This window comes from Luteolibacter ambystomatis, assembly GCF_018137965.1.
GTDB lineage: Bacteria > Verrucomicrobiota > Verrucomicrobiia > Verrucomicrobiales > Akkermansiaceae > Luteolibacter > Luteolibacter ambystomatis.
On record NZ_CP073100.1, the window covers coordinates 228,573 to 459,258 of the forward strand.

Annotated in this window: 178 protein-coding genes, 3 tRNA genes and 3 rRNA genes (1 of these 184 running past the window's edge); 88 read left to right on the forward strand and 96 right to left on the reverse strand. The window is 62.0% G+C overall.

Annotated features, from left to right (window positions below):
* Positions 1 to 48: 48 nt before the first annotated feature.
* The 6 genes from KBB96_RS00895 to KBB96_RS00920 all read left to right on the forward strand — a co-directional run bounded on the left by KBB96_RS00895 (position 49) and on the right by KBB96_RS00920 (position 4,649).
* A complete protein-coding gene (locus tag KBB96_RS00895) occupies positions 49 to 495 on the forward strand; it encodes a GAF domain-containing protein (RefSeq protein WP_226373610.1) in 447 nt (148 codons plus the stop codon).
* Positions 496 to 550: 55 nt separating this feature from the next.
* On the forward strand, positions 551 to 1,021 hold the full coding sequence (locus KBB96_RS00900; protein ID WP_211631610.1) for a Jag family protein: 471 nt from the start codon (positions 551 to 553) through the stop codon (positions 1,019 to 1,021).
* A complete protein-coding gene (locus KBB96_RS00905) occupies positions 1,018 to 1,488 on the forward strand; it encodes a DoxX family protein (protein WP_211631611.1) in 471 nt (156 codons plus the stop codon). Before KBB96_RS00900 ends, KBB96_RS00905 begins: the two co-directional genes overlap by 4 nt.
* 10 nt (positions 1,489 to 1,498) lie before the next feature.
* The gene (locus KBB96_RS00910) at positions 1,499 to 1,864 is read left to right on the forward strand and encodes an acyl-CoA thioesterase (RefSeq protein ID WP_211631612.1); all 366 of its coding nucleotides are present in this window, start codon (positions 1,499 to 1,501) and stop codon (positions 1,862 to 1,864) included.
* A 481-nt stretch (positions 1,865 to 2,345) separates the two neighbouring features.
* Positions 2,346 to 3,203 carry a PA14 domain-containing protein gene (locus tag KBB96_RS00915; RefSeq protein WP_211631613.1) on the forward strand — a complete coding sequence of 286 codons (858 nt, stop codon included), beginning with the start codon at positions 2,346 to 2,348 and terminating at the stop codon, positions 3,201 to 3,203.
* Between the two features lie 102 nt (positions 3,204 to 3,305).
* Complete coding sequence (locus KBB96_RS00920) at positions 3,306 to 4,649, forward strand: hypothetical protein (protein ID WP_211631614.1); 1,344 nt, start codon at positions 3,306 to 3,308, stop codon at positions 4,647 to 4,649.
* A 114-nt stretch (positions 4,650 to 4,763) separates the two neighbouring features.
* Here KBB96_RS00920 and KBB96_RS00925 read toward each other — a convergent pair whose 3' ends face one another.
* The 6 genes from KBB96_RS00925 to KBB96_RS00950 form a co-directional block, all read right to left on the reverse strand.
* Positions 4,764 to 5,996, reverse strand: a complete 1,233-nt coding sequence (locus KBB96_RS00925) for an SHD1 domain-containing protein (protein ID WP_211631615.1) — start codon at positions 5,994 to 5,996, stop codon at positions 4,764 to 4,766.
* Between the two features lie 127 nt (positions 5,997 to 6,123).
* The gene (locus KBB96_RS00930; protein ID WP_226373611.1) at positions 6,124 to 7,662 is read right to left on the reverse strand and encodes a flotillin family protein; all 1,539 of its coding nucleotides are present in this window, start codon (positions 7,660 to 7,662) and stop codon (positions 6,124 to 6,126) included.
* Between the two features lie 41 nt (positions 7,663 to 7,703).
* Positions 7,704 to 8,273, reverse strand: coding sequence for a hypothetical protein (locus tag KBB96_RS00935; protein WP_211631616.1), 570 nt, complete (start codon positions 8,271 to 8,273; stop codon positions 7,704 to 7,706).
* A 131-nt stretch (positions 8,274 to 8,404) separates the two neighbouring features.
* Positions 8,405 to 8,860 (reverse strand): SRPBCC family protein, encoded by a 456-nt coding sequence (locus tag KBB96_RS00940; RefSeq protein ID WP_211631617.1) that lies wholly within the window; start codon positions 8,858 to 8,860, stop codon positions 8,405 to 8,407.
* 12 nt (positions 8,861 to 8,872) lie between these two features.
* Complete coding sequence (locus KBB96_RS00945; RefSeq protein WP_211631618.1) at positions 8,873 to 9,190, reverse strand: ArsR/SmtB family transcription factor; 318 nt, start codon at positions 9,188 to 9,190, stop codon at positions 8,873 to 8,875.
* A gap of 167 nt (positions 9,191 to 9,357) precedes the next feature.
* Complete coding sequence (locus KBB96_RS00950; RefSeq protein ID WP_226373612.1) at positions 9,358 to 10,929, reverse strand: NAD(P)/FAD-dependent oxidoreductase; 1,572 nt, start codon at positions 10,927 to 10,929, stop codon at positions 9,358 to 9,360.
* A 156-nt stretch (positions 10,930 to 11,085) separates the two neighbouring features.
* On the opposite strand from KBB96_RS00950, the gene KBB96_RS00955 reads away from it, so the two are divergent.
* Positions 11,086 to 12,159, forward strand: coding sequence for a class I SAM-dependent methyltransferase (locus tag KBB96_RS00955; RefSeq protein ID WP_211631620.1), 1,074 nt, complete (start codon positions 11,086 to 11,088; stop codon positions 12,157 to 12,159).
* A 70-nt stretch (positions 12,160 to 12,229) separates the two neighbouring features.
* Here the strand turns inward: KBB96_RS00955 and KBB96_RS00960 are convergent, their stop codons facing one another.
* Positions 12,230 to 17,665: a beta strand repeat-containing protein gene (locus tag KBB96_RS00960; protein ID WP_211631621.1), complete on the reverse strand. Its 5,436-nt coding sequence runs from the start codon at positions 17,663 to 17,665 to the stop codon at positions 12,230 to 12,232.
* Between the two features lie 227 nt (positions 17,666 to 17,892).
* On the opposite strand from KBB96_RS00960, the gene murG reads away from it, so the two are divergent.
* From murG to purH, 11 genes are all read left to right on the forward strand, one after another.
* A complete protein-coding gene (gene murG / locus KBB96_RS00965; protein WP_211631622.1) occupies positions 17,893 to 18,984 on the forward strand; it encodes an undecaprenyldiphospho-muramoylpentapeptide beta-N-acetylglucosaminyltransferase in 1,092 nt (363 codons plus the stop codon).
* A 2-nt stretch (positions 18,985 to 18,986) separates the two neighbouring features.
* Positions 18,987 to 21,284, forward strand: coding sequence for a UDP-N-acetylmuramate--L-alanine ligase (gene murC / locus KBB96_RS00970; protein WP_211631623.1), 2,298 nt, complete (start codon positions 18,987 to 18,989; stop codon positions 21,282 to 21,284).
* A gap of 2 nt (positions 21,285 to 21,286) precedes the next feature.
* Positions 21,287 to 22,207: a D-alanine--D-alanine ligase gene (locus KBB96_RS00975; protein WP_211631624.1), complete on the forward strand. Its 921-nt coding sequence runs from the start codon at positions 21,287 to 21,289 to the stop codon at positions 22,205 to 22,207.
* Between the two features lie 86 nt (positions 22,208 to 22,293).
* Positions 22,294 to 22,611, forward strand: a complete 318-nt coding sequence (locus KBB96_RS00980; RefSeq protein WP_211631625.1) for a hypothetical protein — start codon at positions 22,294 to 22,296, stop codon at positions 22,609 to 22,611.
* Between the two features lie 95 nt (positions 22,612 to 22,706).
* On the forward strand, positions 22,707 to 23,687 hold the full coding sequence (locus KBB96_RS00985; protein ID WP_211631626.1) for a cell division protein FtsQ/DivIB: 981 nt from the start codon (positions 22,707 to 22,709) through the stop codon (positions 23,685 to 23,687).
* Positions 23,688 to 23,717: 30 nt separating this feature from the next.
* Entirely contained in the window at positions 23,718 to 24,929 is a 1,212-nt protein-coding gene (gene ftsA, locus KBB96_RS00990) for a cell division protein FtsA (protein ID WP_211631627.1), read from the forward strand.
* A 178-nt stretch (positions 24,930 to 25,107) separates the two neighbouring features.
* Positions 25,108 to 26,946, forward strand: a complete 1,839-nt coding sequence (locus KBB96_RS00995; protein ID WP_211631628.1) for a cell division protein FtsZ — start codon at positions 25,108 to 25,110, stop codon at positions 26,944 to 26,946.
* A gap of 113 nt (positions 26,947 to 27,059) precedes the next feature.
* A complete protein-coding gene (locus KBB96_RS01000; RefSeq protein WP_211631629.1) occupies positions 27,060 to 27,605 on the forward strand; it encodes a hypothetical protein in 546 nt (181 codons plus the stop codon).
* 70 nt (positions 27,606 to 27,675) lie between these two features.
* Entirely contained in the window at positions 27,676 to 28,137 is a 462-nt protein-coding gene (locus tag KBB96_RS01005) for a DUF3592 domain-containing protein (protein ID WP_425602803.1), read from the forward strand.
* Between the two features lie 45 nt (positions 28,138 to 28,182).
* Complete coding sequence (locus KBB96_RS01010) at positions 28,183 to 29,037, forward strand: fumarylacetoacetate hydrolase family protein (RefSeq protein ID WP_211631631.1); 855 nt, start codon at positions 28,183 to 28,185, stop codon at positions 29,035 to 29,037.
* 195 nt (positions 29,038 to 29,232) lie between these two features.
* Positions 29,233 to 30,774 (forward strand): bifunctional phosphoribosylaminoimidazolecarboxamide formyltransferase/IMP cyclohydrolase, encoded by a 1,542-nt coding sequence (gene purH / locus KBB96_RS01015; RefSeq protein WP_211631632.1) that lies wholly within the window; start codon positions 29,233 to 29,235, stop codon positions 30,772 to 30,774.
* A 48-nt stretch (positions 30,775 to 30,822) separates the two neighbouring features.
* Here the strand turns inward: purH and KBB96_RS01020 are convergent, their stop codons facing one another.
* Positions 30,823 to 32,058: an SHD1 domain-containing protein gene (locus tag KBB96_RS01020; protein ID WP_211631633.1), complete on the reverse strand. Its 1,236-nt coding sequence runs from the start codon at positions 32,056 to 32,058 to the stop codon at positions 30,823 to 30,825.
* Positions 32,059 to 32,158: 100 nt separating this feature from the next.
* On the opposite strand from KBB96_RS01020, the gene KBB96_RS01025 reads away from it, so the two are divergent.
* Both KBB96_RS01025 and KBB96_RS01030 read left to right on the forward strand, forming a co-directional pair.
* Positions 32,159 to 33,235 (forward strand): M42 family metallopeptidase, encoded by a 1,077-nt coding sequence (locus KBB96_RS01025; protein ID WP_211631634.1) that lies wholly within the window; start codon positions 32,159 to 32,161, stop codon positions 33,233 to 33,235.
* A 112-nt stretch (positions 33,236 to 33,347) separates the two neighbouring features.
* On the forward strand, positions 33,348 to 34,307 hold the full coding sequence (locus KBB96_RS01030) for a sterol desaturase family protein (RefSeq protein ID WP_211631635.1): 960 nt from the start codon (positions 33,348 to 33,350) through the stop codon (positions 34,305 to 34,307).
* Between the two features lie 113 nt (positions 34,308 to 34,420).
* Here the strand turns inward: KBB96_RS01030 and KBB96_RS01035 are convergent, their stop codons facing one another.
* On the reverse strand, positions 34,421 to 35,164 hold the full coding sequence (locus tag KBB96_RS01035) for a magnesium transporter CorA family protein (protein ID WP_211631636.1): 744 nt from the start codon (positions 35,162 to 35,164) through the stop codon (positions 34,421 to 34,423).
* A 114-nt stretch (positions 35,165 to 35,278) separates the two neighbouring features.
* On the opposite strand from KBB96_RS01035, the gene KBB96_RS01040 reads away from it, so the two are divergent.
* The 14 genes from KBB96_RS01040 (at position 35,279) to rrf (ending at position 50,847) form a co-directional block, all read left to right on the forward strand.
* Entirely contained in the window at positions 35,279 to 35,995 is a 717-nt protein-coding gene (locus KBB96_RS01040; RefSeq protein WP_211631637.1) for an alpha/beta fold hydrolase, read from the forward strand.
* A gap of 146 nt (positions 35,996 to 36,141) precedes the next feature.
* Positions 36,142 to 36,957, forward strand: coding sequence for a 1,4-dihydroxy-2-naphthoyl-CoA synthase (gene menB, locus KBB96_RS01045; protein ID WP_211631638.1), 816 nt, complete (start codon positions 36,142 to 36,144; stop codon positions 36,955 to 36,957).
* A 129-nt stretch (positions 36,958 to 37,086) separates the two neighbouring features.
* A complete protein-coding gene (locus KBB96_RS01050; RefSeq protein ID WP_211631639.1) occupies positions 37,087 to 38,472 on the forward strand; it encodes a Gfo/Idh/MocA family protein in 1,386 nt (461 codons plus the stop codon).
* Between the two features lie 78 nt (positions 38,473 to 38,550).
* A complete protein-coding gene (gene menA / locus KBB96_RS01055; RefSeq protein ID WP_211631640.1) occupies positions 38,551 to 39,465 on the forward strand; it encodes a 1,4-dihydroxy-2-naphthoate octaprenyltransferase in 915 nt (304 codons plus the stop codon).
* Positions 39,466 to 39,573: 108 nt separating this feature from the next.
* Positions 39,574 to 40,545: an enolase C-terminal domain-like protein gene (locus tag KBB96_RS01060; RefSeq protein ID WP_211631641.1), complete on the forward strand. Its 972-nt coding sequence runs from the start codon at positions 39,574 to 39,576 to the stop codon at positions 40,543 to 40,545.
* Entirely contained in the window at positions 40,527 to 41,648 is a 1,122-nt protein-coding gene (locus KBB96_RS01065; protein ID WP_211631642.1) for an AMP-binding protein, read from the forward strand. The genes KBB96_RS01060 and KBB96_RS01065 overlap by 19 nt, the downstream gene beginning before the upstream one ends.
* 318 nt (positions 41,649 to 41,966) lie before the next feature.
* Positions 41,967 to 43,496 carry a PhoH family protein gene (locus tag KBB96_RS01070; protein ID WP_211631643.1) on the forward strand — a complete coding sequence of 510 codons (1,530 nt, stop codon included), beginning with the start codon at positions 41,967 to 41,969 and terminating at the stop codon, positions 43,494 to 43,496.
* 48 nt (positions 43,497 to 43,544) lie between these two features.
* Positions 43,545 to 44,129 carry an RbsD/FucU domain-containing protein gene (locus KBB96_RS01075; RefSeq protein ID WP_211631644.1) on the forward strand — a complete coding sequence of 195 codons (585 nt, stop codon included), beginning with the start codon at positions 43,545 to 43,547 and terminating at the stop codon, positions 44,127 to 44,129.
* 19 nt (positions 44,130 to 44,148) lie between these two features.
* Entirely contained in the window at positions 44,149 to 44,439 is a 291-nt protein-coding gene (locus KBB96_RS01080; protein WP_211631645.1) for a hypothetical protein, read from the forward strand.
* 1,049 nt (positions 44,440 to 45,488) lie between these two features.
* Positions 45,489 to 47,026: ribosomal RNA gene (locus KBB96_RS01085) — 16S ribosomal RNA — on the forward strand.
* 187 nt (positions 47,027 to 47,213) lie between these two features.
* Positions 47,214 to 47,289, forward strand: a tRNA-Ala gene (locus KBB96_RS01090).
* 82 nt (positions 47,290 to 47,371) lie between these two features.
* Positions 47,372 to 47,448: transfer RNA gene (locus KBB96_RS01095), tRNA-Ile, on the forward strand.
* Positions 47,449 to 47,663: 215 nt separating this feature from the next.
* Positions 47,664 to 50,489, forward strand: a 23S ribosomal RNA gene (locus tag KBB96_RS01100).
* A gap of 242 nt (positions 50,490 to 50,731) precedes the next feature.
* Positions 50,732 to 50,847 (forward strand): 5S ribosomal RNA (rrf, locus tag KBB96_RS01105).
* Together the 16S, 23S and 5S rRNA genes with 2 tRNA genes alongside form the textbook arrangement of a ribosomal RNA operon.
* A 219-nt stretch (positions 50,848 to 51,066) precedes the next feature.
* On the opposite strand, the gene KBB96_RS01110 is transcribed toward rrf, so the two are convergent.
* Positions 51,067 to 51,483, reverse strand: a complete 417-nt coding sequence (locus KBB96_RS01110; protein ID WP_211631646.1) for a hypothetical protein — start codon at positions 51,481 to 51,483, stop codon at positions 51,067 to 51,069.
* A 90-nt stretch (positions 51,484 to 51,573) separates the two neighbouring features.
* On the opposite strand from KBB96_RS01110, the gene KBB96_RS01115 reads away from it, so the two are divergent.
* Complete coding sequence (locus KBB96_RS01115; protein ID WP_211631647.1) at positions 51,574 to 51,975, forward strand: hypothetical protein; 402 nt, start codon at positions 51,574 to 51,576, stop codon at positions 51,973 to 51,975.
* A 170-nt stretch (positions 51,976 to 52,145) separates the two neighbouring features.
* On the opposite strand, the gene KBB96_RS01120 is transcribed toward KBB96_RS01115, so the two are convergent.
* The gene (locus tag KBB96_RS01120; protein WP_211631648.1) at positions 52,146 to 52,946 is read right to left on the reverse strand and encodes a TatD family hydrolase; all 801 of its coding nucleotides are present in this window, start codon (positions 52,944 to 52,946) and stop codon (positions 52,146 to 52,148) included.
* Between the two features lie 57 nt (positions 52,947 to 53,003).
* Positions 53,004 to 53,282 carry a hypothetical protein gene (locus KBB96_RS01125; protein ID WP_211631649.1) on the reverse strand — a complete coding sequence of 93 codons (279 nt, stop codon included), beginning with the start codon at positions 53,280 to 53,282 and terminating at the stop codon, positions 53,004 to 53,006.
* A gap of 50 nt (positions 53,283 to 53,332) precedes the next feature.
* Between KBB96_RS01125 and lgt the strand changes: the two genes are divergently transcribed.
* Positions 53,333 to 54,403: a prolipoprotein diacylglyceryl transferase gene (gene lgt, locus KBB96_RS01130; RefSeq protein ID WP_211631650.1), complete on the forward strand. Its 1,071-nt coding sequence runs from the start codon at positions 53,333 to 53,335 to the stop codon at positions 54,401 to 54,403.
* A gap of 126 nt (positions 54,404 to 54,529) precedes the next feature.
* Here the strand turns inward: lgt and KBB96_RS01135 are convergent, their stop codons facing one another.
* A complete protein-coding gene (locus KBB96_RS01135; RefSeq protein ID WP_211631651.1) occupies positions 54,530 to 55,261 on the reverse strand; it encodes a LysM peptidoglycan-binding domain-containing protein in 732 nt (243 codons plus the stop codon).
* Between the two features lie 135 nt (positions 55,262 to 55,396).
* On the opposite strand from KBB96_RS01135, the gene KBB96_RS01140 reads away from it, so the two are divergent.
* Positions 55,397 to 55,472 (forward strand) — tRNA-Ala (locus tag KBB96_RS01140).
* A 124-nt stretch (positions 55,473 to 55,596) separates the two neighbouring features.
* Here KBB96_RS01140 and KBB96_RS01145 read toward each other — a convergent pair.
* Positions 55,597 to 57,042: a FecR family protein gene (locus KBB96_RS01145; protein WP_211631652.1), complete on the reverse strand. Its 1,446-nt coding sequence runs from the start codon at positions 57,040 to 57,042 to the stop codon at positions 55,597 to 55,599.
* Between the two features lie 23 nt (positions 57,043 to 57,065).
* Positions 57,066 to 57,617 carry a sigma-70 family RNA polymerase sigma factor gene (locus tag KBB96_RS01150; protein ID WP_211631653.1) on the reverse strand — a complete coding sequence of 184 codons (552 nt, stop codon included), beginning with the start codon at positions 57,615 to 57,617 and terminating at the stop codon, positions 57,066 to 57,068.
* Between the two features lie 257 nt (positions 57,618 to 57,874).
* On the opposite strand from KBB96_RS01150, the gene KBB96_RS01155 reads away from it, so the two are divergent.
* The gene (locus tag KBB96_RS01155; protein ID WP_211631654.1) at positions 57,875 to 58,681 is read left to right on the forward strand and encodes a PEP-CTERM sorting domain-containing protein; all 807 of its coding nucleotides are present in this window, start codon (positions 57,875 to 57,877) and stop codon (positions 58,679 to 58,681) included.
* A gap of 21 nt (positions 58,682 to 58,702) precedes the next feature.
* A complete protein-coding gene (locus tag KBB96_RS01160; protein WP_211631655.1) occupies positions 58,703 to 61,801 on the forward strand; it encodes a GDSL-type esterase/lipase family protein in 3,099 nt (1,032 codons plus the stop codon).
* Between the two features lie 93 nt (positions 61,802 to 61,894).
* Here the strand turns inward: KBB96_RS01160 and KBB96_RS01165 are convergent, their stop codons facing one another.
* Positions 61,895 to 62,398, reverse strand: a complete 504-nt coding sequence (locus KBB96_RS01165; RefSeq protein ID WP_211631656.1) for a hypothetical protein — start codon at positions 62,396 to 62,398, stop codon at positions 61,895 to 61,897.
* Between the two features lie 334 nt (positions 62,399 to 62,732).
* On the opposite strand from KBB96_RS01165, the gene KBB96_RS01170 reads away from it, so the two are divergent.
* Positions 62,733 to 63,926, forward strand: coding sequence for an FAD-dependent oxidoreductase (locus tag KBB96_RS01170; protein ID WP_211631657.1), 1,194 nt, complete (start codon positions 62,733 to 62,735; stop codon positions 63,924 to 63,926).
* A gap of 139 nt (positions 63,927 to 64,065) precedes the next feature.
* Here the strand turns inward: KBB96_RS01170 and acnA are convergent, their stop codons facing one another.
* Positions 64,066 to 66,924: an aconitate hydratase gene (gene acnA / locus KBB96_RS01175; protein WP_211631658.1), complete on the reverse strand. Its 2,859-nt coding sequence runs from the start codon at positions 66,922 to 66,924 to the stop codon at positions 64,066 to 64,068.
* Between the two features lie 202 nt (positions 66,925 to 67,126).
* Here acnA and KBB96_RS01180 point away from each other — a divergent pair, with 202 nt between their 5' ends.
* On the forward strand, positions 67,127 to 67,750 hold the full coding sequence (locus KBB96_RS01180) for a LysE family translocator (protein ID WP_211631659.1): 624 nt from the start codon (positions 67,127 to 67,129) through the stop codon (positions 67,748 to 67,750).
* 12 nt (positions 67,751 to 67,762) lie between these two features.
* On the opposite strand, the gene KBB96_RS01185 is transcribed toward KBB96_RS01180, so the two are convergent.
* The 6 genes from KBB96_RS01185 to KBB96_RS01210 form a co-directional block, all read right to left on the reverse strand.
* Positions 67,763 to 68,098: a hypothetical protein gene (locus KBB96_RS01185; protein ID WP_211631660.1), complete on the reverse strand. Its 336-nt coding sequence runs from the start codon at positions 68,096 to 68,098 to the stop codon at positions 67,763 to 67,765.
* Between the two features lie 86 nt (positions 68,099 to 68,184).
* On the reverse strand, positions 68,185 to 70,416 hold the full coding sequence (locus KBB96_RS01190; RefSeq protein ID WP_211631661.1) for a hypothetical protein: 2,232 nt from the start codon (positions 70,414 to 70,416) through the stop codon (positions 68,185 to 68,187).
* Between the two features lie 12 nt (positions 70,417 to 70,428).
* Positions 70,429 to 71,130, reverse strand: coding sequence for a hypothetical protein (locus tag KBB96_RS01195; protein WP_211631662.1), 702 nt, complete (start codon positions 71,128 to 71,130; stop codon positions 70,429 to 70,431).
* Positions 71,131 to 71,138: 8 nt separating this feature from the next.
* Entirely contained in the window at positions 71,139 to 73,127 is a 1,989-nt protein-coding gene (locus KBB96_RS01200) for a vWA domain-containing protein (protein WP_211631663.1), read from the reverse strand.
* A gap of 54 nt (positions 73,128 to 73,181) precedes the next feature.
* Positions 73,182 to 74,072 carry a DUF58 domain-containing protein gene (locus KBB96_RS01205; protein WP_226373614.1) on the reverse strand — a complete coding sequence of 297 codons (891 nt, stop codon included), beginning with the start codon at positions 74,070 to 74,072 and terminating at the stop codon, positions 73,182 to 73,184.
* Positions 74,069 to 75,094, reverse strand: coding sequence for an AAA family ATPase (locus KBB96_RS01210; RefSeq protein WP_211631664.1), 1,026 nt, complete (start codon positions 75,092 to 75,094; stop codon positions 74,069 to 74,071). Before KBB96_RS01210 ends, KBB96_RS01205 begins: the two co-directional genes overlap by 4 nt.
* 283 nt (positions 75,095 to 75,377) lie before the next feature.
* Here KBB96_RS01210 and rpsM point away from each other — a divergent pair, with 283 nt between their 5' ends.
* The 4 genes from rpsM to KBB96_RS01230 all read left to right on the forward strand — a co-directional run bounded on the left by rpsM (position 75,378) and on the right by KBB96_RS01230 (position 77,521).
* Positions 75,378 to 75,746, forward strand: a complete 369-nt coding sequence (gene rpsM, locus KBB96_RS01215; protein ID WP_211631665.1) for a 30S ribosomal protein S13 — start codon at positions 75,378 to 75,380, stop codon at positions 75,744 to 75,746.
* 18 nt (positions 75,747 to 75,764) lie between these two features.
* The gene (gene rpsK / locus KBB96_RS01220) at positions 75,765 to 76,304 is read left to right on the forward strand and encodes a 30S ribosomal protein S11 (protein ID WP_211631666.1); all 540 of its coding nucleotides are present in this window, start codon (positions 75,765 to 75,767) and stop codon (positions 76,302 to 76,304) included.
* Positions 76,305 to 76,325: 21 nt separating this feature from the next.
* Entirely contained in the window at positions 76,326 to 76,937 is a 612-nt protein-coding gene (rpsD, locus tag KBB96_RS01225) for a 30S ribosomal protein S4 (protein WP_211631667.1), read from the forward strand.
* Positions 76,938 to 77,074: 137 nt separating this feature from the next.
* A complete protein-coding gene (locus KBB96_RS01230) occupies positions 77,075 to 77,521 on the forward strand; it encodes a DUF488 domain-containing protein (RefSeq protein WP_211631668.1) in 447 nt (148 codons plus the stop codon).
* Positions 77,522 to 77,642: 121 nt separating this feature from the next.
* On the opposite strand, the gene KBB96_RS01235 is transcribed toward KBB96_RS01230, so the two are convergent.
* The 6 genes from KBB96_RS01235 to KBB96_RS01260 all read right to left on the reverse strand — a co-directional run bounded on the left by KBB96_RS01235 (position 77,643) and on the right by KBB96_RS01260 (position 85,384).
* The gene (locus KBB96_RS01235; RefSeq protein ID WP_211631669.1) at positions 77,643 to 78,425 is read right to left on the reverse strand and encodes a DUF5077 domain-containing protein; all 783 of its coding nucleotides are present in this window, start codon (positions 78,423 to 78,425) and stop codon (positions 77,643 to 77,645) included.
* Between the two features lie 236 nt (positions 78,426 to 78,661).
* Positions 78,662 to 79,585 (reverse strand): NAD-dependent epimerase/dehydratase family protein, encoded by a 924-nt coding sequence (locus tag KBB96_RS01240; protein ID WP_211631670.1) that lies wholly within the window; start codon positions 79,583 to 79,585, stop codon positions 78,662 to 78,664.
* 100 nt (positions 79,586 to 79,685) lie between these two features.
* Positions 79,686 to 80,804, reverse strand: coding sequence for a phosphotransferase enzyme family protein (locus tag KBB96_RS01245; RefSeq protein ID WP_211631671.1), 1,119 nt, complete (start codon positions 80,802 to 80,804; stop codon positions 79,686 to 79,688).
* Positions 80,805 to 80,847: 43 nt separating this feature from the next.
* Entirely contained in the window at positions 80,848 to 81,762 is a 915-nt protein-coding gene (locus tag KBB96_RS01250) for a nucleotidyltransferase family protein (RefSeq protein ID WP_211631672.1), read from the reverse strand.
* 233 nt (positions 81,763 to 81,995) lie between these two features.
* The gene (locus KBB96_RS01255; protein WP_211631673.1) at positions 81,996 to 82,793 is read right to left on the reverse strand and encodes an alpha/beta hydrolase family protein; all 798 of its coding nucleotides are present in this window, start codon (positions 82,791 to 82,793) and stop codon (positions 81,996 to 81,998) included.
* A 35-nt stretch (positions 82,794 to 82,828) separates the two neighbouring features.
* Positions 82,829 to 85,384, reverse strand: coding sequence for a phosphatidylglycerol lysyltransferase domain-containing protein (locus tag KBB96_RS01260; protein WP_211631674.1), 2,556 nt, complete (start codon positions 85,382 to 85,384; stop codon positions 82,829 to 82,831).
* A gap of 122 nt (positions 85,385 to 85,506) precedes the next feature.
* Between KBB96_RS01260 and KBB96_RS01265 the strand changes: the two genes are divergently transcribed.
* Positions 85,507 to 86,289 carry a CorA family divalent cation transporter gene (locus KBB96_RS01265; RefSeq protein ID WP_211631675.1) on the forward strand — a complete coding sequence of 261 codons (783 nt, stop codon included), beginning with the start codon at positions 85,507 to 85,509 and terminating at the stop codon, positions 86,287 to 86,289.
* Positions 86,290 to 86,816: 527 nt separating this feature from the next.
* Here KBB96_RS01265 and KBB96_RS01270 read toward each other — a convergent pair.
* The 3 genes from KBB96_RS01270 to KBB96_RS01280 all read right to left on the reverse strand — a co-directional run bounded on the left by KBB96_RS01270 (position 86,817) and on the right by KBB96_RS01280 (position 89,874).
* A complete protein-coding gene (locus KBB96_RS01270) occupies positions 86,817 to 87,128 on the reverse strand; it encodes a hypothetical protein (RefSeq protein ID WP_211631676.1) in 312 nt (103 codons plus the stop codon).
* Between the two features lie 79 nt (positions 87,129 to 87,207).
* Positions 87,208 to 89,097 carry a transcription termination factor Rho gene (gene rho, locus KBB96_RS01275; RefSeq protein ID WP_211631677.1) on the reverse strand — a complete coding sequence of 630 codons (1,890 nt, stop codon included), beginning with the start codon at positions 89,095 to 89,097 and terminating at the stop codon, positions 87,208 to 87,210.
* A gap of 24 nt (positions 89,098 to 89,121) precedes the next feature.
* Positions 89,122 to 89,874 (reverse strand): YebC/PmpR family DNA-binding transcriptional regulator, encoded by a 753-nt coding sequence (locus KBB96_RS01280; RefSeq protein WP_211631678.1) that lies wholly within the window; start codon positions 89,872 to 89,874, stop codon positions 89,122 to 89,124.
* Between the two features lie 444 nt (positions 89,875 to 90,318).
* Between KBB96_RS01280 and KBB96_RS01285 the strand changes: the two genes are divergently transcribed.
* A complete protein-coding gene (locus tag KBB96_RS01285) occupies positions 90,319 to 91,308 on the forward strand; it encodes a malate dehydrogenase (protein WP_211631679.1) in 990 nt (329 codons plus the stop codon).
* A 232-nt stretch (positions 91,309 to 91,540) separates the two neighbouring features.
* Here KBB96_RS01285 and KBB96_RS01290 read toward each other — a convergent pair whose 3' ends face one another.
* Together KBB96_RS01290 and KBB96_RS01295 are read right to left on the reverse strand one after the other, a co-directional pair.
* Entirely contained in the window at positions 91,541 to 91,834 is a 294-nt protein-coding gene (locus tag KBB96_RS01290) for a cysteine-rich CWC family protein (protein WP_211631680.1), read from the reverse strand.
* Positions 91,835 to 91,921: 87 nt separating this feature from the next.
* Entirely contained in the window at positions 91,922 to 93,208 is a 1,287-nt protein-coding gene (locus tag KBB96_RS01295; protein WP_211631681.1) for a Gfo/Idh/MocA family oxidoreductase, read from the reverse strand.
* A gap of 164 nt (positions 93,209 to 93,372) precedes the next feature.
* On the opposite strand from KBB96_RS01295, the gene KBB96_RS01300 reads away from it, so the two are divergent.
* Positions 93,373 to 94,152, forward strand: coding sequence for a thiazole synthase (locus KBB96_RS01300; protein WP_211631682.1), 780 nt, complete (start codon positions 93,373 to 93,375; stop codon positions 94,150 to 94,152).
* Here the strand turns inward: KBB96_RS01300 and KBB96_RS01305 are convergent.
* From KBB96_RS01305 to KBB96_RS01355, 11 genes are all read right to left on the reverse strand, one after another.
* On the reverse strand, positions 94,133 to 94,690 hold the full coding sequence (locus KBB96_RS01305; protein ID WP_211631683.1) for a hypothetical protein: 558 nt from the start codon (positions 94,688 to 94,690) through the stop codon (positions 94,133 to 94,135). The genes KBB96_RS01300 and KBB96_RS01305 overlap by 20 nt on opposite strands.
* Entirely contained in the window at positions 94,687 to 94,971 is a 285-nt protein-coding gene (locus tag KBB96_RS01310) for a YcxB family protein (protein WP_211631684.1), read from the reverse strand. Before KBB96_RS01310 ends, KBB96_RS01305 begins: the two co-directional genes overlap by 4 nt.
* Positions 94,972 to 95,373: 402 nt before the next feature.
* Positions 95,374 to 96,312 (reverse strand): hypothetical protein, encoded by a 939-nt coding sequence (locus KBB96_RS01315; RefSeq protein ID WP_211631685.1) that lies wholly within the window; start codon positions 96,310 to 96,312, stop codon positions 95,374 to 95,376.
* 340 nt (positions 96,313 to 96,652) lie between these two features.
* Positions 96,653 to 98,248 carry a methionine--tRNA ligase gene (gene metG / locus KBB96_RS01320; protein ID WP_211631686.1) on the reverse strand — a complete coding sequence of 532 codons (1,596 nt, stop codon included), beginning with the start codon at positions 98,246 to 98,248 and terminating at the stop codon, positions 96,653 to 96,655.
* A 70-nt stretch (positions 98,249 to 98,318) separates the two neighbouring features.
* A complete protein-coding gene (locus KBB96_RS01325) occupies positions 98,319 to 98,654 on the reverse strand; it encodes a tetratricopeptide repeat protein (RefSeq protein WP_211631687.1) in 336 nt (111 codons plus the stop codon).
* A 7-nt stretch (positions 98,655 to 98,661) separates the two neighbouring features.
* The gene (locus KBB96_RS01330; RefSeq protein WP_211631688.1) at positions 98,662 to 100,302 is read right to left on the reverse strand and encodes a peptidylprolyl isomerase; all 1,641 of its coding nucleotides are present in this window, start codon (positions 100,300 to 100,302) and stop codon (positions 98,662 to 98,664) included.
* Positions 100,303 to 100,638: 336 nt separating this feature from the next.
* Positions 100,639 to 101,583 carry a quinolinate synthase NadA gene (nadA, locus tag KBB96_RS01335; RefSeq protein ID WP_211634598.1) on the reverse strand — a complete coding sequence of 315 codons (945 nt, stop codon included), beginning with the start codon at positions 101,581 to 101,583 and terminating at the stop codon, positions 100,639 to 100,641.
* Between the two features lie 109 nt (positions 101,584 to 101,692).
* Positions 101,693 to 103,060, reverse strand: coding sequence for a DNRLRE domain-containing protein (locus tag KBB96_RS21225; protein ID WP_211631689.1), 1,368 nt, complete (start codon positions 103,058 to 103,060; stop codon positions 101,693 to 101,695).
* Positions 103,061 to 103,230: 170 nt separating this feature from the next.
* Positions 103,231 to 104,097 carry a polymer-forming cytoskeletal protein gene (locus KBB96_RS01345; protein ID WP_211631690.1) on the reverse strand — a complete coding sequence of 289 codons (867 nt, stop codon included), beginning with the start codon at positions 104,095 to 104,097 and terminating at the stop codon, positions 103,231 to 103,233.
* A gap of 42 nt (positions 104,098 to 104,139) precedes the next feature.
* A complete protein-coding gene (locus tag KBB96_RS01350) occupies positions 104,140 to 104,703 on the reverse strand; it encodes a bactofilin family protein (RefSeq protein WP_226373616.1) in 564 nt (187 codons plus the stop codon).
* Positions 104,704 to 104,759: 56 nt separating this feature from the next.
* A complete protein-coding gene (locus tag KBB96_RS01355; RefSeq protein ID WP_211631691.1) occupies positions 104,760 to 105,626 on the reverse strand; it encodes a tetratricopeptide repeat protein in 867 nt (288 codons plus the stop codon).
* A gap of 131 nt (positions 105,627 to 105,757) precedes the next feature.
* Here KBB96_RS01355 and lpxB point away from each other — a divergent pair, with 131 nt between their 5' ends.
* Positions 105,758 to 106,891 (forward strand): lipid-A-disaccharide synthase, encoded by a 1,134-nt coding sequence (gene lpxB / locus KBB96_RS01360; RefSeq protein ID WP_211631692.1) that lies wholly within the window; start codon positions 105,758 to 105,760, stop codon positions 106,889 to 106,891.
* 40 nt (positions 106,892 to 106,931) lie between these two features.
* Here lpxB and KBB96_RS01365 read toward each other — a convergent pair whose 3' ends face one another.
* Both KBB96_RS01365 and KBB96_RS01370 read right to left on the reverse strand, forming a co-directional pair.
* On the reverse strand, positions 106,932 to 107,153 hold the full coding sequence (locus KBB96_RS01365) for a hypothetical protein (RefSeq protein WP_211631693.1): 222 nt from the start codon (positions 107,151 to 107,153) through the stop codon (positions 106,932 to 106,934).
* A gap of 15 nt (positions 107,154 to 107,168) precedes the next feature.
* Positions 107,169 to 107,792 (reverse strand): RibD family protein, encoded by a 624-nt coding sequence (locus tag KBB96_RS01370; protein ID WP_211631694.1) that lies wholly within the window; start codon positions 107,790 to 107,792, stop codon positions 107,169 to 107,171.
* A gap of 99 nt (positions 107,793 to 107,891) precedes the next feature.
* On the opposite strand from KBB96_RS01370, the gene KBB96_RS01375 reads away from it, so the two are divergent.
* Positions 107,892 to 108,263 carry a glutaredoxin family protein gene (locus KBB96_RS01375; RefSeq protein ID WP_211631695.1) on the forward strand — a complete coding sequence of 124 codons (372 nt, stop codon included), beginning with the start codon at positions 107,892 to 107,894 and terminating at the stop codon, positions 108,261 to 108,263.
* Positions 108,264 to 108,438: 175 nt separating this feature from the next.
* On the opposite strand, the gene KBB96_RS01380 is transcribed toward KBB96_RS01375, so the two are convergent.
* The 5 genes from KBB96_RS01380 to KBB96_RS01400 all read right to left on the reverse strand — a co-directional run bounded on the left by KBB96_RS01380 (position 108,439) and on the right by KBB96_RS01400 (position 112,856).
* Positions 108,439 to 108,912 (reverse strand): hypothetical protein, encoded by a 474-nt coding sequence (locus KBB96_RS01380; protein ID WP_211631696.1) that lies wholly within the window; start codon positions 108,910 to 108,912, stop codon positions 108,439 to 108,441.
* A gap of 92 nt (positions 108,913 to 109,004) precedes the next feature.
* Entirely contained in the window at positions 109,005 to 110,069 is a 1,065-nt protein-coding gene (locus KBB96_RS01385) for a 3-deoxy-7-phosphoheptulonate synthase (protein ID WP_211631697.1), read from the reverse strand.
* A gap of 268 nt (positions 110,070 to 110,337) precedes the next feature.
* Positions 110,338 to 111,171, reverse strand: a complete 834-nt coding sequence (locus KBB96_RS01390) for an amidohydrolase family protein (protein ID WP_211631698.1) — start codon at positions 111,169 to 111,171, stop codon at positions 110,338 to 110,340.
* A 78-nt stretch (positions 111,172 to 111,249) separates the two neighbouring features.
* Positions 111,250 to 111,783, reverse strand: coding sequence for a GNAT family N-acetyltransferase (locus KBB96_RS01395; RefSeq protein ID WP_211631699.1), 534 nt, complete (start codon positions 111,781 to 111,783; stop codon positions 111,250 to 111,252).
* A complete protein-coding gene (locus KBB96_RS01400) occupies positions 111,780 to 112,856 on the reverse strand; it encodes a 3-deoxy-7-phosphoheptulonate synthase (protein ID WP_226373617.1) in 1,077 nt (358 codons plus the stop codon). The genes KBB96_RS01395 and KBB96_RS01400 overlap by 4 nt, the downstream gene beginning before the upstream one ends.
* 132 nt (positions 112,857 to 112,988) lie before the next feature.
* Between KBB96_RS01400 and KBB96_RS01405 the strand changes: the two genes are divergently transcribed.
* The 15 genes from KBB96_RS01405 to KBB96_RS01475 all read left to right on the forward strand — a co-directional run bounded on the left by KBB96_RS01405 (position 112,989) and on the right by KBB96_RS01475 (position 141,369).
* A complete protein-coding gene (locus tag KBB96_RS01405) occupies positions 112,989 to 113,720 on the forward strand; it encodes a TlyA family RNA methyltransferase (protein WP_211631701.1) in 732 nt (243 codons plus the stop codon).
* 40 nt (positions 113,721 to 113,760) lie between these two features.
* Positions 113,761 to 115,431 (forward strand): apolipoprotein N-acyltransferase, encoded by a 1,671-nt coding sequence (gene lnt, locus KBB96_RS01410; protein ID WP_211631702.1) that lies wholly within the window; start codon positions 113,761 to 113,763, stop codon positions 115,429 to 115,431.
* A gap of 42 nt (positions 115,432 to 115,473) precedes the next feature.
* Entirely contained in the window at positions 115,474 to 116,556 is a 1,083-nt protein-coding gene (locus KBB96_RS01415) for a GNAT family N-acetyltransferase (protein WP_211631703.1), read from the forward strand.
* 394 nt (positions 116,557 to 116,950) lie between these two features.
* Positions 116,951 to 118,435: a ShlB/FhaC/HecB family hemolysin secretion/activation protein gene (locus KBB96_RS01420; protein WP_211631704.1), complete on the forward strand. Its 1,485-nt coding sequence runs from the start codon at positions 116,951 to 116,953 to the stop codon at positions 118,433 to 118,435.
* A 76-nt stretch (positions 118,436 to 118,511) separates the two neighbouring features.
* Complete coding sequence (locus KBB96_RS01425; protein ID WP_211631705.1) at positions 118,512 to 120,386, forward strand: DUF2341 domain-containing protein; 1,875 nt, start codon at positions 118,512 to 118,514, stop codon at positions 120,384 to 120,386.
* Positions 120,387 to 120,416: 30 nt separating this feature from the next.
* The gene (locus KBB96_RS01430) at positions 120,417 to 120,815 is read left to right on the forward strand and encodes an ExbD/TolR family protein (RefSeq protein WP_211631706.1); all 399 of its coding nucleotides are present in this window, start codon (positions 120,417 to 120,419) and stop codon (positions 120,813 to 120,815) included.
* 150 nt (positions 120,816 to 120,965) lie between these two features.
* Complete coding sequence (locus tag KBB96_RS01435) at positions 120,966 to 121,652, forward strand: hypothetical protein (protein ID WP_211631707.1); 687 nt, start codon at positions 120,966 to 120,968, stop codon at positions 121,650 to 121,652.
* A 37-nt stretch (positions 121,653 to 121,689) separates the two neighbouring features.
* Complete coding sequence (locus KBB96_RS01440; protein WP_211631708.1) at positions 121,690 to 123,525, forward strand: putative porin; 1,836 nt, start codon at positions 121,690 to 121,692, stop codon at positions 123,523 to 123,525.
* 75 nt (positions 123,526 to 123,600) lie between these two features.
* Entirely contained in the window at positions 123,601 to 124,299 is a 699-nt protein-coding gene (locus tag KBB96_RS01445) for a hypothetical protein (RefSeq protein ID WP_211631709.1), read from the forward strand.
* Between the two features lie 3 nt (positions 124,300 to 124,302).
* The gene (locus tag KBB96_RS01450; RefSeq protein WP_211631710.1) at positions 124,303 to 125,235 is read left to right on the forward strand and encodes a peptidylprolyl isomerase; all 933 of its coding nucleotides are present in this window, start codon (positions 124,303 to 124,305) and stop codon (positions 125,233 to 125,235) included.
* Between the two features lie 51 nt (positions 125,236 to 125,286).
* A complete protein-coding gene (locus KBB96_RS01455; protein WP_211631711.1) occupies positions 125,287 to 137,139 on the forward strand; it encodes a filamentous haemagglutinin family protein in 11,853 nt (3,950 codons plus the stop codon).
* Positions 137,140 to 137,407: 268 nt separating this feature from the next.
* Positions 137,408 to 138,475 (forward strand): hypothetical protein, encoded by a 1,068-nt coding sequence (locus KBB96_RS01460; protein WP_211631712.1) that lies wholly within the window; start codon positions 137,408 to 137,410, stop codon positions 138,473 to 138,475.
* A 99-nt stretch (positions 138,476 to 138,574) separates the two neighbouring features.
* On the forward strand, positions 138,575 to 139,375 hold the full coding sequence (locus KBB96_RS01465; protein WP_211631713.1) for a PEP-CTERM sorting domain-containing protein: 801 nt from the start codon (positions 138,575 to 138,577) through the stop codon (positions 139,373 to 139,375).
* A gap of 37 nt (positions 139,376 to 139,412) precedes the next feature.
* Positions 139,413 to 140,585 carry a hypothetical protein gene (locus tag KBB96_RS01470; RefSeq protein WP_211631714.1) on the forward strand — a complete coding sequence of 391 codons (1,173 nt, stop codon included), beginning with the start codon at positions 139,413 to 139,415 and terminating at the stop codon, positions 140,583 to 140,585.
* Complete coding sequence (locus KBB96_RS01475) at positions 140,548 to 141,369, forward strand: hypothetical protein (protein WP_211631715.1); 822 nt, start codon at positions 140,548 to 140,550, stop codon at positions 141,367 to 141,369. The genes KBB96_RS01470 and KBB96_RS01475 overlap by 38 nt, the downstream gene beginning before the upstream one ends.
* Positions 141,370 to 141,372: 3 nt before the next feature.
* On the opposite strand, the gene KBB96_RS01480 is transcribed toward KBB96_RS01475, so the two are convergent.
* The 4 genes from KBB96_RS01480 to KBB96_RS01495 are packed head-to-tail and all read right to left on the reverse strand — an operon-like array spanning position 141,373 to position 145,799.
* Entirely contained in the window at positions 141,373 to 142,527 is a 1,155-nt protein-coding gene (locus KBB96_RS01480) for an AGE family epimerase/isomerase (RefSeq protein ID WP_211631716.1), read from the reverse strand.
* A gap of 10 nt (positions 142,528 to 142,537) precedes the next feature.
* Positions 142,538 to 143,467 carry a dihydrodipicolinate synthase family protein gene (locus KBB96_RS01485; protein WP_211631717.1) on the reverse strand — a complete coding sequence of 310 codons (930 nt, stop codon included), beginning with the start codon at positions 143,465 to 143,467 and terminating at the stop codon, positions 142,538 to 142,540.
* A gap of 27 nt (positions 143,468 to 143,494) precedes the next feature.
* Complete coding sequence (locus KBB96_RS01490; protein ID WP_211631718.1) at positions 143,495 to 144,739, reverse strand: MFS transporter; 1,245 nt, start codon at positions 144,737 to 144,739, stop codon at positions 143,495 to 143,497.
* A 4-nt stretch (positions 144,740 to 144,743) separates the two neighbouring features.
* On the reverse strand, positions 144,744 to 145,799 hold the full coding sequence (locus KBB96_RS01495) for a galactose oxidase (RefSeq protein WP_211631719.1): 1,056 nt from the start codon (positions 145,797 to 145,799) through the stop codon (positions 144,744 to 144,746).
* 235 nt (positions 145,800 to 146,034) lie between these two features.
* Here KBB96_RS01495 and KBB96_RS01500 point away from each other — a divergent pair, with 235 nt between their 5' ends.
* Positions 146,035 to 147,069: a substrate-binding domain-containing protein gene (locus KBB96_RS01500; RefSeq protein WP_211631720.1), complete on the forward strand. Its 1,035-nt coding sequence runs from the start codon at positions 146,035 to 146,037 to the stop codon at positions 147,067 to 147,069.
* A 2-nt stretch (positions 147,070 to 147,071) separates the two neighbouring features.
* Here the strand turns inward: KBB96_RS01500 and KBB96_RS01505 are convergent, their stop codons facing one another.
* The 6 genes from KBB96_RS01505 to KBB96_RS01530 all read right to left on the reverse strand — a co-directional run bounded on the left by KBB96_RS01505 (position 147,072) and on the right by KBB96_RS01530 (position 159,034).
* Positions 147,072 to 150,548: an exo-alpha-sialidase gene (locus tag KBB96_RS01505; RefSeq protein ID WP_211631721.1), complete on the reverse strand. Its 3,477-nt coding sequence runs from the start codon at positions 150,546 to 150,548 to the stop codon at positions 147,072 to 147,074.
* A 143-nt stretch (positions 150,549 to 150,691) separates the two neighbouring features.
* A complete protein-coding gene (locus KBB96_RS01510) occupies positions 150,692 to 154,333 on the reverse strand; it encodes a beta strand repeat-containing protein (protein WP_211631722.1) in 3,642 nt (1,213 codons plus the stop codon).
* 94 nt (positions 154,334 to 154,427) lie between these two features.
* Positions 154,428 to 157,067, reverse strand: a complete 2,640-nt coding sequence (locus KBB96_RS01515; protein WP_211631723.1) for a sialate O-acetylesterase — start codon at positions 157,065 to 157,067, stop codon at positions 154,428 to 154,430.
* 94 nt (positions 157,068 to 157,161) lie between these two features.
* Positions 157,162 to 157,815, reverse strand: coding sequence for a YdcF family protein (locus KBB96_RS01520; RefSeq protein ID WP_211631724.1), 654 nt, complete (start codon positions 157,813 to 157,815; stop codon positions 157,162 to 157,164).
* 69 nt (positions 157,816 to 157,884) lie between these two features.
* Positions 157,885 to 158,559, reverse strand: coding sequence for a PEP-CTERM sorting domain-containing protein (locus KBB96_RS01525; protein WP_211631725.1), 675 nt, complete (start codon positions 158,557 to 158,559; stop codon positions 157,885 to 157,887).
* Between the two features lie 124 nt (positions 158,560 to 158,683).
* A complete protein-coding gene (locus KBB96_RS01530; protein WP_211631726.1) occupies positions 158,684 to 159,034 on the reverse strand; it encodes a hypothetical protein in 351 nt (116 codons plus the stop codon).
* A gap of 172 nt (positions 159,035 to 159,206) precedes the next feature.
* Here KBB96_RS01530 and KBB96_RS01535 point away from each other — a divergent pair, with 172 nt between their 5' ends.
* Positions 159,207 to 159,890, forward strand: coding sequence for a sialate O-acetylesterase (locus tag KBB96_RS01535; protein WP_211631727.1), 684 nt, complete (start codon positions 159,207 to 159,209; stop codon positions 159,888 to 159,890).
* Positions 159,891 to 159,964: 74 nt separating this feature from the next.
* On the forward strand, positions 159,965 to 161,476 hold the full coding sequence (locus KBB96_RS01540) for a sialidase family protein (RefSeq protein WP_211631728.1): 1,512 nt from the start codon (positions 159,965 to 159,967) through the stop codon (positions 161,474 to 161,476).
* A gap of 130 nt (positions 161,477 to 161,606) precedes the next feature.
* Here the strand turns inward: KBB96_RS01540 and KBB96_RS01545 are convergent, their stop codons facing one another.
* From KBB96_RS01545 to KBB96_RS01560, 4 genes are read right to left on the reverse strand one after another with little or no spacing between them, the layout of a single operon-like run.
* Positions 161,607 to 162,038: a molybdenum cofactor biosynthesis protein MoaE gene (locus tag KBB96_RS01545; protein WP_211631729.1), complete on the reverse strand. Its 432-nt coding sequence runs from the start codon at positions 162,036 to 162,038 to the stop codon at positions 161,607 to 161,609.
* Positions 162,039 to 162,048: 10 nt separating this feature from the next.
* Positions 162,049 to 162,855, reverse strand: coding sequence for an NTP transferase domain-containing protein (locus KBB96_RS01550; protein ID WP_211631730.1), 807 nt, complete (start codon positions 162,853 to 162,855; stop codon positions 162,049 to 162,051).
* The gene (gene moaC / locus KBB96_RS01555; RefSeq protein WP_211631731.1) at positions 162,852 to 163,328 is read right to left on the reverse strand and encodes a cyclic pyranopterin monophosphate synthase MoaC; all 477 of its coding nucleotides are present in this window, start codon (positions 163,326 to 163,328) and stop codon (positions 162,852 to 162,854) included. Before moaC ends, KBB96_RS01550 begins: the two co-directional genes overlap by 4 nt.
* 7 nt (positions 163,329 to 163,335) lie before the next feature.
* Positions 163,336 to 164,502, reverse strand: a complete 1,167-nt coding sequence (locus KBB96_RS01560) for a molybdopterin molybdotransferase MoeA (RefSeq protein WP_211631732.1) — start codon at positions 164,500 to 164,502, stop codon at positions 163,336 to 163,338.
* Between the two features lie 158 nt (positions 164,503 to 164,660).
* On the opposite strand from KBB96_RS01560, the gene moaA reads away from it, so the two are divergent.
* Positions 164,661 to 165,662 (forward strand): GTP 3',8-cyclase MoaA, encoded by a 1,002-nt coding sequence (gene moaA / locus KBB96_RS01565; protein ID WP_211631733.1) that lies wholly within the window; start codon positions 164,661 to 164,663, stop codon positions 165,660 to 165,662.
* 6 nt (positions 165,663 to 165,668) lie between these two features.
* Here moaA and KBB96_RS01570 read toward each other — a convergent pair whose 3' ends face one another.
* The 13 genes from KBB96_RS01570 to KBB96_RS01630 form a co-directional block, all read right to left on the reverse strand.
* Positions 165,669 to 166,175: an MOSC domain-containing protein gene (locus KBB96_RS01570; protein ID WP_211631734.1), complete on the reverse strand. Its 507-nt coding sequence runs from the start codon at positions 166,173 to 166,175 to the stop codon at positions 165,669 to 165,671.
* A gap of 1 nt (position 166,176) precedes the next feature.
* A complete protein-coding gene (locus KBB96_RS01575) occupies positions 166,177 to 168,369 on the reverse strand; it encodes a molybdopterin oxidoreductase family protein (RefSeq protein ID WP_211631735.1) in 2,193 nt (730 codons plus the stop codon).
* A 190-nt stretch (positions 168,370 to 168,559) separates the two neighbouring features.
* The gene (locus tag KBB96_RS01580) at positions 168,560 to 170,152 is read right to left on the reverse strand and encodes a DmsC/YnfH family molybdoenzyme membrane anchor subunit (protein ID WP_211631736.1); all 1,593 of its coding nucleotides are present in this window, start codon (positions 170,150 to 170,152) and stop codon (positions 168,560 to 168,562) included.
* Entirely contained in the window at positions 170,149 to 170,736 is a 588-nt protein-coding gene (locus tag KBB96_RS01585) for a flavodoxin domain-containing protein (protein ID WP_211631737.1), read from the reverse strand. The genes KBB96_RS01580 and KBB96_RS01585 overlap by 4 nt, the downstream gene beginning before the upstream one ends.
* 20 nt (positions 170,737 to 170,756) lie before the next feature.
* Positions 170,757 to 172,529, reverse strand: a complete 1,773-nt coding sequence (locus tag KBB96_RS01590) for a NirA family protein (RefSeq protein WP_211631738.1) — start codon at positions 172,527 to 172,529, stop codon at positions 170,757 to 170,759.
* A gap of 168 nt (positions 172,530 to 172,697) precedes the next feature.
* Positions 172,698 to 173,585 carry an ABC transporter ATP-binding protein gene (locus tag KBB96_RS01595; RefSeq protein ID WP_211631739.1) on the reverse strand — a complete coding sequence of 296 codons (888 nt, stop codon included), beginning with the start codon at positions 173,583 to 173,585 and terminating at the stop codon, positions 172,698 to 172,700.
* Positions 173,582 to 174,496: an ABC transporter ATP-binding protein gene (locus KBB96_RS01600; protein WP_226373618.1), complete on the reverse strand. Its 915-nt coding sequence runs from the start codon at positions 174,494 to 174,496 to the stop codon at positions 173,582 to 173,584. Before KBB96_RS01600 ends, KBB96_RS01595 begins: the two co-directional genes overlap by 4 nt.
* Before the next feature lie 4 nt (positions 174,497 to 174,500).
* Complete coding sequence (locus KBB96_RS01605) at positions 174,501 to 175,385, reverse strand: ABC transporter permease (protein ID WP_211631740.1); 885 nt, start codon at positions 175,383 to 175,385, stop codon at positions 174,501 to 174,503.
* A 63-nt stretch (positions 175,386 to 175,448) separates the two neighbouring features.
* Positions 175,449 to 176,735, reverse strand: a complete 1,287-nt coding sequence (locus tag KBB96_RS01610; RefSeq protein ID WP_211631741.1) for a CmpA/NrtA family ABC transporter substrate-binding protein — start codon at positions 176,733 to 176,735, stop codon at positions 175,449 to 175,451.
* A 374-nt stretch (positions 176,736 to 177,109) separates the two neighbouring features.
* A complete protein-coding gene (locus tag KBB96_RS01615; protein ID WP_211631742.1) occupies positions 177,110 to 178,876 on the reverse strand; it encodes a hypothetical protein in 1,767 nt (588 codons plus the stop codon).
* 198 nt (positions 178,877 to 179,074) lie between these two features.
* Positions 179,075 to 180,706 (reverse strand): bifunctional protein-serine/threonine kinase/phosphatase, encoded by a 1,632-nt coding sequence (locus tag KBB96_RS01620; protein ID WP_211631743.1) that lies wholly within the window; start codon positions 180,704 to 180,706, stop codon positions 179,075 to 179,077.
* Between the two features lie 24 nt (positions 180,707 to 180,730).
* The gene (locus tag KBB96_RS01625; RefSeq protein WP_211631744.1) at positions 180,731 to 181,936 is read right to left on the reverse strand and encodes an MFS transporter; all 1,206 of its coding nucleotides are present in this window, start codon (positions 181,934 to 181,936) and stop codon (positions 180,731 to 180,733) included.
* Between the two features lie 134 nt (positions 181,937 to 182,070).
* On the reverse strand, positions 182,071 to 183,111 hold the full coding sequence (locus tag KBB96_RS01630) for a CmpA/NrtA family ABC transporter substrate-binding protein (protein WP_211631745.1): 1,041 nt from the start codon (positions 183,109 to 183,111) through the stop codon (positions 182,071 to 182,073).
* An 88-nt stretch (positions 183,112 to 183,199) separates the two neighbouring features.
* On the opposite strand from KBB96_RS01630, the gene KBB96_RS01635 reads away from it, so the two are divergent.
* The gene (locus tag KBB96_RS01635) at positions 183,200 to 184,120 is read left to right on the forward strand and encodes a LysR family transcriptional regulator (protein WP_211631746.1); all 921 of its coding nucleotides are present in this window, start codon (positions 183,200 to 183,202) and stop codon (positions 184,118 to 184,120) included.
* Positions 184,121 to 184,180: 60 nt separating this feature from the next.
* On the opposite strand, the gene ychF is transcribed toward KBB96_RS01635, so the two are convergent.
* Positions 184,181 to 185,302 carry a redox-regulated ATPase YchF gene (gene ychF / locus KBB96_RS01640; RefSeq protein WP_211631747.1) on the reverse strand — a complete coding sequence of 374 codons (1,122 nt, stop codon included), beginning with the start codon at positions 185,300 to 185,302 and terminating at the stop codon, positions 184,181 to 184,183.
* 207 nt (positions 185,303 to 185,509) lie between these two features.
* Between ychF and KBB96_RS01645 the strand changes: the two genes are divergently transcribed.
* Complete coding sequence (locus KBB96_RS01645) at positions 185,510 to 189,583, forward strand: beta strand repeat-containing protein (protein WP_211631748.1); 4,074 nt, start codon at positions 185,510 to 185,512, stop codon at positions 189,581 to 189,583.
* 64 nt (positions 189,584 to 189,647) lie between these two features.
* Here KBB96_RS01645 and KBB96_RS01650 read toward each other — a convergent pair whose 3' ends face one another.
* From KBB96_RS01650 to KBB96_RS01665, 4 genes are all read right to left on the reverse strand, one after another.
* Entirely contained in the window at positions 189,648 to 190,001 is a 354-nt protein-coding gene (locus KBB96_RS01650; protein WP_211631749.1) for a hypothetical protein, read from the reverse strand.
* Positions 190,002 to 190,102: 101 nt separating this feature from the next.
* On the reverse strand, positions 190,103 to 190,843 hold the full coding sequence (locus KBB96_RS01655) for a hypothetical protein (protein WP_211631750.1): 741 nt from the start codon (positions 190,841 to 190,843) through the stop codon (positions 190,103 to 190,105).
* Positions 190,840 to 191,724 (reverse strand): phosphodiester glycosidase family protein, encoded by an 885-nt coding sequence (locus tag KBB96_RS01660; RefSeq protein WP_211631751.1) that lies wholly within the window; start codon positions 191,722 to 191,724, stop codon positions 190,840 to 190,842. Before KBB96_RS01660 ends, KBB96_RS01655 begins: the two co-directional genes overlap by 4 nt.
* Before the next feature lie 43 nt (positions 191,725 to 191,767).
* Complete coding sequence (locus KBB96_RS01665) at positions 191,768 to 192,685, reverse strand: ArsR/SmtB family transcription factor (protein WP_211631752.1); 918 nt, start codon at positions 192,683 to 192,685, stop codon at positions 191,768 to 191,770.
* Positions 192,686 to 192,742: 57 nt separating this feature from the next.
* Between KBB96_RS01665 and metK the strand changes: the two genes are divergently transcribed.
* The 7 genes from metK (at position 192,743) to KBB96_RS01700 (ending at position 198,373) form a co-directional block, all read left to right on the forward strand.
* Positions 192,743 to 193,909, forward strand: coding sequence for a methionine adenosyltransferase (gene metK / locus KBB96_RS01670; protein WP_211631753.1), 1,167 nt, complete (start codon positions 192,743 to 192,745; stop codon positions 193,907 to 193,909).
* Positions 193,910 to 194,004: 95 nt separating this feature from the next.
* Positions 194,005 to 195,450 (forward strand): adenosylhomocysteinase, encoded by a 1,446-nt coding sequence (gene ahcY / locus KBB96_RS01675; protein ID WP_211631754.1) that lies wholly within the window; start codon positions 194,005 to 194,007, stop codon positions 195,448 to 195,450.
* Positions 195,451 to 195,573: 123 nt separating this feature from the next.
* Positions 195,574 to 196,110 carry a hypothetical protein gene (locus KBB96_RS01680; RefSeq protein ID WP_211631755.1) on the forward strand — a complete coding sequence of 179 codons (537 nt, stop codon included), beginning with the start codon at positions 195,574 to 195,576 and terminating at the stop codon, positions 196,108 to 196,110.
* 57 nt (positions 196,111 to 196,167) lie between these two features.
* Positions 196,168 to 196,482 carry a hypothetical protein gene (locus KBB96_RS01685; protein WP_211631756.1) on the forward strand — a complete coding sequence of 105 codons (315 nt, stop codon included), beginning with the start codon at positions 196,168 to 196,170 and terminating at the stop codon, positions 196,480 to 196,482.
* Positions 196,483 to 196,704: 222 nt separating this feature from the next.
* Positions 196,705 to 197,100: a hypothetical protein gene (locus tag KBB96_RS01690; RefSeq protein ID WP_211631757.1), complete on the forward strand. Its 396-nt coding sequence runs from the start codon at positions 196,705 to 196,707 to the stop codon at positions 197,098 to 197,100.
* Between the two features lie 80 nt (positions 197,101 to 197,180).
* On the forward strand, positions 197,181 to 197,792 hold the full coding sequence (locus tag KBB96_RS01695) for a hypothetical protein (protein ID WP_211631758.1): 612 nt from the start codon (positions 197,181 to 197,183) through the stop codon (positions 197,790 to 197,792).
* A 20-nt stretch (positions 197,793 to 197,812) separates the two neighbouring features.
* Entirely contained in the window at positions 197,813 to 198,373 is a 561-nt protein-coding gene (locus KBB96_RS01700) for a hypothetical protein (RefSeq protein WP_211631759.1), read from the forward strand.
* A gap of 7 nt (positions 198,374 to 198,380) precedes the next feature.
* Here the strand turns inward: KBB96_RS01700 and nuoF are convergent, their stop codons facing one another.
* The 8 genes from nuoF to KBB96_RS01740 form a co-directional block, all read right to left on the reverse strand.
* A complete protein-coding gene (gene nuoF, locus KBB96_RS01705) occupies positions 198,381 to 199,820 on the reverse strand; it encodes an NADH-quinone oxidoreductase subunit NuoF (protein WP_226373620.1) in 1,440 nt (479 codons plus the stop codon).
* 23 nt (positions 199,821 to 199,843) lie between these two features.
* A complete protein-coding gene (locus KBB96_RS01710; protein ID WP_211631760.1) occupies positions 199,844 to 200,431 on the reverse strand; it encodes an NADH-quinone oxidoreductase subunit NuoE family protein in 588 nt (195 codons plus the stop codon).
* A gap of 48 nt (positions 200,432 to 200,479) precedes the next feature.
* Positions 200,480 to 200,896, reverse strand: coding sequence for a GxxExxY protein (locus KBB96_RS01715; RefSeq protein WP_211631761.1), 417 nt, complete (start codon positions 200,894 to 200,896; stop codon positions 200,480 to 200,482).
* Between the two features lie 26 nt (positions 200,897 to 200,922).
* Positions 200,923 to 202,185 (reverse strand): NADH dehydrogenase (quinone) subunit D, encoded by a 1,263-nt coding sequence (gene nuoD / locus KBB96_RS01720; RefSeq protein WP_211631762.1) that lies wholly within the window; start codon positions 202,183 to 202,185, stop codon positions 200,923 to 200,925.
* 114 nt (positions 202,186 to 202,299) lie between these two features.
* The gene (locus KBB96_RS01725) at positions 202,300 to 202,770 is read right to left on the reverse strand and encodes a hypothetical protein (RefSeq protein ID WP_211631763.1); all 471 of its coding nucleotides are present in this window, start codon (positions 202,768 to 202,770) and stop codon (positions 202,300 to 202,302) included.
* A gap of 190 nt (positions 202,771 to 202,960) precedes the next feature.
* The gene (locus KBB96_RS01730) at positions 202,961 to 204,421 is read right to left on the reverse strand and encodes a DUF1501 domain-containing protein (RefSeq protein WP_211631764.1); all 1,461 of its coding nucleotides are present in this window, start codon (positions 204,419 to 204,421) and stop codon (positions 202,961 to 202,963) included.
* 19 nt (positions 204,422 to 204,440) lie between these two features.
* Positions 204,441 to 209,411, reverse strand: a complete 4,971-nt coding sequence (locus tag KBB96_RS01735; protein ID WP_211631765.1) for a DUF1800 domain-containing protein — start codon at positions 209,409 to 209,411, stop codon at positions 204,441 to 204,443.
* A 110-nt stretch (positions 209,412 to 209,521) separates the two neighbouring features.
* Positions 209,522 to 210,970: a sulfatase gene (locus KBB96_RS01740; RefSeq protein ID WP_211631766.1), complete on the reverse strand. Its 1,449-nt coding sequence runs from the start codon at positions 210,968 to 210,970 to the stop codon at positions 209,522 to 209,524.
* Between the two features lie 151 nt (positions 210,971 to 211,121).
* On the opposite strand from KBB96_RS01740, the gene KBB96_RS01745 reads away from it, so the two are divergent.
* The 7 genes from KBB96_RS01745 to KBB96_RS01775 all read left to right on the forward strand — a co-directional run bounded on the left by KBB96_RS01745 (position 211,122) and on the right by KBB96_RS01775 (position 218,650).
* Entirely contained in the window at positions 211,122 to 211,997 is an 876-nt protein-coding gene (locus tag KBB96_RS01745) for an NAD(+)/NADH kinase (protein ID WP_211631767.1), read from the forward strand.
* Positions 211,998 to 212,076: 79 nt separating this feature from the next.
* The gene (locus tag KBB96_RS01750) at positions 212,077 to 212,829 is read left to right on the forward strand and encodes an RDD family protein (RefSeq protein WP_211631768.1); all 753 of its coding nucleotides are present in this window, start codon (positions 212,077 to 212,079) and stop codon (positions 212,827 to 212,829) included.
* Positions 212,826 to 213,794, forward strand: coding sequence for a stage II sporulation protein M (locus KBB96_RS01755; RefSeq protein WP_211631769.1), 969 nt, complete (start codon positions 212,826 to 212,828; stop codon positions 213,792 to 213,794). The genes KBB96_RS01750 and KBB96_RS01755 overlap by 4 nt, the downstream gene beginning before the upstream one ends.
* A gap of 4 nt (positions 213,795 to 213,798) precedes the next feature.
* Complete coding sequence (locus tag KBB96_RS01760; RefSeq protein ID WP_211631770.1) at positions 213,799 to 215,247, forward strand: hypothetical protein; 1,449 nt, start codon at positions 213,799 to 213,801, stop codon at positions 215,245 to 215,247.
* Complete coding sequence (locus KBB96_RS01765; RefSeq protein WP_211631771.1) at positions 215,244 to 216,341, forward strand: DUF4350 domain-containing protein; 1,098 nt, start codon at positions 215,244 to 215,246, stop codon at positions 216,339 to 216,341. The genes KBB96_RS01760 and KBB96_RS01765 overlap by 4 nt, the downstream gene beginning before the upstream one ends.
* Positions 216,342 to 216,368: 27 nt before the next feature.
* Complete coding sequence (locus tag KBB96_RS01770) at positions 216,369 to 217,346, forward strand: AAA family ATPase (RefSeq protein ID WP_211631772.1); 978 nt, start codon at positions 216,369 to 216,371, stop codon at positions 217,344 to 217,346.
* On the forward strand, positions 217,346 to 218,650 hold the full coding sequence (locus KBB96_RS01775; protein ID WP_211631773.1) for a DUF58 domain-containing protein: 1,305 nt from the start codon (positions 217,346 to 217,348) through the stop codon (positions 218,648 to 218,650). The genes KBB96_RS01770 and KBB96_RS01775 overlap by 1 nt, the downstream gene beginning before the upstream one ends.
* Before the next feature lie 500 nt (positions 218,651 to 219,150).
* Here the strand turns inward: KBB96_RS01775 and KBB96_RS01780 are convergent, their stop codons facing one another.
* The 3 genes from KBB96_RS01780 to KBB96_RS01790 all read right to left on the reverse strand — a co-directional run bounded on the left by KBB96_RS01780 (position 219,151) and on the right by KBB96_RS01790 (position 225,600).
* On the reverse strand, positions 219,151 to 219,807 hold the full coding sequence (locus KBB96_RS01780; protein ID WP_211631774.1) for a response regulator transcription factor: 657 nt from the start codon (positions 219,805 to 219,807) through the stop codon (positions 219,151 to 219,153).
* Entirely contained in the window at positions 219,804 to 221,828 is a 2,025-nt protein-coding gene (locus tag KBB96_RS01785) for a histidine kinase (protein WP_211631775.1), read from the reverse strand. The genes KBB96_RS01780 and KBB96_RS01785 overlap by 4 nt, the downstream gene beginning before the upstream one ends.
* Positions 221,829 to 222,126: 298 nt before the next feature.
* Positions 222,127 to 225,600, reverse strand: a complete 3,474-nt coding sequence (locus tag KBB96_RS01790) for a pyruvate carboxylase (protein WP_211631776.1) — start codon at positions 225,598 to 225,600, stop codon at positions 222,127 to 222,129.
* A 138-nt stretch (positions 225,601 to 225,738) separates the two neighbouring features.
* On the opposite strand from KBB96_RS01790, the gene KBB96_RS01795 reads away from it, so the two are divergent.
* Together KBB96_RS01795 and KBB96_RS01800 are read left to right on the forward strand one after the other, a co-directional pair.
* Entirely contained in the window at positions 225,739 to 226,110 is a 372-nt protein-coding gene (locus KBB96_RS01795) for a hypothetical protein (RefSeq protein ID WP_211631777.1), read from the forward strand.
* Between the two features lie 258 nt (positions 226,111 to 226,368).
* Positions 226,369 to 229,161, forward strand: a complete 2,793-nt coding sequence (locus KBB96_RS01800; protein WP_211631778.1) for a LamG-like jellyroll fold domain-containing protein — start codon at positions 226,369 to 226,371, stop codon at positions 229,159 to 229,161.
* Between the two features lie 58 nt (positions 229,162 to 229,219).
* Here the strand turns inward: KBB96_RS01800 and KBB96_RS01805 are convergent, their stop codons facing one another.
* Positions 229,220 to 229,663 (reverse strand): YiiD C-terminal domain-containing protein, encoded by a 444-nt coding sequence (locus tag KBB96_RS01805; protein WP_211631779.1) that lies wholly within the window; start codon positions 229,661 to 229,663, stop codon positions 229,220 to 229,222.
* A gap of 91 nt (positions 229,664 to 229,754) precedes the next feature.
* Here KBB96_RS01805 and KBB96_RS01810 point away from each other — a divergent pair, with 91 nt between their 5' ends.
* A protein-coding gene (locus KBB96_RS01810) for an MBL fold metallo-hydrolase (protein ID WP_211631780.1) crosses the window boundary here: on the forward strand, positions 229,755 to 230,686 show its 5' portion. Its footprint extends 10 nt past the window's final position; 932 of the gene's 942 nt are visible here — the first part of the coding sequence; its start codon is at positions 229,755 to 229,757; its stop codon lies off the right edge, out of view.

Here is a 230,686-nt window from a genome sequence, read left to right on the forward strand (position 1 = left end):
CTACTCGGTTGCGTCAACTTTCACGCACGCTAGGATGTTCCCATGCGCATGGAATATCTGGACCCGCGGGCGTGGATGAATGGCATCCTGGCTGATTTCAACTGCCAGACCGGCACGCTGCACCGTGCGGATGAGGCGGGCCAGATGCTCTCGCTGGTGGCCCAGGTGGGCGTGCCCGCGTTTCTGGTCGAGAGGATTTCAAAAATCCCCTTTGGCAAGGGCATCGCCGGAGTCGCCGCCGCCACCCGGGAGCCGGTGGAACTCTGCAATCTCCAGCAGGATCTGGGTGGGATCGCGAAGCCGGATGCCCAGAAGACGCAGGTATCCGGCTCACTGGCGGTGCCGGTGTTCTCGAAGGAATCCGGCAAGGTGATCGGCACGCTCGGCGTGGGAATGGTGGAGCCGCACGAGTTTTCCGAGGCGGAAAAGGAACGTCTGAAGGCCGTGGCGGAGTCGATCGCGCCGTGGCTGGAAAGCCAGCAGCCCGCGAAATGATGCGACGGTTCCAAAAAGTCTATGCCGGACGGCGGCATCTCGTTAGATTGGGCTCATGACTCCGGTGGACGCGTCCAAAAAGATTCTCGATTCGATGCTGGGCCATCTTGGGTTCAGCGCGTCCATCGAGATCCAACAGACCGATGACGGGCCGTGCCTGCAGGTTGACACCAGTGAAAAGGCCCTCTTGATCGGCGATGAAGGCGAGAGGCTGGACGATCTCCAATACCTGGTGAACCGCATCCTCCGCCGCCATTTCCCGAAGGCGGAGCGTGTGAAGGTGGACTGCGGCCATTTCCGCGCCATGCAGGAGGACAAGCTCGTCACCGAGGTCCGCGGCATCGCGGAGCGCGTGAAGGCCAGCGGCAGGACCTTCAAGATGCGTCCGCTCAATGCCTATTACCGCCGCCTCGTCCACAACGCATTGATCGGCAATGAGGACGTGATTTCCCATTCTCCCGACGGTGAAGACCGTCTCAAGCGCGTTATCATCGAGCCCAAGAAGCCGGCCGAACCCCAGGCATGAAAAAATTCCTCTTCGACTGCGGCACCCGCGATGGGACCGCCTCCCTCGGCCTTTTTGTCCTGCGCGTCGGCACCGGCCTGATGATGATGCTCGGCCACGGGCTGCCGAAACTGCATGCCTATGGGAAATTGAAGGACGGCTGGCCAACGGCCAACATCTGGCCGCTGAGCCACCTGTCCAGCCAGATCAGCCTGATCTGCACGCTGGCGGCGGAGATCGGTGCGGCGGCGCTGCTGGTGCTGGGGCTGATGACGCGGCCCGCGGCGTTTCTATTCGGCTTTGCCATGGTCGTGGCCGCCTTCCAGATCGGTGCGAACGCTCCGTGGTTCATAGGACCGGGCGTGAGTGAAGCGAAGGAGCCTGCCCTTCTCTATCTGCTTCCCGCAGTAGTGCTGATTCTCAGCGGTGCCGGCGGGTGGTCGTTCGATGCCGCGCTCTACCGCGAGGGCAAGCGCAAGCGCTGGTAAACCCACCGCCATGGAAACCCACCGGCTGATCCTACCGGAAGACCTGAACCAATACGGGTTCCTGTTTGGCGGCCGGTTGCTGGCGTGGGTGGATGAGGCTTCATGGATCGCCGCCTCATTGGATTTCCCGGCGGCGAAGTTTGTCACCGTCGGCATGGACAAGGTGGAGTTCCACCATTCCGTGAAGGAGGGCACGATTCTCGCCATCCATTGCGAGAAAGCCCGGGTGGGCACCACCAGCGTGACCTATGCCGTGACGGTCCGTGACGGCAAAGGGGAGGATGCTCCGATTTTCTCGACCCGTGTCACCTTCGTTAGCGTGGATGAGGCGGGGCGGAAGCTCCGGCTGGAGCCGGACGGCGACGGAGGAAAATAATTTTTCTAAGGATCGGCCGGGCCGGGTGTCTTCCCCTTTGAAACCCGGCCCCATGCAAACTTCAGACGATCCTTCCTCTCCCCACCGCCCCTCCTTCTGGGGAAAACTCGGTGGCGGTTCGCTTTCGATCTCACTGGTGGTTCACGCCATTCTGCTGGCGGCGGGCGTGGCGTGGATTTTTCAGGTCGTGCCGCAGAAAGAGCCTGAGTTCCTCCCAAAAGGAGGAGGGAGTCCACCGGGATCACGGGGAGTCCAAGGGCAGATGCAGCAGCGGAAGACTGCCCAATCCGCCCCGAAGTCCATATCTCTTCCGAGAGTTGTGGTGAATGGTCTATCCGCGATCTCTCTTCCCGCTTCGAATGCCTCGTTCCAAAGGGTGGGGGATGTCGGGGGTGATTCGTTGAGGAGTAACTTGGGTGATGGAGGGACCGGCGGTTCGGGATGGGGGCCGGAAGGTTCCGTCGGATCCAAGAATGGCTCCTTGGATCCGGGACAACTGGTTTTCGGAATTCCCGATCCCGATGCCAATTCCCTCGTAGGCACCTTTTACGACACCAAGTTGGATACCAAGGGCAGGGACACTGGCATGACTCCGGAGAAACTCCGCGAAGTCATCAAGGACTTCACGACCCACGGTTGGAACGAGCGTTCCCTGGAGTCGAAGTACTACAAGGCTCCGAAGGCCCTGTATCAGACCCGGCTCTACATCCCGGTCATGGCGGCGGATGCCGCGCCGACGGCGTTCGGTTGTGGTCCGGAAGTCCAGCCGAGCCGCTGGATCGTCCTCTACCGTGGCACCGTCGTCGCACCGGAATCGGGAAAATTCCGCTTCGTCGGTGCAGGCGATGACGTGCTGGTGGTGCGCTTCAACGGCCAGAATGTCTTCGACCACGGCTTCACCCAAGGCACGACCGCGCTCTATGTGCCGGGGAAGACGGACTTTCTCGCCGGTCGGAAGGAAGACCGGGACCTTGCCAAAATGGTCCGTGGCGGCGCGATGAAGATGCCGATCACCTTTTACCAATACGACACCACCCGGAACTGGAACCAGTCCATCGGCGGGCTGGCGGTGGGGGCGGAATTCGAGGTCATGGCAGGCCGTTCCTATCCTCTGGAAATCCTCATCAGCGAGGTGCCCGGAGGACTTTTCGGAGCCGCCCTGCTGATCGAGAAGTCCGGTGCCAGCTACTCCAAGGCCTCCACCGGATCTCCGGTCCTCCCGCTCTTCCGGCTCGATGGCACGCTTCCTCCCGCAACCAAGGCGGACAATGCTCCTCCCTATGATCCAAATGGTTCCGTCTGGAAGCGGGTGGATGGCAAAATCCGACCCGGCATCTGAAGCCTCCCACGGAGTCCCGCGAAAAAATCGTTTCCTCCGCATCGCTTTTTCTAGTGAATTCAAGCCCGCATCGCGTTACCGATCTCTAAAACCCAACCCGTCATGGACCAATTCCAGGAAGAACATCAGCATTACGACCCGAACCTCCCGGCGAGTCATCCGACCGAGGAAAACAGACCGTCCGTGTGGAAGAAGCTCGGCGGTGGATCGCTTTCCATTTCCATCATCGTTCATGCCATCCTGCTTTCGGTCGGCTTGGTGTGGATTTTCCAAGTGATCCCGGACAAGCAGCCGGATCCTGATTTCATGCCGAAGGGCGGCGGTGGCGGCTCTCCGGGCGTGAAGGAAATCAGCAACAAGAAGCAGCGTGCCACCATGTCGAATCCGAACACACCGCGCATGGCGGCGAAAGGGGCGACTAGCAGCTTCACGCTTCCGGAGCCGGATGCGGCCTCGGCGATGTCCTCGGTGGGCTCGTTGAGCAGCGGCGGTCTTTCCGGCGGTCTGGGTGGCAGCGGTTCCGGTGGCGGCCGTGGCGATGGCCAGGGCAAAGGCTTCGGCAGCGGCATGGGTCCGGGCCTCGGCGGTGGCAACAGCAGCGGCATGAGCCCGTTCGGCATGATCGACCCGAACGCCAATGCGATGGTCGGCGTGTTCTACGACACCAAGCAGGATCCGAAGCGGAAGGAAACCGGCATGAGCCCGGAGAAGCTGCGCGAGGTCATCAAGGATTTCACCAGCCAGGGTTGGAACGAGCGTTCCCTTGAGACCAAGTATTTCCAAGCCCCGCAAAAACTGTATCAGACCCGCGTGTACATCCCGGTGATGTCCGCGGATGGCGCTCCGGCCGCCTTCAAGTGCGAAAAGGAAGTGCAGCCCAGTCGCTGGCTGGTCATCTACCGCGGCAATGTGGTCGCTCCGAAGTCCGGCAAGTTCCGCTTCGTCGGTGCCGGTGACGATGTGCTGGTGGTCCGCTTCAACAAGAAGAATGTCTTCGACCACGGCTATACGCAGGGCACCACGGCGCTCTACGTGCCGGGCAAGGTGGATGTCCTCCAGGGCAAGAAGGACGACCGCGAGGTCGAGCGCATCGTCCGCAGTGGTGCGATGCGGATTCCGGTCACGATGTATGAGTATGACACCACACAGAACTGGAACAAGAATCTTGGCGGCATTGCGGTAGGCCCGGAGATCGAAGTGACTGCGGGTGCCGTTTATCCGATCGAAATCCTGATCAGCGAAGTTCCTGGTGGCCTTTTCGGCGCCACTCTTCAGATTCAGGAAGAAGGCGCGACCTATCAGAAAGCCTCCACTGGTGCTCCGATCCTGCCGCTTTTCCGCACCGATGGCGGCCTGCCGGATGGCAAGGGCAAGGACAATGCGCCTCCCTTCGACCCGCAGGGTGCGATCTGGAAGATTTCGAACTCGGCCCGTCGAGACATCTGACAACGCCTTCGCGGTGATTTCCAAAAAGCCGGGGTCCGTGAGGACTCCGGCTTTTTTGTATCGCGATTTCCAATCGTTCCCCCCTGATCGCCGATCAACAAGTGGAGTTGGCCGCTACTGGAAGCTGATCTTGATGCCCTTCTTTTTGAAGGCTGTGGCCACGTCTTTTTCGAGAGCCTCGTAGCTGCGGTCTCCCAGCAACACCTGCAGGGCCTCCGACTCCGATTTGCCCTCCTGGCAGGCTTGGATACAGTCCTTGAAGCGCGCGCCGGTGCCGTCTCCATCCAGCAGGACGAAGTAGTACACCAGCAGCATGCCGAGGCCGTAGTTCTTGTTGCCATTGGCGTAGAACTGCGGCTGCGACCACGTCATGATCTCCTTGAGATGCGGCATGGTGAACTCCTTGCCGAGATCGCGGCCGCCACTGTCCTTCTTGCCGAAGCCGGTGGCGTATTCCAACGCGTAGGAAGGCTGCTTGATGAAGGAGAATTTGCCGTTGCTGTAGGGAGCGCTGGCCATGAACTCGGCGAAGCCTTCGATCATCCAGATCCCGGCATAGTCGCCGAGGTCCGCCCAAAGCTGGTGGGTCACCTCATGATAGACGGTGTGGAAGTTCCCGTTGTAGTCGAACATGTAGCCGGAACCGACCTTCTTCACGCCGAGCCCTTCCAGCGGTACCAGGAACTTGTCTCCCTGGCTCATGTAAACGCCGGAGCTTCCCGACGGACCTCCCGCGGTATGATATTCCTCCATGGTTTCGAAGAGGAAGGCATTCAGCTTCGGAGCCTTCGGCGAGCGGGTGCGGCGGTTGTTCAGCGGAATGTCATGGTGCATCTGGAAGCAGGCCTCGAACATCATCGCGACTTTCGCCAGCAGGCTCGGGCGCAGCACCACATTACTTTGGAAACGGAAATGCGGGCTTTCGTAGATGAACCGTTTTTCGCCGGCGTTTTCCTCGATGGTGGTGATCTCCGGTTCCTTGTCCACTCCGCCATCCTTCGGCCAAGGTGCTTTGAAATTGGGTGCGGAGCCATCGTAGCCCTCCAGCATGTGGGCGCGGTAGTCGCGCGGATCGAACTTCGGAGTGGTGGTGGCTGCCGGTGCAGGGGCGGGGGATGCTTTTGCAGCGGTGGCTATGTAATCCTGATCCTCCTTGGAGAGACGCGCGCGTTCGACTTCGAACACTTTCCCATCCGTACGCTTGATCGTCACCTTGGCATCGGTGGCGGATACATAGGAACCCTCGAAACTGCGACCGCCGGCATCCGTCCATTTGCGAGCGGGTTCATCGGCATGGCAAAGGACCGGGAAGAGGCACAGGAGAGGAAGGCGGCGGAGCAAACGCATGGCGGAAGGATACTGTCTTTCAGCGCCGGAGAAGGGACATTTTTTCTCCTGAATTCAGGGATGCCGTAGGTCACGAAAAAGGCCCGCTCCGGCGAAGCGGAGCGGGCCTTCGGGGGAGAAAGCGGAATCAGAGCGCCTGGTTGACGTCTCCCGGAGGCGTCACTGGCGTTTCAGGTGATTTCGTGGCGCGTGTGACGGGTGTTTCCGCGGGTTTGCCGAGGTAGGCGGGAAGCTGGACGCCGGCGTTTTTCGCGAGGTCGTGCAGCGGCGGGATCGATCCGGCGAGGCCGGACAGGAAGCCCGCCGTGCTGGTTTTGCCATCGGCACCATTCGCGCCGCTGTCCCAGACCGTGACCTTGTCGATCTTGAGGTTGGACACGGCCTTGACCTGTTCCTCGACCAGCTTCGGAAGCTGCTCGGTCACCATGAGCTGGGCAGCCTGCTCGGCTCCGCCGGAGGCCATCACGATCGCCCGGAAACCATCGGCCTTCGCCTGGAGCTGGGCCAGCGTGCCCTGCGCCTGAGCTTCCATGACGGCGCGCAAACCATCGGCCTCACCCTGCTGGGTCAGGCGCTGGCGTTCGCCTTCCGCAGCGGCGACGAGTTCAATGCGGCGCTTCTCAGCTTCGGCCTGGAGTTCGATCTTCAAGCGGTCCGCTTCCGCGGCGAGGCGCACGCGGTTTTTCTCAGCTTCGGCAAGCACCTCGATCTTCTTCTTCTCGATCTCGGCCTGCACGATGATGGTCGCCATTTGCGTGGCTTCGTCACGCTTCGCACGTTGGCGCTCGGCGGATTCTTCGGAGGCGTAGGCTTCTTCGAGCGCCTTCGCGGAGGCTACTTTTTCGGCGGCGATGGCAAGGCGGGTGGCTTCGGCTTCCCGCTCGCGGCGGGCGGCATTCGAGTTCGCGATCTGGACGGCGGCCTCGTTCTCACCCTTCACGGCCAGCGCTTGGGCGGCGGCCACGGAAATACGCTTCTCACGCTCGGCCTCGGCCGAACCAATGTCACCATCACGTTCCTGTTGGGACACCTTCACTTTCGCTTCGTTGATGGCGCGGGCGGCGGCTTCGCGGCCGAGAGCGTCGATGTAGCCGGACTCGTCCGTGATGTCCTGGACGTTCACGTTGATCAAACGCAGGCCGACCTTGCGGAGCTCGACCTCCACACCGTTGGCGATGTTCGCGATCAGCTTGTCGCGGTCCGCGTTGATCTCCTCGATCGGCATGGTGGCGATCACCACACGCATCTGGCCGAAGATGATGTCTTTCGCGAGTTCCTGGATCTGGCCCATGTTCTGGCCCAGCAAGCGCTCGGCGGCATTTTCCATCACGCCGGGCTCGGTGCTGATGCCGACGGTGAAGGTGGAAGGCGTGTTGACGCGGATGTTCTGCTGGGACAGCGCGCCGCGGAGCTGGATGTCGATCGGGATCGGCGTGAGGCTCAGGTAGGCGTAGTCCTGGATCACCGGCCACACGAAGGAGGCACCGCCGTGGTAGCAGCGCGCGGATTTCTGGCCACCCACTTTACCGTAAACGACCAGCACGCGGTCGGAAGGGCAGCGGCGGTAGCGGCTGGCGATGAACATCAGCGTGCCGAAGCCGATGATGACGAGGATGAAGATGAGGATCAGGGCGGTGGGAACCTCCGCAAGGATGGGGATGGGCATGGCGGGTATGGGTATGTTTTCTATGGGGTCTTGGGAAAAATCTAACGGGCGGGAGAAACGACGAGCGTGGTCTGGCCCTCCACCGAGTGGATCAGCACCGGCGTGCGTGGTGCGAGCGGTTCATCCGCATCCGTGATGGCGCTCGCGGTCACGAGGCGGCCTTGGAAAAGCACCTCTACCTGGCCTTCACCCGAGCGATGGGCGGGGATGGTCACATACACGTGACCGGACTGGCCCACGGCATTCCAGTAGTCGAGTGTGCCATCCGCCTTCAGCGAAACGAGCAGGCGCATGATGAAGAAGATCATCGCCATGAAGATCGCACCCACGATGATCGCTAGAACCATGGTCAGTAGGATCGACCAGCCGCTGCCAGTCAGGAGAGCGCCGCACCAGCCGAAGCCGACCAGGAACGCGGTGATCGCACGGACGGACAATATCTTCACCCCCTCCGCGGCGCTGCCTCCGTGCGCGTCCGCGCCGCCATGATCGAACTCATGGCCCATGAACAGAGAGCCCGCGAACAACAGGAGTTGGAACAAGCTCGCCCCGATGGCCACGATCCAGAAGAACCGAGCCATTCCATCGAGTGCCTGCCACCAATGATCCATACGGTGCTGTTCTAGCCGGTGTGGGCCACACCGTGCCACTCCAATTTCCGCCGGGAATTCCAAGAGGCAAATCCGATGCAAAAAGGCCGCGTCCGGTTTCCCGGAACGCGGCCTTGTGGAATGACGGCGGTTCAGGCTTCCACGCACGCCTGCTTGCAGCCGATCTTGAGCGCCGCGCCGGTTTCCAGCCACGATTTCAGGCTGGAGAGCACCTTCGGCCAGCCGCCGGAGATGTCGCTGAGCATGCTGGTTTCGGCCTCAAAGTCGCCGTGGATCACGGTGAGGCGCACCATGTCCTCCACGGTTTCGAGTTCCAGTGTGACCTTGGAACGGTCCGCGGTGTCGTCCGGATCGATCCAACTCAGTGCGAGGCGCTTCGGCGGATCGCTTTCGAGCACTTCACCGATGATGTGGGCAGTGCCCTTGGTTTCGGAGACGTGCTCCCATTTCGAGCCGCGTTGCCAATCGGAGTGATTGCCGTTGCCGCCCCAATACTGGCGGGCGAATTCCGGCTTGGTGATCGCCTCCCAGACTTTCTCCGGGGTGCTGCGGATGTAGGTGGTGTAAACGAACTGTGGCTTTTCCATGGTGGTGTGAGGTTATGGTTTGTCGTCGTTTTCGAGATCGCGTTTCAGATCGCCGAGCGCCTTCAGGCGCGGGCGTTCGTATTTTTCGATCCAGCGCGCATGGATCTCCTGCAGCGGCACCGGATTGAGATAGTGCAGCTTCTCGCGTCCGTGCCGGACGGTCGTGACGAGATTGGCTGCTTCAAGGATGGCGAGGTGCTTGGTCACCGCCTGCCGCGTCATGTCGAGGTGCTGGCACAGGCGGCCGAGTGACAGGCCGTTGTCCCGATACAGCACATCGAGCAGGGTGCGGCGGCTTTCATCGGCCAAGGCTTTGAATACCGCGTCCATCTGCCCGGAAAATAGGCAACCATTTGGTTGCATGTCAAATGGAAAGAAGTCGGATGAAACGGAGAGGATTGGTTTTCAGCCGCAAAGAGGCGCAGCAAGCGCAAAAGGAAGAGATCCGCGGACGGAGTTTTTGCGTCCTTTTTGAGCCTTTTTGCGGCTAAGGATCTTCAGCTTGCAACCGCTTCGGCGCAGCGCATGCCGTCCATGGCGGCGCTGACGATGCCACCGGCGTAGCCCGCGCCTTCGCCGCAGGGGAAGAGGCCTGCGATCTCCGGATGCTCCAAGGTATCGTCGCGTCGCGGGATGCGGACGGGCGAACTGGTGCGAGTCTCGAAGCCTAACAGAAGCCCCTGGCTGCTGGCGTAGCCGTGCATCTGGCTGCCGAAGAGTCGCAAACCTTCGCGCATGCGGCTGGTGATGCCCTGCGGCAACAGTTCATGCAGTGGCGCGGACTTCGCGCCGGGGAAATAACTCATCTCCGGAAGGTCCGCGGAAATCTTGCCCGCGAGGAAATCGGGCACACGCTGGCCGGGGGCGACCTGTCCACCACCGCCTGCGATCTTCGCGGTGCGCTCGAGTTCCTTCTGATAGGCGATGCCCGCGAGCACGCCATGCTCCTTCTCGAAACGCTTCACGTCCTCCGGCTCCACGGTCACGACCATGCCGGAGTTCGCGAAAGGGGAGTCTCGCCGCGCGAGACTCATGCCATTCACCACCACCTCGTCATTCTCGGTGGCGGCAGGCACGATCCATCCGCCGGGGCACATGCAGAAGGAATGTACGCCACGACCGCGGATCTTCGTCGCGAGACGATAGCGCGCGGCGGGGAGAAGATCGGGTCGCGGCTCATCCTGATGAAGATGATACTGGATGCGATCGACGAACGGCTGCGGATGTTCGATCCGGAAACCGACCGCGAAGGGCTTCGCCTCCATCAACACCTGCTTCGCCGCGAGCAGCTTGTAAATGTCCCGCGCCGAGTGGCCGGTGGCGAGGATCACCGCCTCCGCGGCGATCTCCTGCCCGTCCTGCGTGACCACGGCCTTCATGCGGCCTTCCGCGATGATGAAATCGGTGACCCGTGTGAGGAACCTTACCTCGCCTCCGGCGGCGATCACGGAGTTGCGGATGGCTTTCACCACGTTCGGCAGCAGGTTCGAGCCGATGTGCGGATGCGCATCCGTGAGAATCTTTGTTGGCGCGCCGTGGGCGACGAGGATCTCATACACCTTCGCCACCGGACCGCGCTTGGTCGCACGCGTGTAAAGTTTGCCGTCCGAGAACGTGCCCGCTCCGCCTTCGCCGAAGCAGTAGTTCGAATCTTCGACCACCCGCCCTTCGCGGAGAATCGGCGCGAGGTCGAAGCGTCGCGCGCTGGCGTCCTTGCCGCGCTCCAGCACGATCGGTTTCATGCCCAGCTCCAGGCAACGCAGCGCCGCGAACAATCCGGCTGGACCGGCGCCGACGATGACCACCGTCTTTGCCGTGGAGGGTAATGCAGGCGAATGCCACTCCGGGGTGGCTTCCTCGGGCAACGGCCCATCGATGGCAACATCAATGCGGAGTTGCACTTTCACCCTGCGGTGGCGGGCATCGATGGAATGCTTCCGCAGGCGTACGCCGCAGATGCGCTCCACTGCCACCCCGAGCTTTTCCGCAGCGGCGGATTTCCACACGGCCTCGTCCTCGGAGGAATCGAGAGGCAGGACGATGTCAACGGTTTCGAGGCGGGGTGTCACGGGCGGACCCGTGTTTTCCATGAGCGGAGGCCGGGGATCAATCCCCTTTGCGACGGAACCTTCACTGCCGCGCGAAACTCGCTCCTTTGATTCTGCTGCCGCCGGTCGTATGCTGGCTTTCCGGCCCGTGGTCCGGAAACCCCAACTTCTTTCGTCATGAATGCGATGAATCTCAACGTGGATGAGGCCAAGCTCAATGCCTTCATGGGCAAGGCGCTGGCAGACATGGGCGGAGCCATCAATACCAGCCTGATCCTGATCGGCGACCGGCTGGGACTGTACAAGGCCATGGCCGGAGCCGGCCCGATGACCTCCCGCGAACTCGCGGAGAAAACCGGCACCACCGAGCGTTACGTCCGTGAATGGCTGTCCGCCCAGGCGGCCGGCGGCTATCTCGAATACGATGCGGGCGGTGGCAAATTCACACTGCCCGATGAACAAGCACTGGCGCTCGCCGTGGAAAACAGCCCGGCGTTCATTCCCGGAGCCTACCAGGTGGTGACCGCCACCATTCTTGACGAGCCGAAGATCCGCGCTGCGTTCCAGAGCGGCGAGGGCGTCGGCTGGCACGAGCACAACTGCAACCTTTTCGAAGGCACGGAGCGCTTTTTCCGCCCCAGCTACTCCGCGCATCTGGTGGACGAGTGGATTCCCTCGCTTGATGGTGTGAAGGACAAGCTCCTCGCCGGAGCCATGGTCGCGGATGTCGGCTGCGGTTATGGCGTGTCGACCATACTCATGGCCCAGGCGTTCCCGAAGTCCCGCCTCATCGGATTCGACTACCACGCTCCCTCCATCGAGTGGGCGCGCGGGTCCGCGGCGAAGGCGGGTGTTGAAGACCGGGTCCGCTTCGAGGTTGCAGCCTCGAAGGATTACCCGGGCCGCGACTACGATCTGGTCACCTTCTTCGACTGCCTCCATGACATGGGCGATCCGGTCGGGGCTTCCGCCCATGTATTGCAATCGCTGAAGCCGGACGGCACCTGGATGATCGTGGAGCCCTTCGCCAACGACAAGCTGGAGGACAATCTCAATCCCGTTGGCCGGATCTACTATTCCGCCTCCACGTTGATCTGCACGCCCGCGTCCTTGTCCCAGGAAGTGGGGCTCGGCCTTGGGGCACAGGCGGGAGAGGCGAGGCTGCGTGGTGTGGTGACGGAAGGTGGCTTCACCCGTTTCCGTCGTGCCACGGAGACTCCTTTCAATCTCGTGCTGGAGGCCAGACCGTAGCGATGGTGCGAGACATCGGGAAACCGGGGCGTTCACAGTGACGCCCGGTTTCCGGAGAATCCCGTTGGATTTATGGCGCCTCCTGGACCTTGGCGCGGAGGAATCCGGTCGTGCCAGTCCCGGAGAGGTAGAACGAGCGGTTGGTCCAGCCGGATCCCGGTGTTGCGATGCCGGCCTGCACAGCCGCGCGATCCGCGGGAGGAACTTCCGCCACCACGCCTGTCCACGCACTGAGGTCGGAGCCGCCCTGGATGCGGTAGAGGATTCCATCCACGGTTCCGGAAACCTGCTCGGTGGTGCCGGAGAAGACCGCGCCATTGCGGACCGGCAGGGTGATCGTGAGAGCGGAAACGCCATTCACGGTAGCGACCCTGGTCACGATCCGCCCATCGGAGGTGGCGTTGGTCGGCGTGCCATCGAAGGCGAACTCGCCGACATTGTTCAGCGCGTCATTGTCCGGGTTGGAGGAGGTGGTCAGGCTCGTGGTGGTCAGGTTCTTGGCAAAGGCCCAGGCGGTATAGTTGGCGTTGCTGCTAAGGACGGTGAGTTTTCCCATGCCGGAGAAATGGGTGTTGTCGATGGTTGTCGCTCCGGAGCCGGTCGCACCGTAGGTGCCTGCCGCAACCTGCACGCCATCGAGGAACAACTGGGTCACCGTGTCCGAGGCGGTGGTGATGGTGAGCTTCGCGCCGCTGGCGATCCTCACCGTGGAGCTGTCAGCCAAGGTGGAAGCGCCGAGAATCAGAGTGCCCGCGCTGACGGTGGTGTCACCGGTGTAGGTATTCGTGCCGCCCAGGGTGAGATCACCCGCGCCGTTCTTCACCAGCGAAACACCACCGGTGCCATTTGCGATGACGCCCGCGTAGGTGCTGGCGCTGGCATTGTTGATGGTCAGCACCGCAGGTGTTGCGGCGGTGTTGGTGATGGTGGCGGCGTTCGTACTCTTCACCACCGTGTTCACCGTCTGGTTGAAGCCCGCCAAATCCAGCGTGGTGGCGGCGGAGTTGCCCAGCGTGACATCCGCGGTGGTCACGAGCGAATCATTGCTGCCGATCTTCAGCGCCCCGGAGATGAAGATGGAGGTGTAGCTGCTGGTGGAGGCGGAGGGGATGATGAAGTTGCCCGCGCGGAAGCTGACCGGCACGGTGCTGGTGATCGGACCGGACACGGTGAGTGTGGAGGTGGCGTCGGTGTAGAAGTGGCCGCCATTCGTCGGATTCGCGGTGATGTTGATCGGGCCGGACCAAGTGGCGGTGGAGTTGGTGTTGTTGATCTCCAGATCACCGCGGCCGGTGATGCCGGTGTTCGCTCCGAGATTGAGCGTATTGCTGATGCTGATGCCGTTGACGAGCTGGATGCGGGCCACGTTCGAGCCCGTGGTGGCGAGCGTCACCGCGCCAGTGCCGAGGGCGGCATTGTTCGAAAGGATCAGCAGGCCCAGTGAGAGCGTCGTGCCGCCGGTGTAGCTGTTCGCGCTGTCGAGTGTCAGTGTGTTGGAGTTCGACTTGGTGAGCGTGCCGCTGCCGGTGAAGTTGAGGTTCGTGAAAGTGCCGCCGGCACCGAAGGTCACCTTGCTGAGGTCGATCACCGAGCCGCCGCCATTGAAGGTGCCGGTGTTCGTCGTGAAGGTGGTGGTGCCGGTGTAGGTCTGCGGTTGGGTGAAAGTCACGCTGCCGTTGATCGAAAGGTTGTTCGATCCGGTGACGACGTTGGCACCGGTGAGCGTGAGCGTGCCGCCGCCCTGGTTGCCGAGCCGCACGTTGCCACCGTTGGGAGTGAGCGTGCCGGTGTAGGTGACGTTGTCCTTCGCGCCGAGATAGCCGGTATAACCGGCGGCATTGAAGTCGAGGTTTTCCGACAGGTTGTTGTTCGCGGTCAGGGCCAGGCCACCGGTGGAGCCGGAGGTGATGCGGGTGGTGAGAAGGGTCTGGAGCGAGGTGTTGTAGTCGAAGGCGAGCGCACCGTTGGTGGAGCTGTTGAGGTTCCGGCTCGATCCGGGAATGGCTCCGGCGTTCGCAAACACCAGAAAGCCTCCGTTCGAGTTCGTGGAACCGCTGTAGCTGTTCGCCCCGGAGAGCGTCCAGATACCGTTGCCGGTTTTGGTGAGCGCGATGGTGCCGCTGCCATTTCCGATGGCTCCTGCGAATTCAGCGGTGCCGGCACCTTGGAGTGTGAGGGTTTTCGAGCCGACTCCGGTTGCCGTGAGGGCACTGGTGAATTTCAACAGACCGGTACCACCTTGATCCAGCGTGCCACCGCCGGTGGTGCCTGCGAGATTGATCACGCGGTCGGTGGTTTCGCCGGTGCCGCCGTAGCTCAACTGGCCGGTGGTGGTGGTGTCTCCCAGCGAAATCGTGCCGTTCGCCACCGTGGTGGGAGCGCCGAGGCTGCTGGTGGCGGTGCCGCCGACCACGCTGTTGAACGAATTCGCCTTCAGGTTGCCCGCTGCCACGGTGGTGGGGCCGCTGTAGGTGCTCGCCCCGGTGAGGGTAAGTTGCTGGACGCCTTGCTTGGTGATGCCGAAGCCATTGCCTTCATCTCCGATTGCGCCGCTGATCGTGCCGGCGTTGTTGTTGGAACCGAGGGTGGAGTTGGCCTTCAGGGTGACCGCGCCGGCTTGGAATCCGTTTTCCACCCGGAGCTGTCCGAAGGCTTCGCCGGTGTTGCCCCCATACAGGGACACCGCTGCGTTGTTGATGAGCCCCGTGCTCAGATAAAGCGTGCCACCTGCGAGCACCTTGATGGTGGCGGAGGATGCAGGCATCGCGCTCTGGGCTCCGGGGGCGATCTGCAACTTCCCGCCGGTAGTGGCTGGGGAGACCTCGATGGTGCCGGTGAAACTGCCAAGCGAACCCGTGAGCACGGTGCTGTTGCCGCCGGTGGAGGTGGCCACGGTGATCTTGCCGCTGCCGGAGATGGTCTGGGTATACGTGTAGGTATCCGCGAGTGCCAGGGTGCCCGCGCTGTTCACCGTGACGGTTCCCGTGGTGGGTAGCGAGGAGAGGGCGGGGATGGACAAGATGCCACCATCGATGCGGGTCCCGCCGGTGTAGGTGTTCGTGCCGGTGAGCAGCAGCGTGCCGGTGCCGAGCTTTGCGAGACCGGTGGCGGTGGAGACTCCGGCATTGATAAGGTTTCCGGAATAGGTGAACGAGCCGCCGGCGTTGGTGGTGTCCAGGCCGAGATAGGCTCCGGTTTTCAAGCCGCCCGTGGAGGTGCCGAGGGCATCGAAGAGGGCGATGTCAGAGGCGGTGAATTCTCCGCTGCCGCCGACATTGAGGCCCAAAGTACATCCGGAGTTCACCCCGATGTTGGTGGCGGTCCAGGCGGCGGAGTTGCCTTGATAGAGCGAGGCCTGTTTCGCGAAGACCAGCATGCCGCCGATGATGGAGGTGGTGCCGGTGTAAGTGTTCGCACCGGAGAGGGTCCAGGTGCCGCTGTTGGTTTTCGAGATCCCGGTGAGGTTTACCACGCCGGACACCGTCACGACCTGGCCGTTGTTGCCGGTGCCGGATGCAGCCGGGCTGAAGGTCACCACGCGGGTGCTGGTATTGATCGCGGTGACCAGGGTGCCCGAGGAGAAGCCGGTACCGGAGATCGTGCTGCCCACCGTCACGCCATCCACGGAGGCCAGGGTGACGGTCGTGCTGCCGCTGGAGATCCCGCTGTTCATCTGGGTGGTGCCGGAGAGGCCGGTCGGGATGACGCCGCTGAGCTCGCCGGTGCCGGTGGTGGAGCCTGCCAGTGTTAGGGTCTTGCTCCCCAATCCGCTGTTGGTGATGTCGGAGGTGAATTTCAACAGCCCGGTGCCGGACTGGGTCACGCCAGGAGCGCCGGAGGTGGAGGCCATATCCAGCACACGGTCGGTGGTTTCTCCGGTGCCGGTGTAGTTGAGCGTGCCACCGTTGGTGGTGATCCCCAGGGCGATGGTGCCGTTTGCCACGGAGGTGGGGGCGCCCAGCGCGCTGGTGGCGAGCAGGGGAATGCCTCCGTTCACACTGTTCAAGGAGGTGGCGGAGAGAGTGCCGCCGTTGATCTTCGTCGGGCCGGTGTAGGTGTTCGGGCCGGAGAGGATCCATGTGGCGTTGCTGCCGGTGCCGCTCTTGGTGATCGAGGTGAGATTCACCACCCCGCCCACCGTCATCGTCTGCCCGCTGGTCCCCGCACCGGAGGCCGCCGGGCTGATCGTCACCACGCGGGTGCTGGTGTTGATCGCCGTGATCGTGGTGCCTGCGGTGATGCCCGTGCCGGAAATCGAACTGCCCACGGTCACGCCATCGACGGATGCCAGCGTCACGGTGGTCGCGCCGCTGGAGAATGCGGCGGTGGTGATGGTGCTGCCCGCCGTGCCGCTGTCACTGATCACCCCGGCCAATTCGCCGACACTGGATCCCTGCAGGGTGAGGGTCTTGCTGCCGATGCCGGATGAGGTTACGGCTCCGGTGATTTTCAGTGGCGCGGTGCCGCTCGTATTGAGGGTCGCTCCGGTCGTGGTGGTTGCGACCTCGATGATGCGGTCGGTGGTTTCCCCGCTGCCGGTGTATAGCAGCGTGGCGGCGCTGGTGCCGCTGCCCAGGACGATCGTTCCGTTCGCGATGGTCGTCGGCGCGCCGAGGGCGCTGGTCGCCAGCAGGGGTGATCCGCCATTCACGCTGTTGAAAGAGGAGACGCTGAGCGTTCCAGCGCCGACCTTGGCCTGGCCGGTGTAGGTGTTTGCACCGCTGAGGGTGAGGGTGCCCGAGTCCGTCTTGAACAAAGTGCCGCTGCCGCTGACCACGCCGCTGATCGCAAGGGTGGCGCCATTGTAGACCCGCACGACGCTGGTGCCGTTCAAGGAGACCGCGTTGGCGAGGGTCTGGCTGCCGGTTGAGGCGGCGAAGACGATGCCACCGCCATTCAGCGTGATCGGGCCGCTGCCCGCTGCCGCTGCGGTGCTGAAGGAGACGAGACCGGAGGTGATGGTCATGCCACCGGTCAGGCCGGTGTTGGTGCCGGCGAGCACGAGCTTGCCGGGCGAACTGCTCCCCGTTGCGGTCATGTCCCCGTTCGCGGCGATGGTCACGCTTGGAGAGCCGGAGCCTGAAAGGTTGCTGTTGATCGTGCTGATGGTGGACGCGGATTGGGACGAGCTGTTGATCGAGCCCGTTGTTCCACCGAAATCGAGCGTGCCGTTGCCCGCGACATTGCCGATCACGTAGTTGCCGCTGTTGAAGATCAGGCTGCCGAGGGTGACGGTGGCACCCGGCGATCCGGCTGTGCCCAAAGTGACCGTCCCGGAAACCGCGCCAAAGATGGCGGAGTCCGCCGTGGTATTGCCCCAGGTGACGCTTGTGCCGCTGTTGAGGGCATTGTCCCAGGTCAGGGCGGAGGTGTCCCAGGTGCCGGAGCCACCGTTGGAGTTCGCACTGGTGTCGGTGCCGTCCCAGTAGAACGACGCTGCGGAGGAGGAGGGGGTCAGCGCGCTCAGGGTCAGCGCGATGAAGGCGGGGAACGCAAGGGTAGTCATGGTCCCTAACAATAAAGGGACCTTCATTAAGCCATCATGAATGACCCTCTGTGGGAGGTGAGGACTCCGTCACAATCGGATATTCCGGAGGAACCCGAATCCGAAAATTCGTTTTCCCCATTGCCTGATAGTCAAGAAATGTTACAAAATTTGCCAAGGCGCGGCGGGGGTTCCACGTGGGGGCGATCCGGACCGTGCCGTGGTCGTTTTCCCCTGAAGCAAGCGCTGTGTCCAAGTCCCTCAAGGTCGTGATCGCATGTGGTGGCACGGGTGGCCATTTGTTCCCCGGCATCGCGGTGGCGGAGACTCTGAAGGCCCGTGGTCACGATGTGATGTTGTTGATTTCCAAGAAGTCTGTGGACCGCGAGGCTTCCGCGAAATACGGCGACCTGCGCTTCGAGACGGTCGAGGCGGTGGCGAAGCCCAAGACGCTGTCGCCAAGGATGATCCCGTTCCTGTGGCGGCTGTGGAAAACCGCCGGGACCTGCAAGCGGCTGCTCAAACAGTACCAGGCGGATGTGGTGCTCGGCATGGGTGGCTTCACCTCGCTGCCGCCGGTCTATGCCGGGCATCGTTTGGGCCTGAAGACCTTCGTCCACGACTCGAACGCCCGCCCGGGCCGCGCGAACATCCTCACCAGCCGCTTCTGCACCCGGGTCTTCCTCGGCGTGAAGGAGGGGAAACCGTTTTTCACCAACCGCGATACCGTCGTCACCGGCACGCCGGTCCGGGCGGAAATGGTCAATCTTCCCAGCCGTGCCGAGGGCGCGGCGGCCTTCGGGCTCGATCCATCCCGCCCGGTTCTGCTGGTGATGGGCGGCAGCCAGGGGGCCAAGCGCCTCAATGATCTGGCGGCGGAGAGTTCCTCGAAACTGCCCGCCGGCATCCAGGTGCTGCACATCGCGGGGACTCTCGATTTCGACCGCGTGAAGGCCACCGTGGCCGGTCGCGAGGGCTATGTGGTGGTCGGTTTCTGCGACAAGATGGCCCTCGCCTACGCCGCGTCCGACCTGATCCTCGCTCGCTCCGGGGCCTCCAGCCTCACCGAGGTCGCCCATGCCGGGCTGCCTTCGATCCTGGTACCGTTCCCGTATTCCGCGGACGATCACCAGATCCGCAACGCCGAGGTGTTTTCCAATGCGGGGGCCGCCGAACTGGTCCACGAGCGCGATCTGGACGCCGGGAAATTGGCAAACCTCGCCTCCGGCATCCTCAACGACTTGCAAACCCGTGAGCGCATGGCACAAGCCGCTCGCGCGCTCGACACTCCGGACGCATCCGCCCGGATCTGCGACGCGATCGAAGCGACTCTCCACTGACCATGAACGACCTCCGCCAGCGCCTGACCGACCGCTCCCGCCCGCTGAACATCCATCTCATCGGCGTGGCGGGCTCCGGCATGAGCGGATTGGCGCTGTTGTTGCTGGGTATGGGCCACAAGGTCAGCGGCTCCGACCGGGTGACCTCGGATGAAACCGAGCGCATGCAGAAGCTCGGCCTGCAATTTTCCTGCCCGCATACCGCGGAGTCCGTCCACGGTGCGGAAATCGTGGTCTATTCCTCCGCGATCCGTCCGGAGAACCCGGCCCGCGCCGCCGCCCATGCCGCGGGCATCCCGCTGCTGCGCCGCGCCGAGTGCCTGGCCGCGATCCTCCACACCAAGAAGGGCATCGTCATTTCCGGCACCCACGGCAAGACGACCACCTCCGCGATGACCGCGCACATCCTGCGCGAAGCCCGGCTCGATCCCTGCCACTACGTCGGCGCGGAAATCCCGATCCTCGGCGCGAACGCCCGCTGGTCCGAGGAGGGCGAGCACATGGTGGCGGAAGGGGATGAGAGCGACGGCACGCTGGCGCTCTATCACCCGGAGCACTGCGTGGTGCTCAACATCGAGGCCGAGCATCTCGATTTCTACCGCGATCTGGATCACATCCGCGAGGTCTTCGCCACGATGATGTCCCAGACCAAGGGCCGCGTGGTGTATTGCAAGGAAGACCCGGTCGCCGCCGAACACTGCGGCGCGCATCCGAACGGCGTGTCCTATGGTTGGGACGATGCCGACTACACTGCCGTCGATGTCCGCGAGCTGCGCGGTGCTACGGCATTCACCGTCATTCGTCGTGGCGAGGTTCTCGGCGGCGTGGAGCTCGGCATTCCCGGTCGCCACAACGTGCTCAATGCGCTGGCAGCGATCGCGCTGGCGGATGGCTGCGGCGCGGATTTTACGCTGGTCGCCCGCGCGCTCGCCACCTTCGCCGGAGCCAAGCGTCGGTTCGAAACCAAGTATCTTTCGAAGCACTACCGGATCGTGGACGACTACGGCCACCATCCGTCCGAGCTGGCGGCGACGCTGCAAACCGCGCGTTCGCTCAATCCGGGTCGGATCGTGGTGTTGTTCCAGCCGCACCGCTACACCCGCACCCAGGCGCTGGCCGATGACTTCGGCAAGGCGCTCCAGGCTGCGGATCGCGTGTTTATTTCCGATGTCTATCCGGCCAGCGAGCTTCCCATCCCCGGCATTTCCGGCGAGACGCTGGTGGAGGCGATGAAGCGTCATGGCGATGTGAAAGTGACTTCCACGCCGAACCTTGCCACCGCTCATCACGCGGTGGGCAATGCGCTGGAGGACGGCGATCTTCTCATCACGCTTGGTGCGGGCAACGTCCACGAGGCGGGCACCCACATCGCCAAGGATCTCAAGACGCTGGAGGAAATGCTGGCGCTCGCTCCAAAGGGCGACATGGACGGCAGCCTCTACGAACCGATGAAACGCCACACCACGATGCTCGTCGGTGGCCCGGCGCAGTTCTGGCTGGAGCCTCATACCTTCGAAGCCTTCGCGGCACTCGTGAACTACTGCCGGGATCGTAATATCGCGGTGCGAGTGGTCGGCCGCGGCTCCAATCTTCTCGTCCGCGATGGCGGCATCCGCGGCGCGGTGATTCATCCGGAAGGCGGACTCTTCTCCGCGGTGAGCGTGAAGGACGGTCTGATCACCGCCGGTGCGGGCGTGCGCCTGAAGAAGCTCGCGAGCTTCGCGGGCGATGCCGGCATCGGTGGCTTCGAGTGGATGGAAGGCATCCCCGGCAATGTCGGCGGCGCGCTGCGCATGAACGCCGGTGCGATGGGCACCGAGACCTTCGACCAGGTGGTGAGCGTGACCTTCCTCGATGAGGACGGCGTGATCCGCACCCGCAGCCGCGCCGAGATCGTCGCCCAGTATCGCAACGTGCCGGAACTGCGACGCAACTTCGCGCTGCAAGCGACCTTCAAGGGTGAGCCGGATCAGGCGGAGCGCATCAAGGAACGCTGGGATGCCTCGCGCGCCAAACGCCGCGTTTCCCAACCGGTCGCCGCCAGCGCGGGCTGCATCTTCAAGAATCCCGAAACCACCCCGGCGGGCAAGCTGGTGGATGAACTCGGCTTCAAGGGTTCCACCAACGGCAAGGCGGAGGTCTCCGAGGTCCACGGCAACTTCATCGTCAACCGCGGTGGTGCCGCCGCCGGTGACGTGCTCGGCCTGATCGAAACCATCCGTGCCGAAGCCCGCGCCGCCCGTGGCGTGGAGCTCGAACCCGAAGTCAAAATCCTCGGCGAGGACGAATTCACTTTCTGACCATGATCGATCCCAATCTTCTCATCGCCGTCCTGATGGGCGGCCCCGGTTCCGAGCGCGACGTTTCGCTGGCGTCCGGCAAGGCCGTGCTCAAGGCGCTCCAAGGCCGCGGCTTCAATGTCGTGGGCGTGGACGTGACCGGCTACGACATGGATCTGCCGGAAGGCACCGGTCTGGCGTTCAATGTCATCCACGGCACCTTCGGTGAAGACGGCCAGCTCCAGGACATTCTGGAAGCGAAGGGCGTGCCCTACACCGGTGCGGGTTCGCAGAGCAGCCGCCTCGCCTTCGATAAGAACAAGGCCAAGGCCCTGTTCCTCTCCCACAATGTGCCGACCCCGCTTTCCGAGATCGTGGATGTGTCGGGCGGTTCGAAGCTGCCGCAGATGACCGCCCCGTTCGTGGTGAAGCCGCCACGCGAGGGATCGAGCGTGGGTGTTCACATCGTCCGTGAGCAGGCCGATGCCGAGGCCGCGATGGAAGACGCCGCCAAGTATGGCAATGACATCCTCGTGGAGCAGTTCATCGAGGGCAAGGAGCTCACCGTCGGTGTTTTCGATGACGCCGCGCTGCCGATCGTCCACATCGCGCCGCGTTCCGGCTTCTACGACATGGCGAACAAGTATCCTTGGCTCAGCGGTGGCGCGGGCAGCGATTACTACTGCCCCGCCGATCTCGACGAAGCCACGACCAAAGCCGTGCAGGACGCCGCCCTCGCCGCACACCGCGCTCTGGGGATCGAGGTGTATTCCCGCGTGGACGTGTTGCTCGATGCTCAGAACCGTCCCTTCGTGCTGGAGTCGAACACCATCCCCGGCATGACCGAAACCAGCCTCATGCCGAAATCCGCCGCCGCGGCCGGTATCCCTTTCGATGAACTCTGCATCCGTATCGCGGAGATTTCGTTGAAGCTGAGGGCCTGAATCTGCGTCTCTTCCACTGGGACCGCGGATTCTAGTCCGCGGTCCAATTTTGGCCTGGTGGAGGATTCCTCTCCTCATTCCATCCCATGCCTCTAATCCATTCCTACACACTCGTCTGGCCGGACGGATTCGATGAAGATGGATGCCTCATCGAGTCGAAAGGCTGGTTTAATGGCTTGGAGATTCACATCGGCGACAACAGATTCCGCCCGGTCTTTTATGACCCGGTTAGACTTTCGCAGGAAATTTCGGATGAGCTGCTGCGTGATGGTATTTTCTCCGAACCGGGCCTCATCGTGATTGCGAGTGTCACGCGGATGAATATCGAAGCTGCCATCGCACGTATGGCGGAGTCCGGAGAGCTTTCCCGTCTATTCTTCAATCCAGATCGACCGCCTGAATAGGCGATCGCTCGCCGCACTTCGAAATTTCCCCTCAGCCCACCCGAGCCTCGACTTTTTTGTAAACGATTATTAATTTTCAACTGTTTCCGACGATCATGAAGCGCCGCACCACCAATTCCCGCCAGAATTCCCGCATGAAGCGGCTGGAGGTTCGTGTGATGTCGCCGCGCATCGCGTGGTTCGGATTCCTGCGGGCCTGCGGCAAGAGCGCCAAGCTGCTGGCGGCTTTGGCTCTGTTGGGCGGGCTGGCCTACGGCGGCTGGTATGGGGTGCAGCGCGCGTTCCTTCGCAATCCGGAGTTCCAGCTCCGCCAGTTGTCCCTGAATTCCAACAAGGCTCTGGACGAAGCGGGCCTCGTGACCGCGGCGGATCTCGATCTGCACGCGAATCTTTTCAAATTGGATGTCGAGCAGATCCGTACCCGCCTCGCCGTCCGGCCGGAGATCGCCTCCGTAACGGTGGAACGCCATCTGCCATCTACTCTCGCGGTCAACATCACCGCCCGCACGCCGAAGGCTTGGCTGGCGGTCAGCGGCTCCGATCCCGCAGCCATCCGCAGGGAAGGGGGGCTGCTGGTGGATGCCGATGGCGTGACCTACGCCTGCCCGGGACTCCAGTGGGAGGATGCTCGTGATCTGCCGGTGGTACTGGTGCCCAAAAAGGACGAGGCTCTTCTGGTCGCAGGCCAGACACTCAAGCATCCGGAGATCGAACGTTGCTTCCGCCTGCTCGCCTCCGCCGTGGCTGCCGATCCGCAGGCCGTCCGTTGGATCGATCGGCTGGAGCAGGCGAATCCCTGGTCCATCCAGATGACCACCCGCAATGGCACGGTTGCGACCTTCGGCTTCGACAATCAGACCCGCCAGATCACGGACTTTGTCACCGCGCTTGATCACGCGTCACGGGAGGGTTACGGGATCGCCACGATCAGCCTGATCCCGCAGCGGAACATTCCGATCACCCTCCGCGAGGAACCCGTGCCGCCACGCGCGACTCCGGTTCCGGAGCCGACCAAGGAGGAGATTCGGAGCGACCGCCGCTCGAAAGATCTGAAATCCCTCCTCAACCGGAACTGACCGCCCCTAGCTTTTCTTTTCCCCTGCCCCATGCCTCGCACGAAAATCCACGTCGGACTCGAAATCGGAACCAGCAAGACCTGCATGGTCGTCGGCGAGGTGAAGTCCGACGGCGCGGTGAAAATCCTCGGTGTGGGCATGACCAAGTCCGCGGGAGTGCGGAAGGGTGAGATCTACGATTTTCCCCAAGCCCGAGCCTGCGTGAAGGACGCGCTGGTGAAGGCGGAGGACGCCAGCGATGTCGAGATTGGCAGCGTGTTCCTGTCTGTCACCGGTTCCCACATCGTGGGCGAAAACAATCTTGGCACCTTCCGCCTGCCGGAGGGTGAGCAGCAGGTCGCGCCGGAACACGTTGAGGAGGCGAAGGACATCGCCCGTGAGGTCCACATCCCGTCCGATCACGTCTATCTCCACAGCATTGTCCGCCAGTTCCGCCTCGATGGGCTGGAGCAGGCGACCAGTCCGGTGGGCCTTTTCGGCCGCACCGTGGAAGCGGATTTCCATGTCATCCACGGCATCGGCACCCGCATCCAAAACAGCATCAAGTGTGTGCGAGAGATGCCGCTGGATGTCGATGACGTCGTCTTCGCCCCGATTGCGGTGGCCCAGGTGGCTCTTTCCCGCGAGGACCGCGAGCGTGGCGCGCTGGTGATCGACATCGGCGGCGGCACGACCGACTACGCTCTCTATCTCGGCGGCTCGATCGCTGCATCCGGCTCCATTCCGGTGGGCGGCGACCATATCACCAATGACATCCACCTCGTGACCGGCCTGCCGTTCACCAAGGCGGAGAGTCTCAAGATCAAGGAAGGCGATGCCTCCGCCGATCCGGCCCGCTCGGTGGGTTCGGTGAAAGTGACGGACGACAAGGGCTTCGCCGAAGCCGAGGTCCGCCGCCAGGTGCTCAATGAGGTGATCCGCCAGCGTCTGGAGGAAACCCTGCGGCTGGTGAAGCGTCGTTTGCCCGAGGGCTCCGTCGAGCGCATCGGCACCGGTATTTTCCTCTCCGGCGGCACCAGCCTGATGCGTGGATTCGGCGAGCTGGCCTTCGATGTGTTCGGTCGCGATATCTACCGCCCGGAGCCCCCGGAAGTCAGTGGCATCCAGTCCAGCTTCAAGGACCCGCAGTATACGACCGCCCTCGGCCTCATTCGTTATGCCCAGGTGCTGGACGCGGAGCGGGTGGCCGCCCCCGGCTTCCTCGGCCGCATCGGCCGCGCTCTCTGGCCCTTTGGTCGCTGATGCCCATCACTCCTTTTTGACACGCCCTCCGGATTGTCCCAGAATTGGGTAACCCGGAATATTGGAATTCAACCAATCGTGACATTCCGACGACCTTTTCTGTGATTTCCCGAAAATCCTGCTAAGCCTCTCCCAGATCGCCCACCCGCGGAACCCTGCTCCCCATCCCTTACTTCTCATGATCTCCTATTCCCGCGAACCCCAGACCACCATCCCGACTTCGTCCGTGAAGATCGTCGGCCTCGGTGGTGCCGGCGCGAACATGCTCGAGCGCGTGGCCCTCGATGGCCTCGAAGGAGCCGAGTTGCTGGCCCTCAATACCGACATCCGCACCCTCTCGGCCTGTGTGGCGGGGGAGAAGATCCAGCTCGGCCGCAATCTCACCAAGGGCCTCGGCTCCGGCGGTGATCCGGACCTCGGCCATCAGGCGATCCTGGAAGCGGAGGACGAAATCCGCGCCTCGCTGAAGGGCCGCCGTATTGTTTTCCTCTGCACCGGCCTTGGTGGTGGCACCGGTTCCGGCGCTGCTCCGATCCTGACCCGCATCGCCCGTGAGGAAGGGGCCTTCGTGGTGGTGTTTGCCACCATGCCCTTCGCTTTCGAAGGCCGCCGCCGCCGTGAGCAGGCTGAGACCGCGCTCAACGAACTGGCCGTGCTCTCGAACGCGCTGGTCACCTTCGACAACAACCGCATGGGCGAACTGGTGCTCGCGAAGCAGGGCATCCACGAGGCCTTCTCCGCTGCGGACCGCATGATTTCCGAGTCGATCAAGGCGGTGATCCGCCTCGTCGTCCGCCCGGGCCTGATCAACGTCGGCTTGGATGACCTGATGAGCGCGCTGCGGACCACCCGCTCCCGCTGCCTCTTTGGCTCCGGCATCGCCCAAGGCAAGGACCGTGCCAGCCGCGCGCTGCGCAACGTGCTCGCCAGCCCGCTGCTCGACCAAGGCTCGCTGCTCAAGGAAGCGCGCACTGTGCTCATCCACCTTTGCGGTGGTGAGGACCTGACCCTTTATGAAATCGAGCTGCTGATGCAGCGCCTGCAGAAGTTCGTGCCGGAGCGCGCCCACGTGCTCTTCGGCGCGGCGGTCGATCCCACCATGGGCGACAGCTTGAGCATCACGCTCATCAGCGCCCTGCCGGAGGATTCCCTGGTCGCCGGTCCGCGCGATTCGCTGACCCGTGCGTCCGAAGAGCCGGTGCTTGAGCCGTCCGACAGCTATGTCGCACCCACGCCGCAGAAAAAGATCACGCCGGTGCTCGCTGAGCCTGTCGTCGTCGCTGTCCAACCGCCGGTGCGTGAGGTGGTAAAGGAGCCCGTCAGCGAACCTGAGTTCCGCGAGGAGCCCGCGCTCAAGCCCGTCGAGCGGCCGGTTGAGAAGCCGGTGGAAAAACCTCGTCAGGCTGCGCCTGTTTCCAAGCCTGTCGCTCCGGCATCCTTGTTTGACGATCGTCCGTTCGCGGAGTCGATCCCGGTCGTGCAGCGCAAGGCGGAGGTGGTGGAGACGGTGAAACCGAAGCCCGCGCCCGAACCCGAGCCGGTGGCCGTGGAACCGGTCCGTCCGGAACCCGTGCTGGCTGAACCCGAAGTCGAGGAGGAAGGACCCGCACCCACGCCTGTGGCGGAAGAGCCGGCATTGGTGCCGCCGCCGCTTCCGGCAAAGCGGGTTCCAGACGATTTCGAGGATGACGAACACGACAATCCGTTCACGTTCGCTCATCATCATGAGCCTTTGGATTTGGAGGAAGTGGAACCGGATTGGCTGGATGATGAAGCCACCTTTCCCGAGCCCGCCGCGGCCAAGGTCGACGAATCCGAGCTTGAGTCCGAGTTCGAGGAAGAGGAATTCCCGAAGCTGACTCCGCCGGAACCGCTCAAGCTGCGCGCGAAGGCCCCGGCCGGCCAAGGCGAGCTTTCCTTCGAAGGTGGTCCGCGCGGACGTTTCGAAGGGGAATCTCCGAACGTCTTTGATGGCGAGGATTTGGATATCCCGCCGTTCCTCCGGAAGAAACGTTGAAATGGCCCGCCTGCAGGCATCCATCCATCCGGGCCGGTTGACCGGATGGGAAACAGGTGATGACCGCTGGTTTGGACGTGCTTGGATGCGATTGTGTGGTATATCGGGCCATCATGCGTACGATTCTATTGTGTCTGATCGCGGGATTTTCCCTCGCTTCTCTCCACGCCGATCAGACGGGCGCGGAAGCCACCAAGAAACCCGTCTCCGCCGCGATTGTGGACGTGCGGAAACTGCCGGATTGGAGTGGAGATCCCATTGGCAATGTAGAGGTCACCTATGAGGACAAGAGCAAGGACCACTGGACGAAGCTGGCCACGGCGATGATGCCGAAGGTTGCCGCCGATGGTGTGGTGGGGTGGGGTGACTGCGGGAAGAAGGGCACCAACGAACTCCTCACCAATGATCGCGGTACGCCGGTTGGCTCGCGTCTGGTTCTCTGCGATCATGGCAAGGTGACGGTGCGCATCTCATCGGCCATGGCGTTCATTGAAGAATGGGCATTCGAGGCGGATGGAAAGCATGTGGTGGTCAAGTCACGGGCCGCACATGGTCCCGCGACAGTGCAACGCTTTCTCCGTGCCGATGGCTCGGCGGTCGGGGAAGTAAAGGCCTTCGAGGAAAAGATGCCGGAGTGGGCGAAGCCGTACAAGGAGTAAGATGGGCCGGGAGTCGGGGATTTTGCTATTTTTTGGATTGGTCAGTACATCGGTTGGCCTGTGGTTGCTCGTGACCGGATTGAAAAGCGTGTGGACGCTCCGGCGCGCCCGGTTCTGGCCGAAGGCGGCGGGCCGGATCGTCCGGGCCCGGCTCTCGAAGTATGAAGACGCGGATGGAGACATCTATGGTTATACCCTTGAGTACGTATATCAGGTTGACGGACATGGTTACACGGGCACGGAGATCTTCCCGGGTAGTTCCCGCACGCGTCATTCGCGGATGAACGAGTATGCGGGGCGGTTTCCGGAAGACGCCGGGGTGACGGTTCATTACGATCCCGCGAACCCGGCCTTTTGCCTGCTGGAAACTCACCCGTGGATCCTTTCCAACGTATGCTTGGTGATTGCGGGAGGCTTCTGCTCGTTTCTTGGCATCGCCATGTTGGTGGCGGTGCCGTTGTGGAATTCTGTTTCGCCGTGTGGTTGTGATTCCTCGGGTGACCGGGTGGCTCGGGCGTGCTGGAGAATCTGACATTTTTCACGTGAGAGGACAGCGGACTTGGCGTAGAGATCGGGAATGCGTCTGATACGTTTCGGTGAGCCGGGCCGCGAGGAGCCGGGGGTTTTGTTGCCGGATGGGCGGCGGGTTGATGCCAGCGGCGAGTTCAATGACTACGACGAAGGTTTCTTTGCGTTGGGCGGCCTCGAATCCCTTGCCGAATGGGTGAAGGACGGCTGTCCCGGTGGCGTGGAAGTTCCTCCCGAGGTTCGCCTCGGTCCTCCCATCAACCGCCCCTCGAAGATCGTCTGCGTCGGCAAGAACTATCTCGATCACGCCAAGGAGTTCGGCGAAGGTATTCCCACCGAGCCGATCCTGTTCATGAAGGCCACCACCTGCTGGGCCGGTCCGAATGACGATGTCGTGCGGCCCCACGGTTCCGAGAAGCTCGACTACGAGGTGGAGCTCGCCGTCGTCATCGGAAATACGGCGTCCTACGTGGATGAAATCGCGGCTCTCGATTGCATCGCGGGCTACTCGGTGTTCTGCGACTATTCCGAGCGTGCGTTCCAAAAGGAAATGGGTGGCCAGTGGATGAAGGGCAAGAGCGCCGATACCTTCGGCCCGATGGGTCCCTGTCTGGTGACGCCGGATGAAGTGGCCGATCCTCACGGCTTGCGCCTGTGGTGCAAGGTGAACACGGAAATCCGCCAGAACGGCTGGACCGGAGACATGATGTTCCGCGTGCCGTTTCTCATCAGTTACATCAGCCGCTTCATGACCCTGTTGCCGGGGGATGTGATCGCCACCGGCACACCCAGCGGGGTGGCGATGGGGATGGAGATTCCGCGCTATCTGGTGCCCGGGGATGCGGTGGAGTGTGGCATCGAGGGCCTTGGCGAATTGAAGCAGCGCGTGGTCGCCTTGGCCTGACAGTTGCATTTCCGGACGGATGGAGGCGGGCCGTTGGGAAATCCCCAACGGCCGTTAGAGTTCTTTCAGTGTGTTTCACGGCAGTAAACCCTTTCATTTGAAATGGGTTGTCGTGACCGCCCCGATTCCGGGCTTGCCCCGGTCCGGGCGGTCCATTACCCGGGTGGTCCGCGTCGCCAAACACGCCTCACCGCCATGCCGATCACCCGCGCCCTCCTTTCCGTCTCAGACAAGACGGGTCTCGCCGAATTCGCCAAAGAGCTGGACGCCATGGGCGTGCAACTGCTTTCGACCGGCGGCACCGCCAAAGCCCTGCGTGACGCCGGCCTGCCGGTGATCGACGTCTCTGAATACACCGGTGCTCCGGAACTTTTCGACGGCCGCGTCAAGACCCTCCACCCGAAGGTCCACGGCGGCCTCCTGCACCGCCGTGACGACAAGGAGCACGTCTCCCAGGCGAAGCAGCACGACATCCCGCCGATCGACCTCGTCGTGGTGAACCTCTACCCCTTCGAGGAAACCATTGCGAAGCCGGACGTGACTCTCGAGGACGCGATCGAGAACATTGACATCGGCGGTCCTTCGATGCTCCGCAGTGCGGCCAAGAACTACGCCAGCGTCACCGTCGTCACTGATCCTTCCGACTATACGCGCGTGATCGAAGAGATGAAGGAGAACAAGGGCGACACCACCCGCGGCCTGCGCCAGGAGCTGGCGGTGAAGGTTTTCCTCCGCACCTCGTCCTACGATGCCGCGATCACCAATTTCCTCGGCCAGTCCAATGAGATGTCCCGCACCACCTTCACGGTGAGCCTGCCACTGGAACAGGAGCTGCGCTACGGTGACAACCCGCACCAGAAGTGCTCGCTCTACGGTGACTTCCGTAGTTGCTTCAGCCAGATCCAGGGCAAGGAGCTGAGCTACACCAACATCCTCGACATCGAGGCCGCGGCCGACCTGATCCTCGACTTCGTCCGCCCGACCGTGGCGATCCTCAAGCACACCAACCCTTGCGGTGTCGGCCAGGATGACGAAGATCTGCGCGTGGCATGGCAGAAGGCTTTCGAAACCGATCGCCAGGCTCCGTTCGGTGGCGTGATCGTCTGCAACCGCCCGCTCACCGAAGGCCTTGCCCGCGTGATCTCGGAAATCTTCACCGACGTCATCATCGCTCCGGAGTTCGAGGCGGAAGCCCGCGCGATCCTCCAGAAGAAGAAGAACCTGCGCCTGATGAAGATCAACGACGCTTACTTCACCGCGAAGAAGGCTCCCGTGATCCGTTCCTGCCCGGGAGGTCTCATGGTGATGGACCGCGACCACACCGCGCTCGGCCTGGACAATCTCGAAAGCAAGGTCGTGACCAAGCGTCCGCCAACGGAAGAGGAGATGCGCGCGATGCGCTTCGGCTGGCGCGTGGTGAAGCATGTGAAATCGAACGCCATCGTTTACGCGAACTCCGATCGCACGCTCGGCATTGGTGCCGGTCAGATGAGCCGCGTGGATTCCTCCCGCATCGCCGTGTGGAAAGCCCAGGAAGCCGGCCTCAGTCTGAAAGGTTCGATCGTCGCCTCCGATGCGATGTTCCCCTTCGCCGATGGTCTCAAGGCCGCGATCGAATCCGGCGCGACCGCCTGCATCCAGCCCGGCGGCTCGATCCGCGACGAGGAAGTCATCGCTGCCGCCGATGAAGCGGGCATGGCCATGATCTTCACCGGCCATCGCCACTTCCGCCACTAAGACGGGATTTTCTCTCCGAAAGGCACCGGGAAACCGGTGCCTTTTTGTTTATTGGAACGTCACCGTCACGCCCTTGTTCCGGAGCGCGTTCACAAAGTCCTTCTCAAGCTGCACGTAATCCCGGCCGCCTGACAGCGCGCTGAGCGCTTCTTCCCGCCCCTCGTCCTGGCAGGCTTTGATGGCCGCCTTGAAGCGCCCGCCGGAGCCATCTCCATCCAGCACGAGGAAGTAATAAACCAACAGCAGTCCCAGCCCGTAGTTCTTGTTCGGGTCCTCGTAGAACTCCGGCTGTGACTGGCTCATGAATTCGCGCAGGCGGGGCATCACGATCTCCTTTCCGAGAGATCGGCTGGCCAACTTCTTGTTTCCGCCGATGGCGAACTCGAGCGCGGCATCCGGCAGCCGGACGAAGTTGAAGCGCAGATTGTCATAGGGTGCGCAGGCCATGTATTCGGCGAACCCTTCGCTCATCCAGATGCCCGCCATGTTGCCGATGTCCGCCCACAGCAGATGGCAGAGTTCATGACGGACGTTGTGAAAACCCGCGCTGAAATCGAACTCGTATCCGGAGCCTGCTTTCTTCACGCCCAGCCCTTCCAGCGGGATCAGCAGCCGGTCCTCCCGCGCCAGATACGAGCCCACGGTTCCGGGTAGTCCTCCATCGGCGCGGAAATCCTCGATGGTGCGGTAGAGGGACACGCGTAGCTTCGGAGCACCGGGAGAGCGCGTGCGGCGGTTGTTCAGCGGCAGGTCGTGGTGGGCTTGGAAACCGGCCTCCAGGATCGAGGCGATCTTCACCGGCAGATCGTCCAACAGCGCCACATCACTTTGGATGCGGAAGTGTGGCGACTCGTAGATGAAGCGGTGCTCCGCGGCATTCTGTTCGCCCACGGTGACGGCGGGCGGCTTCGCGATGCCCGCGCTCTTCGGCCATGGCGCTCCGAAGTTCGCCTGCGAGGCTTCGTAGCCAGTGAGCATTGTTCCCACACGACCCCGGAGGCGGAAATCCGGAGGGCCATCCGGGCGGTCACCCCATTCGCCTCCTGGCGGCACGCTCCTTCTGGTGATGGCGGCGAGATAGTCGAGATCGCCCTGGGAAAGCTTGTCCCGCTCCACTTCGAACACCTTGCCGTCCGTGGCCCGGCGGATGATGACCTTTTCCGTGGTGGCGGAGACATAGCTTCCTTCGAAGCTGCGGCCGCCGCTGTCCGTCCATGTGCGCGAGGATTCTTCCGCATGACAGCAGGCGGCGAGCAGAAGCAGCGGAAGGAACGGGGGACGCACGGCGTGATGGCAGTTTCCCTCCGATGTCCTGCCGCGACAAAGGGTTTTTCCTCCTTCCTTTCCTCTGGCGTCGGCAGGCGGCGTGGCTAACGTCGGTCCCGTGCGTGACCATGCCTTGTCCCTGCTGAAGGAATTGACCGAAGCCCACTCCGTCCCGGGCCATGAGGACGAGGTGCGGGCGATTTTCGTGGATGAACTCGAAGACAGCGGGGATCTCTCCACCGACCGCAATGGCTCGGTGTTCTGCGAGACCGGCAGCGGCCCGCGCGTGATGATCGCCGGGCACATGGACGAGATCGGCTTCCTGGTGCAAAACATCACTCCGGACGGCTTCATCCAGTTCGTCACGGTCGGCGGCTGGTGGGAGCACAGCCTGCTCTCGCAGCGGGTTGAGATCCGCACCCGCTCGGGAGAGAAGATCACCGGTGTCGTGTGTTCGAAACCGCCGCATTTTCTGCCGGAGGCCCAGCGCCGCCAGGTCATGACCATCGACCAGCTTTTCATCGACGTGGGGGCGACTTCGCGGAAGGAAGCGGAGGACGAGTTCGGCATCTCGCTTGGCGATCCGATCGCACCGGTTTCCCTCTTCACCCCGATGACGAAGGAGGATTGGTTCATGGCCAAGGCCTTCGACAACCGCGTCGGCATGGCCGGAACGATCCAAGCCGGGCGTATCCTCAGCCAGTCCAGCCACCCGAACCGCCTGATCCTCACCGGCACCGTGCAGGAGGAAGTCGGCCTGCGTGGCGCAAAAACGGCCGCATTCCATGCCAAGCCGGATGTCGCCATCGTGCTGGAAGGCCCGCCTGCGGACGACACGCCGGGATTCGCCCGTTCCGAGTCCCAGGGCCGTCTCGGCGGTGGCGTGCAGATCCGCATGTTCGACCCCAGCGCGATCATGAACCCGCGCCTGGCGCATCTCGCGATCCAGACGGCGAAGGAAGAGGGGATTCCCCATCAGGTCACGGTCCGTCGCAGCGGCGGCACGGACGCGGGCTCCTTCCATCTCGCGAACAGCGGTGTGCCCTGTGTGGTGCTTGGTGTGCCAGCCCGCTACATCCACTCCCACAACAGCATCATCGACTTGAACGACTATCTGCACCTCGTCGCCCTCACCGTGGCACTGGCCCGCAGGCTGGATACGGCGACGGTCGAGGGGCTGACGCGTTATTTGTGATGCCTTGCGAGGGAGGAAGTCGGATCGGTAACCCGCTGGCCTACGTAACCCCCGCACTTGCCGGACGGGGCCGGTTGGCATACGCCTCGCTTCATTCCTTCCCCGAATCCGGATGAAGACGCTCGATACGCTGCTCGATTACTCACTCTGGCCGCTGCTGTTCGGCGGAGCGGTGGCCGGGATGGCCTATGGCATGGCCCATGGGCACGGTCCGCTCGCTTTCAACATCACCTATCTGATCCTGGCCGCCGTCCTGTTCACGTTGGAGAAGGTGAGACCGCACGAGGAAGATTGGCATGAATCCGACGGTCAGGAGATTCCGGATTTCGCCCACACCCTGCTGACGAAGCTCTCGGTGCAGGTGTTGGTCGTGTCCGCCACCGTGCTGGGCATCCAGACCCAGATGGGGGACAAGCCGGGAGGCGGTTTCTGGCCTTCCCAATGGCCGATGTTCTTCCAGGTCGCACTTGGTCTGGTGGTGGCGGAGTTCGGCCTCTATTGGGCGCACCGCGTGGCGCATGAATGGATGCCGCTGTGGCGCTTCCACGCCGTGCATCATAGCTCGAAGAAACTGTGGTTCTTCAACACCGGCCGGTTCCATTTCATCGATACCTTCAAAAGCATGCTCTTCACCGTTCCGTGCGTGGCCATTTCCGGCGCGCCGGGGCCGGTGACCGTGTGGGTCGGTGGCATCACCGCCTTCATCGGCATCCTCACGCACTGCAACATCCGGATGAAATTCGGATGGCTCAACTACATCTTCAACACGCCCGGCCTGCACCGCTGGCATCACTCGATGGATCTCCGGGAGGGCAACAAGAACTACGGCGAGAATCTGGTGCTGTGGGATTTGATCTTCCGCACCTACTACGATGACTCTCGTAGGCGTCCGCCGAAGCGGATCGGTATCCACGAAGCCATGCCGAAGACCTTCTTCGGCCAGCTCGCCGTGCCGTTCTACTGGAAGCGCTACCAAGCCGAGCAAAAGCGCCTGAAGTTGGAAGCGAAGGCTGCGAAAGCGGCCGCCAAGAAGGAAAAACGCGCAAAGGAGACCGAGCCAGCCGGCGTGTGATCAGGGAGCAAGGACATTCCTGTCCTTGTTAGAACAGACTCTCGTTTTCAGATCGCACTCCACGAAGCAACTCTTCACCACAAGGACAGGAATGTCCCTGCTCCCTGATCGGGTCACTTCGCCTTCATCCGCAGCGAGAGCACGAACAGCACGAGGAACCCGGCCATCACTCCTACGGCCAGCACGATCCAGAAGCTCGGCATATGGAGAATGTCCTCCGGCTTGTTGATGCCGAAGACCGCCACCAGCGTCGCGATCGGAAAAAAGAACGCTACCAGCCGGTTCAGCCGCCGCGCTTCGATGCCCGCCTCATAGGAGAACTGCGCCTGCTGTTCCGCATTCTCCGCCATGGTGAAATCCATGCCGGACTTCGCATCCGCGGCCACCAGTTCGATCGCCCGGTCGATGGCCACCGCCTGGTCCCGCATCACGATCAGGAAACGCGAATCCGGTCGGGCGGAGCGGGCCTCCTCCAGCACGTTGAGCTGGTTGCGGGCGGCGCGGAGCAGGGGATTGGTTTGCTTCATCACCTCGAAGAAATCGCGCGGCGTCTTCGCCGCCTCCACTTGGTCGTCCAGGCGATGGGCGAGATCCGCGTAACGCTGGAGATGATTCCGCAGCGCCTCGCGTCCACCTTCCTCCGGATGGCTTTCCCATTCGTCCTCATGGTCCTGCCAGAACAGGATCGCGCGACGGAGTTCGTCATCATCCGGAGTGGGAGGGGCGTGGAGGATGAGGAGCAGATGGTTGTCCTCGTCCATCACCCGCTGGCGACCGGGCTCGACCCCGAGCCGGTTCCGGATCGCATCCGGCAGTTGCCAGTGTTCGGGAATCGGGCTCGGACACGGATTGCTCATGGCATTGGATTATCAGGGGGCTGGAGACCGGGAAAGCGGGATCTCCGCCCGGATAAGCGCTGCCGGATTCCGTTCTTGTCAGTGGCATTTGGAACCCGAACCTAGGTCCGGCGGATGAAAGGAACAGTCTGGTGCCTGCACGGAGCCGTCGGCCAAGCGGCCGATTGGTCGGGCTTCACCGTACCTGGATTCTCTATCCGGCGGGTGGATCTGTGGCGCTTCCTCGATTGCTGCCCGATGTCGATGCCGGACTTCGGGCGCGCCTTGAATGAGGAAGCCCGCCGGGTTTCCGGTCCCAACATCCTGCTGGGCTACTCCATGGGTGGTCGTCTCGCCCTCCACTCCCTGTTGGCGGACGATTCTCCATGGGATGCCGCCATCATCGTGTCCGCCCATCCCGGCCTCGAAAGCGAGGCCGAACGCTCCGCCCGCCGCGAGTCCGATGCCGTCTGGGCTGCCAAGGCCCTGAGAGGCGAGTGGCCCGATTTTCTTGCCGAATGGAACGCCCAGCCGGTGCTCGGTGGAGCGAATCCCGGCATGGCGGACCGCCGCCTGCTTGCCCAGCGCCGCCGCGAGGTCGGCCGCAGCTTTGTCGATTGGTCCCTCGGCGCCCAACAATCCCTGTGGGATCGCCTCCCGGAGATCCGACGCCCTGTCCTCTGGATCTGCGGCGAATGCGACGCCAAATTCCGAGCCCTCGCCGAACGCGCCGTGCCTTTGCTCTTCCAGGGAACTTTGGAAATCATCCCGGACGCCGGCCACCGCGTCCCATGGGAAAACCCCGGCATCTTCGGCATGGCGGTGGAGCAGTGGCTTCAGTCCATTGACTAACCACGCAGATCACGAAAGTTCACGAAACCAGAAGGAACTTCCGGACTCCCTCACTTTCGTGTCATTTCGTGCCGTTCGTGGTTCCTCTTTCTGGAGCGCTTTAAAATCCCTTGAGCCACAGCCCCGGAGGGAGACAATCCCGCGCCATGTGGACTCCAGTGCGCGAATTCGAAGACATCCGTTACGAAACGACGGATGAAGGCCAGATTGCCAAGATCACCATCAACCGCCCGGAGGTCCGCAATGCCTTCCGCCCTCAGACGGTGAAGGAAATGCTCATTGCCCTGGAGATGGCCCATGAGGATCCCACCGTTGGCGTGATCATTCTCACCGGTGAAGGTCCGGATGCTTTCTGCTCCGGTGGTGACCAGAAGGTCCGCGGCCACGCCGGCTACATCGGCAGCGATGGCGTCCCGCGCCTCAACATTCTCGACGTACAAAAAAAGATCCGCGGCCTGCCCAAGCCGATCGTGGCCATGGTCGCCGGTTATGCCATTGGTGGCGGCCACGTCCTGCACGTCGTCTGCGATCTCACCATCGCAGCGGACAACGCCAAATTCGGCCAGACCGGTCCGAAGGTCGGCAGCTTCGATGGCGGCCTCGGCTCCAGCTACCTCGCCCGCATCGTCGGCCAGAAGAAAGCCCGTGAAATCTGGTATCTCTGCCGCCAGTACGACGCCCGACAGGCGCTCGACATGGGCCTCGTCAATACCGTCGTCCCGCTCGCCGATCTCGAAAAGGAGACGCTTCAGTGGTGCCGCGAGATGCTCGCCCACTCGCCGCTCGCCCTGCGCTGTCTCAAAGCCGCCCTCAACGCCGACTGCGACGGCCAGATGGGCCTGCTCGATCTCGCGGGCAATGCGACCCTGCTCTACTACATGAGCGAGGAAGCCAAGGAAGGGAAACAGGCCTTCGTCGAGAAACGGAAGCCGGATTTCAAGAAGTTCCCGCGCGTGCCTTGAGTCCCTCTCTCGGGCGGATTGGGTGAAAATATCCGTCAGGTTGGGTCGTTTGGGGAGATGTAACCTTAGCGCCCGTCAGCACCCTGCCACGTCGGCAGGGTGCGGGCCTCTCCTGATTCGTTAGTTCCCATGACCACCCGACGTGACTTCTTCCGCAAGGCCGCTCTGCCGACCTTGGGTTTCAGCCTTCTTGGCGCCAATGCCGCTCCCGCCGCACCCGGAGCCGCTCCGCTTCCGGCCCGCATGGCCGGTGCGAAGCCGGTGCATGATCTCAAGACCAAGCGCCTTGAGAAAGTCCGCGTGGCCGTGATCGGCCTGAGCCGCGGCATGGCCTTGCTCGATGGCGCGCAGCGTTCCGATTTCTCCGAGGTCACCGTCGTCTGCGATTTGCGCAAGGACCGCTGCGCGAATGCCGTCAATGCGGTGAAGAAGAAGCGCGGCGTGGAGCCCGCCGTGATCTGCGGCGGGCAGGATGCCTGGCAGGACATCGCGAAGCGTGATGACGTCGATGTCGTGGTCATCGCCACCCCTTGGGAGCTGCATGTGCCGATGGCCGTCGCGATGATGAAGGCCGGGAAGCACGCCTTCGTTGAAGTCTCCGCCGCCGTGACGCTGAAGGAATGTTGGGAACTCGTGGATACTTCCGAGCGCACCCAGCGCCACTGTGTGATGATGGAAAACTGCTGCTACGGCGAGAGCGAGCTGCTGGTGCTCAACATGGTCCGTGAGGGCGTCTTCGGCGAGATCACCCACGGTGAAGCCGCTTACATCCACGACCTGCGGGGCATGCTCTTCGCGCTCGGTACCGAGGGCGATTGGCGCCGTGAGTATCACAAGAAATACGATGGCAATCTCTATCCCACCCACGGCCTCGGCCCTGTCGCCCAATACATGGGCATCAACCGCGGCGACCGCTTCAAGTTCATCGTCTCGGTTTCCTCTCCGGAGATCGGCCTGACCAAGTGGCGCGACGACAAGAAGCCGAACGGCGGCAAGCACGCGACGGAGAAATACGTGACCGGGGACATGAACACCTCGATCATCAAGACCGAGATGGGCCGCACCATCATGGTTCAGCACGACATCATCTCGCCGCGTCCCTACAGCCGCATCAACATGCTCTCCGGCACCGGTGGCACCTTCGTTGGCTACCCCGACCGCATGGCACTGGACGACCCCGGCAAATACGGCCTCAAGACCGGCAGCCACGAATGGCTCCCGGCCGGTGAACTCGCCACCCTCCGGGAAAAGTTCAAGCACCCGCTGCTCAAGCGTCTCGAAAGCTCCGCGAAAGGCGGCGGCCACGGCGGCATGGATGTGGTCATGATGATCCGGCACCTCGAGTGCATCCGGAATGGTGAGCCCCCGGACAGCACCGTCTACGATGCGGCTGCCTGGTCCTCCATTCTCCAGCTTTCCACGCAATCCGTGGCCGCAGGCAGCCAGCCGATGGAGATCCCGGATTTCACCCGCGGCGTCTGGAAGGGTCTCAAGCCACTCCCGATCGTCTCCTGAGCGGGTTTTCCGCAGTCCCGGCGGCGACGTGTGGACGCAAGGCTTCCCATCGGAAAGCCCCTGCCGTAAACAGCCGCCGTGACCGGGACTGGGATCAAATCATGGGTATTGGCCGCGCGGCCGAAGACGCTGCCCGCGGCCATCGTGCCGGTATGGGCGGGATGCGTGCTGGCGTGGAAGCTCACCGGCCGCTTCGATGGGTGGCTCGCGTTCTACACTCTCGCGGGCGCCATCTGCATCCAGATCGCCACGAATTTCTTCAATGACGCCATTGATGCCGCCAAGGGCGCGGACACGGAAAAGCGCCTCGGCCCCGTGCGGGTGACCTCCAGCGGCCTTATGTCGCGGAAGGCGGTCATGGGCTGGGCCGGGCTCTTCATCCTGCTGGCTGCCGCTTGCGGTGTGGGCCTCATCCTCGCCCGCGGGTGGATCATGCTGGCCATCGGCCTGCCCTCGCTGTTCTTCGCCTACGGTTACACCGGTGGGCCGTGGCCGTTGGCCTATCGCGGGATGGGGGAGCTGTTTGTCATCCTGTTCTTCGGTCTCGTGGCGGTGACCGGCACTGTCTTCGTGCAAACCGGCACATGGCCGCGCGAAGCCCTGCTGCTGGGTACCCAGATCGGGTTGCTCTCGGCCGTCCTCATTTCCATCAATAATCTCCGCGACCGCGAGGAAGACTCCACCACTGGCAAGCGCACGCTCGCCGTCCGCTTCGGCCCGAAGGTGGCGCTTGGAGTCCTGTGGGTGGAGGTCAATGGCGCGGCGCTCCTCGGCATTGTGTGGGCCTTGTTCCACCAGGTGCAGTGGATGATCGCCAGCGCCCCCGTATTCCTGTTGGGCATGCGCATTCTCTTCGGACTCTTCACTACGCCCCCGGGCAAGGCCTTCAACCGCTATCTCGCCATGGCCGGCGTGCAGCTCATCCTTTTCGCCGCCGCCTTCCACGTCGCCGCCGTGTTCCAGCCCGTCGCCCCGCCCTCGGCCATGCCCTGACTGGGAGTAGAATGGGGGCGAAGCGGACATGGCCAGCTACTGGAATTGGCTATCCGCTGGCAAACATTCCTGTCCCTATTTCTTCCCTCTTCCTCGCTCCCTGCGTTTATGATCCTCAACGACCGTCCGCCCGTCTGGATTTCCCGCTACCGCCTGAAGAGCAAAGCGCGGCTCAATGCCGTGTCCACCCGCCGGGAATTCGACGGCGTGCTGATCCGCATCGGCGCGGGTTACGGCTGTCTACACCCATGGCCAGAGCTCGGTGATCCACCGCTCCATAAATGCCTGGAGGATCTTGCCGGTGCCCGCCGCTGGCCGATCGTCCGCCGTGCCGTCCGCTGTGCGGAAATGGACGGCATCTCCCGCTCCAATGGCGAGTGGCTCTTCGAGGACATGGAAATTCCTGCCAGCCACGCCACGCTTGCGCTGTCGGACTCTGCGAACGTGGCCTCTGCCGTCGAGGCTGGCTTCGAGATCATCAAGCTGAAAGTCGGACGTGATTTCGAGCGCGAGGCCGCCTTCCTCACCGCGATGGCACAAGAGTTTCCCAAGCTCTCGTGGCGGCTCGACTACAACGAGACCGCCACTGCGGAACAAGCGGGCGCTTTCCTCAATGGCCTCGACCGGGACATCCGTCGGAAGATCGATTTCGTAGAGGACCCGTGCCCTTATTCCGATTCCACCTGGACCACGCTCAAGCAAACCACCGGCGTGCGCTTGGCCGTGGACCGTGAGGCCGCGCCGAATTGCGATGCCGCCCAGGTTTTCGTGCTGAAGCCCGCGCTCGATGAACCTTGGCTGATTGGTGAGGCAGCCGCCAAGCGGGGCTGCAAGGTCGTCGTTACCAGCTACATGGATCACCCCTTCGGCCAGACCTTCGCCGCATGGGAGGCCGCCCGCCTCGCGCTCACCTTCCGGGGGCTGGTCGGCGTATGCGGCCTGCAGACCCACCACCTGTTCGAATCCAATCCGTTTTCCGAATACCTCGGCGATTGGAAACCGGCCTTCCAACCTCCCGGTGGCACCGGACTCGGTTTCGACGATCTTCTCGGCGAACTCGTATGGACGCGACTCGACTGATCGACCCGGCCTTCTGGTCCGACCCACGTCCGCTCGCCATGGGCGATGCGGAGGTCACCGCGTGGTGCCGGAGCGTGCCCGACCTCGAAGGCCATGTCCTGTTCCAAACCTCCGGCTCATCCGGCACGCCGAAGTGGATCGCCCTTTCGAAACAAGCGCTGCTGCTTTCCGCCGCCGTCGTGAACCGTCATCTCGGCGTCACGGAGGATTCCTGCTGGGGGCTTTCGCTGCCGCTGCATCATGTCGGCGGCTTCGGCGTCGTCGCCCGCACCTACGAGTCAGCTGGTAGATACGCGGAGCTGCATGGGAAATGGAATCCCGCTGGATTCCCGGAATGGATCGCCTGCCATGGCGTCACCCACGTTTCTTTGGTTCCCACGCAGGTGCATGATCTCGTCACCGGTGGACACCGCTGTCCGGAGTGCCTCCGCTCCATCGTGGTCGGCGGGGGAAGAATGGAGGATGCGCTGGGCCAGGCTGCACGGGATCTAGGCTGGCCGGTGCTCGCCAGCTACGGCATGACCGAGACCGGCTCGCAGATCGCCACCCAGTCTCCGGAAATACTAGATCAATCGTACCAACACGCCCCGCTGCCGCTGCTGGATGCTTGGAACGCGCGCACCGATGAAGACGGCCGCCTCCATGTCAGCGGAGCGGTGCTTTTCACCGGTTCCATCGTGATGGGGTCAGGCCTACGTCGCTGGGTGCCGAGGGTAGGGGAGTGGCACGCCACCGGCGACCGCGCCTCTGTCGAAGGCCGCTGGCTGACCCCTCTTGGGCGCCTCGATTCGGTCGTGAAGATTCTCGGAGAACTGGTTGATCCGGAGTCGGTTGAGCGGGACATTCTGGCTCTTTCCCAAGGTTCCCTCTCCTATGGAATGCTTGCGATCTCCGCTGTCCCGGATCTGCGCGCCGGGCACCGCCTCGTGCCTGCTGTGGTGGGTTCCATCTCCGAAGGACGACTTTTGGACATCCTAAGCGCCTATAACGCAATGGCTCCCGGATTCCGCCGCGTAGCTGCCCCGGTGTTCTTGAACGCCATGCCCTTGAGCGAGCTCGGTAAAATCCGTCGCGGAGAGGTCCTGAAGCACCTCATGGAGTGAATTTTTGTTTTTTGGAAAAACGGGGGGCGGCTTTCATAAAACTAAAAACAATCTCTTTTCGATCGGCGTGGGGATTGAAAATGAATGTGCTTGGTCCAGCGGATTTCTAAGAAAAGCACCTTCTCGGAGAATCATCGTACTTCGCCTCTTCCGGACCTCCCGAATGATGTTGTCATCCACCTTTTGCGGAGGATACTGGCGCTATCTTGAGTAAAAGGTTGCTCAGACTGCCGTTGTTACACGGCTTGGAGATGACCGGCGGCGGGCCGGGGCATCGCCTCCTGTTACCCGCCACGTGAAACCCTCACCTCCGCTCCCATGATCCAGCGTGTCGACGAATCCACCCAGGTCCCCATGTTCGACGAATACAGCCAACCCGACGGCAACAACCGCAAGCGATCATCCCAGAACGGAACAAGGCCCGTGGATTTCGGCCTGAAGGCCCCATCCCAGGTGGTGAAGAACTTCGTGCTCGATACGAACGTCCTTCTCCATGACCCCGCCTGCCTCGATCGCTTCAAGGACAACCACCTCTGCGTGCTCGTGGACGTCCTCTCGGAGCTCGACAAGTTCAAGTCCGAGCAGACCGAGCGCGGTGCCAATGCCCGCCGCGTCCATCGCCGCCTCACGGAGATGTTCTCCTGCGCCAAGAAGGTGACCCAGGGCGTGAGCAATGCCGGTGGCGGTACCGTCCGCCTCGTCATCTATGACCCCTCCAGTTGCCCGAAGAACAGTGAGGAGCTGAACCGCTTCTATCGCATCTTCCCGGACCGCGAGCGTGTCGATCACCGTATCCTCGCCGCCTGCTTGCTGCTGAAGGAGCACAACAGCTCTCCGGTCGTTCTCGTCACGAAGGACATCAACATGCAGCTCAAGGCCCGCGCCGTGGGCATCGAGTGCCAGGACTACCTCAATGACAAGGTCGACGTCCGCGAGGTCTCGAACTACGAGACCCGCCGTATCGAAGTGGATGCCACCGAGCTCCAGCGCTTCGCCAGCGGCGGCGAGATCCAGCTGGATGAACAACGCTGGCTCGGCGTCGCGGTCAACGAATACGTCCTCCTCGGTTGCGGCGAGAAGCAGACCATTCCCGCCCGTCTTGGTGTTGGCGGTCATTTCCTCCGCCTCCAGCTTCCGGAGGCTCTCAAGATCCCGGACGGCCAATCGCTCAAGCCGATGAACCTCGGCCAGCGCTGCCTCATCGATGCACTGCTCAATCCGGACATCTCCCTTGTCACCTGCTACGGCCACGCCGGCACCGGCAAGACCCTCGTCGCCGTGGCTGCCGGCTTGCACGAGATGTTCAACCGCAAGTACAACGGCCTCACCGTCAGCCGCCCGGTCGTCGCCATGGGGGACCAGCTCGGTTATCTCCCCGGCTCGCTCGATGAAAAGATGCGCCCCTGGCTCCAGCCGATCCACGATGCCCTCGATCTCCTGATGCGTCCCGCCGTTCCACTCGGACCGCGCCGCAAGCAGCAGAAAAAAGACGCGCCGGATTCCGGAGCGAAGAAGCCCTACGAAGTCCTCATGGATCAGGGCATCCTCGAAATCGAGGCCCTCTGCTACATCCGCGGCCGCTCGATCCCGAACCGCTTCTTCATCCTCGATGAAGCCCAGCAGCTCACCCCGCAGGAGGCGAAGACCATCGTCACCCGCATGTCCCGCGGCTCGAAGCTCGTCCTCGTCGGCGACCCCGCCCAGATCGACAATCCCTACGTGGACAGCCGCAGCAACGGCCTCGTCTATACCCGCAATCGCTTGAAGGGCCAACCCTTCGCCGCCCATGTCGCTCTCAGTCGTGGCGAGCGTTCGGAACTTGCCGAGGCCGGCGCGCAACTGATGTAACCGCCTGCCCGTTGACAGCTGTCGGTCAGCGGGCTTAATTCCCACCCAATGAGCTTCACCCGAACGATCCTGGCAGCCTGCACGGCGGTGGTTGTCAGCGGGTGTGCCTTGGAACCTCAAGCCGGGAACGATTGGAAATCCGCGGTTGGCACCCAGGTTGCCCAACTCGGATATCGGAACTGGATCGTCGTCAGCGAAGCCTCGTTTCCGGCGCACAGCCGGACTGGCGTCCGGCAGGTCAGCGCCCCGGTCGAAATCCCGGAAGCTCTTGACTACGTTCTTCGCTCCATCGAGCAGACCGAACATGTGAAACCGCGTGTTTACGTGCCGCGGGAACTCCGTTCGGTGGAAAACGACTACGCTCCCGGTATCGACGACCTCCGGAAAAAAATCGCGACCTCCCTGCATTCCCGGGAAACCACGGAACTCGATCACGAGGCCCTGCTGACTCTTTTGGAGGACGCCAACCGCTCCTTCAACGTCCTCGTCGTCCGCACTACCACCGCTCTGCCCTACTCCAGCGTCTTCCTCGAACTTCAGCCCGGCTACTGGGACGGAGACTCCGAGGCGCACCTTCGGGAGAAGATCCAGCGTGAGCGGGATCGTGCGAACAGGCTGGCGCGTCCTCTCTGAGGCGTGCATCTTCGCGCCCGTGAGCCGCAAAGACGAAGAAATCCGGTTGGAGCGCGAGAGCGCGTGGGTGGGGGACGCCGTTCTGGCCCTGTTTGCCCGCGAGTTTGTACTGAAAGAGCGCCAAACCATGGACGGAGTCTGGTTCACCCGCCTCACCTCGAATGATTTCCTCAGCGCCTTCGGAAATCCCACCCGGGTGGAAGCCTCCATCGGCAAACTCTATCGCGAACAAGGTCTCGCCGCCGCCTTCGCTTGGATCGAAAGCGAAATGCTCCCGCTTTTCCGCAAGCAGATCGCCAACAAGCCCTGATTTCCCAGAGATCGGAAGAGGGCATCCCATTCCAGTTCTGTCTTCTCCAGCCCGTCGCGTTAGCGACGGGCTTTTCTATTTCTTCGTAGCCGGAGTCGTAAGACTTCGGGCTGGGTGGATCCACCCTCACCCCGGCGCTTTCGAAATTCACCCGCGAGGTAGCGCGAGGCTCCTGCCTTGCGTGTTGGGCGGAGCCGGATTTGGCGGGTGGCGTCCGATTTTCCAAACGGGTCTGCCTGCGGAACCCCGGTCCGCCGCGAAAATCCCTCCACTTCACGGCTGTTTCCTCTCTTTTTCCTCCTCTAAAAACCCGCTCTCCTCGAGGCCCTCCATGGATCTGTTAGAGAGTTGGATTGGAGCGTGTTGCGGGGTGGAAACCCCGCTCCATTCCGCTCATTTCCGGGGTTCGTGTGTGGCGTCTCCCGCCTCCTTCTCCGCCCCTTTCTTCACCCTCTCCAACGCCTCGCAATCCATTCTCCATCAATCCTCCGTGAATCTACTATTACTGTAGTAATAACACTCTTCTCCGCCCTCGTGCTCTCCTACCTCCCCCTCATGAACCCGATTTCGTCCCCCTTCGTCGCCGGAACCCGCATTTGCCCCCCTGTTGGAGGGTGGAATGAGGGAGTTTGGGTGACGTTGTCGTCAGATTTTTGGCGGATTCTTTTTATTGATTTTGAGCGGATTGCGACGAGAATAGATGCCCTTTTGGAAAAAAGATCACGAAAGGCATTGACCCGCGGGGTCCGTTCAGGGTAGCTTGCGCCCGTCGCCGCTACGAAGCGCGACACGAGAGACCGACAGCCGGTCGCGGTGGAAACACCCGATCGGCTTCTTAGTCCCCTCGAAACGGATCTTTGACAATGCGGCTCAGCACGAACGGTGCCAACACTCTGGAAAGAGTCTCTGGCATGGCGGTTTGGAAGCTGAGCGGAAAAGAAAAAGGCTAAATTGTGTGCTGCGCGCCTTGAGAGGTGCGCAGGCTGAACCAGGGAAACCTGGTCAGTAGGTCCAATTTAAGCAGGCTCTTTAAGAGTCTAGCACTATATTTTACGGAGAGTTTGATTCTGGCTCAGAACGAACGCTGGCGGCGTGTTTAAGACATGCAAGTCGAACGGATTGAAGTTGTAGCAATACCGCTTCAGTCAGTGGCGCACGGGTGAGTAACACGTGAGTAACATGCCCTTCAGTGGGGAATAGCCCAGGGAAACTTGGATTAATACCCCATGGTCTCGCAAGAGTAAAGGCGGCCGCAAGGCTGTCGCTGGAGGATTGGCTCGCGCCCTATCAGCTTGTTGGTGAGGTAACGGCTCACCAAGGCAACGACGGGTACCTGGTCTGAGAGGACGATCAGGCACACTGGAACTGAGACACGGTCCAGACACCTACGGGTGGCAGCAGTCGAGAATAATTCACAATGGGGGCAACCCTGATGGTGCAACGCCGCGTGGAGGATGACGGTCTTCGGATTGTAAACTCCTGTCATCCGGGAGTAAGACCTGGCTGTGAATAGCAGACAGGGTTGATAGTACCGGAAGAGGAAGGGACGGCTAACTTCGTGCCAGCAGCCGCGGTAATACGAAGGTCCCAAGCGTTGTTCGGAATCACTGGGCGTAAAGGGTGCGTAGGCGGTTAGGTAAGTCAGATGTGAAATCCCGGGGCTCAACCCCGGAACTGCATCCGATACTGCTTGACTTGAGGACTGGAGAGGTGACTGGAATTCTCGGTGTAGCAGTGAAATGCGTGGAGATCGAGAGGAACACTCGTGGCGTAAGCGAGTCACTGGACAGTATCTGACGCTGAGGCACGAAGGCCAGGGTAGCGAAAGGGATTAGATACCCCTGTAGTCCTGGCAGTAAACGGTGTGCGCTTGGTGTGAGGGGATTCGACCCCCCTTGTGCCGGAGCTAACGCGTTAAGCGCACCGCCTGGGAAGTACGGCCGCAAGGCTAAAACTCAAAGAAATTGACGGGGACCCGCACAAGCGGTGGAGTATGTGGCTTAATTCGATGCAACGCGAAGAACCTTACCTAGGCTTGACATGCATCTCTAAACACGTGAAAGCGTGTGACCCTTCGGGGAATTTGCACAGGTGCTGCATGGCCGTCGTCAGCTCGTGTCGTGAGATGTTGGGTTAAGTCCCGCAACGAGCGCAACCCTTGTGACTAGTTGCCAGCGGGTAATGCCGGGAACTCTAGTCAGACTGCCCAGATCAACTGGGAGGAAGGTGGGGACGACGTCAGGTCAGTATGGCCCTTACGCCTAGGGCTGCACACGTACTACAATGCCCAGTACAATGAGAACCGAGACCGCGAGGTGGAGGAAATCTATAAAACTGGGCCCAGTTCGGATTGGAGGCTGCAACTCGCCTCCATGAAGCCGGAATCGCTAGTAATGGCACATCAGCTACGGTGCCGTGAATACGTTCCCGGGTCTTGTACACACCGCCCGTCACATCATGGAAGCCGGTCGCACCCGAAGTGTTCGCGCCAACCGCAAGGAGGCAGAGCCCTAAGGTGTAGCTGGTAACTGGGATGAAGTCGTAACAAGGTAGCCGTAGGGGAACCTGCGGCTGGATCACCTCCTTTCTACGGAGAATGCCAAACAGCTGGTCTGTCACTGGCAAGGTCGACTCCCTCCATCATGCAAATGATGGTTTGGGAGCGAGAAGCGAGCAATCGCCCTCACAACATTCAAATCCTTTGACTTGCGTAAACCAGCATGGTTCGCAGCGCACGATTTAGTCTTTATCTTTTCATTCGCACCTCCAGAGAGGGGGGTATAGCTCAGTTGGTAGAGCGCCAGCTTTGCAAGCTGGATGTCCAGGGTTCGAGTCCCTGTGCCTCCACCAGCTGAGAAGTTGAGAGAAGTTAGTTGAGAGATGAGAGTAATCTGACTCTCAGCCATCGACTCTCGACACTCAACCAACTAAAGGGCCTGTAGCTCAGTTGGTTAGAGCACGCGCTTGATAAGCGCGGGGTCACTGGTTCGAGTCCAGTCAGGCCCACCATCTCTCAAGAGTGAAGCGAATCTGCATTGTAGGAAGAGAGTCCGCTCTTTGACATCCGCATGGAGAAATAAGTTTTTCCTGACTGCATATTGATTGCTCATATGAGCGCTCTTTACGTGGTCTTGGAATACTCTAAATTCCCAATTAATGTTTATGGCAATTTTGTTGAACACTCAGCAATGAGTGAAGACTCAACGATGGCTGATTTCGAAAGGAATCAAGCTACGAAGGGCACACAGTGGATGCCTTGGTGCTAACAGGCGATGAAGGACGTGATAAGCTGCGATAAGCTTCGGGGAGCGGCAAATACGCTTTGATCCGGAGATTTCCGAATGGGGTAACCTGGTGGTGTTAATACGCCATCGTTTCTTTCTGAATCAAATAGGGAAGAAGACGCGATACCCGGTGAAGTGAAACATCTCAGTAACCGGAGGAAAAGAAAGAGAATCGATTCCGTCAGTAGTGGCGAGCGAAAGCGGAAGAGCCCAAACCGGAGACTTGTCTCCGGGGTTGTAGGACCCCGACGTGGGAGTTGTGACGATAGGAGAAGCGCATGGAAAGGCGCGACACAGAGGGTGACATCCCCGTATCCGAAATTCGATCGACCCCTAGGGTGTTCCTGAGTAACACAGCACACGTGGAACGTTGTGTGAATCTGCGCAGACCACTGCGTAAGGCTAAATACTAGTTAGCGACCGATAGTGAACCAGTACCGTGAGGGAAAGGTGAAAAGAACCGCTGTGAGCGGAGTGAAATAGAACCTGAAACCGTGTGCCTACAAGGTGTCAGAGCCCTTCGGGGTGATGGCGTGCCTTTTGCTTAATGAGTCTGCGAGTTAGTATCTGTGGCGAGCTTAAGTTCTTCTGGAACGGAGGCGAAGCGAAAGCGAGTCCCAATAGGGCGACATAGTTGCAGGTGCTGGACCCGAAGCGGAGGTGATCTACCCTTGGCCAGGTTGAAGCGTAGGTGATACTACGTGAAGGACCGAACCGGTGAATGTTGAAAAATTCTCGGATGAGCTGAGGGTAGGAGTGAAAGGCTAATCAAACCCCGTGATAGCTGGTTCTCCTCGAAATGCATTGAGGTGCAGCGTTATGTGCTGATGAGTGGGGGTAGAGCACTGAAAGGGCTAGGGGGCATACCCGTCTACCAAACCCTATCAAACTCCGAATACCACTCAATGGAGCATAGCAGTGAGACGGTGGGGGATAAGCTTCATCGTCAAAAGGGAAACAACCCTGATCAGCAGCTAAGGTGCCTAAATTACGCTAAGTGGAAAGGATGTGGAATTTCACAGACAGTGAGGATGTTGGCTTAGAAGCAGCCACCATTTAAAAAGTGCGTAATAGCTTACTCATCGAGAGATTCTGCGCCGAAAATGATCGGCGATAAGCGTAATACCGAAGCTCTGGGTGTCACATTTATGTGGCGCGGTAGAGGAGCATTCTCAGTGCCTTGAAGCGGGAGGGCGACCGACCGTGGAGTGCTGAGAAGAGAGGATGCAGACATAAGTAACGATAAGACCGGTGAAATCCCGGTCCGCCGTAAACCCAAGGTTTCCAGGGCTACGTTTTTCGTCCCTGGGTTAGTCGGGACCTAAGGTGAGGCCGATGGGCGTAACCGATGGACAGCAGGTTAATATTCCTGCACTTGCGAACCTTAAACTAGGATGACGCATGGATGGAGGTAACTAAGTAATTGAATTCCGAGGTGAGGCTACGGCCGATCCGCATTACCGAAGTCCGTGCCTAGAAAAGCCCTAGCGCATGCTAAGCAACCCGTACCGCAAACCGACACAGGTGGGTGGGTAGAGTATACCAAGGCGTAAGAGTGAACCCTGGTTAAGGAACTCGGCAAATTGGCCCCGTAACTTCGGGATAAGGGGTGCCTGATTTCCAGGCCGCAGTGAAATGGCCCAACCGACTGTTTAGCAAAAACACAGCATTGTGCCAAGACGTAAGTCTACGTATACGATGTGACACGTGACCAATGCGGAAAGATTAAGGTAAGAGGTTAGCCGCAAGGCGAAGCTTTGAGCCCAAGTCCCCGTGAATGTCGGCCGTAACTATAACGGTCCTAAGGTAGCGAAATTCCTTGTCGGGTAAGTTCCGACCTGCACGAATCGTGTAACGAGTTGGGCGCTGTCTCAACCAGGTGCTCAGTGAAATTGTAATGGCGGTGAAGATGCCGCCTACCCGCAGAAGGACGGAAAGACCCTATAGACCTTAACTGTAAGCTGTCATTGGTTTTTCGATTTTCATGCTCAGCATAAGTGGGAGGCGTTGATGTGGCCCTTTAGGGGGTCGCGGAGCCAACAGTGAGATACCACCCTTGGGTGTTGGAAGATCTAACCTCGACCCGTGAATCCGGGCGGGGAACAGTGTCAGCCGGTCAGTTTTACTGGGGCGGTATCCTCCTAAAGAGTAACGGAGGAGCGCGAAGGTGGGTTCAGCACGGTCGGTAACCGTGTGTCGAGTGCATAGGCATAAACCCGCCTAACTGTGAGGCCAACAAGCCGAGCAGATACGAAAGTAGGCCTAAGTGATCCGGCGGTAGAATGTGGAATTGCCGTCGCTCAACGGATAAAAGGTACCTTAGGGATAACAGGCTGATTTCGCCCAAGAGTTCATATCGACGGCGAAGTTTGGCACCTCGATGTCGGCTCGTCGCATCCTGGGGCTGGAGAAGGTCCCAAGGGTCCGGCTGTTCGCCGGTTAAAGCGGCACGCGAGCTGGGTTCAGAACGTCGCGAGACAGTTCGGTCCTCTATCCTCTGTGGGCGCAGGAAAATTGAGGGGTTCAATTCCTAGTACGAGAGGACCGGAATTGACGCACCTCTGGTGCACCAGTTGTTCTGTCAAGAGCATGGCTGGGTAGCTAAGTGCGGAAGAGATAAGCGCTGAAAGCATCTAAGCGCCAAGCTCCTCCCAAGATGAATTTTCCCTGAAGGATCGTGGAAGACTACCACGTTGATAGGCTGGAAGTGCAAGTGTGGTAACATATTCAGCTTACCAGTACTAATCATCCGTTCGGCTTGATTCCATCGGAATCGTTGCCGTTGTTGAAAGGGATTTGGATCCCGAGACCGTGTGAGAGGCTCGAGTGGATCGGTTAAGTTAGGAAAATGAAGTTCTCCGTGTGGATGTCAGGGAGCGGACCGCGATAGGAATCGAAGGTCCGCTGCTCTAATCCTTTAACTTGAAATGACGAAGCTGAAGCTGTTCGTCCTCAGAGTCCCAGTTTTGACGGTTGCCCATACAACAGGCCACTGACCAAGATTGCCCTCTGGTGACCACAGCGCGGTGGAACCACCCGGTCCCATTCCGAACCCGGAAGTGAAACGCTGCAGCGCCGATGGTAGTTGGACGATAGGTCCTGTGAGAGTAGGTCGTCGCCAGGTATTTGCCCGTCCTTGTCGAAAGATGAGGACGGGCTCTTTTTTTGTATGAGATCGTGCGGGTGGACGCTGCCTGCCTGCCTGTCGCGCGTGTCTGCCTCAGAAGGACGGCACCCGTGCTTGATGGTGCTCACCCGATCCGGGACAGACCGGCGCGCAGGACGCGGAGCAGAGGATGAATGATCCGATAGGAGCCGACTGAAAGGGCGGCTGTCGAGTCTTTCACTTCAAGCTGGAGAAACTCTTGCCTCTAGCGCCCAGGCCAAAGGTTCCATCCGGACTTTTCTCCAGATAAGCAGGATACTCTTTGCCCTTCTCAAGCTGAGGAGCGGGAGATGGACCGGCCCAGCCTCCTTTGGGTATTAGGCGTTCGTAGCGGATCGAGATGCGATCACCCTTCTTCACACCGCTTTTGCTGCGGGTCACCTTGAGCACGGTGGCTTGGACGGATTCGATCCGTTTGGACCAATCGAACAGGCCGATGGGCTTCGAAGACACCTGCTCGACACGGATTTGGAGCACTTCCGGTGCTTCCGCTTGGTAGTGGGCATAGACATCGGGCGGCAGCTCGGCCTTGGCCGGAGCGACCCAGGCAAACAAGGCTGCGACTACCACGGATAATACGGGAAAGGAATTCATCGTGCGCACCATCCGGGAGATTCGCGAAAAAGAAAGGGAAAGGTGAGCTGGTTCCTTTTCCGTTTGGAGCATCCATGCCAACGTCGGCGCATGGGCAGCCCCTTGGAATTGAATGACACTCTTTTGCTTGGAGAAGCGCAGGGGTTTCCTACGGATGTATTCGATCTGGAGCGCCACCGTATCTCGCCCGTCACTCTGGAGGAACTGGAAGGCCGATTGTTTTCCTTCAGTGGTAAGGACGGGGCTCGGATCTATCACCTCGATCCGGTAAGGGTGTTTCTTGTCCAGAACTTCGGAGGCAAATGGCTGTTCTGGGGCAAGGCGCTCATCCAATCCCAGACGATGGAGAAGAAGCTGAATGCGGATGGAAGTTGGACTCCGGGCGAGTGGACGATGTCCGGCACCTACCGGATCAGCGAGGTCTATGAGCCTGCCTACCAGGAACTCTTCACCCGCAGGGAATCGGCTCCCGGAAAGAGCTGGTTCGATTGATCCGAGGGGAACGATGGGCGTGTTGAAAACCGGAGGATGGTCGTAGCGATCCTGCGCACATGGATTCCTCCAGACTTCCCATATGCGATCGGGGCGGACCACGGTTTGGAAGACCATCAGACCATATGCTTGCGGCCACGGGTGGAATCCAAGCGCGCGGGATTTCCCGATCAGATCACAAACCGCGGAGACTGGCTGAGGAACTTCTTCGGATTGTCATAGAGCACGCGCTCGATGGCCTCCGCGGAGTATTTACGCTTCTTCATCTCCAGCCCGCACTTCACTACGGCGAGGGGATCGGAGACGCCCCAATCGCAGGCGCTGTTCAGCCACAGTCGTTCCATGTGATACATCTCCAGCATGTCGATCGCGCGGTTTGGGGAGCACTTGCTTTCCGGATACAAGGTCATGCCCGCCCAGTAGCCGCCATCGAGCACCATGCCGACGGTGTGTTCCTCGACGTGGTCGATGATCACGCTGTCTCGATTGAGCTTTGAGAAGGAGGCGAGTGAATCCAGAATCAAGCGGGTGCCTTTGCGCTTGTCCTCAAGATGAGGCGTGTGGATGAGAATGGGCAGGTCGCGATCAAGCGCGAGCTGCACGTGCTCTTCAAAGATGGCGAGTTCGCTGCGGCTGTTCTTATTCAGACCAATCTCACCGATGCCCAGCACCGTTGGCTTGTCGAGGAACTCGGGGATGATGGCCATCACCTCGCGCGCGAAGCCCGCGTCTTCCGCTTCCTTTGGATTGATACACAGCCAGCAGAAATGAGGGATGCCGTACTTGGCGGCACGCTTCGGCTCATAGTCGGTCAGCTGGCGGTAGTAGTCATAGAAGCCGGCTGGAGAAGAACGGTCGAAACCCGCCCAGAACGCGGGTTCGCAGATGGCCTCGCAGCCTGCAAGGGCGAGCTTCTCATAGTCGTCCGTCGTGCGGCTGACCATGTGACCGTGTGGCTCAATGTATTTCATGGAAGATTGATCGGAGAGGGAAGAAGAGGATTTGAAATTTGAAATATGAGATCGGATTCAGAGCGGTACGCCGGCAGGACGGGGAGCTCCGGAAGCTCCCTGGGTGGTGGCTTTTTCGATCGGTTCGATGGACGGATCGGAAAGCGCATCGAGCACCGCCTTGGCGCGTCCCTGCTGCTCGGAAAGCAGCAGGGGTAGGGCGGCCTTCAGCGCGTCGAACCGGAAATCCCCCTCGCCGGAGTGGCGGTCCACGCGGTCCAGGAAGGCCGCGAGATCGATGAGCTTGTAGCGGGCGTCCATGAAATGGAGGTCGAGGATTTCCTGCTTCGTCGGCATGGGGACAAGCTAGTGCGGGTGGGGCGGATTCCCAATGGGAAAAGCGTGGAATGGAAACGGGTTCGCCGCTTGCGGGCCGGGCGGGGATCGTGTGTGCTGCGGGCGTGTTCGCCACCTACGTCCACCATTTCGACCCTGTTGCACTTCAGATCGGCAGCTTCGCGCTGCGCTGGTATGGCCTTGCCTACCTCGGAGGTTTCGCAGCCGGGTTCCTGCTGCTCAAGCATCTCGCGAAAAGAGGTTTGTGGGTGCTCAAGCCGGAAGAAGCGGGGGATTTCATCGCGGCGGCGGCGCTGCTCGGAGTCTTCATCGGTGGTCGCCTGGGTTATGTGCTGTTTTATCAGATCCTGGAGTCCTCAGAGAGGCGTGCGGAGGTCTTCCATGATCCTCTGAGTATCCTGCGGGTATGGGAGGGGGGTATGGCCAGCCATGGCGGGATCATTGGATTGATCATTTTCACCTGGTTCTACGCGAAGAAAAAGAAGGTGGCGTGGACGGCGTTGGGAGACGGGCTGTGCGTGGTGGCGCCGGTGGGTTTGTTTTTCGGCCGGTTGGCGAACTTCGTGAATGGCGAGCTATACGGGCGGCACGTGGCCGAGGGGGCTGTCCCGTGGGCCATGAAGTTCCCGCTGGCGCTGAATGACAGGCATGCGCCCGAATACACTGTTTTCGATGGGGCGTTCGAGGCGGTGGCGGCCAAGGTTCCGGCGGTGGCTCAGGCCGGAATGGAAGGAACGCGTGAATCGGTATTCCAAGCCATCCTGGAGGCGAACCGCCAGTTGCCGGAAGTGCGGACGATCCTGGAGCCATTCTTGCAGCCGCGGCATCCATCCCAGTTGTATGAAGCCGGGTTGGAAGGCGTGGCCCTGTTCTCGATCCTGTGGTTCGTGCGGGTGAAGTTCCCGAAGGCTCCGAACGGCCTGCTCACCGGATTGTTTTTCGCGTTCTACGCGTTGTTCCGGATTATAGGGGAAAATTTCCGGGAGCCGGATGCGGCGATGTTCGGCCCGATCACCAAGGGGCAATTCCTCTCGCTCTTCATGTTCGCTTTTGCCGCAGCTTTCTTCGTGCATGCCTGGCGGCAATGGCGGAAGACGAAGCTGGCGGTGGAAACCGCCTGAAAGGCTGTGGGAATGCCGAAGCCTGCCCAGCGGGCAGTTGCGCTTTGGTCCCGTGAGTGACAGCAGGCCGTAGCCGGTTTGGTGCTCTCCGTACTTGTCTTGGAGCAAATGGGAGCCTGCCCGAGCTTACTTCGGAATGGTCAGGGTCTTGCCGGGCTGGATGGTCGTGCCCTTGATGCCGTTGGCTTTCTGAAGCGCGGAGACGGAGGTCTTGTTCCGGGAGGCGATGGATGAAAGCGAATCGCCCTTCTTCACCGTGTAGCGGCTGGAGGCGGCCTTCGGCTTCGTGGAACTGGTCGAGCTTTTGGATTTCGACGTGGAGGCGGTTTCCTTGCCCTTGGTCGTCTTGGAAGACGAGGCCGTGGTCTTGCTCTTGGTCTTCGAGCTGGAGGCGGTGGATTTCTCCGGCGTCTTCGATTTGCTCTTGGTGGTCGAGGCGGTGGTCCGGCTGCCGGAGGACGAGTTCTTCGACTTCGACTTGGCCGCGAGGGCTTCGCGCTCGCGGGCCTTCGCGCGGCTGGATACCTCGACTTCGTTGCGGCTCGGTCTTGAGGACGGCTTGTTGTAGCTGCCCGCCGATGCGGAGCTGCCCGCCACGAGCGGTACGGCGCTGTCCGGCGGTTGCTCGTTGGCGGCGATGGTCGGTGTGTCGGCGTCGGAAACCGCCGGCGAAGAAGGCTTCGAGCGCCCCCACATCGAGGGCTTGTCCGCCCATTCCTCGCGGTAGTTGCCGCGGCTGTCAAAGGGACCGGTGGGGCTTCCCGGGTGGGAAGCGGTGTCGCCACGGTTGCCGCAGCTTGGAAGAAGGAAGGGAAGAACCAGCAGGGCAAAAAGGGAAAACTGACGCGGGAAACGCATGCGCGATTTACGGGCAAGGTCCTCGTTTTTGCAAAGCCAGATTGGGCTCCGGGACGGAAATCCCTAGGAAATGTGATGGAAATTCGTCTTGCCTTGCGGCCCCCGGGATGGCACCCACTGGCGCGTCACCGCAAGGGGGCATTAGCTCAGTTGGTAGAGCGCTTCGTTCGCAATGAAGAGGTCAGGAGTTCGAATCTCCTATGCTCCACCATCCTCCACGTAGGAGGATGAAGGACCCTCCTGATTTTTTCAATAGGCCATCGAATCCCGGCAGTGGGGGAGCGTTTCTTCACCGGCCGGATGGATCGGTGACATCTGAAGCAGGTCCCCGGCCGTCAATTGTTCCGATGGAGGATGCGTGTGACCTTGAGGTCGTCGAAGTCCAGATAGTGAAGTTGACCGGCCGTAACGTGATCCGGCGCAATTTCGAGCTCGAGTGGTTGGCCCTGGTGGACGCCCGGCGGGAGCTTGGCAGAGTTCCAGGAAAAACCCACTGGTATTAACGAATTGAGCGGTCCTGGAGAGGTGGCGCTCTTGATTTCAGCGAGAACGGAGTTCCCGGAAATCAGGCGGATGGTGTAGCCGCTGAAAATTTCCACCGGCTGATTCGCCCGGGCCCGGGTTCCAGTCCGGGTCCCGATCACCAAGCTCACCGCGTAAGTGCTGTCGGGTGCGATCGCTCCCAGAGAGTGGCGAATCCGTGGGCCGGGACTGCCGGTGTAGAGGAAACCGAGTGATGGTCCCCGCATGCCGGCAGCGATGCCACCGGTGGGTCCGGAATCGTCCATGTTCGGATTGGAATACCAATCTCCGTCGCCCTTGGGATTGTAAGTTCCCGAGCGGGCTTCAGGCCTCCAGCCCGAGATACCGCCTGATTGCAGGCTCCCATCGGCCACACCCCGTTCGAAATCCTCGGCGAAAATCGTGTCCACCTGCACCGGCAATTCACGGAGAAACGAATCAGGATCGCTCGTGAGCGTGCGGATCATCCTGGTGCCGTCGAGCAACACGGCCCCGAGGCCTCGTCGCTTACCCGAATTTCCGTCCTTGGCCGGATCCTGGACTGCCACCTCGCCTTGGAAGACGTGCAATTCGACTTCGGGGTGATCCGGACGAAGCACGACTCCGAACTCCGTGCCAAGATCGACGATTTGCTGGTAGGGAGTCGTCACCTTGAAACCGTGTCCTTTCGGTCCGACATGGAACCAAGCGCGTCCATGCTCGAGCGACACGGTATGGCGATCAATGACCCGCAGGCGAGCGGGTGCCTCCACGATAGCCTTCACATCATCGGGCAGCAACAGTTCTCCGGCCCCTTCCTTCAGCTCGAAAGGTTGGCCGAACGGCAGAATGTCCGACGCCGGATGAGGCACGCCGCCAATGGACCATATGGAACCAGAGCAGACGGCGAGGCGAACGTTGCTGGAACCAACGGTTGGGAAAAGCATCAAAACCACGGCTGCGGCGACTGCGATGCCCAGCGACCACAATACCGGCCGACGCAGTGACCGGGACTGTCGTCGCTTGGGTGGGATTTGTCGTCGCAAGGGCGGGGATGGTCGTCGGGCCAGTGGTCGGGCCAGTGGTCGGGCCAAGGGTGCCGCGTGGGCGGAGTCCAGTGCCGTTTCCAGCCATGCATGCCGGAGATAGAGATCTCTGGCCTGCGGATCTTCGCGCAAGCGGCGCTCCAGCCACGCGATCTCCTCGGCGCTCACCTCGTTGTCAAACATCCTGGCGATAAGATCGCCAAGGTCCGGATCGTCTTGGGAAGGAGGGTCCATGTCGTGGGTTCAGCCGCCCTGGGTCATGCCGGATGATCGTGGGGTGGGAGTTTGTCCTGCACGCACCGTAGCAGGATCTCGCGGAGGCGGCGCAAGGTAGCGCGCACCGTGCCCGCGTTCCGTTGGTGCTGGCGTGCGTAGTTCTCAATCGAACCCCTGCGGCTGTAGCGAATGCTGAGCAGTTCGCGGTCTTTTGGACGAAGCTGGCCGAGACAGTCTTGCAGCGTTGTCAATTTTTGATCGAGCGACTCGTCGACATGGTTTGCGGCTTCCGCCAGCCATTCGGTGAATTCTTCGGAAAACATCCGGCGCTTGTTGTCGACTGCCAGTTTCCGGCGGACGTGCATCACGTGAAAGCGGGCGACTTGAAATGCCCACGCCTTGAAATGAGTGCCATCGCGGAAGTTGCCGCGCTTTTGCCATAGAGTGATGTTCACTTCCTGGAGAATATCCATGTAGTCAGGATACCCTGGCAGCAAAGCCCGCACGTAAGCGGCGATCGCTGGCTGCGCCATTGTGATCTCGCGGATGAACTCGCTCGGGGGATCGAACTCGTCTGACTTTCGGAATCTCATGTAGATCGTTCGCTTGCTCGCTGGTGTTATCTACCGATGCCAGCAAGTGGGAAAACGTGTACATCACACACGCCGCGATGTGAGGGATTTGGAGGCAATGGCCCGGGCGTTTGTCCATGGGACGCAGGAATAAAGGGAAATTTTGATTCTGGTGTACACGAATCACCCACCCGGGGCATTTGGAATTGATCGACGGCCCGGCCTCTATCGAGGAGTCGGGCTGCTGTTGATGTGAACGTTGCTCCTATCTTAAATTGATGCTCCCTTCCAATAGTCGTCTGCCATGCCTCGTCGGCTTGGCCCTTCTTCTGACCCTTTCAGCCCGCGGGGCGCTCGTGATCACCGGCAGTGTGAGTAATGGTGCCGACACGGCCACCGTCGCTGCGGGGGTGCCCGTGGCCGGGACCTACTCGGGCCAGGTGGTCAACAATGACCTCGTCAACGCCGGTCAGCCGACGTTGTCGAGTTCGGGCTGGCTCGCCCCCAAGGCGCCATTTTTCCAGAGCAACACCGTCAATGACGGACTCGGCCACCCGACTTCGGGCAGTTCGGGCAGCGGCACCTACCTGCCTGCCACCTTTGGCAATGCCAACCAAGACATGCCGCAGACCTGGACGGCGACCCTCAACCTCGCAACCAATACCTTCGGCTACGACCTTCGGACCGTCCGGGTATTTGCCGGCTGGGTTGAGAACGGCGCGAGCCTGGCCAATCTGCGCTTCGAGGTGCTGATCAGTCTCGTCGGAAGCGCCAGCTTCAGTTCGCTCGGGACCTTCCAGTACACGCCTTTTGACAATACCACCGCATTCGAGTCGGGGGCCTCCATGGTCACCCTGCAAAACGACTCCGGTTCCGGCTCCACTCCCTTTGCCACGGGCGTTGATGAGATCCGCTTTGTGTTTCTAGACCATGGATTCAATCCGGTGGCTGAGAACGGCACGGATACTGTCGACGGCACCGTGCTTCATGAGATCGATGTCATCGGCGTGGCGAGCGTTCCCGAACCGACGACCACGCTATTGGGCGGGTTCGGTCTGCTCTTGCTGCTGGGACGCCGCCGCTGAACTTTTTCACCACCAAAACCCGTGATCAAAACCCTGTTTTTCTTTGCGGCCGGGTTGCTCCCGCTCGGGCTGTCCGCTGCCATCGCTCCTGGATCCAACAACCTCGGTGCGGTTTGGTTCGTCGGCGACTCCATCACCCAAAGCAATGCTGACGGTGATGCCAACGGCTCCCCCCGCAAGTCGTTGTATGACCTGCTGGTCGCTCACTCCTACACCTTTACGTTCACCGGCCACTACGCGGCGAACACCGATGGCCTGCCGGCGTCCGGAGGGACCCCCGAGACAAATCTCTATCAATACCATTCCGGGATCTCCGGCTCGGTTATTGGCAATGACACTTCCGGTCGTGTAGGCATGACCCAAAACCTGCCGGCTCACTGGACCAGCGGCCGCTTGGCGATGGTGAAGCCCAACGTGGTGCTGATCATGCTTGGCACCAATGACATCAACTCGGACATCGATCGTCCCAATGCACCAGCACGGTTGACGGCCTACTTGAATGCTGTTTACAGCCAACCGGGGATCGGAAATCCGACCGTGCTGGTCGCCAGCATTCCGCCGAACCGGACGAATGCCTCCAAGCCTGCTTGGGTTTCCACATTCAATGCCGAGGTGCCGGGAGTGGTCGGAGCCCAGCGTGCGCTCGGCCGCGACGTCCACTTCGTCGACCAGTTCACACCGATCGAGACGAACTACGCGACCTTGATGCAGGCGGACAACCTCCACCCCAATGCTGCCGGCAATGCCAGTCTGGCCCAGCAGTGGTTCAACAAAATCGAGGAAATCGTCAACGGCGCGGCGGCTACCGGGACCGGCATCCTGGCCGCTGTCGGCGACAAGGCTTCCGCGGAAACCGACAATACACCTGCCGCAGGTATGACCACCGCCGCGACTTTCGCCGCAGGCATCAGCTCGACCGATCTTGCCAATGCTGGTCGGCCGACCCTGTCCGGGGTGGCCATCGATCAAACACCGCCTGGCGACATCTCACCGGGCAGCGCGGCGCTCAACGATGGACTTGGCCATCCGTCCAGCGGCACCGGTACCGGGGTTCTGCTGCCCGCCACCTCCGGCAGCAATGGCCACCTGCCGTTCATTTACACCGTCACGCTCGATACGACTACGAGTACCGCAGGCTACGACATCAATGCCATCCGCAGTTTCACGGGCTGGAACCAGAACGGCTCCTCGCTTGCCAATCAGAAGTACGAACTCCTTGTCAGCGTGGTTGGCAATTCCGGCTTCACTTCGCTCGGCACCTACACCTACACGCCATTCGGCAATGCGGACACCGCCGAGGCGGCAGCCACCCGCCTTGTCCTGACGAAGCCGGGTGGTTTCGTGGCCAGTGGTGTCGACCAGGTACGCTTCGTGTTTCTAGACCACGGTTTCGACAACCACGCTGGCGCGCCGGATGGCACGGTCTATCAGGAAGTGGAGGTGATCGGCGTTGCCACCCCGATTCCGGTAAACCATGGGATCACGGCCAGCGGCGTTTCTGTCGCTGCGGAGACCAACAACAGCGGGGCCAGCGGCTACGCGACCGCCGCGACCTATGCGGCCGACATTTCCGTGACCGACCTGATCAACGCCGGCCAGCCGACCTTGGCGTCCGCAGCATGGGACAAGACTCCGGTCTTTGAGAGCAACACGGTGAACAACGGCACCGGCCACCCCGTTGGCAGCGGTGCGGGCACCTTCCTTCCCGCGACTTTCGGCACCGGCAACAAAATGCCTTTCACTTACACCGCCAATCTGAATACCACCACTAACACGCTGGGCTACACGATAACAGAAATCCGCTCCTTCGCCGGCTGGAACATGAACGGCGCGGCGCTCGCCAACCAGAAGTATGAATTGTGGATCAGGAAGGTAGGTAGTGCGGCCTTCGAGTCGCTGGGCACTTATGAATACAGCCCTTTCAGCAACGCCTCCACCCAGGAAGCCGCCGCGTCGAAGATGACGCTCACTCCAGATGACGGGGTGATCGCCACCGGTGTGGATGCCGTGCGCTTCGTGGTCATGGACCACGGTTCCAACTCAGCCGATGTGGGCGGCTCGACGGTCGATGGCACGGTCTTCCACGAATTTGACGTGCTCGGTACCCCGGTCACGCCACCCTCGGTGGGTGTTATTTCGCTGCAAGGCTCACAAGTCGCCGCGGAGACCGATAATTCGTCGGTCCAGGGATTCGCCGCGGCCTCGAGCTACTCGGCCGACATCGTCGCCGATGACCTCATCAATGCTGGTCGTCCCAGCCTGCTTTCCACCGTTTGGGACAAGACGCCGTTTTTTGAGAGCAATACGGTGAACAATGGCACCGGTCACCCCGCTGGCAGCGGGGCGGGTACTTATCTTCCCGGCACCTTCGGCACCGGCACCAAGATGCCTTTCACCTACACCGCCACCCTCAATCTCACCAATGCCCCGAACGGTTACCGTATCACCGGTATCAGGTCCTTCGCCGGCTGGAACATGAACGGTGCGGCGCTCGCCAATCAGAAATACGAGCTGCTGGTCAGCCCGGTCGGCAACGAGGGATTCTATTCGCTCGGTACCTTCGAATACAGCCCGTTCAACAACGCCTCGACGCAGGAGGCGGGTGCAACCAGGGTGGTGCTCAGTGCCGACGATGGCGTCTTGGCCACCGGCGTGGATGCCGTGCGCTTCCGTTTGCTCGACCATGGTTTCAATAACGGTGGCGCGCCCGACGGAACGGTCTATCAGGAGTTTGATGTCCTCGGCGCTGCGGTCGTACCCGGCTTCGAAGCTTGGGCGGGCGGGTTCGGCATTCCTCCGAATGAGAATCACGATGGCAACGATCATGATGGCATCCCCGCGCTGATCGAATATGCATTGGGGTTTTCTCCTCTCATGCCGGAAACGCTGCCCGCGCTCGATTCAACCCAGAATCCCGCCCGGATCACCTGGCCGAAGGGCGGAACCGCCGCAGCGGATCCCACCCTTCACTACTTGCCCGAGGTTTCGACCGATCTTGATGATTGGGACGTGCCGACACCGGGCGAGATCGTCGAGACTGCCAATGAAATCCGGCTTCATCTTAGTCCTGGGGATCCCCGTCGTTTCGGCCGCTTGAAGGTGACCCGCGAGGCCCCGTGAGGAATGACTCCCCGGACTGTCGTGGTCCGGGGCTCATTGTCGAGAAAGTCTGCCAGTGGATGGAGGCGCTGGCGCGGATTTCCCCGGCTGCCGCTATTTCACCGCGAGTGTCTCACGGGACTCGATCCGGAGATTCCACGCCGCATCGCGCTTGAGCGTGATCGTTTCCCGATGGATGGCCTTTGGGTATTTCACGCCGTATTCCACCTCCACATGGATGGTGCTGCCATCCGTGGTCATCTTGAGGATCCGGAACACCGGTTCCCGCTTGCTGCGGAAAAAGCAATGCAACGGCACGTCCGGGTGGGAGGCGTTCCACAGGTAGATGCAGGGCGGAAAATCGGTGTCGCGGCCGAGGGAGGAGAGGACGTCGCGGATCAGCTTCTGGCCGTGACGGCGGGAGAACTTGATGGCCATGCGCAGGTTCCGCAGGTGTTCCATGAAGGCGGCGGCCGGGTTGAGATGGTCCTCCTCCATTTCCCGGATCAACATCCGGGCCTGAAGCGCCATCAGGGTCTGGAGCGTCTCGCGGTCGATCGCACCGCTCTCGAAAAGCTCGAAAAGACGGTCCGGCGGCAGTGAGGCGAGGTTTTCCATGCGGGTTTTGTCCCGCCAGCATCCACCACCCGGCGCGGATTTCCAGAGAGAAGCTGGGGAAACGGGGGCCGGACCGGATCCCGGAAAAGAATAAGGCCGCCGGGGTCCCTGTCCCGGCGGCCTTGTAAGATCAGCCTTCCCACACCCGTGGAATGCGGCTGACTTGTGCTGTTCACCCTTACTTGAGGCCTGTGCGGGAACACAGGCTTCATGGATTAAGACCATCGTCCTCCATGGATGTTCAAAGTTTCTGGAATTTTTATTCTCCCCGGTTTTCCAGCCCGGAAAAGCACATTGGCATCGGGAATCGAAGCCTCCAGCATGGGACTGCAGAATGGCCCGGCGGAAACTCAGGATCGCGGTGGTGGGATGTGGCTCGGCGGGGCCAGCGGCGGCGACATTGCTGGAGCGGGCGGGGCACGAGGTGGTCGTTTTCGAACGGGCTCCGGAATGCCGGGCCGTGGGGGCGGGATTCCTGCTCCAGCCGTCCGGGATGGCCGTGCTGGACGAACTGGGCATCCGTGGAGCCGTGCTGGAGCGGGCCGGAAAGGTCGAGCGTTTGCATGTTGTGGACCGGCGGGAAAAGACCGTGCTGGATCTGCGCTATGCGGAACTGGGTGAGGGGATGTTCGGAGCCGGATTGCACCGGCCGGTGCTGCTGCACTTTTTGCTGCAAGCCCTGCAGGTGGCGGGCGTGGAAGTTCGATGGGGGGCGGAAGTGGCTGACGTCGTACGATGCGATGACAAGTGGACGCTCACGATGGCGGATGGCGGTCGGGAAGCCGGTTTCGATCTGCTGATCGTAGCCGATGGCGCGCGCTCGGCATTGCGCGGCAAGCTTGGCCTGCAAGGCTCCGACCGTGGCTACGCGTGGGGCGCTCATTGGTTCATCGGGGAAAACCGTGGCAGCTTTCCGGAGCATGATCTGCATCAGATCGTCCAAGGAACGCGGAAGCTTGCGGGCTTTCTCGCCACCGGCCGGGAGGTCGGCGGCATGGAGCCGCTGGTCAGCTTGTTCTGGAGCGTGAAGCTGGCCGACGACGCGGCATGGCGGGCGAAGCCGTTGGAGGAGTGGAAGGAAAACGTGCTCGCACTTTGTCCGCGCTCGGAGGCTTTGCTCTCACAGATCACGGACTGGAGCCAGATTCTCACGGCACGCTATGGCGATGTGCGGATGTCGCGTTGGCATGGTGATGGCGTGATCGTGCTCGGCGATGCCGGGCATGCGATGAGTCCGCAGCTCGGACAGGGGGTGAACCTTGCGCTCGCGGATGCATCGTGCCTTGCACGGTGCCTTGAGCAACTGCCGTTGAACGATGCACTCGCCCGCTACACCCAAGAGCGGCGTTTGACACTGGCCTACTATCGCTTCGCGACCCGCGCGCTGACACCGTGGTTCCAATCCGACTACGAATGGCTCACGCCGATCCGCCACGTTTACTTCCGGACGATGCAACACATCCCGCCGGCGCGCAGGTTCATGACGAAGACGATGGCGGGGTTGGTGGGATGGCAAGAAGGTGGATAACTGGATCGCGGAATTCATTCCGCTTCCCGAAGAGAATGAAGAAGAGAGCGGAATGAATTCCGCGGTCCAGTTGTTGCCGGAAAAAAAGCCGCTTCCCGGGAAGGAAGCGGCTTTTTCGAAAACAAACAGGAGCCGGGAATCAGGCTTCCAGGATCTGGTCGAGCACGTAGGGCAGGATGCCGCCGGCGAGGTAGTAGTCGACCTCGGCCGGGGTATCGATGCGGACCTTGAGCGGGATCTCGAAGGAGGCACCGCCAGCCGGGCGCACGACGAGGGTGGCGGTCTGCATCGGCTTCAGCTCGCCGGACAGGCCGGTGATGTCGAAGGTGACGTCCTGCAGGTCCTTCACGCGGTCGTAGTCGGCTTTGTCGACGAAGTTCAGTGGCAGTACGCCCATGCCGATCAGGTTGGAACGGTGGATGCGCTCGAAGGACTTGGTGATCACCGCCTTCACGCCGAGCAGGCGGGAGCCCTTGGCGGCCCAGTCGCGGCTACTACCCATGCCGTAGTCCTCGCCGCCGATGACGATGAGGTTGGTGCCGTCTTCCTGATAGGCCATGGAGGCATCGTAGATGAAGGTCGGCTTGCCTGCGGGCAGGGAGATGCTGGTGTCCGGCTCGGAAACCGGGCGGCTGCCGAAGTAGAGGGTGTAGCCACCTTCCACGCCGGGGATCATCTGGTTCTTGATGCGGACGTTGGCGAAGGTGCCGCGGGTCATCACGCGGTCATTGCCACGGCGCGCGCCGTAGGAGTTGAACTCGGCCTTCGGCACTCCGTTCTCAAGCAGGAACTTGCCGGCCGGTGAGGTCGGCTTGATCGAGCCCGCGGGCGAGATGTGGTCGGTGGTGACGGAATCGCCGAAGATGCCCAGCGGACGGGCGGCGAGGATATCGCCGGTCTTGGTCGCGCCTCCGTCGAAGAACGGCGGGGACTGGATGTAGGTGGAGGCCTGGTCCCAGGTGTAGGTCGCGCCGGTGGTGCCGGAGATTTCCGCCCACTTCGGGTTGGCGGAGTCGAGGTCGCCGTAGAGGTTCTGATAGACGGCGGGCTTGAGGGCGGCGGCGAGCTGTTCCTTTACCTCGGCGTGGGTCGGCCACAGATCCTTGAGGAAGACCGGATTGCCGGACTTGTCATTGCCAAGAGGCTCGGTGGTGAGATCGAGGTCGACACGGCCGGCAAGGGCGTAGGCGACGACGAGCGGCGGGCTCATCAGGAAGTTCGCCTTGATGGATCCATGGACGCGCGCTTCGAAGTTGCGGTTGCCGGAGAGCACGGAGGCGCAGACGAGATCGCCTTCCTTGATCGCGCCCTCGATGGCCGGGTGCAGCGGGCCGGAGTTGCCGATGCAGGTGGTGCAGCCGTAGCCGACGGTCTGGAAGCCGAGCTGGTCGAGTTCCTTCTGCAGGCCGGTGGCTTCGAAGTATTCGGTCACCACGCGCGAGCCCGGGGCCAGCGAGGTCTTCACGAAGGGGGCGACGGTCAGGCCGAGCGCGTTCGCTTTCTTCGCCACCAGACCTGCGGCGATCATCACGCTCGGGTTGCTGGTGTTGGTGCAGGAGGTGATGGCGGCGATGAGGATCGAGCCGTGGGCAAGTTCCAGATTGCGCGGGCCACCGGCGAAGACGTCCTCGTCTACGACGTCCGGAGTCGGACGGTTGGCGACCATCTCCACTTCATTGCGGGCACCGCCTTCGAACTTCTCGTGGTTGCTATCGGTGGAAAGCAGCGAGTCCACGGACACGCCGGCCTTTTCACGCATGGAGAGCTTCACACGGCGGTCGCGCTGCTCGGCGGTGAGGCCGAAGCCGCCTTCGCCCGAAGTCTTGGTGAAGAGGGTGTTGAACTTGTCGCGCAGCGCCGGAACATCGATGCGGTCCTGCGGGCGCTTCGGACCGGCCACAGCCGGGACGATGGAGGCGAGATCGAGCTCAAGGAGGTCGGTGTAATCGCACTCGCCCTTCTGCGGGATGCCGAACAGGCCCTGCGCCTTGTAGTAGGCCTCCACGGTCTGGCAGAGTTCCTCGCTGCGGCCGGTGCCGCGGAGGTAGCTGATGGTTTCGCCATCGACGGGGAAGAAGCCCATGGTCGCGCCGTACTCCGGGGCCATGTTGGCGATGGTGCCGCGGTCCGGCAGGGAGAGGGCCTCGGCACCCGGGCCGAAGAACTCGACGAACTTGCCGACCACGCCGTGCTTGCGGAGCATTTCCGTGATGCGGAGCGTGAGGTCGGTGGCGGTCACGCCTTCCTTTAGTTCACCTGTGAGGTAAACGCCGACGACTTCCGGAACCAGGAAGGTCACCGGCTGGCCGAGCATGCCGGCTTCCGCCTCGATGCCGCCCACGCCCCAACCGACGACGCCGAGGCCGTTGATCATGGTGGTGTGGGAGTCGGTGCCGACGAGGGTGTCCGGATACCAGACGCCGTTTTTCTCAAGCACGCCCTTGGCGAGGAACTCGAGGTTCACCTGGTGCACGATGCCGATACCCGGAGGCACCACGGAGAAGGTTTCGAAAGCCTGTTGGCCCCACTTCAGGAACTCGTAGCGCTCGCGGTTGCGGATGAACTCGATCGCCATGTTGCGGTCGAGCGAGGCCTGGGAACCGGCGAAGTCCACCTGCACGGAGTGGTCGACGACGAGGTCGACGGGCACCAGCGGCTCGATCTTCTCCGGAGCGGCGCCACGGGCCACGGCGGCGTCACGCATGGCGGCCACGTCCACGAGGAGCGGCACACCAGTGAAGTCCTGGAGCACGATGCGGGCGACGGTGAAGGGGATTTCGTATTCGCCGGGGGCCTTCGCGTTGTAGTTGGCGAGGTTCTGGACGTCCTCGACGCTCACCTTGCGGCCATCCACGCAGCGGAGGACGGACTCGAGCACGATCCGGATCGAAACGGGGAGGCGGGAAAGCTTCGGGAAGCCCTGTTCGGCGAGTGCGGGCAGGGAGTAGAACTTGCCTTCGGCTCCGGAGCCGGTCGTGAAGGTGCGGAGAGTGTCCATGGTTGGGAATTTCTAAAACAGGGAAAGGTGTCCCGGAAAAAAGGTTAGGCGCGCGGGAGGCTAGCGGCCCGCGTGCCAGATTCAAGAGTCCAGATGACGGAATCCGGCCACGAAAGCTGCTGTAAATGAGAACCAGTCGCAAGAAGGGGCAGCCCTTCGCGCTTGATTCGGCGGGCCCATCCCGGATGTTGGCGGCCCGCCCATGGATGCCGCCATTCCCGAATTGCTCGCCTTCGCCGGGATCATGGCGCTCGGCCAGTTCAGCCCCGGGCCGGACATGCTGTTGCTGACCCGGACGGCCCTCGCGGAGGGCGGCCGGGCTGGTGTGGCGACGGCCTTGGGAATCGCGACCGGGCTTTCCGTTTACGGGGGGCTCTCGGTGGGAGGGATGGCCGTGGTTCTGGACAAGGCTCCGGCGCTCCGGCAGGCGATGATGTGGGTGGCCGCGGCGTATTTGCTGTGGCTGGGCTACAAGCTGCTGCGGGAATGCTTCATCGTTTTCTATTCCGGGGCCAAAGCGGGCGAAGCGCTTGCGCTCAAGGGCAGTCCTTACGTCAGGGGGCTGTTATGCAATTTGCTGAATCCAAAGGTGATGGTGTTTCTCGCGGCGGTGGTCGCGCCGTTCCTGCGGGGTGAGCACCCGGAGTGGTGGCCCAAGGCACTATGGGGAGTCATCGCCATCCAAGGCGGGACGCTGTGGGCGCTATGGGCGCTGCTGCTCCAGTGGCGGCCATTGCGGGAAGGATATAAAAAGGCCCAGCCGGTGATCGATGGGTTGTTTGGCTTGGGTTTGGTTGCGCTGGCGGTGAAGCTGGTGTGGCCATAACCCGATTGGAAGTCACGCCAGTGCGATCGCCCATGTCACGAAACCGCAGATTCCGACCATCCCGATCATGGCGACGATGAAGATGATGTCCGCGCAGCGTTCGACGCGGTACATGCGCTTGGTGCTGCGGGTTCGCAGCGCCCAATAGGATAGCAGGCAGGAGACGAGGAAGAGCACGGAGTCCGCGGCGAGGAAATCATCCGCCATCGTGTCCTGCTTGTGGATGGAAATGACCACGCGCAGCAGCCCGATCACCGTCAGGCACACGCCCACCATCGCCGCGGAGACGGTGAAGATGTGGATACAGATGTCGTGCTCCAGCTTGGGCGATGGATCTTCCTCGGGCATGGGGAAGGGACTTCTTGGAAAGCGTTTGAGCGAGGATGTTTCGTTTCGAAATTGGGAGACTCTCAAGGAATGTCCCTACTCCTTGGTTAAAAGGCCCCGCTGAACTTCCGACCGGTCCAGAAGATGGCGAGCAGCAGGATCAGCAGGGTGAGCACGGCCCAGTGCGATCCGAGTGGCACGCGGTTTTCCAAGGGACGGGGCTCGGGCAGCGCGCGGACTTCCTTGATGAGATCATTGATCTGGTCGGGCTGGATCATGCGGCCGCGTGCGACCTTCGCCATTTCCTCGAAGACTTCCGGGCGCGCGGGTTGGCCGGTTTTTTCCAACTGCACGCCTTGGGCGAGGATGGAGGTTTCCACCGGCTTGTCTTCCGCGCCCACTGCCGCACCGCGCAACTTCCATGCACCGGGCGTTTCGATCTTGAAGCGTCCGCTGAAGGCTCCCCAGGCGTTGTTGTCCGGCTGGAGTTCGAGGCGCTGGGCTTTGCCATCGGGAGCGGTGACATCCACGGTGACATTGCCGTTCTGAAGCGGTGCGCCGTTCGCGTCGAAGGCGTTCGCATGCAGCGTCACGGTATCGCCGGGGGCGGGGCGCTCCGGGGTGAAGAACAAGCGCACGCGCTGGCCTGCGGCCATGTTGCGCTGGTAGGACATCCAGCGTGCGACCTGACCCCAGAAGCGGTAGTGGTAGAGGTCCTCCACACCGCGCCGCCATCGCCAGGCGGAGTCGATGCCCATGAAGAGCACCTTGCCATTGCCCGCGGTCTTGGTAACCAGCAGAGGGATCGGACCGAATTTGCCGCGGCGGTTTCCGTGAACCGCGAGCACTTCGGTGCCGCCTTTCGCCTTGATCACGGGTGCATGCCAATAGAAGCCCGGCAGTCGTCGCCAGATCACCGGGTTCTCTTCCTCGGTGTCTCCCAGCATCGTGAGCAGCGAACCGCGGCCTTCCGAGGTCAGGTTGAGGGGGGATGGAATGGTATCGGTGAACCCGGTCTTCTTGGTGTCATCCAGCGTGACTGGCATCAGGTCGCCGAGAGCGGTGTCGAGCAGTGTGAACTGGTTGCCCTGCGCACCGGGAAGGAAGACCACACCGGATGCCTGGTTCTCCACCAGTCCACGGATCAACTCGCATTGCTCCTTGGTGAGCTGGCCGGATTGCACGCCGACGTCGCCGAGGAAGATGACATCATACTTGGCGAGGTCCTGGAGCTTGCTGGGGAACTCCTTCACATAGTCGTGGCCTTCACCCATCCCCAATGCGGAATCCGGATGAAACAGCAGGCAGGAGAGCTCCACGCCGGGATCGCGGGACAGCGCGTTGCGCAGATAGCGGTATTCCCAGCGCGGCAGGCTTTCCACCACCAACACGCGGATTTTTTCCGGGCGACCGGCGATGGTGAACTTGCGCGAGTTGTTCGCCTCGATCCGTTCGCCTTCCGCGACCGGCAAGGAGAGCTCCAAGGTGGAGGTGCCTTCCTTCTCCAGCTTCCATAGAATGGAATCGTAAGTCTCCGTATTCGGTGCGAGCGTGATGTTCTTCGTGCGCTCGTGACCCGTTTCATCGCGCAGGCGCACCACCGTGCGGATCTCGCGGTCGAGGGAGGAACGGATGGTGAAAGGGATCTGCACGTTCTCGCCGACGATGCCGTAGGTCGGCGCGGTGACTGCCAACAGATCGAGATCGGGCAGGCGGGTGCGGCTGCCCACCGGCAGGGTGAACAGTGGAATGCCGCGCAGGCGCAGCTTCTGGGCGGCGGCAACGGGTGGCTGGCCGAGGTTATAGTCGCCGTCCCCGAGCATCACCACGGCGCGCAGGTTGTTTTCCTGCTCCAGCAAGTTCTCAAGCGGCGTGGTCATGTCCGTGCCCGCGAGTCCGGCCGGATCATCCGCGGGCGGGGTGGCGAAGGGCTGGCGCAGCACTTCGTTCGCACCGTGGTCTTCAAGGGATTTCCAGACGCTGCTGTCCAAGGCGCGCTTCACCCACTCAGCCCGGCTGACGATCTCCGCCTTGTCGGAAAGCGAGGGCGGCAGCGTCGCGTCGAGCGTGGTCATCGACTTCGAATCGTCCCACAGGATCGCGATCCGCGGCTTGGTCGTGGGATGGGTGATCGTGAGCCATTCCGGTTTCCACAGCAAAAGTACGACGATCAACGTAGCAAGCACGCGCAGTCCTTCCAGGAAGGCGGTGCGGCGCGGATGCGGGCTGCGGTTCCACGACATCACCGCCAGCACGATCACGGCCAGCAATGCCGCCACTCCGACCACAAGCGTGACCGGAGTGGGGGAGAAATGAAGGTTGGAGAGGGTGAAGGGCAAAGGAGGCGGAGATCAGAAGGGATTCAGATAGACGGACACGGTGGAATAGACCTGCTTGGTTTCGATACAGTGGGAGGGAATGACCGGTCGACGACGCGCCGCCGATGAGATCGCGATTCCCCAACGCTCGGAGATCGGGCCACCCCACTCGAACAGCAGGGTCGAGTCTTTCACCAACACATATGGAGCGGATCGGGCGAAATCCAAGTGTGCCAAGGCTGGATCCTTGCGAAGGATCTGGAAGACGGCCTCCGTTTCCTCAAGGGATGGGTTGAGAAGGTCGTCCGTCCATTTCGGCTTGTTGACACAGACCCGCTTCGACAATGCCACCAGTTCGGATTCCACCGTCCTTTCCTGGAGCGTATGCGCGACTCCGTCAGCAAATGTGGGGAGCTTGATCCGTGACAAAGCGAATTTCAGCACGAAGGGAGCCGCCAGAATCAACAGATAACCCGGACCCACCCGTCTGCGGATGATTCCATAGAGTCCGAACAGCAGGAGAATCGCGCAGGCGAACAATCCAAGGAAGATTAGCGGAAGTATGATCAGACTTGCGAGGTCGAGGTGGGAGCCCCGTAGTATTTGCCCTTCGTGAAAACGCATGGCCCGTTGGGCAAACAACACCGAGACCACGCCGCAGCCGATTGCTGCATACAGAACGTGCAGCCAGACATAACGGCGGGACGTTCGTTGAGGTGTGGCGGCGATGGACATGGCGAAGGTCAGGCGTTGGTGGTGGCGCGACCGGAGGCGGTTGGCTGCCGAGAACTCTTCTTCGGTAGACTCAGCACCGCCTCGGAAAGCAGGAAGAACAACACCGCGCAGAGGAAGGCCTTCCACATGCCGCGGGAGGCGGAGGTGTCCGCGGCTTTGCCCGCCTGCTCGAAAAGCGTGTAGCCGGTGCCATCCAATGAAGCGGCGATGCCTTCATGGCTGACGATTTCCGGGGCGTCTTCCGCGGTGGGCCGGTTCAATGCGATGAGACGGTCGCCCAGCTTGTAGATGCCCGCGTCCCAGGAGGCATTGGCGGGATCGGGCGTGCCGTAGTCGTCAAGCCGGGTGCGGGTTTCGCCGGGCTGCAATTTCGAAGCCTCGCTGCCGACATGGGAGAGATAGGAGGCATCGAAGCGCTCGCCACCGGCCATCACCGTGCGCTGGACCAAGGGCAGGAGCACATCGGCATCGCCGAGGTTCGACCACGTGTAATCGGGCTGTGAGGCTACGAACCATGCCGTGCCGCGGTCCACGATCTTCCGCACCAGAAAGGCTTCGCCGTCATCCCATTTCGCCAGAGAGGCGGCATCACCGGTGGGGATTTGGCGGCGGATGGCCTTCAAGCGCTCCGCCGGGATGGTGGTGCCATCTGCCCCATCGCGCAACGGACCGTCATCGTGGTTCCAATCCTTCAGGATGAAAAATTTCCCCGTCGCGGCCTCCTGCGGCGGGCTCCATTTGAGTTCGAGGAACTGTAATTCCGATGCTTGGGCGGGTGGAAAGAAAACCACCTGGCCACCTTCGGAAAGGTAGCGTTGCAGCATGTCCGCTGTGGGACCGGTGGGTAGCGGCGCACTCCAAAGAATGCAGGCTGCGTCTCCGGGCATCAGCGAGGCGATCTTCGCGGGGTCGACGCGTGTCACCGATTGATTGGCGAAACCCGGAGGTGCGGCGGAGAGCTGGAGATAGTTTGCCGTTTCAGTGGTGCCTGCCACCACGATGCTTTTCGCCGGCCGGTCCGGGCCGTAGGCAAAGAACGCGGCATTGTCACGGGGGTTACCATCCGCCGGGATCGACAGCCAGCCGTGGCCGGTGGTGCTGCCGGAGGGCAGGGTAATGCGTTTTTGGAACTTCAGCGCCTGACCGGTGAGGGTGAGCGTTTCGGTGGTGCGGGCACCATTGAGATTCACCGTCAGAGGGAGATTCACCGAACCGCGGGCATCTTCCGCGCGGGTGACTTCCAGATCGAGCACCAGTTGATCGGCGATGCGGCGGGCGGATGCGAGCCGCAGGGAGGTATTCGCGGCCGTGGGGCCGGTGAGGCCGAGCACGCGGATCGAGGGTTTCGATGGCAGGGAGGACAGCGAGGCGCGAACCGCGGCCCAGCGTTCGTCGGCAGCCTTCCAGTTGGACGCCTGGAGGTCGGTGGCGATCCATACCTCGGAGCGGCCTTGGATCTCCGTCAGAAACTCCGCGGCACGGGTGGCCAGGGCGGGGAGATCGGCAGCCGTATCACTGGGGCCTGCCGCAGTGAGATCCGGCAGCACGTCCGGAGAGGGGACTTCCTGGGGCTGGCCGCTGGCGCTGTCGATCAACACCAGCCGCGCGCCGCCGAGATCCTTGAAGGTGTTCCGCACTTTCTCCAACACCTGTGCCCGGCGTGAATCGAAACCGTCGCCGGGGCGGAGCTCCATGCTCGCGGAACGGTCGAGAATCAGAATGACATTGTCCACCCGACCGGCATTCCAACCCAGCAGGCCGGACATCACCGGTCGTGCCGCGGCAATCGCGAGCATGGCGAGCCCGAGAGCCCGGCAGGTGAGAATCAGGATGTGCCGCAGCTTCTTTTTTCCGCGCGATTCCTTGGTCGCCTTCAGCAGGAATTGCATCGCGGCCCACCGGATCGTCTTGTGGCGACGCTTGTTCAGCAGGTGGATGATCACCGGGATCGCCGCGGCGAGCGTGAACCAGAGCAGGGACTGTTGGAGGAAAGACAAAGGGCGGAAATGACTATTGGCTGAATTCTAATGACGGATGGAAGTGGATGGAGGTCATTTCCTCTTCCTCAAGCGACCCATCAGGAAGTCCCTCAACAGCCCCTCCAGCTCCATGTCCGTCATCACGAACCGGTACCCGGCGTTCGCGTCGTGGCAGGTTTCGCGGACGTTCTTGAGGAACTCATGCAGGGCGGAACGGTATTCTTCCGCAATCAGGGTAGGCTCGGCGACGAGGGCGGTGCCGTCCTCCATATCGACGAAGCGATGCGGACGGTCGAAGTCGAAGCCGATTTCCAGCGGGTCCATCAGATGGAAGACGCTGACATCGTGCTTCCGGTAGCGGAGGTGTTGGAGGGCCTCGGCCAGCTGCGTCGTATCGGTGAAGAGATCCGAGAGAATGACGATGAGCGCGCGCTGCCCGATTTTCTCGGCAATGGTGTGGAGAGCGGGGACCAGCCCGGTCTCGCCGGAGGGCTCCAAAGCCCCGAGCGTGGTGAACAACCGGTCGAGGTGGGCGGGGCGGCGGCTCGGCGGCACTTCCAGATGAAGTTTGTCCGTGCAGACCGAGAGACCCGCGGCATCGCCTTGGTTCACCAGCAGGTAGGAGAGCGAGGCGGCGATCCGGCGTGCGAACTGGACCTTTGGCTCCGCCTTGCCTGAGAACGCCATCGAGCCCGAGCAATCGACCACGAAGTAGGCCCGCAGGTTCGTGTCCGCCTCGAATTCTTTAATATAGTAGCGATCCGAGCGGGCGTACGCCTTCCAATCCAACCGGCGGGTATCGTCCCCGGCGACGTATTTCCGGTATTCGGCGAACTCCACGGACGATCCCCGGTGTGGCGAACGGTGCTTGCCCGCCACGTTGCCAAGCATCGGCATCCGGGTTTCCACCGGAAGCGAGCCCAGCCGCGCGAGCATCGCGCTGTCTAGAAAGTCGTATTTCACTCGTTCCGCATGTCTTTAAGAAGCCGCTCCACGATCTTCTTCGAGGTCATGCCTTGGGATTCGGCTGCGAAGTTGGTGATCACGCGGTGGGTGAGCACCGGGGAGGCGACGGCTTCCAGATCTTCCAAGGACGCCATGTAGGCACCGCGGAGGGCCGCACGGGATTTCGCTCCCAGAATAAGATACTGCACCGCACGGGGGCCGGCGCCCCAGCCGACACATTCCTTGATCCAGTTTGGGGCTTCCGGCTGGTCGGGGCGGGTCTTGCGGACGAGGCGGACCGCGTAGTCATAGAGATGCTCCGGCACCGGGACCCGGCGCACCAGCTGCTGGAAGGCGATCACCTTCTCTCCATCGAGCAGCCGGTTCAGGTCCGCCTGCTGGGTGCCCGTCGTCTCGCGGGCGATGCGGCGCTCTTCATCGGCGGTCGGGTAGCCGACCTCAATCAGGAACATGAAGCGGTCGAGCTGGGCTTCCGGCAGCGGGTAGGTGCCTTCCTGCTCGATCGGGTTCTGGGTGGCCAGGACGAAGAAGGGCGGCTGGAGGGTGTAGGTCTGGCCCAGGACGGTCACCTTGTTTTCCTGCATGGCCTCCAGCATTGCGGACTGGGTCTTGGCCGGAGCGCGGTTGATTTCATCCGCCAGCACGATGTTGGCGAAGACAGGACCCTTCACGAACTCGAACTCGCGGCGGCCGCCGACTCCGGATTCCTGGATGATGTCCGTGCCGGTGATGTCGGCGGGCATCAGGTCCGGAGTGAACTGGATGCGGTTGAAGGACAAGTGGAAGGTGCGGGCGACGGAGGAAATGAGCAGCGTCTTGGCCAGGCCCGGCACCCCCATCAGCAGGGCGTGGCCGCGGGCGAAGAGGGAAATGGCGAGCTGCTCGATAACCTGTTCCTGGCCGATGATGATCTTGCCCAGCTCCTCGCGGAACGCCTGGTAGGTTTTGCCAAGCTCATCAATGGCGGCGACGTCGTCGGGTGGAAGCTGGGTGGAGGGATCGAAAACGGTGGATTCCATGTGGCGGGCAGGGTGCGAAATCTTCGCCAAAGCTAGGCGGCGGCTGGGTTTTGTCGAGAACGGGGCTGGATTTTGGAGCCGGGGGAGGGAAGAAAACTTCCGTCCGGTCTTGGTTTCGACCGGTTCGGGTCGGGAGCCCCCTTTATGGGAATCGCCACCCCGCAATCTGGATTTTTTGCGATTTCCCGCTTGCCAGAGGGGTGGGGTCTGCTAAATCACCCGCCCCCGCGCTGCGTCCGGTTGATTCCGGGCTTGGTTTGGGCCACGCGAATCCCCGCAAAACATGGCACGCATCCTAGGTATTGAAATTCCCAACGAGAAGCGCATCGAAGCGTCGCTTCCGTATTTGTTCGGCATCGGCCGTCCGACCGCGGCGAAGATCCTCGATCACGCCGGCATTGATCCGAACATTCGCACCGGTCAACTGACCGAGGAGCAACTCGTCAAGATCGCCCAGGTGATCCAGGCCGAGGGGATTGTCATCGAGGGTGACCTCCGCCGTGAAAAGCAGACGCAGCTCAAGCGCCTCACTTCCATCAACTGCTACCGTGGCATCCGCCACAAGCGCGGTTTGCCGGTTCGTGGCCAGCGCACCCGCACCAATGCCCGCACCCGCAAGGGCAAGAAGAAGACCGTGGGCGTCAAGAAGTAATCCGTAGCACCTTTTATCATGGCTGACGAAGAAATCACGCAGGACGCCGCTCCTGCCCCCGAGGCTGCCGCCACTCCCGTGGCCGCTCCCGCTCCCGCCGCCGCGGAAGTTCCTGCCGAAGCTCCCAAGAAGGAGCAGAAGCGCGACATCTTCGCCGAGATCGGCGGAGGTGAGGAGGAAATCAAGATCCACAAGGCGAAGGGCTCCAAGAACGTCACCCGTGGCATCGTCCACGTGACCGCCACCTTCAACAACACCCTCGTCAGCGTGACCGACGCGAACGGCAACTCGATCGGTTGGTCGAGCGCCGGCAAGATGGGCTTCAAGGGTTCCCGCAAGAGCACCGCTTACGCCGCCCAGGTCGTCTCCCAGGACGCCTGCCGCCAGGCGATGGGCCACGGCCTGAAGGAAGTCGAGGTCCGCGTGAAGGGCCCGGGTTCCGGCCGTGAGTCCGCCGTCCGTGCCGTCCAGGGCCTCGGCCTTGAAATCACCGCGATCAAGGACGTCACCCCGATCCCGCACAACGGCTGCCGTCCGAAGAAGGCCCGCCGCGTGTAATCCTACTACCTTTCCAAGATCATGGCACGTTACACCGGTCCCCGCACCAAGATCAGCCGCCGTTTCGGCGTTGCTCTCTTTGGTCCTTCCAAATCTCTCGAGCGCCGCAATTTCCCGCCGGGCCAGCACGGCATCCGCGCCGGCCGCAAGAAGAAGAGCGAATACGCTGTCGCCCTCGGCGAGAAGCAGAAGCTCCGCTTCCAATACGGCGTCCTCGAAGGCCAGTTCCGCAAGTACTATGAAGAAGCCGCCCGCCGTCGTGGTGTGACCGGCACCATTCTTCTCCAGCTTCTGGAACTCCGTCTCGACAACGTCATCTACCGCCTTGGTTTCGGCAACACCCGCCAGGCCGCCCGCCAGCTCGTCAACCACGGCCACATCCTTGTGAACGGCCGCACCGTTGACATCGCGTCCTACCAGACGAAGCCGGGTGACGTGGTGAAGGTCGGTCCGCGTCCGTCCTCGCAGCAGGCCGCCCTGCGTGCGATCGACCTCACGCAGTCCGTCCCGCTCGTCGACTGGATCACCGTCGATCGCGAGAAGCTGGAAGGTGTCGTCGCCCGTGTGCCCGAGCGTTCCGACATCGACCCGCAGGTCAACGAGCAGCTCATCGTCGAGCTTTACTCGCGCTGATCGAACGGTTTGCCACTGTTTTGCGAAAACGCCTTGGGGTCCGCCCCAAGGCGTTTTTTCATGTCTGGATCGCCGGTATAAACCGGAGGAAAGTCCGTCCTCCTGTTCTTCCGGATCCGCGCCTATCATCCGCGGATATGGCGCATACCATTTCCACCTATCGTTATGGCGAGGCGATTGGATTGCCCGGCATTTCGCTCGGAGTGACCCGTCAGCCTCCGCGGGGGATTCGCCGCGAGGATTACTGGAAGAAGGGGTATTGCGATGTCTGGTTGCCGGTGCTCGCTCCGAGCAAGGAGCTGGTGAAGGCCTATCTCGGGGGCGGGATGACGTTCGCGACATTCAGCCGCCGTTACCGGGCGGAGATGAAGAAAGGGGATGCCCGTCACGTGATCGATTTGGTGGTGGCGATGGCGGGAAAAGGCCCGGTGCATCTCGGGTGTTTCTGTGAAGACGAGAGCCGTTGTCATCGCGCGGTGCTCCAGAAACTGGTGATGGATGCGATGAGGGATCTTCCCAAGAAGTCGTCCGTTTTCAAAGGCTATGCGAGCCCGCCATGCTCCATGCCGGAGATCGCTGACTGAAAGCACATCTTGAGGGCTGTTGGCCCTCAAGATTCTCAGGCGGCCGCCCGAGCCAACTGGAACTTCTTGGCTGGATAGGAGAGAGAACGGATGGCGTCTGCAAGGAGCGAAAGGCTCCTGCTTACTCTTTGGTCACCGGCACCAAAATAATCTGCCGGAGATCCATTACCGCGGCGGCGGCTTTGCTTTTCGCCCGGACCTCCAGGGTCCGAGGGCCAGGTTCCTTGTAGGTGACCTTGCCCACGACCCGTTCCTTGAAGTTCTGGAAATGCCCGGTGTCTTCCACGGTGAAGGTTGAGGTTTGTCCCTCGCTAGTGATGCTGACTTCACTGCCGCCCTGACCCTTGCCGCAGCCCTGCCAGACATGGATTTCGAAGGTGCCGGGACGATCCACCTGGAAACTCCAGGATGCCCAATCCGCGGGGTTGGTCCAAAAGCCCAGCGTGTTCTTCTTCTCGATCTCCTCGTAGTGGAGTTTCTCTCCAGTGGTCTTGGCGGTGCTGGAATGCAGCATGATCCGGCCTCCGGTGAGCTGGGTGGGGATGATGTATTTTTTCGAGACGTGGTCGCCTTTCTGGATGTCTTCGTGGCAGGAAGCGCACGCGGGGAGCTTGCCTCGCGATTCGATTTTGGAGGCATCCGCGTTGACGGTGAAAAACTCCCAATCTCCCGCTTCCGGAAAATAACCGGACTCGCGTTTCCACATGCCGGTAAACAATTCGGTGCGTTCCGTCTGCTTGTTGAACTTCTCCTTCAGCAGCAGGCTTCCTTCCGGAAACGCCCCCCATGGGTCGAACAGGGGCTGGACGGCGGGAGAATTGGCGAAGACATGGAAAGTGGCTTTGTCATGAGGTGACGTTGTGGTGGCCGCCGGGCGGCAGAGCTCGGACACGGCGGGTGCCATATCCACAGGCTTCGGCGTTGCCCGTTCCAACGCGGAACGTTCTTTGACCTGTTTCAGCAGTTCGGCGTCCGTGGGTTCCTTTGCAAGGGAAACGGCACTACCTAGAACGGAAAGGAGAATGGTCGGGAGCAAACGCACGTCCGGCATGATGGCGGTTCTTCCGGCGGCGTCCAGCCGGTTCCATGTACACCAGAACGCCGCACCGGAGTCCGGTGCGGCGTTGAAGTGGAAAAGGATCAGGAGAGCTTGTTGCGGAAGAACTCGAGCGTCACGCCAAGACCTTCCTCCAGCGTGTGCTTGGGGGCCCAACCTGCGGCGCGGAGTTTGTCGGCGCTGGCGCGGGAGTGCTTCACGTCACCGGGGCGTTCTTCGCGGTGAAGGATCTTCGAGGAGGAGTCTTGGGCGGCGATGAGGTTGTTCGCGAGATCGTTGATGGTGATCTGGCCACCGTAGCCGGCATTGAACACGCCGACGACTCCGGGCGTTTCCACCGCGAAGGTGAGTGCGCCGACGATGTCCTTCACGTAGATGAAATCGCGGGTTTGGTTGCCATCGCCGAAGACGGTGATGTCCTCGTTCTTCACCGCCTTCTCGATGAAGATTGGCACGGCGGCGGCGTAGGCACCCTTCGGATCCTGGCGCGGACCGAAGACATTGAAGAAGCGCACGGCGGCGGTTTCGAGGCGGCCTTCCTTCTGGAACATGCCGAGGTAGTATTCGCCATCGAGCTTGGTGATCGCATACGGGCTCTTCGGCTCCGGGAACATGGTTTCGAGCTTCGGCACCGTCGGGTTGTCCCCGTAGATGGCGGCGGAGGAGGCGAAGACGAGTTTCTTCACTCCGGCAGCGGCGGCTTCCTCCAGCACGTTGAGCAGGCCGTAGACGTTGATGTCCACGCATTCGCCCGGCTTGGCCATGGATTCGGGCACGCTGACCAGCGCGGCCATGTGGAAGATGTAGTCGACGCCTTCCACGGCCTTCTTCACCAGCTCACGGTCGGTGATGGAGCCTTCGATGAAGGTGTGCTTGAGGCCGTCGAGATTATGGCGGTAGCCGGTGCGGAGATTGTCGAGCACGCGGATTTCCTCCGCCTTGTCCTGGTAATGCTCGACGATGTGCGAGCCAATGAAGCCGGAGCCCCCGGTAACGAGAATTTTCATAAGCGGATCAAAATAAAAGGAACGGCGCGTGGATAAGAAAAGACCGGGAGGCAATCAAGTGCATCCCGGTCCTCCCATCAGATCGTGTTTGTAGCAGGGTTCAGCCCGCGTAGGACTTCACGATGGCTTCCATTTCCGGAAGCTTTTTCTCGATCGCGGCCACGAACGCGAACTGGTTGCGGCAGCGGTCGATGTTGTGGCCCGGGCGCTTGATCTTGAAGTAGACGTCACCCTGCAGATAGTCGGTCAGGAAGCGGATGCCGCACTCGAGGGTGAGCAGCTTTCCGGCGAAGGCGAGGTGCGCGGTCTCGGCGGGGTTCAGGAACGAGCGGGCCGTGCTGAGGTAGCCCTTCACCAGCGCTTCGAAGCGGTCGAGGCGGATGTCGAGCTTGTCCAGGTCGGTGTCGTCCTCGCGGGTGGTCGGGGTGGCGGTGCGGACCATGTCACCGAAGTCATACAGGGCGGAGCCAGGCATGGTGGTGTCGAGGTCGATCACGCAGACGCCTTCCGCGGTCACATCGTCGAGGAGGACGTTGTTGAGCTTGGTGTCGTTGTGGGTCACGCGCTCCGGGATTTCTCCAGCGGCGATCAGGTCGGTGATCTTCGCGCAATCGGCGGCGCGGGCGAGGGCGAAGTTGATCTCCGCTTGCACTTCAGCGGCGCGGCCGGCGGTATCGGCTTCGATCGCCGCCTTCAACGCTTCGAGGCGCTTCGGAGTGTTGTGGAAGTTCGGGATCGTCTCATGGAGACGGTCGCCACCGAGGTCGGCGGTGAGCTTCTGGAATTCACCGAAGGAACGCGCAGCCTGGTAGGCCTGCTCGTTGGTTTCCAGTTCATCATAGCCGCGGGCGCGCTCGATGAAGGGATAAACACGCCAGACATTGCCCTGGAGATCCTTCGCATACGACTTCCCGCCGTGGGACGGGACGCAGGTCAGCGTGCGGCGGCGCGCTTCCGGATTGCCTTCATCAAGGAGGCGGTCCAGGGCGTGCTTGGTCACACGATCCACGTTCTCCATGAGCAGCTCGGGCTGCTTGAAGACATTGTGGTTGATGCGCTGCACGATGTAACGGATGCGCTGGCCGGCTTGGTCGAACCAGGCACAATAGGTATCATTGATGTGTCCCGAGCCGTAAGGATAGGCGTGCACGAAGTCGGCACGCATGTCGAACAGCGCGGTGACGGCACGGAGGTCGTGGGCGGCGGATGGAGCGGACATGTCTGGCGGATTTTGAATGAGGTTTACCGGATGGTGGCGGGTCTCAGGACAGCTTCTGCGGGTAGTCACCCGCGGTGATCAGCTTGGCGATGGACTCGACGACGAAGGGCTTGTCATCCGGATAGGTGACGCCGAACCACGGGCTGGTGGTCTTGAGCACCTTGCAGCTCGCGTAGCCGGCGTGGATCAGGTGATCGACCACGGTCGGGATGTAGCACTCGGACTTCTGCTGGGTGCCGGCTTCAAGCAGGAAACGGTGGAAAGCTTCCTCCAGCTGGCCGAAGAACGCCGGCCCGAAGGCCCAGAAGTTCATCGAGACCGGGGTGCCATCGGTGATCGGACGGCGGGAGCCATCGAGCGCATCACCGCGGACGATGCCATCGGCTTCACGCTCGATGTTGAGGTATTCCTCGACGTTGGAAAGGTTGCCGGACTCGTCGGTCTTGCAGATGCCCCGGTTCACGTGGCCGTGATCGGACAGCGTGTTTTCCAGCGGATAGCCGACCATCGCCATGGAGCCCTGGTCGCCATCCGGCAGACCGGCGAAGAACCCGGCGGCGCGGACATAGGCATCGTGGCCGTAGAAGTCATCGGCATTGATGACGGCGAAGGAGCCCTTCACGGCATCACGGGCGGCGCGCACGGCGTGGGCGGTGCCCCAGGGCTTCACGCGGCCCTCCGGCACGGAGAAACCTTCCGGGAGGTCTTCGAGCTTCTGGAAGACGTAGTCGACCTCGATCTTGTCGGCGAAGCGTGCGCCGACGGTTTCCTTGAAGGCCTCCGCGAAATCCTCGCGGATGATGAAGACCACGCGGCCGAATCCGGCACGGATGGCATCGAAAACGGAGTAGTCGAGGACGGTTTCGCCGCTGGGACCCATCGGGTCCATCTGTTTGAGGCCGCCGTAGCGGCTGCCCATGCCTGCGGCAAGGACCAGGAGAGTCGGTTTCGTGGACATAAGACTAAAGACTAGACTGCAAACGTAAGGTACGGGCGGGGTTATGGGGTAAGGCCCGGGGTTGGGCAATGGCAATTTCCGGAAGCCCCTGAAGCGGAATATCCCGGAAGGAGCGGCAGAAGATTTCCGCAATCCCGGGCCGGACGCAAGATCGGTGGAATCACGGGTTTGGAACGGAAAAAGCCCGCTTCCACGGCGGGAAACGGGCTTTGGGAAGGGGCTGAAACAACGGGTTACTTCAACACCGCGTTTTGGACGAGAAAATCGACGATGGGGGCGGGGTCTTTCAGGGAATGCGGATGGTGGTCCACGCCGGGCTTTAAAATCACTTTGATGATGCCGCCAGCAGCCTTGTACTTTTCCTCGAAGAGCTTCGTGTTCTCCTCGTAGGGGACGACCTTGTCCGCATCCCCGCAGACGGCGATCACGGGGATCTTCGCCTTGGCGAGCTTTTCCGCCTGATCGAGCGGGTTGCCGCTGAAGGTCTTCGCGGTCTCCTCGGTGAGCTGATAGATGGCCAGCGCCTGTGACCAGCATTGCGCATTACCGGGGCCCTTGCCCTTGCCGCCGGGCCAGGAGCGGATGTCCATCACCGGTGCGTCCAGATAGAGTCCTGCGGTATTTTCCGGATGAGCGGCGGCGTAGTTTACTGCGTAGAGGCCTCCACGGCTGAAGCCTTCCAGGACGACGCGGTTGTTGAGGTGATGGGTCTTCACCACCTCATCGTGGAATTTGTCCATCAGCTTCACTGCCGGAGGCGCGCCGTACATGTCGCTGATCTGGAGATAGGCCACATGCCAGCCTTTCGCCAGCAGGGCGATGTCGCCCTGCGGTTCGTGGCCGAAGAACTCGGTGCGGTAGATCCACGGGTTTCCCGGCGCGGGGGTCTTGGGTTTCACCAGAATCGCGTTCTTGCCCTCCACCTGGAAATTCACCTGCTCGTAGCCGTTCCATTGGGCGGCGGGTGAAGAGACGGCAGAGAGGGTGAAGGCCGAGGCCAGACAGCAGATGGAGCGGACAAAAGACGACATGACGGCTTCCATACGAAGGGTCGCCGCGGATTTGGTCAACTCTTCAGCAGCGCGCGGAAGCCGCCGGGCAGGTGGACTCCGGCAATGGCGAGTCCCAGCATCGGCAGCGGCGTGCCCGGCGGATAGGCGAGATAGCGGCCCTGCCAGTCCGGGTGATACTTGCGTTTGAAGCTGAAGAGCGACTTGTAGCCATAGTACTTGTCGAAGTTCTCGAACAGGAAGCGGGTGGCTTTTTCCTGGCGGTTCGGTTCGCCGTCTTCCTCGGTGCGCACATCCGCGAGCGGGGCATTGCCGAGGCTGATCTCGGTAACACCCTCGCTGCGGAAATGGTTGATGCTTTCGAGAATGAGGAAGTCCATCAGGCCGCCGTTGCGCGCCTCGACGGTGCCGCGCATCAGGTCGAGCGTGCGGCCGGTCCCCTGCTTGTAGGGCAGCCAGGTGGCGAAGGCTTCCACGCGGCCCTCGGCATTCCGGACGACACCGGCACCGCGGCCGCGGATCGATTCCACATCGAAGGCTCCGAGATCGAAGGTCATCTCGCCGCCGTGTTTCGCGTCCAGCCAGTTGTCGGAGACCAGCTTCATCTGGGCCTCGATGCCATGGTCCGGCGAGGGCTTGGCATCGTACCAGGTGAAGGTCATGTTTTCCTTCCGCGCGCGGTTGCCGGCGGTGCGGAGGTTCTGGAACTTGCCTCCCTGAAGGTTGAACTCATCCGGCTTGAGGCGCGCGTCCTCGCCGACCTTGAAGGTGACGAAGCCTTCCTCCTCATAGATCGCACGGTTCGCGGTGTGGGCGCAGTAGAAGATCGGCACCCAGTCCTGGCGGCGGGCGAAGCGGTTGAAGGCGTGGATGATTTCCTGGCGCTTCTCCGGCGCGCAGATCGGATCGGCCAGAGCCACCGCGAAATTACGCCACAAGGCGTAGGCCACCACGCCATCCTCATCCTTGGTGAAGAAATAGCGTTTGTCCGCCAGCAATGCGAAGGTGTCCATCGGATCGCCGCCGTGGCGTTTGATGAGTTCATCCACCTTGTTCCGTTCCTCATCGGTGCCAGTCGGGAAGCGGCGTTGTAGCACCGGGCGCAGCATCAGTCCGAGCACGAGGAAGCAACTCAGCAAACTGCCACCCCGCAAGGTGCGGAGGAAGGCCCGCACCGCACGGCTGCCGTCCTGGTCGTACTCCGTATGGCGCAGCAACAGGGCCTGCACGGAACCTTTCGCGCAATCGGCCCAGGAAACCTCTTCGCCGAATTCGCGGCGGTCGCTGAACTGCTTCAGACCCAAGGCACCGTAGATGAACAATCCGAGCGCGAGGATCGCGGCAAGGCCCAGCGCCATGCGCAGCGAGGAAGCATCCGAGCGAGCGATGAATTCCTTCCGCCAGCGGATCAGCGGTACCAGCAGCACCACCGCTGCCAACGCGTGGTGCCAGTCGAAGGCGCGCGAAAGGTGCAGCACCGCGGACACTGCGAGCATGGCTAGTCCCAACCACCACGCGATGCGTTTGCGGCGGCCCAGACCCCGCGCCAGCACCAGCAGCGTGATGCCGGAGATGAGCAGCAGCAGACGGCTCTTTTCCGTGACACCCAGCGGCACCCATTGCTGCATCCAGGCCATCACCAGCGGCGGCTTGGTGAAGAGGGATTCGGAAAGGTCCGCCAATCCCATCACCGCCATCGCCACGACCAGAATGCGGATTGAGTGCTTCTTGGAGAAGATGAAGAAGAGTGCCAGCGCGATCGCCAGTGCGGCCGCCGGCCACATCGGGGAGAGGCCGAAGGGCAGTTCCATGTGCGGAGGCGGCACGGCCTTGCTGTCATCGCCGAGCACCCATTCCACCCCGTTGTTGATCCAGTCTTGGAAGGAATCGTCGGGGCCATCGAAGCCGTGGTTTGCGCCCGGCACGGTGTAGAGCGTGTTGGGGGAGTGGAGCGTGAGTATCCACGCCGTTGAGGCCATGAAGTCCGAGCCGCCGTGGAACTGGGCCACGCGGAGGTTCTTCACGTCATTGGTGAAATCGGAGAGGCCGAAGGTGCCGGGGCCTTCCGGACTTTTGAGGCCGAGTTCATCGCTCTCCCGCAGGCCATAGCGACCGCGGCTGTCCGCACTGAGCATCATCACGCCCGCCAGGCGGGGCGGATGATACTTGGATGCGGCGGCGGCCACGGCCTGCACCGCGCCCATGCTCCATCCGCCGTAGATGATCGGGACATCCTCGCCATTGCATCGGCCCGCGGCATCGGCCGCCAGCTTCGCCATGTCCTTGCCCAGCGTGTCCTGATCGTAGTCGGTGGCGGCATAGTCGCGGCAATCGAAGCCTACCACATATACGCCGGAATCCTTGATCCATTGGGCGATGGTGTCTTCCCAAGGCGACCAACCGCCATCCCCGGAGCCGAAGATGAAGATCGCACGCGGAGGGGTTTCGTCCGGCTCGTAGAGGCGCACCACCGCCTTGCCATGGTTGAGTTCCACGGTGGCTTTTGGCACGGGCGAATCCTCTTCCTCGTCATCCGCCAGCACCCGCATCGGCAGGGTGAGGAGGATCAGGCACCAGAGCAGGGTCAGGAACGCGGAGAATCGCTGCGGCATGTGCGGGGTGGATCTAACTTCAACAGGGTGGGATCGTAAATCGGAATTGGCGGGCGGGAACGTGACCTACGCGCCGCCGCCTTCAACGTTTACAGGACATCGCGCCCTTGCATGATGCCGCCATGTCCGTCCTTCCGGAAGCCACCTTTCTGCCCACCCAGTTCGATTGTGAACCGATCCTCATGGATCAGATCAGCAACCGGCCCGGCCACCAGCGCTGCATGGTGGGGGATGGCGAGCTGCTGCTGGTCGCCCATGAGGTGCCGGTGGTCGGCCGGTCGGATCGCGAGGCGCTGTTTTTCTGGAAGCGGCGGGACGGCAAGTGGATCGGACCGGATGGCAAACCCGGCCTGTTGGCGCTCGAGCAGCTTCTCGATCGGTATTCGGACGCCATCGATGCCCATGCCGCCGTGGTCGATGAGGCGGACACCGCCAGCGAGATCTTCGGCATCCTGCGTCACGCCGGGCCGCTGGCACGGGCCTCGCGGAATCTGGTCCAATCCCTCAACCAGGTGCTGGACGTCGATCAGGATGATCGGGTGATCCGCGCCTTGCGGGACCGGGCGGTGGACATCGAGCGCGCCGCCGAGCTGCTGCATGCCGATACCCGGCTGACGCTGGAATTCTGGCAGGCCGAACGCTCCGAGCAGCAATCGCTGGCCGCGGACAAGCTCAACCGCATTGTTTTCCGCTTGAACCTCCTTGCCGGATTTTTCCTGCCGCTGGTGGCGCTCGGTGGGTTGTTCGGGATGAACGTCGATCTCCCGGCCTTTGTGAAACCCTTGTTCTGGTGGATCGTCCTCACCGGCTTCCTGACCGGTGGAGCCATTTTGTATTATGCCAAACGGAAGGCGGAGAGAGAAGCCGCCCGCCAGTTGGAGCAGAACCGGGAAGACGGCCTGTGAGAGGGGGTACCGAAACCCCGGTTGAAGCCCCTTCGTCCCGTTGGGATGAAGAAGGCTTCGGTACACGCTCTGAGGCATCGGGATTTCGGTGGAGGCGGAATTACCCATCTCGCCGGTCGCTGTGAATAACTCGGGAACATCTCCACAACTCCCTTGAAATTGCCGGTGCCGGCCTAACGGTGCAAAAACGCAAATTGCGCGATTTCAGAACTCTAACAAAACCCGTTCAGCTATTTCCAACAGTTGTTCACCAGTTGCGGGCGGTGGATGAGTCGGGATTGGATTGCAAGTGTCTGATATTGAATTGAATGGGTGTTCTTTTGTGGATTTCCCGCGCTTCCTCACAAGTTGTTCACAGCTATGGCGATTCACGAATAGCGGCGGACGGAAAAATGCGAAATGCCTCTACCATGGGAGTTCCACGGCGATGGTGGCAAATTAGTTCGGATTTCCGTTGTGAATAACTTGTCGGGAAATCCGCGATGAAGCGATTTCATCGGTGCAAGCTCTGCGCAATCGTTCGCATGTCAGCGGCGCAGCCGGGTGTCCGTAACGGGACCTGCGAACAGCCGCAGCACCGAACCGACCAGCCCGCCGACGATCTTCACGACCAGCAGAAGCACGCCGACCACCACGCCGACGGTGAGCAGCAGGCCGAGCGCGATCACTCCGAGGACCACCCACAGTGGCCACCAGCGCATGTCGAGCTGCTTCACACGACCCTGCCAGCCTTGTTGCCAGGAATGAGTCTGCTGCGGCTCTGGAGCAGCTTCGTCCACGTGCGGCCGTGGGGCCATGCCGTCGACTTCCAGCACCTCCACCTCGATGGGATCGTTCACGGCGGCCAGCATGGACCCGGGAGGCCGCCTTCGCAATGCGAAGACGGCGGGGATTTTGGAAGCGGGTATCGCGGCAGGATCAACCCTTGATCTCCAGCAGCATCTGCGGGTTGTTCGGGAACTTCTTCAGGAAGAACAGCAGGCGCTCCATGGCCTCGACCGGACGGTGGCCGGAGAGGCCGCGGCGGATGAGGTGGATCTTGTGGAGCATGTGTTCCGCCAGCAGCAACTCCTCGCGGCGGGTGCCGGACTTGAAGATGTCCACGGCGGGGTAGATGTAATTCTCGGCGATCTTGCGATCGAGCACGAGTTCCATGTTCCCGGTGCCCTTGAACTCCTGGAAGATGGCTTCGTCCGCCTTCGAGTTGGTTTGGATCAACGCGGTGGCGAGGATGGTGAGAGAACCACCGCCGCGGGTATTGCGGGCGGCGGCGAAAAGGCGGCGGGGAACTTCCAGCGCGCCGACGGTGATGCCGCCGCTACCGGTGCCGCGGCCATGCTGGCGCATGCCGTGGTTGTAGGCGCGGGCAAGGCGGGTGATGGAGTCCATCAGCAGAAAGACATCCTTGCCAGCTTCCACCAGACGCTTCGCACGCTCGATGGCGAGCTCGGCGATACGGCAGTGGTTGCGGGCGCCATCGTCGTTCGAGCTGGCGTAGATTTCCACGTCCGGCAGGGCGCGGCGGAATTCGGTGACTTCCTCCGGACGCTCGTCCACCAGCACGATCATGAGGTGGAGGGTTTCGTCGTATTTCTCACGCACCGCCTCCGCCATGTGCAGCAGCAGGGTGGTCTTGCCGGAACGGGGAGGGGAAACGATGAGGCCGCGCTGGCCGCGGCCGACCGGAGCCATGATGTCCACCACGCGGGTGGTGAAGCGGTCCGGCGTGGTCTCGAAGCTGATGCGCTTGTTCGGATTGATCGCCTTCAGCTCCTCGAACATCGGCAGCTTCCGGGATTCTTCCGGGGGCAGGCCGTTGATGGTGGTGATCTCCACCAGCTGGGGACCGCGCGGTCCTTCCTGGGCGTAGCCGTGGATCCAGTGGCCGACACGCAGGCCGTGGCGGCGCACTGCTTCCGGCGGGACAAAGACATCGTCGCGAGCCTGGTCGAAGCGTTTTTCCGGGACGCGCAGGAAGCCGAAACCCTTTGGCGCGAGCTCCAGCATGCCGTTCACCTCGACCTTCGGGCCGGAGAACTGCGGCTGCTGCGGGCGGCGTTCGCCCTGATCCTGACGCTCATGATTTTCATGGCGCTGGCCTTGACCCTGCCGGGTATCCTGGACTTCTCCGCGTGGATCGTTCTGGCGCTCACGGTCGCGTTCACGACGGCGCTTGCGCTTGTCCCGGCGGCGTTTGCTGCGGCTGTCGCGCTGGCCGTCCTGCGGGCCACCACCGCCACCTTCGCGGTTTTGTGGATGATCCCCGTGTTGCTCACGCGGTTCGCGCGGTTCACGGAACTCCCGCTGTTCGCGGGGCTCGCGCGGTTCCCTTTGTTGGTTCACCGGGCCACCACCGGGGACGCGGCCATACTTGCGGGGCTGCTCTTCGCCACTGGAGGCGGGAGCGGGCTGGGAGGATATTTCGCGGACCGGTTCCGGTGTGGGAGCGGACTCCCGTTGCTCCAGCCCGGAGATGGACTCGCGGGCGTGAGCTTCATCAGATGCAGCGGCCCTGGCGGCTTTCTTCGCGGCCTTTTTCGCCACCTTCTTTTTCACCGGAGCCGTTTCGGAAGATTCGGAAATGGCCGCAGGAACCGGTGCGGGTGGTTCAGGCGCCGGAGCGATCACAGCCTCGTCCTTGATGGCGGCAGCCTTTTTCGCGGTTTTCTTCGCGGCGGTTTTTTTCACAGCCGTTTTCTTGGCGGCGGTTTTTTTCGCGGCGCGTTTGCGGGCCGGGGCGGGGCTTTCTCCCGTCGTCTCGATGGAATCGAACGGCAGCAGGGTTTCCTCGTTGAAATCGTGGATCATCCGGAAGCGGGTGGAATGGAAAAATCAGTCGCCGAGTTGTTCGAGGACGTCATCCGCGACCTCGAAGTTGGTGAAGACGTTCACGGTATCGGCGTAGTCGTCGAGAATGTCGTAGAGGCGCAGGATCTGCTTGGCGGTTTCCAGATCGGAAACCACGGCGGGGTTCTGGGCGATGGAGACGAGCTTTTCGGAAACCGGCGGAAGGCCGGCGATGCGCAGCGCATTGGCCACGGTGCCCAGCTCGTTCGGGGCGGTGTAGAGAATGTGCTCGGACTCGTCGCTCTGGACATCGTCCGCACCGACCTCGATGGCCACATCCATGATGCGGTCCGCGGCCACGGCATCGGCGGCCAGGCGGATCTCGCCCTTGCGGTTGAACTGATAGGAAACGCTGCCGGGAGTGGCCACGCTGCCGTTGTTCTTGGTGAAAATCGTCCGCATGTCTTGGGCCGTGCGGTTGATGTTGTCCGTCGCCATCTCGATGATGAAGGCGGTACCGGACGGGCCGTACGCTTCGTAGGTGACTTCCTGGATGGCGGTGCCGCCGAGTTCGCCCGTGCCCTTTTTGATCGCGCGTTCGATGTTTTCCTTCGGCGTCGAGACGGCCTTGGCGTTGTCGATGGCGGTACGCAGGCGCGCGTTGGTGGACGGATCGCCGCCACCGGCACGTGCGGCGAGTGCGATCTCATGGGCGCACTTGCTGAACACCCGGCCGCGGATGACATCCACGCGCGCCTTGATGTGTTTGACCTTGGACCACTTGTTGTGACCGGCCATGAATAATTCGGGTCGGGTTGGGAAAATGAGGATGGGAGGATGTCCCGGTGCATGAGGGCACCTTCGGGGGACGATATGACAGGCCGGGGAATCAGAAACCTGCCGTCCAGCCACAATGCGAGACACAGGAGGCGGAAACCCCTCGGGCGGTTCGCAAACGAAACACGCCGCCCTGTCGATCCAACGGGGACAAGATGCGGCTGGTGCGGATGCTTGGCAACTCCAAATTTTCCGGGGGTTTCCGAGCCAGCCGGACGTTCTTCCCTTTTTCCGTGGAGGTTTGCCGGCGATTTCAGAGGCCACCAAAATCAGCACCGCGTATCCGCGAGTCCTGGGATCATTCGTGAAAATCCGGGAACATTCGTGGTTCGGACCAACGGGAGGTTGACCCGTGATGGGACGGAGTCTAGATGCTAGGGACATCTCCGGCTAACAACCTTTACCATGAAAGATCCCATTACCGTCTCCATCACCGGCGCCGCAGGGCAGATCGGCTACGCGCTCCTTTTCCGCATCGCTTCCGGTGCGGTCTTTGGCCCGGATCAGCCGGTGAACCTGCGCCTGATCGAGATCGAGCCCGCGCTGCCCGCCCTCAATGGCGTGGTGATGGAGCTGGATGATTGCGCGTTCCCACTGTTGCGCGAGGTGGTGCCGACCGCCGATCTCAACGAAGGTTTCCGCGGCACCAACTGGGCGCTGCTCGTCGGCTCCGTGCCGCGCAAGGCCGGGATGGAACGCGGCGACCTGCTCGGTATCAACGGCAAGATTTTCACCGGCCAAGGCAAGGCCATCGCCCGCAATGCGGCGAAGGATGTGCGTGTGCTCGTCGTGGGCAACCCGTGCAACACCAACGCGCTGATCGCGATGAACAATGCGGACGGCGTGCCGAAGGAACGCTTCTTCGCGATGACCCGTCTCGATGAGAACCGCGCGAAGAGCCAGCTCGCGAAGAAGGCCAGCGTGCATCACTCGAAGGTCACGAACCTGTGCATCTGGGGCAACCACTCCGCCACGCAGTACCCGGACTTCACCAACGCGAAGATCAACGGCCGCCCCGTGGCCGATGTGATTTCCCACGTGGAGTGGCTGAAGAACGATTTCATCAAGACCGTGCAACAGCGCGGCGCGGCCATCATCGCCGCCCGTGGTGCATCTTCCGCGGCATCCGCCGCGAATGCCGCCATTGATACGGTGAAGAGCCTCATCACCCCGACTCCGGCCGGGGACTGGCATTCCGTGGCTGTTTGTTCGGATGGTTCCTACGGCATCGAAAAGGGTCTCATCGCCTCCATGCCGATCCGCACCATCGAGGATGGCAAGTGGGAGGTGGTCCAGGGAGTGCCGGTGGATGCCTTCAGCCGCGAGAAGATCGATGCCTCCATCAAGGAGCTCCAGGAAGAGCGTGATGCGGTGAAGGACCTGCTGCCGAAATAATTACGGCATTCATCGTATTTCAGCGAATCAGCCGCAGGAGATCCTGCGGCTGTTTTGTTTGCAGGGAACGATTGCTGAAGCCGCGTTGCCTGGCCTTCTTCGTCCTGAAGGGATGGATCATAAAAGCCTGGGGTGAAACCCCAGGCAACCATATCGCGAGAATCGCGTCCTGAAAGGATGCTTCATGTAGGGAAGACACCGAAGTTTGATGCCGTTCGGATTGATTCGCCCTTTACTCCACATGATCCGTCCCTTCAGGATGAGGAGGTGGGGATGAGGGCCAGTTCTCCACGCATCCCTCGCAGATACAGGCGCGCCGCTTGTCTTCCTCCGCCACCAGATCGATCAGCGCGGGCGGGATGGTGACATCCATGCACCAGCAACGCACGCCGAGGAGGGCGCCACAGTGGTTGTCCGATCGGCAGAGGGGACAGAAATTGGGGGTGGAGAACAGGTCCATGTGATCGGGCTGGCCTCCCGGCAATATACCCGCCGGACGACCGTTGCCAATCGGGAGGATTTCCACTTGAGGCGGACGGCATGCTGTTCTCCAGCGCAAAAAAACGCGCGGGACGGATCCGCGCGTTTTTTGAAGTAACGGACTTGGAAGCGATCAGACGTATTTGCCCTTGCCGGGAACCGGCGCGGGATAGAGGCCATCGGGGCCGGCCTTCGGTCCCGGATCGGCATCCCACGCGAGGACTTTGGGCATGGTATCGAGCTGGGAATTGAGAGCTTTTTCCCAGGTGATTTCCTCACCGGAGTAGGCGGCCATCCGGCCCATGATGGCAGTCAGGGTGCTTTCGGCGGTGTAGAACGCGTTGTTCAGCGGCTTGTCGTTGCGGATGTGGTCGTAGAGCGCGTCGTGCTCGTTTTGATACGGATTCTTCTCCGTCTCACGGAAGCGCCAGACAATCTTTCCGCTGTGGTCCTTGATCATGCCGGGAAGTGCGGTGCCCTTGGTGCCGGAGATTTCCTCGGTGACCTTCGTCCAGCCACCCCAGTGGCGGCACTGGGAGTTCATGATGGTGCCGTCCGGATAGGTGTATTCGACGTAGAAGTGGTCGAAGATTTCGCCGTAGTCCTTGCCGATGCGCTGGGAGCGGCCGCCCATGCCGACGCACTTGGCGGGATGGGCGCCCTTGAACCAGTTGCCCACGTCCAGGTTGTGGACGTGCTGCTCGGCGATGTGATCTCCACAGAGCCAGTTGAAATAGTACCAGTTCCGCATCTGGTATTGCATCTCGGTGGAGCCGGGCTGGCGGCTGTTCACCCAGACACCGCCTCCGGTCCAATAGACCTGGGAGGATATGAAGTCACCGATGGCTCCTTCCTGCACTTTCTTGAAGGTTTCCAGATAGCTGGTCTGGTAGCGGCGCTGGAGACCGCAGACGACCTTGAGCTTTTTCTCATCGGCCTTCTTTGCGGCCTCAAGCATCTTGCGGATGCCGGTGCCATCGACAGCGACGGGCTTTTCCATGAAGACGTGCTTGCCCTTTTCGATGGCGTATTCGAAGTGGCTCGGGCGGAAGCCGGGAGGCGTGCAAAGCAGGACGACATCCGCGGAGTCGATGGCCTGCTTGAAGGCTTCGAAGCCGGTGAACTGGCGCTCTTTTGGCACATCGGCGCGCTCGCCGAACTGCTTCTTGAGCTCTCCCAGAGAACCTTCGAGTCGATCAGGGAAGGCATCGGCCATGGCCACCAGGCGCGTGCCCGGCACGGTCAGGGTCTGGGCGGCGGCTCCGGTGCCGCGGCCACCACAGCCGATGAGGGCGACCTTGATTTCATCGCTCCCGCCGACTTGGGCGAAGAGGGAGGATGGAAGCGTGCTGGCGGCGGCGGCCAAGGCTCCGGTTTGAAGGAAAGTCCGGCGGTTTGGAAGGATGAGAGGTTGGGTCATGGCAGTGAAGCGTTTTGGAATATCCCGGGATTCACCCGGATTCGGGAGCCTACGATGACCACCGGAATGGCCTTTCAAGGTGCGGACTTGAGGAAACTCCCGCGGTTCTTCGCCGAGGCTCCGCTTGCATGCCGGGCGGGCATTTCCCAAAGTCCCTGCCTCAGATGTCCCAGCCACTCGTCATCGCCGGTCGTGAAATTCGCTCCCGTTTGTTCGTTGGAACCGGAAAGTTCTCCTCGAACGAATCGATGCGTGACGCCCTCGTGGCCAGTGGTGCGGAGATCGTGACCGTGGCGCTGCGCCGTGCCGATCTCAGCGGCCAGAGCGATCCGTATGCGAACATCCTCGATTTCATCGACCCGGAGAAATACCTGCTGCTGCCGAACACCAGCGGCGCGATGAATGCCGAGGAAGCCGTCCGTCTCGCCCGCCTCGCGGCCGCCGCCGGCCTGCCGAAGTGGGTGAAGCTGGAGATCCATCCCGATCCCACCTATTTGCTGCCGGACCCGATCGAGACTCTCAAGGCGGCTGAGATCCTGGTGAAGGAAGGCTTCACCGTTCTGCCCTACATTAATGCCGATCCGGTGCTGGCGAAGCGTCTGCAGGAAGCGGGCACCGCCACCGTGATGCCGCTCGGCTCGCCGATTGGCAGCAATCGCGGCCTCGCGACGCGCGATCAGATCCGCATCATCATCGAGCAGGCCATCGTGCCGGTGGTGGTGGATGCCGGTATCGGTGCTCCCAGCCACGCGGCGGAGGCTTTGGAACTCGGAGCCGATGCCGTGCTGGTGAATACCGCCATCGCGATCGCCAATGATCCGGTGAAGATGGCCATGGCTTTCAAGAAGGCCGTCGAGGCCGGTCGCGAGGCTTTTGAAATCGGTCTGCCCGAAGCGGAGGACCGTGCCATCGCCACCAGTCCGCTTACGGCGTTCCTTTCCTGACGTCCAATCTGGGAACACCTGCCGCCGCCGCCCAGCGGACAACGGTTTCCATTTCGTCCTTGTTGGCGAAGAGGCGTAGAGGAACGCAATAGCAGGCGTGGGTCGTGGGGAGCAGCACCAGCATGTCATCCGCCACAATGATGGAATCCAGATAGCGCCACTCGAAGGTGGAATGATTCGGCCCGGCTTGCTTTCGTACGCGGGCGAGACTGAAGATCCATAAGTCCTCCCCTTCGATCCGTTCGCGTTTCTCCAACGATTCCCGCGTCACCATGTGTGAATAGATCCGCCATCCCAGCAGGAACGAACCGTAGAGGACGGCGAAGAGGTAGCAGACGAATCTGATATCATTCAGCCAACAGAAGATCAGACCCGCTCCGACCACACAGTACACGTAGAGCAGCGCCAGTTTCCGCCGCAAGGTGTTCATCCCGCTGCGATACAGCCGGAGCGCGTGTTTCCAATCGTCCGCAGTGGGCAAGCCACTCACCCGGATCACCGGTTGGTCATCGGGGAAGGGAGCGGGTTCCGGACTCATGGTGCGGCGGATCGAGGTTTCCGGTAGTCGAGCACGGGCAGGCCCGCGTCACGTGCGAATTCCAGCAAGCGGGCCACATCTTCCGTGCCTTTGAAAAAGCGGGTTGGGATGCATTCCAAGGCGTAGCGATTGGAGATCATCACCACCAGATCGTCATCCGACACCACCCTGTCGAGCGTGCTCCATTCGTAGAAGAATTCATTGGGACCACTCAGGAGCTGGACTCCCTGCGGATCGAAGCACCAGTGCGGGCACCCGCCACTGCGCGCGGCTTTCAACATGATCCGATCCAAGGCCATATCTCTGAACTTTCGTCGCCGCAGCCACATGGCCGTGAGAATGACCGCGACCAAAAATGCGGCTTCCGGGCTTTCCAACCCGAGGTGGAAGATCAAAGCGAAGCCCGCGATTGCCGGCAGCCAAGTGAGAAGCCTGACCGACAGGGGCCGGGAGCGCATCTTGAGCCGGAAACCCTGAGCCCAATCGGATCGATCCGGAGTGCCCCACAGGCGTACTTCCCCTTCGGCGGAAGTCGGGATTGTGGTGGCGGGTTCCATGCGGGAGTTCGCGACAATCTGAAGCCACGTCCATCGGATAGGAACCACGAACTTGCCGGTGCCCGGGCCTTTCCAACAAAAATCCCGACCAGCGGACCGGTCGGGATTTTCGGGAAAATGTCAGCGTCAGCTATTGTTGAAGTGACGGAACTCGGTGTTCGTCGAGGGCGGGGGAGGCGGCGGAATGGGCGGGATCGGCGGCGGCGGCGGCGGCAGATCCAGCGGGTTCGGCGGAGTGATCGCCGGGGCCACTTCTTCCTTCGCGTCTTTCGCGTCCTTGGAATCCTTCGAGTCCTTGGAGCTGCGATGTTTGTCGCCGGTGGCCGGGTCGAGCTTGGCGAGCACGGCCTGCACATCGGCGAGAGATTCGGGGACGGCGGCTACGGCACACTGGGCAGCGAGGCGCATCGCATCCGGCTTGGTGGTGGCAGCGGTCTCGACGATGTTCGCGATCGATTCCTTGTCGTTTTCGGTCGCCTTGATGGCGGCCTTCACGATTTCGCACACACGGTCCGGATTCGCGGTCACTTCGGCGGCCACGATTTCGAGCAGCTTCGAAGGATCCTCATGGATGCGATGGCGGATATTCAGCGCGTATTCGACATCGCTGAGGGACTCGCCCTTCGCCGGAGTGGCGTCGCTGCGATACATCGCCGCGAGGAGGGAGAGCGCGAAGTTCAGTTCCTTGGCCGGCGCGCGATTGGCAGCCATGGCGAGCATGCCTTGGGAGCGGCTGGCTTCCACGGACTTCAGAAATGGGGCCGCGTTCTTGCGGAGTTGGGATTCCAAGCTCCACGGACGGGTCACGACCGGAACTTCAGAGAATCCAAGAGAAATGGGGTCCTGAACCAGATACCACGGCTGGTCCTTGGAAAAGGATTCCGGGGACACTCCCACCAGCGGCTGGATCGGGGAGCCGGAGGAAAAACCCTTGGCTGCGATGGGATCGGTGGGTGCCGAGCCGCTTTCGAACTGACGGCTTGCTCCCGACAGATCCTGGGCCAGCAGGGGGCTGGTGCAGGCGAAGGTCAGGGCAACCGCGCCGGAGAGCACTGGTCGTTTCATGGTTTTGTGTAGGGGGAGGGTGAACCGGGCCGATCTTCTCACATTTATGTCAACCGCCAAGCACGTGATCGCGTGGTCATCCGACCAAGCGAATATTGGTGGTTCAATTCACTGGTTTTCAATGAATTGGTGTATTGTCGAAAATGGGAGTGATAAGCATTTAAGCAAACCTAACCTTCATCCAACATTAAGCTGGATGTTAGAGAGTATGCTTGAAGCTCCGCAAACCCAGACCTTCAGCGAAGCCGGACCCATCCGTACATGACGATTTCAAATGCGGACGCAAGAGGGGCGACCGCTTTTTGGACAAGTAGTCCGGCTTGGGTGTCTGCTCCGGGAATCAACCTTCCGCCGCTTCCTCCTCGATCACGATCTTCGGAAACACCGGCTTGGGCTTTCCGATGGTGTGACCGTCCGCCAGCAGACCCCATTTGAGGTCATCGAGTTTCAGGGTGAGGAGATCCTCGCGGGCGAGCTGGGAGGCGATCTTGGCGGCCGCCTGGGGAACCACGGGTGAAAGCAGCACGGCGCAGTGGGCGACGTTCTCGGCGAAGTGGTAGAGGATGGTTTGCACGCGGGCGGCCTGCTCCGGGTCCTTCTTCAGTTCCCAAGGCTTCATGCGGTCCGCGTACTGGTTGCACAGCACCACATGGCGGGTGAGGGCCTCCAGGGCCTTCGCCACTTCATACTCGTCCATCGCCTCGCGATAGGCGGCGGTGGTTTCGGTGAGGGACTTCTGCAGCGCGAGGTCGTCTTCCGTCGCCGGGCCGCCGGGACTGAGGATGCCATCGGTGAAACGCTGGCTCATGTTGAGCGCACGGTTGCAGAGATTGCCCAGCTTGTCGGCGAGCTCGTCATTGAAGAGCATGACGAGGCGCTCCAGATCGAAATCCGAATCGCGACCGGTGATGATGTCGCGGACGAGGTAGTAGCGCAGGGCGTCCACTCCGAACTTGTCAGCGAGTTCGTCCGGATCGACGACATTGCCGAGCGATTTCGACATCTTCTCGCTCTGGCCGGACTTGCTCTTGCGGTTCCACCAGCCGTGGACCAGCAGTTGTGGCATCTGGTCGTCACGGAAGCCCATCGCATGCAGCATGCAGGGCCAGTAGATGCCGTGGGCGGGAATGAGGATGTCCTTGCCGATGATGTGGGTGGCGGGCGGATTGCCGCTCCAGATCCTGGCGAAGTCGGGAAGCCCGGCGTCCGGCGCGGCCTCGTAGCCGACGAAGGAGACGTAGTTGATAAGCGCGTCGAACCAGACGTAGGTCACGTAGCCGAGATCGAAGGGGAACTCGATGCCCCAGCGCAAACGTTCCTTCGGACGCGAGATGCAGAGATCGGTTTCACCGGAGCGCTCGAGCGCGTTGAGCAGCTCGGCCTTGCGGAAGGCGGGCAGCACGAAGTTGTCCGTCTTTTCGAGATACTCCTTCAGCCAGCCGATGTGGTCGCTGAGTTTGAAGTACCAGTTCTCCTCCTCGATCTCGGTGACCTCGCCCCATTCCGGGCCGAACTCGCCCTGCTCGTTGCGATCGCGGTCGGTGAGGTACTGCTCCTGTCGTACCGAGTAGAAGCCCTTGTGGGTCTTCTGATAGAGTTGTCCCTGTTCCTTGAGGGTGGAGAGGATCTTGCGGACACAGGCCTTGTGCCGCTCGTCCACGGTTTCCGCCCAGCCATCATAGCGCACGTCCAGCTTGTCCCACAGGTTGAGGAACTTCTTGGTCGTGCGCTTGACGTAGGTGGCGGGATGCACGCCTTCCTTCTCCGCGGTCTGCTGGACCTTCTGGCCGTGCTGGTCCACGCCGGTGAGGAAGAACACCTCGTCCCCGCGCAGGCGGCGGTAGCGGGCGATCACGTCGGCAAGCACCTTCTCATAGGCGTGGCCGATGTGGGGCGAACCGTTGGTGTAGTCGATGGCGGTGGTGAGGAAGAACATGGGAAAAAGTTTGCTGGTGTTCAGTGTTCAGTTATCAGGGAAGACCCTGTGAACCACACGGAGGAAGGCATCAGGCATCCCGGACGACCTTGCCGCCCAGGGAAAGAATGCGGGCATTGCCCTTGGCTGCTTCCGCTTCGGGGATGTTGCCGTCGCGGACGTACATCTGGGAAAGTCCGGTCCAGGCGAGCAGATCGTTCGGACGGAGCGTGACGGCCTGCAATCCGCAGCCGATGGCTTCCTTCACCCCGCCGGTCTTGAGAAGCGCCATGCCGAGCGCGTGCCAGCCATCGAAAAACTCCGGATCAAGGGCGACACACCGGCGGTAGAGCGCGATGGCCTCGTCCATCTCGCCAACGGCGAGATGGCCGTTGGCGTCATCGAAGAGGGAATCGCGCTCGGACATCCGGGGATCAACTGTTCTTCTTGTAGAGGCGCTCGACCTTGGCGGCTTCGTTGCGATCGGACATCCAGGACATGAAGGCACGCATGCGGTTCTGGCTGGCGGCGCTGGTCACTTCGGAATCGAGGCGGGAGTTGGCGTCCGGGCTCTTCTCGACCTCGCGCTTCTCGACGAAGACGATGAAGGCCTGGGTCGGCTCGGCGATCACATCGGCGACGGTGCCGGGATCGACCAGGTTGGTCTCACGGAAGAGCGAGGCGGGAGCATCGTCACCGGTAGGGCGGAAGGAGGCGGTGATCGGGCCGAGCGGCTTGCTTTCCAAGCCGGCGTCCTTGGCGGCATCGGCGAAGGACTTGCCGCCCTTGATGGCTTCGCGGATGGCGGCGAGCTTTTCGTCGGCACTCTTCTTCATCGCTTCACGCGCCTTTTCCTCGATGTACTGGGCCTTGGCCTGCTCCTTGGCTTCCTCGAAGGTCTTGGTGCGGGAGACTTCCTCGCCATCCAAGCGGGCGATCAGCCACTGGTTCTGACCGACGGCGAAGGGCTCGGAAATCTTCGAGAGCGGATCGGAGGTTTCCTTCATGTTGAAGAGCGAGTCCACGGCACGGTTGCCGCCGCCGCTGGAGCGCAGGGTCATGGCCAGATCGGCCGGGGACTGGCTGGCTGGGAAGAGTTCGGTGGTCTTGACCTCGAAACCCTGCTCCTTGGCGAGGTCTTCGAAACCGGAGCCCTTCTTGTTCTGGAGATCGGTGAAGAAGTCATCCATCCGCTGGTTGAGTTCCTTCTCCTTGTTGCGGCGCTCTTCGATGATCTTCGGATCTTCCTTGGTCGGATCCGGCTTCTCAGGCTTGGAGGCATCCTCCGGCTTTTTCTCCGCATCGGGCTTGGCGTCCTCCGGCTTCACTTCCGGCAGCTTCGGCGCGGCGAGCACGTAGGTGAACTTGCGCTTCGCCTCGGTCTTGAAGGAGTCCTGGATGGTGTCCCAATAGGCCTTCACTTCCTCATCGGTCGGCTTGATCGCTTCCTTGAACGGCGCGAGGGCGATCTTGGAAAGCTGGACGGAGACGAGCTGGCGGTTGAGGGCCGAGGAGTCCGCCACGATCTGGCGGTTCACGGCGAGGCCGGAGCCGAGGATATCGCCCAGCTTGCGGGCGATCACGGCGTCCTTGGCGAGGTCGAGCACATCCTGCTCGGTCATGCCCAGGCGGCCGATGCTTTTTTCGATGATGTTCTTGTAGGTGAAGGCGTCATACTTGCCGTCCTTGCCGGCGAAGGCGGACATTTCCTTCACGTAGTCGAAGATCTCATCCTTCGAGGGATGGATGCCGTATTCCTCGCCAGCCTGGCGGATCAGGATGCGATTGGCGAAAAAGGTCTCGGAAACTTCGCCCTCGTCACCACCACGACCGCCGAAACCATTCAGACCGGCGACGAATTCATACATCTGCAGGCCCATGGCCAGATTGCGGGCCTCCACGCCCTGCTTCTGGTAGGTGAGGCCATCATAGGTGGTTCCATCAATCCGGAGATAGGCCTGGCCACCGCCACCCGATGCCTTCGAGCCGCTGAAACCGGTGAACAGGAAACTGAGGAAGAGGGCCACCAGGACCACCATCATCAGGCCGTAATAATTGCGGATGTTTTCAATCATGCGGAAAGCCGCCCGCCGTTGCCGCGGGCCCGCGTAGTAAAGGAGGCTGCCCGCCGGGCATCAATCTCAATTCCAACAAGAAACGCCCGGAAAAAATGAAGCCGCCGGGAGCACCCACTCCCGGCGGCCAAGCTGATCAACCTCAACACGCCTGTTGGCGGAGGGGGCTGACAACTGCTGTTCACCCTTACATGAAAACTGCGACTTGCGTGCGGTTTTCAGGGGTTTTGACCCCGGGGCGACAACAGCCGTTCAAAAGATTCACCCGATTCCGTGTAAAGTTCCGCCAGTCAAGCAGCGGCGGGAATTGCAGGGAATTGTAAAGCCGGGCCGGGGTTATTTCGACTGCTCCAGCATCCGCAGCAGGGGGGCTTCGGCGCGGATGCGGACGGATTCCTCCATTTCCACGCGTGGCTCCAGATTCGCGAGGCAGTCGCGGAGTTTCTGGAGGGTGTTCATTTTCATGTAGCGGCAGTCGGCGCAGGCGCAGCGGTCGGTGGGACCGGGGATGAGGTTCTTGTCCGGGCATTCCTTGCGCAGGCGGTGCAGCATGCCGCTCTCGGTGACGACGATGATGTCCTTCACCGGGGCGTTCTTGCAGAAGGTGATCATCTTCTCCGTGGAGCAGACTTCGTCCGCCAGCAGGCGCACCGCCTGGGTGCATTCCGGATGGGCGACGACGAGCGCGTCCGGGTACTCGGCCTTGATCCGGTTGATCGAGTCCCGGGTGAACTCGACATGGACGTAGCAGGAGCCCTGCCACAGGTCCATTTTCCGACCGGTCTGCTCCATCACCCAGGCACCGAGGTTGGCATCCGGCACGAAGAGGATCGGGCGATCTGCAGGGGCTTTGTTGACGATCTTCACCGCGTTTCCGGAGGTGCAGATCACGTCGCACAGCGCCTTCACCCCGGCGGAGCAGTTGATGTAGGCGATGACGTAGTAGTTCTTGTCCGCGTGTTCCTTCAGGTAGGCCTCCAATTGCGGAGCGGGGCAGGATTGCTCCAGCGAGCAACCCGCATCGGCATCCGGCAGGACCACGATCTTGGAAGGGTTCACGATTTTCGCCGTTTCCGCCATGAAATGCACGCCGCAGAAGGCGATCACGTCCGCATCGGTCGATTTCGCGTGATAGGCGAGGCCAAGGGAATCGCCGACGTAGTCACCGAGGTCCTGGATGTCACCGGACTGGTAATTGTGGACCAGAATGACGGCATTGCGGGCCTTTTTCAGGGCGAGAATCTCTTCCTTGAGATCGAGCGCGGTGGCGGCGGCGGGCATGCGCGGAATGTGGAGCGGGATTTCCGGCACGTAAACGCCCGAGTATGAAAAAGGCCGACTCCTCCGAAGAGGGGCCGGCCTTGGAATTCCAGCAGTCCGGAGGCGGGAATCAGGGCTCCAGGCGGAGTTTCGCGCCGGAGACGTTGAGGATCCGGAAGGTGACTTCATGCACCATGATCGGAGCCGGGCTGGAGAACGAGACGTTGTCGAAAACGCTCACTCCCGGCTGGGAACCCGGATTGAAGAACCCGGGGGTGGCACCGGAGTTGACAGTGCCAAGGTGGAGCTTGTCAGTCGTATCGACGGTGGCGGTAATGGAATTGGCCGTGGCCAGGAACTGCAGGACGCCCTGCTCGGTGGCGATCTGCGAGCCGCCATCGGTGGCCCGGTTGGTGTAAAAAATCCGGCCACCGGCGGTCTCGGTACCCGTGAGCTTGATGGAAACCAACGAGGTGAAACCGGGTGCGTTGAGAATCATCTGCTTGCGGATGCTCTTGAGCTGGGAAAGGCTGACGCCCGTCCACGAAGCCGGGCTGCTTTCCGGAGTATTGCCCGTATTGCCGTCCGCGAGTGAATAGAAGTAGGTATCCGCCGTGGAAGAGGTCACCAGGTCGTTCTTCGCATAGGTCGTGGCGGCGTTGAATGCTCCGAGGAAATAAACCAGCTCGGGAGCATCCGTGACTCCCGCCGGGCCTTGCGGGCCTACGGGACCCTGGGGGCCGGTCGGGCCTTGTGGGCCTACGGCACCCTGTGGACCTGCGGGGCCGACAGGGCCGGTGGCTCCTTGGGGTCCGGTGGAGCCCGCGGGCCCCTGCGGACCTGTAGCTCCCGCTGCCCCCTGGGGGCCTTGCAAGCCTTGAGGACCGGTGGCACCTTGAGGCCCTTGCGGGCCGGGAGCTCCCTGCGGGCCCGCACTGGTGATCGTGATGTCCAGCGAGGCGGCTTTGCCGGTGAGGGCGTTTTCCTTGCTGTCGATCAACGTGCGGAGCGTGGCGTCCGCAGTCTTGAGGGTAATGCCGTTGTTATTGGCGGGATTGGTCACCCAGTCCTTCACAAGATTGGTGACGTCCACGACCACCGCGGTGTAGTCGCGGATGTCGGTGGCATCGATGGTGGAGAGCGTCGCACCGATGCCGGGGGCGTTTTTACCGGTCAGCGTATCTTCATTCCATGCGGCGGTGGCCGGAGCCACGGTGATGGCACCGGTGCCGGTGGTGGTGCGGAAAAAGAGCCGGAGGTTGGCCTGCTGGATATTATCAGCGGTGATGCTGGCGGGCAGGGACGAGAGATCAAAATCGAGGAAACCGGTTTCCTTTTTGGAAACCGCGATGTTGCCGACCTTGCCGGAATTGGCGGCAGTGCCGGTAGTGGTGTAGGTGTCCTGCGTGACGTCAATCAGAGTCGCGTGGGCGACGGTGGTGCCGAGGCAGCCGATGGCGAGACCGCGGAACCATGTGGATTTCAATGTAGGGGTCATGGCACCCCATATAAATACCCGGCATCGGATACAAACATTTCTTGTTAGATTGTCTTCCAGGCGGATTTGATGATTGGTTCAAATCGCTGATTGCCAATCTTGAATGATGTCCGACCCCATTCAGGTGAATAATCCGACACAGTCACAGTTGTGTTGTTTGCGGGCTGTATCTACTCGCTGCCGTGCTCGGACGGCGAGTCTTCCTCCGTCTTCGGCTGGATGATCTCGATCACGCCGCTGTGCTTCGCACCCTGCTTCACCTGGAGGCGGGCGGCGCGGACGAGACCGCGGAGTTCGGCGCGCTTTTCAAGGACGACCGCACCGCTGCAATGGACCTGGCCGGTGAGCTGGCCATCCACGAAAACTTCGGCTGCCTGGACGGCGTGCAGAAATTCGACACGCGCCCCACGCTCCACCCGCAGCGTGTGGCAGCGGACTTTACCTGGGATCTTGCCATGGCTGAGGATGACCAGATCTCCGGAGCACTCGACCGCGGCGGCCAGTTCACCCAGCACGGTGAGATTGTGGCAGGTGATCGGGACGCCGGATACGGAGCCGCCTTTTTCAATCGTCACATCGCCGCGGGTCTGGATGCGCCGGTTCCAGCGCTCATTGATCGTGTAATCGCGGAGGCTGATATAGAACCCGCAATACGGACATTGGCTCGACTGGGCATTCGGCACGGCGATGTGCTCGCGCCCACAGTCAAAGCACACGACGTGGCGTGGTTTTGGGGTGCGCCCGAACAACCGCTGGATGAGGCCGACCGGGGCGGGAACCGGAGGCTCGGGCCGTTTGAAGGGAGACTGCGGCTTGGCAGGCTCGGGTTCCGGCTCGTCCTCTTCGGACGGGCGGACCTTGTGGGCGACGAAGCGGGTGGATGGCTTCTGGCGGGTGACCGCCTTGCCGTCCTTGACTTGAAAGTTCGCGCCACAGGCCCGGCAGGTGGTGGAAACCACCAGCGCGGGCTCGGACTGGACATGACCGCACTCGGGGCAGGTCAGCTCGATGCGATGGCGCGCGGGCTCTGCGGCCATGGCGGGATCAGGCTGGGGCTGTTCCGGCGGGTTGCGGGAAGGTTACTGGACGACGCCGGCGAGGGTGTCCTGTTTCGGGACGTCCTGCTGCTTGCTGTCGCCACCCTTGGCAGGTGCCGCGGCGGGCGTGCCACCGGCCGGGGTGCCGACGGTAGACTTGCCGACGAAGATCGCGCCCGCCTCGATGGCGAGGGTCTTGGCCTTGATGTCACCGACGACTTCGGCGCTGGCCTTCAGCTCGACACGGTCGGCGACGGTGATGTTGCCGTGGATCTTGCCGTAAACGACCAGCGTGCCGGTCTTCACCTCGGCCTTGATGCGGGCGTTTTCGCCCACGGTCAGATTGCCATCGGAAGCAATTTCGCCCTCGATCTTGCCGTCCACCACGAGATCGTTGGTGAACTTGACGGAGCCTTTGATTTCAACGTCCGAGGAGAGAACGTTGCGGGTCGCGGAAGCGCCGGGGCGTGAAACCGGGGCGGAAGTCGCGGGAGTGGGGGAAAACGATGGAGCCGGGGCCGGGGGCTCGGTGCGGAACGAATCCTGCGGCGGGGTCACCGGACGGGCAGGTTCCGTCGTATCTTGGCCGATCACTTTTTTGAACACGCAGGAATTGAGAACTGGCGGTTATAAAAGTCAAATTGATTCCCCCTCGCAGACCCTCATTTGGCGGGGTTTGCGGGCGCTGGCTCGGCGGGAGCCGGGGCCGGCGCGGGCTCTCCCGCGGGGACCGGATCGACCAGTCCACCGAAGGGGGCTCCACCGGAGGTTCCGGGCTGGAAGAGATTGCCGGGAGCGACCTCATCGGCACCACCGGCCGGAGGAAGTCCGGGGATGTTCGGCGCGCCCGGAGTCGGCTGCGGGGTGACCTGGCGGGCCTCGATTTCCGTCGGCGCCTTCGCCTTGAGAATCATGAGGTGCTGGCTGGCCAGGCCGGAAAAGTTGTTGTCGCCGTAGTCATTCTTGGCCTTGTCGTAATAGCCCTTGGCCTTTTCCAGATCGCCGCCGAGCTTGGCGAGGTCGCCGAGCTGGGTGAGGGCGTAGGGGGCGAGGTAGCGACCGGCCGGATTGGCGATCACCGCCTGGAAGGCGGCTTCCGCGTCGGCGTTCTTGCCTTGGACCATCAGTTTCGCACCGAGCGAGGCTTGGGCGCTGGCCTTGGCCGGATGATCCGGGTTGTTCTGGATGAAGGACTTGAGGGTTTCGATCGCGGCATCTTGCTGGCCATCGCTCCACTGCTTGTCCGCGGAGAGGACGGTGGCGCTGCCAGCGGCTGGAGTTCCCGGGAACTTCTGTGAAACCGCCTGGAGATCGGTCAGGCTTTCAGCCTTGATAAGGGCTGCACCGGCTTGATGCTCGGCACCGGTTTTCGCGCTCCGGTAGATCACCCAGCCACAGCCGCCGAGGGCGGCGAGGATGGCGACCACGATGAGGCCCTTTTGGTTGCGCTCCAGAAACTGTTCGAACGCGCTGGGAGCTTGCGAGATCTCGCCGAGAAGCTGCGGGGTGTCTTGAATGTCTTTGGGCATCGGAATCGTCTGGGCCTGAGCGGCGGGAGGATTAAGGACGGCGGCGCGATGAAATCAATGAGGAATTGGAACGGGGCGGACACGGAATTTTCGTGGCCAGCCGTATCCGGCGTCCATTAGGGTGCCCGCGCATGGCAGGGCGCGTTTATGTGGTGGCGGGGGAATTGAGCGGGGACGCGCATGGCGCGGGCCTGCTGCGGGCGCTCCATCACCTGCATCCGGCGGTCGAAGTCTCCGGAGCCGGAGGCCCGGAAATGGCCGCCGTGGGAGGAGAAAAAGTCCGCGACTGGGTGGAGGATGCGGCGGTGGTGGGCGTCTGGGAGGTGCTGAAACACTACAGTTGGTTCAAGGCGCGCTTTGATGAAATGCTGGCCGAGGCCCGCGAATTCCGCCCGGACGTGCTGCTGCTCATCGACTATCCTGGCTTCAACCTGCGCTTCGCCGAGGCGGTGAAGAAGGAGCTGCCGGAGACACGGATCGTTTACTACATCAGCCCGCAGGTGTGGGCATGGAACAAGGGCCGCATCCCCAAGATGGTGCGCCTGATCGATGAAATGCTGTGCCTGTTTCCCTTCGAGCAGCCGTTATTCGAGAACGCGGGACTCAAAACGACTTTCGTGGGCCACCCGCTGGTGGATGAGCTGGAGGAACGCCGGATTCCGGGTGTGACGCCGGATGAATCGCTGGTCGGGCTTTTCCCGGGCAGCCGGAATCGCGAAGTCTCGCGCCTGTTCCCGATGATGCTGGAAACGGCGCGCTCGATGCATGCGCGGCGGCCGGGTCTTCGCTTCGAGGCTCCCGCGGCCTCGCCGAAGCTGGCGGCCTCCATGCGTGCCTTGGTGGAGTCCACCGGGACCGGCGGCTATGTGACCGTGACCGATGGCGGCAGCAACGAGCTGATGCAGCGTGCGGTCTGCGGCGTGATCGCCAGCGGTACCGCGACGCTGGAAGCCGCCTATTTCGGCCTGCCTTACTGCCTCGTGTACAAGGTGGCGTGGCCGACCTACATCCTTGGCAGCCTGTTGGTGAAACTGGAGTTCATCGGCCTCGTCAATATCCTCGCGGGTGAGGAGGTGGTGGAGGAACTGATCCAGGCCGATGCCGAACCAGCGGCCGTGGAGCGTTCGTTGGGCCGCTTTCTCGATGACCCGGTTTTCCGCAAGCATGTCCAAAGCGGCCTCGCCGCCACTGCCGCCAAGCTGGGCGGTCCCGGTGCCCATGAGCGTGCGGCGGAAGCGGTTGATCGCTGGCTGAGACATGCGTAGGCGGCGCATTTGAACTTGGCACGCCGCCACAGGCCGCTATTCAGGGCGCGCGATGAAAGTTTTCCCGATGCTTCTTGTTCTTGCGACCGTGGCCTTCGTTTCCTGCGAGCGCCACGATTGGGAGGAAACCAAGAAACTCCATGAACCCCACGGTGCCCATGGCGCCGGTCACGGTGGTGAGCACGGCGGCCACGAAGGTGGAGCCGCCGCGGGCCATGACGAGAAGCACGCCGAAGGCGGCGAGCACAAGGAAGACGGGCACGGCCACTGATTTCATTCACGCGCGCTTGCGGCGGTAGCTGAGGAAGCACTCGCCCGCCGCTGGCTCGAATCCCGTCAGTTCGAAGGCGAGCGAAGCGGGGAGGAAAGCGCCCGGAATCCCGGTGGGAGTGGGCGCGGATTTGCCGCCGAACAGGCTGTGTCCGGCCCAGGTGAGGTGGAATTCGTCGATGGCGTCGAGTTCTGCCAGAGCTCGGATCAAACTGCCGCCGCCCTCGCAATGGAGGCGCTGCACGCCGTGGTCGCGGGCGAGAGTTTCAAGGAAGGAAGCGACCGAGCCGTGATGGAGGTGTGCTCCGCTTGGAATGGCGGCATCCACGTTTCCGGTGACCAGCAGATGGATTTTTCCCCCCGGTGTAGCGAACATCGGATGGCTGGGATCGAAATTGCCTCCGTGGGACACCACGCAGCGCAGTGGCTGGCGGTCCTGATCGCGCACGGTCATGGTCATTCGGTCGGCCTCCCACGTGCCGCGCCCCACCAGCAGCGCATCCGCACCACGGCGGAAAGCTTGGAGACGTTCATGATCGGCCGATGAAGTCCAGCCGGACGGGTGGCGGTCCACGGTGGAGATCTTTCCATCCGCGGAGATCGCGAGGTTCGTGCTGACGAAGGGCCGCATGGCATGAGGATGAATGGGAACACCGGCGAGGTAAACCGCTGAAGCGCGTGGGGGAGACTTGGGCTTGTCGCGCGGCCGATTGGGCGTATGGTCCCGCCCATGAGCAACGCGCAACCGAAGATCACCGCCTATCTCAAGACCTTCTGCGGCTGGAGCGAGGGCGTCCGCGCCATCTTCCGCAAGTACGGCCTCGAGTGGGAGGAAAAGGACATCATCAAGAACCCGGCCTTCCGCTGGGAGATGGAACAGCGCAGCGGTCAGCCGCTCTCCCCATGCGTGGAGATCGATGGCAAGATGCTCGCCGATATCAGCGGTGACGAGGTCGAGGCCTGGATGATCGAAAACGGCTATCTCGCCAAGAGCGATGCCGCCGCCGATGCACCGACCAATTCCTCCTGCACCGACGAACAGCACGCCGCGATGGCAGCCGGCAAGCTGCCTGCGATCGGCAAGATCAAGTTCCTCGATTGATCCGAGCGGATTGCGATTTGATTTTTCAAAAGGCGCTTCCGGAAACGGGAGCGCCTTTTTCATGGAGGAGTTGCGGCTTCAGCCGAGGAGGGGCTTCCCGGGGGCGGAGTTTGTGGTGCGTTTAACCAGAAAGTAATCGGAGGCAAGCGACGGGAAGGGAATGGCTTGGCGGTGTTTACGGTCTTTGTCGTAGATCACCTTTTTTGCCCGCAGTATCGATCCCTTTCCGGTTTGTTCGAGAGATCCAGAACCAACTCCAAAGCCCCCATGTTATCGGAGGGATCCAAAGAGGAATGAAAATGTGGATGGTGGTGTTGTTCGGGTATTTCAGGGCGCGCCATTCCGGGAGTAATCGTAAGGAATGAAAATCGAATGGGTTTGGAGTGATTTCCCAGTATTCGCTGACAAGATATCCAATGGGAGGAGCATCGGTGCTGGCAAACCATTCAACGTCCAATCCACCGGACTGGTTGAAAAAACTGAAATCGTGCAGAGGGATAGATCCGCCAGACAGCCGAATACGACGGTGATACTGGACTCCATTCAATGGGAAGAAAGAGCTGGCATATAGCCCGATCAGACAAATCAGGATTCCCACTGCGGTTCGCCGCTGCTTGAGCTGATGCCGCTGGAGGTGGGCTTGGGACATGCTGACAGGGAAGGCTTTTTGAGTTCGGCAATCATGGAGTAGGCGCAAGTCGGACAACTCCGTCTCCCGGAAGACCCTCCTCGGCTAAAGCGTCAACTCCCCTGCGTCCGTCGCGTCCGCACCGCTTCCGCGAACGCATCCAGCACGCTGACGGTGTCATCCCAACCGATGCACGCATCGGTGACCGACTTCCCGCGCACAAGAGTGGAGAGATCCTTGCCGAGCTTCTGATTTCCTTCGACGAGATTGGATTCGACCATCACGGAAGTCACCGCCTTTGAGCCGTCCGCGATCTGCTTGCACAGGGCGGCGGCGACAAGCGGTTGGTTGCGGAAGTCCTTCATCGAATTGCCATGCGAGCAATCGACCATGACGTGTGGCGGCAGCTTCTGTTCGTTGAGCATGGTCACCACTTCGGAGACGGCTTCCGCGCTGTAGTTCGGACCGGTTGAGCCGCCCCGCAGGATGATGTGGCAATCCTGGTTGCCGGTGGTGGCGACGATGGCGGAAACGCCCTGCTTGGTGACGCCGAGAAAATGATGCGGGCAGGTGGCGGACTGGATGGCATCCAGCGCGATCTGGATCGCGCCGCCGGTTCCGTTCTTGAAGCCCACCGGCATCGAAAGACCGGAGGCGAGTTCACGATGAATTTGCGATTCGGTGGTACGAGCGCCGATGGCGCCCCACGAAATCAGGTCGGCGATGTATTGCGGCGAGATCGTATCGAGGAATTCGGTGCCGGCGGGCAGGCCGATATTCGACACATCGATCAGCAGTCCGCGGGCGATGCGCAGTCCGTGGTTGATGTCGAAGGAATCGTCGAGATGGGGGTCGTTGATGAGGCCTTTCCAGCCGACGGTGGTGCGCGGCTTTTCAAAGTAAACGCGCATGACGATGAAGAGATCGTCCTTCAATCGGTCGGCTTCGGTCTTGAGCTTCTTCGCGTATTCGATCGCGGCCTCGGGATCGTGGATCGAGCACGGACCGATGACGACCATCACGCGATCGTCTTCGCCACGGAGGATCGAGGCGGCCTGCTGGCGGGCGGCGGCGACCAACTCGGTGGCGGCATCCGGCACCGGCTGGTAATATCCGAGCACGGCCGGTGAAATGAGCGGCTTGGTGGCGGAGATGCGCAGGTCGTCGGTGCGGGTCATGCGGGTCACCGTACAGCGCCCCCCGAGCGGATGGCAAGGGGTTCGCTCGGTTGCAGGGAGATTCGGCGGTGCTTCTGATGTGGAGTGCGGCGAGCCATCGCCGCTTTGGGCGGAGGCGAGTCATCGCCGGTGGCAAACCTGCTTTCTGAAGGCAGCTCCCATGGTTCAGAACCTGTCTGGCTCTGGATCAGAGTTTTTCCGAAGCGGAGTATTATTCCCGTCGATTCTCTCCGGTACCCAGAGCGGCGATGGCTCGCCGCACTCCACATCAGAGTGCCAGCCGGTAGAAGGTGGTGGCCGTGCCGGTGAGGATGGCCTCGCATTCAGTAGCAGAGAGGCTGGCCAGATGGGATGTCACCGTTTCCACCCACGCGGCGTGCGGGGTCGCAAGCAGGCAGACAGGCCAATCCGATCCGAACATCAGCCGTGAGGGGCCGAAGGCGTCCAGCAGCACATCGAGGTAGCGCCGTAAAATATCCGGGATCCATGACGAATCGCGGACTTCCGTGGCGAGGCCGGAAATTTTGCAGGCGGTGTTGTCGAGCGCGGCCAGGGCACGGATGCCGGTTTCCCATTCGGCGGGGAAGCGGTCGGCACGGATCTCCGGCTTGGCCGCGTGGTCGAGCACGATCGACTGTTCCGGATGGCGCTTTACGAAGGCCGTGGCGGCATCGAGTTGGTCTTGGAAAATGAGCAGGTCGTAAGTGAGTCCACGGCGGGTCACTTCGCGGATGCCACGGTTGAATGCGTTATTGGAGAGAAACTCATCATCCGGTGAACCTTGGATGACTTCGCGCACACCTTTGAAAAGAGAGTCCGAACGGTATTGGTCGAGCTGTTCACCCACCTCCGGCGATTTGAAGTCCACCCATCCGACAATCCCGCGGATGAGCTGGCTGCCGGCGGCCTCATCTAACAGAAAGTCATTCTCTTCCAAACAGGTGCGTGCCTGCACAGCCACCGTGCCGGTGATGCCATTGGCGCGCATCAAGTCATCCAGTTCCGTGGCGCGGAAGGATCGTCGGATGGTCTGCATGTCCTCCGTGATCCAGCCATACTCTGCGGCTGAGTAGCTCCACAGATGGTGGTGGGCATCGATCATCGGTGGACAGTTTCGTGACTTGACCATTCCTGGCAAGATGGAATGACGAAAATTGACTCTTTCTGTCCGTGCAATTCCTCAGCCGGGATTTCCGGTGATGAAGTAGAACGTATAGTCGTGAGGCACTCCAGCCACTTCCTTGTGGCCGGTGTGGGAGAGAATGGCGCCGATCTTCTCCACCGCCCTCCGCGAGCGTAGGTTGTCTTTCCAAATGTGGAACCAGACCTTGAGTCCGCTCTGAAAGGCGTGATCGAGCATCAGGCGTTTCATTTCACGGTTGGTCACGCCACCCCAATGGCTTCTTGCGAGGAAGGTATAGCCGATCGCGATCTCCCGCTTCTCCGGATCCCAGTCGTAGTAGCGGGATGATCCAATGACGTTTCCGGACACCAGATCCCGGATCGTGAAAGCTCCGCCGGACGAAAGCGCCGCAGCGAACCATTTCTCAAATCCTGCGCGTTCTCTCCGGCTGGAATCCGGGTGCTGTTCCCAGATCAAGGGATCGCTCGCCACCGTGAAGAGCGCTTCGAAATCCTCCGGCTGCAGCGGTTTCAGGGAAACCGTGGGACCAATCAGTGTGGGTTGCCGGTCGAAATCGGAAAGGTCGCTCATGACTTGGTGGTGCCGGCTCGGCGTGCGCGCACGGCTTCCGCGAAAGCATCCAGCACCTTCACGGTATCGTCCCAGCCGATGCAGGCATCCGTGACGGACTGGCCGTAGGTGAGCTTGGAGCGATCCGCGTTCACCTTCTGGTTTCCTTCGACGAGGTTGGACTCGACCATCACCGAGGTGACCGCCTTCGAGCCTTCCGCGATCTGCTTGCACAGCGCGTCCGCCACCATCGGCTGGTTGCGGAAATCCTTCATCGAGTTGCCGTGCGAGCAATCGACCATCACATACGGCGGCAGCTTCTGCTCGTTGAGCATGGTGACCACCTCGGTGACGGCCTCGGCGCTGTAGTTCGGGCCGCTCTTGCCGCCGCGCAGGATGATGTGGCAGGACGTGTTGCCGGTGGTCGAGATGATCGCGGAGACACCCTGCTTGGTGACGGAGAGAAAATGGTGCGGGCGTGAGGACGACTGGATTGCGTCGAGCGCGAGCTGGATCGAGCCGCCGGTGCCGTTCTTGAAGCCCACCGGCATCGAAAGGCCGGAGGCCAGTTCGCGGTGGACCTGGGACTCGGTGGTGCGGGCGCCGATGGCTCCCCACGCGATCAGGTCCGCGATGTACTGTGGGGAAATCGTATCAAGGAACTCCGTGCCGGCCGGAACGCCCATGTTCGCCAAATCCAGCAGGAGACCGCGGGCGACCCGCAAGCCATGATTGATGTCGAAGGAGTCATCGAGATGCGGGTCGTTGATGAGACCCTTCCAGCCCACGGTGGTGCGCGGTTTTTCGAAATAAACGCGCATGATGACGAGCAGATCGCCTTTCAGGCGCTCGGCCTCGGCCTTGAGCTTCTTGCCGTATTCGATCGCGGCTTCCGGATCGTGGATGGAGCACGGTCCCACCACGACCAGCAGGCGGTCGTCCTCGCCCTTGAGGATGGCGTCGGATTGCTCGCGGGCGGCGCTCACCACCTCGGAGGCCTCCTCGCTGAGCGGGAGGTAATAGTTCAGCACGGCCGGGGAAATCAGGGGATTGGTGCCGGAAATGCGGAGGTCGTCGGTACGGTGGCGCGTCACGGCGCGGATGGTTGAAAAGAAACCCGCTCTGGCAAGTGCCAAGTGGCTGAATACGCAGGAATTGGGTCGTTGGGTGCAACGGAGCGGTCCGGGGTTGAAAATCCGGCCGGGCCGGTGCATGCCTCGTTCCCCATGAGCGCCTCCAAAGAACGTGCCGATGCCCTGCTGGTGGCCCGCGGCCTCGCCGAAACCCGTGAGCAGGCGAAGCGCCTGATCCTTGCCGGGGAGGTGCGTTCCGGGGATCGCCCGGTGGACAAGCCGAGTACGAAGCTGCCGCTGGATGCCCCCTTGGAAGTAAAGGAAAAGCCGAAATTCGTAGGCCGTGGCGGCTTCAAGATTGAGGGCGCGTTGGACGCTTTCGGCATCGATCCCACCGGCTGGGTGTGTCTCGATGTGGGGGCCTCCACCGGGGGCTTCACCGATTGCCTGCTTCAAAAGGGTGCGGCGAAGGTCCACGCCATCGACGTAGGCACCAACCAGCTCGTCTGGAAGCTCCGCACCGATCCCCGGGTGGTGGCGAAGGAGCAGTTCAATGCCCGCCACATGACCGAGGCGGACCTCGGCGAAAAGGTGAAGCTGGCCGTGATGGACCTGTCCTTCATCTCACTCACGAAAGTGCTGCCGAACGTCTTCTCCGTATTGGAGGAAGGCGGAATGGTGGTCCCGCTGATCAAGCCGCAGTTCGAACTGGAGCGCGATGACATCGGAAAGGGCGGCATCGTCCGCGATCCGGCGCTGCATGAGCGGGCGGTGGAGAAAATCCGCAGGTTCGTGGAGAAATCGGGCCGGGAATGGCGCGGGGTGATCGAGTCGCCCATCACCGGCACGGACGGGAATAAGGAGTTCCTGGCGTGGATCGGGTGAGGGGACTTGCAGCCTGCCCGGATTCCGCTACCCGTCCGGCATGCCGTTCCTCACCGGAATCCTGCTCCGCCTGGCCGCCTGCGTGGCATCCGCCATCCTGTTGTCGCTGGCGTTTCCGCCGCATGACATCGGCGTGCTGGCGTGGGTGGCGCTGATGCCGATGCTGGCGGCCCTGTGGTCGCTCACGGGGCGGAGGGCGGCATGGAAGGGATTTGGCTACGGATGGATCGCGGGGCTGTGCTTTTTCGGGCTGAATGTCGGCTGGCTCGGCACGGTGGCGCCGATCGCGCCCTACGCGCTGGGCGGTTATCTCGCGCTCTATTTCGCCTGTTTCGGAGCCTTCACCTCCAAGTGGGGGAATCCATGGCGCTTCGGTCCGGGCAACTGGAAGACCGACCTGTTGTTCGCTTTCGCCAATGCGGCCTTCTGGGCTGGGCTGGAGTGGCTGCGGAGCTGGGTGATCACCGGCTTCGGTTGGAATTCGCTCGGCGTGTCGCTTCACAAGATGCTGCCGCTGGCACAGGCGGCGGATCTCCTCGGCGTGCTCGGCTTGTCGCTGGTGATGTTGTTCGTGCAGATTCTGGTGTTGCTCGCGGTGCGCCGGTTCGTGCGGCGTGATCGGAAGACGGCTCTTGCGGGACTTGGTTCGGCTCTCGCCACGATGGTGCTGCTGGGCGGCTACGGCGCCTGGCGGATGACCACTTTGGAAAAGTTGGAGTCCTTCCCCATGAAGGCACTGCTGGTGCAGGCGAATCTCCCGCAGGAAGGCCCCAACGTGCTCGTAGGAGCGGAGGAAACCAACATGATCTACGAGAACCTGACCTCGGACGCGCTTGAGCCATTGAAAGGCACCGACCGCTTCCCGGATTGGGTTATCTGGCCGGAGTCCTCGCTGGCGGGACGTCTATTGAATACGGATGACGGCCGCTGGGGCATGTGGCAGCCGAACATCGACACCATCCATCAGGTCCGCCAATACGGGGACTTCACGCTGCTCTTCGGCATCACCGAACTCCAAGCGATCGAGCAAGGCGACCAACTTGTGGAGAAACCGAAAGGCAAGGCTTGGAACTCAATGGCGGTGATGGGGCCGCATGACGATCTCCAGACCTTCCGAAAGCATCACCTTGTCATCTTCGGCGAAACGATTCCCTTCGTGGACACCATCCCGTGGCTGAAGGACATCTACGAGCAGCAGTCCGGCATGTCCTATGGTGGCTCGTTCTCGGCGGGTGAAGTGCTCGATCCGGTGCTGACACCGGTGAGGGGGCAGACTGTCGGAGTGGTTCCCTCCATCTGCTTCGAGGACACCGTGCCGCGTTTGGAGCGGAAGTTCGTTCGTCCCGGCCCGCAGGTGATCGTGAACGTGACCAACGATGGCTGGTTCAAGGAAAGCGAAGCCGCCGACCAGCATTTCGCGAATGCGATGTTCCGCGCGATCGAACTACGTCGTCCGATGCTGCGTTGCGCGAACACCGGCGTCAGCGGTGTCATCTCCATGACCGGCCGTACCCAGCGGCTGACGGACGCGAACGGCAGCCACTTCACTGCGGGCAGCCTGCTTGCCGAGGTGGTGGTGCCGAAGGATCCGCCGACCACGCTCTACGCCGCGCTGGGGGATTGGCCGGTGATTCTGCTCGGTCTGGCCGGGTGGGGGATCGGCTTCCGGCTGCGCAAGGGGCGGGATCTGCCGGTGCCGTCACAATCTTGAAAATCGCGGTTCATTCGCAAGCGAGGTCTGCTAGAAATCCCCGTGGCCCAGATCGGTGACATTCGCGAAGTTCTCCAGTACATCCCGCAGTTCCGTGGGCGGACCTTTCTTGTGCTCATCGAGGCCGGGCTTTTGCCCGAGCCCGCCATCGCGGAAACCTTGCTCGATCTTGCCGCTTTGGAAGATCTCGGGGTGAAGCTGGTGCTTGGTGTCCTGGGTGGCGACATCAAGGACCTCTACGATTGGACGCTTGAGTGCGAGATCATGGCGGCCCGCGTGCTGCATCCGATCACCGATCCCTCGGCGCTTGTGGAGGCGAAGGAGATTCTAGCCCGAGGCCAATCGGTGGTGGTCGATGCCTCATCGACCGGTCCTCTGGAAGATCCGGTCGTGGATTTCGCGCTTGGTCTCGGGGTGGCCAAGGTGATCGCGCTTTTGGAAGAGGCCATTCTCATCGATGGCCAGCCCGTGCATGCGATCCGCGCGCGTGAGGCCGTGGACATCGCCGCGAATGATGCGGATGTCGAAGGCCGCGATCTGCTGCTCTCCGCCGCGCATGCCTGTCACCGCGGCGTGCCACGCGTGCATGTTCTGAACGGTCGCCGCCAGGGAGTTTTGGTGGATGAACTTTTCTCCAACGAAGGCGTCGGCACCATGATTCACGCCGACAGCTATCGGGAGATCCGCCCGCTGCGTGAGGAGGACATTCCCGAACTGCTCGGCATGATCGGTCGCTCGGTGCGCCGCACGCGTCTTGTCGCTCGCACCTATGAGGACATCCAGTCGCAGATCGGGGATTACCGCGTGATCACAATCGACGATAACGTCGTCGGCTGTGTGGCCTTGCATGAGTACGCCGGTGAAGGTTGTGCGGAAGTGGCTTGCCTCTATGTGAAGCAGGCGCACGAGGGCCGTGGCTATGGCATTGATCTCGTCCATTTCGCCGAATCGATGGCGGTGGAACGCAAGATCCCGCGGGTGTTCGCCTTGACGAATCGTGCGGCGGATTTCTTCCGCGAGCGGCTCGGCTACACGCAGGGGATTCCGGCGGATTTGCCTAAGGAGCGCCGTGAGAAGTATGAAGCCAGCGGGCGCGATTCGCTGGTCTTCTTCCGCGATCTTTGAACCACGACGCCCGTTGGGTTTTGTGACAACCATTGTCACGGAAATGGTGACGGATTCGTCATCATCCGGGTCTATGCATGATCCTGAAACCTGAAATGGTCCCTTTGGTGGGTCATTGGGGTCCGTGGAAAATTGGCTAAAAAACAGTCCTTTGCGCCAATTTAAGACCGGTTCCGGGTCTTTTGTCACAGAAACGTCACGCTCGATTCATTGAGGACATCCGCATCCGGGGGAGAGTTCCGGTCCGGTCCGCGCCGGTTTTCTCCTCATGCGTTTTTCCCCGGTATCGCAGTTTGTTTGTCACTCTTCGCTCGCTGCTTTGGCGTGGAGTTCGCTCATGCCTTTGGCATGTGCGCAAGAGACGGCAGCTGCTCCTGTTGGCGAGGCGCGTCCGATGTATATCCGCGAGTACCGGGTGCGTGGTGTGAAGAGCGGGGTGGTGGGTAGTGCGGAGATCGGCGAGGCGGTGTATCCGTTCCTGGGACCGGGGCAGATGCCTGCGGACGTGGACCGGGCGCGGGCGGCGGTCGAAAAGCTCTATCACGACAAGGGCTACCAGGCGGTGGCGGTGGCGATCCCGGTGCAGCAGATCAAGCGCGGCACGGTGATCCTGGAGGTTTCGGAAAACCCGGTGGGCCGGCTGCGGGTGAAGGGCGCGCGCTTCACCTCGCCCTCGGCGCTCAAGGGGCTGGCCCCGGCGCTGGCCGAGGGCAGGGTGGTCAACTTCAACGAGGTGACGAAAAACCTCGTGGCGATGAACCAGCTCGGCGGCCGCACGGTCACGCCGGAGCTGCGTCCCGGCGTCGAGCCCGGCACGGTGGACATCGATCTGAAGGTCAAGGACGGGCTGCCCTTGCACGGCAGCCTCGAGGTCAACAACCGCTACAGCGCGAACACCAGCGAGCTGCGGCTCAACGGCGCGGTCTCGTATGACAACCTGTGGCAGCTCGGCCACGCGATGGGGATGAGCTTCCAGGTCGCGCCGCTGGATCTCGAGGACGCGCAGGTGTTCTCCGGCTACTACCTGGCGCCGCTCTCCAACGGCTGGAGCCTGATGCTGCAGGGGACCAAGCAGGACAGCAACGTCTCGACGCTGGGCGGGCTGGCGGTGGCGGGCCGCGGCGAGATCCTCGGCCTCCGGGTCTTGAAGACGCTGCCGCAGGGCAGGGACTTCTACCAGTCGCTGAGCTTCGGTCTCGACTACAAGCACTTCGACGAGGACCTCACCTCGAGCACCGGGACGATCCAGGCGCCGCTCACCTACTACCCGCTGACGGCGCTCTACACCGCGTCGCTGAAGCACAAGAGCGGCAAGACCGACTTCAACGGCGGGGTCACGCTGCACCTGCGCGGGATGGGGGCCTCGGCCGACGAGTTCAACAACAAGCGCTACAAGAGCGCGGGCAGCTTCCTCTACTTCCGCGGCGACCTCTCGCACACCCGGGACCTGCCGCACGGGCTGCAGGGCTTCGCGCGGGTGCAGGGCCAGATGTCGAGCCAGCCGCTGGTCAACAGCGAGCAGTTCTCGGCGGGCGGCCTCGGCACGGTGCGCGGCTACCTCGAAAGCGAAACGCTGGGCGACGACGCGGTGACCGCGACCCTTGAGCTGCGCAGCCCGTCGTTGGTCGGCACCGGCAAGGACGATGCGGAGAACGACTGGCGCTTCTACGTCTTCGGGGACGCCGGGTTCACGTCGATCCAGGCGCCTCTTCCCGGGCAGGACCCCGGCAGCAGCCTGCTCAGCGTCGGCCTCGGCACGCGCGGGCGCTTCTTCGACCACTACAACGGTTCGCTCGACGTCGGGCTGCCGCTGCTGCGGCGCAGCAGCGGCCAGGACCGCCAGCCGCTCTACACCTTCCGCGTCTGGGGCGACTTCTAAAGCAACGCCCGCCACCCGCTTCGTCTCCACCTCTCCTCTTCCTCTGCCTCTCAACTCTCAGCCTTCAACTCTCAACATGCGCTTCCGTCTCCTCACTCTCCCCGTCCTGGCCACCCTGTTGGCCCAGCATGTTTCCGCCGGTGAATCCTCGAACTGGTGGAACAAGGAATGGACGCAGCGCCAGCCGGTGGCGGTGTCGGCGAAGGACGCGGGCGACGCCGGTGCCGCGACGGTGCTGGTGCGCCTGCACGACGGCAACTTCCAGTTCCCCACGGCCAAGGAGGATGGCAGCGACCTGCGCTTCATCGGTGACGACGGCAAGGAACTGCCCTACCAGATCGAGAAGTACGACGGCCTCATGAACGAGGCCTTCGTGTGGGTCAAGGTGCCCGCGGTGAAGGGCGGCGAGGCGAAGTTCACGCTCTACTACGGCAATCCCAAAGCCGCCGCCCCCGCGGCCGCCCCCGCCTACGACGCCGACACCGTGCTCGTCTATCACTTCGCCGAGCGCGGCGCCGCGCCGGTCGACTCCTCCCCGGCCAAGAACAACGGTGACAAGCCCGGTGCCGCGTCCGAAGGCGCGGTGGTCGGCGGCGGCCTGCGCCTCGCCGGTGGCGAACCGGTCGGCATCCCCAACACCGCGACCCTCGAATGGACCGCCAACCAGGCGCTGACCTGGTCGGCCTGGGTCAAGCCCGCCGCGCTGCGTCCCAACGCCATCCTCTTCAGCCGCGACACCCTTCGGGTGGTTCTGGACCAGGGCGTCCTGATCGTGGAAAACAACGGCGTTCGCAGTAGTTCCGGCGCGCCGCTGGCCGCCGGCGCGTGGAGCCACGTCGCCTTCGTCGCCGAAGGCGCGGCCATCAAGACCTACGTCAACGGCGTGGCCGCCGGCTCGCTCGCCGCGGGCCTGCCCGCCAGCACCGCGCCGCTGCTCCTCGGCGGCACCGCGGCCCCCGTGGCCAACAGCGAACGCTTCAACGGCGAGCTCGACGAACTGGAAATCTCGCGCGTCGCCCGCCCCGAGGGCTGGCTCAAGCTCGCCGCCCTCACCCAGGGTACCAGCGAGGCGGCGACCAAGGCCGTCGCCGTCGGCGAGGTGGAAGGCGGCGAAGGCGGCGCCAAGCACAGCGCCGCGCTCGAGCACATCATGCTCTTCGGCGACATCGCGAAGAACATGATGTTCGACGGCTGGATGGCCATCGGCGTGTGCGTGCTCATGATTTTGGTCGGCTGGAGCGTGGCGGTGAAAAAGTTCTTCTACCTCAACTCGATCCAGAAGGGCGGCAAGGTCTTCCTCGACCAGTGGAAGAAGCTCTCCGGCGACCTCACCGCGCTCGACCACGGCGACAAGGCCAATGTCAGCAGCTTCGGCGGTCTCGCCGACGCGAGGACCCAGGCGCTGGTGAAGCAATCGCCGCTCTACCACCTCTACCACATCGGTTCGGAGGAAATCCGCCACCGCCTCGAGCGCGACAAGACGCGGACCAAGGGCCTGTCGGGCCGCTCGATCGAAGCGATCCGCGCCAGCCTCGACGCCGGACTGGTGCATGAGAACCACCACCTCAACAAGGGCCTGGTGTTCCTGACCATGAGCATCGCGGGTGGACCCTATGTCGGCCTGCTCGGCACCGTGGTCGGGGTGATGATCACCTTCGCCATCATCGCCAAGAGCGGCGAGGTCGACGTCAACTCGATCGCGCCCGGCATCGCCAGCGCGCTGCTCGCCACCGTGGCGGGCCTCATCGTCGCGATCCCGGCGCTGTTCATCTACAGCTACCTCAGCAGCAAGATCAAGGAGTCGATGGGCACGATGCAGGTCTTCATCGACGAGTTCATCGCCAAGATGGCCGAGTTCTACCCGCCGGCGGGCGAATCCACGCCGCACGTGAACGCCACCCAGGCGCACGCCAACGCGCACCCGGTGCCCAAGACGCTCGAACCCGTCTGATCCGATCCACCCCGGACCCCGACCCACGCCATGCAAGCCGACGACGGAAAAAGCTACGACGACATCAACGTCACGCCGATGGTGGACCTCTACCTGGTGCTGCTGCTGATCTTCATCATCATGACCACCGCGGGGGTGAAGGGGACGAAGATCGACCTGCCGCGCGGCAGCAAGAGCCAGCCGAAGCTGGGCGGTCCGAAGACCCAGGCGATCACGGTGACGCCGGACGGCAAGATCCTGCTCAACACCACGCCGGTGACCTTGGCGGACCTGGAGAGCCGCCTCGGCACGCTCAAGGCCTCGACGCCCGAGTTCCCGGTGGTCGTCCGCGGCGACCGCGCCGTCCAGTACCAGGGCGTGATGGACGTGCTCGATGTCCTCGGCCGTCTCGGCATCACCCAGATCGGCCTCGCCACGCAGGCGAAGTAATTCCTTTCGAACTACTACAACCCTACGACTTCACGACTTCGGATCATTGACCACGGATTACGCTGATTTTTTCAGAAGACAGAATCTTCGTCTTCCTCCTCTTCAATCTGTGTCATCTGCGAAATCTGTGGTCCCAACTTCTGAACTCTCATGAGCAACGAACTTCTCGACCCACCGAAAAAGAGTCCGTGGCCGTGGATCGCCGGAGCGGTCGCGCTGGTCGCGATCGGCGGCGGTGCCTTCGTCCTCGCGCCGAAGGGCGGGGACAAGCCGAAGCCGCGCAAGGTGGACACCATCAGCATCGTGCTGCCGCCCCCGCCGCCACTCCCTCCGCCGCCGCCGAAGGTCGAGCCGCCGAAGCAGGAGGAAGTGAAACAGGAAATGGTCAAGCAGGAGGCGATCGAGGACACCCCGCCGCCGCCGCAGGCCCCCGAGCCCGAACCGGCCCCGGCGCTGAGCACCAACCTCGAAGGGCCCGGCAACGACAGCTTCGGCCTGAGCCACGGCACCGGCAAGGGTGCGGTCGGCAACGGCGGCACCGGCATCGGTGGCAACGGCGGCCGCCGCAGCGGCAAGTACGACGCCTACGCCGGCCAAACCCAGAGCGCGGTGCGCGACGCCCTCGGCCGCGATCCCAAGACCCGCACGGCGACCTTCAGCGGCACCTTCCGGGTGTGGGTGGACGCCACCGGCCGGGTCACCCGTGCCAAGGGCGCGGACGGCAACGCCACCGCCGTGCTCAACGGCCTGCAGCTTCCGAGCGCTCCTCCCACGGACATGCCGATGCCCATCGTGATGCGCATCTCCGCTTCCAAGCCCTCCACCGCCTCGCGCTGATATCCCCCTTTTGATCCCTCTCTTCTTCCACGTTCCCATGTCCGTCCGTTCCATCCCCCTCCGCCTCGCCCCGCTGCTTGCGCTCGCCCTCCAACCGGCGTTCGCCGAGGACGAGTCGCTCGCGGTGCCGTCGCTCGACCAGCTCCCCGCCGAGGGCGTCACCCCGGTGGGCGATGAAACCACGGAAACTCCCGCAGGTGAGGCGGCCAGGCCGACCGACAACGTCACCATCAACCTGATCCACCGCCTGGTGGAGAAGGGCGTGCTGACCAAGGACGAGGCCGACACCATGATCCGCCAGGCCGAGGCCGACGCCACCCGCGTCCGCGCCCAGCAGCGCGCCGAGATCCAGACCGCGGTGCAGCAGGAGGCGCTCGCGCCGGTGCAGGAGGGCGAGGTCGGCGTCACCTACGTCCCGGAAACGGTCAAGGCGCAGATGCGCGAGGAGATCAAGCACCAGCTGCTCACCGAGGCCCGCGTCCAGAACTGGTCGGCGCCCGCCGCCACCCCGGAATGGGTGAAGCGCTACAAGGTCTTCGGCGACGTCCGCGTGCGCTACGAGGGCAGCTTCTTCCCCGGCGGCAACGACAACAGCGGCCAGTTCCCGAACTTCAACGCCATCAACACCGGCGCGCCCTACGACACCGCCGGCACCCAGCACTCGCCGCAGTACAACGTCGACCAGGACCGCGACCGCTTCCGCCTGCGCGCCCGCGTCGGGGCGGAGATCGATCTGGACGACGGCTTCACCGCCGGGCTGCGTCTCGCCACCGGCGAGAACAACTCGCCGGTCTCGCCCAACCAGAGCCTCGGGGCGGCGGGCAACGCCCAGGGCGGGAACTTCAGCAAGTACGCCGTTTGGATCGACCGCGCCTTCCTCAGCTACCACTTCGGCGAGGACCACTGCTACGACGTCGACCTCCAGGCCGGGCGCTTCGACAACCCGTTCTTCAACACCGACATCGTCTGGGACGACGACCTCGGCTTCGACGGCTTCGCCGCCAAGGGCAAGTTCCGCTTCAACGACGACATCAAGGTCTTCGCCACCGCGGGCGCGTTCCCGATCTTCAACACCGACTTCAACTTCTCGTCGATCAATCCGGCGAAGTTCGAGAGCACCGACAAGTACATCTACGGCGGCCAGATCGGGGTCGAGTGGAAGATCGCCGAGAAGCTCACCGGCAAGTTCGGCGTCGCCTTCTACGACTTCGACGGCGTGAAGGGCAAGCTGTCCACGCCGTACGTGCCGCTGACGTCCTCCGACGCGGGCGACACCGACGGGCTGCGTCCGTCGTTCGCGCAGAAGGGCAACACCTACATGGCGCTGCGCAACATCCTGCCCGATCCGTCGAACAACAACGGCAACAGCAACCAGTGGCAGTACTTCGGGCTGGCCTCGCCGTTCCGCGAGCTGACGGTGACCGGCCGCCTCGACTACGACGGCTACGAGCCGGTGCGCCTGTCTCTGACCGGCGAGTTCGTCAAGAACGTGGCCTTCGACAAATCGTCGGTGGCGCAGTTCGCGGTCAACAACCGCGGGCCGTCGGGGGACCCGCAGAAGCAGGGTCTGTTCGAGGGTGGCGACACCGCGTGGATGGTCAACCTCGTGGTGGGGGACGCGGCGCTGGAGAAGTTCGGCGACTGGCAGACCTACCTCGGCTACCGCTACGTCGAGAGCGACTCGGTGGTCGACGGCCTGACCGACTCGGACTTCGGCGGCGGCGGCACCAACCTCAAGGGCTTCACGCTCGGGGCGAACATGGCGCTCTCCAAGGCGGTGCGCATCGGCGCGCGCTGGATGAGCGCGGACCAGATCGCCGGCCCGACCTACCGCAACGACATCCTGCAGGTCGACCTCAACGCCAAGTTCTGAGGCCGTCCGGCGCGACCGTTCCACCTCTGAAATTCCAGATCCCAGATTTCAAATCCTCTTCCTCTCCTCGAAGCCATGCGCTCCCTCCTTCTCCTCCTCGCCCTCGCCCTCGCGCTGCCGCTGGCCGCGGCGCCCGCCGCCGACGGTCCCAGCCCGGCTGAAACCAAGCTGCGCGAATCGCTCAAGGCGACGATGCTCCAGCTCCGCACCGCGGAAGCCGACAAGGCCAACCTGCAGGCCGAGAAGGACGCCAACGACGCCAAGGTGAAAGAGCTCACCGCGCAGGTCGAGAAGCTGACCAAACAGGCGGCGGCGGACCAGACCACGGCGAAGAAGCAGATCGAGGACCTCAACGGCAAGGTCGCCGCGCAGGAACAGCTCATCGGCAAGTTCAAGGAAGCGCTGGAGAAGTGGAAGGACGGCTACGCCAAGGCCGCCGCACTCGCGACGGCGAAGGAAGCCGAACGGGTGAAGCTCACCGACCAGAACGCGGTGCTGCGCCGCAAGGTCGAGGACCAGCGCGCGAAGAACGTCGCGCTGGCGAAGACCGCGAACGAGATCCTGGACCGTTACGCGAAGTTCGGGGTGGGCGAGGCGTTGTCGGCGCGCGAGCCGTTCACCGGCATCACCCGCGCGCGCATCGAGACGCTGGTGCAGGACTACGGCGACAAGATCGAGGACAACCGCATCAAACCGGAACCGGCTCCGAAGAAAGGCCAGCCTGAGAAGAAAGCGGAGGCTCCGAAGACTGCTGCGGAGCAAGCCAATCGCTGAATCATGAAAGCCGTGTCTCCTTATCTCGTTTCGATGATGGCCGGGCTTTGGGCGCTCGGTCTTTCGGATGCCGGGCTGCTGGCCGCCGAAACCGCGTCGAAATCCGGAGAAGGAGTAGTCGCCCGGATCGGTGATACTGAGGTGGGCGAACAGGACATCCGGGCTGCTTTGGACGGACTCGATGAACGCGAGCGTGCGACCGTTGCAAAAGATCCGGCCCTGCTGAATCAAGTCGTCCGCTCGATGCTCATCCAGCGCCTGGTGCTCAAACAGGCTGCCAATGAGAAGTGGGAGCAAAAACCGGAAATCGCCGCCCAGCTTGAACGTTCACGCCGCTCCACCATCACCGAGAGCTACTTGAAATCGCAGGCGGAGAAAAGCGGTGCGGTCCCCTCCGAAACGGAACTTCGCCAGGCCTATGACGGAGCGAAGGATTCCTTGTTCGTCCCGAAGCAATTCCAGCTCGCGCAGATCTTCATCGCCATTCCGCAGGAAGGCGGCGAGGACGCGGAGGCAAAGGCGAAAGCAAAGCTCGATAGTGTGATCAAAAGCTTGTCCCACGCCGGATCCGATTTCTCTTCGATCGCCCGTCTGAACAGCGACGAATCAAACAGCGCCTCGAAGGGCGGTGAAATCGGCTGGTTGTTGGAAAAACAAATCCAGCCCGAAATCCGGGCCAAGGTCGCTACCTTGAAAAAGGGCGCGACCACCGCGCCGCTGCGTCTGCTGGATGGCTGGCACATCGTGAAGGTCATGGAGGTGAAGGAAGGCTACACGCCGCCTTTCGAGGAAGTCCGCGCAGCCCTCGCAGAAAAGGTCCGGACCGAACGCGTCAAAGCCGCCACCCAAGCCTACCTTTCCCAGCTCATCCAGGAGAACCCTGTGGTCATCAACGAGATCGCCTTGTCGAAGCTCGCCGCCGACTCGAAGCCATAACTTTTCATCAGCCCGGCCGCTCGTGCCGGGCCTTTTTTGTTTCCATCCGCCATGAAACCCCGCCGCCATTTCCTTTCCCGCCGCTTTGCCCGCAAGCACGCGATCCGTTTCGGATGTGTCTGTACACTGGCAACGACCATCGTGGTGAATGGTGGTGACCTGCTTCGCGGTGGTGCGGCGGCGAACACGCTTCCGGCTGGCGCGGTGGCAACCACCAATACTCCAGCGCCGATCTCGGCAAACGCGGCGGGTAATGCGAATGATTCACTCGCCAAAACCACCCAGGCGATCCAGGCCGTGCAGGCCATGCAGACCGCCGCGCGCAATCTGGCGAAGAACAACGGCTCCAATAATCTCGGCCAGAACCCGAACAATCCTTCGCAGACGTTGCCGGATGTGCCGGATGGCTTGGCCATCGGCGGGTTGGAGGTGGATCCACGCGTCGGCACCGATTCCACTCTCTGGCAGGGGGCGAACCTGCCGGTGCAGAGCACCAACAGCGGCGGCACCACTCAGGTGACTGTCAAGCAGACCGCTCAACAGGCTTTGTTGAACTGGAAGACCTTCAACGTAGGCAAGAATACCAAGCTGACCTTCGACCAGAGTGCGGGTGGCACGGATGCGGGACAGTGGATCGCCTTCAACAAGGTCAACGATCCTTCCGCGAACCCTACCCAGATCCTCGGCTCCATCGAGGCACCCGGGCAGGTCTATATCATCAACCGCAACGGCATCATCTTTGGCGGAGGCTCGCAGGTGAATACCCACGCGCTGGTCGCATCCTCCCTGCCGATCAACGCGACGCTCGTCCAAAACGGTCTGCTCAACAACCCGGACCACCAGTTCCTTTTCGATGGTCTCGACAAGGGAGCTTCGGATGACATCGACTCCACCACCAGGTTTGGTGACATCATCGTGCAATCCGGTGCCACGATCACCTCGCCATCCTCCTCGGCCCACGTCGGCGGCCGCGTGATGCTGGTGGGACCGAATGTCACCAATAGCGGCACCATCGCCACTCCGGATGGTCAGACGATTCTCGCCGCCGGCCTTCAGGTGGGTGTGGTGGCACACGATACGTCCGACGCCTCCCTGCGTGGCCTGGATGTTTACATCGGTGCGGTGGTGGACCCGGTCTCCACGATTTCCGCCTACGCAGGTACCGCCACCAACAGCGGATTGATTGATTCCGCACGGGCCAACATCACGATGGCGGGCAAGACGGTGAATCAGCTTGGTGTCATCTCCAGCACCACCTCGGTTTCGTTCAACGGACGCATCGATTTGCTGGCGAACTATGACGCGATCGCCAACGTCGCCTATGATTCCACGGCGACCAAAGGCCCGGCCTATCTCAATCGCACCACCGGCAGCGTGACCTTGGGCGAAGGCAGCGTGACCTCGGTGCTCCCGGAGCTTGGCAGTAAGGACAAGGTGGTGGGTTCCCAACTGGCTCTCAAGTCACAGGTCAATATCTTCGGCCAGTATGTCCATTTCGACGACAATTCGCTGCTGGTCGCGACGAGCGGCGATGTGACCGTGAACGCCGGCGTCTGGAATACCCAGACGTTCAGCGCCAACCAGTCTCCGATCTATTTCTTCATGCGGTCCGGTGGCCGGATCGATTTGGATGCGGGTTCGATCATCGATGTCTCCGGTTCGAAGAATGTGAAGTCGTTCGTCACCTCCAACATCGTCGAGGTGGAACTGCGCGGCTCGGAGCTTGCCGACTCGCCGCTGAACCGCGATGGCGCTCTCCGCGGCCAGACCATCTACGTGGACATCACGCAGACCGGCGTTTACAACGGCAAAACCTGGGTGGGCACGCCGCTGGCGGATGTCTCCGGCTACGTCAATCTCGTCCAGCGCACCGTTGGTGAACTGACCACCTCCGGTGGTACGGTGAATCTCAATGCCGGTGGTTCGGTGGTCGTCCGCAATGGCGCCTCCGTGGATGTTTCCGGCGGTTGGGTGAACTATGAAGGAGGTGTGGTTCAGACGTCCCGCGTGATGAGGGATGGCAAGATCATCGACATCACCGCCGCGACTCCGGACGTCAAATATGACGGGGTCTATACGGGCGGAAGCACCATCACTCAAACGAGGTGGGGCCCCACCGAACAATTCATCAGTCCGCTCACCGTCAATGGCACGCGGTATCAGGAAGGCTTCACGGCGGGTGGCAGCGGTGGCACGCTCAATATTTCCGCTCCATCGATGGCGCTTGATGGCAGCTTGCAGGGGGCGATCCATGTTGGCGAGCGCCAGCGCGCGCTGACTCCAGCCAACTCCACGCTCAATCTTTCCTTCACGGCGGATCGCCTGCTGACGTCCGGTGCGACGCAGGCATCCCAGTATTCGCCGACTCCTCCCAAGATCAGCTTTGCGCAGACTCCCTCCCAGGAAGCCGTGGCGGACTACGCTACCGATGGATCGGGCGTGCCTGTCGCGCTCCCGGCTTCGCGAGTTTCGGACGTGGTGTTGGACTCGGATCTTCTCGGACCGGAAGGATTCGGATCGCTGTCCATCACCAACCTCGATGGTGACATCGTGGTGCCGGAAACGGTGAGCCTCACCGCGGGTCGTGGAGGTTCCATCACCTTCTCGGCAGCCAACATCGATATCCAAGGTTCGATGACAGCTACAGGTGGCAGCCTGTCCTTCACCACCTACAATATCTCTCCCGCTGTCGCGGATGAACGGCGCGCGGCCAACATTCTGACATTGCCACCCGCCAACAGCGATCGCGGGCACTTCACGCTGGGAGCCCGTTCCACTTTGAGCACCGCGGGTTTGATTGTGGACGACCGTCCTGATTCTCCAACCCGGGCGCAGACTCCGCTGGTGACCACCGGAGGAAAGGTGACGATCAATTCCTTCTCCGCGGATCTTGCCCAGGGGTCGGTCATTGACGTCTCGGGCGGAGTGATGCTGTCCTCCACAGGCAAGGTGACTTACGGCAATGCCGGTTCCGTTTCGATCGGCACTGGTCGTGATGCCAAGCTGTCGGGAGTTACCGGAGGGCTTTTGAGTCTTGGCTCGGAGCTTCGCGGTTATTCCGGTGCGAAGGGCGGCTCTCTTTCGCTCACCACGCTGGCCATGCAGGTCGGCGGCACCTCGTCGCAAGCGGGCACGTTCGTGGTCGATCCGTCATTCTTTGATCAAGGTGGGTTCTCGTCCTTTGCTCTTTCCGGCATCGGTACGGCGGACACGCCGGGCATGCTGGTGACCGCCGGGACGATCATCCAGCCGCAGGTGACCAGTTGGATCGTCCGCAATACCCCCGCCGGACAGCCGGTGGTGTTCGATTCCTATATCCAGCCGGAAGGGCTGCGTTCACCGGTGAGTTTGTCGTTTTCATCCACGGGAGCGACCGATGACCTTTCTGGTAGCCCGATCGTGCGTGCTGTGACTGTCGTTCAGGCCGGAGCGGTGATCGATGCCGGAGCTTTGGGCAGCGTTTCCATTAAAGGCACAGCCGTGCAGATGGATGGCACCCTCCGGGCTCGCGGAGGCACCCTCCAGGTGAGCGGTGCTACGAATCTCGCGGATGACAATGCAGGCGCTCTGCCTGCCGTGACGGTGGTGCTGGGCTCCACCGCGGTGCTGGATGCCTCGGGGGCCACCCTGCTGATTCCGGATACCTTCGGCCGACGCCGCGGCCAGGTGCTGGATGGCGGAACGATCACGGTGTCCGGAAATCTCGTGGCGAAGAGTGGGGCCGTCCTCGATGTCTCGGGCACATCCGGTGTGCTCGATTTGCTGCCCGGCGAGTCCGGCCAATCGATCGCGGATCTCATCACCACCAATCCGGTGACGGGCAAGCCGGTGTCCACGCGTGGCAAGTCCACCACGGTCGAGAGCGATGGTGGAGCGATCAATTTGAAGGGCGGCGAGCTCTTGCTCACGGACGCAACGCTGCTGGGCCGTGCGGGAGGATCGACTGCTTCCGGCGGAACACTTGCGATTTCCTCATCAGGACTGCGCCCCGGTTCCGGAACGGGAAACTTTTTCTTCGACCCGGCCATCGTGGTCACGAACTCCGGTACCGTCATTCCGGGCACGATGTCCGTGTCCATCGGCAGCAAGATGGAGCTGGATGCCAGTGGGGTGAATGGTGGAGTCCGCTTCTCAGCGGATGACTTCACCAACGGAGGCTTCGCCAATCTCGATCTTGGCAACCCGGTGAAATTCTCGGGAGACGTTACGATTCATGCGGCGGGACGTATTTCCGTAGGCGGCAGCAATAGCGGGGCGATCTATGCCAACGGCAATGTCAATCTGGACGCCTCCCACATCGTGCTGGGTACCGGATTGGGCGTGCCGCTTTCGCCGGAGCAGAAAGCCGCGCTCGGCTTCGCCAACGGTACCAGCACCGCCTATTTGCCCGCCGCCCACGGCAGCGGTTCGTTCAACGCATCGGCGGATCTGATCGATGTCGGCTATGTTTCGATGCAGGGCATCGGCACCGCCAATCTGACCGCCGATCATGGCGACATCCGCGGCAACGGTAACCTTGCCATCGCAGGGGATCTCAAGCTCAAGGCCGCGCAGATCTATCCGCCCACGGCGATGGATTTCACCATCGCGGCTTTCGACTACACGGAAGCCTCGGTCCTGCACCACGGCTCCGTGACGATTGAGGGTTCCGGAACCAAGAAGCTGCCTCTCTCCGCCGGTGGCACGCTTTCGATCTATGCCTCCACGATCCATCAGAATGGAGTGCTGCGCGCGCCTTTCGGCACGATCAAACTCGGGTGGGATGGCACCGGTACGGCTCCCAAGGATGTCCTCACCGGTTTGACCTACACGCCGACCGCGAATCTGACCTTGGGTTCGCAGAGTGTCACCTCGGTATCCGCCATCGACCCGGTCACGGGCAAGGGAGTCACCATTCCATATGGTATCAGCCCTGATGGCTCCACATGGCTTGATCCGACCGGAGTGGACATCACGTCCTCCGGAGCACCGCAGAAATCCATCAAGCTCGCCGGTGCCTCGGTGATCACCGAGCAAGGCTCCCAGGTGGATGTCCGGGGTGGAGGCGACCTTCTGGCCTTCCGCTTTGTGAGCGGGCTTGGCGGTAGCACGGATATTCTGGCCTCGAGCGGCAGCTTCGCCGTCATCCCGGGATACGATTCATCCTTTGCTCCTTATGCGCCGTTTGGCTCGGGTTCGGCTCTTTCCGGGAATCCGGGCTACACCAACAGCAGTCTCCAGGTGGGCGATCAGGTGCAACTGCAGGGTGGGGGAGGACTGCCAGCCGGCACCTACACGCTTCTTCCCGCCCGTTACGCGTTGCTCCCCGGCGCCTATCTGGTCACGCCGCAGTCCGGCACCGCGGTTGGCACGGTTGGCAAGCCGGATGGATCGTCGATCGTTTCCGGTACGCGTTTCAATGGCATGACGTCGGACAGCGTGCCGGTGATCCAGACCCGCTTCGAGGTGGCTTCGGCCCAGACCATCGCCAAGCGCGCGGAATATACCAAGCTGCTTGCAAACACCTTCCTCACCACCACGGGCGGCCTGCGTTTGCCCGGAGATTCGGGCCAGCTTGTTTTGGCGGCGACCCAGGCCATGGCCATCGGTGGACAGGTTTTCTCCGCGGCGGGTACCGGTTTCCGTGGCGGCCTGATCGATATCAGCAGCCCGGTGGACATCGTCATCGCCGGGGCGGGGGCACCGGCGGCTTCAGGGGTGCTGACTCTGGATGCCTCGCTCCTCTCCAGCTTCGGTGCGGAAAGTCTTTTGATCGGCGGTTATCGCCAGACCACCTCGGAAGGTACGAAGGTCACCGTAACGACCACCAACCTCACCGTGGACAACGCGGGTTCCCCTCTGACGGGAACCGAAATCATTCTCGCCTCCAAGGGCAGCCTCAAGATCGATGATGGCGCCACGATCCAGCAAACCGGCACTCCTCCCGCGGGAGACACCCTCATCTTCGGTGACACCGGGACCGCGGGCAGTGGCAATGGCGCGCTGGTACGTGTGGGCGGCTCCAATGCCTCCTCGATCCTGCGCCGTGGCGTGACTGTGGGCGGCGGAGTGGAGCTCGATGTGGGCTCCGGCTCCATTCTGAAGGGAAGCGGACTGGTGCTCGATTCGACTTCGAAAACCTTGCTCTCTTCGGGGGCCACGCTCGATGCGAAATCGCTTTCGCTCAGCAGCGGCCATGTGACGCTTCAACTCGATCCCGCGATCACTCCTGGCGCGGACGCCGGGCTCGTGATCGCCGGATCCACCCTGGCATCCCTTTCCAATGCAGGATCATTCGCGCTGGCGAGTTATTCGTCCCTCGATCTGCTCGGGGCGGGAACGGTGGGGGAATACGGTGCCGGTGGAAAGCCGGTGCTCGATTCGCTCATCCTGCGCGCGGCTGAAATCCGGGGCTTGCAGAACGGGGGAGGAGAGGTGGACTTCATTGCAAAATCCATCTCGCTGGACAACCTGCCGGGCGGCACGGCCTCGACCGCATCAATCGCCGGTTCCGGAAACCTGGCATTCCACGCACAGACCTTGTTTCTTGGCACGGGGGCGATGGTGGTGAAGGGCTTTTCGAATATCACTCTGGACGCGACCACCGCTCTTCAGACCACCGCTTCCGGTAGCTTCCGGGCAGCCGGAAATCTATCCGTGTCTTCGCCGGTGGTTTACGCTGGCAAGGCAACCGCCTACGCTGTCACCGCGGATGGCAGCCTTTCAGTGGCCTCCAATGGCACCAGCAATGGAACCGTGTCAGCGGCAGGGCTGGGAGCCTCGCTTGCATTGACCGGCAGCAGTGTGGATGTCGGTTCCCGCATCGTCCTGCCGAGCGGGGACGTGCTCATACATGCCACATCCGGCAATGTGACCGTCTCCGGTTCCATCGAGGCCGGAGGAATCTCGCGGCGCTTCAAGGACGTCACGAAATATACCGATGGCGGGCGCATCCGCCTGACTTCCGACCACGGCAACGTCGTGCTTTCCAACAGTGGATCGCTCGATGTTTCCGCCCGCCCTGGTGGTGGGGATGGCGGTGAACTGGATGTTTCCGCCGCGGAAGGAACGATCACTCTCGCGGGTACCGCACTCGGTGGTGGTGGTGCGGGAGGTGCCGGTGGCGTCTTCGTCATGGACACCGGATCGTTGGCTTCACTGGCGGCCATCGATACCTTCCTCAACACGGCTTCCTTCGATGCTTCCCGTTCCTTCCGCGTCCGCAATGGCGACGTGGCGGTCGATGGCACGGCTCATGTTCACAATTATCTGCTGGCTGCGGATCGCGGCTCGATCACCCTCACCGGCACGATTGATGCCTCCGGTTCCACCGGCGGCTCCGTGCGCCTGGTGGCCAGAGACAGTGTCACCCTCGCCAGCGGGGCGAAGATCGACGTGTCCGCCGCCGATTTCGATTCGGCTGGAAAGGGCGGCGAAATCGCGCTTGAGACCCGTGGGAACAACGGCGGGCAGATCGCCCTCCAGTCGGGATCGCTGGTCGATCTCACGGTGGATTCCTGGACGGCTTCCAGCGCTGCTGCCGGCAAGTTCCAAGGCACGCTCCATCTCCGTGCCCCGCGCAATGCCGCGAACAACGATCTGGCGGTAGCTGCCATCGATGGCGAGGTTCGCAATGCCTCGAACATCCTCGTCGAAGGTTACAAGGTTTATGATGTCATCGACTACGGCGGCATCATCACCACCAGCGTTCAATCGGAAATCCTGAGCAGCGGCCAGTCCTTCATGGGCGCATCCGGCACGACCACTTCCAATTACACGGCGATGATGGACCGCCTGCTCGCTCACAACAGCGGGCTGTCCTCCGTGCTGGTCCTCGCTCCCGGAGCCGAGGTTGTCAATAGTGCGACCGCCTCCAACGTGAGCCTCTCGCTCAATGCGGCGGGAGCCGGTGTGGTGGTCCCATCCGCGGGAGGCACCCTGACCTTCCCCAGCGGAACTCCGGGCAACAATCGCATCACCTCCACGGTCGCCGGCACCATCACCTCCGCCAGCGGCGTGGTGACGACCTTGGCGGCCAATACCGCCACCACGATCGAAGCGGGCAGCACCATCACCTTTGCCAGCGGCGGCACCGTTTCGTTCGCCACTGGCGGCACCGGTGGGGCGATCCCGGTCAGTCTCGCCAGCGGATCCACCTACAATACCAGCGCCAGCAACAGTGTGGCCTCCGTGTCCACCCGCGGCACTTTGGTCACCCTGAATACCGCGGGTACCAGTGGTATCAATCTCGTGGCGGGAGCCCGTGTTTCCATGCCCACGGGAACGGTCGGAACCAACCGCATCCGGGCCACCGTGGGTGGCACTATCACCTCGCCCACCGGTGTGGTGACGAACTTCGCCGCGAACACCAACACCCAGGTGGCGGCAGGCAGCATTGTGACGCTCAATAGCGCGGGCACCCTGACCTTTGCCAGTGGCGGCACCGGCGGGGCCATCCCGGTGGCCCTCGTGGCGGGCAGCTTCACCACCACCGGTGTCACCACCGTCACTCCAAATACGGGAAACATCGTACTCGGCAGCACCATCTCCACGCCGACGGACGATTGGAACCTCTCCACCAACCGCTTTGGCCCGAAGGGCGCGCCGGGTGTCCTGACCCTGCGGTCTTCCACGAACATCGTTCTCTACAACTCGATCAACGACGGCTTCAACACCAGCTCCTACCGCTCCGCTTTGCTCGCGCGCAATGCGCTGCTTCCGGACAACATCCAGAGCTGGTCCTACCGGATCACGGCCGGAGCGGACCTGTCCGCCGCGGACGTGCTCCAAGTCCAGAGCATGTCATCGCTGGCTGCGAACTCCGGTTCGCTGTTGCTTGGAAAGAATGCCTTCGATGCCCAGATTACCGGCGGCGCGAATGCCCTGACTTCCACGCTTCTCGCATCCACGACCTCGTCGAATCCCTATCAGGTCATTCGCACGGGAAGCGGCGATATCGATGTGGCCGCGGGACGTGACATCCGCTTCCTCAACCAGTTCGCCACCATCTATACCGCTGGCACGCTGGTGGCGGATCAGACGCTGGGTGGGACCTTCTCCACGCCCACGCCGTCGCTGGTGGGGTCCGCCGTCGGCACGCTCGGAGCGATCCAGCAGAATCCGGCATCGGCGGTGCAATTCACGGCCGCGGGCGGTGACATCGACCTCTACGCGGGGAACGACATCATCCATCTCACCCAGAACTCCCTCGGCCAGCTCATTGATGACTCCGAGCACCAGATGCCGATCAACTGGCTCTACCGGCGTGGCTATGTCGATCCTGCCACCGGCGAATACGGGATCTCGAAATACGGCGAAACCGCCTCGACCGCCTGGTGGGTGGACTTCACCAACTTCTTCGAAGGTGTTGGCGCTTTGGGTGGCGGCAACGTGACTCTTACCGCGGGCCGGGACGTGAAGAACGTCGATGCCGCCGTGGCCACGAATGCCCGCATGCCGGGTGGGAAACCGGTTGCGTCCAAGCTGGTGGAACTCGGTGGCGGCGATCTGATCGTGCGCGCGGGCCGCAATATCGATGGCGGTGTTTACTACGTGGAGCGGGGCGAGGGCACCCTGCATGCCACTGGTTCCGTCACCACGAATGCGACCCGCTCTCCTTCTCTCGGGAATTTCCGCAGTCCCGCCGCGATCCTGGATCCCTCGACCTGGCTGGGCACAACTCTCTTTGTCGGCAAGTCGAGCTTCGATGTTTCCGCCGGTGGTGATCTGTTGCTCGGGCCGGTGGCGAACGTGTTCATGCTCCCGCAGGGCTACAACAACAGCTACTGGTACAAAACCTGGTTCTCCACGTATGATAAAGACAGCTCGGTGACGCTCTCTTCGCTGGGCGGTTCGGTGAAGATCCGGGAAGGCGTCGTGAACAGCGGTGGCGGACTTTCGGCCGCCCAGCCTGCATTGCAGACCTGGTTCGAAAGCCAGCTTCTGCTCAAGACGGGTACGGAGCCCTCCGTGTCGTTCTACCAACCGTGGCTGCGCCTGACCGAGTCCGCCGTGAACCAATTCAGCACCGGCTACTCTCTCATGCCGGGGAGCCTCTCGGTGACCACCTTCTCCGGAAATATCTCGCTGGTGGGGAATCTCACGCTCTCCCCTTCACCGGTGGGTAATTTGGAACTGCTCTCCGCCGGGTCGGTCGACGGTTTCCAGATCGCAGGCGTGGTGTCCGGTACCAGCTTCTGGAGCGCCAGCCGCATCAACCTGTCGGACGTCAATCCGGCTTCGGTTCCGGGCGTCATCAACCCGTTCGCCTATCAAACCTTGGTGGGCACCGGCAGCGGGGCGAACAAAACCAATACCGGATTCCTTGCGAATCTTGATGCCTTGTTCGCTGAGACAGGATCATTGGATGGTTCGCTGCAAAAGAAACAGGGCTTGCATACAGCCGGGGCCCTTCACTCTGGCGATGACGAGCCGGTGAGGATTTATTCCGAGTCGGATATTTCGGGTATCACGCTTTTCTCCGGCAAGGCTGGCCGGATCCTCGCAGGCCGGGATCTCCGGGACATCGCAATCTATCTCCAGAACGTCAGCACAAGCGACGTCTCGGTGGTTTCCGCCGGGCGGGATCTGATCGCCTACGATGCCAATACCTCCGGGCGCATTGCCGCCCGCTCCACCGGCAACGTGCTTGCCAGTGGTCAGACGCCACAGGCCGGGGACATTCAGATCGCCGGACCTGGGACGCTTGAGGTGTTTGCCGGACGCGATCTCGATCTCGGCATCGGCACCAACAACACCGACGGCACAGGAACCGGCATTACCAGCGTCGGCAATGGCCGGAATCCGTATCTGCCTTTCGGCGGCGCGGATGTCATCATCGGGGCGGGAGTGGGCGATGCTTGGTCCTTGGATGAGAGCCGGGCGGATTTCACCGCTTTCATCAACAAGTTCGTGAAGGCCAGCGAGGGCCCGGCCCTGCTGAAGGAAATCGGATTGACCACCGAGCAATTCGACGCGCTGTCATCGGAGAAGCAGAAACAAGTCGCCCTTCAGGTATTCTATCTGGTGTTGCGTGATGCCGGTCGCAATCACAACAAGGCCGACACGGCCAGCAAGGAGGATAGCGAGGGCTTCAAGAATTATGAACGGGGCAAACTGGCGATCACCACGCTGTTCCCGGGGGATGCGTGGGATGGTGACATCACCACCCAGGCCCGCGACATCCGGACCAGAAACGGTGGCGATATTTCGATCTTCGCTCCCGGCGGATCGCTGGCGCTGGCTTCCACGGTGATTGGCAATCCGCTCGCACCTCCGGGGATCATCACGGAGTCCGGTGGCGATATTCATGTCTTCACCCGAAATGACGTGAACCTCGGTATTTCCCGTATCTTCACGCTGCGTGGCGGTGATGAAATCATCTGGTCCTCGCTCGGCAACATTGCCGCGGGCTCGTCGTCCAAGACCGTCCAGTCCGCCCCCCCCACCCGTGTGCTCATCGATCCGCAGAGCGCGGATGTGAAGACGGACCTTGCTGGCCTTGCAACCGGTGGTGGTATCGGTGTGCTCACCTCGGTGGCCGGGGTCAAGCCGGGCGATGTCGATTTGATCGCACCCGTCGGCACCGTTGATGCGGGTGATGCTGGCATCCGCGTTTCCGGCAACCTGAACATCGCCGCAGCCGTGGTCGCGAACGCTGGAAACATTTCCGTGGGCGGCAATAGTGCGGGAACTCCTTCGCTCGGAGGAGCCGGACCAGGGCTTGGAAGCCTGGCAGCATCCTCCAACACCGCAGCGGCGACGAACACCGCCGTAAACGAAGCCGCATCCCGCTCCGCCGAGCCGAAGCAAACCATGGAGGAAATGCCGTCCATCATCGTTGTGGAGGTCGTTGGATACGGAGGTTCCGACGAGGACGAACCGTCCACGGAGGAACAGAAGGATCACCAGCCGGCCGAAGGCTGACGCCTCTTGTCTCCGAACCGGGACCGGCCGCACGCGAAGCGTGGCGAGGCCGGATGGGCTTTCGTGTCCAGGTTGTCACATCGTGGGGGAGGCTGTCCTGGTTTTGCCGGCAAGATGTGACGTTTTCGCCACCCGCTGCTTCTTCCCATGGACGATGGGTGTCACGAAGGTCGCTCCAACAAAGCCGCCCCCCCCGCACCACCGCACGTTCCCCGGTGGGCTACTAAATTCATAGTTTCAACAATCAAGCCATCCAAGCAAGACCACCATGAAAATGCCCCGAATGTTCCCCCTGGCGCTGACCGCCATGACCCTGATTCCGATGGCGGCGGACGCCGTCACCGCTCCTCAAGGCACGGTGCTGATGGGGTTCCGCGTAACCGGCGGTACCGGCGTTGGCTCCTCCTACGTCGTGGATATCGGCTTGGCCGAATCATACCGTGACGCCACCGGTCCCATCACCATCACGAACCTCGCGGCCGACTTGGAGATTCGCTTCGGGTTCGACTGGCAGACCCGCACGGATCTGTTTTACGGAGTAGGAGCATGCCCGGACAGCAATGCGGCTTTCCATGGTGACGCGGAGGACACGCTGTATCTCAGCCGCCCGCAGACGGCGGAGAACGTTCCGGGGACCAGCCCGTCGATCAATACTTCGTCCGGTCGTGCTACGATCGCCGCGAACCTCACCGACGTGCTCGGCGTTGCCGGTGTCAGCGGTTTCCGCTATTCGGCCGTCAGCCCGGGCAACTCGCACGCCTCCCGTCAGCCGGATACGGATCCCAACAGCTGGCGCCAGTACATGGGCCCCGGTGGTGTTGCTGGCAAAGCTGGCAATACCGGTAATTTCGACTTCTCCTGGTCCCAGACCGGTGGCGGCGAGATCGAAGGCACCCCGGACAAGACCTTGAGCCTTTTCCGGATTTCCGGCGGCACTGCGGCCACCTACCTCGGCTACTTCAAGATCCAGGGAAACGGCGATGTGGTCTACACGCCTGCACCGTCCTCCGTGAACTACACCACCTGGGCGGCCACCAACGCTGGCGGACAGTCATACGACCAGGATTTCGATGGTGACGGCATCTCCAACGGTGTCGAGTTCTTCACCGGCACCCCGGGAAATGCGTCAACCTCTCACATCGGAGTCACGAACGGACACGTCATCTGGCCGCGCGCCACGGGACGTACGGTGACCACCGTATTCGTCCAGACTTCCACCAACCTCCAGACATGGACGGACGTGGGTTCCAACCTGGCGGGTGGCACCGGCTCGATCGATTTCACGCTTCCTACCGGCCAGTCGAAGATCTTTGCACGCCTTCGGGTCGTGCCGTGAGGAAGCCATGTGACGAAATCTTGGCACTAGAGTCATTGGCTCCGGACCCCGCCTTTCATTTCTCACACCTCGTCCATCCCCAACACGGATACACTACACATGAACCTCAAAAAGCGATTCCTTCTCGCCATTTCATCGGCGTGCGTCGCGGGTGCTGCCTCCTCCGAAGCAGCGACCGTCGCCTCTGGTGATCTTATTGTCGGCTTCCGCGCCCTTTCGGGCCAGGGTGCCGGAACCAGTTACGTGGTGAGCATCGGCCAGGCCTCCCTCTACCGGGATGCCGATTCCACCGTCACCGTTTCCACCACGGGCGGCACCTATAACCGCGGCGACATCGGCGCGGACTTGGTCTCCATTTACGGAGCCAATTGGTCCACTCGTACCGATCTTGTCTGGGCCATCGTTGGCACCACCGGTGCGAGCGATATCTACGGCTCCCGCGCGGAAACCACCCCCGGCACGGTTCCCGCCGCCTGGGTGTTCAACACCTCCGGCGCCCGCAGCACCGTTTCCGGCAACATCACCAACGTGATCGGCATCGGCCTCCCCGGCGGCCTTGACGACGCCACGGCGATGGCCGGCGGTATCTACGGCGGCCGTGAAGCCGACGGCAGCGCCAACGCATGGCGCGGCTACCTCGGTGCCGGCGGTGTCGCCGGTCAGGCTGGTGCGACCGGCAACACCGACTTTGGTGCGTTCCCCGGCGACATCGAAGGCAATGTGACCCAGTCCCTTTCGCTCTTCAATATCACCGGCAACGGTTCCGCCAACAGCTCCTACGTGGGCTCATTCTCCATCAGCTCCAACGGCACCATCACGATGGTTCCCGAGCCCTCCAGCCTCTTCGCGTTGCTCGGTGGCTCCGCCCTCCTGATCTCCCGCCGCCGCCGTTCCGCCTGATCCCATTCGAATTGACCAGACAACCATATACACTCCAATGACCACCAAAAACATGCTCGTCTGCGCCGCCATTGCCTGCGGCACGATCGCCACGGCTTCGGCCGATGACGTTTACCTCACCGGTTCGTCCGCCTTCCGCGGCGTCGTGATGAAGTATCTGCGCGAACATATGACCAACAAGCGCGCGGTGTTCGACAAGGCTCTCAACTCCGATCTGACCAAGAGCGTCGATGCTTCCAGCTTCATCGTCCTGAGCGGCAACTACGGCGGCAATCCGATCACGATCTATTGCGCCTGGACGGGTTCCGTGGCCGGTATCCACACCGTGGTCGAGTCGCAGAACGTCGCTTTCCCGGTCAAGCCTGCCGATTTCGACACCAACGTGAACTACAGCATCGAAGGTGCTGGCCAGGGCGTCCAGGGCACCACCGTGAACTCGCTTGGCAACATCACCTCGGCGAGCTTCAACCACATCCCGTCCTTCGGTTTCTCGGATGTGTTCCAATCCTCCACGGTTTACACCACCCCCGCCAATGACACCCCGCTTGCCGTCCTTCCGTTCAAGTGGGTGGCCAGCCGTGGTGCTCAGGCCAGCGGTGTGACCAACATCACTCCCCAGCTTGCCCAGACGCTGTTCAAGACTGGTACCGTCAGCCTCGCCCAGTTCACCGGCATTCCCGCACACGCGGCGAACAAGGTTTACGCGCTGGGTCGTAACGGTGAGTCCGGTACCCGCCTCTCCGCCATGGCTGAAATGGGCGTTGGCGTTTCCGCCGGTCTGACCCAGTACCAGCCGGTTGGAAATCCGGTCACCAGCTGGACCAACATCGGTAATGACGGCTACGTCAGCGGCGGCACCCTCGCCGGTGCTCTTGGTGCTGTGACCACCGCCGCCAACGGCCACGCCATCGCCTACCTCGGCGTGAGCGATGCCTCCACCGCGACCAACGCCACCAACCAGGCCACGGAAGTGTCCCACAACGGTGTGTTCTACACCGCAGCGAGCGATGTGATCCATGGCCGCTATACCTTCTGGTGCTATGAGCACCTTTTCGATCGCGGCGACCAGACCGGTCAGTCCCTCAGCCTTCTGACGGACCTCCAGACCAACCTGCCCACCGCGTTCAACACCTCGGTCACCACCATCCGCCTCGGCGACATGCAGTGCGAGCGTGGCAGCGATGGCGAAACCGTCTTCCACTTCGATTGATCATCGGTTGACGTGCTCATTCGGTGGCATCTCCGGTTCGTCCGGAGATGCCATTTTTCCTTGGAGATTTGCTGATTCCCAGCCGTCTGTTATGAAACCTCTCTCCATTTCCGCAATCGCCCTCATTTGCTCTGCGGGAGCACTTGTCGCATGGAGATCTATGGGCGAACGGAAGGAGGAAAGGAGGGAACCAGCGGAAAGGATCACGCAGCGATCGGCATTGTCTCCCCGTGGTTTTGATACACCCGGAAAGGCCGTCGTCGGAGCGCCGGTCGGCGGGAATGCCGGAAAACGCGATGGGATTCCCGTTCATGATCAGATCCCTGTTCAAACGGAAGGGAAGGAATCCGTGCCCGTTCGTTCGGAGCGTGCTGCAAATTTCCCCGCGCCGCTGGCCTCGTCTGGCAAAGGAGTCGCACAACTGCAATCTCGCGACGTCGCTCCCGGGTCTTCAGAAGTCAAACGGACGGCGGAAGCGGAGAGGGAAGAACCGGCAAAGCTTCCTCTTTTTTATTCCTTGGGAGCCTCGGAAATAAGCAAACGGATTCCGCAACTCCCGGAAGAGACGATCAAGAGCCTCCAGACGGATTTCGAGCAGCAGGCCGGTGTTGGTTCTTTGGAGCCGGAAGATCCGGAGTATGCCCGCCGCTGGAAAGAGGCCGAACTGACCTTGGAACAGCAGATTCGCCTCTGGGGTGGATGGGCCGCGTGGGGTGCCTACGAGCATCAGCTCGCGGTCGTGGCCTACCAGCAGCAAAAGGCTTCCGGAGCGTCCGGACAATGAGGGCTATTCGGACGAGAGCTGGCGGCACAGCCACAGCGCCCGCGGATGGTGGAAGAAGGATTTCCACAATGAGCCCTTGAGCGTGCTGGTCGGCACGCCATCGCGGCGGAGATAGCCGTACCATTCGCCATGTGCGGGATCTCCGAAGTGCTTGAATGACCACTCCCTGCATTTCTCATGCATGACGAGATAGCGGCTTTCGCCGGTCATGCGATGAGCCATCAGGGTGGCGATGAGTGTTTCGTCATGTGGCCACCAGAACTTCATGTCGTGCCAATATTCCTGGACCGGCTTGCCATGAGCATCGCGGAAATAGAACAGGCCGCCGTACTCCGTATCCCAGCCGCGTTCCCACATCCAGTCGATCATGTCGCAGGCCATGCGGATGAGTTCGGGATCGTTGTCGCGTCGCCGGGCTTCTTCCAGGATAAACCAGGCGGCCTCGATGGAGTGGCCGGGATTGAGGGTGCGCCCGTCGAAGTGGTCGGAAATCGATCCATCCGGCTCCACGAGTTCCATCACCACCTTGAGGCTGGGTTTCACGAAAAGGCGGCGGATGTCGTCGAGGAAGCGGTCAATCCAGCCGTTCAGTGCCTCATCCGGTCCGAGATGTTTGATGAGTTCCTGCGCGGTGACCAAGCCGATCATGCGGGGGCCGATGGCTTCCATCGGCCGGGAACCGGTGAACTTCGGCGGCATCAGTCCGGGGGTGAAGTTCCAGTTTACGAAGTGATCGAACCAATGTCGCGCCTTCTCCGCTGAATCACGGTCACCTGTCGCTGCCGCATGGGCGGCCCAGGCGATGGCTGCGAAGCTTTCGCTGTAGGCGTAGCGGCGCTTCCTCACCGGAGTGCCGTCCTGCATAACATGGAAGAACATCCGCCCGTCCTCGGGATCGATGCATTTCTCCTCCAAAAAGCGCAATCCGTTCTCCGCCCACGCCAGCCACTCGGGACGACGTTCGTATTCGAGATACAGGGTCAGCAACATCCAGCTCATGCGGCCCTGCACCCAGACGGACTTGTCGTTGTCTACAAGCGTGCCATCGCCATCGAAACAATGCAGGAACCCCCCATGCTCGGTGTCGATCGAGCGTGGGAACCAGAACGGAAGACAGTCGTTGAACAACTGGTCGTGATAGAATTCGGCGAGTGTCACGGAGAGGTGATCAGGCGTTGGCAAGGGTGGAGGGCTTTGCTCCCCATTGCTCGAAGCCGAGTTCACGGAGTTTGATCAGCAGGGCATCGACTTGGGCGGTCGTCGGATTGCCGAGAGGCAGGCGTGCGGGTCCGACTGGAACGCCCAGGCGTGCCATCAGGGCTTTGGCCGTGCCGAGGAAGCCGGTGGCTGCGATCGCGTCGATCATCTCGATCGATAGCGATTGCAGGCGGCGGGCTTCGGTGAAGTCTCCTTTTTGAAAGGCGGCAATCAGATCGCGATAGAGTTGCGGAGCCCAGTTGAAGGTGGAGCCCACCGCACCACGGGCGCCGGCGGCGAGTCCCCCGAGCATGGCCTCATCAATGCCGAAGGGCAGATCGAAACGGTCCCCGGCGACTTCAAGACTGCGGCGGTAGGAAACGAGATCCGGATTGGTGAACTTGATGCCGGCAAGGGTGGGGATGCGGGCCGGGGCATCCACCAGGAATTGCTCCATCGGCAGCGTCACTCCGGTGAGAACCGGAATGTCGTAGTAGTAGAATGGCGTTTGCGGAGCTTCCCTGGCGATGGCGGCGCACCATTCGATCAGGGATGAAATACTACCAGGCTTGTAGTAGGATGGGGCCAGCGCGCTGATGGCGGAAAATCCGAGCGAGCCAGCGTGACAGGCGAGGGTCTTGCAGTCCTCGATGCAGTTTCCACCCACATGGGCGATCACCGAGATTCCATTGGCCGGTCCGGCCTCCGCCCATGCGTCGTAGAGCCGGATCTTCTCCGCGCAGGAGAGGGAATGGGATTCGCCGGTGGAGCCGGTGATGAAGACGGTGCGGATACCTTGGGCTGCCAGAAGGGCGGCCTGGGTGGGGATCACTTCCGGTGCGATGGACCCGTCCGCATGAAACGGGGAGTGGGTGGCGGCGACGAGTTCGTGAAGGGACATGGTTGGGAACGAATGAAGAACGTTGGATCAATCGGTGGATGCTGTGGCTCCATGCGGACGAATCATCAGCACCAGCGCCACGGCGATAGCTGCCATGATCCCGAAGGTGGTGAAGATCAGGGCGGGGGATGAACCGGCGTCGCGCATCGCCCCCACCAGTTTCACGGCGAGGCCGCCGACGGTCACACTGGCCATGTTCATCAGCCCGTAACCGGTGGCGCGCAGTTCCGGGCGCACGATCTGGCAGAGGATCGGCATGTTGTTGGCATCGAAGAATCCCCATCCGAGGCCGAAGAGGATCAGGAAGGCGATCGCCACGCCCAGCGACGGCGCATAGCCGATCCCGAAGAGCGCGGGAATGCACACCGCCATTCCGATCGCGCTTACGAACACATGTCCGCGCGGAGTCAGCCGCGTCCATCGGTCCGCGAGAGTGCTACCGATGACGACTCCTCCGATCGAAGCCAGTGTGATCCATAAGGTTGCAGAAACTCCGGCTTCTCCTTGGTTGAGATGGAAGGTCTCCGCGAGAAGGGCGGGCATCCAGCTTTTCACCACCCAGCCGGGCATGGCGGGAAGTGAGAAATACAAGATGAGCAGGATGAACGATCCGATGCCGAAGAGTTGGCGCAGGGACATGAGCACGCCGGGCCGGGGCCCGCGTGTGGCGTCGGAGAAAACCTTCGGCCCGTTTTTCAGACACAGCAGAAGCACCGCCGCGTAAATCACTCCCGCGAGGCCGAACCAATGGAAGGCGGCGCGCCAACCGTGGCTGGAGTCCGCGATGTAGCCACCTTGTCCACCGAGGATGATACCGAGATAGATCCCGGACTGATGAATGCCCACGGCGCGCGAACGTGTGCCACTGCGATGAAAGTCCGCGATCAAGGCCAGTGCCGCGGGAATGTAACACGCCTCGCTGACTCCCATGAGCGCCCGTGCCCACCACATCTGCTGATAGGTGGTGGCATGTCCCGTCAGCCAGGTGATGGCGGACCACACGCCCAGGCTCACGATGATCACCCATCTCCGGTTGAAACGGTCCGCCACGTAACCACCCACCGGACTGAAGAACCCGTAAACGAATAGGAACACCGCCATCAGATCTCCAAAGTGCTCGTTGGTCGCGATGTCCGGTACGCCGGACATGATCGACTGCTTCATTGTCGAGAAGATCTGGCGGTCCAGGTAGTTCAACAACGCCACCGGCCACAGCAGGGCGACCGTGAGCCATGCCTGACGTGAGGCGTTGTTTGTTGGGAGATCGGACATGGCTTCAGCGATCCGGGTGGAGGATGAAGACCTGGTTGGTGCGGACGCCGGGCCGCACTTCGCCGTTGAAGAAGATCGTGCCGTCCTTCCAGGGAGCAACCGCAAGTGTGACCGGCGGGGGAAGGGTAAGCATGCCATCCTTGCTCCATGTGCCGGAGACAAGATCGTAGCGATGGACGTCGCGGGCGAAACCCTTGTGCTCCTCCGGCTTCGCGATACCGACCTGAGTGCCATCGTCACCGGAAACCAGGAGGAGGGAGTGATTCACCACCGGTGCGGGTGTGGCAGCCCCCACCGCAGGCCGGGGCATGTCGGCGAGTTGCGTCCATCTGCCATCCTTGAACATCCAGGCGTCCTGCAAGTAGGTGCGCTTGGGTTTGCCTTGGTCATCGGGTGCCAGCGAGCAACCACCCATGACGAAGAAGGATTCATCGACAGCGGCGGCGGTGGCGAGGATACGGCTCGGAGCAGGCAGTCCCGCCTCCTCCTTCCAGCCATTCTCCATCGCATCCAGATCCAGCACCCAGTGTTTGGACGAGGCAGTGGTAGAGTCCGGCTTCACGATGCCGCCGCACAGATGCACCTTGCGGCCGATCATCGCGCCACACATCTGGGCGAGAGGTTCCGGCAGCAGCGGCAGGGCACGGAAACGGGGTGTGGTATCCTCCAGCGTCAGCAGATGGACCTCGCGGAAATTCCGGGCGGCATCTCCGCCGCCGATGAGAAGCACGCCTTCGGGAACTGTCAGCGAAACGCCGTAACCATTCGCGGCAGGAAGTTTGCCAATCTCCTGCCACGTCGCATCCGGCTTTGAGAGATCGAGGGAAAAGAGCTTGTCGTGCCACACCTTCGTTCCGCCGTCCCATGGCATCCGGCCATCGGGAAAATTCGCCCCGCCACCCGCGAGCAGGATGTGGTCCTGCACTCCGGTGAAGGCCCCGGCGAAGCCGCGTTCATCCGGCACCTGTGGCAGCAGCGTGGTCGAGATCCCGGCCACGCCTGCGGATGGGAGAACGGACAGGGCGGCAGCGATCAGCGACGGTGTCAGGGAGGAACTCATGAAAGCAGGCAAGGATCACTTTGGGTGCAAGGAGGAGTCCTCCGGCAAGCTCATTTTATTTCATGCCGGAATCAAAAATGGCGATAGCCGGAGTACTGGTCTTGAAAACAAACCGGTTTGCCGGTGATTCATCTTCCGCATGCTTGCATCCCGTTGTGAATCGGGAAATATGCAAGACATGACGGAGCTGCCAATGCCTTCGCGGGGAAACCTTGTCCATGAAAGCAGCCGGGTCATGCGGCTGCGCATCCAGGGCGGCGAGTGGAAGGAGTTCCTGCCCGGGGAACGGCGTCTCGCGGAGCTGCTGCAGGTGGGCCGCGATACGGTCCGTCTCGCCGTGCAACAGCTTGAAAGGGAGGGCACCATCAGCCCGGCTGAGGCGGGGAGCCGACGACGCATTCTGGTCACCACTTTCGCCGCTAGAAAATCCAACGCGGGCAAACACCTGAAGATCGGCCTCCTCGCTCACCGGCCTCTTGAACAATTGTCCCAGCCTGCGCTTCTGGAGGTGGATCAGATCCGGCGCGCGATCGCGGGAAAGGGTGGGTCTTTGGAAGTCTTCGCTCCTTCGTGGTATGAACGCCGTGCTCCGGCAAAGAACCTCGAGGCATTCGTTTCAGAGGAAACCTGCAGCGCGTGGATTCTGCTGAGATCAAGCGAACCGGTGCAGCGGTGGTTCATGCAGAAGGGACTGCCATGTTTGATCCGGGGCTATCCGCACGAAGGGATCGATCTGCCCCATCTCGATGTCGATTGGGAGGCAACCGCTCGCCACGCCGCCGGACGCTTGTGGAGGCTCGGTCACCAGCGCGTAGGTATCCTCGTTCCCACGGAGTCACTGCGGGGCATTGCGGCCGCTGTGAAGGGGGCGCTTGATCTTGGCGAGACGGGCTTCCAGCCATTCGAGATTCCGGAGAACGGCACGGTGGATGGCATTGCCCGTGGCTTGGCCCGTGCATTGCAGTTGCGGAATCCTCCCACCGCGCTGATTGCCACCCGGCCGCGCCAAGCAGCCACCGTGCTGACATGGCTGGGTTCCCGTGGCATCCGTGTGCCCGCGGACATCAGTTTGATCAGCCTCGCCCGCGAGCCATTTCTGGAGCATCTTGTGCCGGAGGTTTCCGGTTACGATGTCGATCCTGATTCGGTGGCAAAGCAGGTGATGCGCCGCCTCACCTCATTGATCTCCGGCAATCCCCATCCGGGAGGAAATTCATGGATCACTCCGGAGGTGGTGAAAGGGGCTTCGGTGGCGGCGTTGAAGGCGTGAAATCATCGCAGGGCTTTCACCCGCACGAACTTCTTCTCCGGGCCCGTGGAGATCATCGTGGAAGATGTGGTGGAGGTTGCGGTCACATCGGCGGTGTCCGTGGCCCAAGTCATCAGGTCCATGCTCTCCTCGATGCGATAGGTGCGGCCGGGAACGGAAGCCCAGCTCACGTCCAGGCCGCCGGGTGTCACGGCTTGTGACGTGAGGACGAGAACGGAGGATTTGGCGAGCGGATCGGTTCCTGCCAGATGCTCCTGGAGATTGCCTTGCCCGTCTCCATCGGGATCGCCGGAGGCATCGTTCACGCTCGGGTTGGTGCCGTTGAGAGTTTCCCAGGCGTCCGGCATGCCGTCTCCATCCGAGTCGATGGCGGGATTCAACAGCCACTCTTCCTCCACGCGTGCGAAGGTGATGAGGCTGTAGTCGTCCTTTTCGAAGAGTATTCCGATCGACCGGTCAGGGAGGATACAGATCGAGGAATAGGCGGCGGATCCGGCATAGAGCTGTCGGGATGCCGGCCAGCTTGCACCGGCATCCGCGGACACACGCAGGGTGAAGTTCGTGCGGGTGGAAGAACTCGCAGGATTGCCGAAGAGGATCAGCTCGCGTGGTTGCCCGGCGAGTTTGCTGGCCCACTGGATTACGCTGCCTTGGCACACCGGGTCCGGCACGGAGGACAAGCGGAACAGACTGCCCCACGTGCCGTCTTTCATCGGAGTGGCTCCGCCGGGCGTATAGCGTGCCCATGCCCGTTGGCCGTTCGATCCGGAGGGAGTGCGCATGGAGAACAGCAGCCTGCCGTCATCCAGTTCGCAGGCGGTGTTTTCATTCGTCTGCGGAGAGGAGGTTGGAACTGAGGAACCGAAATCCCATGTCGCTCCATGATCACTGCTGAAAACGGAGCATGTACGCACGGTGCCGGAGGCATCCCGGTACTGGGATGGAAAAACGAGCGTGCCATTCCTCATTGCGAAACCATGGCCGGGTCCTTGGAAGACGAGACGCCAGTTGATGTCGTCCTTTACTTCCGCCGTGATATTGATCGGCGCGGACCAGGTGTTTCCGCCATCCGTGCTTTTCGTCAGGACGTACTGGCCGCTCTGGGTGATCGCCGTTCCCGCACCTGATCCATTGTATGCATGATTGCCGAAAGACCAGAGTGCCGCCACCCAGATCGTGTCCGTCACCGGATCATGGAGGATGCATGGGTCGCCGACTCCGTTGCCGGAGGAGCCTGGGATGGAGGCATCGAAATCCATGATCGCCTTCATGGGAGACCAGGTGGCTCCGCCATCCGTGCTGCGCATGTAACCGACGTCCACATTGGCAGGCAGATCGGCGCTGCTGTCATAGCGGATGTCAAAGACGGCGTGGAGCACGCCGTGGGTATCGGAAACGATGCCGGGGATTCGATAGGTGTTCACCGCATCTTGTCCGCTGCGACGGATGTCCGTGAACGAAGGCACGAGCCCCAGGGTGAGCGCGCCCGCGGGGTCGGCATTGGTTGGCTCCATCGTGCCGGATGGATTGCCTGAGACGGTGATCGAATCGATCTTCGCGTCCAGTGTGCTGCCGAGAAGTGCCCGACGCTTTGGAACGATGACGACGGAGAAATGATTGCGTCCCTCAAGCAGCGAGGACGAGCAGGTGAGATCGAGTGTGTCTGATGATGGCAAGGACACGTCCGCCAGGGAGGCTGTGGAGGGATTCGTCACGGTGGTCAGACCCGTGCCCAACAGATGGACGGATTGGATATTCCGCCGCGTGCCGGGAGCGAGGGTGAGACGGACTTTCTGCAGTGTGGTGCTGCCCGCCGCCGGGCAATCCACGGAGAGATGAAGCAATTCGCTGCGGCCGAAGCGCGCCACCGTTGCCGGAGTCTGCGAAACCGCGGCGGCAAATGGCGGAGGTCCGGGGTTGTTCCATCGGGAAGACCACGCGGAATCGAGCGTGGCGACTTCGGACGCGTCCAGCGTCTTGGAAAACACGGCGACTTCTGCGATGTCGCAGGAGAGGCGGCTGAAGGGACTGCCGCCATTGCTGCCCAGAATGAGACCGCCGAGATTGGTGGCATCCGCATCAACAATGTTCGCGATCTCCACGCCATTCACATAGTGGCGGATACGTGTGTCGATGTTTCCGCTGCCGGCATCGAACGGCTCGAAGGTGAAAACATGCCGCTGCCATACGGTGGTCTGACGCGTGGCGGTATCAGTCTCCGCTCCGTTCCATGCTGCGGAGGACGTGGCCACGCCCGCCTGCCATTTGCCACTGCGGATCTGGACACGGGTTCTCCCGCTGGAAGTGGAACCATCAAACAGGAAGCCATCTCCGGTTCCAGTGACCTGGCAGAGCACCGCCACCGAGCGTGCGCTGGTGAGCGGACCGAACTCCGTGGAGTTCGCCCACAGGTCGTTGCTGCCATCAAAGCGCAACACTTCACGCACGCCGCCGCCTGCAAGCGTTACCGGACGCCGGTAGGTGAGGCCAGCCACGCGCCGTGTCAGATCGTGGACGGCGCTTCCATCGACCAGATTGCCCCACCGCTGAACTGCCCCGGACGAATCGAAAGCCGCGCCGTGATCGGCGAGGAACCAGCCGTACAGTTGCGACCACGCGGGCATCGGTGTGGTGCCGGTGGCTCCGGTGCCGATCATTTCCGCCGCCATGCGTTCCCCCAACAGGAGTTCGCTGTCGGCATCGTCGTGGAGCGATTGGCCGTCTTCGTTTTGAAGCGTCAGGCCCGTGGATTCCGCGTAGCCGATGTCCGCGCGGCTGTCGGCCAGGGATTTCTGGTTGGTGCGGGTGGTGTCGCGGTTCGTGCCGGTACCGGCGATCTCGCCGAATACGCCCTTCAAAGCCGTGGCGTGGGGGAGATCGGCGGAAAGATTGGAGAGCAGAGTGGAGAAACGCGTGCCCGCCGCGGATGCTTCCGCCGTGCTGTTGCTCTCGCCCTGGACATACAGAACTCCGGAAATCTCATAGTCATCGTAGCCGGCAGGCAGCGATGTGGTCGCTGCCTGAACGGTGGCTGTGATCTTCTGATACATGTGGTCATCGGTGGAGCCCTTCAACCAGAAGGTATTTCCCCCATCCCCACGAGCTGCTTTGATGATTCCGAAGTCGCGATAGCCCGTGTCCCAGAGGAGGCGGGAAAAACCGATCTCCGGTCCCCAGTGGTCGTCATTGCCCGCATGGTAGCCACCCGTTTGCGCACCAAGGATCGTCCAGCCGGAGGATGCGCCCAGTGCCGCATCACCGCTGGTGGTGGCGTTCGCCAGATTGTCCCAGAAGAAGGGAACTCCTCCCGCATGCTCGGCGGCATGCTGGCCCGGTGGACGTGATCGCATGGTGAGATCCGTGGTGCCCACCGTGCCGAGTGCGTTCGATTCGCCGGTGACAATGAACAGCCGCAGGGTTTTGGCCTCCGCAGGGATGGAGAGAAGCGGCAGCGTGAGTGCGAGAAGACGGGCGTGCATGGTGAGGGGATTTCGGAACAAGGTGCGTCCGGTCCGTCATCGGAGCCAGTGGAGGCAACCGGTGGGTTGGGCAAACCGGTCGTGGACAAAAAGGCCGGTGGGCTGGCGAAGCCCACCGGCGGGAAACAAGGTCGAGTGCACTTTTATTGACCCGCGATCAGAAGTCTCGCGAACAGAGGTCCTGATCCGGCCAGCGAGCGCGGGATGTGGACGGTGACCTTGTCAATGCCAGGGCCGAAGCCATCGGGTTGCACTTCGGTGGTCACACCGAGACTGCTGTCCGCGGTGAGCCAGAACTGGAGCTCGGCACTGCATTGCGGGATTGGTTCGACGGTGGCCATCGATGCAGCCGTGCGGCGGAAGACAAAGTCCAGCGTGGTAGGTGTCACCGAAAGGGTGGGCAGGGCGGCGGAAGAATTCGAGTCCGGATTGGCCGGGTTGGGTTCGGTTCCAAACAGATACTCCAGCACGTTCTTGATGCCGTCGTGGTCCGGGTCGGCATCGCGGAGCGCGTTGTTGCCAGTCAGCCCCTTCGATTCCGCCCAGGCTTCGAAGGTGTTCGGAAGCGGAGCCGTGTAGACCAGCTTGAGCAGATTGCCCTGGACCTGCACGGCCCAGGAGCCTCCGCCGGTGAAAGCGCTGGCATCCACGGTGATTTCGCCGGGATCCAGTCCGGTGATGCCACTGGAGGTGGTGGCCAGCGTGAAGGTGCGGTTGGTGGGAGTGAAGTTCGTCAGCGAGGCCGGGGTGATGACAATGGTCGCGGGGCTGGCGGTGGAGGAGTTCACGGACAACGTGGTGGTGGCCAGCGTGTCGTAGCCCGTGCCATCCGCTCCATCCCAATCCGAAATCTCCCAGGCGTAGCGCGAGCCTGATGAGAGACTGAAGTCTGCGGTGGCGGTGAGCTTGCCCGCGCCGCCACTACCGGGTGCCAGCGTGCCATTGACCGTCACGGCGCTGCCGATGGTGCCGCTGCCTCCCAGTGTGCCCGAGCTGTCCACCGTCACGGCGGAATTGGGAAGCATTCCGTTCACGAACAACCGGCCGTTGTGGATGGTGGTATTGCCCGCGTAGGTTTTCGTTCCGGTGAATGAAACGGTTTGGGTGGCGCTGCCGGTGAGGGTGGTCAATCCGACGACGACCGCACCGCTTCCGGAGATGGTGTTCGCCACTTCAAGGCTGTCCGTGCGGGAAAATGTCAGCGTGCCATTGTTGACGACGGTGGCGCCGCCAAGACTGCCTGACGCCGACGGACCGGCTTGGGATGTATCGGTATTGCCGGGGACACCGCCCACCCGCACCGGCACACCGGCCGGAATGGTGATGGTGCCCGTGAGGGTGTTCGCCCCGGTGAGGATGAAGCCGGTCTCCACATTGGTCATGCCTGCGGCGGGATCCTGGAAGGTGACGTTTCCGGAGCCTGAGATCACACCCTGGAGTTTGAGGATGCGAGGGCCGTTGGCGGAGCGGTTGTCGATGTGGTTGCCCGGGCCGACCAGTTCGATCGGATTGGTCCAGGTCCAGTTGCCCTCGATCTGGGAAAGCGAGCCGCTGGTGGTGGCATCGCCGAGGATCACGCTGCCGCTGCCCATCGCGGTCGCGCCATTGCGGATGGTTTGGAATTCCGAGCCGCCTTTCACGATGAGGCGACCGCTGAATCCATTCCACGAGCTGGTTTCGGTGAAGCCGAGGCCGGTGCCGCTGTAGTTGAAGAACAAAGCGCCACCGTCGATGACGATGTCACCCGCACCATTGACATTCCGCATCTTCGCATTGGCCTTGTAGTCCAGGGTGCCGGTGCGGTTGAAGCGAAGCGTGCCACCGGATTGCACGGTGATCGCACCGCTTCCGATGTCGCCGTTCGTGGCACCATCGCCGATCACCAGCGTTCCCGCTTCGACGGTCGTGGTGCCGGTATAGGCGGAGGCGTTCGTGAGGGTCGCGGAGGATGTGCCGCGTTTGATCACATTACCTGCTCCTGAGACCGCTGTGCCGGAAAGCGTGTAGGGCAGCGTGCTGTTGTCGAAGGTCACGCTTGTTGGCTGGAGCGTGCCACTCAGGACCACGTTGCCGGTGGCCGCGCTGTCATTGAAGGTGACTTGATCGCCCTGCAGGAAATGGGTCGGGCTGGAATCCGAAGCGAGTATCCAGTTCGTGGTCGTGTCCAGCTCCCACGCGGTTCCCGCGGCACCGGTCCAGATGATGGATCCGCCGACGTACTGGAGCTTGAACGAAGTATCCGCGGCATCGTGAGTAAGCAGGAAGCGGCTGCCCGGAGCCAGTTGCAGGCTTGCCGGATCGCCATCCAGCGTCCCGTTGTAGTCGATCACGGTGGTGATGTTGCCGGGTGTGAGGCCCACGGTGGCGGTAGCGGTCAGGATGTGAGGGCCGCCGATATGAAGCCCGCCTGCGTCATTGACCACGAGTTGGTCGGTGGCTCTCAGTGTGGACATCGAGCCGGACTCCAGCGTGAGCGACTTCATGGTCCCGGTGCCAGCAGTGGCATTGTCGCCGGCTCCGAGGGAAGCGCTGCTCTTGACGGTGACCGAGGCGGTATCGAAGTGATTGCCCAGGCGGAGGGTTCCGGCTTCCGCGATGATGCTGCCGGTGGTGGTGGATGCGGAGGTGAGGGCGAGCGCGGATGCGCCGCGTTTCACGATCGAGCCGCCTCCTGAAATGACATTGGCCACGCTGAGGCTGGTACCCGCGCCATGATTGAAAACCAGTGTGCCCTCGTTCGCCACGGTGGCGGCGGCCACGCCGAGCGAACCGGTTGTTCCACCACTGCCGATCTGAAGCGTGGCACCATTGTTGACCGTTGCGGCTCCTTGGCGGGTATTGGCTGCGGAGAGAACGAGGGTTCCGGCTTCCACTGTGATGGGGACCTGATCGGTCGTTCCCACGGCGGAGGTGGTTTGCCGGCCGACGATGCCATTCATCGTCAGCGTGCCGGTGCCGGCCTTCACCAAGGCCAGATGACGAACGATGTTCCCCGATCCATGATGGGACAGGAACATGCCATTGAAGGCCGTATCGGTAGTCTGCTCGACGCGGACGGTGCGGGTGACGGTGGTGCTGGCGGTCCCGCCCCAGTCACAACGCAATGCTCCGTAGCCGGTGAGAGATGAAAGCGTGAGCGTTTTTCCACTGAAAGCATCGGTGACGATGAAATCGCGGGCGTTGTTTGCAGCAGCACCGGTATCGAGCGAGAAGGAAGTCCCGGTGGCCTGGGTGAGGGCTCCTGCACCCACTGCGGTCCAGGATGAAGCCATGGTGCCCGGTGCCGAGCTTGCGGTACCTCCGCGGAAGGTGAGGTTCCCGGTGAAGTTCAGCGCGTTCGCGGTGACCATGTTCTGGCTCGCGGTGGCGTTGTTCGAAACGTTGACTGTGCCCGCCTTTGAAATGATCACCGTCCCCGCTCCGGATAGGGCGTTGAACGTGAGATTGGTATTGTTCGCGCCGTTCTGGAAAGTGATCTGGTTGCCGCTGGCCACCGAGATGGCACCGGCATTCAAAGCGAAATTTCCGGAGACGGAGATGGGCGAGGGCGCGCCGTTGACCGTGATGCCGGCCACGGTGGCGGCGGCGGTGAGGGTGATTACCTGGTTGGCGGTCGAGCTGGAGTCGAACGTGGCGGTATCCGTGGTGGTTGGCGCGGAGGGTGTCCAGTTGCCTGCCGTGCTCCATGTGGCATTGGACGCGCCGGTCCAGGTGACGGCGGACGCCATGCCGGCATTCGCGCAAAGACAAAGAAGGATGGGGAGGAGGGGGCCTTTGGGTTTCATGTGGAACGACAACGAATGTGATCGATCGCAGCATGCCCTCGCTCCCTTTTGTCTCAAGGAACCCCGGGTGGTCGGTTGAGGAAACCAGATCGCCTCAAGGCATCGTGGCCTTCACCTTGTAGAACGCGCGTGCTCCAGAAGCGTGGGTGTCCTCGAGGGTGAGGATGCCATCGGTGCCGCTCACGGGGCCCTGCACCGCAGCCCATGTGGAAAGGTCTTCCGATTTGAACAGCGTGTAGAGACGCTGCGGGGACGTATTGAGCCGGATGGCGGTCATGCCGGAGGAGGAGGTGATCGAGGAGATCGCCAGAGATGAGGAGGAGTCGAGCGGATGGGTGTTTGCAAGATACTCTTCCAGATTCGTATGCCCGTCATGATCGTCATCATTGGCCGCCGCCATGGTGGTGATCGTGTTTCCATATTGGTATTCCCAGGAGTCTGGAAGTTCGTCGTTGTCGGCATCCGCGCCGGTGGGCAGGTAGGCGTTTGTCAGGTCGTAGCGGACGTAATCAATGGTGGCATCGAAATTGTTCCCGAATGACTGCGAGGTGTAGTCTCCGAGAATCAGCCGGTTTTCCGTGCTGCTGTTGTCGTAGGCGACACCTGCCACGGGAGTGAGACGGACTCCATCACGCCAGACATGATAGGCATTGTTGCCCGGGTCGTTGACAACACGGAAGGTGTGAAACTGTCCGTCGAGATTGTTGTGGGCCACGTTGTACGTGCTGTTTCCATTGTCCTGTGTGCGGTCTCCGTGGATTTCGACGAGGATGGTGTGATTGCCCGTGCCCAGCCAGAGGATGAAACCGGATGGATTCGCGTGGAACTTGATGCGGGTCTCCAAGGTCCAGTTCCCGGTGTTGCCCGTCTTCCATCCGCTGTCGGTCCCCTCGATCCATGCTCCACCGCTGCCTGGATTCACAACCCGAAGATCGGTGGGCGCGGCATTGTCGATGGTTTTGGTGAGCGTGCCCGTTTGCTTCCACAGAGCATTGGGGAAGGCTGATCCGTTCCAGATTTCATGACCTTCGAAGCGATGGTTGAATGACGAGGATCCGGATTCGATATGGGGCGGTGCGGAGCTGGTGCCCGAATTTGACGGAGTCTCGATGATGCCGAGCGAAGCCGCGATCCGATCTCCGACGTAGGTTTCCCCCGCTGCGTGCGGGTGGACATAGTCGTAGGTCTGGGTGGCTGGATTGAAGCCGGTGCTGGCATCCGCGAGCCAGATGGGAGAGGTGGACGAGGATGCGTTCTTCGCCGCGATCAGGGCGGGAAGAAGGGCATTGAGGGCATCGACGCCGTCGTGCATCGCCTTGGTCTGATTGGTATGAAGAACGCGGTTGAGGTGAATGCGGACGTTTGGATTCGCGGCACGCAACTGATCGATCATCGTTGAGATGTCATCCCGAACGGTTGCCGCTGCCACGGCAGCGGACTGGCCGCCGGTCGTGATGTAGTCGGCGAGATCGTTGATGCCGATCATGATCGAAACGGTGTCCGGCGTGTAGGTAGCTCCGGTGTAGGGCAACGTGCCTGCGTTGACCGTGGCATAGCTGCTGGATTGGCCTGTCCAGTTGAGCAGGCTGCCATTGCCGAGATTGTTGGTATTGTAGCGTCCGGAAGGCAGTGGCACGCGGGCGCACTCCCATGAGGCGCGCCATCCGAAATGCCCGTCATGGATGTTCTCGAACGACTGTCCATTGACGGTCGGCGTGGTGATCGTGCTGTTCGCGTAGGGGCCGGTCACGGAGCCGGCGAACCGATAGCCGGTGTCTGCATCGATCGGAACGCCCCTTTCAGCAAGGTGTTTGAAGACCGTATAGCGGTAGCCCGGGTGATCGCCGTTTCCTCCCTGGGTGATGGAGTCGCCGATGAAGACGAGTTTCCCGTAACGGCGGGAGACGATGCTGGCCGAGAAAAAGGCCTGTGCGAATCGCTCGCCGATGGTGCGCTTGGCGGCCTTGTCGAAATGCAGGTTGTCCACAGCGGCGACCTGGGACTGGAGGTCGAGATTGTTGAAGTAGTCGATGTATGACGTGACTGCGGCGATGGATGATTGCTTTGCCCGGACCGTGTCCCGGGTGGTGCCCGCAGCAGCGATGCCACCGATGACTGCATGCATGGAACCCGCGTTGGGTAGATCCACGCGGAGATTGTCCACCAGTTCCTTGATGCGGGTGTCGGCGATGCTAGCCTCGGTCGGGGAATCGCTTTCCCCCTGAAGGTAGAGAAGACCGACGATCTCGAAGGTGTCGCCATTTGTGGCGAGCGTCGCGGTGGCAGCGTTCACCGTATCCATCACCTGGGTGTACATGTGATGATCATTGGATGTCTTCGACCAGAAGCTGTTGCCGCCTCCTCCGCGGCTCGCCTTGATGATGCCGAAGTCCCGCACTCCGGCGCGATAGAGCGTGCGTCCGAAATGGATTTCCGGTCCCCAATGAGTGGCGCTGCCGGTGTAGTAACCTCCTTGTTGCGCTTGCAGGGTGCTGAATGCTCCTCCGGAGTTTCCAAGCGGATGGGTGGCATCCGCGATGTTGCTCCAGTAGAACTTCACGTGTGCATCGGCCGGATCGGCGCCGGGTGAGGAGTCCGCTTCACCTGCGTTCGTCGTGCCGAGAGAATTCGACTGGCCGGTCAGGACGAACAGCTTGTAGTGAACAGCGGACGCACGATGGGATGAGAGGGCGAAGGCCAGCAGAAGTGTGGCGAAGCGCGGGAAGGATTTCATCGGAGCGACGGCCCCCGGGTTCGGGGTAAGGAGCGGGTTACTCCCGGATGATCTCCGTCGCAAATGCGTGCCGCAGGTGGGGAAAACCAACCAGCTAGGGAAGGGGATCGCCGTAGCCCGCGCTGCACAGGATTTGAAAGGCTTCCATGACTTCAGGGGATACCGGTTGGGTGCTGGCGAACCCTTTCGCCGGGTAGTCGAGGATGCGCTGGAAATCCCCGGTCATGGCACCCAGCACGATGGAGGGAGTAAGCTCTTCCGTGAAATAGGCGTCGAAGCGGATCGGCGGCGAGGTCACCAGGAAATCGCGGTCCGGCCATTGGATGTCGAGAGCCGCGCGGGTGCGGCGTTCCATGTAGGGCTTCTGCACCACGACCAATGGATTGGAAATGGAGGAGATCCGGTCGACAATCTCACGCGAGAAGCGGATGTTTTCGCCTGTATGGGTGGCCCGGTTTTCGATGTGGATGTCGCTGGCCGGAACTCCTTTCGCACGTGCTGTCTCCGCCATCACCATGGCTTCCGTCTCCGGCCAATGTTCCGTCATCCGTCCTCTTGCCCCGGAGAACACGATCCATCGTCCCATGCCGCGGTGGTAGAGGTCTGCCGCATGGGCGGCGACCCGCAGGTCATTGCTGCCGAAGACGACGATGCCAGCTGCGGCGTGGATGGACTCATCAAGGCGATGGTAATCCCACAAGATCCGGGCGGCCCGATCAACGTGGACTGGCAGGAGAAACGTGCTCATTGAATGAAAAGCGGACGGCCGGACCGATGGCCCGACCGTCCGGTTCATTGCATGTACCCAAGAAACGAATCAAGCGCGACGGCGGCCGAATATCGCAAGCAGCCCGAGTGATCCCAGCAGTGCTGCCGACGGTTCCGGCACGGTGGTGAAGGTCACTGCGAAGCGGCTGTCGAATGCGACTCCGGCCGGGGTGGGACTGTTGGCGTTGAAAGCAGTGCCGCCGGAGTAGGTGCTCACGAATCCGCCGCCGAAGTTGGCCGCGGCGATTCTGGCTCCGACTCCGTCGGTTCCAGTCGAGTCGTTGGCGTTGTTTGTCGAAAACACCGCGAAATAGGTGGTGCTGGTGGAAAGCGAGGAGCCGGAGAACGTCCAGGCCAGATCACTGAGCGCGGTGGCGGAGTTCACATCGATGCTGTTCGAGGAAACCGCCACGGGAGTCCCGGTGGCATCCGCGCTGCCGGTATAGATCTTCACATAGAGCTGGCCTGCTGTTGCGGAACCCGTGGGAGCTTTGACGAATGTGATGCTGTTCAGAGTGGCGGTAGCTGGCAGCGGGCTGTTCGCGGCCACGGTATCGCCTGTGCCAGCTCCCGCAGTGGAGAGAATGAAGCTCTGTCCGCCGAAGGTGGCCTGGGAGCCGGTGGTGACCAAGCCTGAACTGTCCTTGTTGTTGAGGACGACGGTGGCGGAATGGGCGGCGATGGGTGTGGTGGCAAGCGTGGCAATGAGCAATGGGGTCTTCATGGCGGCTGGAGGGGCAGGAGTGGAGTTGCGGCGACCATAGTGGCATCCTGCTCTCCGGCGATTTCCACCGCGTGGTTGGTTAAGCGGACCAGTTTGCGCAAGGTTGCGATCCGCGGCGACAGGGTCAGGATGCCGGCATGTGGTTGCGAGCAGCGGCTTTTTTAGTGATGTCGGGGTTGGCTCTCGCGGAGAACCTCTCCGTGGCACGTCCGTTTGCGTCCCACATGGTAATGCCCGTCGGGACGGAGATCCCGATCCAGGGATGTGCCGTTGCCGGAGCGACGGTTTCCGTGACCTTCGCCGGATCCAAGCGGAAGGTTGTGGCCGGGCAGGACGGAAAGTGGCGGCTGATGTGGCCGCCGATGGCGTCTTCACATGAAGGTCGCGAGTTGCGGATCGAGAGCGGCACGGAGAAGCTGGTGATGACCGATATTCTGGTGGGTAGGGTGTATTTGTTCTCCGGGCAATCGAACATGGATTTTCCTCTGTCGCGCGCCGTCGGCGGGAGGGAAGAGTCTGCAAAAGCCGGTGAAATGAAGTTGGTGAGGCTGTGCGATTGGATATCCGCACCTACCGATTCCCGGATTTATGATGATGCAATGGTTGCGCGTCTGAATGCCAGGGACCATTTCCAAGGTGGATGGGCCATGGCCTCGCCTTCCTCCGCAGGTGAAATTTCCGCGATCGCATGGTGGGTGGGAAAGATGGTCCACCAGAGGACGGGAGAGCCGATCGGCATCGTGGAAAACGCGGTGGGTGGTTCTGGAACCGAGGCATGGTTGCCACGGGAGGTGCTGGAGTCCCATTCCGCATATCGTCCGCTGTTGTCCGATCAATGGCTGGAAAGCGACAGGGTTTCATCCTGGGCAAAGGGAAGAGCCAGGCGGAATCTCGGCACTCACGTTACGGCCAATCATCCCTTCCGGCCTGGTTTCCTGTTCGAGTCGGGCGTCCGGCCGTGGGCGGGATTCCCGTTTGAAGCCGTGATCTGGTATCAAGGAGAAACCAACGCAGAGAGTCCGGATGATCGTTGGAACGGACAACTGATCTGCGACCTGATCACAGGATGGCGGGGTGTTCTGGGAAATCCGGGACTTCCATTTTATCTGATCCAACTGCCCCGGATAGGCGGAAAAGATCCATTGCGGCAGTATTGGCCGCAGTATCGCGAAGTGCAGGCGCGGGTGGCGAAGGATATCCCGGGAGTGAAGCTGGTGGTGACCAGCGATCTCGGATGGGACGGTCCTGACGTTCATCCGCCTGACAAAAAGCCAGTGGCGGAGAGAGTCGTGGAAGTGATGCCGGAACCGGTTTGGAAAACCAACCGGTGATCAAATGACAAGAAGGAGGGCTGGGAAAGGTAGGATGATGCACCCGATCCGATTTGCGCTACACTCCAACCGATATGATGAAATCCAGCCTGTTCCTGATCCCCTTTCTGCTGACATTCACAAATGCTGCGGAAGTGGCGACCGTGCAACCGGTATGCCCCGTGCTCGTGGGTCAGGAGATCAATCCGGTGCTGGGATTCAAGGTTACCCTTGATCAACCGGCGAAGCTGGAAGGGATCGAGGCGGCACTGACTGGAACCAGCCGGATTCAGGATGTGGAGCGGGTAAGGATTTTCCGCGGGAAGGAGGCCTCGGCCTCCGCCGGCGGGGAAGCTGTGGCGGAACTGGCACCAAAGACGGGCGCGATGAGCCGTTCCTGCGATCTCACGCTGGAAGCGGGGGTGCATTGGTTCTGGTTGTCCGTCGAACTGAAAAAAACGGCGGACATTGACGGACGCGTGGATGCTGCTTTGAACCGTCTGAAGATTGGCGGGGCGGTGGTGGAACCCGCCATTTCCTCTCCAGAAGGATCGCAGCGCATCGGGCTGTTGTTGCGGAAGCCGGGAGATGACAAGTCGAAGGCCTACCGTATTCCGGGATTGGTCCGGACAAAAAAGGGCACGCTATTGGCCGCCTATGATATCCGCTATCGGAATGCAGGCGACCTGCCTGCGGATATCGATGTGGGGCTGTCGCGCAGCACCGATGGCGGAAAGGTCTGGGAGCCGATGCGGGTGGCGGTCGACATGGGGGATGACCCGAAATTCAATTACGATGGCGTCGGCGATCCGTGCATCTTTTCGGACGATGTCACCGGACGGGTATGGATCGCGTCCCTGTGGAGTCACGGCAAGCGGGCATGGAATGGCTCGGGGCCGGGAATGACTCCCGATGAAACCGGCCAGCTTGTGCTTTCCTACAGTGATGATGACGGCAGGAGCTGGTCAAAGGGTGAAAGCATCACCCCGCAGGTAAAGAATCCGGAGTGGCAACTGCTGTTCAATGGGCCGGGGACCGGCATCACCATGAAGGATGGCACGCTGGCCGTTCCCGCCCAATACAAGGCCGCTGATGGCAAGCCGTTCTCTACGATGCTCAGCTCGAAGGACCGCGGTAAGACTTGGGCGATCGGAACGGGGGTGAAGTCGGACACCACCGAAGCGCAGTTGGTGGAGCTGGCGGACGGCTCGATCATGATCAACTGCCGCGACAACCGCGGGGGATCGAGGACCATCGCGACGACCAAGGATCTGGGCAGGACATGGACACCGCATCCGACCGACCGCAAGGAGTTGCGCGAGCCGGTGTGCATGGGCAGCCTGCTGCGTTGGAATCATCCGAAACATGGAGATCTCCTGCTTTTCTCCAATCCGGATTCCACCAAAGGCCGCCAGTCGATGACAGTGAAACTCTCGAAGGACCAGGGCATGACCTGGCCGGATGCGGCGGCGCGCCTCTATGATGAGCGGCCATGCTTCGGCTATTCCTGCTTGGCTCCGGCGGGCGATTCCCATGTGGGAGTGCTTTATGAGGGCAATGGTTCGCTGATCTACCTGCGGCTGCCGCTGTCCGAGTGGTTCAAATGAGCGGTTTCTGAAAATCCGCGTAATAGCTCGTCCGGTCCGGCCATTGACTCATGGCGATCCAATGGATTTCACAGGGTAACATGCAATGATGAGATGGCCGGGCGGTATGCCGCCCGGCCATTTCGGAATCTCAGTGGCGGTGTCCGGAGCAGTGGTCGCAGCCGGTCCACTCGTCGGTCCCATCGGTATAATACTCATGTTTCCAGATGGGAACGGTGGCCTTCAGCTCGTCGATGATATGACGGCAGGCATCGAACGCGGCATCGCGATGGGCGGCTGAAACCGCCACGACCACGGCGATGTCGCCGATGTCCAGCATGCCGGTGCGGTGGACGCAGGCTGCGGCATGGATGTCGAAGCGGTTGAGAGCTCCACGGAGGATGCGATTGCCATCGGCCTCGGCGAGAGCTTGGTAAGCCTCGTATTCCAGACGAAGCACGTCGCGTCCCCGATGATGGTTGCGGACGCGGCCTTCGAAAATGACGAGGCCACCACAGGTGGGGTCTTCGACCGTGGCCATCACGGTAGCGGTCTCAATGGGGGTGGTGGAGATCCGGAACATGGAGATGCGATCAGCCTCCGGCGACGGGAGGAATAAAGACGAATTCGTCGCCATCCGCGACTGGAGCGTCCCACGAGGAAAATTCTCCATTGCGGGCAACACGGAGTTGGGAGGTTTCAAGAGGGAGACGATGGCGGAAGGATAGTTCCTCATAGAGACCGGCTGCGGTCCATGCGAGAGTTTCCACGCTTTCCGCAGACAAGCCCCTGGCTTCGCGGAGGATGGCGAAGTAGAGCAGGCTGACGGCTTTGGGAACCACGCCGCGCTCCAGTTTGAGAAAAGCCTCGGTGAGGTCTGCGGGTGTGTTGACGTTGTCGAGAGCGGCCGGGTAGGGGAGATCGAGCAACAGAGGATCGAGCGCTTCCAGGAATTTCCGCGCGCAACGGTGAGCATCGCGCGCTGCCTGAATACCAGATTCCGCGTAGATCGCACAGAGAGGTTCGGCGCGGCCGTCGATGCGGTTGCGGAAGGCAGTTGAGGTGCGGGAAGGATCGCGATGTTCGACCAGGTGCCCGATTGTGGCTTCATCCAGCAGGAAGAGATCGCAGCCCAGCACCAGCCATGGGCCGCTCAATCCTGTGGCCGCGGCGGCGGAGAGGGCGGCAGTGGGGCCGGACCCGGGGACTTCATCGACGAGAAGGGGCAGGCCGGTACCGCGGTCATTGTCATCGCGAGTCGAGAGGAACACGTGGTCCGAGAACCGGCGGGCGAGAGCAGCCATGTGGTCGATCTGGCGCGTGCCATCCGGGCGTTCGATGAGAGCCTTGTCGCGGCCCATCCGCTGGCTGATGCCGCCGGTGAGAATGAGCGCGTTCATGTATTGGCCGGAAGGATGTCGGACTTGCCGCCGGTTTTCTCGATCACGCGGATGGAGTGGATGACCGCGGTCTTATCGAGGGCTTTGATCATGTCGAAGAAGGTCAGTGCCGCAATGGTGGCTCCGGTGAGGGCCTCCATCTCCACGCCGGTGCGGCCGGTCGTTTTGCAGGAACAACGCAGCACCGCCTCATTGTTGGCGAATTCAGTGGTGATCTGGCAATCTTCCAGCGGCAACGGATGGCACAGCGGGATCAGATGTGGGGTTTGCTTCGCTCCCATCACCCCTGCAAGAATGGCGGTTTGAAAAACCGGGCCTTTTTTCGACAAGAACTCACCATCGCGGAATTGTTCCGCCACCGCGTCATTCACCGTGATGCGGGCCTCGGCGACGGCATGGCGGACGGTCACCGGCTTGCCGGAGACATCGACCATCGCGGCTTGGTTTGACTCATTGATGTGGGAGAGGGACATGAGCGGATCAGAGGGAATGGGCGGTGACCAGAGCACCTGGGGAAAGGGTGCCCCGGGCCGGTGGAATTTCAAGGAGATGCGTGGCTCCGGCAATGGAGACGAAGTCGCCGGAATTGCGCGGTGGCAACGGTTCGGCCTGCCCGTTCACGATCCGCGCAGGCAACAACCAGGTCAGTTTGGGAAGGGATTCCGTCGGACTAGCCAAGGGTAGCAACAACGGAGAGGGGGGTGTCGCGCCTTGCATGGCCAGCAGGGCCGGGCGCACGTAGCGGGTATAGGTGGCGAGCACGGAAACCGGATTCCCCGGCAGGGCGAATACCGGAGGCGGACCATTCCAGAAGGCGAGAGGCTTGCCGGGGCGCTGGAAGACACCGTGGAAAGCGGGCAGGCCGAGACGGGCTTCGATCACCTCGCGGACATGGTCGCGTTTGCCTTTCGAAATGCCACCGCAGAGCAGGATGAGATCGCTGGTGAGGAGCACGGCATCGACGGCGTGTTCCAGCAGTTGGATATCATCCGGCACGTGATGATGGTGAATCTCCGCGTGACCCAATCTCCGTAGGATCGATTCCAGCATCGGGCCATTCGAGCGCCGGATTTGCCAGGGCTGTGGTGTGGAATTCACGGGAACCGCTTCATCACCAGTCGTGAGGATGGTGATGACCGGATGTTTGGAAACCGGTAGCTCTACAAGACCCACGGACGCCGCGATGGCGATCTCAGCGGATCCTAACAGAAAGCCCTGTGGGACAAGCAAGCTGCCTGCCGCCGCGTCGACACCGACCTCATGGATGAATTGTCCGGTGGTCGCATCGCCCTGGAGAGTGGCGATGCCTCCCAGAATGGCGACTTCCTCGTAAGGCATCAGCGTGTCGCAATCTTCGGGCACGATTGCACCGGTCATGATTTCCCAGGCCTCGCCAATTTCCAATGCGCGTGGTGGAGCATCTCCCGCGGCGTGCAAACCGGCGATACGGAATGATGGGGCACGGCCCCGGAAGGCGATCCCATCCATAGTGGCCCGGCGATACGGAGGTAGCGCGCGATCGGCAAAGATGGATGATCGCAGGACCCTGCCAAGCGCGTGCGCGAGCTGCACGCTCTCGATAGCGGTTACGGGCAGGTTGGAAAGAATGCGTCCCGTGGCCTCAGCAGGTGTCACGAGTTCGTTCATGATGCGATGGTTTCCAGCCAATGAGCAGAATACCAGCCTTTACCGTGGGGATGGTGTTCGTGTGGGATGAAAGGCTGGCATTCATCCGGAGCGGGTGATTCATCGGCCTTGAGAATTCGTCCGGGCATTCGGTTCGGATGCTGCTATTCGTTTTCCAGATGACTTTGCAAGACCGCCACGGCCGCGTGCTCCGGGATCTGCGGATCTCGGTGACGGACCGTTGCAATTTCCGCTGCGGCTACTGCATGCCCGCGGACCAGTTCGGACCGGGTCATGAGTTTCTTCCCAAGGGGGAATTGCTGACATTCGAGGAAATCCATCGTGTCGCAGGACTCGCGGTGGCAGCGGGTGTGACCAAGCTGCGGCTCACCGGTGGCGAACCCTTGCTGCGGCATGGGATTGAGAATCTTGTCGGCTTGTTGGCCAGCCTTCCGGGGAAACCGGATCTCGCTCTGACGACCAACGGCATCCTGTTGGCACACCAGGCGGAGCGGCTGGCCTTGGCCGGATTGAACCGGGTGACGGTGAGTCTCGATGCGATCGATCCTGAGATCTTCGGGCGGATGAATGGAACCGGCGCGGATGTTTCGCGGGTACTATCCGGTATCGAGGTGGCCAAGGTATTCGGCTTGCCAGTGAAGGTGAACGCCGTGATCCAGCGCGGTGTGAATGAGACGCAGGTCCTTCCTTTGGTGCGGTGGGCGCGGGAGTCAGGCGTGACGATGCGCTTCATCGAGTTCATGGACGTGGGTGAGACAAACGGCTGGGACCGTCGTTCGGTTGTCCCGGCAGCGGAGATGGTGGAGATGATTGTGGAAGAGTTTCCGCTGGAGGTATATCCGGGGCGTGGAGGCGCTACGGCGCTCCGCTACCGGCATACGGACGGAAGAGGGGAGATCGGCATCATTGCATCGGTGACCCGGCCATTCTGCGGAGATTGCTCGCGGCTGAGACTATCACCGGAGGGAAAACTATTCACCTGCCTCTTTGCTGGAAGCGGTCATGATCTCAAGGGGTTGTTGCGCGGAGGTGCGGACGATTCCACCATTGCCGCGGCTCTTGGAGGAATATGGGGAAACCGTGACGACCGCTACTCGGAATTGCGCGACGATCGGAGCGAACCCGTCCACAAGGCGGAGATGAGCTATCTGGGAGGCTGAGGTGGCTCAGGCTTCCGCGGACTCTTCGATTTGGAGAGGCACACTTCCGGATCTCTTCAAGATGCCATCTTCCAAGATCCGGCAGCGCAGGCCACCACGGCCTTTGAGCAGGTTTTCGATGCCCGGCTTTCCGCAGGCGGCATCCATCCAGTAGCAGGGACTGCATTCCTGGGTGCCTTCAAAAAGAATATCCCCCAAACGGAAGCGGCGTCCGATGAGGGAATTCAAGTCCACGCCTTCAATGATCACATTGCGGCGGAATGCGGAGGCTGGCAGTCCGGGCTTGTCAGCGTGGATGCGAACTTCCTCCACCACCGCATGGTCGAAGAAGGTGATTTGCCCCTTGTAGTCCGGTTTGAAGTCGAAGAAGCGGTCGCCAACGATGCCTCGTCCCGTGACCAACTCAATCTCATCGCAATCCTCGATCCCGTTTTCGCCGGCAGGCATGCCGTGGTGGCCGAAGTAATTGTGGCCTGGCGAACGGAAGAGGTGATGGAGAATGACTTGAGGCATCTCAGGGTTGCTTGTATTTGCGAATGGCGACGGCGGAGGCTTTGTAAGATGGCTGGCGGGAGTGCGGATCGAAGCTGGCGTGTGTGAGGCGGTTCACTTCGGAATCGTGCATGGGCAGGAAGACCTGGCCCGGCTGCATGGTGGGTGTGAGCCACGCCCGCGCCATCAGCGACCCGCGGCGGCTGACTACCTCCACCTGGTCATGTTCGGAGATTCCGTAGCGTGCTGCATCCGAGGGATGGATGTCCACATAAAGCTCGGAGGGTGAAAGCTTCCGCAGGATCGAGGACTTCGCGGTGCGGGTCTGGGTATGCCATTGGCTCGAGCTGCCCCGGCCGGTAAGCAGAATGAAGGGATACTTCCCATCGGGTTCCTCCGGCAACAACTCCGCAGGCGCATCGAAGAGGAACTTCGCGCGCTGATCCGCGGTGTAGAAACGACCATCGGCGAAGAGCCGTCGTTCCCGGGAAGGATCTGGTCCGTTGGATGGGTAGGGCCACTGGATGCCACCGGCGGCATCGATCATCTCGTAACCGCTGATGCCGGATATGTCGCATGGCTGGCCTTCGGTGATTTTGGTGAGAAGACGAAAGACGGCCTCCGGAGAGGTCCATTCCGCGAACAAATCACCCCCCCACGCATTTGCCAGCAACCGGAAGATGCGGAAGTCCGAGAGGGCGACGCCGGGAGGCTTGCGCACCTGGCGGATGGCGCCGATACGGCGTTCGGAGTTGATGAAGACGCCTTCCTTTTCACCCCATCCTGCGGCGGGCAGCAGCAGGTCGCAGACTTGTGCGGTTTCCGTGGACGAATACATGTCCTGCACCACGAGAAATTCCAGCTTGTCGCGCAGCGTTTGGAACCGGCCTTGATTGATCCATGAATGGCTCGGGTTGGTGGCGATGATCCACAGTCCCTTGATATCTCCGCGTTCGATGCCGTCGATGATCTGGTCATAGGCCCAGCCATTCTCGCGCTGGATCCGGCTCTCATCCATGCCGAGCAGTCTGGCGATTTTTTCACGGTGGGCGGGATTGGTGAAGTCATGACCGCCGAGGAGATTGGTGGTGTTTGAGAACAGCCGCGAACCCATCGCATTGCACTGGCCGGTGATCGAGTTCGCGCCGGTGCCGGGTTTGCCCATGTTGCCGGTCATCAGTGCGAGATTGATGATGGCCTGTGCGGTACGGGTTCCCTCGTAGGATTGGTTCACTCCCATGGTCCACCACCACGAGACGCGCTTGGTGGGATCGGAGACGAGCCGGGCGAGAGCGCGGACCGCGTCCGGCGTGAGTCCGGTGTGTTTCTCCACTTCCTCCGGAGAGTAATTGGCGAGGAAGGTTTTGAACTCTTCGAATCCGCTGGTGTGTGCGTTGAGGAACTGTTGATCGATGCGCCCTTCATCCATGATGCAACGGGCGAGTGCATAGAGCAGCCAGAGATCGCCCTTGGGCTTTAGGGCGATGTGCCGGGTGGCTGAGTGCGCGGTTTCAGTCCGGCGCGGATCGATCACCACGATCTCGGGCGAGCGGCGGTTGGAGAGCACACGCTGCCAGAGGATCGGGTGGGCGATCGCGGGATTCGCGCCCACGAACACCAGCACGTCGGACTCTTCGAAATCGGCGTAGGTGTATGGCGGGGCGTCGAAGCCGAAGGATTGCTTGTAGGCTGCGACAGCGGTGGCCATGCACTGGCGGGTGTTGCCATCGCCATGCTTCATGCCCATCCCGAACTTGGCGAGCGCGCCGAGGAATGCCATTTCCTCGCAGGGAATCTGGCCGGTGGAGATGAAGGCGAGGCTTTCTTGGCCGTGGCGGGCCTGGATGTCCTTGAAGCGGCTGACCATGGTGCCGATGGCATGGTCCCAGGTGGTTTCACGCAACCCGCCATTCGCGTGCTCGCGCAGGAGGGGAACAGTTGCGCGGTCGGGCGCGTCCAGGACGGCGAGGGCTTCCCAGCCTTTCGGACACGCCATGCCAAGGTTGACGGGATAGCGGGCCTCGGGTGTGAGGCCGATGGCTTCGCCGTCCTTCAGATGAAGCCTCAACCGGCAACCGGTGGAGCAGAAGCCGCAGATGGAGGTGGTGACGGCATCCGGCACCGCGCCTGCGGGCACCTGGCCGAGGCCGAAACGTCCGGGCTCACGGAGCAATTCCGCGGTGAGAGGACCGTGGTGCTGTTTGAAGGGAATCACGGGAAGGAAGAGGCTCCGGCATCATAAGCATCCGCCGTGCATGGGCGCGATGCAAATGGAGAGGCTGGCATCGGAGTGGTCATCCGGCGAATGACGGGGATTCATCGGGTTCGCGGCTGAGAGGGGCGTTTGAGGATCATTGCCGTGATCTGCCGGGAAAACTCACAAGCAGGAATGCTTGTGCTACTTTTCAATGCCGGGTGGATTTGCTGATGTTGCCGGGCATTTTCGGGGAATAGACGGTGCTGAAAAACATCGCGCGCTCCAGTAGTTCCGCCACCAGCATCAGAGCGATGGAGATCCATGGGGAGATCATCAGCATGAACAGGGCGGCGAGCGCTCCGGTGAAACGGCCGTTGAGAAGTGGCGCCATCACCCGCAACCGCATGAGGCGCGCGACATGGGCGTCCGGTGTCCATGGATCATCGGGGTCCGCATTGTCCCGCAGAAAGCGGGACTCTGGAACCAGCTTGGCGATGATGGCCAGTCCGGCAACGGCGAGTGTGAGGAAGGAGGGCGATGAAGCGGCGAGACCGAGCGCGGAAAATACCGCCAGTGTGCCAAAGAAGCGGGTACCAGTGATGGAGATCCGCCATGTCGGGCGATGGGTATCGACGTAGATCATCACCGAGGTGAAGACGGAGATCACGGAGAGAATGGCAAGCGTGGGAGCCAGAGTGCCGATGAACTGTTGCGCCAGTCCGGCGAATTTTTCCGGAATGTAAGGCGAGAGCCAGGGTAGTGCCGGGATCAGCATGGCCAACGGTGCGACCATGGAAAACGCGAGGATCTCCCGCGAGAGCCAGCTTGTGCGCAGTCCGAGGAAGAAGCGCCATGCACCCAGCGGACGACCAAGGTGCAGGATGGATGCTGCCATCCCCGTGAAGAACACACCCGCCCCGGTGATGGCGACGGCCGTGTGATGGAGAAACGCCGCAGCGATCAGCAGACCGAGGCCCGCCTGGGTGAGCGTAAGCATCAGGACCAGCGGCAGGTGTGCATGTTGGAGAGTGAGGGTTTCCTGATCGGCGGGTTTTGCGGTGGTGGGAACCGGTCGGCCAACATAGCGGGTGGAGGGCTTGGTGACCTTCGGTGTTGGTGCTCCGGCGAGGAAGCCTTTGCCTGCGATTCCTTCATCCACGATCTCGGATACCTTCCGCTTCACGATCCGGATCGCGCCGGTGGGGCAGGCCTGCACACACGCGGGAGCTTCACCGGCGGCGAGGCGGCCATGGCACATGTCACACTTCCGCACGATGCCGCGCTTTTTCGAGTACTTCGGGACATCGTAGGGACACTTCAGCAGGCAGTAGGAGCAACCGATGCACTGGTCATCCAGATGACGGACGATGCCGTTTTCCTTGTCCTTCTCATATGCTCCCACCGGGCAGCCGGTCATGCAGCCGGGATCGGCGCAGTGGTGGCAGGCGGTGGTGACGGTTTGTTGCCAGGCTGGTTCCTGCCTGCCGCCGACAAGCGTGCCGATGTCGCGCCAGGCTTCATCGTCATCGAGTCCGTTGAGCGAATGGCAGGCGGCGACGCAGGATTTGCAGGAGGTGCAGCGATCCAGCGAGACCTCGAAAGCATATTGTTCTCCCGGCTCGGGAGCGGTCAGCGGGATGAGATTGCGATAGTGCGCGGCGAGATCGGGCTCGCGGTCGTGAATCTCCGCGAAGCGGGCGACCGGAGTTTGAAGGGTCTTCTGTTCCGCGAGCAGGTCGTCGATGAGAGTCCGCAAGACTGCGGACTTCTTGATTTCCTGCGGTGTCGGGATCGCGCTCATGCAGCGGCTTCACTGGCCAGCACGCCTAACAAGGTCTCCGACCAAGTGGCGAAAGGAGTATCGTAATCGCAGTCTCCTTCCACGCGCGGAGACACCCGGGTGGCACCGAGAGCTTCGAGCTTGCTGTCAAAGTCACGGCCGCACTGGCAGAAGGCGGGATAGTTGGAATCGCCCAGCGCGAACACGCTGTATTTCACTCCGGCCAGCAGCGCGTTGTTCTCCGCCATGACGGAGGCGTAGAGGGCTGCTGCATTGTCGGGCGGTTCGCCATCGCCATAGGTGCTGGTGAGGATGGCCACGTTGCCCATGGCGGCGAGCGTGGCGGCGTCCACGGCGGCCATGTCGTAGATGGTTGGCGTGAGTCCGAGGGCCTTGGCTTTTTTCGCAAGTTGTTTCGCAAAGGCTTCGGCAGTGCCGGTCTGCGACCCCCAGAGGATGGCCAGAGGTTCGCCGGTGGCTGCTGGTTCCATGGCGGTGGTTGCGCCCCCTGTGGGAGCAGAAAGACCGAGGCCGGCGAAGAAGCCTTTGAGCCACATCCGCTGCGTGTCGCTGAATGGCGCGTCGGTTGGAATGGGGAGTGACATGGCAATGAGAGGTTGGGGTTTCAGGCGGGCAGTGCGGTGCCGAGCAAGGCCTTGAGGTCTTCCACCGCGTGGCGGTTGGCGAAGGTGTTGAAGGTCTCGTCGTCAAGGCGGGTGGCCAGATAGACCTTGAGAAGAGATTCCAACAGCGGCGGGATTTCGTCGTAGGGAAGGCCCTTCCAAATCTCGCGGGCGATGCCGCGGGTGTCATCGGTACCGCCGCCGAGCACGATGTTGTAGCCTTCCACGCTGTTGCCATCGGCGGTCTTCACCTTTACGGCGATCATGCCGATGTCGCCGATGTAGTGCTGGGCACAGGAATGCGGGCAGCCGGTGAGGTGGATGTTGACGGGCTGGTCGAGGGCGACGGTTTGTTCGAGATAGCTGCCGAGCTTGAGCGCGTGGCCTTTGGTATCGGCGGAGGCATACTTGCAGCCCTTGTTTCCGGTGCAGGCGACTAGGCCGCCGGAAACCGAAGTGGCGGACCAGGCGAGACCGCAGGCGAGGATGGCGGCCTTCACAGCTTCCAGGTCTTCCTCGCGGAGATTCGGAATGATCGCATTCTGCCAGACGGTGAGTCGGATATCGCCGTTGCCGTATTTCTCGGCGATGTCGGCAAGGGCCTGTGCCTGCCCGACCGTGATACGACCGACCGGCATGAGGATGCCGATGTAGAAGCGGCCGTCCGATTGTGGATGGATGCCGAGGTGGCCGTGCTTCACTTTAGGCGTCGGCACCTCGCAGAGTTCGAGTGGGAACTTGCGGAGCGTGAAGGCGAGCTTCTTCTGTGTTTCCTCAAGGGACTTCGGGATGCCCCATTCGTCCACGAGATACTTGAGACGGGCCTTGTTGCGGTTGGTGCGATCACCGTTCTCGATGAACATGCGGATCAATGCCGCTGCCACGGGAAGGGTTTCCGCCGGAGTGAGCAACACGCCGCTGTCGCTGGCGAACTGCTTGTGGCCGGTGATGCCGCAGAGCTGCATGCGGAAGTAGATGCCGGGCTCGACGCCGAGTTCGTTCGCGCCGACACGCACGGCCTGGAAGCCGATGTCATTCGTATCCGCGCAGACCGAGACGGCACCGCCGGAATCGTAGGCGACATTGAACTTGCGCGGCAGGCCGTAGAGATCGCGGTTCTTGAGAATGTAGTGATGAAGTGATCGAGCGTAGGGTAGCACGTCGATCAATTCGCCGGGGTCGAAGCCGGTGGTGGGACTGGCGGTGATGTTGCGGATGTTGTCCGCGCCCGCGCCCTGGGAGGTAAGGCCTGCTTCGCTGAGGCGCATCAGCACTTCCGGAGCGCCTTCCGGCAGGATGCCGCGAACCTGCACGTTGGCGCGGGTGGTCATATCCAGAAATCCATTGCCCAGATCGCGGGTGATGTTCGCCAATGCCCGGAACTGGCGGCCATCCAACGCGCCACCCGCCACGCGGCAGCGCAGCATGATCGATTCCTCGGCGGGAGTGACGTAGAAGAGGCCGTGGAACTTGTAGCGGAAGATGTCCCCGTCCCTCGGAAACTCACCGCTGCCGGCATTCGCCAGGATGGTGTCGTAGGAGTCGAGGCCGTGCTTCTCGTGCTTGATGCGCTCCTCGCGGCAGAGGTCTTCAAGCGGGGTGCCGTGGACGTTTTCCGTGACATCGGCACCGGCTTCGTGGGTGAAACGTCCATCGGCGAGTTGGCCGAGAAAAGGCACCTTGTCGCGATGCAGGACGCCGGAGAAGAAGCCGGTGAGATAGGCCTTTTGGTCTTCCGAGAAGTCGGCGGAGGTAGGAAGGGGCAGGTTGCTCATGATCGGGCCGGGTTTCACGAACTGGAAAAGCAAGGCCCGTGCGCGATGGGGCCGCGTGCCAGATTCCGGCGCTGAGATCGTGTCATCCGGGACATGAGATGTGGTCATGCGCGCTCATGAACCCCGCTTCATGCCGCCCGGAGGGGTCACCGCCGCGGCTTCCGGGCGTCAGGCTGCGGCGGTGGCGGAGCTGGAACCATGGGCATCCGCGACCGGTTCTCCGGAAAAGGTGAGTAGGTTGGACTTGTTGTAAGTCTTTGGTTCCGTACGGAGATGGGCGCGTTCGGTGAGGTAGGAGACGAGATGTTCGCGGTAGGCGTGGAACAGCGGATCGTTGATGACCATTTCGCGTTGGCGGGGTCGGGGGAAATCAATCTCCAGGATCTCTCCGAGAGTCGCTTCGGGGCCGTTTGTCATCATGATGACGCGGTCGGACAAGAAAATCGCCTCATCCACGTCATGCGTGACCATCAGGGTGGTCAGGCGGTTGCGCCGCCAGAGGTCCAGAAGAACCTGCTGGAGTTCGATTTTGGTCAGGGCGTCGAGCATGCCAAACGGCTCGTCGAGCAGCAGCATCTTCGGCTGGAGGGCGAAGGCGCGGGCGATGCCTACGCGCTGGCGCATTCCTTGGGAGAGTTCCGCCGGATACTTGTCCATGGCATCACCCAAGCCGACGACGGACAGGTAGTATTCCGCCAGCTCGCGGCGCTCGGCCTTGGTGGCAGTGAAGTAAACCTGATTCACGCCCAGCATCACATTGTCGAAGGCGGACATCCACGGCAGCAGGCAGGGCGATTGGAACACGATGCCGCGGTCCGGGCCGGCCCCGGTGGTCTCACGGCCATCAAGAATCATGCCACCATCGGTGATGCTGGTGAGACCGGCGACCATGGAAAGGACGGTGGATTTTCCGCATCCGGAGTGGCCGATGAGGGTGGCGAACTCGCCACGTTTCAGGTTGATCGAAAAATCCTTCACGATCACCGCCGGCCCGGCGGGCGACGGGTAGGTCTTGTTCAGGCGGAACAGTTCGAGGGCGGGGGCTTTTTCGCTCATGACACGTGGACTTTGACTTCTTCCTTCTGGAGCTGGGAGCGACGCCGGGCGACCGGGCGGGCACCGAAGATCCGTTTTACTGACAGGTCTTCCGGGAGGATGTCCGGCACGGCCAGCTTGCGGGTGACCGAGGCATCCTCGAGTCCGCGCTTGGCCGCGGAGAGGGTCTGGATGAGTTCGTGGCGCAGCTTCTTGAATGCGCTTTCGTGTACGATCTCCCTGCGGTCACGAGGACGTGCAAGCGGTACGGCGAGAGGCTCGCCCAAGGTCGCGCCATCCTTGCCGGGCAGCAGGGGAATGACCCGGTCCGCGAGCAGGATGGCCTCGTCCGGATCATTGGTGACCCAGATCACGGTGGTGCGCTGTTGCTGCCAGATGTCGCTGATCTCGTCCTGAAGCGTGGCGCGCGTGAGCGCATCGAGTGCTGAGAGCGGCTCGTCCAGCAGCAGCACGCGCGGCTTCATCGCGAGAGCGCGTGCCACCGAGACGCGCTGGCGCATGCCGCCGGAGAGTTCCTTGGGATATTTGTTCGCGGCGTGGGCCAGCTTCACCATGGCGATGTAGCTGGCCGTGTGCTCCGCTCGTTCCGCAGAAGTGAGATTCGGAAAAACCTGATCCACCGCGAGGCGGATATTCTGCTCCACGGTGAGCCATGGCAGCAGCGAGTAATTCTGAAAGACGATGCCGCGTTCCGGGCTCGCTCCACGGATCGGCTGGCCTTCCATGAGTACGTTTCCGGCGTCGGACTTGGCGAGCCCCGCGAGCAACGAGATCAAGGTGGTCTTGCCGGTGCCGGAGTAGCCGATGATCGAGACGAAGTCGCCTTCGTTGACCGTGAGATTCACGTCCTTCAGCACGACGTTGCGTGAATAGCCTTTCGTCACGCCGTGGAGTTCGATGAGCGGTGTCATGATTTCAGGCAGTACGGAAGCGTCCTTCGACAAGGCTCATCAGGCGGTCGAGGACGTAACCGACCACGCCGATGGTGAGGATGCAGAGAATGATGTGGGCGAAGCTGTTGGCGTTGTACTGCTGCCACAGGAAGCCACCGACCCCCGGCTTTCCGATGAGCATCTCCACCGCTACGATCACCAGCCAGGCGATGCCCAGCGAGAGCCGGAAGCCGGTGAACATGTAGGGTAGGGCGGAGGGAATCAGGATTTTGAAAAGGGTCTTGGTGCGGGACAGTTTCAAAACCTTCGCCACATTGAGATAGTCCTGTGGCACGGCGCGCACGCCCACCGCGGTATTGAGCACCGTGGGCCACATCGAGCAGACGGCGATGGTGAACAAGGCGGCGGCATCGGAGGTGCCGAAAGAGACGCGCCCATCCGGACCCATGATCTTGAGTCCGCTGAAAATCACCATGCCGAGTGGCAGCCATGCGAGTGGTGAGACGGGACGCAGGATCTGAATGAGCGGATCGAAGGCCTTGGTGAAGTTCTTCGAGAGTCCGAGCAGGAAGCCGATGGGCGTCGCTACGAGCAGAGCAAGGAGATAGCCCTGTGCGACCAGCTTCAGTGAGAGCCAGGTGAAACGCAGAATGCCCTGATCGAGCTCGCCCCGCTTCGCCACCGGCTGGGTGATGTAGGGTTTGCTGGCAGTCCAGGTTTCAACGGGAGAGGGCAGATCCTTCGAGATACCTTCGCGGGTGGTGACAGTCACCGTGTCCCCCCAGTCATCGGTCTTGGTGATGGTGTTCGATTTGCCCGCGACCAATGCCCAGATGCCGATGCAAACGGCGAGTGCGACCAGTGGCAGAAGAAAGGAGTCGAGCTTGAGTTTGGAGATGAGATTCATGACGAGCTGGGGATGTGGCCCCGCGGCGATCCGCACGCCGCGGGGCTGGTTTCCGACCGGATATCAACCCTTGGGAGTCTTGATGGCGAAGGATGCGGCGTAGGCTTCGAGATCGGCTGCAGGATCGAAGGTGGAACCGTCGAAGAACTTCTCGGGAGAGTTGCTGAGGCCGCCGTGGCTGACGCCCAGCTCCTTCATCGTCTCTTCGTAAATGTCATTGCGCATGACCTGCTTCGCCACGCCTTCGTAATCCGGCGCGCCGTCGGTGAAGCCCCAGCGGCGGAGCTGGGTGAGCCACCACTTGGCATACTTCGGCTGTGGGTAGTTGCAGTTGCGCTCGCTGAAGACCATGTAGTCCGGATCGCGGACCTTGCGGCCGTCGCCCATGTCATATTTGCCCTGGAGCCGGCCGAGGATGGATTCCGGCGGGCAGTTGATGTAGGTGGGCGCGCTGACGATCTTCGCGAGCTCCTCGCGGTTCTTCATCTCATCCATCCACACGCTGGCTTCGTGCAGCGCCTTGAGCACTGCTTTGACGGTCTTCGGATTTTTGGCGGCGAATTCCTCGGTGAAGGCGCAGACTTTTTCCGGATGATCCTTCCAGATCGCCTGGGTGGTGGTGGCGGTGAAACCGATGTCGTCCACGATGCACTTGGCGTTCCATGGTTCGCCCACACAGAAGCCATCCATCTTGCCGACCTTCATGTTCGCCACCATCTGTGGCGGAGGAATGGTGATGAGGGAAACGTCCGCACCGGCACCCGCGGCATCGCCGGGATTGATGCCACCGGCCGCGAGCCAGTAGCGGATCCACATGGCATGAGTGCCCGGTGGGAAGGTCATCGCGAAGGTCATCGGGTTGCCACCGGCCTTCGCGGCATCCACCAGCGGCTTGAGCGCTTTCGGATCGGCGGCGACCTTGCCCTTCAGGCTGTTTGCCAGGGTGATGGCCTGGCCGTTGCGGTTGAGAATCCATGGTACGACCATCGGCTTCTTTGGCGCGCCGCCGAGGCCCATGGTGGAGGCGATGGGCATGCCGATAAGCATGTGCGTCGCCTGGATATCGCCATTGGAAAGCGAGTCGCGGATCGCGGCCCAGCTCGCGCCCTTGGTCACCGTGGACTCGATGCCGTACTTCTTGAAGAGCCCTTTTTCATGCGCGACGACGATGGGTGAACAATCCGTCAGCGCGATGATGCCGAAATTGATGTGTGGAGTTTCCGGTGCGTCGGAAGCCGTTTGCGCGCCGGCCCAGCGGGCGGGTAGTCCGGCGGCGAGCAGGCCGAGTGCGGTGGCTTTGGTGGAGGTGCTCAGGAAACCCCGGCGGGAGAGAGGCAGGTCGGTTTTCATGGTGGTCGATCCAAGGAGGATGGACCTTGACCAGCGTCGTGCGTGCCAGCGGGGCCTGCGACGGCGTCATCCACGGGTTCGCCACTTCATCCGGCGATTGAGATGGGTTCATGCCGAGTTCATGGGAAATCGGGCTGATGGATGACTGTTGGTTTTTAAAGAGTTGCGTTTTGGCTGTCTGGGTAGAATGAGGCAAGCTCATGTATTTGATCCGCTGGTAACGATCCGCGTCATGATAAATTCCGGCATCTTTCTTGAAGTTGTCGAAGCCCGGGAGTTCCCCGGAGCACAAACCCTGTCAAAATACGCAAAACGGCGCGGGATCGATGATCCCGCGCCATGGAAGATGGACGTGTGCCCGACGTGTCGGACCTTTACGGTGCGGTGCCGAAGATCTTGTAGAAGCGCCTCTCAGGAGCGGGAACCGGCAGTTCGTCCGCGTAGCTCGTGGTGCCATCGCCTTGGGATGGCCAGGCATTTTCCAGCAATTCCCAATCCTGCTCCGGATTTCCAGCGAGTGTGGGGGAGGTATAGATCCGGTAGATGTAGCCGGCTTTGGATTCCCAGGTGAGGTTGAAATTTCCCCCGGTAAGACTTGAGGAAACCACCTTGAGGATCTCGGGTACTTCGTTCGCGGGATTGGTCACGCGGAAGAAGATGGGGCCTTTCTCGACGGTGTATCCTCCATCCAGAAGCAGGACGGCGTAGTAGTCGCCCTCGGGAAGGGTGAAACCCATGGAGCCGGATGTAACGTTTCCGCCAGTGGTTTTCGTTCCATTCAAGTAATTCCACTGGGTCGAATACTGCGCCTGGATCTGGGCGGTTGCGGCGTAGATGCCAACCCACGAATCAGGATTTCCGGTGACACCTGACCAGGTGGCCGTGGTGGTTTCGCCGACGGCATACTTCACCTTGTTGATTGTGAAGGCTCCGGTGTTCGCCGCCTCCCGCAGCACACGGAGGGATTTCGTGCCGCTGCCGTAGTTCAGATTCAGAGTGAAGATGGTGGAAGTCGCCGGAACGGTGAAGGAGCCTGTTCCCGCGCCCGTCGTGGGATTGGTCATCGAGGTGACATCATAGGTGGAGGAGCCATCGGAGAGAGTCAGGGACGCGGGCGAGGTGGGCTGCACCTGCCAACTGAGCACCACCTGGTTGCCATCCTTGATGAGACTGAGGCCGCGGCCGGAGGTGAAGCTGCCGATGGTGCCACCGGAAACGGTGCATTGAAGGCTGGAGGTGCCGTTGAGCGTGAGGGTGTAGGTGGTCGTTGCCGCCGGGGAGAAGGTGATCGACCCCACACCGGTGGTGGGATTGGTATTGGGAATCACATCCACGCTGCCGGATCCATCGCTGAGGGAGAGGGATGCCATGGAGCCGGGATTGGCGACCGTCCAGGAAAGGGTGACCGGCGAGTTGTCGATCACGGTTTTGTCACTGGAGAACTGGGTCAGGATAGCGTTGTTGCTCGCGGAAACCGTGATGCTGTCCATCATGCCGAAGTAGTCGTCCGGCACGGGAGCTCCCGAACCGAGCGTGTATTTCACAGAAGTGTCTCCTCCCAGTTGCACTCCGATGACCTTTCCCGCGTCCGCTGCCGTGGCGGTGTAGGCGATGGTCACCATCTTGAGACCGGTGCTGGTGGATGTCACCTGGAGGATGTGATCGTTGGGGATGTTGCCGCCATTGGCGATCGTCTGGCTGGTGAATTCATCCGAGAACCATTGGTCGCGTGCGACTGCGGTGCCATCCGCCGTCAGGGCCAGGCTCCACATGATCTTGGCGGTATTCGAGGAAGTGTAGTTGCTGGCACTGAAGAGCGCGGCCTGGATGGTATAGGTGGTGCCTGCCACGAAAGTGGAATCAGGGCCGGTCAGGTCCTGGCGCACCGGCCCGGCCATGGTGGTGCAGAAGGTGCTGTTGGTGGGGTAGGTGCCTCCGAAGTAGGAGGTGGTCCAGCCGTAGCCGCCTTGGCTGCCGCCGCGCACCGAGCCGCCGAGGCTGTTCCAGTTGTCCGCGAGGTTGCCGGTGGCGGTGTCGAAACCGCCGTTGAGGACGTCCGCCGCCGTGGCATGGCCTCCGAAGGCGAGGCATGCGAGGGTGAGAGCCGCAAGATGGAAGGATTTCCAATTTTTAAGATTCATGGTGAATGAGACGAAACAGGGGATATGGGATCTCCCCGTTGTTTCCGGCAGCGCTGGAAGGCGGGCCGGAGCGAACGAGAAGAAGGCAGGGTCCACATCTTCCCGCGCCCTCCCAATGCGTGGTAGTGGCATAATCGACCGCGGTGGGGACAATCTCGCCGCTCCAGGTGACGTTCGCACGGCTCCGCGCGCGCCCTTTCAGCGACCGGCCAGAAGCAGCGCGAGCGCCAGCGAGGTGGCGGCAAACAACAGCGCCGCCAGTTTCCAGAACAGCACCGGATTCCGCTCGATGAACGGCGTGTGTTCCGCGTGCCAGGGGCGGACCTTGTGCGGATTCGCCAGATCGTGCAGCAACTCGCTGAAATGCTGATAACGGCGTTCCGGCTGGATGGCGCAGGCGCGCAGCACCACAGCCTCCAGCCAAGGCGGCACCAGGGGATTCAGTTTTACCGGCGGCTTCGGATCCCTGAAGGCAGGAGTTTGGAAACGCTCGATTTCGCCAAAGGGCAGATGCCCGGTCAGCGCCTGATAGAGTGTGACGCCGATGGAGAAAAGTTCACTGCGCTCGCTGACGGGCGCGTTTTTGAAGCGTTCCGGCGCGAGATAGCTCGCTGTGCCCGCCCGCGAGTGATGGGAGAAGACTTCGCAGCAGGAACCGAGATCCACGAGCTTGAAGAAAAGGGAGTCGTAGGCGGTGCCGACGAGGATGTTCTCCGGCTTGATGTCGCCATGGACGAGATCGTGCCGTAGGAGATGCATGCAGGCATTCACAAGGAAAGTGCCGAGTTTCACCGTCTCATCGACCTGCAGATGGCGTTGGCGCAGCCAACCATGAAGGCCGGGTGCGTCCACGAACTCCATATTGTAATAGAGAGAGGTGCGTTGGGGATTTTCCCATGCTTTGACAAACGCCGGATCCTCCGAAAAGCGGATGGCGTTCCACGTTTCCTTGAGAAAGCCCTGTGCGATCACCGGATCCCGCTCGGCCTCGGTGGGCGCGAATTTCATCACTTGGCGGCAACCTTCGCGTTCCGCGAGCCAGCAACGGTCGTTGGCTCCGAACGAACGGACCAATGTCCAACCGTCGATCTTCTGGCTGGTGATCAGTTTGGTGGGAACGGGGAGCTGGCCCTCGTGGCGCTTTGCCGTCCAGCCGAGGGAGATGACGTCGATCCGGATCGCCGCGCAGTCGTCGCGGGATTCCGCGGGAGACGCATCACGGGCATCCGTGGCAATCGCACGGGCGGCGGAGCCGGCAGCCAGTTTCGCGTGCAGTTCGGTCGCCGTGAGATGATGGTGAACGCCATCCGAGCACAGGAAGATGACATCATCCGGCTCGATGGCATGGCGGGAGGTGAAGACATCGAGGGCTTCTTCCGCGCCGAGTGCTTTCGTCAATTTGAGAGGAAGCAACGCATCGATGTCATCGCTGGTCAGTTGATCGAGTTGTCCCTGCCGCAGCAGATAGATGCGCGAATCCCCGATGCCGAGCACGTGCAGCGTGCCTTCATCGTAGAGAGCAACGACCAGCGTGGAGATCATCTCGGCGCGCTCGAACCGCGCGTTCGATTCGTTCCAGAGGGTGCGGTTCACCAGCCGCACGGTTTCGCGCAGCGCCTTGCCCGGTGTCCATCCGAGTGGGTGGGTACGATAGTGGGTGGCGATTTGTGAGACCGCGTGCTGGGCTGCCTCACGGGCCGGCGCGCCGGTGCCCGCGCCATCCGCAAGGACCGCGAGGAAGCCGTCATCCCACGCGGTCCATGAAACCGCATCGGATGAAGGTCCGTCCGGATCGCGCGGCAGGGCGCAGAGCGTGTGACGGACCTTCATCGTGGATGCGCGGTACCGGGAAAGTCAGATGCGGGCGTTCGCGCTGGCACCCCAGGTGGTGCGCCAGCGGGTCTTCACCAGCGAAAGGCCGGATACGGCCACCAGGCAGAGCACGGCGAAAGCGATGAAGCCCGGCGAGCAGGAACCGAAGGATTGCTTGGCGATGCCCAGCGAGCTGGCGAGATAGAAACCGCCGAGTCCACCCCCGCATCCCACAAGGCCGGTCATGATGCCCATGTCCTTCGCAAAGCGCTGGGGCAGGAGCTGGAAGATCGATCCATTGCACATGCCGAGCGCGGCGCTCACGCCGAGGAAGAGCGCGGTGTTCAGCCAGAACGAATGTACGCCCGCGGCGACCAGCAGCAACACGCAGGCCGTGGCGTAGAGAACGAGCATCGAGCGGATGCCTCCGATGCGGTCGGAGATCGCACCGCCGATCGGACGGGCGAGGGCTCCGACAAAGGTGCAGGCTGCGGCGAAGTCACCGGCCTTGATGGGGGACAGTCCGAACTCGGAGCGGTAGTAGAGCGCGTAGTAGCTGGCGAGGCCCACGAAGCCACCGAACGATACGGTGTAGTAGAAGCAGAACCAGTGGGCGTCCTTTTCCTTCAGCAGGCGAACGTAGTCGGAGAGCTTCTTCTTCACGATGGTGACGTCCGCATCCTTCGAGAAGATCGCGTAGACGGCGAAGGTGATGAATGCCGGAATGAGCGCGAAGCCGAACACCGCCTGCCATCCGTAGGCGGCGGCGAGACGCGGGGCGATCAGGCTGTCCAGCACCACGCCTACATTGCCCGCGCCCGCAAGACCGAGGACGACGCCCTGCATGTTCGGTGGATACCAGCGGCCCGCTTGTGGCAGTGCGACGGCGAAGGATGCCCCCGCCACACCGAGTGCGAATCCGAAGGCAAGAGTGGCGTGGAAGTCCCGTAGTCCGAAGATCCAGCCGGCTGCGAGCGCCGCGATGACGAACAACTGGGCGAGAATGCCGGTGGTTTTCGCGCCGATCCGGTCCACCAGCAGCCCGAGAGCCAGGCGGAGGATCGCGCCGCCAAGGATGGGCACGGCAACCATCATGCCCTTCTGGCCGGCATCCAGTTTCAACGTTTCCGCGATCTGGGGGCCGAGCGCTCCGAGCAGCGTCCAGACCATGAACGAGAAATCGAAGTAGAGGAATGCGGTGAGCAGCGTGGGCCAGTGGCCGGAGGATTTGAGATCGCTGAGTTTCATACGGATGCCCGTGGGTTGGCTTCCGTGTGATTGAGCATGGCACATGCCCCTGGCATGCCATCCGCCGGATTCAGCGGTGCGTTCGTATCATGGCGGCCAGCGATTCCATTCATGGTGTGCTGGCGATGGTAGAATCAGGCGGGCAACAGCAGTTCGCTGGCCGCGCGGTAGAGATCGTGGCGGTAGATCCGCGTGAGCGAACCGCCGGTGGTATTGTCCGGAAGAAGATCCGCCGAGCGCATGCCGGCGAGGAACCATGAGGCCTTGTCCGGTGTCGGGCAGTTGATGTCCGAGCCGTGGAAGACATGGAACATGGAGGCATCGATGGTGCCGCGTCCGGTATCGAAAACGGGACCAAGGCTATTGCGCAGCGATGCCACCGATGCACCGGTGTAGCGGTCCAGCGAGAGGATGCGGATCAACTCCTCGCGGAAGTTCGGTGTCTGGCAGAGGCGGCAGGCGTGCAGCAGGGCGGCGGTCAGCGCGAGCAAGTCCTGGCGGCGCTCGCCAGCCAGTTCACCACTCGCCACCAGCACTTTTTCCGGATGACCGGAAGCGATTTGGGCCGAAGTGGCCGCGCACCAACCCTCGCCGGACAGGATGGTTTCGGAATTCCAAGGCTCGCCCACGCAATAGCCATCGAGATGGCCGCTGGCGAGATGGCCGGGCATCAGCGGTGGTGGCAGGAAGATCAATTCCACATCGCGTCCGGGTTGGACACCGTGCTGGCGCAGCCACGATTGGAGCAGCAGGTGGTGGGAGGAGTAGCGGTGAGCGGCCGCCATGGTGAAGGGACGGTTTTCCTTCCAGTAGTGATTGATGAACCCCGCGAGTCCCTCGCCGCGGCCGACCATCTCGGCGGGGATCCGGTTTGCAAGGGTGATGGCATTGCCATGCGCGCTGAGCACGAGAGGCACGCAGACATCGCGGCGGAGTTGTCCGATACCGAGAGTGAGGGAGAATGCGAGACCGGCGATCGATTGCGCGGCATCGAGTTCACCGAAGAACAGCATGTCACGCACCGTAGCCCAGCCGGGCAGGCGGACCAGTTCCACATCCACGCCATAGCGGCTGAAAAGTCCGGTTTCCTTCGCCACCGCCAGCGGTGCGCAATCATTCAATGGCAGGAACCCGAGGCGGATCGTCTGACGGGAAGAAGGAGGAATTGCGAACATGCCGTCGTGTCAGCGGAAAGAATGCCAAGTTCACGGCTTTGGCATGAACGGTGCTTGGTTTCAGTGAAATATTTGATGAGCCGGAATCATGAGTGAGTTTCTCCCTGATCTAAGACAAGTGCGCGCATTCGTGGCGGTGGCCGACGAAGGCAGCTTCACGCTGGCTGCCAAACGTCTGTGCCTGACCCAGTCCGCGATCAGCCACTCGTTGCGTGCTCTGGAGGAGCAGTTGGGATGCCGACTTCTGGACCGGCAGGGGAAAAAAACCGTTCCGACACAGGAGGGAGAAGTTTTCATCCGCCGCTGCCGCCGCGCGCTGGCGGAACTCGAACATGCCGAGCGCGAACTGGATGGCTTGAAGCGCTGGGGACAGGCCCGCATCCGTGTGGGGGCACCTCACAGCCTTTGCCATTTCCTGCTGCCGACGGTGCTCCGGGAATTCCGGGACTGCTTTCCGCGCTGCGAACCGGTAATCGAAGCAGGAGATACCTCCTGGCTGATGACGCGTCTGGAAGAACACGCGCTCGATATCGTCGTGGGCCTCGGCAACGAAACGCAGTTGGAGGATGGGCGTCCCCTGTTCAGCGATGAAATGACCTTCATCGTTTCCCCCGCGCATCCATGGGCGAATGGTGGAAAGATCACGCCCGACTCACTCGCGGCGATGCACTTCATCGTTTACACGCGCTCGACGCAAACCCACCGGTTGGTGGAGAACTGGTTCGAGCAACAGGGCGTGCGTCTGCGCGCGCCGCTGGTGCTGGGAGACATGGAAGCCATCAAGGAGATGACCCGCATCGGTCTCGGAGTGGGTATCGTGGCCCCGTGGGTCGCTCGCAAGGAACTCGCGGACGGTCGGCTGGTTTCCGTGCCGATGGGCGAGGTGGGAGTCCGCCGCGATTGGTCGGTTTTCACCCGCGTGAAGCGGAACCTGACACTGGTGGAGGAAACTTTCGTCGGCATCTGCGGGATGATCGGCAAGGACCTCGCGCGGCAGACAGCCTTCTGAAAACAAAGCGACGCCGCATGGGCGGCGTCGCGAAAAAGCATCGGGCTTTAAAGAGTCAGCTTACTTGCTGACGTTGAAGCGGAACTCGATCACGTCGCCATCCTTGACGACATATTCCTTCCCTTCGATGCGGAGCTTGCCCTTTTCCTTTGCGGCGGTTTTGGAGCCGAGTTCGACGAGGTCGTCGTAGTGGACGATTTCCGCAGCGATGAAGCCGCGCTCGAAGTCGGTGTGAATGACGCCAGCGGCGGCTGGAGCCTTGTCGCCTTCGTAGATGGTCCAGGCGCGGGTTTCCTGCACGCCGGTGGTGAGGTAGGTGCGGAGGCCGAGGAGGTGATAGACTCCGCGGATCAGAGCGGAGACGCCGGAGTCGGTGACGCCCATGTCCTTGAGGAAGTCGGCGGCATCCGCGGGATCAAGGTCGATGAGCTCTTCCTCGATGCGGGCGGAGATGACGACGGCCTCGGCACCGGAGTGTTCGGCGGCGAACTTGCGGACCTTCGCGACCAGCGGGTGGCTGTCCGGATCGGCCTGGGCGGCGCCCAGTTCGTCCTCGGCCACGTTGCAGGCGTAGATGGTCTTCTTGGAGGAAAGCAGGAAGAAGTCCTTCACGATCGGCTTGTCCTCCTCGGCGAACTTCAGAGTTAGCGCCGGATTGCCGTCGTTGAGATGGGGCAGGAGGATGTCGATCAGTTCGACTTCCTTCTTCGATTCCTTGTCACCGCCCTTGGCCTTCTTCTCGCGGGAAGAGCGGCGCTTTTCCAGTGCGGCGATGTCGGCCAGGATCAGCTCGGCATTGATGATCTCGATGTCGCGGATCGGATCGACGGAACCGAGTTCGTGAATGATGTCGTCATTCTCGAAGCAGCGCACCACCTGGACGATGGCGTCGGTTTCTCGGATGTTGGCGAGGAACTGGTTGCCGAGGCCGGCACCTTCGGACGCGCCCTTCACCAGACCGGCGATATCCACGAACTCGATGGCGGTGGGGACGAGCTTCTGGGAGCCGGAGATCTTCGAGAGGACTTCCAAGCGCGCATCCGGGACCACCACGATGCCCACGTTCGGGTCGATGGTGCAGAACGGGTAGTTCGCCGCCTCCGCCTTGCGGGAGCGGGTCACGGCATTGAAAAGAGTCGATTTTCCGACGTTGGGGAGTCCGACGATTCCGGCCTTCAGCATAGCGGCGGGAAGGTGGCGGGGGGGGGAGAGGGCGAGAAAAATCCGCTCGCTGCGGACGAGGGCGGACGAGAGGCGGGGAATTCTTTCAGAAAGATGTGTTACCCCGGCACGACGGCACACTTCCCCGATGGCATCTGGATTTCCGGATGCCAGTTCATTTCGCTAGTTGCTATGAAACCCAAATATTTATCGAGTTTTCCCGGTCTGTTGGCTATTTGCCTGGCGGCTAACGCCGGGGCTACGGACTACCAGTGGAATGGAACCACCGACAGTCTCTGGACCACGACCACAAACTGGTCAGCAGCAGGTGTGCCAAGCTACGGCTCCACCCTCACCGCAGACCGCCTCCAGATCTACAATGCCACCAAACCTGCGGTCTATGACCCGGTGGCGGATGGTGCGGGTAGTGCCACCACCACCTTCGGGGGGGCTGCCGCCGGTGGCGGTACCAGCGGTCGTGGCCTGGTGATCGGCAACTCGGGGCTCGGAGATGGAGCCCTGACCGTAAACAGCGGCACATTGAAGATCGGTGGGACGGCCAGTCCCCTGATGAGCAATGCCCAGAACGGAACCTTGATCATCAACGGCGGCCTCTTGGACACCATCAGTTCCGGAGGCGCGAATTTCATCACCCTTTTCGGCGGAAGCAATTCGGTCACCTGCAACGTCACGCTCAACGGCGGTGAGATGCGCGTGAAGAACTTCGAACTCAACGGCGGAAACGCCGGGGCCTCGTCTGTCAGCAACCTGACTTTGAACGGCGGTATTTTCACCGTGAACGGGTTCATCCGTACGAACGCCACCGGTAGCTCAACCATGACTTTCGCCGGTGGAACCCTGAAGGCAGGCGCTTCCAGTTCCAGTTTCTTCAACAATCTGGCCAACACCACCCTGGTGGTGAATAGTGCCGGAGGCACCATCGATACCAATGGTTTCGATATTACGATCGCCAAGGCGATCACCGCTGGCACGGGAGCCGGTGGCCTGACCAAGAACGGTATCGCCACCCTCACGCTTTCCGGTGCGAACACCTACACCGGGGGCACCACGGTGAACCGCGGATTCCTCACTTTTGCCAATGCCTCCGCTGTTCCGGCGAGCGGCATCATCACCCTGAATGCCGCAGGATCGCTCACGGCTTCCGGCGCACAGACCACGGTGCAGGGGTGGATTTCTTCCGGCAAGATCGCGACCACCTCCACCGGGGCCATCGCGTTGACGGCGAGTTCGGCGGAGAACATCGACTTCACCGGCTACAACAGCCTGGGCCTTTCGTCCACGGCGGCAGCGACCTATTCCGGTTCCATCACTCCCGGCAGCAGTGGTTATCACTTCGGCGGTGGAATCTCCACGGTCTTGACGGTTTCCACTGTTCTCGCCGATGTCTCCGGGGCGACCGGATTGACGAAGTCGGGCTTCGGCTCGGTAACGCTCACCGGGGCCAACACCTACACCGGCGGCACGGTGATCGATGGCGGCTATCTGGCTTTCGATTCCGGTGCGGTTCCCGCCACCGCCCTTATTGCGGTGAATGCCGGGGCAAGCCTGGTGGCCACTGGTGCCCAGACCACGGTGATGGGGTGGCTGGCGTCGGGACGAGTGGCGGCTTCATCCGCGGGGAATATCGCTCTGAAGAGCGCGTCCTCGGAGGCGATCGATTTCACCGGCTTCAACTCGCTCGGACTTTCCGCCAGTGGTGCGGTGACCTTTTCCGGAACGATCATCCCTAGTATGGGTGGCTACTTTTTCGGTGGCGATACCGGTAATTCGCTCACGCTTTCCTCCGCGCTCGGGGGCGGGAATGTCCCGGTAACGAAGTCCGGTGCGGGCACGCTGGTCTTTGCCAGCGCGGCACCCAATACCTATACCGGCTTGACGACCATTTCCGCCGGTAATCTGTCCGTGACTGCTCCGGATGGTGTGGTGGCGATCGCCGGAAACGTGCTGGTCAATGGAACCGGTGTTCTTTCGACCGATAGCTCGAAGAACAACCGCATCGCCAGCACCGCCACGGTGACGGTGGATGGGGCGTCCGCCCAGTTCCAGATCGGCGCGAATGGCTCCAACACGCTGAATGTGCTGGCGGTGAACAACAGCGGTACCGTCTCCATCGGCACCGGCACGGCGGCGCTCCGTCCGGACGGCGGCATCACCTCGGCCGGTGGTGGCAGCATCACGGGCACGGCCAGCCAGGCAGCGCTCGATTTCAACGGCGGTCTCCGCACCATCACCGTCACCAGCGGACGTCTCGACATCGGGACCGGTATTTCCAACGGCACGCTGGCTAAGAACGGGGCCGGGGTTCTCGCGCTCTACGGTGCCAATACCTATACCGGCGGCACGAATCTCAACTCCGGCACACTGGGGGCATTTTCCTCCGGAGCTCTCGGAACGTCCGGGGTGATCTCTTTCAATGGCGGCACCTTGCAGCATGGATCGGGAGTCGCCACCGATTTTTCGAGCCGCTTCTCCAATGCAGACGGCCAGCAGTATCGGATCGATACCAATGGCCAGGCCATCATATACGCCACCGCGCTGACGTCCAATGGCGGCACGGTGATGAAATCGGGCGGGGGCACCCTGACCTTGTCAGGCGCGAATACCTACACCGGAGGCACCACCGTCACCGCGGGCATTCTGGCGGCCGGGAACATGTCGGCCTTTGGTACCGCTCCGATCAATCTCAATGGTGGCCAACTTGATCCCGGCAACCTGACCCTCGCCAACCATGTGGTGCTCGGCGGTGGTGGCATCACCGGCACGGGAATCCTCGGCGGTGTGATTTCCGAGACCGGCGGGTCACAAGGCCTCGTCTCCACAGGCGCGGTGACCTTGGCCGGTGCGAATACCTTCACCGGTGGGGTTACAGTGGCGTCCGGTACCCTGACCATCGCGAATGCCCAGGCCATGGGCGCGGCGGGTGGAACCAATGCCGTGACCACGGACGGGGCAGTCCTTGCGTTGTCCGGAAACATCACCGTGAGCGGTGAGAACATCACCCTGACCGGTACCGCGAATTCCCGCGGGGCCCTTCAGAGTTCTTCAGGCAACAACACCTTCGCGGGCAACATCACCATCGCCAACGCAGCCACACGGATCGGTTCCCAGGATGGTGCGGATCTCACCGTCAGCGGCACCATCACGGGCAGCGGACCGAATTCCAGCATGGTCTTCCGTCCAGGGGCGGGGCGGGTGGTGACCGTGAGCGGGGCCGGAAATACCTGGGCGGGCTCGACGTCCACCTTCGGCGGCACGTTCAAGAACGGAGTGAACAACGCGGTGCCCGCGGGATCGGTGATGTCGATGGGCTTCGGCGGCGTGCTCACCACCGACAACACGTGGGACTTGAACGGCTTCAGCCAGACTGTGGCGGGGCTCGCGAATTTGAACGGTATTCAGACCGCAGGCCTCAACATCATCACCAACAACGGTGGAGTGGATTCCGTACTGACGTTGAATGGCACCACGGACCGATCCTTCACCGGCATTCTCACGGATGGCACGGCACACAAGCTGGCTCTGGTGAAGAACGGCACGTTCAAACAAACGCTCACCGGAAGCAGCACGCACACGGGAGGCACGACCATCCATGCCGGCACGCTTTCGCTGACCTCACCATCGAGTCTCGCGGATTCATCCACGGTTGGTATCGATGCCACGGGAGCCACGCTCGATCTGGCCTTCACCGGGACAGAGACGGTGGGGCAGCTCTTCATTGGCGGAGTCCAAATGGCGAGCGGAACGTGGGGTGGAACCGGCTCCGGTGCGGCGAACATCGACAGCCGTTTTTCCGGTACCGGCACCTTGACCGTGATCTCCGGTCCCGTGGGAGGCGGCTACGACACGTGGGCTGCGGGCAAGGGCCTGACCGGAGTGAACAACGGCAAGAGCCAGGACCCGGATGGAGATGGCGTGATCAACTTCACGGAGTATGCCTTTGATGGTGACCCCTTGTCCGGGGGCCGCGTCGGCAAGCGCATCACCAAGGTGGCGACCGTGGGGTCCGAGAACGTGCTGACGTTGACGTTTCCTGTCCGCACCACCGCGTCTTTCATGGGGGGAAGCAGTGCATCGGGCGATGGCGTGACCTACACCGTCCAGGCCAGCGTGGATCTTTCCATCTGGAACCAGATCCCGGTCAGTGAAACGCCCACAACAGGAGCGGGCGGTCTTCCGACGCTTTCCCCGGGGTACAGCTATCGCACGTTCTACGTTCCCGGCTCCGATCCGGCGCTGAATCCGAAGCTCTTCATGCGCGCCATCATCACGGAGACGCCGTGAGATTTTCTGGGTAACATGCAATGCATCCGCCCCGGCTTGGTTCCCGAGCCGGGGCGGACTTTTTTCAGTTCGCCCGTGGTGGCAGCAGGCTGCCATCCATCATCCCGGCATTGTTCGGGAGCGTGGGTTCCTTGAAATCGACCGGGCCTCTGAAAAAGCCCCAGAAGCCGCCGGTATCGCGCTGGCGGCGGGTGTTCTCAAAGGCGAGCGCCTTTTCCTGGCCGGTCTGGAATTCCTTCAGATCCTTCTGGCGGACTTCCACGACATCGATCCGAGCGGGCATCAGGTCGGAGACGGAGAATCGGGAAACCTTGGTGAGTCCCGCCGTGGTCTTGTCCTTCAGTTTGGTCATCGTCCCGCAGGACGCGAGCAACAGGCACAAGGGGGCCACATAGATGGGAAGGCTTCGCAAGTTCATGGCGGTAAAGGCGGGACGACCTGTTCCGTGCGCACATGCATATCAGGCCGCAGGGACTTGTCCACTCCGGCCTTTTGTAGCGGAACCGTCACCCGGAGGTGTCATTTCACCTTCGGCAGGATGGCGATTCCGCTCCGCACCGGATTCACTTCCTTGAGGTAGAGCGGCAGGGCGCTCTCGCTTCGGGCGATCCAGAGCGCGGACGACAGGCCGTTGCCAAGACTGAGGGCACGGGAGACTTGGAACTTGGGAAACGTGGCCTTGTCCGCCAGCATGCGGGCCAGTCCGTCCATGGTGGCACTGGGCACGTAGAGGATCGCCCATTGGCCATTCCCCGAAGAAACGATCACGCAGTGGCGGGCGAAGAACCTAGTGTCCAATCCGGCGGCGGGTTTGCCGTCTTCGACCAGCATCGGCCCGCATTGCAGGCCTTGGGCGATGGCGGCTCCTTCGCCGGGTTTGAGCGTGGCGGCGTTTTCCAGCGACAGGCGGCCTTTTCTCAAGAGCAGAGCTCCGCCGCCCTGTGGGCCGGTCTCGGCCGGGGAGATCTGTTTGAGTTCCGAGACGATGAGTCCGGCGGGCTTGCCATCCGGCGTGGGGACGCCGCCGCTGCATCCGGCGAAAGCTCCGATGCTGGCGAAGGCATCACCCAACGTCTGCCCCTCGGTGGTCGCGGGCTTCTCGCGATCCACCACACGGATGGTTTCCTTGGTCTCATCAAAGAGATAGCCATGGCAGGAGCCATCGCGTCCGCCCGGACCGGTTTTGGCATCGAAGCGGAAGGTCTCTCCGCCAGCGGCAAAGGCTGCGGTGGAGAGAAACAGGACAAGGCGGTGAATCATGGGCTGACGGGTTTGAGGACCAGGAAATTGCGGACCGGTTTGTTCCAGATCGGGCGGGTGAAGGCGCCGCCACCGGTGACTTGATCGGAAATCCAGATTTCGGCCGAGCGCCCGCCATCAAAGTTCAAGGCGGTCGCCACCGGCCAACCGGCGGGGGAGGCCCCGGCAAGAGCCTGGGAGATCTGCTGGAGGGTGCATGCACCGCTGCGGGCCATCATCCAACGGGTGCCCCCGTCCCATAGAAGAACCGTGCGGGGGCTGGACTTGATGTTATCGAGACCTCCCACCGGGCTGCGGTTTTCAACAAGCAGAGGACCTGCCTGGATCAACTCGCTCATACGGCGGGCCGAGGCACTGCCAAGTTTCTCGCGACGAGTGATCGCGCTCCGCCCACCGCCATCCACATACCAGACTGCGGAACCGAGGGAGGAGGCGCCATTCCATCCACCACGGACGGTTCCAGCGCTGACGACGAGGCCGAGCGGCGCACCTTCCGGAGTGAAGAATCCGGCATTGATCGCGGCGATGCCGTGTCGTGCCCGTCCGGCGGATTGGCTGTCCGCCCATTGTGAGCCGGGGCCGCTTGGTTGATCGGCGACTTCGAGACGGTGAGTACGGGAATCGAAGGCAATACCGTCCAATAGGATGCCTGCGGCTTCGATCGAAATATGGCGGGGAGAAGTGATCGGATGCCCGGATGCCACCGGGACATTGGTCACGACCGGGGCCTCGATCTGTGCGGCGGCCGGTATGGCGGCAGGGGGCGGAACTTTTTGGGAAGCTGCCTGTGTCTGCGGGGTGGGGGACGGCGGCGGCTTCACCGGGGAGCATCCCATCGTCAGCAGCGCCAGCCCGCAACCTATCCATCGCTTTTGAATCACCCCCGATGGTTGGCATGGCGACCCCGGCTTTGCAACTTCGCCCTCACTCGCGCCAGCCCACTCCCAGCAGCGTCTGGAATCCAGGCGCGCTGGCTTCGCGGTCGGCCACGGTGGTTTCCACGCCGGAGAACCCGGCTTTCTCCAGCATCGTGGCGAGGTCGCTTTCGGCAAAGCCGAGCCAGCGGTCCGCATAGAGTTCGCGGGCTTCCTCGAAGGTATGCTGGAGCAGATCGAGGACGATCAGGCGGCCACTCGGTTTCAATATCCGGAAAGCGGCTTCCAGCGCGCGTTGCGGATGCTCCGCGTGATGGAGGGCCTGGCTGAGGATGGCGAGGTCCACGCTGGCGTTCTCGATGGGAGGTTCCTCAATATCGCCGAGGCGGTATTCGAGATTGGGGAGGCCATGTTTCACCGCCAGCTCGCGGCCGAATTCGACCATCTTTGGCGAAAGGTCCACGGCGATCACCTTTTCGGCACGGCGGGCCAGTAATTGAGAAAGCGTGCCTTCGCCCGCACCCAGATCGGCCACCACGCGGTAGTTCAGCACCCGCAGCATGGCTTCGGCGAGGCCCTTCCAGGAACGACCTGGGACGTAGTCGCGTCCGAAGCGGCCGGCCAGTTCATCGAAATAGGCACGCGAAGCGTCCTTGCGCTTGGAAAGGAGGTGCCGCAGGGCGGAGGAGTCCTTTTCCACCTCCCGGACTTCCTGGGCGGCGAGGCGGGCGACTTCCAGCAGGTCCGGCGTGGCCGAGCACGAGTAGATGTTGTTTTTGCCGCTGCGTTCGTCCTCCACCAAACCCTCCGTTTTCATCTGGGAAAGCTGGGTGGAAATGCGGCTCTGGCCCATGCCGAGGATCTCCTGCAATTCCGCCACGGACAACGCTTCCTGCTCCAGCAGCATCAGGATGCGCAGGCGGGTGGGATCGGCCAGGAGCTTCAGGGATTTGAGCATTGACGCCATGTGCCCAGCGATTACATCAACGCATCACGATTTGACGATACGAAAATCGATTCCCGCATGAGCACCTACATTTTCTCCTCCGAGTCCGTCGGCGAAGGCCATCCCGACAAAGTGGCGGACACGATCTCCGATGCGATCCTCGATGCAGTCCTCGCGCAGGACCCGAAGGGCCGCGTGGCGTGCGAAACCCTGGTGAAGAGCAACGTCGTCGTGATCGCCGGCGAGCTGACCACCACCGCAAAGCTCGATTTCGAGACCATCGTCCGCAATGCCATCCGCGGCATCGGCTACACCAACAGCGACGACGTGTTCCACGCGGACACCGTTTTCATCAACAACTACCTCACCGGCCAGTCCCCGGACATCGCCCAGGGCGTGGACGCGAAGAAGGCCAAGGGCAAGAAGACCGCGGAGCAGGGTGCCGGCGATCAGGGCATCATGTTCGGCTACGCTTGCGATGAGACCCCCGAGCTCATGCCCGCGCCGGTGATGTTCGCGCATCGCCTCGGCCGTGAGCTCACCGCCATCCGCAAGAGCGGCAAGGTGAAGTGGCTGCGCCCGGATGCGAAGACCCAGGTGTCCGTCGAGTATGTCGATGGCAAGCCGACCCGCATTGTGAACGTGGTGATCTCCACCCAGCACGCCGCTGGTGTGGAGCATGCAGAGATTGAGAAGTTCTGCATCGAGAAGGTCATCAAGAAGGTCCTTCCGAAGAACCTGCTCAAGGGCACCGAGTTCCTCATCAACCCGACCGGCAATTTCGTGATCGGCGGCCCGCAGGGTGACTCCGGCCTCACCGGCCGCAAGATCATCGTGGACACCTACGGTGGCACCGGCCGCCACGGTGGTGGTGCTTTCTCCGGCAAGGACCCGTCGAAGGTCGACCGCTCCGCCGCCTACATGGGCCGCTGGGTGGCCAAGAACGTCGTTGCCGCCGGTTTGGCCAAGCGCTGCGAGGTCCAGTTCGCCTACGCCATCGGCCACCCGCTCCCGGTGAGCGTGCATGTCGATACCTTCGGCACCGGCACCAAGCCCGACGCTGCGATTCTCGAAGGCATCCTGAAGGTGTTCTCCTTCAAGCCCGCCGACATCATCAAGCAACTCAAGCTGCTCCGCCCGATCTACTCGAAGTCCACCAACTACGGCCACTTCGGCAAGGATGACGAGGACCTCACCTGGGAGCGCACCGACAAGGCCGCGGCTCTGAAGAAGGCCGTCAAGTAACTCAAGAATCGACCGCAGATTTCGCTGATTCCGCAGATTTAAACACTCTTCAATCTGCGGAATCAGCGAAATCTGCGGTCCAAGTTTCCATTCATATGCAAACTCTCGAACCACCCACCTCCAAAGCTTCCGTGAGCACTGACTACAAAGTTGCCGACATCTCCCTTGCCGATTTCGGCCGCAAGGAAATCCAGATCGCCGAGCATGAGATGCCTGGTCTCATGGCCACCCGCGCCAAGTACGGCTCGGAGAAGCCGCTGCAGGGCGTACGCATCATGGGCTCGCTGCACATGACCATCCAGACCGCCGTGCTCATCGAGACGCTCGTCGAACTCGGTGCCGAAGTACGATGGGTCTCGTGCAACATCTTCTCCACCCAGGACCACGCCGCCGCCGCCATCGCCGCCGCCGGTATCCCGGTCTTCGCCTGGAAGGGCGAGACGCTGGAGGAATACTGGTGGTGTACGTGGCAGGCCATCGTCAATCCGCAGGGCCTTGGTCCGGAACTCATCGTCGATGACGGTGGCGACGCGACCCTTCTCATCCACAAGGGCTATGAGATGGAGAACGGTTCCGACTGGATCAACACCGCTTCCGGTTCTCATGAAGAGCAGGTCATCAAGGACCTTCTCAAGAAGATCAAGGTCGAGCAGCCCGGTATCTTCGCGACCATCGTGAAGGACTGGAAGGGTGTTTCCGAGGAGACCACCACCGGCGTCCACCGCCTCTATCAGATGGCGAAGGCCGGAACGCTGCTTGTTCCGGCGATCAACGTGAACGACTCCGTGACCAAGTCGAAGTTCGACAACCTCTACGGCTGCCGCGAGTCGCTCGTAGACGGTATCAAGCGCGCTACGGATGTGATGATCTCCGGCAAGGTCGGCGTGGTCTGCGGCTACGGCGATGTCGGCAAGGGCTGCGCCCAGGCTCTCCGCGGCCAAGGCGCCCAAGTGGTCGTGACCGAAGTCGATCCGATCTGCGCGCTGCAGGCGGCGATGGAAGGCTTCCGCGTGCTCACCGTCGAGGACACCCTCGGCTGGGGTGACATCTACGTCACCACCACGGGCAACAAGGACATCATCCGCCTCGAGCACATGGAGAAGATGAAGGACCAGGCGATCGTCTGCAACATCGGCCACTTCGACAACGAGATCCAGATCGACAAGCTCAACAACGCCGCTGGTATCGCCCGCACGAACATCAAGCCGCAGGTGGACAAGTACACCTTCCCGACCGGCAACAGCATCTACATGCTTGCCGAAGGCCGCCTCGTGAACCTCGGCTGCGCCACCGGCCACCCGTCGTTCGTGATGTCGAACAGCTTCACCAACCAGACGCTCGCCCAGATCGACCTCTGGAAGAACCGCGGCACCAACAAGGCCGGTGAAGTGAAGGTGCTCTCGAAGCAGCTCGATGAGGAAGTCGCCCGCCTCCACCTCGCGAAGGTGGGTGCGAAGCTCACCGTCCTCACCCAGGACCAGGCCGACTACATCAGCGTGCCGGTGGAAGGTCCGTACAAGCCGGACCACTACCGCTACTGAAGTGCTCTCCGCAAGAAGCCCCGCCGGGAAACCGGCGGGGCTTTTTCGTATCGAAGCCATCCTTCAAAAATCCCTCTTCGATTCCAAGTGCCGGTCATCCCGGAATCTGTTTGAATCCTGCCGATGGTTCCCCAGGTGATCAAACTCTGTTGCCAAGGATGCGGTGCCGACCTCGAAGTCAGTGAAGAGGTCCGCTTTCTCACCTGCAACTACTGCCATTCCAAACTCGAGGTGGTGCGTGACGTCACCTCCACCCACACTCGCGTTCTTGAGAAGCTGGAGCGTGCCACGGATCAGATCGTCGGAAACCTGAAGGTGATCGAACTCCAGAACGATCTCGAGCGGCTGGATCGGGAGTGGGAATCGACGCGCCAGTCACTGCTCATTCGCGGGCAGAACGGCGGGCTTTACAAACCTTCGATCCTCGCAGCCGTCATTGGAGGCGGGGCTCCGATCATCGGTGGTATCGTGTTTGCCACTTTTGCGGGTAGGCATACGATGGGCTGGTTCCCTCTGATTGGTATCGTATTTTCGTGTTTTGGATTCATCAACCTGGCCACCGGCCTCTCCAAAGCCTCCGCTTTCCAGAACAAACAGGCGGAATATGAGCGCCTCCGGGAACAAGTGGTCCGGCTGATCGAGCGGGAACGTGGCGTTTGACCGAAACGGTGGCACTATCGGCTCGCGTCCTTGATGGGGCCCGCTAGCTTCGGGCAAATGTTTCATCGTCTGGTCATCCTGTTCGCCGCGAGCATCTGTTGCCTGAGCTCCTGCGCCATCGTGAAGGCTCCTTTCACCATTGCCGGTGCAGTGGTGGAGGGGACTTACAACGTGGGAGAGAAGATCGTGACCGCACCGATTGACGCGTATGACCGCCGACAGGCGCGAAAGGATGCCGAGAAGGAAAAGTCGGACAAGGAGGCGGAAAAGAAAAAGGCCAAGCAGCCTCAGATGCAGCCGCAGCAAGGGATGCCTCAGCCGGGGACCATCATGGATGCCCAGCCGCTGCCTCCGATTGCTCCGCCACAGTGAGTGCGATGGTTCCGCTTCCAAACCCGCTTTGATTCTGGAAGAGCTGTTTGATCGTAAAAATGGCAGTCTCCCGCTCATCCGATGCCCAGGATCTCCAAAGTCTGTTGCCAGGGATGTGGCTCTCCTCTCAGTGTTGATGAGGATACCCGCTACGTAACTTGCAATCATTGCGGATCCAGCCTGGAGGTCATCCATGGGGAGTCGACCACCCATACGCGGTTGTTGGAGCAGCTTCAGAACACGACGGAGCAACTCACCCAGCAGGTCCGGTTGCTGACACTTCAGAACGATCTGGCGCGCCTCGATAAAGAGTGGGACCGATTTCGAGAATCGGTGCTGCCGCGTTTGCCCGATGGAACGTTTGTGGAACCATCATCCGCGGATTGGACCACGTTCGGAATGACTGCGGTCGTGGTCGGGGCTATTGCCGGACTTGTTGCGTTTTTACCCGGAGCTGGAGCGATCGGGCTCTTCGGGGTGATAGGTATTGCGGTTGGAGTGGGCTGCCTGACGAGGGACAACCGGTCTGCCGCGGACTTTCATCAGACGAAGGCGCGCTACCTTTCCCGTCGCGAGCAGTTGCGGCGCGCGATCGAACGGGATGCACGTGCAGCCTGAGCCATCTCGGCGTGGAGTGGAATCGGATGGAAACTGTGGAATGGCGGCCAATGGTGCCGGCTGATAGCCTCAAGCCGTCCATGAAGGTCACCAAGGTTTGCTGCCAAGGATGCGGGTCACCCCTCGCGGTGAATGAAACCATCCGCTACGCGACCTGCAACCACTGTGGGTCGAACTTGGAAATCATCCACGACCCAAGTGTCACCCACACCCGGATACTGGAGAAGCTGGAGCGGACTACGGACACGCTCGCGGATGATGTGAAGATCCTCCAGTTACAGAACGATCTCCAGTTGCTGGACCGGGAGTGGGAGAGATACCGAGAGACGGTTTGTTTCCGCAGTGAGAATGGAACTTTGAGCGAGCCATCTGCCGCGTTCCCGGCGGTGGTGCGCGGAGTGACGATCGGTGGCGGCATCATCTTGTGCATGGCCGTGTGGCTCGGCAACCTGCCGTGGGGAATGGCGTTGCTGGGGATCGCGGTGCCCATTCTGGGCAATTATGCGGCGCACTCTTACGCCGGGGGACTGAGGGACTACCGAAGGGCAAAGGAGCGTTACCAAAGCCGGAGATATGGACTGGTGGCGGCTATCGCTTCGCTGCGGGGCTCCCCCGAACCCCCACGGAAACGCCCGGCGTTTCCTGCCAGGATACGGATACCGTTCATGCGTTCCGGCCGGGTGGAAAGCTGAGGAAGTGAACGCTGCCTGATATGAACATCGTCCGGATTTCCTGCAAGGCATGCGATACTCCTCTCGCGATCAGCGAGGGAATCCGGCATCTGACCTGCCATCGATGTGGAGCCCGGCTGGAAGTGTCGTATGATGCTAGGTCGATTCTAGTCAGTATTGCCGAGGCTTCGGAAAATCAGACGGAAGTGGAGATCCTGAAACTGCGGATGCAGCTGGAGCGGCTCGATGAAGAGAGGAGGCACGCGCAGGATATCCTCCGTGTGCGGCGGGAGTTCAATTGGAGCCGTGGTCCGGCGATCGCGAATTCGGAGGACTTCGGTTTCCTCTTATTGGTGATCGGTCTGGTGGTAGCCGTGATGAGCCTGGTGCATGGCTTGTTCTTTCCAGAATCTTTAGTCGGGCTCGCCATGGCGGTGATCGGAGTCATCTGCCGTTTGAAGGGATGCGAGGCGACCGCGAAGGAGGAGGCGGATTATGCCCGCCGCAGGCAGGATCTGGTGTCACGGATTCATGCCCTTCAACATCCTTCCGATGGGGAGGATGCTCCATCCGCCAAGCTGCGGGAGAAGGTCGGTCAATGAAACGAGTTCAAGCGATTTGCGCTGTCACAGGCGCGCCGGGTTTGGCGGGCTCGTGATCGAGATAGCGGCGCTGGGCTTCGCTTTCCTCGTTGTGGGCCTTGCCGTCGTTGTCCGCGTTGGTGTCGGACAGCAGTTCCTCGCGGAACTTCGCCACCATGGCTTCGACCGGCCAGGAGCTGGCTTCGCCGAAGGCGCAGATGGTGCGGCCGTCGATTTGATAGGCCACGCTTTCGAGCGTCTCGATGTCCTTCGGCGAGGCTTCGCCGGTGACGAGACGGTCGGTGATTTTTTTCATCCACATCGAGCCCTCGCGGCAGGGCGTGCACTGGCCGCAGGATTCGTGGGCATAGAAGCTGTTGATGTTGTTCAGCACCCACGAGATCTTGCGGGTGTCATCGAGGACGATCACGCCACCGGAGCCGGCCATGGAGCCGCAGGCGGCAAGGGTGTCGAAGTCCATCTGGATGTCCCAGAAGCCGAGGTCCTTCGAGGAGCCGTCCGGGTTCTTGAGCTTGTAGGTTTCGTCGCAGCGCAGGATCTTCGAGGAGGAGCCGCCGGGAATGACAGCCTTGAACTCGCGCCCGTCCTTCGGGCCACCGCACATGTCGTACAGCAGCTCGCGCATGGTGATCTTGCCGACCTCAACTTCGAAATAGCCAGGTTTCTTCACATCGCCGGAGACGCACAGGATGCGGGTGCCGGTATTGCGGGCCACGCCGAGCTTCGCGTAATCGTCACCGCCCATGCGAATGATGTGCTTCACGTGGCAGAGTGACTCCACGTTGTTCACGATCGTAGGGCTCATGTAGAGGCCGAGCGCGGCTGGGAAATAGGGTGGCTTGATGCGCGGGTAGGGGCGCTTGCCCTCGAGGGATTCGATCAGGCCGGTCTCCTCGCCGCAGATGTAGGCACCCGCGCCGCGGTGGACGTAGATTTCCAGATCGAAGCCGGAGCCGAGGATGTTCTTGCCGAGGAAACCGTGGGCGCGGGCTTCATCCAGCGCCTTTTCCATCAGGATGGCGGCGGCGGGGAATTCCTCGCGGAGATAGATATAGGCGGTGTGCGCGCCAGTGGCGAAGCAGGAGATCACCATGCCCTCGATGAGCTGGTGTGGGTCCTGGTGGACGATGTAGCGGTCCTTGAAAGTGCCGGGCTCGGACTCGTCGCCATTGCAGATGAGATACACCGGCTTGGTGTTGTTCGGTGGGATGAAGGTCCACTTCATGCCGGTCGGGAAACCCGCACCACCTCGGCCGCGCAGGCCGGATTTTTTCACTTCTTCCGTGATGTCCTTCGGCGCCATGGTGAACGCCTTCTTCAGATCCTCATAACCGCCATCCGCGATGTAGGTGCCGATGGAAGGGTCCCAGCCCTCGCGGTCGACGTTCTTGAAGATCAGGCGGTATTCGCGCGGATCGGGCTGCTTGCCGGCTTTGTAGGTGATCACGGAAGTGAGCGGGTGAAAGAGGTTCAGTGTCCGGCGGTGGAATTCGAGTAACTGTCGAGCAGGGCCTGTGCTTTGTCAGGAGTGATGGCCTCATGGAAGTCATCGTTCACCATGCAGACCGGAGCGGTGCCGCAGGAGGCGAGGCACTCCGCGAATTCGACGGAGAATTTGCCGCAGGGGGAAACCGCAACGGGATGGTGGTGGGAGTCCGAGGTGCTGCGGTTGATGTCGGTGAGCTGGCAGAGCTTTTCCATCAGCTCATAGGAGCCGCCCATCGCACAGGAGAGCGTGCGGCAGACGCGGATGTGGTTCACACCGGGAGCCGACTGACGGAAGCCGGGGTAGAAGGTCACCACTTCCGCCACCTTGATCGGCTCGATGCCGATGCGCTGCGCGACCCAGACGATCGCCTCCGCGGAGATGAAGCCGTGGTGGTGCTGGACGTAGTGCAACAGGGGTAGCACCGCCGAGCGCTTCTGGTTGTCCGGGAACTGGGCGAGACGCTTGGCCGCCTCGGCTTCCAGCTCGGCCGTCACCGCGAACGGAGCAAAGAATTTCGATCCCGGTGTTTCCGGAGATGCGACGAGGTCTTCGACGTTGGAATGGGACATGGGGTGCAGATTTTTTAGCCGCAAAAAGGCGCAAGAAGGACGCAAAAATCAGATACTGGATGTTTGCGGGAATTCGGGGAATTCCTGAGAAAGCGCGTATTTCCGGATTTCGAGTTTGGGTGCTCCGAAGTTGATGAGCAGGCCGTGTTCCCTGCGGCAGGCACGGAGGTAGCCAAGGAGTTGGGCGGTGTGTTCGGGCGCGAGAGCTCGGGCGGCTTTGATTTCCACAATCAATTCGCCTGAAACCAACAGATCGATGTCGAGGTTGCCGAGTAAGGTTCCATCCTCATCAAGAACCTGAAGAGGGACCTGTCGCTCGGCTGGGATGCCTTTTTTGTTCAGTCGATGGTGCAGACCGATTTCGTAAACGCTCTCCTTGTGTCCCTGACGCAAATAGCTGTGCAGGGCGAAGGAGGTTTCCCTCACCTGATCGCACAGTTGGAAGATTGGATCCTTTTGCGTCATTTTTTCGCCTTTTTGCGGCTAAGATCTCAGCGGTCGCACTCACCCATGACGAAGTCCAGCGAACCGAGGATCGCGGGGATGTCGGAGACCATGTGGCCGGGGAGCAGCTTCGAGGTGATCGAAAGGTTACAGAAGGAGGGGCTGCGGATCTTCAGGCGGTGCGGGACACCGCCGCCGGTGGAGTGGATGTAGAAGCCGAGCTCGCCCTTCGGGTTTTCCGCGCCGAAGTAAACCTCGCCCTTCGGTGCATCGATGCCCTGGGTGGCGACGATGAAGTGGTGGATGAGTTCCTCCATCGACATGAGCACGCGCTCCTTGTCCGGCAGCATGCTCTTGGTGTCGGCGAGGTTCACCGGACCGGCGGGCATGGTGTTGAGGACCTGGCGGCAGATGCGGATCGACTGGCGCATTTCCTCCATGCGGACTTGGTAGCGGGCGTAGCAGTCGCCCTCTTCCGCGATGACCACGTCGAAATCGTATTGCTCGTAGCCGAGGTAGGGACGGTCCTTGCGCAGATCGCGGGTGACACCGGAGGCGCGCAGGTTCGGGCCGGTGAGGCCCCACGCGATGGCGGCTTCCTTGCTGATGACCCCGATGTCGCACATGCGGTCGAGGTAGATCTTGTTCTTGTCGAGCAGCTTCGAGATTTCCCCGATGGTCACCTCGCACTCGTTGAGGAACTGGCGGGTGGATTGCTCGAAGCCCGCGGGCATGTCGCGGAGCTGGCCGCCGACGCGGGTGTAGGAGGTGGTGAAGCGGGCGCCGGTGAGTTGCTCGCAGAGGTTGTAGATCTTTTCGCGCTCCGTGAAGGTGTAGAGGAACACAGTCATCGCGCCCACGTCCATGGCGCAGACGCCCACGCCGAGCATGTGGGAGGAAAGGCGGGCCAGCTCGCAGCACAACACGCGCAGGGCCTGACCACGTGGTGGCAGGGTCCATCCCATCAGCTTTTCAACCGCGCAGGCGTAGGCGACGTTGTTGGCAAGCGGAGCGAGGTAATCCAACCGGTCCGTGTAGGGCACGAACTGGTTGTAGTGCATGTTTTCCGCGATCTTCTCGTCTCCGCGGTGAAGGAAACCAACGTCCGGATCCGCCTTGGTGATGACCTCGCCATCGAGTTCGATGATGAGGCGCAGCACCCCGTGGGTGGCCGGGTGGGAGGGGCCCATGTTGAGCACCATCTTTTCGCCCATCAGGTCGTCCGTCTCGGCATGATAATGATCTGCCGCCGCAGCCGTGGCGCGGGCGAGGGTATCGGGGGCTTCGAATTCGGTGGTACGGTTGCTCATGCCGGGGTTAGCCTAGGGAAATCTGTCTCGAAAGGGCCCCGGGCGGCAAGGGGTTTGTGAAAATTTTCACAAGGCGCGATGGGGCGCTGAGAGCCCGTCCGGAGGCCCGGGAAATCACGGATTCTTTTGCAAACCAGTGGGTGAGAGAATCAGGTCATCGCCACTGTAAGCCACCTTGTCGGGTCCGGCGGAGCGCAATTCCAACTGCCTCCAGCCTTCCGGATGCACGATGACCGGACTGCCCCAGCGGTCGAGCAGCAGGCCGTCCGCTGAGAAGATCCGGTGGTTGGCGGGCAGAAAGACCGTGCGGTTGGGGTTTTCGCCGCGCAGGGCGGCGGCCAGATCCGCGTTTCCGCCGATGGGATTCTTCGAGGACTCCTTGATGACCGAGAAGTAGCCGCCGATGACGTGGTGGAGTTTCTTCAGGTCCTCGATGGGCGGGGTGGCCGGATCGCCGTAGCCGGAGAGAAGGTTTTCCGCCGCGGTGGGTTTGGGCGGGGTGGTGGGAGCGGGTTGGCTGGGAGTGACGGGCGGAGGATTGAGAAGGCTCGGTTTTTCCGCCGGGAGGAGGACCAGCCACAGCACGAATGCCAGGATGGCAACCGCCCCCAACCATTAGTGCCATTTCCATGCGCGCATCAGGGGAAGTTAGCACCGTGGCGGCGGTTTCCAACCGCCAAGCCTCTTTGCCATTTCCGAGCTGATGTGTGTTGCTTTCGGACCATGATGAAGAGGGGAAGAAAAGAGGCATGGCGGTTGAAAACCGCCGCCACGATTATCCCAGAAACCCAACGGGGTTTGCCGCGCTCGCCGGATCGTAGAAATTCCGGATGTTCGGCAGGACCTGATCCATGTCCCCATTGCTGACTCCGAACCATCGCAGTAGTTCGCAGATGTACTGATCCGCGGCGAGTTTCGGGAAGATGCGTCCACCACGGCCGATGTCATCCGGGCCATCAATGGCCAATGAGGGGAACGAGCCCTTCACAGCGCCGCCTTGCACCGGACCTCCAAAAACGAACTGGTTGCCGGACCATGCGTGGTCGGTGCCCTGGCCGTTCGAGCGCAGCGTGCGGCCGAAGTCGGAGGCGGTGAAAGTGATGACATCATCGGCCAGTCCGAGAGCCTCCAGCGATTTCTGATACGCGTAGAGCACGGCATCCAGCGTGAGCAACATGCCGCGCTGGGTGTTGAGTAGTTCGGAATGATGATCCCAGCCTCCGAATTCGATGAAGATGGTTTGCCGCGCGAGCTTGAGCTGTTCGCGGATGTAGATCGTTTTGATCGCGGCCTGGAACTGTTGGGAGAGCCAGTGGTTCGGGAACCCGGCGGCGGCGAAGACCGCATTGAGGTTGGCTCCGGAGCCGTCGAAAGACTGTTGGAAGAGAGCGCCGCGTTCGATGCTGTTCGCGGTGATGCGACCATGGGTACGCTGGAACAGGCTCTGGTAATGCTCTTCGATCGGGCTGGCGACAACGTCCTTCAATGCCTGCTCCTTCGCCTGTTGCATCGCGGATGTGCCACCGGTGCCGGTGAAGGAAAGCGCGCCACCGGTGGTGATCACGAACTGTCCTTCGCTGCGGCCGATCTGGAAGGCATTGTTGCCGGACAGCGAGAAATTCATCGGCATGTAGTAGCCGGCGGTTTGTTCCGTGTTCAGCGTGGAGTGGATCACGTCCGCGGCGCGGCCACCCCAACCGGAGAGAACCGGCATGCCCTGCGGCACGGAGGTCTGCCATTGCTCGATCTGGTCGCGGTGGGAGAAGAGGGCCTTGGGCAGGGCGATGTTGCCATCGAGATAGCTCTGCTTGTTCGGGATGGGTTCGATCAGCGTGCCGACGTTGGCGAGGAACGAGAGCCGCTTTTTCGAGGTGTCGCCACCGAGGCCGTTGAACATCTCCGCCAGTCGCGTGCAAGCTGGGTTCAGTCCATACTGGCGGCCTTGGGAATCGGTGTAGTTCAGCGGCAGGAGCTGGTTCCGAGGGATCGCGAGGTTCGAACGCGAAGCGGCATATTCGTCATAACCGCCGGGCGAGTCGCGAGGAATCAGGATATTGAAGGTGTCGCAACCGCCGGAGAGGAAGAGGCACACGAGCGCCTTGCGTTGTCCGCTGAAGCCTCCCGCGGCGGCGGCATGGTTCGCCATCGTCAGATTGAGCAGTGTTGAGAGAATCGAGGTCGAACCGATCGCGGCACAACTGGCTTCTCCAAGGAATTGTCGGCGGGAGCGCATCATCGTGGTCGGTGGTTCGTGTTCATCGCTGCACCGCACCTTCCGGGCAGGTCATCGCCAGCCAGATGGCGAGGGCGGCGCGGTCGTGCTGGGTAAGGGCGGTGTCGTTGAGGCGGGTGAGGAGGATGGCGCGGGTGCGGGCGGTCATGTTGCCCGCGCAGATGAGAAGGTTCACCTGATCCACAAGCGCTTCGGGATTCGCGGCGACCAGCAGGTTGGAGCGGTAGTCGAGCGGATAACGGTGATCCCATGCCGAGCGGAAGCCATCGTGCAGATAGTCCAGCAACAGGTTCGGGAATGACACCGAGGTGTAGGTGTTCACAAGCTGGAAGCCCGGGCTTACGAGGCCCTGGTTCCGGATCTCACCCGGTGCCTGATAAACCGGCGTGTAGAAGTTGAACACGCTCGGCGAATTCAGCGGTTCCTGGGAACTAAATCCATAGTAGGTGTCCGTCCAGTTCCACCACGTGAAGTCGGGGTTCGTCTCCGCGAGACGGAACAGGCGGCCCAGATGCATGGTGCGGACCACCGGCTCGCGCATCTTGCCGTAGCCGGGAGACACCGGAGCATTGCGGGCCTCGGGATCCAGGAGGATGGCTTTCACCACCGCGCCGAGATTGCCGCGGACGCCGTGACCATCATCCACGAACACATCCTGCACGCGCTTGATGTAGGCGGGGGAGGGGTTGTCGGTGACGAGGAACTGGATGAGCTGGCGCGAGACGAAAGGCGGCGTGTTCGGATGACGGAAGAGGCAGTCGACCGCATCGAGCACATCCTGCATGCCGTTCGCGGCGCCGGCCTCGCGTTCCGGGATGATGAAGCCGTGGAGCAGCGTCTTGCGGCCGAAGTCGTGATACTGCGGATACATCACCATCGGCTTGGTGTAGTCGTCATCGCTCCAGCCGCCGCCTTCCCAACCGTAGGGCGCGTCGAAGTAGAGGCCGGTGAAAACACGGGCCATTTCGGTGATGGTGCCGTTGTCGTAGGTCGGGATTGGTTCGCCGTTGCCATCCAGCTTGCGCGAGCCATCCGGGTTCAGCTCCCACAGGCCGATTGAGAAGAGCTGCATCACCTCGCGGGCGAAGTTCTCGTCCGGATAGCGGGGGATGGAAGGATCCGCCTTCTGGTTGCCCACGTGGCTGAGATACCAGCCCATCGCGGGGTGAAGGGCGACCTCGCGGAGCAGCGTGCCGTAGTTCCCCGTGGCATTGCGGATGAGGGTGTCGTAGTAGTTCGCCATGCCCTCGGGCTTTTCCTCGAGCTGGGCATCGCGGCGGGACACCACCATGATCTGGGAAAGTGCGAAGGCCACGCGCTGGCGGAGCTGGTCCGGCGCCCCCACCGCGTTGCGGGCGAAGGGGGTGGTGACGTTGTTGCCGTAGACGAACTTGTCCAGGTCGTTGAAGTTGTAGCTCTTATCGGCGCGCGGCCCCGCGGCGTCCGCCTTGATCGCCTTGATGTAGGGTTGCAAGTACGATGCGGGTAGTTGCAACTGCGAGTCGATCCACGCCGCGTAGCCGGCCTGGCGCACCGCGTCGATGTCCTGCGGCACCGGGCCGAAGGATGCCTGCATCAGGAACCGCGATGCCTGCACTGGCGAAGGCGTGCCCGCAGCAGTGCTGCCGGGCGCACCACCGGAGGGCGAGGAACCCTGGATCTTCTGATAAAGCGCCAGTGCATCGCCGGACAAGGTCTGGCCGTTCGAGCGGACGATGGATTGTCCCACCGAGTTCGCGCTGGTGGGTGAGGAACCGAGCACGTTTGTCTCCGTCCAATCCTCCACGCCATCGCCATCGGTGTCCTTGGGGAAAACCCTTGCGCGGTAGAAGCGCTTTGCGTCTCCGGAGGAGAGGGCGTCGGGCACCCGCACCTGGCGGATTCCATTCGAAACATTCGAAGCGGGCAGTCCTGTGGCGACGCTCCACGAACCGAGACCCGTGCCGGTCTCGATGATCTGGGTCTTGAGTGGCGCATCGGTCCACGACAGCCACAGGTCGTTTCCGGAAGGCGTGGCGATCATCGCCAGCTTCGAGTTCGGATCATCGGGATTGGTGCCTGCGGCGCTTTCCTGTGCGTTGCTCACGCCGTCGCCATCGTCATCGGCGGAAGCGATGCGGGAACGCCCGCCGCTCCACAGCACCCAGGCGTCGTTGAGGCCATCACCATCGAGATCGCCGATCGCGCCTGTGAAGGTGAACGCCGCCGGAACCGAAGAAGCGGAGAGTGGATTGGTTCCTTGTGCGACTTCCAGACCATCACTCGCGCCATCGCCATCGGTGTCGGCGTTGCGCGGATTCGTGCCCGCGCGCCATTCGTCGCGGTTGTTCAGACCGTCACCATCGGTGTCCAATGTGGCGTCGGCGGCGCTGTTCGGATTGAAGCTGTTGACGGTTTCCCATGTGTCCGGAATGCCATCTTTGTCCGTGTCGAGGGTGCCGACGGCCGAAGAGGTGAAATAGACTTCGATGCCCGGCTCCTTGAGCACGCTCATTCCGCCCGCGGTATCGTAGGCATCCGCCCAGGAAACGGTGTTGTTGAGCAGTGAATTATCCGCGGCGATGGCAGTGTTGGCCGTGGTCGACCATGTCACCAACGTGACCGGTGAGGCGGCATTGGTCACGTTCTGGATCGCGAAGGTCAGCGTCCACAGGTTTTCGGTGGCGTTCTTCCGCACCGCCTTGAAGTCGAAGCGCAGCGGCATCGAGACATCACCCGCGCCATAGCCGCTGAATCCGAAGAGCGCGGTCTTGTCCTGTGGGAATGTGTTCCAATCGCTGTTCCAGAACGCATTGCCGGAGGCGTCCCGGAAGGTGGCGGAGCCGCAGCGGAAGCGGTAGGTGAGGCGACCGTTGATCCAGCGCAGGCCGATGCCGATCTGGCTGTCCCATCCGGCGCCGGTTCGTCCGACCACGGCTTCGCAGAGCATCGCCTCGCTGTCTTCGATCGCGCCCAGCATGGCACGATCGTGATTCCACAGCACACGCAGCGGCCCGCTGTTCCAGGTCCAGGTGCGGGTCAGCGCGGTCCAATCCGGCACGGCGGGCGGCTTGCTGGTGTTGCTCTTCGGATCGGAACCGGCGGCGCGCTCGATCGCATCGGAAACGCCGTCGTTGTCGCTGTCCACCTTGTTCGCGAGAGAAGGGAAAGGTGTGTAGTGAATTTCGTCGCCATCCAGCAGGCCGTCGCCATCGGTATCAGCGATGAGGGGATTTGCATTGAACGAAGCTTCCTCGCCATCGGTGAGACCGTCGTGATCGGTGTCGCGTTCGTGCGGATCGGTGCCGAGCGCGAGTTCCGCCGCGTTGCCGAGTCCGTCACCGTCGTCATCCGCGGTGGCATCCGCGACCTTCGGGTTGAAATGATACTCCACCTCCACGGCGTCGCTCATGCCATCGCCATCCGAGTCGGTGCCGCTGTCCACGATCTGGAAACCATGGATGGACACGTTGTAGAAATTACCATCGTCCGCAGCGAGCTGGGTGAGCGTGACGGATTGTGAAGCACCGCTCAAATTACGATAGCGCACGTAATTCGCGGGTGTGGCCGTGGCTTGCGTGGTGGCCTTGCTTTCGATCCAACGGCGGAAGGGCGGATTCGACGCCGAGGTGAAGTAACGGCGGGTGGAGGTGGAGGAACCCAGTTGCAGGTAGCCGCGATGATCCGGATACTGGTCGCCGAGATAGACGATCAGGTCGTAGGTGGCATAGGGGATGCCGGTGATGGAAACGCTGGCGGGAGTTTGCACCGAACTGCCGCCGGAGCTGTAGGAACCGGCGAAGATCATGCCATCCAGCAGCTTCTCATCGGACGGACCACGATGCAGGCCATCGGTGGCGGCGCGGTAGGACCAGCTTGCGCCAACCGTGGTGGCTTGGCCGCGATGGTTCTTCAAGGCGGTGGCCGAGCCGGTGAGCGCCGTATTCGAGGGCGGCCACATCGGCAGAGGCGGAGAGGCGTTCCAATTCGGCAGCCGGAAAAAACCAGCCGGTTCACCGGGCTTCAATGCCGCGTCGATGCCGCGTTCGGCGATGAACTGGAAGCCAACCGCACCGGGAAAATCAAAAGGCTTCGAGGTGGCGGAGAGTGGATTGGTGCCCTGTTCGATCTCGATGTTGTCCGGGTAGCCATCGCCATCGCTGTCTGCCAGTGTGGGATTGGAGGTCGTCTCCGCGCTGTCCGCGATACCGTCGCCATCGGTGTCCGGATTCAGCGGGTCGGTGGTGGTTTCCTGCCCATCCAGCAGACCATCGTTGTCCGTATCCGGATCGGTGGGATTGGTGCCCTTCTGGAACTCCTGGAGATTGCTCAGGCCGTCATGATCCGGGTCGGGCGTGGCATCGGCGGGATTGCTGTCGGAGAGATTGTAGGTCTCCTCGAACCAACGGGCCATGCCATCGCCATCCCCATCGGCCAGGCCATCCGGGTCGGCTTCCACCTGAAGATAGTCGAACTGGATGAAGGCATTCGCGGAGCCTCCGGTGCGCTCGATCTGCAGGATGTTCTCTCCGGTGGTGGCGTTCACCGAGGAAGCGGGCACGATGAAAGTCAGCGTGGTGTCGTAGCGGATGCCCGTACGGACTCCGAGCGTCACGCCATTGAGCTTCACCGTGACATCGTGGCTCTGGAAACCGGGCAGGCTGCCGGTGCCGCTGACCCAACCACCGCCGGCGAAGAGATCGACGGTGATCCGCAGCCGCGAGGTGGATGATGCCTGGGCGGTGGCGAACGGGAAATGGATGCGCTTGCGCGGATCGCTCACCGTCATCGCGCGCTCGAAATTTGCGACCGGTTCAGTGGCGACGTAGTAGTCGTCGTCCTTGACCGTGGCGGAGCCGGGCGCGTTGTTCGAAGCGAAACTTTCCTGGCCGAAGGGTGCGGTATTCGCATCGTCCGAGCCGAGTTGCCAGACCGGATCAAACGACGCCGCGTCCGCCGGGCCGATGAAGGCGGCGAGCAGCAGCAGAGGCCGGAAGACGGGTTTTCGCGCCATCAACCGGGTCTTTCGCAAATCCGGGTATCCAAGGCAACCTAACAACCCAAGCGTTCGTGAAACCACGAACCGGCGACGGGCTTAGGGCCGGATTTGCTCCCGATCTGACATCACCCCCGGATGAATTTCGCCGCCTTGGCCGGATTTGTTTCCGGATCGGGAGCGGGCTTGGCATCCTTGCGTGGCACCGGAGCCTGCGCGCCTTGTTCCTTCAACAGGGCATCCAGCTTGTTCGAGAGTTCCTTGAGTTTCTCCGGGTTCTGCTTGGCGAGGTCGGTTTTCTCGCATGGATCGGCGGAGAGATGGTATAGCTCCTCGGAGCCGTATTCATTCCAGCGCACCAGCTTCCATTCGCCCGAGTGAATCACGGAGTAGGGCGAGATATTGCCACCCCACCAGTAGTGAGGGTAGTGCCAGACGAAGGTATCGCGCTCCAGTTTCTCTCCACGCAGGGCGGGGGTGATGTCCACGCCATCCATGACCGGTGCCGGCTTGCCGGTGATGCCGGCGAAACGGGCGAACGTAGGCAGGAAATCGGTGCCGATCACCGGGGTATCGCTCACCGTGCCCGGCTTGGTCACGCCGGGAGCGCGGACGATGAAGGGAACGCGCAGGCCGCCCTCGTAGGGGAAGCCCTTGCCGCCGCGAAGCGGGGCGTTGTCTGTGGCGCGGAAATGCACCACGCCGCCGTTGTCCGAGGTGAAAGTGACCACCGTATTGTCATCGATGCCCTGCTTCTTGAGATCGGCGAGGATGCGTCCCACGGAATCGTCCACCGCTTTCACCATTCCAGCATAGACGGGGAAATCCTGCTTGCCGTCCGGCTTCGCGGTCTTGAATTCCGCGGAGTCGTCATCCTTCGCCATCAGCGGCGCGTGGACGGCGTAGTGGGCGAGATAGAGGAAGAACGGCTTGTCCTTGTTGGTATCGATGAACTTGAGGGCTTCATCGGTGAGGCGGTCGGTGAGGTATTCGCCTTCCTTGCCGCCTGCTTCGGCGAGGCCGGGGACACGGTGGCCGTTGCCTTCCTTGCCATAGGGCCAGAAAAACGAAGCCGGATGACCGATGTGGCCGCCGGCGATATTCACGTCAAAGCCATGGGACTCGGGGCCATCGTCACCGAGATGCCACTTGCCGATGGCTGCGGTGGCGTAGCCCTGCTTCTTCAGGAGCTCCGGCAGGGTCGGGGTGGTTTTTTCCACCTTCATGTCCCACTTGGGCACGGTGAAGCGCGAGGTCTTCGGCGCGCCCTCGCCGGGAATCCAATCGGTGAGATGAAGCCGTGCGGGGGACTGGCCGGTCATGATCGCCGCCCGCGAGGGTGAGCAGACGGCGCAGGCGGCATAACCATTGCGGAAGCGCATGCCCTCCGATGCCAGCCGGTCCACGTTCGGAGTCTTGTAGTAGGTCGAGCCATTGGCTGCGATGTCCTTCCATCCCATGTCATCGATGACGATCAGGATGATGTTCGGCTTGCGCTTGGCGGAGGGTTCATCGGCAGCCCGTCCGAGGACGGGAACCAGCGCCAGCAATGCGGCGGCAAGGACAGGGAGTTTCATGGCAGAATGCAAATGGAGCGGATCGGAAGGCAGGATTGGCCGGATGGACAAAATATGATCTCCCGTAAACGTGGCAAAAGGCGGTTTTTTTCAATCGGTGGCCGCAGGATGACGCAATCCGCACTTGGAAGAGGCATTGCGGGAAGGCCTCATGCTTGTTAGGGTGCCGCCGGTGAAAGTCGGCATCCTCGCCAATCCACAGAAGCCCGATGCCCGCAGGGTGATCGGGGAATTGCGCGAAGCACTGGCGCGCTATGGGATCGAATCCGTGCTCGAATCCGTGACCGCGGAGTGGGTGGGGGAGTCCGGTGGAGTGGCCGGGCGCGATTTCCAGAAGGAGGTGGACGTGGCCGCCGTGCTCGGTGGCGATGGCACCATGCTGCATGCGGTCGCCCGCCTCGGTGTGTTCGAGAAGCCGGTGGCCGGCGTCAATATCGGCACCCTGGGTTTCCTGACGAGTTGCACGGATGGAGAGCTCGACTTGTTCGCCTCCGCACTGGCAACCGGAGAATTCCGCACCAGCCGCCGTACGCTCCTTGAGGCACGGGTTTGCGACAATGGCGAGCCGATGGACCCGTTCTACGCGCTCAATGAGATCACCTTGGCGCGCGGCCAGACCGGGCGCCTGGTTTCATTGCTCGCGACCGTGGGCGGGGAAGTGCTCAACCACTACCGCGCGGACGGTTTGATTGTGGCGACGCCGACCGGTTCGACGGCGTATTCGTTGTCCGCCGGTGGTCCGTTGATCGAACCCGCCGCGAATGTTTTCCTGATCACGCCGATCTGTCCCCACAGTCTCAGCCAGCGGACCTTGGTGATATCTGACGATGTGGAGATCGTCCTGTCTCCGGAACGCAAGGAAGAGGGGGCGATGCTGTTCACCGTGGATGGCCGGGAAACGGTGCCGATTTCCAAAGGAACCCGGATCATCGTGCGGAAAGCCGACCACGGCTTTCATTTGCTGCGGCTGGAGGGGCGGAGCTTCTATGAGGCGCTGCGTCAGAAATTGAAATGGTCCGGAGGCTGAATTTCCTCCGGAAGCCTTGTGTGACGGGCGTGGAATCACGCTTTACGCATTCCGGATAGATCGTAGTTTGGCCGGGTTGATGGACGCCGCCGCGGAAAAACTCGATACCCTGCAATCGGTGGAACTCGCCGAGGGGGTGGAGATACGTCTTCGGATCGCGGGGCCCGGATTGCGTGCCGCCGCCTATGGATTGGATCTCCTGATCCAGTTGGCCTGTGCGATTGTGGTGGGTATCTGTCTGTCTCTCGCCGGTATCGCGGTGGGCGGGGAGGTGGTGACCGGCTTGTGGTTGCTGATGTGGTTCCTTCTTTCCTGGTGGTATCCGGTGATTTTCGAGGCGGGCAAACGGGGCGCGACTCCCGGCAAGCGGGCGATGGGGTTGCGCGTGGTGCAGACCTCCGGCGCACCGATTACGGTGGGGCAGGCGATTATCCGGAATTTCCTCCGCTTTGCCGATGGGATGCCCGCACCGCTTCCGATGATTCCGCAGTTCGTGACCTATGGGTTCGGCTTGGCGAGCTGCCTGGCCACGAAACGTTTCCAGCGCCTCGGCGATCTCGCTGCAGGTACGGTGGTGGTGTATGACCGCATCCCGGTGGAACCGATCATCAGCGCGCCGCCGCCGATGAGTTCCGTGCGTCCGCCGGTGCTTCTGAGCGCGGATGAGGTGCGCGCGCTCACCGTGTTCCGCGAGCGTGCCGGGTTGTGGTCGGAAGCCCGCCGGGTGGAGATCGCGGATCACGCCGCCGGGCTGAGTGGTAGCAAGGGCCCGGTGGGTGTGGCACGCCTGATGTCGATGGCCCACTGGCTCCAGGAGAAACGAGAACGATGACGGCGGGCGACTTTGAAAACCGGAACGCGGCGCGCTGGGCCGAATACGAGCGGCTGATCAACGCGATGGAGCGGGGAGCGCCGATCGAAGGCGTGGACAAGCTGCCGCAGCATTTCCGGGAGCTGTGCTTGGATTTCTCACTGGCGAAGGCGCGGATGTACGGCGTGCGGATGTCGGAACGTCTCAACGAACTGGTCATCCGCGGTTACAAGCTCATCTATCGCAGCCGCCGCTCCGGTTGGGAGGCGGTGGCCCGCATGGCATTCGTGACCTTTCCGGCGACCGTGCGGAAGGAATGGCGGTTGTTCTGGCTGTGCAGCGCGGTGTTCTGGATTCCGTTCCTGCTGCTGGTGTGGGCGGGCAAACACGATCTCACGTGGATCCAATCGATCCTCGGCAGCGATGGCATGGCCAGCCTGGAGCAGATGTATGGTCCGGGCGGAGCGGTTTCGCACGGGCGACCGGGCACCGGCTCGGACTTCGCGATGTTCTGCTTCTACATCAATCACAACATCGGCATCGATTTCCGTATCTTCGCGGGCGGAGTGTTGGCGGGGGTGGGCACGCTTTTTTATCTGCTGTTCAATGGCGTCTATCTCGGAGCGGCGGCGGGTTATTGTAATGCGGTCTGCGATCCCGGCTTGTTTTGGTCGTTCGTGGTCGGGCATTCATCGTTCGAACTGACCGGCATGGTGATTGCGGGCATGGCTGGCATGCGCATGGGGCTGTCGCTCCTGTGGCCGGGACGCCTGCCGCGCAAGAGGGCGCTGGTGGAGGGGACGAAACGGGCCATGCCGCTGATCTATGGCGCGGCGGTGATGACGGCGTTCGCGGCGATCTTCGAGGGCTTCTGGTCGGCGCAACCGCTGCCGCACGCGGTGAAGTATTCGGTGGGTGCCGTGCTGTGGTTGCTGCACGTCGTGTATTTCCTATTCGCGGGAAGGAGGGCGGCGGATGCGGCTTGAGGATGTGACCGCCGAGATCCGGCCCCGCAGCGATTGGGAGGCCGTGGACCTCGGCTTCGCCATGGCCAGGCGGGAGTTCTGGCGCTGCCTGCTGGTGTGGTGGCTGGCGGTGCTGTTGCCCACGCTGGTGGGGATCGCGCTGCTGAGGAATCATCCGTGGCTCTTTTTGATTCTGTTCTGGTGGTGGAAGCCGGCGGCTTCCCGGCTGGTGTTGTTCGAACTGAGCCGCCGCTTGTTCGGTGAAAGGCCGCCGTGGAAACAGGTATGGCCGCAGATTCCCCGTGTATGGTGGCGGCGCTTCGGATATCGGTTCCTGCTGGCGAGATTTTCCCCATGGGGACCGGTGACGATGCCGGTGGAGGATCTGGAGGGCTTGCGAGGGGATGCCTACCGCCAGCGTTCGCGGTTGCTGCTGCGCCGCGGCGAGGGAGCGGCGGTGCGGCTGTCCATGGGAGGAAGCGTGGTGGCGGTGTGGCTTTCGCTGGGCCTGCTGGGGCTCACCCAGATGTTGCTGCCGCAGGGACAGGACGGAGTTTACAACCAGGCGTCGGAGGCGATCCAGGCCGGGGATTGGTCGTGGATGCCGCTGTCCTCGTGCTGGCTGGTGGCGGGATGCTACATGCTGGCGATTTCGTTGTGCGACGTGTTCGTGGTCGGCGGCGGATTCGGCGTCTACGTGAACAGTCGTACTTGGATCGAGGGCTGGGACGTGGAACTCGCTTTCAAGCGCATGGCGAACCGCATCGGGTCCCTGGCCGCCATCCTGCTGGCCGGCCTTTGTTGGTTCGGCCCCGCCCCCATCCGTGCCGCGGAGAAACCGCCCGCGGAACAGATCCGCGAGATCAAGGCCGACCCCGCTTTCGAAGTGCAGAAGGTGAAGGTGCGCGATCCCTCATCGAAGTCGTCGTCCTCATCTTCTTCATCCCGGTCCCCGGCGGGTTCCCTTCCCGCATGGCTGGATTCCCTGGCCGGTGGATTCGGCATGCTGTTGCTGGGCATCTGCTTGGCGGCTTTGATTGCCGGGATCGTCTGGCTGCTGTGGAAGTTCCGGCATCTTTTCGAAGGCACCGGTGGCTCCGGCGGCGGCGGTCCCCGCCCGGTGGCGCGGGTGGTGATGGGCATGGAGGTGTCCCGCGACTCGCTGCCGGAAGATGTGCCCACGGCCGCGTGGCGGCTTTGGAACGAAGGCCGGCGTCATGAGGCGCTGGCGCTGCTTTATCGTGGAGCCATTTCCCGCGTGATCGAAACCGGCCGGGTGGAGATCGCGGAGGCGGATACGGAGGGCGATTGCCTGCGGCGGGTGCGTGCGGCGGGTGATCCGGCGCGGCCGGATTATTTCCAGTCGCTCACCGCCGTTTGGATCGGTCTGGCTTACGCCCGGACATTGCCCGGTGATGCCGAGGTCGATTCGCTGTGCCGCAACTGGCCGTATGTGGAAAGGCGGACGGCATGACGCTGCCGCGTTGGCTCATCGTTGTGATGACAGTCTTCGGACTTTTCGGCTGCTCCGGTTCGGGGAGCTACCATGAAGAGGAAACCGGATACAAAGGCCAGGCACTGGTCGATCCGTGGCTCGCTGCCGGCCGTTTTCTCTCAAGCTACGGTCACGAGGTCTCGAAACCCTCCTCCTGGCATCCGCCGACGCCGGAGGAGACCGTGTGGTTCGTCCCGGCCAAGGTGATCGGAAACGAAACCTTCGCCCGTCAGATGGAAGGATGGATGAACCGCGGCGGTCATCTGGTGTGTCTGGTCGACTACACCGACCCCGGCAACGACTGGTGGCTGGGCAGTCGTGTGCAAATGGAGCCTGCCTTCGAGAAGATGCTGTCGTGGCATGGCTTCAGCGTGGCACAGGATGGATCGGCCACCGCTCCATCCGATCCACTCCGGTTCCGCGGACGAAAGTACGATACCGAGGCGAAGTCCGATTGGCAGGTGTCCGTGCGCAACGCGAAATCCGGCGTCTTCGCCTCCACCGTGGTGGGCAACGGGCGGCTGACGGTGATCACCGACGCGCGCATTTTCCGTAACCGCTGGATCGATGGGAAACAGCATGCCGAGCTGCTGAAGGCGCTCGTCGATGCCTCGTCCACGCGTGGGACGATTGTTTTCGTACGCGGCGCGACGCTCTCGCTGTGGGCGCTGCTATGGGAGCGGGCCTGGGCCTTGATGGTGGGCATGATCCTGGTGCTGGCCGTTTGGTTGTGGAAAAACCTTCCCCGTTTCGGTCCTGTTGAAGCCGCTGATGCTCCTTCCCCCCTGCGGGGCTACGACCATCACCTGGAAGCCCTCGGGGATTTCCAATGGCGTCTCGACAAGGGCGCCGCGATGCTCGCTCCCATCCGCGAGGCCGTCATCGAGCGCTCGCAGCGCATGCTGATCCGCACCGGCCGCCAGGACGCGGACATCTTCGCCGTGCTGGCGGAGCGGGCCGGCATTTCCCGCGAACGCGCCCAACGCGCGCTGGTGGAGACCGCACCGGCCGATGCCGCCGTTTTCACCCGCACCGTGGCCGATCTCCAAGCCATTCTCCGGAACCTCGATTGATCCCTCTCCCAATTCCCGCCTGCCGCCATGTCCGACGAAATCTACGCTCCCGCTCCGCCTCCATCCGGTCCGCCGCCGCTCATCCTCGCCATCCGTTCGGAGATCGCCCGGGTGATCATCGGTCAGAGTGAAGTGATCGATCAGGTCATTGCCGCGCTGCTGGCGGGTGGTCACGTCCTGTTGGAAGGCAAGCCCGGTCTCGGCAAGACCGCGCTCGTCAACACCCTGGCCCGGACCTTCGGCGGGCACTCGGGCCGCATCCAGTTCACCCCGGATCTGATGCCTTCGGATGTCACGGGCTTCCGCCTTTTCGACATGAAGAGCCAGACCTTCCAGCTCCGCCATGGTCCTGTCTTCACCAACCTGCTGCTTGCGGATGAAATCAACCGTGCTCCGGCCAAGACCCAGGCGGCTTTGCTGGAAGTCATGCAGGAGCGGCAGGTGACCATCGATGGCGAGACGATCAGCCTTTCTCCGCCGTTCATGACCCTCGCCACCCAGAACCCGGTGGAGCACGAGGGCACCTATCCCTTGCCTGAGGCCCAGCTCGACCGCTTCCTGATGAAAGTGGTGATCGACTATCCGAACGAGCGCGACGAGTGCGAGATCGTGAATCGTTCCGCCTCGGAAATTCCCGGCAACCAGCAGCCGGTGCGCATTGTCTGCCGTCCGGAGGACATCGTGGCCGCCCAATCCGCCACCGCCGCCATTCAGGCCGTGCCGGAGGTGGTGGCCTATGCCGTGGCTCTTGCCCGTGCCACCCGTGATGCCCGCCAGGTGGCGCTGGGTGCGGGCACGCGTGGTGCGATCGCACTGGTGCGCGTGGCGAAGGCCTATGCCGCGATGCAGGGCCGGGGTTTCGTCATTCCGGATGACATCAAGTCGGCGGCTCTTCCGGTGCTGCGCCACCGCGTGCAACTCACTCCGGAAGTCGCCATCAGCGGACAGGAAATCGACGAGGTGCTCCGGACCATCGTGGAAAGCGTTCCCGCTCCCCGTTCCTGATGCGTCCCACTTCCACCACCGTCTGGCTTGTTTGTGTCTGGGCGCTTTCCGGCCTGCTGGTCTCCTGGTATCCGGGAGCGGCCTGGCCGTGGGCGTCGATCGGTGGAATGATCGTGCTGGTCCTGCTGGTGGATGCGCTGCGCCTGCGGATGCGTCCGCTCGTGGATGTGGTGCGGCGGTTGCCCGGGCGCTTCGCCCTCGGCGAGCCCGGGGATGTCCGCCTCACCGTAGCCAATCCGTTGGGCAAGGTGCAGCATGTCGAAATCTTCGATGGCGTGCCGGAAGGCTCCGAGGCGGGTGCAATGCCGTGGTCGGGAGAGCTTCCGGCCGGGCGCGAGATCCGGGTGATTCATCCGGTTTCCATTCCACAGCGCGGCGAGGTCCGCTTCAGTCCGGTGCAGATGCTGGTTCGCTCCGATTGGGGTTATTGGAAGCGTCTCACCCGTCATGGAAGCGTGGAAGCGGTGAAGGTCTATCCGAACTACGAGCCGGTGATCCGCTTCGCACTGCTCGCCATGCAGCATCGTGAAAGTCCCATGGGCATCGTACGTCGTTCCCGGCCCGGTTCGAGCCGGGAGTTCCACCAGCTCCGCGAATACCGCGAGGGTGATTCGCTGGCACAGGTGGATTGGAAGGCGACTTCGAGAAAACAGTCGCTCGTCAGCCGCGCGTATCAGGAGCAGCGCAACCAGTCCGTGATCTTTCTGCTGGATACGGGCCGCCGCATGCGCGCGATGGATGGAGAGCTGCCGCAGTTCGATCACTGTCTGAACGCGATGCTGCTGGTGGCTCATGTCGCCCTGCGGCAGGGGGATCACGTGGGCATCCAATCCTTTGGCGGCACCAACCGCTGGCTGCCACCGCTCAAGGGCGCGCATGCGATGCCGGTGCTGCTCAATCATCTCTACGACTACCAGACCACCGCGGAGCCCAGCGATTTCGCGGCGGCGGTGGAGAAACTGATGACGCACCAGCGCCGGCGCGCGCTGGTGATCGTGCTGACGAATCTCCGGGGCGAGGATGGCAAGGAGCTGGTGCCCGCGCTGCAGGTGCTTTCATCGAGGCACCTCGTGCTGCTCGCCAGCCTGCGCGAGCAATCGGTGGATCAGGCCAAGGAGCAACCGGTGGCCTTTTTCGGCGATGCGCTGCGCTTCGCGGCGGCGGACCGCTATCTCATGGAGCGCCGCGAGGTGCTCGCGGAGCTCGCGGCACGTGGCATCCTCACTCTCGATACCACGGCGCAGGAACTCGCGATTTCACTCGCGAACCGCTATCTCGATATCAAGGCCGCCGCCAGGCTTTGAGGCGCGCTCTAACAAGATCTACGCGATCACGGAGTTGTGACACGGCCCCCCTCATGGCAGTCTCTTTCTCGTAAGGGATAGCACTGCCCCCCAAAGGGCCCGTGGGCATCGGAAGCAAGGGATCCGGTGCCCACGGTCAGTGCCCCCCAAGCTCCGGGCCGGAAGGATTGCGGGTCATTCAGCGCCCGTCTGTCCGACCGGCCCGCGGCACTTTCAGGGAGGGGGGAGATATGGATTGCGTGGTGGTGGGTGCAAGGAGACGCCTTATCTTGAAGGGGGCGGAGTTGCGGGCCGCTGCCGATGTCTGGAGGCGCTTTCGTCCGGTTCCGGTGGAAGGGGCGGAGCGGATGGTGGCGGCCGGAAAGAAGAACCCGCGTCCCGATGGTTCCGTGCGGCGGGGGCCTGCCGCGATGCAGGTGCCGGAACCCATGTGAAACGGCGCGGCTCCTGAGAGGAACCGCGCCGTCACATCACGCGAACAAATCGAAGAAAGGAGATGATCAGACCAATCCCTGGCGGAGAGCCTTGGAAACGGCCTCGGTCTGGGTGCGGACATGGAGCTTCCGGTAAACGGAACGCAGGTGCATGTCCACGGTGTGCTGGGAGATGTCGAGGTTGTCGGCGATCTCCTTCTTGATGAAGCCCTTCACCAGCAGGCGGAGGACTTCCTCCTCGCGGGTGGTGAGCGGCTCGATCTTTTGCACCGGGCCGTAGCGGGCGAAGCCCTGGAGGATCATGTTGGCGATCGGGGCGCTGAGGGCGGACGCGCCGTGGATCACATCGCGGATGCCGCTGAGGATCTCGTCCGGATCGGCGGTTTTGAGAAGATAGCCGGAGGCTCCGTTGCAGATCGCGCGGTACACGCGCTCGCGATCGTCGAAGGCGGAGAGAATCAACACCTTCAGATCCGGCATCACCTGGCGGACTTCATCCAGAACCTGCAGGCCGTCGCGCCCGGGAAGGCCGAGATCGAGCAGGAGAACGTCCGGGCGCTCCGTCGTGAAACGCAGCTTTTCGAACAATTCATCCGGATGGGAAAAGTGATGCGGGCAGTCGATGTCCGGTTCGCCGGCCAGCAGCCGGCGGACGTGCTTGGCGAACACCTGATGATCTTCGAGTATCCAGACTTGGGTCACGGTGGTAGAGGTAGCGTTCATGACAAGTTGGGGCGAGCAATCAAATGCGCCCGCCGCACAACAAGGCGCAGCAGGGTGCCGACCCCCGATTGGGATTCGACATGAAGTTGGCCTTCCAGGACGCGCGCGCGCTCCTGGAGCTTGTGGACGGTGCCGCTCCGTTCGTCACCGCCGGGCGGCAGGCCGATGCCATCATCGTGAACTTCGAGCACCAGCCGCTCGCCCTGGTCGGCGAGGCGGATCGCCACGTTGCGGGCGCGGGAGTGCTTCACGATGTTGTGGACGGCTTCCTTGTAGAAGAGGAAGAGGTGGCGCTTCGCATCGAGCGTGAGCTTGCTGGCGACCTTGGTGGACTGGCACTCGATGGTGTAGTCCACCTCGCGGAGCAGGCGGCTCGCGGTTTCGCGCATGCGCTGGACCAGATCACCGATCGAGTCCTGGCGGCGCTCCAACAGCCACACGATGTCCCGCATGGCCAGCGAACTCTCCCGGGCGATCGATTCCACTTCCATGAGGTCATCGACCACTTCCTCGGGTCCTTGGAGACGCACGAGGTCTTTTTTCGCCGTGCGGGCGATCAGCGAGATGCTGCCGAGATTGCTGCCGATGTCGTCATGCAGATCGGAAGCGATGCGCTTGCGGAGCATGTCGAGCTGGTTCTTGGAGATCAGGCGGCGGCGTTCGACGATCACCACCGGGATCAGGAAGGTGAGACCGAGCGCCACGGCGGAACCCCAGGTGGCGTTCAGTTCGCTTTCCTGTGCCATCTGGGTGCACATCGGAGTCAGTTGGGCGAGCTCACGCTCCAACCACCAGCGCTCGCTGAGCTGGGACAACCAGACATCCACGCCGATGATCTGGCGCACGCTGGAGAAGCCGTCGGTGAGGCTCGCCAGATTGGTGGCTGTGCCCTGATGGATGCGGGTGACCGGCTTGCCGAGCGCGATGTTCCTGCCGTCCGACCAAGCCTGGATCTCCGAGAGGCCCTGGAGATTGCGGTTGCCCATCGACCACGCCCGATTGCCGGTGATGCGGATGGAGCGGGCTTCCAGCCCGTGCAGCGGGATGACGAGCGGAATCTTGCCGGTCACCTCGTTCTTGAGCGTATCGAGATCACCGACCTGCCGGGCTTCACTGCCATCGGCATTGTCGGAAACCCACACCGAGAGCTGGCTGGGAAGCACGGCACCTTCGGACAACTCGCTCAATTCGTAGGGAAAAAGCACCAGATGATCGAGCGGCGCCTTCTGGCCGAGATCGAAGGACCAGGAAACCTCGTCGTTGGGATTGGAGGCATCAACGAGATCACCGCGATTCGGGCTCATCGCACCGGATTGCCAAATCCCGAGGGGCATGCGTCCATCGGTGAGGTATTCGGGGGCCCATAGTCCCGGGATGGTCAGGGAACCGGGGGCGTCCACCTTGGAGCCGAACGAAACGGGACGGTTTCCGGAAACCACGACCAGCTCGGACAGCGCGAAGAGGTCGGAAGCTCCCCGGTTCCGCCCGGTGTGGACGACCAGACGGACATAGCGAGCGGTGATGCCGCGAGCGGAAAACTTGGCCGGCGAGAGCTCCGGATTGGGGTAAAATACCCTGGGATCGTTTCCGGGGAGGTAGATGACGGATTTAGTCGAAAAGTCCTCGGTCTTCGAGGCTTCCAGCGTGAAGCGGCGGGGGAACAATCCCTCTGGTTCCGAGGGCTCACGCTGGGCCGGAATCATGTAGATCTGGTCGAGCGGATATTCCTTTCCCAAATCGAGGGTGATCTGCGGATCCGGAGCCGTGGGGCTCTGCCGCGCCATGCGGCAGCCATCTGCGGCCTTCAGGGAATGCTCCTGAGGTTCCGCGAGGGAGGAAATCCGGTTGTGGATCCACGAAACACGGTCTTCGACCTCCACGAGACGGGAATTGAACATCCGTGCGACCCGTCCGATGGGGTTGGCGACCGGAGTCTCCGCAGCGTGGACCGGGGTGGATAGACACGCCATGAGGGCTAGCGTGGCTCCACCGACAGTTCGCCGGTAAGAAGGTTTTTTCATTGGGGGTTGAATGGGGAAACAGCGGTCAGAAATTATCAAATTTCAAAAAGTGTTCAATCTTTTTTAAATTTTCACCCTAACCGTGATCGGCCCCGGTCAAGAGTTTGAGATCATGCCGTTTTACTGCCTGAAATATTCAGAGTTGTAAAATGCATTCATTATCAAAAGGTAAAGAAATCTTAATTAAGTCCGATTTAGTGCCTTTTATGGGTCTTTCGACATGCGAAAAGGGGAGGTGGAAAAATTCACCTCCCCTTTGATTTCATGTGATCTGATGACCGGACCCGGTGCTTCCCGATCAGGCGAGAGTGACCAGGAGATCGTCGCTATCAACCTGATCGCCCTTTTTGACGAGGATGTCCTTCACCGTGCCGTCGGCGCTGGCGCTGACGGTGGTGAGCATCTTCATGGCTTCCAGAACGACCAGCTTGTCCCCTTCCTTCACTTCCTGGCCGGGGGAAACCGCCACCTCGGTGACCATGCCGGGCATCGGGGCGCAGGCCTGGGCCGGATCAGACGGATCGCCCTTGGCGCGGGCGGCCTTGGAGACGGATTGGAGCGACTTGTCTGCCACGATGCTCTCTCGCGGCATGCCATTGAGCTCGAAGAAGAGGGCGCGGCGGCCTTCTCCATCCGCCTCGCCGATCGAGATCAGCTTGATGATGAGGGTCTTGCCGGGGTCGATCTCGATCTCGATTTCCTCTCCAATATGGAGGCCGTAGAAGAAGGCCGGGGTCGGCAAACCGCTGAGGTTGTCGTACTTGTTCCGGAAGGACTGGAACTCGGCAAAGACCTGCGGGTACATCAGGTGGGAGTAGAGATCGTCGTCATCGGCGGGGCGGGCGAGCTTCGTTGAGAGCTCGGCGCGGGTGCCTTCCAGATCGACCGGTTCGGCGAGCTCTCCCGGGCGTTTGGTGGTCGCCTTGCGGTTGCCGAGCACGACCTTCTGGACCTCCGCAGGCCAGCCGCCGTCCGGCTGGCCGAGTCCGCCGGAGAGCATGTCGATCACGCTTTCCGGCCAGTCGATGGAGCCGGGTTTCAGGTTCGGCACATCCGCGGCCTTGATGCCACGGGTGATAAGGAACATGGCCATATCGCCGACGACCTTCGAGGATGGGGTGACTTTCACGATGTCCCCGAAGAGCAGGTTCACATCCGCGTAGGTGCGGGCGATCTCGCGCCAGCGGTGGCCGAGGCCCATGCCGACGGCCTGCTCGCGCAGGTTCGTGTACTGGCCGCCGGGCATCTCGTGTTCATAGACCTCGGCGGTGCCCGCACGTGGGGCGGAATCGAAGGGCTTGTAGAATGAAAGCACTTCCTCCCAGTAGTCGGAGAACTCGTTGAGCGCCTCCGGATCGAGGCCGGGATCACGCTCGCTACCGGCGAGGGCGGCGCAGACGGAGTTGAGGTTCGGCTGCGAGGTGGAGCCCGACATCGAGGCGATGGCCAGGTCCACGATGTCCGCACCGGCCTTGGCGGCGGCGATCACCGAGGCGGCGTTGAGGCCGGAGGTGTCGTGGGTGTGGAAATGGATCGGAATGCCGATCTCCTGCTTGAGCGCGTGGACCAGATTGTAGGCGGCCTGCGGTTTGCAAAGGCCGGCCATGTCCTTGATGGCGAGGATGTGCGCGCCCATCTTCTCCACCTCCTTGGCCTTGGCGATGTAGTAGGCCAGGTTGAACTTGTCGCGCTTCTCATTGAGAATGTCGCCGGTGTAGCAGATGGCGGCCTCGCAGAGCGACTTGCCGTGTTCGCGCACGGCGGTCATCGCCACTTCCATGTTCGGCAGGAAGTTGAGCGAGTCGAAGATGCGGAAGATGTCCATCCCGCTGTCTGCGGCGTGTTTCACGAATCCGGCCACCACGTTGTCCGGGTAATTCGAGTAGCCGACCGCGTTCGAGCCGCGGAAGAGCATCTGGAAGCAGATGTTCGGGACCTTTTCGCGGAGGCGTCGCAGACGGTCCCACGGGCACTCCTTGAGGAAGCGCATCGCCGTGTCGAAGGTCGCGCCGCCCCAGTTCTCCAGCGAGAAGAGCTGCGGCGTGCGATGGGCGATCGCCTCGGCCACGCGCAGCATGTCGAAGGAGCGCATGCGGGTGGCGATCAGCGACTGGTGGGCATCGCGCAGGGTGGTGTCCGTGAGCAGCAGGCGCTTCTGGTCGAGAATCCACTTCGAGAACTTCTCCGGCCCCAGCTCCAGCAGCAGGTCTCGGGTGCCCTTCGGCACCTCGGCGTGGTGTTCGATCACCATCGAGTCCGGCAGGCGCGCAGGCGGCAGGATGGCCGCGGGCTTCCAGCCTTTCGCCACCGGGTTGCCATTCAAGGTGATGTCGGAGAGATAGGACAGCGTCTTGGTGGCGCGGTCACGGCGGGCTTTGAAGCGGAGCAGGTTCTGATTGGTGTCGATCAGCTTGGTGTGGGCCTGGCCGGTGCGGAAGGTGTCATCGCGGATGACGTTTTCGAGGAACGGGATGTTCGTCTTCACGCCACGGATGCGGAATTCGCGCAGCGCTCGATCCATCCGCTGGCAGGCGGTTTCGAAGCTGCGGCCCATGGCCGTCACCTTTACCAGCATGGAGTCATAGTACGGGGTGATCACCGAACCGGCGTCACCGGACGCCGCGTCGAGACGGATGCCGAAGCCTGCGGCGGAGCGGTAGTTGAGGATACGGCCATAGTCCGGCGCGAAGCTCTTCTCCGGGTCCTCCGTGGTCACGCGGCACTGGATGGCGTAGCCGTTGCAAGGAATCTCATCCTGCGGCGGAATGGCGATCTCGTTTCCGAAGAGCGGATGACCCTGCGCCACCAGGATCTGCGAGCGGACGAGGTCGATGCCGGTGACGCACTCGGTCACGGTGTGCTCCACCTGGATGCGCGGGTTCATCTCGATGAAGAACCAGTCCTTGCGATCCATGTCGTAGAGGAACTCCACGGTGCCGGCGTTGTTGTAGCCGATGCCCTTCGCCAGCGTGACCGCGGCGTCGCAGAGCTCCTTGCGCAGCACCGGATCGAGACCGATGGACGGCGCGATCTCGACCACCTTCTGGTAACGGCGCTGCACCGAGCAATCGCGCTCGTGGAGGTGCACCACGTTGTCATGCTGGTCGCCGAGGATCTGCACCTCGATGTGCTTGGCGCGGGAAATATAGCGTTCGAGGAAGACGGCGGCGTTGCCGAAGGCGTTGAGCGCCTCGTTCTGGGCCTCGGCGAGCAGGCCTTGGAGCTGGCTGGCCTTTTCCACGACACGCATGCCGCGGCCGCCGCCGCCGAAGGCCGCCTTGATGATCAGCGGGAAGCCGATCTCATGCGCCACCTTGAAGGCCTCGTCCGCGTCGGTGATCGGTTCCTCGGTTCCGGGGAGGGTGGGGACGTTGAACTTCGCGGCCAGCGTGCGGGCGGCGGTCTTGTCGCCCATGTTTTCCAACAGCTCCGGGGATGGCCCGATGAAGATGATGCCCTCGCGCGCGCAGGCCCGGGCGAAAGCGGCATTTTCCGAGAGGAAGCCGTAGCCCGGGTGGATCATGGTCACGCCCTTCGACTTCGCCAGCGCCACAATGCCCTCGACATCCAGATAGGCGCCCACCGGCCCTTTCTCGCGGTTCAGCGCGTAGGCCTCGTCCGCCTTGAAGCGGTGGATCGAGAAGCGGTCTTCCTCGGCGTAGATCGACACGGTCCGCAGACCGAGTTCGTTGGCGGCACGGAAGATGCGGATGGCGATTTCTCCGCGATTGGCGGCCATCAGCTTCGCAGGACGATTGGCGTTTTCAGGCATTACGCCGTGTTTCTACGAAGGGCGGCGCGGGGGAGGGAAGGGGAAAACCCGCGTCCCTGCCAAACGACAGCCACGATAGGACGTGATTCGCCCTTTCCGCCGGTGGGGTTCCCTGTTAGCCGTGTTCCCATGGGTTACATGAGTGTCCTGTCGTTTGTTCCCGGGCTCTTCGCATTGGTCGCCCAATGGATCGGTGTTCTGGCGATGCGGGGTACGAAAGCGAAAGGCTGGTGGGTGATGTTGGCGGGAGTATGCGTGTCCACATCGGGACCTCTGCTGGGGATCATTGCGACATTGTTTGGAGAATTCTTCGGGGCTTCCGGCAGCTTGGGGCCGGGAGTGTTTTTCATGCTTCTCGGGCTGGGCTCGATCGGTGGCGGACTCTTGTTTGGAATCGGTTTTGCCGTGCATGCCCTGGGGATGCGGGCGGCTGCGGAGCGTCAGGCACAGCTCGAATCGCTCACTGCCGCGATGGCGGAGGAACTGCGGGTAATGCGTGCCGGCAACTGATCACCCTCCATGGGGGCTCGTAGGAAGGATGCGAGGTGGTCGGCGTGATCGAGCGACTCCGGCCACGGCAAGGGGTCTTCCGTCTGCGTGGCCGCGACATCACGAAGCCGGATTTCATGAGTTACGCTTTTTCGGCCATGACGTGTTAGATTTGCGCAATGGCTAACAACTCTTGCCGTTGGGCTATTGTGGCAATCCGTGACTCCAACTACGACGGCAAATTGTATGAAAAACCCAATATCATGCATAATCGTCGTCATGTCGCGGACATTGCCTGCCGCATTCCTCCTGGCGTCCTCCGCCCTGGCGGTGCCTCCGGCAACCCTGCAGCAGCAGGTGACCTACAACGGGCAGACCGTCACCATGCAGCTCACCAAGCTGAACCTCCGCGGATCGAACTTCGAACTCAAGGTTCAGAATTCGTCGGGTGGCTATACTACGGTGACTCCCGTAGCGGAGCGCTCCTACATGGGGACCGTGGACGAATACCCGGGCGCCGTGTCCTGCGGCATCCTGAAAGACAACGGCGACTTCCTGGGCACGGTGTACTTTGATCGCGGCGCGACCTGGTTCACTCTGAACGGCAGTGTCACGGGCACCCGCGGGCTGGAATATGCAGTCGATGCCTTCCACGGGTTCACACTTCCAACCGCGGACCTGCCGGCTGCCGGCCAGGGGGGAAACCAGACCTACCGTTTCGATGTGGGGATCGATGCCTCTTATGACTACTACACACAGCAGGGCAGCGTCGCCAGTTGCGTGGAGATGATCGAGTATTCGGTCAACAACGTGCGCGCGATCTACATCCGGGATGCCCTGCTCCGTCCGGCATTGGGGCGGGTGATCATCCGCGGGGATGCCACCAAGGATCCCTACTCCCAGTCGATGGAGTTGTCCGGAGTCAAATCCGAATGGGAACAGAACCAGACCAGCGCCCTGCGCGATGTGGTTTGCGGGATCGATCCGGCCTTCAATGGCGGCCTTGCCTGGGTCGGTGCGATCGGGGGCACGACCGCTCATTACTCGGCCAACAATGCGGGAGGCGACGGCAGCTTTGATGTCACCTGGCGCCACGAACTCGGTCACAACTGGAGTTGCCCGCACTTCGTCGGTGGATCACCGGAAGGCAAGGGCATCATGGGCGGAAACGGGCCCGGGCGCTTCAGCGGCTGCGAGGTGCGGAAGATCCTCGACTACCGGGCCAATCGTATTTCGGCCGGCGGCATTCTGGACAACGAAGGCACCTTTACCGCTGTCGACTTTCCTCCCTACGCGGCGATGGACACGGCCCGTTGTGTCGTCAACCAGTCGGTGACCTTCAACGTGAAGGTCAATGACTTTGATGCGAATGGCGACACGTTTTCGCTCTCCACGTTTGACAGCACCTCGGCGAAGGGCGGCACCGTGACGCAGTCGGGGCAGAATCTCGTTTACACGGCTCCCGGCAGCTCACTCGGCACGGACTATTTCCTCTATACGATTGTGGATTCCAGCGGCCAGACTGCCACGGGCGTCGTCGTCATTGACGTTCGGGCTAACGATCCGCTGGTCATGTATCTGCCGCTGGATGAAACCACCGGCACGGTCGCGACCGACCTTTCCGCCAATGCCAACAACGGCACCCAGGCGGGGAATCCGACCTGGACCACCGGGAAATTCGGCAATGCCCTGACCCTCGATGGCAACGACTACCTGATGATCAACGGCGTGGCGGGTGAGATCACCAGCAACAACATCACCCTGAGTGCCTGGGTCAAGACGACCGATAGCGAGGCCGACTGGTTCTCATGCAACACCTCGTCAGGCGGGAATGTCTTCATGTTCTCGATCCATGGCGGCAAGGCCAGCGTCTATGACGGCAGCTATGAGGCCTCATCCACCACCACGGTGAACAACAACGCCTGGCACCTGTTGACCTACGTGCGGAACGGAAGCACGGGCTCCATCTATGTGGACGGAAATCTGGAAGCCACCCATACCGCGAACTTCACCCTGTCCTCCACCGACCTGTGGTCGATCGGCCAGGAGTGGGATAACACCACCGCCAGTGACTTCCTGATCGGAAGCGTGGATGACGTGCGGCTCTACAACAAGGCCCTGACGGCGACCGAAGTGGATTATCTGGTCCAAGGCGGCAATGCCGAAGTGCCGCTTCCCTTCGATACCCAGACCGGGGTCAAGGCGGGCCTGTTCAACTGGGAGCCCGCGGCCAATATGACCAGCCAGAACTTCTATCTCGGTACCAGCCTGACGGCTGTGACCAACGCGGGAACCTCCTCGGCGGAATACCGCGGTTCCGTGACTGGTTCCGAATGGAGCGGCAATCTGCAACCGAACACCACCTACTACTGGCGGGTGGACAGCCTGGCTTCCGGCATCACCCGGAAGGGCTCCATCTGGACGTTTTCCACCGGTGCCGCGCAATCGCCGTCCGGCCTATGGAACTTCCCGACCTCCAACCCCGTCTCCGCCACTCTCGGATCCAATCTGGTCCTGACAGGAAGCCAAACAACGGTGGCTGGTTCCGTATCGGGTGATCAGGCTGTCCAGATCGGCAATGGCAGCCACTACACGGTGACCAATCCGATCGGCGCGAATGGCGGCGGCTCGCACACGAACGAGTACACCCTGCTGTATGACTTCAAGCCAACCCTCTCCGCCGGTTACGCCAGCATGATTGACCACAAGGACGCGAACAGTGACGGAGAATTGTTCACCCGTTCCGATGGTTCCATTGGCAGCCAGCAACTCGGATATGCTCCGGCGGGCACGCTGACCACCTCATGGACACGCTTGGTCCTGAGGGTGAAGAACGATTGGTTTGCCGAGCTTTGGATCAACGGAGTGCATGTTTATGACTTCGACACACAGGAGGCGGATTCCCGTTATTCGCTGCTCAGCTCCTTCGATCTCTTCCAGGACGGCCCTTCGGGAGGTGAAGAGGAAACGATCCAGTTGTCCACCTTCGCGCTGTGGGGCCGCGCCCTCGATGATGTCGAAATCGCCGCCATGGGATCGCCGGGTGCCCCGGTCATCCTGCTAGGCAATTAAGCCGTTTCCCTGGATTTATCTCAGCACGGTGATCAGGTCCTTGATTGCCGTGCTGCTCTCACCGGATGGCAACATAGACACCCTCGAACCCGACATGCGGGCGGTCCGTCGGACCCATCAGAACTTTCAGGGGAAGCGAGGCCTTGCCGGCCTTGGCGAACCACGTTTTGAAGCGGGCGATCGCACTCGCCCCGGGATGCAGGCAGATGGCGCGCAGCTCACCCTCCACCGGATGTTTGTAGGAAATGCGGCTGCTGCGGATGACGATGTGGCTGTCGCGGTCATTGAGCTCCAACCACAGCAGGGCATAGCCGGCCAGTGTGGCGACCGCGGCGAGGCTGCCGCCGAAGGCGGTGCCGAGGTGGTTGTGATTCGCTTCCAGAGGAGCAGTCAGGATCAGACCGGAGGAATCGTAGGATTCGATCCGCACGCCCATCGCCGCGGCCAGGGGAATGCGGTCGTGGAGAAAGCGCTCGGTTTCCAACAGCAGGGCCTCGTTCATGTCATCAGGAGAATCCGCGGCGTGCCCGGCGTCCAGCTTGCGAATCCGGTGGCGGCGCGCGCGAGCCGTGCTATGGGAGAGCCAGCAATGCATGAGCCGCCGTTTTTCCAATCCCTGGCAGCACGATGACCACAGTTTCGTGGACATTCTGAAGTGGCAGCTCGGCCGGATCCAGGAGGCACCGTGGCCGGGTCATGCCAGCGATGATCCAGCACCGCTCCAGGTGCTGTCGCGTGAATCCATCGCCACACCGCCTGCCAGCGGCTGGCGGGTGATCTGGCTGGGTCATGCGTCCTTTCTGGTGCAAGGTGCGGGATTGAGCCTGCTGATCGATCCGATCTTCTCGGACTACTGCGCGCCTTTTCCGAAGGCGTCTCTGAAACGTCTGGTGGCCACGCCCTGCTCCTTGTCCGATCTGCCGCGCATCGATGCGGTGTTGTTGAGTCACGGCCACTACGACCATCTCGATCTGCCGACGTTGCGCCGCTTGGGGAAGGATACCCGCTTGATCGTTGCAGAGGGGCATGCCGGTTGGTTGGGGAGACGGGGTTTTCATCAGGTCACCGCGGTGCCGTGGTGGGAGACGGTGGATATTGCACCGGGTGTCCGTGTCACCTCCACACCGTCCCAGCACTTCACCGCGCGCACACCGTGGGATCGCAATCGCGGGCATTGGTGCGGCTGGTTGATCGAGGGTGCGGATTGCAAACTGTGGCATGCGGGCGATACCGCATGGTGCCCGGCATTCCGGGAGATTGGCGAGAAGCTTGGTCCCATCGACCTGGGGATGATCCCGATCGGGGCCTACAATCCCCGTATCATCATGAAATCCGTCCACGTCACACCGGAGGAAGCGGTGCGGATTTTCGGGGAAACGCGGTGCCGACGCGCGGTGGCGATGCACTGGGGGACATTCCGTCTGACGGACGAGCCCATGTCCGAGCCGCCGGTCCGGCTGGGGGCTGCATGTGATGCCGCCGGAATCGGGTCCTTTGAGACCGTGGCGGTGGGGGAAATAGTGAC

Excerpts from the sequence above, each read along its gene's own strand:
- KBB96_RS00895 (WP_226373610.1), top strand. The coding sequence starts at position 49 with ATGGAATATCTGGACCCGCGGGCGTGGATGAATGGCATCCTGGCTGAT.
- KBB96_RS00900 (WP_211631610.1), top strand. The coding sequence starts at position 551 with ATGACTCCGGTGGACGCGTCCAAAAAGATTCTCGATTCGATGCTGGGC.
- KBB96_RS00905 (WP_211631611.1), top strand. The coding sequence starts at position 1,018 with ATGAAAAAATTCCTCTTCGACTGCGGCACCCGCGATGGGACCGCCTCC.
- KBB96_RS00910 (WP_211631612.1), top strand. The coding sequence starts at position 1,499 with ATGGAAACCCACCGGCTGATCCTACCGGAAGACCTGAACCAATACGGG.
- KBB96_RS00920 (WP_211631614.1), top strand. The coding sequence starts at position 3,306 with ATGGACCAATTCCAGGAAGAACATCAGCATTACGACCCGAACCTCCCG.
- KBB96_RS00925 (WP_211631615.1), bottom strand. The coding sequence starts at position 5,996 with ATGCGTTTGCTCCGCCGCCTTCCTCTCCTGTGCCTCTTCCCGGTCCTT.
- KBB96_RS00930 (WP_226373611.1), bottom strand. The coding sequence starts at position 7,662 with ATGCCCATCCCCATCCTTGCGGAGGTTCCCACCGCCCTGATCCTCATC.
- KBB96_RS00935 (WP_211631616.1), bottom strand. The coding sequence starts at position 8,273 with ATGGATCATTGGTGGCAGGCACTCGATGGAATGGCTCGGTTCTTCTGG.
- KBB96_RS00940 (WP_211631617.1), bottom strand. The coding sequence starts at position 8,860 with ATGGAAAAGCCACAGTTCGTTTACACCACCTACATCCGCAGCACCCCG.
- KBB96_RS00945 (WP_211631618.1), bottom strand. The coding sequence starts at position 9,190 with ATGGACGCGGTATTCAAAGCCTTGGCCGATGAAAGCCGCCGCACCCTG.
- KBB96_RS00955 (WP_211631620.1), top strand. The coding sequence starts at position 11,086 with ATGAATGCGATGAATCTCAACGTGGATGAGGCCAAGCTCAATGCCTTC.
- KBB96_RS00960 (WP_211631621.1), bottom strand. The coding sequence starts at position 17,665 with ATGACTACCCTTGCGTTCCCCGCCTTCATCGCGCTGACCCTGAGCGCG.
- murC (WP_211631623.1), top strand. The coding sequence starts at position 18,987 with ATGAACGACCTCCGCCAGCGCCTGACCGACCGCTCCCGCCCGCTGAAC.
- KBB96_RS00975 (WP_211631624.1), top strand. The coding sequence starts at position 21,287 with ATGATCGATCCCAATCTTCTCATCGCCGTCCTGATGGGCGGCCCCGGT.
- KBB96_RS00980 (WP_211631625.1), top strand. The coding sequence starts at position 22,294 with ATGCCTCTAATCCATTCCTACACACTCGTCTGGCCGGACGGATTCGAT.
- KBB96_RS00985 (WP_211631626.1), top strand. The coding sequence starts at position 22,707 with ATGAAGCGCCGCACCACCAATTCCCGCCAGAATTCCCGCATGAAGCGG.
- ftsA (WP_211631627.1), top strand. The coding sequence starts at position 23,718 with ATGCCTCGCACGAAAATCCACGTCGGACTCGAAATCGGAACCAGCAAG.
- KBB96_RS00995 (WP_211631628.1), top strand. The coding sequence starts at position 25,108 with ATGATCTCCTATTCCCGCGAACCCCAGACCACCATCCCGACTTCGTCC.
- KBB96_RS01000 (WP_211631629.1), top strand. The coding sequence starts at position 27,060 with ATGCGTACGATTCTATTGTGTCTGATCGCGGGATTTTCCCTCGCTTCT.
- KBB96_RS01010 (WP_211631631.1), top strand. The coding sequence starts at position 28,183 with ATGCGTCTGATACGTTTCGGTGAGCCGGGCCGCGAGGAGCCGGGGGTT.
- purH (WP_211631632.1), top strand. The coding sequence starts at position 29,233 with ATGCCGATCACCCGCGCCCTCCTTTCCGTCTCAGACAAGACGGGTCTC.
- KBB96_RS01030 (WP_211631635.1), top strand. The coding sequence starts at position 33,348 with ATGAAGACGCTCGATACGCTGCTCGATTACTCACTCTGGCCGCTGCTG.
- KBB96_RS01035 (WP_211631636.1), bottom strand. The coding sequence starts at position 35,164 with ATGAGCAATCCGTGTCCGAGCCCGATTCCCGAACACTGGCAACTGCCG.
- KBB96_RS01040 (WP_211631637.1), top strand. The coding sequence starts at position 35,279 with ATGAAAGGAACAGTCTGGTGCCTGCACGGAGCCGTCGGCCAAGCGGCC.
- menB (WP_211631638.1), top strand. The coding sequence starts at position 36,142 with ATGTGGACTCCAGTGCGCGAATTCGAAGACATCCGTTACGAAACGACG.
- KBB96_RS01050 (WP_211631639.1), top strand. The coding sequence starts at position 37,087 with ATGACCACCCGACGTGACTTCTTCCGCAAGGCCGCTCTGCCGACCTTG.
- KBB96_RS01060 (WP_211631641.1), top strand. The coding sequence starts at position 39,574 with ATGATCCTCAACGACCGTCCGCCCGTCTGGATTTCCCGCTACCGCCTG.
- KBB96_RS01065 (WP_211631642.1), top strand. The coding sequence starts at position 40,527 with ATGGACGCGACTCGACTGATCGACCCGGCCTTCTGGTCCGACCCACGT.
- KBB96_RS01070 (WP_211631643.1), top strand. The coding sequence starts at position 41,967 with ATGATCCAGCGTGTCGACGAATCCACCCAGGTCCCCATGTTCGACGAA.
- KBB96_RS01075 (WP_211631644.1), top strand. The coding sequence starts at position 43,545 with ATGAGCTTCACCCGAACGATCCTGGCAGCCTGCACGGCGGTGGTTGTC.
- KBB96_RS01110 (WP_211631646.1), bottom strand. The coding sequence starts at position 51,483 with ATGAATTCCTTTCCCGTATTATCCGTGGTAGTCGCAGCCTTGTTTGCC.
- KBB96_RS01115 (WP_211631647.1), top strand. The coding sequence starts at position 51,574 with ATGGGCAGCCCCTTGGAATTGAATGACACTCTTTTGCTTGGAGAAGCG.
- KBB96_RS01120 (WP_211631648.1), bottom strand. The coding sequence starts at position 52,946 with ATGAAATACATTGAGCCACACGGTCACATGGTCAGCCGCACGACGGAC.
- KBB96_RS01125 (WP_211631649.1), bottom strand. The coding sequence starts at position 53,282 with ATGCCGACGAAGCAGGAAATCCTCGACCTCCATTTCATGGACGCCCGC.
- lgt (WP_211631650.1), top strand. The coding sequence starts at position 53,333 with ATGGAAACGGGTTCGCCGCTTGCGGGCCGGGCGGGGATCGTGTGTGCT.
- KBB96_RS01135 (WP_211631651.1), bottom strand. The coding sequence starts at position 55,261 with ATGCGTTTCCCGCGTCAGTTTTCCCTTTTTGCCCTGCTGGTTCTTCCC.
- KBB96_RS01145 (WP_211631652.1), bottom strand. The coding sequence starts at position 57,042 with ATGGACCCTCCTTCCCAAGACGATCCGGACCTTGGCGATCTTATCGCC.
- KBB96_RS01150 (WP_211631653.1), bottom strand. The coding sequence starts at position 57,617 with ATGAGATTCCGAAAGTCAGACGAGTTCGATCCCCCGAGCGAGTTCATC.
- KBB96_RS01155 (WP_211631654.1), top strand. The coding sequence starts at position 57,875 with ATGCTCCCTTCCAATAGTCGTCTGCCATGCCTCGTCGGCTTGGCCCTT.
- KBB96_RS01165 (WP_211631656.1), bottom strand. The coding sequence starts at position 62,398 with ATGGAAAACCTCGCCTCACTGCCGCCGGACCGTCTTTTCGAGCTTTTC.
- KBB96_RS01170 (WP_211631657.1), top strand. The coding sequence starts at position 62,733 with ATGGCCCGGCGGAAACTCAGGATCGCGGTGGTGGGATGTGGCTCGGCG.
- acnA (WP_211631658.1), bottom strand. The coding sequence starts at position 66,924 with ATGGACACTCTCCGCACCTTCACGACCGGCTCCGGAGCCGAAGGCAAG.
- KBB96_RS01180 (WP_211631659.1), top strand. The coding sequence starts at position 67,127 with ATGGATGCCGCCATTCCCGAATTGCTCGCCTTCGCCGGGATCATGGCG.
- KBB96_RS01185 (WP_211631660.1), bottom strand. The coding sequence starts at position 68,098 with ATGCCCGAGGAAGATCCATCGCCCAAGCTGGAGCACGACATCTGTATC.
- KBB96_RS01195 (WP_211631662.1), bottom strand. The coding sequence starts at position 71,130 with ATGTCCATCGCCGCCACACCTCAACGAACGTCCCGCCGTTATGTCTGG.
- KBB96_RS01210 (WP_211631664.1), bottom strand. The coding sequence starts at position 75,094 with ATGGAATCCACCGTTTTCGATCCCTCCACCCAGCTTCCACCCGACGAC.
- rpsM (WP_211631665.1), top strand. The coding sequence starts at position 75,378 with ATGGCACGCATCCTAGGTATTGAAATTCCCAACGAGAAGCGCATCGAA.
- rpsK (WP_211631666.1), top strand. The coding sequence starts at position 75,765 with ATGGCTGACGAAGAAATCACGCAGGACGCCGCTCCTGCCCCCGAGGCT.
- rpsD (WP_211631667.1), top strand. The coding sequence starts at position 76,326 with ATGGCACGTTACACCGGTCCCCGCACCAAGATCAGCCGCCGTTTCGGC.
- KBB96_RS01230 (WP_211631668.1), top strand. The coding sequence starts at position 77,075 with ATGGCGCATACCATTTCCACCTATCGTTATGGCGAGGCGATTGGATTG.
- KBB96_RS01235 (WP_211631669.1), bottom strand. The coding sequence starts at position 78,425 with ATGGCACCCGCCGTGTCCGAGCTCTGCCGCCCGGCGGCCACCACAACG.
- KBB96_RS01240 (WP_211631670.1), bottom strand. The coding sequence starts at position 79,585 with ATGAAAATTCTCGTTACCGGGGGCTCCGGCTTCATTGGCTCGCACATC.
- KBB96_RS01245 (WP_211631671.1), bottom strand. The coding sequence starts at position 80,804 with ATGTCCGCTCCATCCGCCGCCCACGACCTCCGTGCCGTCACCGCGCTG.
- KBB96_RS01250 (WP_211631672.1), bottom strand. The coding sequence starts at position 81,762 with ATGTCCACGAAACCGACTCTCCTGGTCCTTGCCGCAGGCATGGGCAGC.
- KBB96_RS01255 (WP_211631673.1), bottom strand. The coding sequence starts at position 82,793 with ATGTCGTCTTTTGTCCGCTCCATCTGCTGTCTGGCCTCGGCCTTCACC.
- KBB96_RS01260 (WP_211631674.1), bottom strand. The coding sequence starts at position 85,384 with ATGCCGCAGCGATTCTCCGCGTTCCTGACCCTGCTCTGGTGCCTGATC.
- KBB96_RS01265 (WP_211631675.1), top strand. The coding sequence starts at position 85,507 with ATGTCCGTCCTTCCGGAAGCCACCTTTCTGCCCACCCAGTTCGATTGT.
- rho (WP_211631677.1), bottom strand. The coding sequence starts at position 89,097 with ATGATCCACGATTTCAACGAGGAAACCCTGCTGCCGTTCGATTCCATC.
- KBB96_RS01280 (WP_211631678.1), bottom strand. The coding sequence starts at position 89,874 with ATGGCCGGTCACAACAAGTGGTCCAAGGTCAAACACATCAAGGCGCGC.
- KBB96_RS01285 (WP_211631679.1), top strand. The coding sequence starts at position 90,319 with ATGAAAGATCCCATTACCGTCTCCATCACCGGCGCCGCAGGGCAGATC.
- KBB96_RS01295 (WP_211631681.1), bottom strand. The coding sequence starts at position 93,208 with ATGACCCAACCTCTCATCCTTCCAAACCGCCGGACTTTCCTTCAAACC.
- KBB96_RS01300 (WP_211631682.1), top strand. The coding sequence starts at position 93,373 with ATGTCCCAGCCACTCGTCATCGCCGGTCGTGAAATTCGCTCCCGTTTG.
- KBB96_RS01305 (WP_211631683.1), bottom strand. The coding sequence starts at position 94,690 with ATGAGTCCGGAACCCGCTCCCTTCCCCGATGACCAACCGGTGATCCGG.
- KBB96_RS01310 (WP_211631684.1), bottom strand. The coding sequence starts at position 94,971 with ATGTTGAAAGCCGCGCGCAGTGGCGGGTGCCCGCACTGGTGCTTCGAT.
- KBB96_RS01315 (WP_211631685.1), bottom strand. The coding sequence starts at position 96,312 with ATGAAACGACCAGTGCTCTCCGGCGCGGTTGCCCTGACCTTCGCCTGC.
- metG (WP_211631686.1), bottom strand. The coding sequence starts at position 98,248 with ATGTTCTTCCTCACCACCGCCATCGACTACACCAACGGTTCGCCCCAC.
- KBB96_RS01325 (WP_211631687.1), bottom strand. The coding sequence starts at position 98,654 with ATGTCCGAGCGCGATTCCCTCTTCGATGACGCCAACGGCCATCTCGCC.
- KBB96_RS01330 (WP_211631688.1), bottom strand. The coding sequence starts at position 100,302 with ATGATTGAAAACATCCGCAATTATTACGGCCTGATGATGGTGGTCCTG.
- nadA (WP_211634598.1), bottom strand. The coding sequence starts at position 101,583 with ATGCCCGCCGCCGCCACCGCGCTCGATCTCAAGGAAGAGATTCTCGCC.
- KBB96_RS21225 (WP_211631689.1), bottom strand. The coding sequence starts at position 103,060 with ATGACCCCTACATTGAAATCCACATGGTTCCGCGGTCTCGCCATCGGC.
- KBB96_RS01345 (WP_211631690.1), bottom strand. The coding sequence starts at position 104,097 with ATGGCCGCAGAGCCCGCGCGCCATCGCATCGAGCTGACCTGCCCCGAG.
- KBB96_RS01355 (WP_211631691.1), bottom strand. The coding sequence starts at position 105,626 with ATGCCCAAAGACATTCAAGACACCCCGCAGCTTCTCGGCGAGATCTCG.
- lpxB (WP_211631692.1), top strand. The coding sequence starts at position 105,758 with ATGGCAGGGCGCGTTTATGTGGTGGCGGGGGAATTGAGCGGGGACGCG.
- KBB96_RS01370 (WP_211631694.1), bottom strand. The coding sequence starts at position 107,792 with ATGCGGCCCTTCGTCAGCACGAACCTCGCGATCTCCGCGGATGGAAAG.
- KBB96_RS01375 (WP_211631695.1), top strand. The coding sequence starts at position 107,892 with ATGAGCAACGCGCAACCGAAGATCACCGCCTATCTCAAGACCTTCTGC.
- KBB96_RS01380 (WP_211631696.1), bottom strand. The coding sequence starts at position 108,912 with ATGTCCCAAGCCCACCTCCAGCGGCATCAGCTCAAGCAGCGGCGAACC.
- KBB96_RS01385 (WP_211631697.1), bottom strand. The coding sequence starts at position 110,069 with ATGACCCGCACCGACGACCTGCGCATCTCCGCCACCAAGCCGCTCATT.
- KBB96_RS01390 (WP_211631698.1), bottom strand. The coding sequence starts at position 111,171 with ATGATCGATGCCCACCACCATCTGTGGAGCTACTCAGCCGCAGAGTAT.
- KBB96_RS01395 (WP_211631699.1), bottom strand. The coding sequence starts at position 111,783 with ATGAGCGACCTTTCCGATTTCGACCGGCAACCCACACTGATTGGTCCC.
- KBB96_RS01405 (WP_211631701.1), top strand. The coding sequence starts at position 112,989 with ATGAGCGCCTCCAAAGAACGTGCCGATGCCCTGCTGGTGGCCCGCGGC.
- lnt (WP_211631702.1), top strand. The coding sequence starts at position 113,761 with ATGCCGTTCCTCACCGGAATCCTGCTCCGCCTGGCCGCCTGCGTGGCA.
- KBB96_RS01420 (WP_211631704.1), top strand. The coding sequence starts at position 116,951 with ATGTATATCCGCGAGTACCGGGTGCGTGGTGTGAAGAGCGGGGTGGTG.
- KBB96_RS01425 (WP_211631705.1), top strand. The coding sequence starts at position 118,512 with ATGCGCTTCCGTCTCCTCACTCTCCCCGTCCTGGCCACCCTGTTGGCC.
- KBB96_RS01430 (WP_211631706.1), top strand. The coding sequence starts at position 120,417 with ATGCAAGCCGACGACGGAAAAAGCTACGACGACATCAACGTCACGCCG.
- KBB96_RS01435 (WP_211631707.1), top strand. The coding sequence starts at position 120,966 with ATGAGCAACGAACTTCTCGACCCACCGAAAAAGAGTCCGTGGCCGTGG.
- KBB96_RS01440 (WP_211631708.1), top strand. The coding sequence starts at position 121,690 with ATGTCCGTCCGTTCCATCCCCCTCCGCCTCGCCCCGCTGCTTGCGCTC.
- KBB96_RS01445 (WP_211631709.1), top strand. The coding sequence starts at position 123,601 with ATGCGCTCCCTCCTTCTCCTCCTCGCCCTCGCCCTCGCGCTGCCGCTG.
- KBB96_RS01450 (WP_211631710.1), top strand. The coding sequence starts at position 124,303 with ATGAAAGCCGTGTCTCCTTATCTCGTTTCGATGATGGCCGGGCTTTGG.
- KBB96_RS01455 (WP_211631711.1), top strand. The coding sequence starts at position 125,287 with ATGAAACCCCGCCGCCATTTCCTTTCCCGCCGCTTTGCCCGCAAGCAC.
- KBB96_RS01460 (WP_211631712.1), top strand. The coding sequence starts at position 137,408 with ATGAAAATGCCCCGAATGTTCCCCCTGGCGCTGACCGCCATGACCCTG.
- KBB96_RS01465 (WP_211631713.1), top strand. The coding sequence starts at position 138,575 with ATGAACCTCAAAAAGCGATTCCTTCTCGCCATTTCATCGGCGTGCGTC.
- KBB96_RS01470 (WP_211631714.1), top strand. The coding sequence starts at position 139,413 with ATGACCACCAAAAACATGCTCGTCTGCGCCGCCATTGCCTGCGGCACG.
- KBB96_RS01485 (WP_211631717.1), bottom strand. The coding sequence starts at position 143,467 with ATGTCCCTTCACGAACTCGTCGCCGCCACCCACTCCCCGTTTCATGCG.
- KBB96_RS01490 (WP_211631718.1), bottom strand. The coding sequence starts at position 144,739 with ATGTCCGATCTCCCAACAAACAACGCCTCACGTCAGGCATGGCTCACG.
- KBB96_RS01495 (WP_211631719.1), bottom strand. The coding sequence starts at position 145,799 with ATGAGTTCCTCCCTGACACCGTCGCTGATCGCTGCCGCCCTGTCCGTT.
- KBB96_RS01500 (WP_211631720.1), top strand. The coding sequence starts at position 146,035 with ATGCGGCTGCGCATCCAGGGCGGCGAGTGGAAGGAGTTCCTGCCCGGG.
- KBB96_RS01505 (WP_211631721.1), bottom strand. The coding sequence starts at position 150,548 with ATGCACGCCCGTCTTCTCGCACTCACGCTGCCGCTTCTCTCCATCCCT.
- KBB96_RS01510 (WP_211631722.1), bottom strand. The coding sequence starts at position 154,333 with ATGAAACCCAAAGGCCCCCTCCTCCCCATCCTTCTTTGTCTTTGCGCG.
- KBB96_RS01515 (WP_211631723.1), bottom strand. The coding sequence starts at position 157,067 with ATGAAATCCTTCCCGCGCTTCGCCACACTTCTGCTGGCCTTCGCCCTC.
- KBB96_RS01520 (WP_211631724.1), bottom strand. The coding sequence starts at position 157,815 with ATGAGCACGTTTCTCCTGCCAGTCCACGTTGATCGGGCCGCCCGGATC.
- KBB96_RS01525 (WP_211631725.1), bottom strand. The coding sequence starts at position 158,559 with ATGAAGACCCCATTGCTCATTGCCACGCTTGCCACCACACCCATCGCC.
- KBB96_RS01530 (WP_211631726.1), bottom strand. The coding sequence starts at position 159,034 with ATGTTCGATTGCCCGGAGAACAAATACACCCTACCCACCAGAATATCG.
- KBB96_RS01535 (WP_211631727.1), top strand. The coding sequence starts at position 159,207 with ATGGCCTCGCCTTCCTCCGCAGGTGAAATTTCCGCGATCGCATGGTGG.
- KBB96_RS01540 (WP_211631728.1), top strand. The coding sequence starts at position 159,965 with ATGATGAAATCCAGCCTGTTCCTGATCCCCTTTCTGCTGACATTCACA.
- KBB96_RS01545 (WP_211631729.1), bottom strand. The coding sequence starts at position 162,038 with ATGTTCCGGATCTCCACCACCCCCATTGAGACCGCTACCGTGATGGCC.
- KBB96_RS01550 (WP_211631730.1), bottom strand. The coding sequence starts at position 162,855 with ATGAACGCGCTCATTCTCACCGGCGGCATCAGCCAGCGGATGGGCCGC.
- moaC (WP_211631731.1), bottom strand. The coding sequence starts at position 163,328 with ATGTCCCTCTCCCACATCAATGAGTCAAACCAAGCCGCGATGGTCGAT.
- KBB96_RS01560 (WP_211631732.1), bottom strand. The coding sequence starts at position 164,502 with ATGAACGAACTCGTGACACCTGCTGAGGCCACGGGACGCATTCTTTCC.
- moaA (WP_211631733.1), top strand. The coding sequence starts at position 164,661 with ATGACTTTGCAAGACCGCCACGGCCGCGTGCTCCGGGATCTGCGGATC.
- KBB96_RS01570 (WP_211631734.1), bottom strand. The coding sequence starts at position 166,175 with ATGCCTCAAGTCATTCTCCATCACCTCTTCCGTTCGCCAGGCCACAAT.
- KBB96_RS01580 (WP_211631736.1), bottom strand. The coding sequence starts at position 170,152 with ATGAGCGCGATCCCGACACCGCAGGAAATCAAGAAGTCCGCAGTCTTG.
- KBB96_RS01585 (WP_211631737.1), bottom strand. The coding sequence starts at position 170,736 with ATGTCACTCCCCATTCCAACCGACGCGCCATTCAGCGACACGCAGCGG.
- KBB96_RS01590 (WP_211631738.1), bottom strand. The coding sequence starts at position 172,529 with ATGAGCAACCTGCCCCTTCCTACCTCCGCCGACTTCTCGGAAGACCAA.
- KBB96_RS01595 (WP_211631739.1), bottom strand. The coding sequence starts at position 173,585 with ATGAGCGAAAAAGCCCCCGCCCTCGAACTGTTCCGCCTGAACAAGACC.
- KBB96_RS01600 (WP_226373618.1), bottom strand. The coding sequence starts at position 174,496 with ATGACACCGCTCATCGAACTCCACGGCGTGACGAAAGGCTATTCACGC.
- KBB96_RS01605 (WP_211631740.1), bottom strand. The coding sequence starts at position 175,385 with ATGAATCTCATCTCCAAACTCAAGCTCGACTCCTTTCTTCTGCCACTG.
- KBB96_RS01610 (WP_211631741.1), bottom strand. The coding sequence starts at position 176,735 with ATGAAAACCGACCTGCCTCTCTCCCGCCGGGGTTTCCTGAGCACCTCC.
- KBB96_RS01615 (WP_211631742.1), bottom strand. The coding sequence starts at position 178,876 with ATGAATCTTAAAAATTGGAAATCCTTCCATCTTGCGGCTCTCACCCTC.
- KBB96_RS01620 (WP_211631743.1), bottom strand. The coding sequence starts at position 180,706 with ATGAAGGTCCGTCACACGCTCTGCGCCCTGCCGCGCGATCCGGACGGA.
- KBB96_RS01625 (WP_211631744.1), bottom strand. The coding sequence starts at position 181,936 with ATGAAACTCAGCGATCTCAAATCCTCCGGCCACTGGCCCACGCTGCTC.
- KBB96_RS01630 (WP_211631745.1), bottom strand. The coding sequence starts at position 183,111 with ATGTTCGCAATTCCTCCTTCTTCCCGTCAGACGATCCGCCTCGGGTTC.
- KBB96_RS01635 (WP_211631746.1), top strand. The coding sequence starts at position 183,200 with ATGAGTGAGTTTCTCCCTGATCTAAGACAAGTGCGCGCATTCGTGGCG.
- ychF (WP_211631747.1), bottom strand. The coding sequence starts at position 185,302 with ATGCTGAAGGCCGGAATCGTCGGACTCCCCAACGTCGGAAAATCGACT.
- KBB96_RS01650 (WP_211631749.1), bottom strand. The coding sequence starts at position 190,001 with ATGAACTTGCGAAGCCTTCCCATCTATGTGGCCCCCTTGTGCCTGTTG.
- KBB96_RS01655 (WP_211631750.1), bottom strand. The coding sequence starts at position 190,843 with ATGATTCACCGCCTTGTCCTGTTTCTCTCCACCGCAGCCTTTGCCGCT.
- KBB96_RS01665 (WP_211631752.1), bottom strand. The coding sequence starts at position 192,685 with ATGGCGTCAATGCTCAAATCCCTGAAGCTCCTGGCCGATCCCACCCGC.
- metK (WP_211631753.1), top strand. The coding sequence starts at position 192,743 with ATGAGCACCTACATTTTCTCCTCCGAGTCCGTCGGCGAAGGCCATCCC.
- ahcY (WP_211631754.1), top strand. The coding sequence starts at position 194,005 with ATGCAAACTCTCGAACCACCCACCTCCAAAGCTTCCGTGAGCACTGAC.
- KBB96_RS01680 (WP_211631755.1), top strand. The coding sequence starts at position 195,574 with ATGGTTCCCCAGGTGATCAAACTCTGTTGCCAAGGATGCGGTGCCGAC.
- KBB96_RS01685 (WP_211631756.1), top strand. The coding sequence starts at position 196,168 with ATGTTTCATCGTCTGGTCATCCTGTTCGCCGCGAGCATCTGTTGCCTG.
- KBB96_RS01695 (WP_211631758.1), top strand. The coding sequence starts at position 197,181 with ATGAAGGTCACCAAGGTTTGCTGCCAAGGATGCGGGTCACCCCTCGCG.
- KBB96_RS01700 (WP_211631759.1), top strand. The coding sequence starts at position 197,813 with ATGAACATCGTCCGGATTTCCTGCAAGGCATGCGATACTCCTCTCGCG.
- KBB96_RS01710 (WP_211631760.1), bottom strand. The coding sequence starts at position 200,431 with ATGTCCCATTCCAACGTCGAAGACCTCGTCGCATCTCCGGAAACACCG.
- KBB96_RS01715 (WP_211631761.1), bottom strand. The coding sequence starts at position 200,896 with ATGACGCAAAAGGATCCAATCTTCCAACTGTGCGATCAGGTGAGGGAA.
- nuoD (WP_211631762.1), bottom strand. The coding sequence starts at position 202,185 with ATGAGCAACCGTACCACCGAATTCGAAGCCCCCGATACCCTCGCCCGC.
- KBB96_RS01730 (WP_211631764.1), bottom strand. The coding sequence starts at position 204,421 with ATGATGCGCTCCCGCCGACAATTCCTTGGAGAAGCCAGTTGTGCCGCG.
- KBB96_RS01735 (WP_211631765.1), bottom strand. The coding sequence starts at position 209,411 with ATGGCGCGAAAACCCGTCTTCCGGCCTCTGCTGCTGCTCGCCGCCTTC.
- KBB96_RS01740 (WP_211631766.1), bottom strand. The coding sequence starts at position 210,970 with ATGAAACTCCCTGTCCTTGCCGCCGCATTGCTGGCGCTGGTTCCCGTC.
- KBB96_RS01745 (WP_211631767.1), top strand. The coding sequence starts at position 211,122 with ATGCTTGTTAGGGTGCCGCCGGTGAAAGTCGGCATCCTCGCCAATCCA.
- KBB96_RS01750 (WP_211631768.1), top strand. The coding sequence starts at position 212,077 with ATGGACGCCGCCGCGGAAAAACTCGATACCCTGCAATCGGTGGAACTC.
- KBB96_RS01755 (WP_211631769.1), top strand. The coding sequence starts at position 212,826 with ATGACGGCGGGCGACTTTGAAAACCGGAACGCGGCGCGCTGGGCCGAA.
- KBB96_RS01765 (WP_211631771.1), top strand. The coding sequence starts at position 215,244 with ATGACGCTGCCGCGTTGGCTCATCGTTGTGATGACAGTCTTCGGACTT.
- KBB96_RS01770 (WP_211631772.1), top strand. The coding sequence starts at position 216,369 with ATGTCCGACGAAATCTACGCTCCCGCTCCGCCTCCATCCGGTCCGCCG.
- KBB96_RS01775 (WP_211631773.1), top strand. The coding sequence starts at position 217,346 with ATGCGTCCCACTTCCACCACCGTCTGGCTTGTTTGTGTCTGGGCGCTT.
- KBB96_RS01780 (WP_211631774.1), bottom strand. The coding sequence starts at position 219,807 with ATGAACGCTACCTCTACCACCGTGACCCAAGTCTGGATACTCGAAGAT.
- KBB96_RS01785 (WP_211631775.1), bottom strand. The coding sequence starts at position 221,828 with ATGAAAAAACCTTCTTACCGGCGAACTGTCGGTGGAGCCACGCTAGCC.
- KBB96_RS01790 (WP_211631776.1), bottom strand. The coding sequence starts at position 225,600 with ATGCCTGAAAACGCCAATCGTCCTGCGAAGCTGATGGCCGCCAATCGC.
- KBB96_RS01795 (WP_211631777.1), top strand. The coding sequence starts at position 225,739 with ATGAGTGTCCTGTCGTTTGTTCCCGGGCTCTTCGCATTGGTCGCCCAA.
- KBB96_RS01800 (WP_211631778.1), top strand. The coding sequence starts at position 226,369 with ATGTCGCGGACATTGCCTGCCGCATTCCTCCTGGCGTCCTCCGCCCTG.
- KBB96_RS01805 (WP_211631779.1), bottom strand. The coding sequence starts at position 229,663 with ATGAACGAGGCCCTGCTGTTGGAAACCGAGCGCTTTCTCCACGACCGC.